The organism is Palleronia caenipelagi (assembly GCF_007004065.1).
GTDB classification, from domain to species: Bacteria; Pseudomonadota; Alphaproteobacteria; order Rhodobacterales; family Rhodobacteraceae; genus Palleronia; species Palleronia caenipelagi.
Genome location: NZ_VFSV01000005.1, coordinates 1 through 167,209, shown reverse-complemented (window position 1 = coordinate 167,209; position 167,209 = coordinate 1). Strand labels below are relative to the sequence as shown.

At 62.3% G+C, this 167,209-nt stretch carries 167 protein-coding genes, 1 rRNA gene, 1 other RNA gene, 8 pseudogenes and 1 riboswitch; of the genes and pseudogenes, 94 read left to right on the top strand and 83 right to left on the bottom strand.

Annotation, left to right across the window (positions count from 1 at the left end):
- Positions 1-4 precede the first annotated feature (4 nt).
- The 3 genes from rrf to pncB all read left to right on the top strand — a co-directional run bounded on the left by rrf (position 5) and on the right by pncB (position 2,291).
- Positions 5-119 (top strand): 5S ribosomal RNA (gene rrf / locus FEV53_RS04575).
- Positions 120-207: 88 nt separating this feature from the next.
- Complete coding sequence (gene ubiG, locus FEV53_RS04570; protein ID WP_142833633.1) at positions 208-918, top strand: bifunctional 2-polyprenyl-6-hydroxyphenol methylase/3-demethylubiquinol 3-O-methyltransferase UbiG; 711 nt, start codon at positions 208-210, stop codon at positions 916-918.
- Between the two features lie 80 nt (positions 919-998).
- Positions 999-2,291, top strand: coding sequence for a nicotinate phosphoribosyltransferase (gene pncB, locus FEV53_RS04565; RefSeq protein ID WP_142833632.1), 1,293 nt, complete (start codon positions 999-1,001; stop codon positions 2,289-2,291).
- Between the two features lie 3 nt (positions 2,292-2,294).
- Here pncB and cobS read toward each other — a convergent pair whose 3' ends face one another.
- The 3 genes from cobS to cobU are packed head-to-tail and all read right to left on the bottom strand — an operon-like array spanning position 2,295 to position 4,520.
- The gene (gene cobS, locus FEV53_RS04560; protein WP_142833631.1) at positions 2,295-3,008 is read right to left on the bottom strand and encodes an adenosylcobinamide-GDP ribazoletransferase; all 714 of its coding nucleotides are present in this window, start codon (positions 3,006-3,008) and stop codon (positions 2,295-2,297) included.
- Positions 3,008-3,997 (bottom strand): nicotinate-nucleotide--dimethylbenzimidazole phosphoribosyltransferase, encoded by a 990-nt coding sequence (gene cobT / locus FEV53_RS04555; protein ID WP_142833630.1) that lies wholly within the window; start codon positions 3,995-3,997, stop codon positions 3,008-3,010. The genes cobS and cobT overlap by 1 nt, the downstream gene beginning before the upstream one ends.
- A complete protein-coding gene (gene cobU, locus FEV53_RS04550; RefSeq protein ID WP_246100730.1) occupies positions 3,987-4,520 on the bottom strand; it encodes a bifunctional adenosylcobinamide kinase/adenosylcobinamide-phosphate guanylyltransferase in 534 nt (177 codons plus the stop codon). Before cobU ends, cobT begins: the two co-directional genes overlap by 11 nt.
- Positions 4,521-4,556: 36 nt before the next feature.
- Here cobU and FEV53_RS04545 point away from each other — a divergent pair, with 36 nt between their 5' ends.
- The 4 genes from FEV53_RS04545 to cobD are packed head-to-tail and all read left to right on the top strand — an operon-like array spanning position 4,557 to position 7,766.
- A complete protein-coding gene (locus tag FEV53_RS04545; protein ID WP_142833629.1) occupies positions 4,557-5,123 on the top strand; it encodes a histidine phosphatase family protein in 567 nt (188 codons plus the stop codon).
- On the top strand, positions 5,120-5,890 hold the full coding sequence (locus FEV53_RS04535) for a propanediol utilization protein (RefSeq protein ID WP_185962103.1): 771 nt from the start codon (positions 5,120-5,122) through the stop codon (positions 5,888-5,890). The genes FEV53_RS04545 and FEV53_RS04535 overlap by 4 nt, the downstream gene beginning before the upstream one ends.
- Positions 5,887-6,801, top strand: coding sequence for an adenosylcobinamide-phosphate synthase CbiB (gene cbiB, locus FEV53_RS04530; RefSeq protein ID WP_142833628.1), 915 nt, complete (start codon positions 5,887-5,889; stop codon positions 6,799-6,801). The genes FEV53_RS04535 and cbiB overlap by 4 nt, the downstream gene beginning before the upstream one ends.
- Positions 6,798-7,766 (top strand): threonine-phosphate decarboxylase CobD, encoded by a 969-nt coding sequence (gene cobD, locus FEV53_RS04525; RefSeq protein WP_142833627.1) that lies wholly within the window; start codon positions 6,798-6,800, stop codon positions 7,764-7,766. The genes cbiB and cobD overlap by 4 nt, the downstream gene beginning before the upstream one ends.
- A gap of 430 nt (positions 7,767-8,196) precedes the next feature.
- On the opposite strand, the gene FEV53_RS04520 is transcribed toward cobD, so the two are convergent.
- The 3 genes from FEV53_RS04520 to FEV53_RS04510 all read right to left on the bottom strand — a co-directional run bounded on the left by FEV53_RS04520 (position 8,197) and on the right by FEV53_RS04510 (position 9,584).
- On the bottom strand, positions 8,197-8,739 hold the full coding sequence (locus FEV53_RS04520; protein ID WP_142833626.1) for a DDE-type integrase/transposase/recombinase: 543 nt from the start codon (positions 8,737-8,739) through the stop codon (positions 8,197-8,199).
- Between the two features lie 64 nt (positions 8,740-8,803).
- Complete coding sequence (locus FEV53_RS04515; RefSeq protein ID WP_142833625.1) at positions 8,804-9,358, bottom strand: IS3 family transposase; 555 nt, start codon at positions 9,356-9,358, stop codon at positions 8,804-8,806.
- A 4-nt stretch (positions 9,359-9,362) separates the two neighbouring features.
- Positions 9,363-9,584 (bottom strand): hypothetical protein, encoded by a 222-nt coding sequence (locus FEV53_RS04510; protein WP_246100729.1) that lies wholly within the window; start codon positions 9,582-9,584, stop codon positions 9,363-9,365.
- Positions 9,585-9,753: 169 nt separating this feature from the next.
- On the opposite strand from FEV53_RS04510, the gene FEV53_RS04505 reads away from it, so the two are divergent.
- Positions 9,754-10,374 (top strand): IS3 family transposase, encoded by a 621-nt coding sequence (locus tag FEV53_RS04505; RefSeq protein ID WP_246100728.1) that lies wholly within the window; start codon positions 9,754-9,756, stop codon positions 10,372-10,374.
- A 164-nt stretch (positions 10,375-10,538) separates the two neighbouring features.
- Here the strand turns inward: FEV53_RS04505 and FEV53_RS04500 are convergent, their stop codons facing one another.
- The 4 genes from FEV53_RS04500 to FEV53_RS04485 all read right to left on the bottom strand — a co-directional run bounded on the left by FEV53_RS04500 (position 10,539) and on the right by FEV53_RS04485 (position 13,914).
- On the bottom strand, positions 10,539-11,990 hold the full coding sequence (locus FEV53_RS04500; RefSeq protein WP_142833623.1) for a cobyric acid synthase: 1,452 nt from the start codon (positions 11,988-11,990) through the stop codon (positions 10,539-10,541).
- A complete protein-coding gene (locus FEV53_RS04495) occupies positions 11,987-12,523 on the bottom strand; it encodes a hypothetical protein (RefSeq protein ID WP_142833622.1) in 537 nt (178 codons plus the stop codon). The genes FEV53_RS04500 and FEV53_RS04495 overlap by 4 nt, the downstream gene beginning before the upstream one ends.
- 6 nt (positions 12,524-12,529) lie before the next feature.
- Positions 12,530-13,138, bottom strand: coding sequence for a cob(I)yrinic acid a,c-diamide adenosyltransferase (cobO, locus tag FEV53_RS04490; RefSeq protein WP_142833621.1), 609 nt, complete (start codon positions 13,136-13,138; stop codon positions 12,530-12,532).
- A gap of 92 nt (positions 13,139-13,230) precedes the next feature.
- Positions 13,231-13,914 carry an aquaporin gene (locus FEV53_RS04485; protein ID WP_142833620.1) on the bottom strand — a complete coding sequence of 228 codons (684 nt, stop codon included), beginning with the start codon at positions 13,912-13,914 and terminating at the stop codon, positions 13,231-13,233.
- A 301-nt stretch (positions 13,915-14,215) separates the two neighbouring features.
- Positions 14,216-14,411: riboswitch (cobalamin riboswitch) on the top strand.
- Positions 14,412-14,483: 72 nt separating this feature from the next.
- Between FEV53_RS04485 and FEV53_RS04480 the strand changes: the two genes are divergently transcribed.
- The 8 genes from FEV53_RS04480 to FEV53_RS04445 all read left to right on the top strand — a co-directional run bounded on the left by FEV53_RS04480 (position 14,484) and on the right by FEV53_RS04445 (position 22,994).
- Positions 14,484-14,873 (top strand): DUF1636 family protein, encoded by a 390-nt coding sequence (locus FEV53_RS04480; RefSeq protein ID WP_142833619.1) that lies wholly within the window; start codon positions 14,484-14,486, stop codon positions 14,871-14,873.
- Complete coding sequence (gene cobW / locus FEV53_RS04475; RefSeq protein ID WP_142833618.1) at positions 14,870-15,925, top strand: cobalamin biosynthesis protein CobW; 1,056 nt, start codon at positions 14,870-14,872, stop codon at positions 15,923-15,925. Before FEV53_RS04480 ends, cobW begins: the two co-directional genes overlap by 4 nt.
- 1 nt (position 15,926) lies before the next feature.
- The gene (gene cobN / locus FEV53_RS04470; RefSeq protein WP_142833617.1) at positions 15,927-19,190 is read left to right on the top strand and encodes a cobaltochelatase subunit CobN; all 3,264 of its coding nucleotides are present in this window, start codon (positions 15,927-15,929) and stop codon (positions 19,188-19,190) included.
- Complete coding sequence (locus tag FEV53_RS04465) at positions 19,187-20,266, top strand: cobalamin biosynthesis protein CobG (RefSeq protein WP_142833616.1); 1,080 nt, start codon at positions 19,187-19,189, stop codon at positions 20,264-20,266. Before cobN ends, FEV53_RS04465 begins: the two co-directional genes overlap by 4 nt.
- A gap of 5 nt (positions 20,267-20,271) precedes the next feature.
- Positions 20,272-20,901: a precorrin-8X methylmutase gene (locus tag FEV53_RS04460; protein WP_142833615.1), complete on the top strand. Its 630-nt coding sequence runs from the start codon at positions 20,272-20,274 to the stop codon at positions 20,899-20,901.
- Positions 20,898-21,623 carry a precorrin-2 C(20)-methyltransferase gene (locus FEV53_RS04455; protein ID WP_142833614.1) on the top strand — a complete coding sequence of 242 codons (726 nt, stop codon included), beginning with the start codon at positions 20,898-20,900 and terminating at the stop codon, positions 21,621-21,623. Before FEV53_RS04460 ends, FEV53_RS04455 begins: the two co-directional genes overlap by 4 nt.
- On the top strand, positions 21,620-22,366 hold the full coding sequence (cobJ, locus tag FEV53_RS04450) for a precorrin-3B C(17)-methyltransferase (RefSeq protein ID WP_142833613.1): 747 nt from the start codon (positions 21,620-21,622) through the stop codon (positions 22,364-22,366). Before FEV53_RS04455 ends, cobJ begins: the two co-directional genes overlap by 4 nt.
- Positions 22,367-22,463: 97 nt before the next feature.
- The gene (locus FEV53_RS04445) at positions 22,464-22,994 is read left to right on the top strand and encodes a hypothetical protein (RefSeq protein ID WP_142833612.1); all 531 of its coding nucleotides are present in this window, start codon (positions 22,464-22,466) and stop codon (positions 22,992-22,994) included.
- 445 nt (positions 22,995-23,439) lie between these two features.
- Here the strand turns inward: FEV53_RS04445 and FEV53_RS04440 are convergent, their stop codons facing one another.
- The 6 genes from FEV53_RS04440 to acuI all read right to left on the bottom strand — a co-directional run bounded on the left by FEV53_RS04440 (position 23,440) and on the right by acuI (position 31,438).
- On the bottom strand, positions 23,440-24,864 hold the full coding sequence (locus FEV53_RS04440) for a cryptochrome/photolyase family protein (RefSeq protein WP_142833611.1): 1,425 nt from the start codon (positions 24,862-24,864) through the stop codon (positions 23,440-23,442).
- Positions 24,865-24,955: 91 nt separating this feature from the next.
- Complete coding sequence (locus FEV53_RS04435; RefSeq protein WP_142833610.1) at positions 24,956-26,614, bottom strand: BCCT family transporter; 1,659 nt, start codon at positions 26,612-26,614, stop codon at positions 24,956-24,958.
- 256 nt (positions 26,615-26,870) lie between these two features.
- On the bottom strand, positions 26,871-27,719 hold the full coding sequence (gene nadC, locus FEV53_RS04430) for a carboxylating nicotinate-nucleotide diphosphorylase (protein ID WP_142833609.1): 849 nt from the start codon (positions 27,717-27,719) through the stop codon (positions 26,871-26,873).
- On the bottom strand, positions 27,716-29,284 hold the full coding sequence (locus FEV53_RS04425) for an L-aspartate oxidase (RefSeq protein WP_142833608.1): 1,569 nt from the start codon (positions 29,282-29,284) through the stop codon (positions 27,716-27,718). Before FEV53_RS04425 ends, nadC begins: the two co-directional genes overlap by 4 nt.
- 6 nt (positions 29,285-29,290) lie before the next feature.
- Positions 29,291-30,340, bottom strand: a complete 1,050-nt coding sequence (nadA, locus tag FEV53_RS04420) for a quinolinate synthase NadA (protein WP_142833607.1) — start codon at positions 30,338-30,340, stop codon at positions 29,291-29,293.
- Positions 30,341-30,445: 105 nt separating this feature from the next.
- Positions 30,446-31,438: an acrylyl-CoA reductase (NADPH) gene (gene acuI / locus FEV53_RS04415; protein ID WP_142833606.1), complete on the bottom strand. Its 993-nt coding sequence runs from the start codon at positions 31,436-31,438 to the stop codon at positions 30,446-30,448.
- A 128-nt stretch (positions 31,439-31,566) separates the two neighbouring features.
- On the opposite strand from acuI, the gene FEV53_RS04410 reads away from it, so the two are divergent.
- From FEV53_RS04410 to FEV53_RS04380, 7 genes are all read left to right on the top strand, one after another.
- On the top strand, positions 31,567-31,917 hold the full coding sequence (locus FEV53_RS04410) for a DUF4345 family protein (protein WP_185962101.1): 351 nt from the start codon (positions 31,567-31,569) through the stop codon (positions 31,915-31,917).
- Positions 31,910-32,260: a transfer-messenger RNA gene (ssrA, locus tag FEV53_RS04405) on the top strand. Before FEV53_RS04410 ends, ssrA begins: the two co-directional genes overlap by 8 nt.
- A gap of 94 nt (positions 32,261-32,354) precedes the next feature.
- The gene (locus tag FEV53_RS04400; RefSeq protein ID WP_142833605.1) at positions 32,355-33,962 is read left to right on the top strand and encodes a carboxyl transferase domain-containing protein; all 1,608 of its coding nucleotides are present in this window, start codon (positions 32,355-32,357) and stop codon (positions 33,960-33,962) included.
- Positions 33,963-33,984: 22 nt separating this feature from the next.
- Positions 33,985-34,395: an ASCH domain-containing protein gene (locus tag FEV53_RS04395; protein WP_246100727.1), complete on the top strand. Its 411-nt coding sequence runs from the start codon at positions 33,985-33,987 to the stop codon at positions 34,393-34,395.
- Positions 34,377-36,365, top strand: coding sequence for an acetyl-CoA carboxylase biotin carboxylase subunit (locus FEV53_RS04390; protein WP_142833603.1), 1,989 nt, complete (start codon positions 34,377-34,379; stop codon positions 36,363-36,365). The genes FEV53_RS04395 and FEV53_RS04390 overlap by 19 nt, the downstream gene beginning before the upstream one ends.
- Complete coding sequence (locus FEV53_RS04385; RefSeq protein ID WP_142833602.1) at positions 36,358-37,215, top strand: hydroxymethylglutaryl-CoA lyase; 858 nt, start codon at positions 36,358-36,360, stop codon at positions 37,213-37,215. The genes FEV53_RS04390 and FEV53_RS04385 overlap by 8 nt, the downstream gene beginning before the upstream one ends.
- Complete coding sequence (locus FEV53_RS04380; protein ID WP_142833601.1) at positions 37,212-37,994, top strand: crotonase/enoyl-CoA hydratase family protein; 783 nt, start codon at positions 37,212-37,214, stop codon at positions 37,992-37,994. Before FEV53_RS04385 ends, FEV53_RS04380 begins: the two co-directional genes overlap by 4 nt.
- A gap of 3 nt (positions 37,995-37,997) precedes the next feature.
- Here FEV53_RS04380 and FEV53_RS04375 read toward each other — a convergent pair whose 3' ends face one another.
- Positions 37,998-39,149, bottom strand: coding sequence for an alpha-hydroxy acid oxidase (locus tag FEV53_RS04375; protein ID WP_246100726.1), 1,152 nt, complete (start codon positions 39,147-39,149; stop codon positions 37,998-38,000).
- Positions 39,150-39,365: 216 nt separating this feature from the next.
- Between FEV53_RS04375 and FEV53_RS04370 the strand changes: the two genes are divergently transcribed.
- The 4 genes from FEV53_RS04370 (at position 39,366) to FEV53_RS04355 (ending at position 43,413) form a co-directional block, all read left to right on the top strand.
- Positions 39,366-40,364 (top strand): TRAP transporter substrate-binding protein, encoded by a 999-nt coding sequence (locus FEV53_RS04370; protein WP_142833600.1) that lies wholly within the window; start codon positions 39,366-39,368, stop codon positions 40,362-40,364.
- 82 nt (positions 40,365-40,446) lie between these two features.
- Positions 40,447-40,941 carry a TRAP transporter small permease gene (locus tag FEV53_RS04365; RefSeq protein ID WP_142833599.1) on the top strand — a complete coding sequence of 165 codons (495 nt, stop codon included), beginning with the start codon at positions 40,447-40,449 and terminating at the stop codon, positions 40,939-40,941.
- Positions 40,942-40,951: 10 nt separating this feature from the next.
- Positions 40,952-42,235: a TRAP transporter large permease gene (locus tag FEV53_RS04360; RefSeq protein WP_142833598.1), complete on the top strand. Its 1,284-nt coding sequence runs from the start codon at positions 40,952-40,954 to the stop codon at positions 42,233-42,235.
- An 11-nt stretch (positions 42,236-42,246) separates the two neighbouring features.
- Positions 42,247-43,413: an alpha-hydroxy acid oxidase gene (locus FEV53_RS04355; protein ID WP_142833597.1), complete on the top strand. Its 1,167-nt coding sequence runs from the start codon at positions 42,247-42,249 to the stop codon at positions 43,411-43,413.
- Here the strand turns inward: FEV53_RS04355 and FEV53_RS04350 are convergent.
- The 5 genes from FEV53_RS04350 to FEV53_RS04330 are packed head-to-tail and all read right to left on the bottom strand — an operon-like array spanning position 43,410 to position 47,086.
- Entirely contained in the window at positions 43,410-43,823 is a 414-nt protein-coding gene (locus FEV53_RS04350; RefSeq protein WP_142833596.1) for a methylglyoxal synthase, read from the bottom strand. The two genes, FEV53_RS04355 and FEV53_RS04350, sit on opposite strands and share 4 nt — an antisense overlap.
- 9 nt (positions 43,824-43,832) lie before the next feature.
- A complete protein-coding gene (locus FEV53_RS04345; RefSeq protein ID WP_142833595.1) occupies positions 43,833-44,459 on the bottom strand; it encodes a 2-dehydro-3-deoxy-6-phosphogalactonate aldolase in 627 nt (208 codons plus the stop codon).
- The gene (locus FEV53_RS04340) at positions 44,459-45,376 is read right to left on the bottom strand and encodes a 2-dehydro-3-deoxygalactonokinase (RefSeq protein WP_142833594.1); all 918 of its coding nucleotides are present in this window, start codon (positions 45,374-45,376) and stop codon (positions 44,459-44,461) included. Before FEV53_RS04340 ends, FEV53_RS04345 begins: the two co-directional genes overlap by 1 nt.
- A complete protein-coding gene (locus tag FEV53_RS04335) occupies positions 45,357-46,046 on the bottom strand; it encodes an RraA family protein (RefSeq protein WP_142833593.1) in 690 nt (229 codons plus the stop codon). Before FEV53_RS04335 ends, FEV53_RS04340 begins: the two co-directional genes overlap by 20 nt.
- Positions 46,047-46,057: 11 nt before the next feature.
- The gene (locus tag FEV53_RS04330) at positions 46,058-47,086 is read right to left on the bottom strand and encodes a C-terminal binding protein (protein WP_142833592.1); all 1,029 of its coding nucleotides are present in this window, start codon (positions 47,084-47,086) and stop codon (positions 46,058-46,060) included.
- A 103-nt stretch (positions 47,087-47,189) separates the two neighbouring features.
- On the opposite strand from FEV53_RS04330, the gene FEV53_RS04325 reads away from it, so the two are divergent.
- A complete protein-coding gene (locus FEV53_RS04325) occupies positions 47,190-47,873 on the top strand; it encodes a GntR family transcriptional regulator (protein WP_142833591.1) in 684 nt (227 codons plus the stop codon).
- Between the two features lie 110 nt (positions 47,874-47,983).
- Here FEV53_RS04325 and FEV53_RS04320 read toward each other — a convergent pair whose 3' ends face one another.
- Genes FEV53_RS04320 through FEV53_RS04310 form a run of 3 tightly spaced genes read right to left on the bottom strand, consistent with a single transcriptional unit; the run spans position 47,984 to position 50,429 of the window.
- Entirely contained in the window at positions 47,984-48,382 is a 399-nt protein-coding gene (locus FEV53_RS04320) for a (deoxy)nucleoside triphosphate pyrophosphohydrolase (protein ID WP_142833590.1), read from the bottom strand.
- Positions 48,379-49,596, bottom strand: a complete 1,218-nt coding sequence (gene argJ / locus FEV53_RS04315) for a bifunctional glutamate N-acetyltransferase/amino-acid acetyltransferase ArgJ (protein ID WP_185962100.1) — start codon at positions 49,594-49,596, stop codon at positions 48,379-48,381. The genes FEV53_RS04320 and argJ overlap by 4 nt, the downstream gene beginning before the upstream one ends.
- A 5-nt stretch (positions 49,597-49,601) precedes the next feature.
- Positions 49,602-50,429: a peptidylprolyl isomerase gene (locus FEV53_RS04310; protein ID WP_142833588.1), complete on the bottom strand. Its 828-nt coding sequence runs from the start codon at positions 50,427-50,429 to the stop codon at positions 49,602-49,604.
- Between the two features lie 159 nt (positions 50,430-50,588).
- On the opposite strand from FEV53_RS04310, the gene secA reads away from it, so the two are divergent.
- A complete protein-coding gene (secA, locus tag FEV53_RS04305; protein WP_142833587.1) occupies positions 50,589-53,279 on the top strand; it encodes a preprotein translocase subunit SecA in 2,691 nt (896 codons plus the stop codon).
- Position 53,280: 1 nt separating this feature from the next.
- On the opposite strand, the gene radC is transcribed toward secA, so the two are convergent.
- The 3 genes from radC to dnaK form a co-directional block, all read right to left on the bottom strand.
- Entirely contained in the window at positions 53,281-54,012 is a 732-nt protein-coding gene (gene radC / locus FEV53_RS04300; protein ID WP_142833586.1) for a RadC family protein, read from the bottom strand.
- Positions 54,013-54,077: 65 nt separating this feature from the next.
- Complete coding sequence (gene dnaJ, locus FEV53_RS04295) at positions 54,078-55,220, bottom strand: molecular chaperone DnaJ (RefSeq protein ID WP_142833585.1); 1,143 nt, start codon at positions 55,218-55,220, stop codon at positions 54,078-54,080.
- A gap of 71 nt (positions 55,221-55,291) precedes the next feature.
- Complete coding sequence (gene dnaK, locus FEV53_RS04290) at positions 55,292-57,199, bottom strand: molecular chaperone DnaK (RefSeq protein WP_142833584.1); 1,908 nt, start codon at positions 57,197-57,199, stop codon at positions 55,292-55,294.
- 182 nt (positions 57,200-57,381) lie between these two features.
- On the opposite strand from dnaK, the gene FEV53_RS04285 reads away from it, so the two are divergent.
- Positions 57,382-58,020, top strand: a complete 639-nt coding sequence (locus tag FEV53_RS04285) for an alpha-ketoglutarate-dependent dioxygenase AlkB family protein (protein WP_142833583.1) — start codon at positions 57,382-57,384, stop codon at positions 58,018-58,020.
- On the opposite strand, the gene FEV53_RS04280 is transcribed toward FEV53_RS04285, so the two are convergent.
- On the bottom strand, positions 57,980-58,798 hold the full coding sequence (locus FEV53_RS04280) for an ABC transporter permease (RefSeq protein WP_142833582.1): 819 nt from the start codon (positions 58,796-58,798) through the stop codon (positions 57,980-57,982). The genes FEV53_RS04285 and FEV53_RS04280 overlap by 41 nt on opposite strands.
- A 105-nt stretch (positions 58,799-58,903) precedes the next feature.
- On the opposite strand from FEV53_RS04280, the gene cysQ reads away from it, so the two are divergent.
- The 6 genes from cysQ (at position 58,904) to FEV53_RS04250 (ending at position 65,889) form a co-directional block, all read left to right on the top strand.
- Positions 58,904-59,713, top strand: a complete 810-nt coding sequence (gene cysQ / locus FEV53_RS04275; protein ID WP_425465472.1) for a 3'(2'),5'-bisphosphate nucleotidase CysQ — start codon at positions 58,904-58,906, stop codon at positions 59,711-59,713.
- Positions 59,714-59,759: 46 nt separating this feature from the next.
- Entirely contained in the window at positions 59,760-60,638 is an 879-nt protein-coding gene (galU, locus tag FEV53_RS04270; RefSeq protein WP_142833581.1) for a UTP--glucose-1-phosphate uridylyltransferase GalU, read from the top strand.
- Between the two features lie 76 nt (positions 60,639-60,714).
- Positions 60,715-61,695, top strand: a complete 981-nt coding sequence (locus FEV53_RS04265) for a glycosyltransferase family 2 protein (protein ID WP_142833580.1) — start codon at positions 60,715-60,717, stop codon at positions 61,693-61,695.
- A 42-nt stretch (positions 61,696-61,737) separates the two neighbouring features.
- The gene (locus FEV53_RS04260; RefSeq protein WP_142833579.1) at positions 61,738-62,748 is read left to right on the top strand and encodes a glycosyltransferase family 2 protein; all 1,011 of its coding nucleotides are present in this window, start codon (positions 61,738-61,740) and stop codon (positions 62,746-62,748) included.
- Complete coding sequence (locus FEV53_RS04255) at positions 62,745-64,424, top strand: DUF5927 domain-containing protein (protein ID WP_142833578.1); 1,680 nt, start codon at positions 62,745-62,747, stop codon at positions 64,422-64,424. The genes FEV53_RS04260 and FEV53_RS04255 overlap by 4 nt, the downstream gene beginning before the upstream one ends.
- 13 nt (positions 64,425-64,437) lie before the next feature.
- Entirely contained in the window at positions 64,438-65,889 is a 1,452-nt protein-coding gene (locus FEV53_RS04250) for a nodulation protein NodH (RefSeq protein WP_142833577.1), read from the top strand.
- Here the strand turns inward: FEV53_RS04250 and FEV53_RS04245 are convergent.
- From FEV53_RS04245 to FEV53_RS04220, 6 genes are all read right to left on the bottom strand, one after another.
- Positions 65,868-66,332: a PTS sugar transporter subunit IIA gene (locus FEV53_RS04245; protein ID WP_142833576.1), complete on the bottom strand. Its 465-nt coding sequence runs from the start codon at positions 66,330-66,332 to the stop codon at positions 65,868-65,870. The two genes, FEV53_RS04250 and FEV53_RS04245, sit on opposite strands and share 22 nt — an antisense overlap.
- A 50-nt stretch (positions 66,333-66,382) precedes the next feature.
- On the bottom strand, positions 66,383-66,955 hold the full coding sequence (gene hpf / locus FEV53_RS04240; protein WP_142833575.1) for a ribosome hibernation-promoting factor, HPF/YfiA family: 573 nt from the start codon (positions 66,953-66,955) through the stop codon (positions 66,383-66,385).
- A 232-nt stretch (positions 66,956-67,187) separates the two neighbouring features.
- Complete coding sequence (gene lptB / locus FEV53_RS04235; protein WP_142833574.1) at positions 67,188-67,934, bottom strand: LPS export ABC transporter ATP-binding protein; 747 nt, start codon at positions 67,932-67,934, stop codon at positions 67,188-67,190.
- Positions 67,934-68,419 (bottom strand): lipopolysaccharide transport periplasmic protein LptA, encoded by a 486-nt coding sequence (gene lptA / locus FEV53_RS04230; RefSeq protein ID WP_142833639.1) that lies wholly within the window; start codon positions 68,417-68,419, stop codon positions 67,934-67,936. Before lptA ends, lptB begins: the two co-directional genes overlap by 1 nt.
- Positions 68,419-69,054, bottom strand: a complete 636-nt coding sequence (gene lptC, locus FEV53_RS04225) for an LPS export ABC transporter periplasmic protein LptC (RefSeq protein ID WP_142833573.1) — start codon at positions 69,052-69,054, stop codon at positions 68,419-68,421. Before lptC ends, lptA begins: the two co-directional genes overlap by 1 nt.
- A gap of 26 nt (positions 69,055-69,080) precedes the next feature.
- Positions 69,081-69,692 carry a ribonuclease D gene (locus tag FEV53_RS04220; RefSeq protein ID WP_142833572.1) on the bottom strand — a complete coding sequence of 204 codons (612 nt, stop codon included), beginning with the start codon at positions 69,690-69,692 and terminating at the stop codon, positions 69,081-69,083.
- Between the two features lie 159 nt (positions 69,693-69,851).
- Here FEV53_RS04220 and FEV53_RS04215 point away from each other — a divergent pair, with 159 nt between their 5' ends.
- From FEV53_RS04215 to FEV53_RS04190, 6 genes are read left to right on the top strand one after another with little or no spacing between them, the layout of a single operon-like run.
- Entirely contained in the window at positions 69,852-72,701 is a 2,850-nt protein-coding gene (locus FEV53_RS04215; protein ID WP_142833571.1) for a monovalent cation/H+ antiporter subunit A, read from the top strand.
- A complete protein-coding gene (locus FEV53_RS04210; protein ID WP_142833570.1) occupies positions 72,701-73,069 on the top strand; it encodes a Na+/H+ antiporter subunit C in 369 nt (122 codons plus the stop codon). The genes FEV53_RS04215 and FEV53_RS04210 overlap by 1 nt, the downstream gene beginning before the upstream one ends.
- Positions 73,066-74,772: a monovalent cation/H+ antiporter subunit D gene (locus FEV53_RS04205; RefSeq protein WP_142833569.1), complete on the top strand. Its 1,707-nt coding sequence runs from the start codon at positions 73,066-73,068 to the stop codon at positions 74,770-74,772. Before FEV53_RS04210 ends, FEV53_RS04205 begins: the two co-directional genes overlap by 4 nt.
- Positions 74,772-75,272, top strand: a complete 501-nt coding sequence (locus tag FEV53_RS04200) for a Na+/H+ antiporter subunit E (protein WP_142833568.1) — start codon at positions 74,772-74,774, stop codon at positions 75,270-75,272. Before FEV53_RS04205 ends, FEV53_RS04200 begins: the two co-directional genes overlap by 1 nt.
- Positions 75,269-75,538, top strand: coding sequence for a K+/H+ antiporter subunit F (locus FEV53_RS04195; protein ID WP_142833567.1), 270 nt, complete (start codon positions 75,269-75,271; stop codon positions 75,536-75,538). Before FEV53_RS04200 ends, FEV53_RS04195 begins: the two co-directional genes overlap by 4 nt.
- The gene (locus FEV53_RS04190; protein ID WP_142833566.1) at positions 75,535-75,912 is read left to right on the top strand and encodes a cation:proton antiporter; all 378 of its coding nucleotides are present in this window, start codon (positions 75,535-75,537) and stop codon (positions 75,910-75,912) included. Before FEV53_RS04195 ends, FEV53_RS04190 begins: the two co-directional genes overlap by 4 nt.
- Before the next feature lie 22 nt (positions 75,913-75,934).
- Here the strand turns inward: FEV53_RS04190 and FEV53_RS04185 are convergent, their stop codons facing one another.
- The 9 genes from FEV53_RS04185 to FEV53_RS04145 form a co-directional block, all read right to left on the bottom strand.
- Complete coding sequence (locus FEV53_RS04185; protein WP_142833565.1) at positions 75,935-77,029, bottom strand: leishmanolysin-related zinc metalloendopeptidase; 1,095 nt, start codon at positions 77,027-77,029, stop codon at positions 75,935-75,937.
- Positions 77,030-77,184: 155 nt separating this feature from the next.
- Positions 77,185-78,234 (bottom strand): leishmanolysin-related zinc metalloendopeptidase, encoded by a 1,050-nt coding sequence (locus FEV53_RS04180; RefSeq protein WP_185962099.1) that lies wholly within the window; start codon positions 78,232-78,234, stop codon positions 77,185-77,187.
- Between the two features lie 220 nt (positions 78,235-78,454).
- Positions 78,455-79,387 carry a ribokinase gene (gene rbsK / locus FEV53_RS04175; protein WP_142833563.1) on the bottom strand — a complete coding sequence of 311 codons (933 nt, stop codon included), beginning with the start codon at positions 79,385-79,387 and terminating at the stop codon, positions 78,455-78,457.
- Between the two features lie 62 nt (positions 79,388-79,449).
- Positions 79,450-80,151: a DUF3047 domain-containing protein gene (locus FEV53_RS04170; RefSeq protein ID WP_246100725.1), complete on the bottom strand. Its 702-nt coding sequence runs from the start codon at positions 80,149-80,151 to the stop codon at positions 79,450-79,452.
- 20 nt (positions 80,152-80,171) lie between these two features.
- Positions 80,172-81,038: a nitrilase-related carbon-nitrogen hydrolase gene (locus tag FEV53_RS04165; protein WP_185962098.1), complete on the bottom strand. Its 867-nt coding sequence runs from the start codon at positions 81,036-81,038 to the stop codon at positions 80,172-80,174.
- On the bottom strand, positions 81,035-81,619 hold the full coding sequence (locus FEV53_RS04160) for a GNAT family N-acetyltransferase (RefSeq protein ID WP_142833561.1): 585 nt from the start codon (positions 81,617-81,619) through the stop codon (positions 81,035-81,037). The genes FEV53_RS04165 and FEV53_RS04160 overlap by 4 nt, the downstream gene beginning before the upstream one ends.
- Positions 81,616-82,020 (bottom strand): ketosteroid isomerase-related protein, encoded by a 405-nt coding sequence (locus FEV53_RS04155; RefSeq protein ID WP_142833560.1) that lies wholly within the window; start codon positions 82,018-82,020, stop codon positions 81,616-81,618. The genes FEV53_RS04160 and FEV53_RS04155 overlap by 4 nt, the downstream gene beginning before the upstream one ends.
- A 9-nt stretch (positions 82,021-82,029) precedes the next feature.
- Positions 82,030-82,653: an enoyl-CoA hydratase/isomerase family protein gene (locus FEV53_RS04150; RefSeq protein ID WP_142833559.1), complete on the bottom strand. Its 624-nt coding sequence runs from the start codon at positions 82,651-82,653 to the stop codon at positions 82,030-82,032.
- Between the two features lie 3 nt (positions 82,654-82,656).
- Positions 82,657-83,415, bottom strand: coding sequence for an SDR family oxidoreductase (locus FEV53_RS04145; protein WP_142833558.1), 759 nt, complete (start codon positions 83,413-83,415; stop codon positions 82,657-82,659).
- 126 nt (positions 83,416-83,541) lie between these two features.
- Between FEV53_RS04145 and FEV53_RS04140 the strand changes: the two genes are divergently transcribed.
- Positions 83,542-84,918: a DUF2125 domain-containing protein gene (locus tag FEV53_RS04140; protein ID WP_142833557.1), complete on the top strand. Its 1,377-nt coding sequence runs from the start codon at positions 83,542-83,544 to the stop codon at positions 84,916-84,918.
- 10 nt (positions 84,919-84,928) lie between these two features.
- On the opposite strand, the gene FEV53_RS04135 is transcribed toward FEV53_RS04140, so the two are convergent.
- From FEV53_RS04135 to FEV53_RS04120, 4 genes are read right to left on the bottom strand one after another with little or no spacing between them, the layout of a single operon-like run.
- Positions 84,929-85,675 carry a glycerophosphodiester phosphodiesterase family protein gene (locus tag FEV53_RS04135; protein WP_142833556.1) on the bottom strand — a complete coding sequence of 249 codons (747 nt, stop codon included), beginning with the start codon at positions 85,673-85,675 and terminating at the stop codon, positions 84,929-84,931.
- Positions 85,672-86,136 carry a RidA family protein gene (locus FEV53_RS04130; protein ID WP_142833555.1) on the bottom strand — a complete coding sequence of 155 codons (465 nt, stop codon included), beginning with the start codon at positions 86,134-86,136 and terminating at the stop codon, positions 85,672-85,674. Before FEV53_RS04130 ends, FEV53_RS04135 begins: the two co-directional genes overlap by 4 nt.
- Positions 86,137-86,160: 24 nt before the next feature.
- A complete protein-coding gene (locus tag FEV53_RS04125) occupies positions 86,161-87,480 on the bottom strand; it encodes an HlyD family type I secretion periplasmic adaptor subunit (RefSeq protein ID WP_142833554.1) in 1,320 nt (439 codons plus the stop codon).
- Positions 87,480-89,225, bottom strand: coding sequence for a type I secretion system permease/ATPase (locus FEV53_RS04120; RefSeq protein ID WP_142833553.1), 1,746 nt, complete (start codon positions 89,223-89,225; stop codon positions 87,480-87,482). The genes FEV53_RS04125 and FEV53_RS04120 overlap by 1 nt, the downstream gene beginning before the upstream one ends.
- 103 nt (positions 89,226-89,328) lie before the next feature.
- Here FEV53_RS04120 and FEV53_RS04115 point away from each other — a divergent pair, with 103 nt between their 5' ends.
- Complete coding sequence (locus FEV53_RS04115; RefSeq protein WP_142833552.1) at positions 89,329-89,832, top strand: hypothetical protein; 504 nt, start codon at positions 89,329-89,331, stop codon at positions 89,830-89,832.
- A gap of 6 nt (positions 89,833-89,838) precedes the next feature.
- Here FEV53_RS04115 and FEV53_RS04110 read toward each other — a convergent pair whose 3' ends face one another.
- Positions 89,839-91,809, bottom strand: coding sequence for a lytic transglycosylase domain-containing protein (locus FEV53_RS04110; RefSeq protein WP_142833551.1), 1,971 nt, complete (start codon positions 91,807-91,809; stop codon positions 89,839-89,841).
- Between the two features lie 102 nt (positions 91,810-91,911).
- Here FEV53_RS04110 and dapA point away from each other — a divergent pair, with 102 nt between their 5' ends.
- From dapA to lpxK, 9 genes are all read left to right on the top strand, one after another.
- A complete protein-coding gene (gene dapA, locus FEV53_RS04105; protein ID WP_142833550.1) occupies positions 91,912-92,787 on the top strand; it encodes a 4-hydroxy-tetrahydrodipicolinate synthase in 876 nt (291 codons plus the stop codon).
- A 21-nt stretch (positions 92,788-92,808) separates the two neighbouring features.
- On the top strand, positions 92,809-94,155 hold the full coding sequence (locus FEV53_RS04100; protein ID WP_142833549.1) for a TldD/PmbA family protein: 1,347 nt from the start codon (positions 92,809-92,811) through the stop codon (positions 94,153-94,155).
- Positions 94,148-94,912: a 3'(2'),5'-bisphosphate nucleotidase CysQ gene (locus FEV53_RS04095; RefSeq protein WP_342778269.1), complete on the top strand. Its 765-nt coding sequence runs from the start codon at positions 94,148-94,150 to the stop codon at positions 94,910-94,912. The genes FEV53_RS04100 and FEV53_RS04095 overlap by 8 nt, the downstream gene beginning before the upstream one ends.
- A 39-nt stretch (positions 94,913-94,951) precedes the next feature.
- Entirely contained in the window at positions 94,952-95,290 is a 339-nt protein-coding gene (locus FEV53_RS04090; protein ID WP_142833547.1) for a hypothetical protein, read from the top strand.
- 78 nt (positions 95,291-95,368) lie between these two features.
- Positions 95,369-96,070 (top strand): hypothetical protein, encoded by a 702-nt coding sequence (locus FEV53_RS04085; protein ID WP_142833546.1) that lies wholly within the window; start codon positions 95,369-95,371, stop codon positions 96,068-96,070.
- A gap of 87 nt (positions 96,071-96,157) precedes the next feature.
- Positions 96,158-96,376, top strand: a complete 219-nt coding sequence (locus tag FEV53_RS04080; RefSeq protein ID WP_142833545.1) for a hypothetical protein — start codon at positions 96,158-96,160, stop codon at positions 96,374-96,376.
- Positions 96,377-96,427: 51 nt separating this feature from the next.
- Entirely contained in the window at positions 96,428-96,673 is a 246-nt protein-coding gene (locus tag FEV53_RS04075) for a DUF4170 domain-containing protein (protein WP_142833544.1), read from the top strand.
- 7 nt (positions 96,674-96,680) lie between these two features.
- Positions 96,681-97,796 (top strand): 3-deoxy-D-manno-octulosonic acid transferase, encoded by a 1,116-nt coding sequence (locus tag FEV53_RS04070; protein ID WP_142833543.1) that lies wholly within the window; start codon positions 96,681-96,683, stop codon positions 97,794-97,796.
- Positions 97,796-98,791, top strand: coding sequence for a tetraacyldisaccharide 4'-kinase (lpxK, locus tag FEV53_RS04065; RefSeq protein WP_142833542.1), 996 nt, complete (start codon positions 97,796-97,798; stop codon positions 98,789-98,791). The genes FEV53_RS04070 and lpxK overlap by 1 nt, the downstream gene beginning before the upstream one ends.
- Here lpxK and FEV53_RS04060 read toward each other — a convergent pair.
- Both FEV53_RS04060 and FEV53_RS04055 read right to left on the bottom strand, forming a co-directional pair.
- Complete coding sequence (locus FEV53_RS04060; protein ID WP_142833541.1) at positions 98,788-99,468, bottom strand: DsbA family protein; 681 nt, start codon at positions 99,466-99,468, stop codon at positions 98,788-98,790. The genes lpxK and FEV53_RS04060 overlap by 4 nt on opposite strands.
- Positions 99,465-99,989: a DUF721 domain-containing protein gene (locus FEV53_RS04055; protein ID WP_142833540.1), complete on the bottom strand. Its 525-nt coding sequence runs from the start codon at positions 99,987-99,989 to the stop codon at positions 99,465-99,467. The genes FEV53_RS04060 and FEV53_RS04055 overlap by 4 nt, the downstream gene beginning before the upstream one ends.
- 65 nt (positions 99,990-100,054) lie before the next feature.
- On the opposite strand from FEV53_RS04055, the gene mutY reads away from it, so the two are divergent.
- Together mutY and FEV53_RS04045 are read left to right on the top strand one after the other, a co-directional pair.
- Positions 100,055-101,128, top strand: coding sequence for an A/G-specific adenine glycosylase (gene mutY, locus FEV53_RS04050; protein ID WP_246100724.1), 1,074 nt, complete (start codon positions 100,055-100,057; stop codon positions 101,126-101,128).
- A 25-nt stretch (positions 101,129-101,153) separates the two neighbouring features.
- A complete protein-coding gene (locus FEV53_RS04045) occupies positions 101,154-102,266 on the top strand; it encodes an alkane 1-monooxygenase (RefSeq protein WP_142833636.1) in 1,113 nt (370 codons plus the stop codon).
- 10 nt (positions 102,267-102,276) lie between these two features.
- Here the strand turns inward: FEV53_RS04045 and ppsR are convergent, their stop codons facing one another.
- On the bottom strand, positions 102,277-103,683 hold the full coding sequence (ppsR, locus tag FEV53_RS04040; protein WP_142833539.1) for a transcriptional regulator PpsR: 1,407 nt from the start codon (positions 103,681-103,683) through the stop codon (positions 102,277-102,279).
- 31 nt (positions 103,684-103,714) lie between these two features.
- Positions 103,715-104,473, bottom strand: coding sequence for a cobalamin B12-binding domain-containing protein (locus FEV53_RS04035; protein WP_142833538.1), 759 nt, complete (start codon positions 104,471-104,473; stop codon positions 103,715-103,717).
- Between the two features lie 183 nt (positions 104,474-104,656).
- Here FEV53_RS04035 and bchF point away from each other — a divergent pair, with 183 nt between their 5' ends.
- The 15 genes from bchF to FEV53_RS03960 all read left to right on the top strand — a co-directional run bounded on the left by bchF (position 104,657) and on the right by FEV53_RS03960 (position 120,665).
- Complete coding sequence (bchF, locus tag FEV53_RS04030) at positions 104,657-105,151, top strand: 2-vinyl bacteriochlorophyllide hydratase (RefSeq protein WP_142833537.1); 495 nt, start codon at positions 104,657-104,659, stop codon at positions 105,149-105,151.
- A complete protein-coding gene (locus FEV53_RS04025) occupies positions 105,148-106,473 on the top strand; it encodes a ferredoxin:protochlorophyllide reductase (ATP-dependent) subunit N (RefSeq protein ID WP_142833536.1) in 1,326 nt (441 codons plus the stop codon). Before bchF ends, FEV53_RS04025 begins: the two co-directional genes overlap by 4 nt.
- Complete coding sequence (gene bchB, locus FEV53_RS04020; protein ID WP_142833535.1) at positions 106,470-108,017, top strand: ferredoxin:protochlorophyllide reductase (ATP-dependent) subunit B; 1,548 nt, start codon at positions 106,470-106,472, stop codon at positions 108,015-108,017. Before FEV53_RS04025 ends, bchB begins: the two co-directional genes overlap by 4 nt.
- The gene (locus FEV53_RS04015; RefSeq protein WP_142833534.1) at positions 108,007-111,552 is read left to right on the top strand and encodes a magnesium chelatase subunit H; all 3,546 of its coding nucleotides are present in this window, start codon (positions 108,007-108,009) and stop codon (positions 111,550-111,552) included. Before bchB ends, FEV53_RS04015 begins: the two co-directional genes overlap by 11 nt.
- 52 nt (positions 111,553-111,604) lie before the next feature.
- Positions 111,605-112,525 carry a ferredoxin:protochlorophyllide reductase (ATP-dependent) iron-sulfur ATP-binding protein gene (bchL, locus tag FEV53_RS04010; RefSeq protein WP_142833533.1) on the top strand — a complete coding sequence of 307 codons (921 nt, stop codon included), beginning with the start codon at positions 111,605-111,607 and terminating at the stop codon, positions 112,523-112,525.
- Positions 112,525-113,250: a magnesium protoporphyrin IX methyltransferase gene (bchM, locus tag FEV53_RS04005; RefSeq protein ID WP_142833532.1), complete on the top strand. Its 726-nt coding sequence runs from the start codon at positions 112,525-112,527 to the stop codon at positions 113,248-113,250. Before bchL ends, bchM begins: the two co-directional genes overlap by 1 nt.
- The gene (locus tag FEV53_RS04000; protein ID WP_142833531.1) at positions 113,247-114,677 is read left to right on the top strand and encodes an MFS transporter; all 1,431 of its coding nucleotides are present in this window, start codon (positions 113,247-113,249) and stop codon (positions 114,675-114,677) included. Before bchM ends, FEV53_RS04000 begins: the two co-directional genes overlap by 4 nt.
- A gap of 14 nt (positions 114,678-114,691) precedes the next feature.
- Positions 114,692-115,447, top strand: a complete 756-nt coding sequence (gene puhA, locus FEV53_RS03995; protein WP_142833530.1) for a photosynthetic reaction center subunit H — start codon at positions 114,692-114,694, stop codon at positions 115,445-115,447.
- Between the two features lie 5 nt (positions 115,448-115,452).
- Positions 115,453-116,088 (top strand): photosynthetic complex putative assembly protein PuhB, encoded by a 636-nt coding sequence (gene puhB, locus FEV53_RS03990; protein ID WP_142833529.1) that lies wholly within the window; start codon positions 115,453-115,455, stop codon positions 116,086-116,088.
- Between the two features lie 12 nt (positions 116,089-116,100).
- Positions 116,101-116,571 (top strand): photosynthetic complex assembly protein PuhC, encoded by a 471-nt coding sequence (gene puhC, locus FEV53_RS03985; RefSeq protein WP_142833528.1) that lies wholly within the window; start codon positions 116,101-116,103, stop codon positions 116,569-116,571.
- Positions 116,572-116,609: 38 nt separating this feature from the next.
- Entirely contained in the window at positions 116,610-116,936 is a 327-nt protein-coding gene (locus FEV53_RS03980) for a hypothetical protein (RefSeq protein WP_142833527.1), read from the top strand.
- Positions 116,933-118,060: a magnesium-protoporphyrin IX monomethyl ester (oxidative) cyclase gene (gene acsF / locus FEV53_RS03975; protein ID WP_142833526.1), complete on the top strand. Its 1,128-nt coding sequence runs from the start codon at positions 116,933-116,935 to the stop codon at positions 118,058-118,060. The genes FEV53_RS03980 and acsF overlap by 4 nt, the downstream gene beginning before the upstream one ends.
- A gap of 70 nt (positions 118,061-118,130) precedes the next feature.
- Positions 118,131-118,895, top strand: coding sequence for a putative photosynthetic complex assembly protein PuhE (gene puhE, locus FEV53_RS03970; protein ID WP_142833525.1), 765 nt, complete (start codon positions 118,131-118,133; stop codon positions 118,893-118,895).
- Positions 118,885-120,096 carry a 5-aminolevulinate synthase gene (gene hemA, locus FEV53_RS03965; RefSeq protein ID WP_142833524.1) on the top strand — a complete coding sequence of 404 codons (1,212 nt, stop codon included), beginning with the start codon at positions 118,885-118,887 and terminating at the stop codon, positions 120,094-120,096. Before puhE ends, hemA begins: the two co-directional genes overlap by 11 nt.
- A gap of 101 nt (positions 120,097-120,197) precedes the next feature.
- Complete coding sequence (locus tag FEV53_RS03960) at positions 120,198-120,665, top strand: c-type cytochrome (protein ID WP_142833523.1); 468 nt, start codon at positions 120,198-120,200, stop codon at positions 120,663-120,665.
- Between the two features lie 59 nt (positions 120,666-120,724).
- Here the strand turns inward: FEV53_RS03960 and FEV53_RS03955 are convergent, their stop codons facing one another.
- From FEV53_RS03955 to meaB, 4 genes are all read right to left on the bottom strand, one after another.
- Positions 120,725-121,333 carry a CDP-alcohol phosphatidyltransferase family protein gene (locus tag FEV53_RS03955; RefSeq protein WP_142833522.1) on the bottom strand — a complete coding sequence of 203 codons (609 nt, stop codon included), beginning with the start codon at positions 121,331-121,333 and terminating at the stop codon, positions 120,725-120,727.
- Positions 121,334-121,422: 89 nt separating this feature from the next.
- Positions 121,423-122,241: a sulfite exporter TauE/SafE family protein gene (locus FEV53_RS03950; protein ID WP_142833521.1), complete on the bottom strand. Its 819-nt coding sequence runs from the start codon at positions 122,239-122,241 to the stop codon at positions 121,423-121,425.
- A 144-nt stretch (positions 122,242-122,385) separates the two neighbouring features.
- Positions 122,386-122,673 (bottom strand): 50S ribosomal protein L28, encoded by a 288-nt coding sequence (gene rpmB / locus FEV53_RS03945; protein ID WP_142833520.1) that lies wholly within the window; start codon positions 122,671-122,673, stop codon positions 122,386-122,388.
- Between the two features lie 70 nt (positions 122,674-122,743).
- Positions 122,744-123,763: a methylmalonyl Co-A mutase-associated GTPase MeaB gene (gene meaB / locus FEV53_RS03940; protein WP_142833519.1), complete on the bottom strand. Its 1,020-nt coding sequence runs from the start codon at positions 123,761-123,763 to the stop codon at positions 122,744-122,746.
- Between the two features lie 60 nt (positions 123,764-123,823).
- On the opposite strand from meaB, the gene hrpB reads away from it, so the two are divergent.
- Complete coding sequence (gene hrpB, locus FEV53_RS03935) at positions 123,824-126,211, top strand: ATP-dependent helicase HrpB (RefSeq protein WP_142833518.1); 2,388 nt, start codon at positions 123,824-123,826, stop codon at positions 126,209-126,211.
- 4 nt (positions 126,212-126,215) lie between these two features.
- Here the strand turns inward: hrpB and FEV53_RS03930 are convergent, their stop codons facing one another.
- The 6 genes from FEV53_RS03930 to FEV53_RS03905 all read right to left on the bottom strand — a co-directional run bounded on the left by FEV53_RS03930 (position 126,216) and on the right by FEV53_RS03905 (position 131,068).
- Positions 126,216-126,599, bottom strand: coding sequence for a GFA family protein (locus FEV53_RS03930; RefSeq protein ID WP_142833517.1), 384 nt, complete (start codon positions 126,597-126,599; stop codon positions 126,216-126,218).
- A gap of 54 nt (positions 126,600-126,653) precedes the next feature.
- On the bottom strand, positions 126,654-127,433 hold the full coding sequence (locus FEV53_RS03925) for an ion transporter (RefSeq protein WP_142833516.1): 780 nt from the start codon (positions 127,431-127,433) through the stop codon (positions 126,654-126,656).
- An 82-nt stretch (positions 127,434-127,515) separates the two neighbouring features.
- The gene (locus tag FEV53_RS03920) at positions 127,516-128,043 is read right to left on the bottom strand and encodes a GrpB family protein (RefSeq protein ID WP_142833515.1); all 528 of its coding nucleotides are present in this window, start codon (positions 128,041-128,043) and stop codon (positions 127,516-127,518) included.
- Between the two features lie 5 nt (positions 128,044-128,048).
- Positions 128,049-128,954, bottom strand: coding sequence for an ornithine carbamoyltransferase (gene argF, locus FEV53_RS03915; RefSeq protein WP_142833514.1), 906 nt, complete (start codon positions 128,952-128,954; stop codon positions 128,049-128,051).
- Positions 128,955-129,044: 90 nt separating this feature from the next.
- A complete protein-coding gene (locus tag FEV53_RS03910; protein ID WP_142833513.1) occupies positions 129,045-130,220 on the bottom strand; it encodes an aspartate aminotransferase family protein in 1,176 nt (391 codons plus the stop codon).
- A 62-nt stretch (positions 130,221-130,282) separates the two neighbouring features.
- The gene (locus tag FEV53_RS03905; protein ID WP_142833635.1) at positions 130,283-131,068 is read right to left on the bottom strand and encodes an ABC transporter permease; all 786 of its coding nucleotides are present in this window, start codon (positions 131,066-131,068) and stop codon (positions 130,283-130,285) included.
- Positions 131,069-131,189: 121 nt separating this feature from the next.
- Between FEV53_RS03905 and FEV53_RS03900 the strand changes: the two genes are divergently transcribed.
- Entirely contained in the window at positions 131,190-131,795 is a 606-nt protein-coding gene (locus FEV53_RS03900; protein ID WP_142833512.1) for a GcrA family cell cycle regulator, read from the top strand.
- Positions 131,796-131,798: 3 nt separating this feature from the next.
- On the opposite strand, the gene FEV53_RS03895 is transcribed toward FEV53_RS03900, so the two are convergent.
- Positions 131,799-132,995, bottom strand: coding sequence for an ROK family transcriptional regulator (locus FEV53_RS03895; protein WP_142833511.1), 1,197 nt, complete (start codon positions 132,993-132,995; stop codon positions 131,799-131,801).
- Positions 132,996-133,299: 304 nt separating this feature from the next.
- Here FEV53_RS03895 and FEV53_RS03890 point away from each other — a divergent pair, with 304 nt between their 5' ends.
- The 3 genes from FEV53_RS03890 to FEV53_RS03880 all read left to right on the top strand — a co-directional run bounded on the left by FEV53_RS03890 (position 133,300) and on the right by FEV53_RS03880 (position 136,268).
- Positions 133,300-134,289 carry a sugar ABC transporter substrate-binding protein gene (locus FEV53_RS03890; protein WP_142833634.1) on the top strand — a complete coding sequence of 330 codons (990 nt, stop codon included), beginning with the start codon at positions 133,300-133,302 and terminating at the stop codon, positions 134,287-134,289.
- A gap of 129 nt (positions 134,290-134,418) precedes the next feature.
- Positions 134,419-135,495, top strand: coding sequence for an ABC transporter permease (locus FEV53_RS03885; protein WP_142833510.1), 1,077 nt, complete (start codon positions 134,419-134,421; stop codon positions 135,493-135,495).
- Positions 135,495-136,268 (top strand): ATP-binding cassette domain-containing protein, encoded by a 774-nt coding sequence (locus FEV53_RS03880; RefSeq protein WP_142833509.1) that lies wholly within the window; start codon positions 135,495-135,497, stop codon positions 136,266-136,268. Before FEV53_RS03885 ends, FEV53_RS03880 begins: the two co-directional genes overlap by 1 nt.
- A gap of 331 nt (positions 136,269-136,599) precedes the next feature.
- Here FEV53_RS03880 and FEV53_RS03875 read toward each other — a convergent pair whose 3' ends face one another.
- Positions 136,600-137,193, bottom strand: coding sequence for an HD domain-containing protein (locus FEV53_RS03875; RefSeq protein ID WP_142833508.1), 594 nt, complete (start codon positions 137,191-137,193; stop codon positions 136,600-136,602).
- Positions 137,194-137,337: 144 nt separating this feature from the next.
- Here FEV53_RS03875 and ahcY point away from each other — a divergent pair, with 144 nt between their 5' ends.
- The 5 genes from ahcY to FEV53_RS20770 all read left to right on the top strand — a co-directional run bounded on the left by ahcY (position 137,338) and on the right by FEV53_RS20770 (position 141,288).
- Positions 137,338-138,726 carry an adenosylhomocysteinase gene (ahcY, locus tag FEV53_RS03870; RefSeq protein ID WP_142833507.1) on the top strand — a complete coding sequence of 463 codons (1,389 nt, stop codon included), beginning with the start codon at positions 137,338-137,340 and terminating at the stop codon, positions 138,724-138,726.
- 180 nt (positions 138,727-138,906) lie between these two features.
- Positions 138,907-139,866, top strand: coding sequence for an IS1595 family transposase (locus FEV53_RS03865; RefSeq protein WP_142833506.1), 960 nt, complete (start codon positions 138,907-138,909; stop codon positions 139,864-139,866).
- Positions 139,867-139,889: 23 nt separating this feature from the next.
- The gene (locus tag FEV53_RS03860) at positions 139,890-140,624 is read left to right on the top strand and encodes a hypothetical protein (RefSeq protein ID WP_142833505.1); all 735 of its coding nucleotides are present in this window, start codon (positions 139,890-139,892) and stop codon (positions 140,622-140,624) included.
- Entirely contained in the window at positions 140,621-141,142 is a 522-nt protein-coding gene (locus FEV53_RS03855; RefSeq protein ID WP_142833504.1) for a hypothetical protein, read from the top strand. The genes FEV53_RS03860 and FEV53_RS03855 overlap by 4 nt, the downstream gene beginning before the upstream one ends.
- Entirely contained in the window at positions 141,142-141,288 is a 147-nt protein-coding gene (locus tag FEV53_RS20770; RefSeq protein ID WP_185962094.1) for a hypothetical protein, read from the top strand. The genes FEV53_RS03855 and FEV53_RS20770 overlap by 1 nt, the downstream gene beginning before the upstream one ends.
- Positions 141,289-141,777: 489 nt before the next feature.
- Here the strand turns inward: FEV53_RS20770 and FEV53_RS03850 are convergent, their stop codons facing one another.
- The 3 genes from FEV53_RS03850 to lysM all read right to left on the bottom strand — a co-directional run bounded on the left by FEV53_RS03850 (position 141,778) and on the right by lysM (position 144,378).
- A complete protein-coding gene (locus FEV53_RS03850) occupies positions 141,778-143,310 on the bottom strand; it encodes an alanine/glycine:cation symporter family protein (protein WP_142833503.1) in 1,533 nt (510 codons plus the stop codon).
- A gap of 15 nt (positions 143,311-143,325) precedes the next feature.
- The gene (locus FEV53_RS03845) at positions 143,326-143,763 is read right to left on the bottom strand and encodes a universal stress protein (protein ID WP_142833502.1); all 438 of its coding nucleotides are present in this window, start codon (positions 143,761-143,763) and stop codon (positions 143,326-143,328) included.
- A 192-nt stretch (positions 143,764-143,955) separates the two neighbouring features.
- Entirely contained in the window at positions 143,956-144,378 is a 423-nt protein-coding gene (gene lysM, locus FEV53_RS03840) for a peptidoglycan-binding protein LysM (RefSeq protein ID WP_142833501.1), read from the bottom strand.
- 186 nt (positions 144,379-144,564) lie between these two features.
- Here lysM and FEV53_RS03835 point away from each other — a divergent pair, with 186 nt between their 5' ends.
- A complete protein-coding gene (locus FEV53_RS03835; protein ID WP_142833500.1) occupies positions 144,565-144,906 on the top strand; it encodes a DUF2853 family protein in 342 nt (113 codons plus the stop codon).
- Positions 144,907-144,910: 4 nt separating this feature from the next.
- On the opposite strand, the gene FEV53_RS03830 is transcribed toward FEV53_RS03835, so the two are convergent.
- Both FEV53_RS03830 and tsaD read right to left on the bottom strand, forming a co-directional pair.
- A complete protein-coding gene (locus FEV53_RS03830) occupies positions 144,911-145,327 on the bottom strand; it encodes an EVE domain-containing protein (RefSeq protein ID WP_142833499.1) in 417 nt (138 codons plus the stop codon).
- Positions 145,324-146,376 carry a tRNA (adenosine(37)-N6)-threonylcarbamoyltransferase complex transferase subunit TsaD gene (gene tsaD / locus FEV53_RS03825; protein ID WP_142833498.1) on the bottom strand — a complete coding sequence of 351 codons (1,053 nt, stop codon included), beginning with the start codon at positions 146,374-146,376 and terminating at the stop codon, positions 145,324-145,326. Before tsaD ends, FEV53_RS03830 begins: the two co-directional genes overlap by 4 nt.
- A gap of 78 nt (positions 146,377-146,454) precedes the next feature.
- Between tsaD and FEV53_RS03820 the strand changes: the two genes are divergently transcribed.
- The 5 genes and pseudogenes from FEV53_RS03820 to FEV53_RS03800 all read left to right on the top strand — a co-directional run.
- Positions 146,455-147,153: a uroporphyrinogen-III synthase gene (locus tag FEV53_RS03820; RefSeq protein WP_221931578.1), complete on the top strand. Its 699-nt coding sequence runs from the start codon at positions 146,455-146,457 to the stop codon at positions 147,151-147,153.
- 46 nt (positions 147,154-147,199) lie between these two features.
- Positions 147,200-148,426 carry a COG4223 family protein gene (locus FEV53_RS03815; RefSeq protein WP_142833496.1) on the top strand — a complete coding sequence of 409 codons (1,227 nt, stop codon included), beginning with the start codon at positions 147,200-147,202 and terminating at the stop codon, positions 148,424-148,426.
- A 10-nt stretch (positions 148,427-148,436) separates the two neighbouring features.
- Complete coding sequence (locus FEV53_RS03810; RefSeq protein ID WP_142833495.1) at positions 148,437-150,023, top strand: heme biosynthesis protein HemY; 1,587 nt, start codon at positions 148,437-148,439, stop codon at positions 150,021-150,023.
- 374 nt (positions 150,024-150,397) lie between these two features.
- Positions 150,398-151,747, top strand: coding sequence for a GH1 family beta-glucosidase (locus FEV53_RS03805; RefSeq protein WP_142833494.1), 1,350 nt, complete (start codon positions 150,398-150,400; stop codon positions 151,745-151,747).
- 132 nt (positions 151,748-151,879) lie between these two features.
- Positions 151,880-152,137, top strand: a pseudogene (locus tag FEV53_RS03800) (transposase); the annotation flags it as partial.
- 163 nt (positions 152,138-152,300) lie between these two features.
- Here FEV53_RS03800 and FEV53_RS03795 read toward each other — a convergent pair.
- The 10 genes from FEV53_RS03795 to FEV53_RS03750 all read right to left on the bottom strand — a co-directional run bounded on the left by FEV53_RS03795 (position 152,301) and on the right by FEV53_RS03750 (position 160,038).
- The gene (locus tag FEV53_RS03795; RefSeq protein ID WP_142833492.1) at positions 152,301-152,678 is read right to left on the bottom strand and encodes a hypothetical protein; all 378 of its coding nucleotides are present in this window, start codon (positions 152,676-152,678) and stop codon (positions 152,301-152,303) included.
- Between the two features lie 102 nt (positions 152,679-152,780).
- Positions 152,781-153,449 (bottom strand): phage protease, encoded by a 669-nt coding sequence (locus tag FEV53_RS03790; protein ID WP_142833491.1) that lies wholly within the window; start codon positions 153,447-153,449, stop codon positions 152,781-152,783.
- 4 nt (positions 153,450-153,453) lie between these two features.
- Positions 153,454-154,347, bottom strand: coding sequence for a Mu-like prophage major head subunit gpT family protein (locus FEV53_RS03785; protein WP_185962092.1), 894 nt, complete (start codon positions 154,345-154,347; stop codon positions 153,454-153,456).
- Between the two features lies 1 nt (position 154,348).
- Complete coding sequence (locus tag FEV53_RS03780) at positions 154,349-154,732, bottom strand: hypothetical protein (protein WP_142833489.1); 384 nt, start codon at positions 154,730-154,732, stop codon at positions 154,349-154,351.
- A gap of 289 nt (positions 154,733-155,021) precedes the next feature.
- Positions 155,022-155,963 carry a hypothetical protein gene (locus tag FEV53_RS03775; RefSeq protein WP_142833488.1) on the bottom strand — a complete coding sequence of 314 codons (942 nt, stop codon included), beginning with the start codon at positions 155,961-155,963 and terminating at the stop codon, positions 155,022-155,024.
- Between the two features lie 75 nt (positions 155,964-156,038).
- On the bottom strand, positions 156,039-156,449 hold the full coding sequence (locus tag FEV53_RS03770; RefSeq protein WP_142833487.1) for a regulatory protein GemA: 411 nt from the start codon (positions 156,447-156,449) through the stop codon (positions 156,039-156,041).
- Positions 156,443-156,823, bottom strand: coding sequence for a hypothetical protein (locus FEV53_RS03765; RefSeq protein WP_142833486.1), 381 nt, complete (start codon positions 156,821-156,823; stop codon positions 156,443-156,445). Before FEV53_RS03765 ends, FEV53_RS03770 begins: the two co-directional genes overlap by 7 nt.
- Positions 156,824-156,861: 38 nt before the next feature.
- Positions 156,862-157,140: a hypothetical protein gene (locus tag FEV53_RS03760; RefSeq protein WP_142833485.1), complete on the bottom strand. Its 279-nt coding sequence runs from the start codon at positions 157,138-157,140 to the stop codon at positions 156,862-156,864.
- 50 nt (positions 157,141-157,190) lie between these two features.
- Positions 157,191-157,976, bottom strand: coding sequence for an AAA family ATPase (locus tag FEV53_RS03755; protein WP_142833484.1), 786 nt, complete (start codon positions 157,974-157,976; stop codon positions 157,191-157,193).
- 55 nt (positions 157,977-158,031) lie between these two features.
- A complete protein-coding gene (locus FEV53_RS03750) occupies positions 158,032-160,038 on the bottom strand; it encodes an integrase catalytic domain-containing protein (protein ID WP_142833483.1) in 2,007 nt (668 codons plus the stop codon).
- 274 nt (positions 160,039-160,312) lie between these two features.
- Between FEV53_RS03750 and FEV53_RS03745 the strand changes: the two genes are divergently transcribed.
- A complete protein-coding gene (locus FEV53_RS03745; protein WP_142833482.1) occupies positions 160,313-160,828 on the top strand; it encodes a hypothetical protein in 516 nt (171 codons plus the stop codon).
- A 268-nt stretch (positions 160,829-161,096) separates the two neighbouring features.
- A pseudogene (locus FEV53_RS03740) lies at positions 161,097-161,927 on the top strand (IS3 family transposase); the annotation flags it as partial.
- A gap of 47 nt (positions 161,928-161,974) precedes the next feature.
- Here FEV53_RS03740 and FEV53_RS03735 read toward each other — a convergent pair.
- Positions 161,975-162,163, bottom strand: a pseudogene (locus FEV53_RS03735) (IS66 family transposase); the annotation flags it as partial.
- An 83-nt stretch (positions 162,164-162,246) separates the two neighbouring features.
- Here FEV53_RS03735 and FEV53_RS22030 point away from each other — a divergent pair.
- From FEV53_RS22030 to FEV53_RS21180, 3 genes and pseudogenes are all read left to right on the top strand, one after another.
- A pseudogene (locus FEV53_RS22030) lies at positions 162,247-162,605 on the top strand (transposase); the annotation flags it as partial.
- Positions 162,585-163,055, top strand: a complete 471-nt coding sequence (locus tag FEV53_RS21185; protein WP_425465473.1) for a transposase — start codon at positions 162,585-162,587, stop codon at positions 163,053-163,055. The pseudogene FEV53_RS22030 and the gene FEV53_RS21185, both read left to right, overlap by 21 nt.
- Positions 163,052-163,267, top strand: a complete 216-nt coding sequence (locus FEV53_RS21180; protein ID WP_221931575.1) for a hypothetical protein — start codon at positions 163,052-163,054, stop codon at positions 163,265-163,267. Before FEV53_RS21185 ends, FEV53_RS21180 begins: the two co-directional genes overlap by 4 nt.
- A gap of 269 nt (positions 163,268-163,536) precedes the next feature.
- Here FEV53_RS21180 and FEV53_RS03725 read toward each other — a convergent pair.
- Positions 163,537-163,920, bottom strand: a pseudogene (locus FEV53_RS03725) (hypothetical protein); the annotation flags it as partial.
- 560 nt (positions 163,921-164,480) lie between these two features.
- Between FEV53_RS03725 and yghX the strand changes: the two are divergent.
- The 3 genes and pseudogenes from yghX to FEV53_RS03710 all read left to right on the top strand — a co-directional run.
- Positions 164,481-165,395, top strand: coding sequence for a YghX family hydrolase (gene yghX, locus FEV53_RS03720; protein ID WP_142833479.1), 915 nt, complete (start codon positions 164,481-164,483; stop codon positions 165,393-165,395).
- A gap of 126 nt (positions 165,396-165,521) precedes the next feature.
- Positions 165,522-165,934 (top strand): annotated as a pseudogene (locus tag FEV53_RS03715) (integrase core domain-containing protein); the annotation flags it as partial.
- Positions 165,886-166,014: pseudogene (locus tag FEV53_RS03710) on the top strand (transposase); the annotation flags it as partial. The pseudogenes FEV53_RS03715 and FEV53_RS03710, both read left to right, overlap by 49 nt.
- Before the next feature lie 53 nt (positions 166,015-166,067).
- On the opposite strand, the pseudogene FEV53_RS03705 reads toward FEV53_RS03710, so the two are convergent.
- Positions 166,068-167,209, bottom strand: a pseudogene (locus FEV53_RS03705) (IS256 family transposase); the annotation flags it as partial.

The window sequence follows — 167,209 nt, the reverse complement described above, 5'->3', positions numbered from 1 at the left end:
TCGGATTGGTGGTCATAGCGCGAGCAAAACACCCGACCCCATACCGAACTCGGAAGTTAAGTGCCGCTGCGCCAATGGTACTCCGTCTTAAGACGCGGGAGAGTAGGTCACCGCCAATCCTAGAAAATACCCAAATCCCTCAAAACGATACAAAAAAAACGACCCAAAAATAAAATAACTCATGCAAACAGTGTGGAGTACAGGGTCATGAACGCTGAAACACGAAACAATCTCTCTATATACGATGACGTCGCCCAAAAATGGTGGGCTGATGATGTCCGTTGGCTGCGCGTCCTCCGAAAAATGGTCCCCGGCCGCCTGAAATGGTTCAACCGCCACATGGAATGGCAGGGAAAGAAGGTCCTTGATCTGGGCTGCGCCGGCGGATTTATGGCCGAAGCGCTGGCTGAGCGGGGCGCTAACGTCACCGGAATCGACCCGGCCGCTGAGGCGATTGCCGCCGCCCGTGCTCATGCGGAAGCTGGTGGGCTCACGATCCGTTACGATGTTGGTGTGGGCGAGGATCTCCCCTACGAAAGCGGCCATTTCGATGCGGTGGTTTGTGTGGACGTGCTGGAGCATGTCCAGGATCTCGATCAGGTGCTTCGGGAGGTGGAGCGGGTGCTGAAACCCGGTGGCCGGTTCCTCTTTGACACGCTGGACCGCAATCCCGTAGCTCGCTTTGCTGCGATCACCATGGCCGAGAACGTGCTGCGGGTTTTGCCCAAGGGCGCCCATGACCCCGACATGTTTATCAAGAAACCGGAACTCCGCGCTGCGCTCACCCGAGCGGGTCTCGCAGCTCGCGACTTCACCGGGTTGGGACCTGTTGGGATCGATGGCAAGCTCGACCCGGTCTTTGGGCCGATCCCGGTGCAGACGGTGATCTATATGGGCTACGCGGATAAGGGCTGGTGACCCATCCGCTGGCGTCCGCGGCAGGGGCTGGTGTAGACTAAACCTCCGCAGTTGCCCTGATAGTCTGAAAGTCCGAGCCGATGGTTGATCTCGCCACCCGTGTCTGGAACCACAAATGGAAGATCGACCCGATCGTCCGGTCCCTTATCGATACGGATTTCTATAAGCTTCTGATGTGTCAGACCGTCTTCAGGCGCCGCCCTGACACGCGGGTCACGTTCAGCCTGATCAACCGGACCAGCTCGGTCCCGCTGGCAAAGCTGGTGGATGAGGGCGAGCTGCGCGAACAGCTCGACCACGTGCGCAGTCTGTCGCTCCGGCGCGGCGAGTCCACGTGGATGCGGGGCAACACCTTCTACGGTAAACGCCAGATGTTCACCCCGGATTTCATGGACTGGTTCGAACGGCTGCGGCTGCCCGACTACCATCTTGAGCGTGTGGGGGACCAGTTTGAGCTGGTCTTCGAGGGCAGCTGGCCCGAAGTGATGCTCTGGGAGATTCCGGCGCTGGCGATCCTGATGGAGCTGCGCGGCAGGGCGGTTCTGCGCGATCTCGGGCGGTTTGAGCTGCAGGTGCTCTATGCCCGCGCCATGACGAAGCTTTGGGAGAAAATCGAGCATCTCAGGCAGCTTGACGGGCTCAAGATCGCCGATTTCGGCACTCGCCGTCGGCACTCCTATCTTTGGCAAGACTGGTGCGTGCAGGCCATGCACGAGGGGCTTGGCGAAAGCTTTATCGGCACGTCGAACTGCCTGATCGCCAAGGAACGCGACCTTGAGGCCATCGGTACCAATGCCCATGAGCTACCTATGGTCTACGCAGCTCTGGCCGAGGATGATGCGGCTCTGCGGCAGGCGCCCTATAACGTGCTCGCCGACTGGCATGAAGAGCACGAGGGCAATCTGCGGATCATCCTCCCCGACACTTACGGGACCGAGCAGTTTCTCGCAGGCGCGCCAGACTGGCTGGCGGGCTGGACCGGCATCCGCATCGACTCCGGAGATCCTGCCACCGGAGCCGAGACGGCGATCCGCTGGTGGCAGGAGCGCGGCGAGGATCCGCGTGAAAAGCTGGTCATTTTCTCCGACGGGCTCACCGAAGCAAAGATCGCCGAGCTGCATACGCGGTTCCGCAACCGGGTGCGGGTGAGCTTTGGATGGGGGACGAACCTGACCAATGATTTCCGTGGGCTGGTTGCAGGCGATGCGCTGGCGCCATTCTCGCTGGTCTGCAAAGCTCAGACGGCGAATGGTCATCCGACGGTCAAGCTGTCCGATAACCCGGGTAAGGCCACTGGCCCTGCGGACGAGATCGCCCGGTATCGCCGGGTGTTTGGGGTGCCGGAGCAGGAGCGACAGGAAGTTCTGGTCTGAACTTCAGCCGCTGAGCGCGGCGAGGGTCACCCAGATCGCGGCCTCGCTGGTGAGTTGGATCGCGCCCAGAACGTCGCCGGTTTGTCCGCCGATCCGTTTTAGGGCCAGCCGAGCGAGACCAAAGGCGACCGCGGCCGCGATGAGCGCTGCCGGGATCGCGGCGGCGCCGGTCCAGAGACCCAGAAATGCCACGATTATCGCGCCCCAGAGCAAGTTTGCTCTCCCGCCTGCGTCTTCGCCAAGACCATCCGTCCGCGCCGGGGGCATCCGGGTCATGGCGACCAGCATCGCGAGGCGGCTGGACACGCCTGCGAAAAGAAACGCGGGCAGAGACGCGCCAACTTCGGCCATCGCCAACGCGGGCAGGGTCGTGAACAGGATCAGCGCCAGCACCCCGTAGCTGCCGGTGCGGCTGTCGCGCATGATCTCCAGAACGCGTGCCTTGTCACGCCCGCCCCAGATGCCGTCCGCGAAATCCGCCAGCCCGTCATGGTGTAGCGCGCCGGTGATCAGCACCATGGCCAGCACTGCCAGCATTCCGCCCAGAACGCCTCCGGTCAGGGAGAGGGCCAGCCAGCCCGCCAACCCCGGAATGAGCCCAACCAAAGGAAAGGCCCAGGCCGCGCGGCTGAGGGGCGGCGGGTCTGTCAGCGTCCCCACAGGCAGGCGGGTGAGGAACATCACCGCCAGCCGCAGCTCATCAAGCCGGGAGTGCATCAGCCGCCGATGCCCGCTTCGGCGAATGTCGCCATGCCGTTGTGGCAGGCGAGCGCCGCGCGTAGGATCGGCAGAGCCAGTGCCGCGCCCGAACCCTCGCCCAGTGCCATGTCCATGTCCAGGATCGCAGGCTTGCCGATGGCGTCGAGGATACGGATGTGACCGGGCTCACGGCTGCGGTGGGAGACGAGGCAATGGTCCAAAAGGGCGGGGTTGATCCGCCACAGGGGCAGCATGGCCGCCGTGCAGATATAGCCGTCGAGCAACACCGGGATGCGCGCCGCCCGGGCGGCGAGGACCGCGCCCGCCATGGCGGCTTGCTCCCGCCCGCCGAGGGCCGCGAGGATTTCCAGCGGAGTGCCTGTCCCGTGCAGGGCGACGCCCTTCGCCACCACGTCGGCCTTCAACGCCATCCCCGCATCGTCGGAGCCGGTGCCGCGCCCGATCCAGTCGCGCGCCTCGCCGCCGAGGCAGGCGCAGGCCAGCGCGGCGGAAATGGTGGAGTTGCCGATGCCCATTTCGCCCAGCACCAGAACCGATGCGCTTGGGTCCACGGCCTCAGCCCCCTTTGCCATGGCCGCGCGGGTTTCCCCGGCGCTCATGGCGGGGCCCGTGGTGAAATCGGCGGTGGGCGTGTCGAGATCCAGCGCGATCACGCTCAGATCCGCCCCGGCCACGGCGCAAAGCTGGTTGATCGCTGCGCCTCCGGCCTCGAAATTTGCCACCATGGCGGCGGTGACCTCCTGCGGAAACGGGTTCACGCCCTGCGCGCAGATCCCGTGGTTCCCGGCAAAGACAAGCGCTTGCGCTCGCTCGATCCGGGGCTGGGCCGTCCCCTGCCAGCCCGCCATAAAGATCGCCAGCTCTTCGAGCCGCCCCAGCGCGCCGGGCGGCTTCGTCAGTTCCGCCTGCCGGGCGCGGGCCGCCTCGGCGGCTGCCTCGTCGAATTGCGGCAGGTCCGTGCCTGCGATCAGCGCGTCAAGATCCATGGGGTTTTACCTTGAGGGGTTGGCCTGCGACGCAGAGAAACACCTCGTCGCAGCGCCCGGCAACCTGTTGATTGAGCGTCCCGGCCGCGTCCCGGAACGCGCGGCCAAGAGGCGTTTCGGGCACGATCCCGAGCCCGACTTCGTTGGTCACGAACACGACCGGACCGGGCAGAGTGCCGATCAGCGCCGCGAGGCGGTCCGCTTCCTCACGCCAGTCACGTTCGGCCAGCATGAGGTTGGTCAGCCAGAGGGTCAGGCAATCCACGAGGCAAGGCCGGGTTCCCGCCTGCGCCAGCGCGCCGGTCAGGTCCAAAGGCGCTTCGATCAGCCCCCATTCCGGTCCGCGACGGTCCTGGTGGAGGCCAATGCGATCCTCCATCTCACCGTCGAACGCCTGAGCAGTCGCAATATAAAGGGGATCTGGCCCAATATCCTGCACCAGCCGCTCAGCCAGAGCGGATTTTCCGGACCGGGCCCCGCCGGTGATGAGGATCGACTTTGCCATCGTGAGATGACACATCATAACACGCCTCGAAATGGAAGCCGTCTGACAGCGAAAATGCCTCTGCCTGCCTCTTTGATCCTGATCCGTCACGCCCGGATCACAACGCCGGACCGGCTGGCCGGGCGCAGCGACTTTGCCGCAGAGCCTGACCCGACGGCCTGCGCGGCGCTGGCCGCCACCCTGCCGCCGGTCGCACACGTGATTAACTCTCCCGCGCAGCGCTGCCGGGTGACGGCGGAGGCGCTCTTTCCGGGGCGTGCCCTCCGGTCAGAGCCTGATATCTGGGAGCAGGATTTCGGCATCTGGGACGGGCAGCCTCTGGCGGATCTGCCGGATCTCGGGCCGCTGACTCCCGAAGCGCTGGCAATGCACCTCTGGGACAGGGGCGAGAGCTTTGCCGATCTCTGCGATCGCGTGACCCCGGCCTTGACCCGTCTGGCGGTGGCGGGCGAGACCATCGCCGTGGTGGCCCATGCCGGCACCATCCGCGCCGCGCTGTCCATGGCGCTGGGCGGACCGGGACCGGCGCTGGCGTTTCACATCGCCCCACTCTCGGCCACGCAGATCAGCCTGCACCCCTCGGGGGCGGCGGTGGGTTATGTGAACCGGATCGCCTCATGAGCCTGCGTGTCAGCGGTCATTTCGGGGAGTGGATCCAGGGGCGCATGGGCCCGGACGGTCCGCTGGCCCTCGTAACGCTGCCTTGTCCCGATCTGGGGGTGATCTTGGATGCGGCGGGTTCCGGACTGGTGGAAGCGGAGCAGCGGGAGCGCTTTGCGCGGGCGCTCGGGGTTCCGGTGCCGCTGCTGACCTTGAGGGCCGACCTGCCGCCGGGGTGCGGAGCGGGAATATCCACGGCGGCCTTAGTGGCGCTGGGCCGTGCGGCGGGGGGCATTGAGCCGGAAGTGCTCGCCCGCGCCTGCCTCGCGGCCGAGGGCGCCACGGACCCGCTCATGTACCCCCACCCCGACCGTTTGCTCTGGGCGCCGCGCGAGGCCCGCGTGCTGCGCGACCTGCCGCCGCCGCCGCAAGCGCTGATCGTTGGCGGCACCTTTGGCGCGGGAGAGTATACGGACGCTCAGGACCTCCGCTTCCCGGATGTCTCCGATCTGGTGGCGCGCTGGCCGGGGGCTTGCGGGGACCTCGCGATCCTCGCGCAACTGTCGAGCCTTTCGGCCTCCCGCACAACGGCCTTACGCGGCCCTGCGGATGATCCGACCCCAGAGATTGCGCAGGCGCTTGGCGCGCTGGGGTGGCTGCGCGCGCATACGGGGTCGCTGCGAGGTGTGATTTTTCCGCGCGGAGCCGACCCACAGCCCGCCCGCGCGGCGCTGGAGCATGCCGGGTTCCGTCATATCCTTCATTTCACTACCGGAGGCCCGGAATGATCACCCCGATGCTGCTTGCGGCCCTGTTCGATCTGGCGCTCGGCTGGCCGGATCGGCTCGTTCGCGCCATAGGCCATCCGGTGATCTGGATCGGTAACCTGATCTCGCGGCTGGAGGGACGGTTGAACACCGGTACCCCGGCGGAGAGGCGCCGGGCCGGGACGCTGACCGTGGTTGCGGTACTGGTTGCCGTGCTGATCCCCGCAGTCTTGCTGCAATTGCTGGCGGGTCCTCTGCTGACGGTGCTTCTGGCATGGCCCTTCCTCGCGGCGCGCAGCTTGCGCGACCACGTGGCCGCCGTGGCCAATCCGCTGATCGAAGGCAATCTGGCGGGCGCTCGCCAGGCCGTATCCATGATTGTCGGGCGCGATCCGAATCAGCTCGATGAGGGCGGGATCTCCCGCGCGGCCATCGAGAGCCTCGCCGAGAATGCCTCGGACGGGGTCATTGCTCCGCTCTTCTGGGGCATTCTGCTCGGTCTGCCGGGATTAGTCGCCTACAAGGCGATCAACACCATGGATTCCATGATTGGCTACCGTTCTGAGCGCTACCTCGATTTCGGGCGCAGTGCGGCACGGCTGGACGATCTGGTGAACCTGATCCCCGCACGTCTGACTGGCGCGCTGATCTGCCTCGTGGCGCCCCGACCCGGCGAGGCGTGGCGGGTGATGCAGCGGGATGCGCGGCAGCATCGCTCTCCCAATGCGGGCTGGCCGGAATCCGCCATGGCGGCGGCGCTGGGCGTGCGCCTCTCGGGGCCGCGCGCCTATGAAACCGGCGTCGAGCCGCAACCCTGGCTGTATCCCGAGGGTGAGGACGCCAGCGGGATTGATATCGACGCAGGCCTGAATCTGGCGCGCAAGGCCTATCTTCTGACGCTGGCCTTACTAACGATCGGAGCGGTGGCATGAGGGATCACGGGGGCAATCTTGACGCGGCGCGCGCCCGGTTTGGTGGTGCGGCAGAGGACTGGATCGACCTGTCGACCGGCATTAACCCACGCCCCTACCTAGTGCCGGAATTGCCGGGATCCGTCTGGGACCGCTTGCCCGAAGCCTCCGCACTGTCGGCACTGTCACGGGCCGCGTCGGATCTCTATGGCGGCGCACCCTGTCTGCCTGTGGCCGGCGCACAGGCGGCGATCCAGCTCCTGCCCCGCGTCCTGCCCGCCGGGGAGGTCCGCATCCTCGCGCCGACCTATAACGAGCACGCGGCGAGCTTTTGTTCGGCGGGGCATGACGTGCGCGAGGTCGAGAGTGTGCAGGCGCTGGCGGGAGCACCCGTGGCCGTTCTGGTGAACCCGAACAATCCCGATGGGCAAGCTCATGCGCCCGCAGACCTGCTTGATCTGGCGGGGCAGGTGGGCCATCTCATTGTTGATGAAAGCTTTGCCGACCCGGAGCCAGAGCTCTCTCTCGCTCCACATCTGGCAGACCTGCCCAACACCGTGGTTCTGCGCTCCTTCGGCAAGTTTTTCGGTCTCGCCGGGGTGCGTCTGGGCTTTGCCCTGACCACTGGGCCGTTGGAGACCCTGCTGACCGACGCTGCTGGCCCCTGGGCTGTTTCCGGTCCCGCTGCGGCGATTGGCGCGACGGCGCTTTTGGACGCGACATGGATTGCAGAGACGCGGCGCAGGTTGGCCCGTGATGCCGCCCGGCTGGACGGGATGGCGGAGCGGGCAGGGTGGCGGCTGGTCGGCGGAACGCCTCTGTTCCGCACCTATGAGACCCATGACGCGGATGCCGCGCAAGATCACCTTGCGCGGCATCATATCTGGTCCCGGATTTTTCCTTATTCCAAGAGCTGGATCCGGCTCGGGCTCACCGATGGCGAGGCGTCATGGGCGCGGTTAGAACATGCACTTGAGACGACTTAGTCCCAGGCGTTTGACGGCTGACCGTTGATGCGAACGATAAAGCGCTCCATGCCGGCATCCTTGGTCAGCAAATTTCCTTTTTTGGAGTTGTGTGGATCATTCCGCCCACGCCCCAGCCGCCGCCGCTCTCGTGAAATTCCAGCATCCGGGCGTTTGCAGTGCCGAGGTCCTTCTGACAGGCCGCGTCACCTTCCTGAGCGTTTGCCAGCGGAATGCTGACGACACCTTCTTTTCCAAAGCTTCGATAGGTCTCGTCACACCTAGCTCATTTTGCGTCCAGCCGGAATAATACCGCCAGTCGTCATTTGCGGGCTTGCTCGTGTTTGCGTCCCAGTGTGCCTGATGCGCAGCCGCATAGGAAACAGGCTCCGGGTGATTTTCAGGCACAACGCAGGCGATCCGCAGACTCGCGGTGTCTGTGGTGTCCCCCTTATACGCGTTGCAAGACATGATCTTCGTCTCTGTTTCCGGACAGTCTGATTGTTGACTCTACGCTGCGATTTCCCAACTCATCTCTGTGAACGCTTGAACCGGCGTCTGGTAGCCGATAGCTGAATGGCGGCGTTGGCGGCCCGTAGAAGACCTCGATGTACTCGAAGATCGCGGCCCTGGCCTGTTCCCGGGGTCCGAACCGATGGCGATGGACCAGCTCCTTCTTCAGCGAAGAAAAGAAGCTCTCCATCGGGGCGTTCTGCGCCTTCAAACGATCCCCCGGATCGTTTGATCCGCTGGCGCGGACCAGCTTGAACCCGAGGCACTGACCCTTGCGGCTCACGGATCGGATCAGCTTGGCGCGGTGGATGATCTTGCGATAGTCCCCACTGGCATATTGTACGCCGCGGTCCGAATGCAGGATCAGCCCCGGGAGCGGACCGCGCCGGTCCAGGGCCATCCGGAGCGCGTCGCAGCGCAGTTCAGCGCCCAGGGGGTCGGCCATGCACCAGCCGACGATTTCGCGGGTCGCATGCGCCATTGTCCTTGGAGTTGCCCATCGCGGCGCCACCGGTCGGAGCCCGATGGGCGGCGGCAGACATGGCTCATTCCTTGACCGCTGCCAGGTAGAGCCAGCCCTCGCCGGTATCAACGTAGCTGATATCCGCCAGCCAGACGGTGTTCGGGGTGGTGCAATGAAATGCCTGCAGCAGCAGGTTGGGCGACGGGGTCAGCTTGTGCTTGCTGTTTGTGGTCACCGGCTTGCGTGGCTTGCGCTGGCCGGCTGAGATCCTGTTTTCGCGCATTATTCTGGCCACGCGCCGCTCCGGGACGCGCTCCCCGTCAGCGCACAGATCCCGGTGGATACGCCTGGACCCGTAGCGGTGTTTGCTGGCTTTGAAAAAATGGCTGATCCGCTCCAGCAGTGCCTTGTCCCGTGCCGCACGCCGCGCCTCCCGACTTTCACGGGCTGCCTCACCGGCGCCGTGACCATAAAACCAACTGCGTGACAGGCGGACCAGTCGGCAAAGTGTCGAAACCGCGTTCTCCCGCTTACGCGGCCCCACTGGGGCCACGGTCAGTCGAACTGAGCTTTGTGGGCAGTGATGAAAGCGCGCTTGTTCATCGTTCGGGCAGTCGCTCGGACCAGTGGCGCTCATGCCCTCACTTCACCGCCCTTGCTGCGAAAAAAGCGTTCGCAGGCGCCCTCGGACCGGTGGCGTTCGCCTGCTCACCCATTTGTAAGATCTCGTTCTCCTCTGCCAGCCGCTCCATCTCGGCGGCATCCGCCTTCTGGCGACGTTTGGCCTCCATCGAGCCGAACGCCTCGATCTCCAGCCGCCAGGTTTTCAGCTGCGTGCCGGTGATCCCCAGCTCTTTCGCCACGCTGCCCTGCGTCGCGCCCGGCTCATAAAGCCGCTCAACCGCGTTCGATGCGGTGCTTGAACCAGTGGCGCACAGCGCATCTCACCCTTGAACTCATCCGTGTATTTCCGTCGATGCTGTCCCATGTCGTGCTCCTCTCATCGACAGGGGTAAAGTACCCCGCTGTCCGGTGACAGGCACGAAGATCATATCAGCCCGTCCGCGCGCGCCTCGCAAGCCCATCACCACGAACAGCAATCACAAGCTGACCCCATCTCCAAACCTTCTGCGGCGGGCGTTTCATTGCAACATCCCGAACACCGTCTGGCTCGCTGATATCACCTACGTGGATACCGACGAGGGCTGGCTCTACCTGGCGGCCGTCAAAGACATGGCCACGCGCGAATTTGTCGGATGGGCGATGGCCGATCATTTGCTGGTGAAGCTCTGCTGCGACGCGCTCCGAATAGCTCTGGATCGGCGCGGCCCGGTCCCGGGGCTGAGCCCGCATTCGGACCGCGGCGTGCAATATGCCAGTGGGGACTATCGCAAAATCATCCACCGCGCGAAGCTGACGCAATCCATGAGCCGAAAGGGGGAGTGCCTTGATAACGCGCCAATGGAGAGCTTCTTTTCTTCGCTCAAAAAGGAACTGGTCCACCGCCAGCGCTTCGCAACAAGGGCACACGCCAGGGCCGCTATCTTCGATTACATCAAGGTCTTCTACAACCGCCCGCGCCGCCATTCAGCCATCGGCTACCAGACACCGGCAAAGGCGTTCACAGAAATGAGTTGGAAAATCGCAGCGTAGAGGCAACATTCAGAATGTCCTGAAAACGGGACGAAGTTCAGTAGTGCCGACAAGCTCGTGAAGTTGGTCATGCCACAAGCGTCAGACGTCGCGCACCACCCCGTCAGCGACCTCGGCCAAGGTTGCTGATGGGCCTAGAATAGCAAAGCGGAGATACAGAAGGGTCAGGTGTTGTGCCGCCGAGCGATACCCAGCAACCCGTCCACATCCAGATGGGTTTCCATGTGATCGGCGAGTGCGTCCAGCGCTCGGTCCACTCCTGCCTCATAGCTGAGGTCCGAGCCAGCATCCCCGAGAAACGTCCGCCGGAACGCATCCCAGCTGAACATGCCGTGCAGATAGCTGCCTGCAATTCGACCGTCGGGACTGGTGGCGCCCTCGGGTTGGTCCGCTACATGTGCGAAGGGCCGCGCGCAATCGGGGCCGGTGGTGCGGCCCATATGGATCTCATAGCCGCCGAAAGGCGTCCCGGTGGCGGCATGGGTGGCGGTGACTTCGGTCAGGCGCTTGTCGCCGGACATCACGGTGGTGACGTCCAGAAGCCCCAGGCCGGGGCTCTCACCCGGCTCACCTTCGATCCCGTCAGGATCTGCAATGACCGTCCCAAGCATCTGATATCCGCCACAAATGCCCAGCACCCGCCCGCCGCGTCGGACATGGGCGGCGAGATCCACATCCCAGCCCTGCGCCCGGAGGTACGCCAGATCACCCCGGGTGGATTTGCTGCCGGGGAGTATTACCAGATCGGCGTCACCGGGCAGGGCTTTGCCGGGGCCGAGCATGGTCAGGCGCACGCCGGGCTCCTGCGCCAGCGGGTCCAGATCGTCGAAATTCGCAATCCGGGACAGGCGCAGGCAGACCACGTGCAGGCCCCCACGCGCAGAGGTCGTGTGGATGTCGAGCGCATCCTCGGCGGGCAGACGCCAGGCCTCGGGGAACCACGGACAGACGCCAAAGCCGCGCCAGCCCGTGCACTCTTCGATCAGCCGGTAGCCGTCATCGAACAGCGACGGGTCACCCCGGAACTTGTTGATGAGGAAGCCTTGGACCAGCGCGGCATCTTTCGGGGCCATGACCGCCTGCGTGCCGACAATCTGAGCGATCACACCGCCGCGGTCGATATCCCCGGCCAGCACCACGGGAACCCCGGCGGCGCGGGCAAAGCCCATATTCGCGATGTCGCCTTTACGCAGGTTCACTTCTGCGGGGCTGCCTGCGCCCTCGACGATCACCAGATCGTGCTGTGATGTCAGGCGGTTGAAGCTCTCCAGTACCTTTTCCAGAAGCTGCGGTTTCAGCGCGCTGTACTCGCGGGCACGGGCCGAGCGCCAGCGCCGACCCTGTACGATGATCTGGGCACCGGTATCTGTCTCGGGTTTCAGCAGTACCGGGTTCATATCCGTATGCGGCGCCAGCCCCGCCGCCCGCGCCTGAAGCGCCTGTGCCCGCCCGACCTCGCCCCCGTCCGAGGTCACGGCGGCGTTGTTGGACATGTTCTGCGGCTTGAACGGCGCCACCGACAACCCTCGCGCCCGCGCAGCCCGGATGAGCCCTGCGACCAGCATGGACTTGCCCACATTGGAGCCGGTGCCCTGAATCATGAGGGCGCGGGTCATAGCGTCAACACGTCGATCTCTTCCAAACCCAAGCGCTCCTGAATGTATCTGGCTAGTGCATAGACCAAGCCCATTCTTTCATTCGGCCGAAATCGAAACTTGGCGTCGTCAGCTGGTGCTCCCCTTTCAATCCATGCGCGAGCGCGTTCATTAATCTCCACGTTCGTTTTTGTCTTATCGAGTTCGTAGCTGTATCTTGACCTTGTAAATGCATCTTCAAGATCATTCAGAACTTTTGCCATATCAGAGTAATCGGCGTATGATCCGAATCTAGATTTTGCATTCGACTTTAAGGTCTTGCGAGCTGATTCTGGCAAGCTATTCCAAATCTTCCAGTAGTTGTGACCATCTTTGGAGAGATCATTATATTCGAGGACGTAAACGCATTTCAGCAACAGCTCAAATCCAAATATGGAGAGCATAACTGATGCCTTGCCATAATCTCCAACGCGAGAATCAAGAAGTTGTCCTCCGGAAATATAGCACAGGGCAGAGTCGTAAATTCGCTTTGCCAGTTCATGATTTTCGACCATCCTTAGTCAAAACTCCACGCCCCGCTGGGCTTTCACCCCGTCGCGGAATGGGTGCTTGACCAGCTCGAACTCGGTGACCAAGTCGGCGGCTTCGATCAACTCAGGCTTGGCGTTGCGGCCGGTGAGGCAGACATGGGTCATGTGCGGCTTTTGCGTCAGCAGGAAGTCCACCACCTCGTCGATATCGAGGTAATCATACCGAAGCGCGATGTTGATCTCGTCGAGCAACACGAGCTGGATTTCGGGGTCGAGGATCTGCTGTTTGGCGATCTCCCAGCCGTTTCTCGCCGCCGCCACATCACGCTCCCGGTCCTGCGTCTCCCAGGTAAAGCCCTCGCCCGAGACGAAAAACCGGCATTTTTCAGTGAACTTCTCGCGCAGCAGCTTCTTTTCCCCGGTCTCCCAGTTGCCCTTGACGAATTGCACGACCGCGCAGGGCATTCCCCAGGCGATGCAGCGCATGATCATGCCGAAGCCTGCCGAGCTTTTGCCTTTGCCCTTGCCGGTATGGACCATGATCAGACCTTTTTCTTCGGTCTTGGTCTTCATCATCTCGTCCCGGGCGGCCTTGATCCGCTTCATCTTTTCATTGTGCCGTTGGGTGAGTTCGTCCATGGACCGGGGCTTTCCTTGAAATACTGTGGCGTTCGACTGCAGGCGGGGACGGCATGGACCGCCCTCGCACTTTGGCACCCTTATGGGGGGCGTTATGCCTTGGGATCAAGCAGTCCGGTCTTGCAGACCATTCCCGCTCCAACGGCCCCAATGATCGGCGCCAGAATGAACAACCAAAGCTGCCCAATCGCGTGGCCGCCCGCAAAGAGTGCTGGTCCAATGGAACGCGCGGGATTGACCGAGACGCCGGTCACGTCGATGCCAACCAGATGAATCGCGATCAGCGTCAGGCCGATGACCAACCCTGCCATCGCCGCCGGTGCGGCGGCGGAGGTCGCGCCGAGTATGACGAGGACGAAGAGGAAGGTTGCGACGGCTTCAAAGATGAAGGCGGAAACCACACCATATTCGCCCAGATACCCGGCCCCCCAGCCATTCTGGCCAAGCCCGTTTGTCGCCACGCTGTAATCCGCCTTGCCGTTGGCAATCATCAGCAGCACCAGCGCCGCAGCGAGTGCACCGGCCACCTGTGCGATCATGTACCGAATGGCCAGCGACATTTCCATGCGACCGGCGACAACAGCGCCCAGCGATACGGCGGGATTGATGTGGCAGCCCGAGACAGCCCCGATCCCGTAGGCCATGCCGATCAGCGACAGGCCGAACGTAAAGCTCACGCCGGTGTAGCCAATATGGGTTCCGGCGATCACCGCTGACCCGCATCCTAGAAAGACCAATGTGAAGGTTCCGATAAACTCAGCAAACTCTCTAGTCATACTCATTGCTCCAATGCTTATTCAGGTCTGTCGGAAATCGACAGACGCTGCACGGGGGCGCGGTGAGGTCGGACGCTGACGGTCAATCCCTCATGCTTGTAGCCCCCGTCGGGTTTCAACAAACGACGAGAAAGCCCGATGAGCAACTTCTGGGCTCCCCCATGCAGGCGGGATTTCGCTGAGGTGAAGAACAGGTCTGAGATGTGCCAGCTTTTGATACCGGCTTTGCCGGTCGGAGCCGCGGCGGTTTGACGGCGCGTTATTCAGGCGCTGACGGCTTGACTTGGGGGCGTCGTTGACGCCATGCCAAGAGCGTACTGGTGCCCGTTGCAACGGGTGAAAAGGGAACAGGGCCACGCAATGTGAGCCCGGCCGCCCCCGCGACCGTGACCGGAGAGGTCTCTCACAGCCACTGGCATCGTGCCGGGAAGGCGAGGGGCCGAGGGCCCAGGCCCAAATCCGCAAGCCGGGAGACCTGCCAGCGCGGGAACGACGAACGGACGGGGTGTGCCGGTGTCGGGGGTCCGCATCGCGCCGGACGTCTGACGCCCCCCGGGAAAAGGAGCGCCATGGCCGAGGCCGAATTGCTTGTCTGCGTGAAGTGCCGCGCCGGACGGGAGATACCTGATGATGGCCAGCGCCCCGGTGAGCTGCTCGCGGACCGGCTGATGGATGCCCGGCCCGAAGGTCTGCGGGTCATCCCGGTGGAGTGCATGTCCAACTGTGATCACGGCTGCTCGGTGGCGTTTCGTGGTGAGGGGCGCTGGACCTTTGTCTACGGCAACTTCACCGAGGACGACGCGGCGCTCGTGGCCGAAGGCGCCACGCTCTACGCCGGAACCCCGGACGGGCTGGTGCCTTGGCGCAGCCGTCCCGAACATTTCAAGCGCAACTGCATCGCGCGCATCCCCCCTTTGACGACAGCAACAGCGACAGCGCCCAAGGAGGCCGCCGAATGAAGACCCTGACCAAACTGCCCGTCACCGTGATCACCGGCTTTCTCGGCTCGGGCAAGACGACGCTGATCCGGCATCTGATGCAGAACCCCGGCGGGCGGCGGCTGGCGGTGGTGGTCAATGAGTTCGGCGATGTGGGGGTGGATGGCGAGATCCTGAAGAGCTGCGCCATCCCCGACTGCCCCGCCGAGAACATCATGGAGCTGGCCAATGGCTGCATCTGCTGCACCGTGGCCGACGATTTCATCCCGACCATCGAGGCGCTGATGGCGCTGGACCCGCGCCCCGATCACATCCTGATCGAGACCTCTGGTCTGGCCCTGCCCAAGCCCCTGCTCAAGGCGTTTGACTGGCCCGATATCCGTTCGAAGATCACTGTGGACGGGGTTATCGCGCTTGCCGATGCCGAGGCCGTGGCGGCGGGACGGTTCGCGCCGGACGTGGCGCGGGTGGACGCCCAGCGCGCCGCCGATGACAGCCTCGACCATGAGACGCCGCTGTCGGAGGTTTTCGAGGACCAGATCTCCTGCGCCGACATCATCCTGCTGACCAAGCCCGATCTGGCCGGTCCCGAGGGCGTGACGAAGGCGCGCGAGATCATCGCCGCCGAGGCCCCCCGCCCGCTGCCAGTGGTTGAGGTGGCCGAGGGCGCGGTCGATCCCCGTGTGATCCTCGGGCTGGAGGCCGCCGCCGAGGACGATATTGACGCGCGCCCGTCGCACCATGACGACCCCCATGATCACGATCATGAAGATTTTGAGAGCATCGTCGTGGATCTGCCGGAGTTGGACAGCCCCGAAGCTCTGGTGCGCCGGATTGAGGAGATGGCGAAGAGCCAGAATATCCTGCGGGTCAAAGGCTACGCCGCTGTGGCGGGCAAGCCCATGCGGCTCCTCGTGCAGGCGGTGGGCGCGCGGGTGCGGCATCAGTATGACCGCCCGTGGGGACCGGGTGAGTCCCGTCAGGGCCGCGTCGTCGTGATCGCCGAGCATGACGATATCGACACCGCCCGCATCCACACCGCTCTGGGCGCGGTGCAGGAGGTCGCCGAGTAAGATGCACGTCGTTTTCCGCGAAAGCCACGGGCTGGAAGAGGCTGACACGCCGCGTGATCTGGGGCAAAGCCCGGCGGATCTGGTGGTGCTGTCCTTCTCCGACTCCGATCTCGGGGCGTTTGCGGAGGGCTGGCGACGCGGGCGCGACGGCTTGCCGTCCCTGCGGCTTGCGAACCTGTCTGCACTGACCCACCCGCTGTCGGTGGATACCTATGTGGAGCAGACGCTTGCTGGCGCGAAGGGCATCCTGATCCGGCTCATCGGCGGCGTGCCTTACTGGAGCTACGGTATCCAGCAGGTTCAGGCGCTGGCCGCCGAGAGGGGCATCGCGCTGGCGGTTCTGCCTGCGGACGGGCGGGCGGACCCGGCGCTGGATGCGGTTTCGACCCTGCCGGTCTCGACGCTCAGGCGCCTGCAACATCTCTGCGATCAGGGCGGCTCTGTCGCGGCGCAGTCCGCGCTGGCCCAGATGGCGCTGGCATCGGGGCTCTACGCCGGACCCGTGCGCGGGCAGAAGGCCCTGCCGCCCGTTGGCGCGTGGACGCCCGAAGACGGGGTGTGCTGCCCTCTGGTCGGCCTCGCGGATGTGGATATTTCCAGACGGGCGAAGGGGCTGGTGCTCGTCACCTTCTACCGGTCATTCCTTGTGGCGGCCGATCTGGCGCCTGTGGCTGCACTGATCGAGGCGCTGCGGGCGCGGGGCTTTGCAGCGATAGGGCTGTTCGCGCCGTCCCTCAAGGCGCCCGAGGCGGCGGGGTGGCTCAGGCGACAAGTGGCGCATCTGAAGCCTGTCGCCATCGTCAACGCGACTTCTTTCTCCGGGCGCGGGGCGGAGGGGACCTCGCCGCTCGACGCGGGTGGTGTCCCGGTGTTTCAGGTCGCGTTGGCAACCTCGGACAGCGCGGCGTGGCAAGGCGCTGAGCGCGGGTTGTCCCCTGCGGATCTTGCTATGCATGTGGTGTTGCCCGAGATGGACGGGCGGATCCTGACGGGAGTGGCATCATTTAAAGAGGCGGGTGCGCGGGACCCTCAGCTGCAATTCGCCCGCGCTGTCCACACGCCTCGCGCGGATCGGATTGATGCTGTGGCCGATCGGGTGGCAGCTTGGGTTTCGCTGGGGCAGACCCCGGCGGCGGAGCGGCGTGTGGCGCTGGTCCTGTCGAGCTACCCGGGCAAGGGCTGGAACATGGCGCATGCGGTTGGCCTCGACGCGGTTGCCTCAGCCGACGCGATCCTCAGTGATCTGGAGGCTGAGGGGTATTCAATGGAGGTTGCCGGGGAGATTCCGGCGCGTCTGGACGGGGGCGAACTCCGTTGGCCGGTATCCGAGTACACCGCGGCGCTGGCGCGACTTCCCGAGAAACTTCGGCGCGAACTGACGGAGATTTGGGGCGCGCCGGATGACGATCCCGATGTCGTGGGCGGTGCGTTTCCGTTCCGGGCTTTCCGGGTCGGTAAGGTGCTCGTGGCGCTCCAGCCCGAGCGGGGCAGGCCGGACGCCAAGAGTGACGACTATCACGACCTCTCCCGCGTCCCGCGCCACGGATATGTGGCGTTTTACCTCTGGCTGCAGGAACAAGCCGATGCGCTGGTCCATATCGGCGCACATGGGACGCTGGAATGGCTGCCGGGGAAGGCCGTGGCTTTGTCCGAAGAGTGCTGGCCCGAGGTACTGACCGGAGCGCTGCCCGTCATCTACCCGTTTATCGTCAACGATCCGGGTGAGGCGGCCCAGGCGAAACGTCGCATCGGGGCGGTGACGCTCGGCCATGTGCCGCCGCCGCTGAAGCCCTCGGGCACGCCTGAGCGACTGGCGCGGCTGGAAGCGCTGCTCGACGAGTTTTCTAACGCGGACGGGCTCGATCCGAAGCGGCGGGATCGGTTGCAAGAGGACATTCGCGCCGAGGCGCAGGCGCTCGGGGTTGAGGATGATCTGGGGCTTGATCGGGTCGAGTGCAGCGCTGAGGCGATCACCCGGATCGACCGCTTTGTTTGCGACGTGAAGGAAGGCCAGTTTGGTGACGGTTTGCATGTCTGGGGCCGGGAGAGTGCCTTTGACGGCGCGGGGGAGGCCGAGCGGCAGGGGTTGCTGGATGCGCTGAACGGCCGGTGGGTCGCGCCGGGGCCTTCGGGTTCGCCATATCGCGGGCGGCGTGATGTTTTGCCGACGGGGCGGAACCTCTACACGATCGACGCGCGGGCTGTGCCGACGCGGGCCGCCTATGCACAGGGCGAGCGGCTGGCCGAGGAGCTGGTGCGCCGTCATTTGCAGGACGAGGGCGACTGGCCGCGGGCGCTGGTCGTCGATCTCTGGGGCTCATCCACCATGCGCACGGCGGGCGAGGATTTTGCCATGGCGCTGGCGCTGATGGGCGTGCGTCCGGTCTGGGATGCGGGTTCCGAGCGGGTGTCGGGCGTGGAAATTCTGCCCATCGCCGAGCTGGAGCGGCCGCGCGCTGACGTGACCTTGCGGATTTCAGGGCTGTTCCGGGACACCTTCCCGCAGCTCTCCCGTCTGCATGGGCAGGCGGTCCGGGCCTTGGCGGATCGGGACGAAGCGCCTGACTGGAACCCTTACGTGACAAAAGCGGGGGCGCGGGTGTTTGGACCAGCGCCGGGCAGCTTTGGTCTCGGGTTGGACGCCGAGGTCTATGGCGCGGCGGGGCGGCAGGCGGCGGGCGAGGCCTGGCTGGCGGCCAGTGCCTGGGCCCATGACGGCGCCGAGCCGGTGCGCGACATGGAAGGTCTGCGTGACCGGGTGCGCCACGCCGAAGCTTTTGTCCACACGCAGGATCTGGCCGAAAGTGACCTCTTGCTGGCCGCCGATTATGCGGCTCATGAGGCGGGGTTCGCGGCGGCGCAGTCGGTGACGGGCGGGCAGGCAAGGCTCTGGCATCTGGACAATACCGACCCGGACCGTCCGCAGACACGGTCCTTGCCCGAAGAAATAGCCCGCGTTGTCCATGCCCGTGCGACCAATCCAGGTTGGCTCTCGGGGATGCGGCGTCATGGGTTCCGGGGCGCGGCGGAGATCGCGGCGACGCTGGAACACATGGCGGCCTTTGCGCAGTTGGCCGATGCCGTGGGACCACATCTGTTCGACGCCTATCATGACGCGACGCTGGGCGACGCCGAGCTGGTGGCGTTCATGGAACAGGCCAATCCCGAGGCGTTGCAGGCGATGCGGGACCGCTTTGCGGAGCTGCATGCGGCGGGGCTGTGGAACACACGTCGGAATTCGATCCTTGCGGAGTTGGGGCGATGATTACGGTCAAGGGTTGGTGCCCCGGCGCGCTGAAACCAATGATGTCCGGCGATGGGCTGATCGTGCGGGTGCGGGCATGGCAGGGGCGGCTCTCGGCGGAGCAGGCGGCGGGCGTGGCAGATCTGGCGGCCCGCTTCGGCTCGGGGCTGATCGACCTGACCAGCCGGGCCAATTTGCAGATCCGGGGCGTGCGCGATTATCAGGCGGTGCTGGATGGGATGGCGGCGTTGGGGCTCCTTGATGACAGCGTCGAGGTGGAGACCCGGCGCAACATCCTCACCCAGCCCTTTTGGGAACCCGGGGACCTGACCGACCGGCTGGGGCGCATCCTGCTTGATGTGCTGCCGATGTTGCCGGACCTGCCGCCGAAATTCGGCTTTGCCCTAGATACGGGGGCGGAACCGGTGCTGCGGGACGATCCCGCCGATATCCGGCTGGAGAGGATCGGCGACGCGCTGTATGTCCGGCGCGATGGCGCCACGGTCGCGGACAGCGTCTCCGAAGAAGACGCGGTCCCGGTCTTGTTCGATGTTGCGCAACAATTTGCATCGATGCGCGCTCCTGATCAGCGGCGGATGCGCGATTTCGTGAGTGCAGAAGGCCAGTCCGGCGACGTCTTGGGAGCGTACCACACCCAGCCCGGCCCTTGTGAGCAGGGCTTCCTCGCCGGCATCCCGTTTGGGGCGCTGACCGCCGATGATCTGCGCCGCGCAGCAGAGGCGGGGTCCGCTATTCGCCTGACCCCATGGCGTATGGTTCTGATCGAAGGCGCTGCGCAGGCCCCCGAAGGCTGGCTCGGCACGCCTGATCCCCGCCTGACCGCTGATGCCTGCCCCGGCGCGCCCTATTGTCAGGAGGCGAGCGTCGAGACCCGACCCCTCGCTCTCGAACTCGCCCCTGTCATCCCCGGATTACACGTGTCAGGTTGTACCAAGGGGTGCGCGCGCGCCCGTCCTGCGAAGATCACACTCGTGGGACGTGACGGTCGGTTCGATCTTGTGAAAAACGGCTTGGCAGGCGACACACCGACCGAGCGGGGGCTGACCCCCAACGATCTGCCCCAAGCCATAGGCTGACTCTGATGCCCTACGATTACGAAAAAGACGGCGCGGCGATCTATCGCCAGTCCTTTGCCACCATCCGCGCCGAGGCCGATCTCGGCCGGTTCGATGTCGATGAAGAACAGGTGGTCGTGCGGATGATCCACGCGGCCGGGATGGTGGGGCTGGAGGAGCATGTGAAACTGACCCCCGGCGCGGTCGCGGCGGCGCGCATGGCGCTGGAGAGTGGCGCCCCGATCCTGTGCGATGCGCGGATGGTCAGCGAAGGTGTCACCCGGTTCCGCCTGCCTGCGGAGAACGAGGTGATCTGCACCCTGCACGATCCCCGCGTGCCGGAGATGGCGCGCGAGATGGGCAACACGCGCTCCGCGGCGGCGCTGGAGCTGTGGAGGCCCCATCTGAAGGGCGCGCTGGTCGCGATCGGCAATGCGCCCACCGCGCTGTTTCACCTCCTGAACATGCTCGAGGACCCCGACTGCCCACGCCCGGCGGCAATCATCGGCTGCCCGGTTGGCTTTGTGGGCGCACGCGAGTCGAAGGACGCGCTCTGGGCCGACCAGCCTGTGCCCTCGATCATCGTCGAGGGGCGGCTGGGCGGCTCTGCCATCACCGTCGCTGCGATAAACGCCATCGCGAGCCGCAAGGAATGACCGGTCGTCTCATTGGCGTTGGCCTGGGTCCGGGTGATCCGGAGCTGATGAGTGTCCGCGCGGACCGGCTGATCCGGGGCGCTAGGCATTTGGCCTATTTCCGCAAGGCAGGTCGCCGGGGCCGGGCACGGAAACTGATCGACGCGCTCATCGCGCCGGGGGCCGAGGAAATCGCGCTCGAATACCCGGTGACCACCGAAATTCCTGTGACCGATCCGGCCTATAATGCGATCCTCGCGGAGTTCTACGATGCGGCCTGCGCTGATTTGCGGTTTCGCATTCAGGGCGGCCAGACCATCGTCGTGCCTTGCGAGGGGGACCCGTTCTTCTACGGCTCCTTTATGCATCTCTACACTCGCCTGCGGGATGATGTGCCGGTCGAGGTCGTGCCCGGGATCACCGGCATGTCGGCGGCCTGGACGGCGACCGGCGAGCCGATCACCTGGGGGGATGACGTGCTCTCGGTGGTCATGGCGACCTTGCCCGAGGACGAGCTGACCCGCCGGATCGCCGAGACTGACGCGCTGGTGGTGATGAAGATCGGGCGCAATTTCGATAAGCTCTGCCGGTCTCTGCGCCGCGCGGGCAAGTTCGACCGGGCGTGGCTGGTGGAGTGCGCCGCGATGGAGGAACAGCAGGTGATGAAGCTCAGCGAGGCCGAGGGGCGCCGGGTGCCCTATTTCACCATCGTGATGATCCACGGACAGGGGCGGCGCCCGTGAGCGGCTGGCTGAAGGTCATCGGGCTTGGCCCCGGAAATGAGGCGCTGATCACCCCGGAGGCGCAGGCCGCGCTGGATGCGGCAACCGATGCGGTAGGCTATATCCCTTATGTTGCGCGGTTGGAGAATCGGCCCGGTCTGGTAAAGCACGCCAGCGACAACCGGGTCGAGATAGAGCGCGCCCGGCACGCGCTTGAGATGGCTGCGGCGGGGCGACGGGTTGCGGTGGTCTCGTCCGGCGACCCTGGCGTCTTTGCCATGGCGGCCGCGATCTTTGAGGCGTTGGAGGAGGGACCGGAAGACTGGCGCGCGCTGGATCTGGAGGTGCTGCCCGGGATCACGGCCATGCTGGCGGCCAGCGCCCTGATCGGGGCGCCGCTGGGCCATGATTTCTGTGCCATCAATCTCAGCGATAACCTCAAGCCGTGGGCGCTGATCGAGAAACGTTTGCGCCTCGCAGTCGAGGCGGATTTTGCTATGGCCTTTTACAACCCAAGGTCGAAGTCTCGCCCTGAAGGGTTTGTTCGTACATTGGAGATTCTCAGGGACGCCTGCGGTGATAGCCGCCCGGTGATCTTTGCCCGGGCGGTCACCACGCCAGAGGAAGAAATCCGCGTTGTGCCTCTCACCGAGGCGCGGCCAGACATGGCAGACATGCGGACTATGGTGATCGTCGGATCCTCTCAGACCCGTATAATAACGAGAGAAGGCGCTCCGCTCGTTTACACGCCCCGATCTGCCTAGCAAAAAATAATTCGAAACTTCGTCATTTTCGAGGAACCTCGAAGGCTCTTCGTCGTTCACTGTTCAAATGTAACAGATATCCGAAAGGATTAAGAAAATGTCGAAGTTTTCCTCCAAGATCGCCCTCTCCGCTATCGCTCTGGTTGCAGTGGCCGGTGCTGCCTCCGCGACTGAAACTCTGTCCCGCGCCGGCGACAGCTTTGTTGAATATGCCAAGGCTGGTAGCTGGACGATCTACGCCAACGAGTCCCGCGACACGTGCCTGGCGGAAAAGGTCGGTTCGAACGGCGACGTCATCCAGGTGGGTATGACCGACATGGACAAGCTCGGCTATATGGGCATCTTCACCCAGTCTGACATCGACCTCGTGGACGGTGAACCGATCGTGATGACCGTGAACGGCAACACCTATTCCGCCGATGCCATCGACCGGGATCATGGTCTGTCTGGCGACTATCAGGGCGGCTACTTCCGCGTCAGCAACGCTCAGCTGGTCGAAGACATCAAAGCTGGTCAGACGCTGACCGCTTTTGAGACCGATGGTGAAGAAGGCGTGCTCATCGACCTGACCGGCACCAATGATGCGATCAACGCTGGCGCGGCTTGCACGGCATCCTTCAACAGCTGATTGCCCCCGAAGGTCCTGATGACCTGAGACCGAGGCCCGGTCCGCAAATTATGCGGACCGGGTTTTCTGTTGAACCCTGCAACGACCGTTAGTTTCGGCTTTGCGGGTCTGCGGAAGTCCCTGGAAATATCAGATCTCTCGCAGTAAATTCCGCATCGGTCTGGGGTAAATACCCGTGCTGGGTAAGCTGGCCTCCGGTGACGACCAGCTGGGCAAAATCGAGCTATTCGCACATCCGATCTCGGCGCTTTTTGCTTCTGTCAAAACGCTCCGAGCTGGTACTTTTAGCCTCATACCGCAGCGGGGCCGGTCGCACTCACAACCACTGCCACGCTGGCAGGAAATCATGGCGCCGTCAGAATGTGCACGTTGGCCCGATCTGCCGCCACCGGAAGCGCCGACAGATGGTGTTCACCTTCGCAGCGGCGAGCCGGATGCCGGCTTCTCAAAAGTCCCGGTTCTCGTAGGCGTGGAGCGCCCGGTCCCGCCCGTCCTTGGCGCTGACAATGGGCGTCGAAGGGTAGCTATCCGAGGTCGACAAGCCCCAGCTCCTTGGAATTGCGTCGTAGAACTGCGTGGCAGTTTCAGGCGGGCGCTGGCTCAGCTCGGCGATGTGGCGGGTCACGTAGCGACCGTGCTTGTCGAACTTCTCCAGCTGGGTTTCGGGGTTGAACACTCGGAAATAGGGCGTGGCATCGGGGCCAGAGCCGCTCGCCCATTGCCAGCCCAGTGCATTTGCCGCCGGGTCCCAGTCCACCAGCGTGTCGGCGAACCAGTCGAGACCGATCTTCCAGTGACTCATGAGGTTCTTTGTCAGGTAGCTGGCAACAATCATCCGGGCGCGGTTGTGCATCCGGCCCGTCACGTACAGCTCGCGCATGGCAGCATCGACAAAGCGGATGCCGGTCCGGCCCTGTTTCCAGCGCGTGACCTCATGGGTGGTGCCGTCCTCGTTCCACGGAAAGCTGTCCCAGTCCTCGCGCCAGTTCCCTGAAACCAGCCGGGGCGTATGATAGGCGAGGTGGTAGGCGAAATCGCGCCAGACCAGTTCCTTGAGCCACGTCTCGGCGCCCGGTTTGCCTTCGTGCAGCGCCCGGATTCCCGCATGCCAGCAGGAACGGATCGAGATCTCACCCCAGGCAAGGTTCTCGCTGAGACCGCTGGTGCCGGGGGTGGCCGGGTAGTCGCGGTCGGTGTCGTAGTCAGCGATGCGGTCGCGCATGAACACGCCAAGCCGGGTCTGCGCCGCCTCTTCGCCCAGCGTGAGGTACTCCGCGACAATCTCCGCGCCGCGGTTCATGGCGTTGCCCATGCCCCAGTCGTCGAGCCGCTCGCTCTCGGGCCAGCTCTCAGGCGCGGGGAGGGATGACGGCGCGGTCTCGGGCGCGGGCACATCGCGATCTTTCACCGACCGCCAATAGGGGGTGTAGACCTTATAATAACCGCCCTGCTTCGTCTCCACCGTCCACGGCTCAAAGAGTACATGCCCCGCATGGCTCTCGGCGGTCAGGCCCGCGTCGGTCAGCGCGGCCTTGACGGATTTGTCCCGGGCGATGGCGTCGGGATCATAGGCGCGGGTCCAGTAGACCGTGTCAGAGCCCGTCTCCTCGGCCAGCGTCCGCAGCACCTCCGCCGCCTTGCCCCGGCGCAGGATGAGGCGGGAGCCGAGAGCTTCGAGCCGTTCGGCGTAGTGCCCGACCCCGAGGCCGAACCGCCATTTCGGCGCTGCGCCATAGGTCTCGACCAGCTCGTCGAGGATGAAAACGGGGAGGATCGGACGACCGGATTCTAGAGCAGCCGTCAGAGCGGGGTGGTCGGTCAGCCGCAGATCGCGGCGGATCCAGACGATGATCGGAAATGTGTCAGACATGAGCCGCTAGCTAGGGCAAGAGCGCCCCTCCGAACAGCCCATGCGACGAAATTTCCCGAGGGGCAGCGCGGGGCCGCCCCTCGGGGTTGGATCAGCGGGTCGCGTTCCGCCTCTCGTCCTGCAGCCCTTTGAAGATGGCATAGCACATCACGAGGAGGACGCAGGTGAACAACAGCCCGGTGGAGATCACCATGGATTGCAGCGAGCCGAGCCCGCCCCCAATCAGCAGCGCGATGGCCACCGCGCCCTCGAACAGGCACCAGAATACACGCTGAGGTACCGGCGCATCGACCTTGCCGCCTGCGGTGATCGTGTCGATGACCAGCGAGCCTGAGTCCGACGAGGTGACGAAGAACACGATCACCAGAATGATCCCGATCAGCGATGTGATTCCGGCCAGCGGCAGCGGATCGAGCATCTTGAACAGCTGCAACTCCAGAGATGCCTCTTGCGCAGCGGTGTAGCCGTCGGCCACCACCTGATGGATCGCGGTGCCGCCGAAAATCGACATCCAGATAACGCAGACCATGGAGGGGATCAGAAGCACGCAGATGATGAACTCGCGCACGGTGCGGCCCCGGCTGACGCGGGCAATGAACATGCCGACGAACGGTGACCAGGAAATCCACCATGCCCAGTAGAAGGACGTCCAGCCTTGGGTAAAGTTCACGTCTTCGCGGCCAAAGGGCATTGAGAGGGGCAGGAGTTCCCTACCATAGGCCACGAGGCTGTCGCCGAAGAAGCCGAACAGGAACAGGGTTGGGCCGGTGATCAGCACGAACAGCGCCAGCGCCCCGGCAAGGCCCATGTTGATCTCCGACAGGATTTTCACCCCGCCATCGAGACCCCGGATCACCGAAATCAGCGCAACCAACGTGATGACGGTGATCAGCAGCACCTCCATGCCGGTGCCTTTGGGCAGGCCAAACAGTTCCGTCAGGCCGCCATTGGCCTGTGTCGCGCCGAATCCGAGCGAGGTGGCAAGGCCAAACAGCGTGGCAAACACCGCGATGATGTCGATCACGTTGCCCCAGAAGCCCCAGACCCGCTCCCCAAGGATCGGATAGAAGGCGGAGCGGATCGTCAGCGGCAGGCCTTTGTTAAAGCTGAACAAAGCCAGCGCCAGCGCCACGGTCGCGTAGACCGCCCAGGGGTGCAGACCCCAGTGATAGATCGTCGCGGCCATGCCGAGCTTGATCGCGGCCTCCTGATCGCCCTCTGCTGCCCCAAGCGGCGCCCAGTCGGTGCGCACACCGTCTTCGCCGACAGAAATTCCGCCCATGGAACTGGAGAAGTGGCTCATAGGCTCGGAAACGCCGTAGAACATGAGGCCAATTCCCATGCCTGCGGCAAAGAGCATCGCGAACCAGCCTGCATAGCTGTAATCAGGCCGGGCATCCGTGCCACCCAGCCGGATCTTGCCATAGGGCGAGACGATCAGCAGCAGCGCAAAGATCACCACAAGGTTATTCGCGCTCAGAAAAAACCAATCGAAATTCTGGGTCGTAAAGTTGAACATCGCCTTGAACACAGCCTCGGCCTGCTCCGGCAGGGCGAGGGTGTAGAAGACGAAGGCCACGATAGCGAAGCCCGACACCATGAAGACCGGGTTGTGGATGTCCACGGCCACCGGGCCGATACTTGTCTCGATATTGTCCTGACCGATTTCGTAATCGGTCTCAATTAATGCTGTTGCGCCCTCAGGCTCTGGTATTCCCAGATCCTCTGTCTGGTCTGTCTGCTCTGTCATTCAGACGCTCCCGCTCATGTTAATTTACGTCCAACCGTCATCTGGCGGTCACAGTGTCTCAGGTGACGCAACTGAACCGGACACGCTGCGACCGACCTCTGCGAGATCCGACGAGACTGATCCCTCGGGACGTCACCTTTCGGCTAGGGTAGCCGTCTTTCTCTGTCATACGCAAACGGGAAGCGCCGCATTTTGCGCAACCTATTGTTTCATATGGAAAAGAGATGTCGCAATCCGACCCCCAGGTGCTCTGGAATCAGAAATCGAGCCCCAGATCCACCGTCCGCGCTGAATGGGTGAGTGCGCCGGACGAGATGTAATCGACCCCGGTCGCGGCGATCTCGGCGATGCGGGGGAAAGTCACGTTGCCGCTGGCCTCGGTCTTCATCCGGCCGTCCACCATCTCCACCGCCTGCCGCAGGGTCCCTGTGTCCATATTATCCAGCAGGACCACCGAGGCGCCACCGACCTCCAGCACTTCGGCGAGCTGATCCAGCCGGTCCACTTCGATCTCGACGGCCATCATATGGCTGGCATAGGCCTTCGTGGCCTCCAGCACCTGCCGCACGCCACCGGCGGCGGCGATGTGGTTGTCCTTGATCAGGATTGCGTCGGACAGGGAATAACGGTGGTTGAAGCCACCGCCATGCAGCACCGCGAGTTTCTCCACGAGCCGCAGGCCCGGCGTCGTCTTGCGCGTGCAAGTGATCCGGGCGCTGGTCCCGGCGGCCTCGGCGACGAACCCGGCGGTTTTCGTGGCGATACCCGTGAGCCGCCCGGCAAAGTTCAGCGCCACCCGTTCAGCCGAGAGGATCGAGGCGGCGGAGCCCTCGACGGTCATTAGCGTGTCGCCCTTAACGCAAGCGCTGCCATCAGGCACGAGGGTGGTGACAGTCAGCGACGGATCCACCAGATGGAACGCGATCTGCGCCACCTGCATACCTGAGATCACCGCATCTTCGCGGGCGTTCAGGCGGGCGGAAAAGGTCGTATCGGCGGGGATCACGGCGCGGGTGGTCACGTCGCCATAGCTGCCCAGATCCTCCATCAGGGCGCCCCGGATCATCGGCTCGAGGATCAGGTCGGGCACAGAGGCAAAGCTCATGAGGTCTCCTTGCAGGCCGCCGCGCGAATCGCCATCGCTTCGGTCAGAAGCATCCGCGACCGTTCGCCGGGGCCGTCATATGTCTCGGGGTAGTCGGAGCGCGCATGGGCGCCGCGGCTCTCCTGACGTTGCAGGGCGGCGGCGGCGATCAGCGTCGCAGTGGCGCACATGTTGAGGAAGGACGGGCTGTCCCCATGGGCCTCCTCCAGCGCCGCAATGGTGCAGAGCGCTTCGGTCAGGCCGTTTGCATCGCGGACCACGCCGACGCAATCGGTCATGGTCCGGCGCAGGGTGGCGACGGCCTCCGGGTCGGGCGGTGTGCCGCCCTCGGGGAAGCTGATCGTGACCGGCTCAGTCGAGGCGATCTCTGGCAGGGCTGCGCCGATGCCATCGGCGCAGATCCGGGCATAGACCAGCGCCTCCAGCAGCCCGTTTGAGGCCAGCCGGTTGGCCCCGTGCAGGCCGGTCGAAGACGCCTCCCCGCAGACCCAGAGCCCGTCGAGACTGGCACGACCCTGTTGATCTGTGGCCACCCCGCCCATGTGATAATGAGCGGCGGGCGCGACCGGGATTGGCTCCCGCGCCGGATCAATGCCGTTGCGGGCGCAATAACCGCTCACCGCCGGAAAGTTCGTGTGGATGCGGTCGCCCAGCGCTGGCCGTGTGTCGAGCATCGGACTGTTGCCCGCCTGTACCTGCTGGTAGATCGCGCGGGCCACCACGTCGCGCGGCGCCAGTTCTGCATCGGGGTGGATCGCGGTCATAAAGCGCTCCCCATGGCGGTTGACGAGGATCGCGCCCTCGCCCCGCAGCGCTTCGGTGGCCAGCGGCGCGGGGTCCTCGCCCACATCCATGGCAGTCGGATGGAACTGGACGAATTCGGCATCGGCGATTTCGGCCCCGGCCCGCGCCGCCATGCCGATCACCTGCCCGCGAATGCGCGGCGGGTTGGTGGTCAGCGCGTAGAGCCCGCCAGACCCGCCGCCAGCCAGCAGGACCGCAGGGGCGCGGAGCAGCACCGGTCCCGAACGCTGGTCGTCCGAGCGCTGGACCTGCACCCCGGTGACGCGGTCCCCCTCGGTTTCCAGCGCGACGGCCATGGTGCCTTCGCAGACCTGAGTCGAGTCCGTTTCCCGGACCCGTTCCACCAAAGCCGCCATGATCTGCGCGCCCGCCTGATCGCCTTTGACCCGGACGACGCGGGCAAAGCTGTGGGCGGCCTCGCGCGAGAGCACATAGGCTCCGCTCTCGGTCCGGTCGAAGGGCGTGCCCAGCGTGGTGAGGTCGAGGATATGCTCCCGAGCCTCATGGGTGACCAAGTCGGCGACCTCCGGGACCACGGTTCCGGCCCCGGCCTTCACCGTGTCACGGGCGTGGTTCTCGGGGCTGTCGGCGGGGTCCATCGCGGCCGCCACGCCCCCCTGCGCCCAGGCGGAACTCGCGCCTTCGCCGAGGGTTTCGGGCGAGATCATCAGCACCGGGCGCGGGCTCAGACGCAGCGCGGAATAAAGCCCGCCCAGACCCGCGCCGATAATGACGATCCGGTTCGTCTCGATGATCTGCATCCGCGCTCAGATGCCCAGCTTGCGGGACAGGTCGATCATCGCCTGCACCGCGTGGCGGGCCTTTTCTGCGACCGCCGGATCGACCTCGACCTGACCTTCCATGGTGTGGAGCGACCACAGGATCTTCTCCAGCGTGATTTTCTTCATGTAGGGGCACATGTTGCACGGCCCGATGAACTCGACCTCGGGCAGCTCGTCGGCGATGTTCGATGCCATGGAGCACTCGGTGATCAGCATCGCCTTTTCGGGCTTTTCCTCGGTGACATATTTCAGGATCCCGCTGGTGGAGCCGGAGAAATCCGCCTCGGCCACCACGTCGGGGGGGCATTCCGGGTGCGCGATGAGGCGCGTGCCGGGGTTCCACTCGCGGAAATCGCGCAGGTCCTGCGCCGTGTATTGTTCATGGACGATGCAGGAGCCGGGCCAGTAGACGATGTTCTTGTGGCTTTCGTTGGCTACGTTCTGCGCCAGATACTGGTCGGGCGTCATGATCACCGTGTCGCTCTCCATCGCATTAACGATGGCCAGAGCGTTGGACGACGTGCAGCAGATATCCGACGCAGCTTTGACCTCGGCAGTCGTGTTTACATAGGACACCACGGGCGCACCGGGATATTTTGCCCGCATCTCCTCGATGCCCTCGGCGGTGATGCTCTCGGCCAGAGAACAGCCTGCCTCCATATCCGGCATCAGCACGGTTTTTTCGGGGCTGAGGATCTTCGACGTCTCGGCCATGAAGTGGACGCCCGCCTGCACGATCACATCCGCTTCGACCTCGGCGGCCTTCATCGCCAGTTGCAGGCTGTCGCCGACAAAATCCGCGACCCCGTGATAGATCTCGGGCGTCATGTAGTTATGACCGAGGATCACTGCATTCCGCTCTTTTTTCAGGGCGTTGATCGCCCGGACATAGGGCGCGTACATCACCCAGTCGGGCGGGGTGACCACCCGGTCCATACGCTCGTAGACCGACTGCATCTCGGCAGCCAGCTCGGGCGAGGGGGCGAGGTCATAATGCTCGGACAGGGTCGAGCGAATGTGCGGGAGATCGAGCAACGGCGTGCCCTCCGGGTCAGGGATGGCGCTCGTCCGAAGACAAGCGCCGGATATTGTGCGTCGCGAACCTTAAGCGTCGGGCGCTCTTTGTCCAGTCAAAGCTGGTCAGCCGTTCAGATCGACAACCACCCGGCCGCGCACCTGCCCTTTGAGGATATCTGCGCCGAGCTGGGGCAGATCGTCGAGGGTGGCGGGGTGGATCATCGACTCAAGCTTCTCCATGGGCAGGTCCGTGGCGATCCGCTGCCACGCGCGCAGGCGATTGTCATAGGGCTGCATGACGCTGTCGATGCCCAGGAGGTTCACGCCGCGCAGCAGAAACGGGATCACCGTGGCGGGCAGGTCGGCCCCACCGGCGAGACCCACAGCCGCAACAGACCCGCCATAGGCGATCTGCCCCAGAACCCGCGCCAGCATCGCGCTGCCCACGGCGTCGATGCAGCCCGCCCAGCGCTCGGCCTCAAGGGGCTTTCGCGTGGTCTCAGCCAGCTCCGCGCGGTCCACGATCTCGGTCGCGCCCAGATCGTGCAGGTAACCGGCATTGTCGGGGCGCCCGGTGACGGCGGCGACCTTGTAGCCCAGATTGGCGAGGATCGCGACGGCGACCGAACCGACCCCGCCGGACGCGCCGGTGACCAGCACCGGCAGCTCCGCATCGGGGGTGAGCCCGTGATCTTCAAGTGCCATCACCGCCAGCATAGCAGTCAGGCCAGCCGTTCCCACCGCCATGGCTTGCCGGGCGGTCAGGCCCTCGGGCAGGGGCACCAGCCATTCGGGCTTCACCCGCGCCTTTTGCGCGTATCCGCCCCAATGGACTTCGCCCACGCGCCAGCCCGTCAGCACGACGGCGTCGCCCGGCTGGTAGCACTCGTGATCGGAGGCGGAGACGGTGCCGGCAAAGTCGATCCCCGGCACATGGGGATAATTCCGCACCAGCCCGCCGCCCGGACCGATGCACAGCCCGTCTTTGTAATTCACCGTCGAGTAAGCCACATCGACCGTCACCGCTCCCTCGGGCAAGCGGTCCTCGCCGATCTCCTGCACGCTGGCATGGGTCTTTCCGTCTTCGTTCTTTTCGACGATGAGGGCCTTGAACATAACGCGCGTCTCCTGCTGGGGTCATTCAGAGGTAGCGCGTCAAACCGCGCGGGTCGAGCCTTCTGTTCCGGGGGCGGGGTCGTGCTACATCCGCCTGAGCGACATCGTTTTTCCGGAAAGAGACCCCCATGACCGACCTTTTGAACATTCTCTTCGCCCTCCTCTCCATCGGGTTCGGCGCCGTGGGCTGGCTCGCGCCGCGCTACACGATGGAGGTGCTCGATACCCGCGATGAAGGTTCGACCATGGGCCTGTCGGAGGTCCGCGCCGCCTCAGGCGCATTGTTCGTGGGGCTGGGGCTCGGTGCGATCCTGATCGGCTCTCCGGTCGCCTACGCCATGATCGGCTGTGCTTGGCTCGGCGGTGCAGTTGGGCGCGCGACCTCGCTGATCCTCGATGGCGTGCTGCGGCAGAAGGTGGTGTTCTTTGTGGTCGAACTGATCGTGGGTGTTCTGGCGATCTGGATCAATCTGGCTTGAAACAGCTGCGGCGATCGCCCATATGTTGAGAGTTCCCTCGGGGACTATGGACATAAACGCGCACGTAATAAGCGGATCGGACCCGGGGGCGGTACCCGGCGGCTCCACCAAACGCCCATCGTTGGGGGCACATGGGGCCGAAACAGGATCGACGGACGTCTAAAGGTGTTTGCTTTGTCCCGGTGAGGTACCACCGATATCGGTCCGTTAAGCATAATTGCCAACGACAATCGTGCTCCGGTTGCGGTTGCTGCGTAAGCAGTACCCAATACCGAACTTTAAGCCCTTGCCTCTAGCAAGGTAAGGCGGGGTTCGCAGGCACCTGGCAACAGAAGCCTGCACTTTCCCACCATGCTGATAAACCCGGCGCGTGACGCGAGATTTTTATCGACCGCAATGCCGGACCTGCCCTAGGCTCGCCTCGAAAGGGAGAGCGTATGGCCGTCCTGCAAAGCATGATTTCCCCCCGTTCCGAAGGGTTTCACCAGAACACAGCCGCCCACCGCGCCCATGCGGAGCCGGTTGAGGCGGCGGCGGCGCTGGCCTTGGCAGGCGGGGGGCAGGCCGCCCATGATCGCCACGTGGCGCGGGGCAAACTGCCACCGCGCGACCGGGTCGCCGGGCTGCTCGATCCCGGTTCCCCCTTCCTCGAAATCGGTCTCTTCGCCGCCCACGGCCTCTATGAAGGAACTGCCCCCGCCGCCGGGATGATCGCCGGGATCGGGCGGGTGTCGGGGCAGGAGGTGATGATCCTCTGCAATGATGCCACCGTGAAGGGTGGCACCTACTATCCCCTGAGCATGAAAAAACATCTCCGCGCTCAGGAGATTGCGGAGGAAAATCATCTGCCCTGCATTTACCTTGTCGATTCCGGCGGGGCGAATCTGCCCAATCAGGACGAGGTCTTCCCTGATCGCGATCATTTCGGGCGGATTTTCTACAATCAGGCCCGCATGTCGGCCAAGGGCATCTCCCAGATCGCGGTGGTCATGGGCTCTTGTACCGCGGGCGGCGCTTATGTGCCCGCCATGTCCGATGTGACGATCATCGTGCGGGAACAGGGCACGATCTTTCTGGCAGGCCCCCCGCTGGTCAAGGCTGCCACCGGCGAAGAGGTCACCGCAGAGGATCTCGGCGGCGGCGATGTGCATACCCGCCTCTCGGGCGTAGCCGATTATCTGGCGGAGGATGACGCCCATGCGCTGGCCCTCGCACGTCAGGCGGTGGCCGGGCTGAACCGTCAAAAGCCGTCTCCCGTCGCTCTCGCGCCGCCCGAGCCACCCCTCTACGATCCCGCTGAGATCACAGGCATTGTGCCCGGCGATTTGCGGACGCCCTATGACATCCGCGAGGTCATTGCCCGGTTGGTGGACGGGTCGCGTTTTGATGAGTTCAAGGCGCGCTACGGGTCCACACTCGTCACGGGGTTTGCCCATATCTGGGGCATTCCCTGCGGGATCATCGCCAATAACGGCGTGCTGTTCTCTGACTCGTCGCTCAAGGGTGCGCATTTCGTTGAACTGTGCAGTCAGCGGGGCATCCCTTTGGTATTTTTGCAGAATATCACCGGCTTCATGGTCGGGCGCAGTTACGAGGCCGGGGGCATCGCCAAGGACGGGGCCAAACTGGTGACCGCCGTTGCTACCTCCGCCGTGCCCAAGGTGACGCTGCTGGTTGGCGGGTCCTTTGGCGCGGGGAATTACGGCATGTGCGGGCGCGCCTATTCGCCGCGCTTCCTCTGGACCTGGCCCAACAGTCGCATTTCGGTGATGGGGGGGGAGCAGGCGGCAGGGGTGCTGGCCACCGTCCGCCGCGCCTCCATCGAGCGCCGGGGCGAGAGCTGGAGTGCGGAGGAGGAAGCCGCCTTCAAGGCTCCCACCATAGCGCAATTCGAGCAGCAGTCCCACCCGCTCTACGCGTCGGCCCGGCTCTGGGATGACGGCATCATCGACCCCCGTAAATCCCGCGACGTTCTGGGCCTCTCCCTGTCCGCGACTCTCAACGTGCCGATCCCTGAGACACGCTTTGGCGTGTTCCGGATGTGAGGGGGCGGTGATGGAGGAGCTGATGCGCCGCTATCCCGGCGCCACCACTTTTACCTTCGGAGATTGTCCCGAACTGTCCGCCCGGCTGCTGGCTCTCGTGCGCCAGGGCCAAAAGACCGCCACCTGTGGCGCGCTCCGGGACTTTGGGGTCGAGGGCGAGCCCCTGCCGGTGCAGGGACGCCGGGATATCGCGCTAAATTGGGACGGCACCCCGGAGTTGGTTATCGAGACCACCTCGGTCGAGATCCTGCACTTTGACGAAGTGCCCGAGGTGTTCGCGCTGGCGGAGGGCGAGAACACGGATCTCGCCGGGTGGCGGGCCGATCATCGCGCTTTTTTCACGCAGAATGGCGGCTGGTCAGAGGACATGTTGCTCGTCTGCGAACGGTTCCATCTGGTGGAGGATCTGAGCCCATGTTCCGAAAACTCCTGATCGCCAACCGGGGCGAGATCGCCTGCCGGGTCATCGCCACCGCCCGCCGTATGGGAATTTTCACCGTGGCGGTCTACTCCGATGCTGATCGCGAGGCGCGGCACGTGGCGATGGCGGACGAAGCCGTGCGGATCGGACCCGCGCCTGTGACAGAAAGCTACCTCCGCGCCGAAGCGATCCTCGATGCGGCGCGGATCACCGGGGCGGATGCGATCCACCCGGGTTATGGCTTCCTGTCGGAAAACCCTGAATTCGTTGAAGCGGCGGAGGCGGCGGGGCTGATCTTTGTCGGACCGCCCCCCTCGGCCATCCGCGCCATGGGGCTGAAGGACGCCGCCAAGGCGCTGATGGAGCGCGCCGGGGTGCCGGTGGTGCCGGGGTATCACAACGCGGATCAGGACGCGGACCGGCTGGCGGCTGAGGCGGACCGGATCGGCTACCCAGTGCTGATCAAAGCCCGCGCGGGCGGCGGCGGCAAGGGGATGCGGCTGGTCGAGCGCCCCGAGGACTTCGCCGATGCGCTCAGCGGCGCCCAGCGCGAGGGGCAGGCGAGCTTTGGCGATCCGGGCGTGCTGGTCGAGAAATTCGTCACCTGTCCCCGGCATGTGGAGATCCAGATTTTCGCCGACCGGCAGGGCAATGTGGTGCACCTGTTCGAGCGCGACTGTTCTCTGCAACGGCGCCACCAGAAGGTCATCGAGGAGGCCCCGGCGCCACACATGCCCGAGGAGGTCCGCGCAGCGATGGGGCAGGCCGCCGTCGAGGCCGCGCGGGCGATCGGCTATGTAGGCGCCGGGACGGTGGAGTTTATCGCCGACGGCTCCGGCCCCCTGCGCCCGGACGGGTTCTGGTTCATGGAGATGAACACCCGGCTGCAGGTCGAGCATCCTGTGACCGAGGCAATCACCGGGCAAGACCTTGTGGCGCTGCAATTGCAGGTGGCTGCCGGGACGCCACTGCCATTCGAGCAGGAGGATCTGAGGATCGATGGCCATGCCTTTGAGGCGCGGCTTTATGCCGAGGATGTGTCGGCGGGCTTTCTGCCGGCGACGGGGCGTCTGGCGCATCTGCGGTTTCCTGAGGGCGCGGAGTTCGGGCCGGCGGCGGTGCGAATCGACGCAGGCGTGCGCGCCGGAGACGAGATCACCCCCCATTATGACCCGATGATTGCCAAAATTATCACCCATGGTCCCGACCGCGCCACGGCGCTGGCGCGCCTGACCCGCGCGCTGGAGCAGACTGAGGTGGCAGGGCTGGTGACCAACCGGGCGTTCCTGACCGCCCTGACCCGGAATCAGGGATTTGCCTCGGGCGAGGTCGATACGGGGCTGATAGCGCGGGATCTGGAGGCCCTTACCGCGCCATCTGAAATGGATCCGGTGCTGCACGCAGTGCTGGCGGTGGCAGTGCTCGGTTTCCTCGATGAGGTGTCTGATGCCGATCCCTGGACCGCGCTGACCGGATGGCGTGCCTGGGGTCCGGCGGTGCAGACGGCGCGTTACGTCTTTGACGGGACGGAGCAGGCGGTGGCGGTGGAGACCCTTGCCCCCGGGCGTTTCATCGTGAACGGCGTTCGCCTCAATCTGAGCCGGGATGGGGACCGGTTCCGCGTGATATCTGAGGGGCGGAGCCGGACTGTCGCTTGCGTAAAGGACGACGACCGCTTCAAGATCATCGGAGACGGGCACGCGCTGACGGCACAGCGCCTCGATCCCTTGGCCGTTGGCGGGACAACAGAGGCCGGGGGCGACGTTATTCTGGCGCCGATGCCAGGCAAGGTCATCGCGCTGCATGTGGCGGCTGGCGACCTGGTCACGGCGAAGCAGCCGCTCTTGGTGTTGGAGGCGATGAAGATGGAGCACACCCTCACCGCGCCGCGCGATGGCACGGTCGCGGAGCTACTTGCGGCCCCCGGCGATCAGGTGGAGAACGGGGCACTCCTGATCAGGCTGGAGGCGGAGGATGGCTGAACGGGTCACTCTGGTCGAGATGGGGCCGCGCGACGGGTTGCAGAACGAGCCCGCCCCCGTCACCACCGCCGACAAGATCCGGTTGGTGGATGCGCTCTCGGGCTGTGGGTTCACGCGGATCGAAGTGACGAGTTTTGTCAGCCCGAAATGGGTGCCGCAAATGGCGGATGCGGCGGAGGTCATGGCCGGGATCGCGCGCGCCGACGGTGTCGAATATTCGGCGCTGACGCCGAACCTGCGGGGGCTGGAGGCGGCGATGCAGGCCGGAGTGGATGCGGTGGCGGTCTTCGGGTCGGCCTCCGAGGGCTTTAGTCAGGCGAATATCAACTGCTCGGTCGAGGAGAGCCTCTCGCGGTTTGCCCCGGTGGTCGCCAACGCGGTCGAGGCCGGGATCAAGGTCCGGGGCTATGTGAGCTGCGTCACGGATTGCCCCTATGACGGCCCGGTGCAGCCCAAGGCGGTCGCCCGTGTGGCCGCTGCGCTGAGCCGGATGGGATGCCACGAAATCAGCCTTGGTGATACCATCGGCAAGGGTAAGCCCGAGACCGTCTCCGCCATGCTGGATGCGGTGATGGGAGCCGTCCCGACGGAGCGGTTGGCGGGGCATTTTCACGATACGGACGGGCGCGCGCTGGAAAATATCGCGGTCTGTCTGGAGCGGGGGGTCCGGGTCTTTGACAGCGCCATTGGTGGCCTGGGGGGATGTCCCTACGCTCCGGGCGCCAAAGGCAACGTTGCCACCGAAGCGGTCGCTGCGATGTTGGCGGAGCGGGGCTATGACACCGGACTCGTCCCCGACAAACTGCGCGACGCGGCGACGGTTGCCCGCAGTCTTAGGAGCACCGGATGAGCTATGAAACCTTAACTGTGATCCGTGATGCGCGGGGCGTTGTCCGTGTCACTCTGAACCGTCCGGATAAACGGAACGCTATGTCGGGGCAGATGATTGCGGAGCTGACGCAGATGGCGCTGGGGATCGGGGCCGAGGCAGAGACCCGCGCGGTGGTGTTGGATGGGGCCGGGGACGTGTTCTGTGCGGGCGGCGATCTCGAATGGATGCGGGACCAGATTGAGGCCGATCGCCCTGGCCGGATCGCCGCCGCCCGGGAACTGGCGCATATGTTGCGGGCGCTGAACGAGATGCCGTCCCCGCTGATCGCCCGGCTGCACGGGGGCGCCTATGGGGGCGGCATCGGGATGGCGTGCGTGGCCGATGTGGTGCTGGCGGACCCGGCCACACGATTCGGCCTTACGGAAACCCGGCTGGGCCTGATCCCTGCCACGATTGGCCCGTACGTGCTGGCGCGGATGGGCGAAGGCGCCGCACGGCGGGTGTTCATGTCGGCGCGGATCTTCGATGCCGAGGAAGCGCTGGAGCTTGGCATCGTCTCGCGCATTGTCCCGGCGGATCGGATGGCTGAGGCGGTCGAGGCTGAGGTCACGCCCTATCTGTCCGTTGCGCCCGGCGCCGTTGCGGCGGCCAAATCCCTGACCCGCGCGCTCAGCCCCCGCATCGACAGTGAGGTAATCGAGGACACGATCCGCCGCCTTGCCGATATCTGGGAAGGCGACGAGGCGAGGGCTGGGATCGAGGCATTTCTGAATAGGACCCCGCCTCCCTGGGCCTGAATTTCAGCGGAAGCGCAGGTTGTGCTTGCCAAGCTGGTCGATGCGCGTGCAGCCCATCAGCCGCATGTCGCGGACGATTTCGTCCTGCATCAGACCCAGCGCCCGCTCGACCCCCGGCTGACCCGCCGCCGCGAGGGGGAAGAGGTAGTAGCGCCCGACCCCGACGGCCTTGGCCCCCAGTGACAGAGCCTTGAGCACGTGGGTTCCCCGCGTCACGCCGCTGTCCAGCAGGACATCGAGCCGATCCCCCGCCGCCTGCACGATTTCGTCGAGCTGATCGAATGGCGCGCGGGAGCCGTCGAGCTGCCGCCCTCCGTGGTTCGAAATCACCACGCCGGTGCAGCCGATCTCGGCAGCGTGGACGGCATCTTCGGCGGACATGACGCCCTTGAGGCAGAACTGCCCGCCCCAGAAGTCCACCATTTCGGCCACGTCATCCCAGTTCATCGACGGGTCGAGCATATTGGTGAAATACCCGGCAATGGACGACGCACTGCCCCCGGTGTCGATGTGGTAATCGAGCTGCGGCAAGGCGAATTTCTCGTGGGTGACGTAGTTGATCCCCCAGGCGGGTTTGATCGCGAATTGGGTCAACCCAGAGAGGTTCAGGCGGAACGGAATGGAAAACCCCGTCCGCTTGTCACGTTCGCGGTTGCCGCCGGTGATGCTGTCCACGGTCAGCATCATCACCTCGACCCCGGCCTCCTTCGCCCGTTCCATCATCGCGCGGTTCAGGCCCCGGTCCTTGTGGAAATAGAACTGGTAGCATTGCGGGTTCTTGTGTTTCTTACGCAGCTCTTCGAGGCTGACAGTCCCCAACGACGAGACCCCGAACATGGTGCCGAACTTCTCCGCCGCGGCGGCCACGGCACGTTCGCCATCGTGGTGGAACAGGCGCTGCAAAGCGGTGGGCGAGCAGTAGAACGGTGTGTCGAGCTTTTGCCCCATCACCGTGACCGAGGTATCCACCTCTTCGACTCCGCGCAGGATGCTGGGCACCAGATCCACGTCGCGAAAGGCTTCGGTGTTGCGGTTATAGGTCGTCTCATCATCCGCCGCGCCGTCGATGTAGTTGTAGATCGGCCCCGGCAGACGTTTTCGCGCCAGAGTGCGGAAATCCTGAAAGTTGTGACAATCCTTCAGACGCATGAACATCTGGTGATCCCTCCATGAACCTGAACGCGATGGAAGCCCGCCCAGCTCTTCGGAGCAAGCCCTTTCACGAGCCAGCGTCGCGATTGCCGCAGTCACTTCGCCGTTTCGGTCAGGCCGAGCGACGCCCTATCGGGGCCGGCCAAAGATATTGCTTGAATCGCGACCAATATCTGATATCTCAGATAGCAGTTGCAATGAAGCTTCGGGGAGGAAACCGTGTTCACCAAAACCACCATCGCGCTCAGCGTTGTTCTGTCAGCAGGTCTGGCGTTTACAGCGTCGGCTGAAACCGTCATAAAGGTTGGCCACGGCGCCGCCGAAGCCTTTCACATGCATCGCGCCATGCAGAAGTTCGAGGAACTGGTCGAAGCGGGCTCCGATGGTGAGATCGACGTTCAGCTTTTCCCGTCCTCGCAGATGGGCCCCGACCGCGAGATGATCGAGGGCGTCCAGACCGGTGTTCTGGAGATGGCTGTACCGCCGTCGTCCTTCTTTGCGGGCTGGGATCCGGCCTTTGCGGTGGTCGAGCTGCCCTATATGTACCCGTCCAAGGACGTGGCCTGGGACGTGCTTCAGGGTGAAGCGGGCGACAGCATGCTGTCGCGTGTGGAGCAGCAGGGCCTGAAGGGTCTGGGCTGGCTGGAGCTCGGGGTGCGCAACGTCACCAACAATGTGCGTCCGATCGAGACTCCCGAGGACCTGGAAGGTGTGAAGCTGCGCACCATGAAGGTGCCCGCCCATGTGGCAACTTTCGAGACGCTGGGCGCCAACCCCACGCCGATGAACTTTGGCGAGGTTTACTCGGCGCTTCAGCAGGGCGTGATCGACGGGCAGGAAAACCCGCTGGCGATCATCACCTCGCAGCGCTTCTACGAGGTGCAGAAATATCTCACCACCACGGGCCACGTTTTTGCAGTCTACATGCCGGTGATGTCGCAGTTCTTCTGGGACAGCCTGTCGGATGAGCACAAAGAGCTGGTGATGTCCTCCATGGCTGAAGCCCGTGACTATCAGGCCGAGCTGATCGCCTCCGAGGATGCCGCGCAACTCGAAGAGATCCGCAATGCCGGTGTCGAAGTGCTGGAGCTGACCTCCGAGCAACGTCAGGCCTTTGCCGACAAGACCGAAGAGGTCCGTCTGCAATACCGCGACGAAGTCGGTGCCGAGGCCTATGACGCCTGGGTGGCTGCGGTCGCGGCGGCCAGCGGCAACTGATCCCCGTGCGCGGGTAGACCAACCGGGGCGCCCCGACCTTCACTGGTCCGGGCGCCCTCTTTTTTCTCAGGGAGGAAACCTCATGCCGGTTCTGAAGTGGTTGAACCAGAACGCGGAAAAGGCTCTGGCGAGCCTGCTCCTCGCCGCCATTGTGTTGTTGATCTTTGGCAATGTCTTCATGCGCTACATCATGAACGCGTCCCTGTCCTGGGGCGAGGAACTGACCCTGTGGCTGTTCGTCTGGTTCGTCTGGCTGGGGGTCAGTTATGCGTTCCACACCGGCGACCATGTGCGCATTACGGTGTTGCGGGACCTGCTGGGCAAGCGCGGTCAGCTCTATGTGGACGTGGCGGTGGGCCTGTTGGTGCTGGGGTTCCTCGCAATCCTCACCTGGGAATGCCTGAAGCTCATCCAGATGCCCTTTGTCGCCAGCCAGAAATCGGTGGTGCTGGGCCTGCCCATCCCGATCCTCTACGCCTCCGCCCCCGTTGGCGCGACGCTCTCGGCGTTCCGCGTCATCCAGTACCTGAAGCGCACGCTGCACGAGATCGCAGCCCTAGACAACGCCAAGGCGTGAGGACCCGGACATGCTTGCAACCGTACTTTTTCTGACCCTGTTCGCGCTGCTCTTGTTCAGCGTCCCCATCGGTATCTGCCTCGGCCTCGCCACCATGGTGGTGATGCTGTTCGTCGACGGCACGCCGCCCTTGGTACTGCTGGCCCGTTCGGTGGTGACTGGTGCTGACAGCTTCCCCCTGATCGCCGTGCCGCTCTTCATTCTGGCAGGTGACCTGATGCAGCATGGCGGCATGTCGCGCCGTCTGGTGGATTTTGCCAACGCGCTGATCGGCCATATTCGTGGCGGCCTCGCCTATGTGAACGTGCTGGCCTGCGTGTTCTTCGCCGCGATCTCCGGTTCCTCCCCCGCGACCGTGGCGGCCATCGGCTCGAACATGATCCCCGAGATGGAAAAGGTCGGCTACACGCGCAAATTCTCCGGCGCGCTGACGGCGTCGTCGGGCATGATCGGCGTGATGATCCCGCCGAGCATCCCCTTTATCATCTACGGGGTGACCGCCGAGGTCTCCATCGGCAAGCTGTTCCTCGCGGGTGTCATCCCCGGCGTCATGTTCGCTGTGATGTTCATGCTCATGGCGCGGTTCCTGCTGCGCAAGGAAGAAGCGGTCCTCCAGTCCACCACGACCTTCTCGGGCGCCAGTGTCTGGAAAACCTTCCGAGCGTCGTTCCTGGCGCTGCTGGTGCCCGGCATCATCCTCGGTGGCATCTATAGCGGCATCTTCACGCCGACCGAAGCAGGCGCCGTGGCGGTGGTCTATGCGGCGATCATCGGAATCTTTGTCTACAAGGACCTGACGATCCGAGACCTGCCCGAAGTTCTCGCTGGCAGTGCCAAGACAAGTGGCTCAATCCTCGTCCTCGTCATCATGGCCACCGCCTTTGGCCGCCTGATCACGCTGGCGCAGATCCCCACCAACCTGTCGAACAGCATCACGGGTCTGTCGGACAATCCGATCATCATCCTCTTGCTGATCAATCTGCTCCTCCTGGTCATCGGCATGTTCATGGAGACGATCTCCTCGATCATCATCATGACACCGATCCTGTTGCCGGTGGCGCAGGCGCTGGGGGTTGATCCCATCGTGTTTGGCGTGATTCTGACGGTGAACCTCGCCATCGGGTTCTGCACGCCGCCCTTGGGGGTGAACCTCTTTGTGGCCAGTAGCATCTCGAAGGTCTCCATCGAGAGCCTCAGCCGGGCGATCCTGCCGTTCTTCGTCGGCATGCTGATCCTGTTGCTGCTGATCACCTATGTGCCCGCGCTCTCCCTGGCGCTGCCGTCGCTCTACTGACGGAGACGGAGATGCGACAGATCCTGAGCCGGACGGATCTCGATCTGTCGCATCCCTCTATCGATGATCTGCGGCGCCGCGCGCGCCGCAGAATCCCTCATTTCGTTTTTGAATATCTCGACAGTGCCACGGGCCGGCAGCGGGGGTTGCAGATCAACTGCGATGCCCTCGACGCCATCCGTTTCATGCCGCGCGTGCTGCGCGGCCAGATCAAGGCGCAGTTCGGCACGACGCTCATGGGCCGTTCCTACGACCTGCCCTTTGGCATCGCACCGGTGGGAATGTCGGGACTGATCTGGGCCGGGGCCGAGCGGATGCTCGCCCGCGCCGCCGTCGCCCACAACATCCCTTACTGCCAGTCCAGCGTCGCCGTTGCCTCTCCCGAAGATGTGGCGGACGAGATCGGGGATGTGGGGTGGTTTCAGCATTATCCGGTGAATTCCCCCGAGTTGCGGCGTGCCATGCTCGCGCGGATCAAGGCGGCGGGCTTTCACACGTTGGTCCTGACCGTGGATGTGCCCGAGGAAAGTCGCAGGGAGCGTCAGCGCCGCGCCAATCTCACGGTCCCGCCCAAGGCCGATCTGCGCACGCTCTTCGACATGGCCCGCCGCCCGTCCTGGTCGCTGGCGCAGCTGCGCGAGGCGCGGATCCCTAGGATGCGCTTCTTTGACGATTACATCCCTCAGCGGGGCCGGGAGAGCTTTACCCATGCGGGCGCGCTCATTCGTGGTATCCCGGACTGGGACTACCTGCGGGCCTTGCGCGACGAATGGGACGGACATCTCGCGGTAAAGGGTGTGCTGAACCCCGACGATGCCCGCCGTATAGCCTCCAAAGGGGCCGATTGCCTCTGGGTGTCGGACCATTCCGGTCGCCAGTTCGAAGCCGGTCCCGCCGTCATCGACCAGCTGCCGCTGATCCGCGAGGCGGTAGGCCCAGATATGCCGCTGATCTACGATTCCGGCGTCAACTGGGGTCTCGACATTCTGCGCGCATATGCGAAGGGCGCGGATTTCGTCATGCTGGGCCGCGCATTTCACTACGCTGTGGCCGCGTTCGGAGCGCGAGGCATCGAGCATGTGATACACGTGCTTAAGGCGGATATGCAGGCCAATATGAGCCAGCTTGGCATCGACCGTCTGGACGAGATCGCGACTGCTCTTCTGGATCCGGCCTAAGGCGCGCCCAGAAGTCCGTTCACGATCAGATCGGCCGTCGAGGCGGAGCAGGCCATGGGCAGGTCATAGACCGTGGCCAGCCGGGTCAGCGCTTTGACATCCACATCATGGGGCATGGGCGACAGCGGGTCGACGAAGAAGATCAGCGCGGCAATCTGGCCCTCGCAGATCATCGCGCCGATCTGCTGATCCCCGCCCAGCGGGCCGCTTTTCAATCGCGTGACGCTGAGCTCGGGGTAGGCCTCAGAGATCCGACCGCCGGTGGTGCCGGTGGAGACGATCTCCACCCGGGCCAGTTGCGCGGCGTGGCGGCCAGCCCACTTAACGATCTCGTCCTTACGCGCGTCATGGGCGACGAGCGCAACGTACGGTCGCCGGTCCGGGGCAGGGGGCACAGACAGGGCGGACATGCCGGCTACTTAGCCTCGCTGAGCCAGTGCGGAGACAAACGCCGCCGCCCGCTCCGCAATCTCCTCGAGCGTGTAGGACGGCTTGAAAAGGGCGGAGCCGAGGCCGAACCCGTTCACTCCGACCTCTGTCCACTGGTCCATGGTCTCGGGCGTGATGCCCCCAACGGCGGCGATGACAGTCTCGGGGGGCAGGACCGCGCGCATAGCCTTGATCGCGGCGGGCGGGACCAACTCGGCAGGGAAGATCTTGAGCACCGCCGCGCCGATCTCCAGCGCCGCAAAGGCTTCGGACGGGGTGATTGCGCCGGGGCACCAGTAGAGGCCCCGCTCGACCGCCGCGCGGCCCACCTCGGGGTTCATGTTCGGGCAGACGATGATCCGGCCCCCTGCCTCGGCCACAACCTCCACATCGGCGACGGTCAGAACCGTCCCGGCACCGACCACGGCGGTCTCGCCGTGGCGTTTGGCGATCCGGGCGATGGAGGCGCAGGGATCGGGCGAGTTCAGCGGCACCTCGATGATACGAAACCCCGCCTCGACCAGCACGTCAGAGACGGCTTCGGCGTTGTCAGGCACGAGCCCGCGCAGGATCGCGATCAGGGGGTTTGCGGCCATGGCGGTTGAGAGGTCAGTCATCAGATCAATCCTGCGGCTTTTGCGATGAGGAGGTGCCCCCGGGCGACGATATCATCCGGCGCGCGGCGGCTTTTCAGACCGGCGGCGCTGAGGGCGATCTCGTAGCGGTCCGCCAGATCACTGCGCCCGACAATTGTGATCTCTCCAAGCGTTCCGGCCTGTCGCCGGGCCGATGCGATCTCGGTTCCGATCAGCAGCCCTGACAGAAAATCGGCGGTCTCGGTCGCCGGGATTTGCCCCATCAGCGGCAAGGTGCGGACATGGAACAGGTCGTGGAGCAGGTTCGCGTCCTCGGCCAGCGCGGCCTTGACGCCTTTGGCGAAGCCGTCGGCGTTAAAGCCAGAGCCCTCCATCAGCCGCCCGAGGATCGTGTGACCGCTGAGCGCGGCAAAGATCTCGCCGGTCATGTAGGTCGCGAAATCTTCGATCCGGCCCCCGGCCACATGCACCCATTTGCTGTGGGTGCCCGGCATGACAAAGGTTCCGTCGGCCATGCCGATCGCAGCGGCGCCGATGATCTGGGTCTCTTCGCCCCGCATCACGTCTGGTCCCGTGGCGTGGGTGGTCGTGGCACCGGTGACAAAGTGAATCCGTGCGCCGCTCTTCGTCTCGTGGGCCACCAGCGCCGAGGCGAGGCTGTCCGCGCCTGCGGGCATCTCCACATAAGGTGTCTCGACCCAGCCATTGCGGCTGGTGATCATGCCCGAGGCGAGGATCGGCAGGTCGCGCCCGGTCCTCCACGGCCCGATCAGCCGGTCGAAGACGGCGTCGAAATCGCCGTCCTCGACCTGCATGATCCCCTCATCCGAGGCGACCCGGTCGAGCACCTCACCCTCCGCGCCGATCAGACAGGCGCGGAGCGAGGAGGTGCCCCAGTCGATCCCGATCAGGACCGGCTCAGATGCGGCCGAATTCATTCAGCAGATCCTCGACGGTCTTGCCTTTGGCAACCCATTCGCGGGTGGCCACTTCGCGGTCGGCCTGTTCCTGCGCCAGACGCACGACCTCTTCGGCGGTCTCCAGCGGGATTACGCAGACACCCATCAGGTCAGCCACAATGAAATCGCCGGGGTTCACCACCACACCGCCACAGGCGATGGGCACGTTGATCGACAGCTCTTCCTTGCGGCCCGAAAACATGGTGTGGGTGCCGCGCGGCGTGATGGCGCGGGTCCAGATGGGCCAGTTAATATCCTCAAGCTCGTCCGTATCGCGGCCAGCGCCATCGACGATCATGCCGCGGATGCCGCGGTTCTTCGCCAGGCCGCCCATCAGGCCGCCGCAGACGGAGGTGTTCACATCGCCACCGGCATCGACCACGATCACGTCACCGGGCTGGCCCATTTCCAGCGCTTTCAGGGGATCGACCAGATCGCCTTTGGACAGCTGAACCGTCACCGCCTGGCCCGTCACCTTGGCGCGGAAGGGCGGCTTGATCGCGCTGTCCATCACGCCGGTGCGGTATTGCACATCGGCGAAGATCGCCGAAGCGGAATAGGCCTCCAGCACTTTGTCGAACTTCTTGAGAAGCTCGGGATTACGTTCGAAATCGTTGAAGACTCTAAGGTCAGTGCTCGTCTCGGGCATAATGCTCTCCGTCAGGCTGATTGTTTTGCCAACGCGTCGGCGTTGACCGTGTAGTCCGGCGCCTGTCCGGTCAGGACCTTGGCGACCTGCGTCGCGGCGGTGACCCGCGCGGCGCGAATGGATTCCTCGGAGTAATACGCCGCATGGGGCGTCACGAGGACGTTTGGCAGGGTAAAAATCGGGTTGTCCGCCGGATCCCAGCTGGCCCGTTTCGCGGGCTCTTCCTCGGGATCATCGAGCCCGGCGGCGGCCAGTGTGCCTTCGGTCAGGGCGCGGTACAGCGCCTTGTTATCCACCGTCGGACCGCGCCCGGTGTTTACCAGAATGGCACCGGGCTTCATGGCGGCGAATTCCGCGTCGGACAGGAAGTGGCGGGTGTCCGGCGTCATCGGCGCCTGCATCAGGAGGTAGTCGGAGCGCGCGAGGAGATCTTCCTTGGACACCAGCTCGACCCCCAGAGAGGCCGCAACATCGGCCGGCAGGAAGGGATCGAACGCGATGACGTTCACCCCGAACGCCTGCGCCCGCGACGCGATGGCCTGGCCGATCTTGCCCAAAGAGACAACGCCCATGGTGCGGCCCCGCAGACGGTAGACCGGCTGGCCGCTTTGCCAGCGCCAGATGCCCTGATGGGTGGCGCGGTCGTAATCAGGCAGCTTGCGGGCGAGCGTCAGCCAGAGCGAAATCGCGTGGTCGGCAACCTCTTCGGTGCAGTAGTTCTGCACGTTGGTCACAAGGATACCGCGCTCGGTCGCCGTCGCCACATCGACGATATCGACGCCGACGCCATAGCGTGCGATCACTTCGCATTTCTGCATCCGCCGGATCGTTTCGCCACCGATGCGGGCGTATTGATTCATCATTGCCGCGCAATCTGCCGCCGCCTCGAAGAGGTCGGCCTCGGACTTGGCTTGCAGGGAGATCACTTCGGCACCGGCGGCCTCCAGGATCTCCCGTTCGACCTCAACATCGCCGAAATCGTAATCGGTGATCACGACCTTCGGCCGGTCTGTGCGTTTTGAATAACTTTCCGACCCCACCGTCAGCTCCTCCTAACTGAAATCTGGTATCTGATATACCAGATTGCGGACCGTTGTCCATGGGCTATAGTTCTGGAGCAGACCGGACCGCAGAGGATGGCCCATGCCGCTTGAACGACCAAAGTCACTCCGCGAACTCGCGCTGGAATATCTGCGCGCGCGGATTGTGGATGGCACGCTTGAAATGGGTCAGGTGTTATCCGAGCGGACGATTTCGGAGGAGTTGGGGGTTTCGAAATCCCCTGTTCGGGAGGCGCTCGCTCAACTCAGAGATGAAGGACTTGTCAGCATCGAGCCGCAGAAAGGCGCCCGTGTGTTCTCTCTGTCCGTTGCTGAGGTCGAGCAAATCTGTGACTTTCGGCAGGTTGTCGAAACGGCCGGTTTCGAGCTTGCCCTCGAACGGGATCCGGGTGGGCTGGCCAACGCGATGACCGACGTGGTGCAAGATATGTCCAAGACCCGGATGTCAGGGGACAAACGGGCTTATCTCGCCCTGGACACGGCGTTCCATAGTCTGATCTTCGAGCATGCGGGCAACGATTACCTCACCGCCAGCTACACGCGCTATGTCGGCAAGATCGCAGCCCTGCGCACCCTGTTGTCGCAATTGCCGCACCATACGGAGCTGTCTTTTGACGAGCATCTGGCCATCGCTGAGGCCGTACGAAACGGTCAGATGGAGCAGATCCGGCGTTTGCTGGCAGAACATATCGACCGCACGCGGAAAGCCTATATCGACGCAATGGCCTTGCTGGAGAGCCCTCCCGACCATGGGCTCCGCGCCTGACAGACGGGGCCGATCCGTGCTGTTCGGGTGGTGAGTTGGCCTCCGTCAGACCGAATGGTCCAACCCGTAGTACAGACCGACGGTCGTTGATGTCATCCGCCGGTTTACGTTCAGAGCAAATCGCGCAGGATCGGGATCAGGGGAATGTCGGCCGGGGGCATGGGGTAATCGCGCATGTCGCGCGGGTAGACCCATTTCAGCACCTGCCCTTCGCGTGCGATCGGCGTTCCGTCCCATTTGCGGCAGACAAACAGCGGCATGAGCAGATGGAATTCCTCGTAGGCGTGGCTCGCAAAGGTCAGCGGCGCGAGGCAGGAGGACCAGGTGTCGATGCCCAGTTCTTCGTGCAATTCGCGGATCAGCGCGTCTTCGGGACGTTCGCCGGGTTCGATTTTCCCGCCGGGAAACTCCCAGAGCCCCGCCATGGATTTTCCTTCCGGGCGTTGGGCAAGCAGCACCCGACCGTCCACATCGACGAGCGCCACGGCGGAGACGAGGACAACCTTCACGAGCGGTAATCCGCGTTGATCTGGATATAGGCGTGGGTCAGGTCGCAGGTCCACATAGTGGCTGCGCCATCCCCGAGGCCAAGATCCACACCGATGACCAGCTCCTGCTGCTTCATATATCCGGCGCCGGCGTCCTCGGTGTAGTCGGGCGAGACCCAGCCCTCGCGCGCCACCTCGATGTCACCAAAGCGGATGGTGAGGCGGTCGCGGTCGGCTTCGGCGTCGGATTTGCCTACCGCCATGACGATACGACCCCAGTTCGGATCCTCTCCGGCGACAGCGGTTTTCACCAGCGGTGAATTGGCGATTGCCGAGGCCACCTTGCGCGCATCGGCGTCAGTGGCGGCTCCGGTCACGGCGACCTCGACAAATTTCGTTGCACCTTCGCCATCCCTGACCACCTGATGGGCCAGATCGAGCATGACCTCGCCCAAAGCCGCTTCGAATGCTCCGCCGCGCTCTGTGATCTCCACGCTCTGGCCGGTAGCGGCCAGCAGCAGCGTGTCCGAGGTCGAGGTGTCGCCATCCACGGTTATACAGTTGAAGGTCCGGTCGGAGAGTTCCGACAGCATCTCCTGCAAGAGCGGGCGGGCGATCTTTGCGTCGGTGAAAATATAGACCAGCATCGTGGCCATATCCGGCGCGATCATGCCCGAGCCCTTGGCGATGCCAGCGATGCGGACCTCCTGCCCGTCCACCTCCACCACCCGGGCCGAGCCCTTGGGGAAGGTGTCGGTGGTCATGATGGCGCCCGCCGCGTCCTCCAGCGCGCCCGGCACCGCGTTGGCCACCAGATCGCCCACCACGGCTGTGATGCGCTCATCGGGCAGCCGTTCCCCGATCACCCCGGTCGAGGAGGTGAAGACGCGCGCCTCAGTGACCCCGGCTGCCTCGGCCACAGCGGCGCAGATCCGCGTAACGGACCCGTCCCCGGCCTTACCCGTGAAGGCGTTGGAGTTGCCGGAGTTCACGATGATCGCCGCGCCGCCTGCGCTGTCGCCGCCGATTTTCGCCTCGCAATCGCGCACGTTGGACGAACGCGTGGCCGATCGGGTGAAGACACCCGCCACGGTGGTGCCCGGATCGAGCAGAGCCAGCATCACGTCTGTGCGGCCCTGATAGCGGACCCCGGCGGCGGCGGAGGCCAGCCGCAGCCCGGCAATCTCGGGCAGGTCAGGGAAGGTGTCGGGAGCGAGAGGTGAGCGGGTGGCCATGGGCGTCAGTCCAGAAGGTCGCTGTTGCGGATGACAGAGGGATCCAGATCCAGCTCGGGGCGCTCGACCGTAGCCTTGGCCACCACGTCGGCCAGGAGCATTTCAAGCGCCTCGACCTGCAGGTCGCTCTCGATTTCGTCCCGCACCTCTTCGAAGGCGGGCGGGGGCAGATCGCGGGTCTCGTTGAGCTTAATCACATGCCAGCCGAACTGGGTTTGCACGGGTTCGGAAATGTCACCGACCTCCATGACATGCACGGCCGCGTCGAATTCAGGAACCATGGCCCCGTCGCCGAACCAGCCCAGTTCACCGCCCGACGGGCCCGAGGGGCCGGTCGATTCGGCCTTTGCCAGTTCGGCGAAATCGGCGCCGCCCTTCAGCTGTTCGATCAGCTCGGCGGCTTTTTCTTCGGTCTCGACAAGAATGTGCGATGCGTTGAACTCGTGGCCATGCACGGGGTTCGAAAACATCTCGTCATACGCGGCGCGGACGTCCTCCTCGGACACAATACCTTCGGCCAGCTTCTGGACTTCCTCGGCGGCCACCAGCGCGCGACGCTCGTTTTCGATCACCAGCTCACCGCGCTTTGACAGGCCCTCAGCCGTCGCGGCCAGTGCGGTCTGCTGGATCAGCTGCTGGGTCAGCCCGTCGAGCAGAACACCGTCGTCCAGCTGCTGGTATTCCTGCGGCAGCCGTTCCCGGAGCGCGATCACGTGACCGAGGGTGATCGCCTCACCATTCACGGTTGCGAGCACCGTGCCGGCCTCCTGTGCGACGGCGGGCATGGCGGTCGAAAAAGCAAATGCAGCAATCAAAGACGTCAGTCTGGTCATCTCGTTCCTTTCGGGCGACGCAGCCGCCGCCGTTGACACTCTACATGCCGCCCCTTACATCGCTTGAAGCCTCTGGAGGGGCGAATATTGCAGCCTTCCTATTCGGCCCTGATCGGGCGGGCAAGCGATCCCCTCACATACGTGATGTCAGGAGAAAGAATGCTGGGTCTGGGAACCGTTGCACGCAAGGTCTTTGGGACACCGAATGACCGCAAGATCAAATCGACCAGGCCTCTGGTGGACAAGATCAATGCCCTCGAAGAAGAATTCGAGGCACTGTCCGATGCCGAGCTGATCGCCCGGACCGAAGATATGAAGGCGCGCGTCGCCTCTGGCACGTTGCTGGACGATATCTTACCCGAAGCCTTTGCAAATTGTCGTGAAGGCGCGCGTCGTGCGCTGGGCCTGCGCGCCTTTGATACGCAGCTGATGGGTGGCATCTTCCTCCATCAGGGCAATATCGCCGAGATGAAGACAGGCGAGGGCAAGACCCTCGTGGCGACCTTCCCCGCTTATCTCAACGCCCTGACGGGCGGCAGCGTGCATATCGTGACGGTGAATGACTACCTCGCACGTCGCGATGCGGAGTGGATGGGAAAGGTCTTTGCGCATCTCGGTATGACCACCGGCGTCGTCTATCCCCAGCAGCCCGAGGACGAAAAGCGCGCCGCTTATGCCGCGGACGTGACCTATGCGACGAACAATGAGCTGGGCTTCGATTATCTGCGCGATAATATGAAGTCCGAGCTGGCCCAACTCGCCCAGCGGGGCCATTCCTTTGCCATCGTGGACGAGGTGGACTCGATCCTGATCGACGAGGCGCGAACGCCGCTGATCATCTCGGGCCCCAGTCAGGACCGCAGCGAGCTGTATCGCGTGACGGACACGGTCATTCCGCTGCTGAACGACAGCCACTATTCGCTCGATGAAAAGACCCGCAACGTGACCTACACGGATGAGGGCAACGAGTTCCTGGAACAACACTTGTCTCAGGCCGGGATCCTGCCCGAAGGCCAGACGCTCTATGATCCCGAATCGACAACCATCGTACACCATGTGAACCAAGGTTTGCGCGCACATAAGCTGTTCCAGAAGGACAAGGATTACATCGTTCGCGGCGGCGAGGTCGTTCTGATCGACGAGTTCACAGGCCGGATGATGCAGGGCCGCCGCCTCTCGGACGGTTTGCATCAGGCCATCGAGGCCAAGGAAGGCCTGTCCATTCAGCCAGAGAACGTGACGCTCGCCTCGGTCACGTTCCAGAACTATTTCCGCCTCTATGACAAGCTGTCGGGCATGACCGGCACGGCCCTGACCGAAGCCGAGGAGTTCATGGAAATTTACGGGCTCGGCGTGGTCGAAGTGCCCACCAACCGTCCAATTGCCCGTGTGGACGAGGACGATGCGGTGTTCCGTACAGCGGGAGAGAAATACACAGCCATCGTCGAAGAAATCCGCAAGGCGCACGAAAAGGGCCAGCCGGCTCTGGTCGGCACGACCTCCATCGAGAAGTCCGAATTTCTCTCCGGCCTCCTGCAAAAGGAGAAGATCCCGCATAATGTCCTGAACGCGCGTCAGCATGAGCAGGAAGCGCAGATCGTTGCCGATGCGGGTAAACCCGGCGCAGTGACGATTGCCACGAACATGGCCGGCCGCGGTACGGACATTCAGCTTGGCGGCAATGTGGAAATGCGGGTGCTCGATGCGCTGGCTGCCGACCCAGAGGCCGACCCCGAAGAGCTGCGCGCCCGCATCGAGGCGGAAACTGCGGCGGATAAAGAAAAGGTGAAAGAGGCCGGGGGTCTCTTCGTGCTAGCCACCGAGCGCCATGAGAGCCGACGCATCGACAACCAGCTGCGCGGCCGATCCGGGCGTCAGGGAGACCCGGGGCGCTCCGCGTTCTTCCTCAGTCTCGAAGACGACCTGATGCGGATCTTTGGCTCTGAACGTCTTGATTCGGTGCTGCGCAAGCTCGGCATGAAAGAAGGCGAGGCCATCGTGCACCCTTGGGTCAACAAGAGCCTTGAACGCGCGCAGGCGAAGGTCGAGGGGCGCAACTTCGATATCCGTAAGCAGCTCCTGAAATTCGACGATGTGATGAACGATCAGCGCAAGGTGATCTTTGCTCAGCGCCGTGAGATCATGGAATCCGAGGATCATTCAGAGATCACACAGGACATGCGTCACGAGGTGATTGATGACCTTGTGGATCAGTACATTCCGGCGAAGTCCTATGCGGATCAATGGGATGGTGAAGGGCTTTATGTGGCTGTGCTGGAGCGCCTCAACCTTGATCTGCCGATCAAGGACTGGGTTGAGGAAGATGGCGTCGACGATCAGGAAATCCGCGACCGCCTGTACGAAAAATCCGATGCGTTCATGGCCGAAAAGCTGGAGCAATTCGGTCCCGACAACATGCGCCAGATCGAAAAGCAGGTGCTGTTGCAGGCCATTGATAGCAAGTGGCGTGAGCATCTGCTGACCTTGGAGCATCTGCGCTCGGTTGTGGGGTTCCGCGGCTATGCCCAGCGTGATCCGCTGAACGAGTACAAAAACGAGGCGTTCCAGCTCTTTGAAAGTCTGCTGGACTCGCTGCGCGCTGAGGTGACGCAGAAACTCAGCCAGATCCGTCCGCTGACGGAGGCCGAGCAGCAGCAGATGATCGCCCAGATTCAGGCGCAGCGCACCCAGTTGCAGGAGGCATCCGAGGCTGAGGACAGCCATTCCGAGCATGGCGTCCCCGGGTTTGTCGAATCAGATCCGGCGACCTGGGGGAATCCGGGCCGCAATGACACGTGCCCGTGTGGCTCCGGCAAGAAGTTCAAGCACTGCCACGGGCGGCTGGCCTGACCTAGAGAAGACCCTCGGCGCGAAAGCTGAGGGTCTCTGCGCTGCCGACAATGACGTGATCGTGAAGCGTGATCGCCATCAGGTGACACGCCTCGACCATCTGCCGGGTCATTGCGATGTCTTCAGGTGAGGGCGTCGGGTCGCCCGAAGGATGATTGTGAACGAGAATAATGGCTTTGGCATTCAGCTCCAGAGCTCGCTTCACGACTTCGCGCGGATACACCGGAACATGGTCAATTGTGCCGCGCCCCAGCTCTTCATCTGCAATGACGACGTTTTTCACATTCAGAAACACCGCGCGCAAACACTCAATATGTGCTTTGCCGAGCGTCGCACTGCAATAGTCGAGCAAATCCTGCCAGCCGGACACCACCGGGCGCCCGATGACCTTGCTGCGCAGGCTGTGGCGCGTGAGCACGCCAATCATCGCGAGATCGGCAGAGAGGGCTGATCCGGATCCCTGCGTTGCTGCGATCTCCGCGGGCGTTGCCCCGAAGATTGCCCCGAGATCGCCAAATCGCTGCAATAGCCTCAGGGCAAGCGGGGTGGGATCTGTATGGGGCTGTAGCGCCAGAAGCAGCGATTCGAGCAAATCGCCATCGCTGAGAGCATCTGATCCGCTATGAAACATCCGCTCCCGTAATCGCTGCCTGCGGTGGTTCAAGCCGGCTATCCGGGCAACATCGGCCCGCTCGGCATGCGTGAAGAGACTGGATTGGAGGCCGTAATTCATTGGGTCAGACTGGACCCGAAAGCATGAACGGCGGGTAAATCCCGCCGTTCACAAGAGCTTTGACTTCAGCTTTTCATGCCGTCCCAGAAGGTTTTCACCTTGCGAAAGAACCCGGAGCTCTGCGGATTGTTCTCCTCTGAGAGCTCTTCGAACTCCCGGAGCAGTTCCTTTTGTCGCGCCGTCAGGTTCACCGGGGTCTCGACCGCCAGCTCAATATACATGTCGCCCGTAGCAGTAGAGCGCAGCAGCGGCATTCCCTTGCCCCTCAGGCGCATCTGTTTGCCAGTCTGGGCACCTGCGGGCACCTTCACCCGACTGCGTCCTCCGTCGATGGTGGGCACCTCAATATCGCCTCCCAGTGCCGCCGTGGCAACGGACACCGGCACCTGACAGAACAGGTGCTCGCCCTCACGGCTGAAGAGCTGATGCGGCGTGACCTCGATGAAGATGTAGAGGTCGCCAGACGGCCCGCCGCGCAGGCCTGCTTCGCCTTCGCCGCTGAGACGAATCCGGCTGCCGGTCTCTACGCCCTTGGGGATGTTGACACTGAGCGCGCGTTCCTTCTGGACACGACCTGCGCCGCCGCAATTGTTGCACGGGTTTTTGACGATCTGGCCTGCGCCGGAGCAGGTCGGACAGGTCCGCTCAACGGTGAAAAAGCCCTGCTGTGCCCGGACCTTGCCCATGCCGGAGCATGTAGGACAGGTTGCAGGTTCGGCCCCGCCTTCGGCGCCGGTACCCTCACAGGTCCCGCAGGAGACAGCAGTGGGCACGTTGATGGTCTTTTGCAGGCCGTTATAAGCGTCTTCGAGCGAAATGCGCAGGTTATAGCGCAGGTCTGAGCCGCGGGACGCGCGTTGCCCACCACCGCGCCGCTGGCCCATGAAGTCGCCGAACAGGTCGTCGAACACGTCGGAAAAGGCCGAGGCGAAGTCGCCCTGCTGGCCATAACCACCGCCCGGACGCCCGCCACCCATGCCACCCTCGAAGGCCGCGTGACCAAAGCGGTCATAGGCCGCCTTCTTTTCCGCGTCTTTCAGGATCTCATAGGCCTCGTTCACTTCCTTGAACTGGGCCTCAGCATTGGGGTTGTCGCTGTTGCGGTCGGGGTGAAGCTCCTTCGCCTTGCCGCGATAGGCTTTCTTGATCTCGTCGGCAGACGCGCCCTTCGACACACCGAGCACGTCGTAGTAATCACGCTTTGCCATGTTGGTATCCTCTCACGAAAAAGGGCCGGCCAGACGGGTCGGGCCGGCCCTTCGTCACATCAGGCGTCCGATCAGGAAGCGCGCTTGTTGTCGTCGAGATCCTCGAAGTCGGCATCGACGATGCCTTCATCATCGGAGGCCTCGTCAGCAGCGGCAACGTCGTCGCCCTCGTCCTGGCTCGCCTTGTAGATGGCTTCGCCCAGCTTCATGGACGCTTCGGTCACGTTCTGGATGCCGGACTTGATTTTGCCCGCGTCTTCGGTCTCGAGCTGCTCCTGCAGGTTGGCAATTGCCAGCTCAATGGCCTCGACGGTGGTCGGGTCGACCTTGTCCTTATGCTCTTCCAGGGCCTTCTCGGTCGAGTGGATCAGGCTTTCGGCCTGGTTCTTCGCTTCGACCAGCTCCCGACGCTGCTTGTCCGCATCGGCGTTGGCTTCGGCGTCCTTCACCATCTTTTCAATGTCCTCGTCGGAGAGACCGCCCGAAGCCTGAATGGTGATCTTCTGCTCTTTGCCGGTACCCTTGTCGGAGGCGGCGACGGAGACGATGCCGTTGGCGTCGATGTCAAAGGTCACCTCGATCTGCGGCATGCCGCGCGGCGCCGGGGGGATGTCCTCGAGGTTGAACTGACCGAGCATCTTGTTGTCGGCCGCCATCTCGCGCTCACCTTGGAAGACCCGGATCGTCACGGCGTTCTGGTTGTCCTCGGCGGTGGAGAAGATCTGGCTCTTCTTCGTCGGGATGGTGGTGTTGCGGTCGATCAGGCGGGTGAATACGCCACCCAGCGTTTCGATGCCCAGCGACAGCGGGGTCACGTCGAGCAGCACCACGTCCTTCACGTCGCCCTGAAGCACACCGGCCTGAATGGCCGCGCCCAGCGCCACAACCTCGTCGGGGTTTACACCCTTATGGGGCTCTTTGCCAAAGAACTTCGTCACTTCTTCGATCACGCGGGGCATACGGGTCATACCGCCGACCAGAACGATCTCGTCGATATCGTCGGTCTTCAGACCTGCATCCTTCAGCGCGGCCTGGCAGGGCTTGATGGATGCCTTGATCAGGTCGCCCACGAGGCTCTCAAGCTTCGCACGGGTCAGCTTCAGCACGAGGTGCAGCGGCTGGCCGTTGGCGCCCATGGAGATGAAGGGCTGGTTGATCTCGGTCTGGCTGGAGCTGGACAGTTCGATCTTGGCCTTTTCCGCAGCTTCTTTCAGACGCTGCAGGGCCATCTTGTCCTGACGCAGGTCAGCGCCGTGCTCTTTCTTGAACTCGTCGGCGAGGTAATCGACGATCCGCATGTCGAAATCTTCGCCACCGAGGAAGGTGTCGCCGTTGGTGGACTTCACCTCAAAGAGACCGTCATCAATCTCCAGAATGGTGATGTCGAAGGTACCGCCGCCGAGATCATAGACCGCGATGGTGCGCGTCTCTTTCTTATCGAGACCATAGGCCAGAGCGGCGGCCGTGGGCTCGTTGATGATGCGCAGCACTTCGAGACCGGCGATCTTGCCGGCGTCTTTGGTGGCCTGACGCTGCTGGTCGTTGAAATAGGCCGGAACAGTGATGACCGCCTGAGTCACGTCCTCGCCCAGATAGCTCTCGGCGGTTTCCTTCATCTTTTGCAGGATAAAGGCGGAGATCTGCGACGGAGAATACTTCTCACCGCGCGATTCAACCCACGCGTCACCCTGACCACCGTCGACGATGGAATAGGGGAGGTTCTTCTTGTCCTTCTCCAGCGCCGGGTCTGCATAACGACGACCGATCAGACGCTTTACCGCAAAAACAGTGTTTTCGGAGTTCGTGACGGCCTGACGCTTCGCGGCCTGCCCGACGAGACGCTCATCCTCGGTGAACGCGACGATCGAGGGGGTCGTGCGCGCGCCTTCGGAGTTTTCGATCACCCGGGGCTGGCTACCATCCATGATGGCGACGCAGCTGTTGGTCGTGCCGAGGTCGATACCGATGACTTTGCCCATGTAATAATCCTTCTCTTGGCGATGTCTCTGCAGGCAGACCCGTTTGCGGCACCTGCCCGCCTATCCCTAAGTTGCCCGGAGTTTTACGCCATCCGGTGGCGTCGCAGGGTATATAGGGAGGCGGAAATGCCGCTGCAATCCCGTCAGAGCGGTGTCTTTGACAGGAAATTCGGAGAAATGGTGTGAAAATTGAGATACGAGGGGTGCGGATCCTGATCGGGGCGCTTGATCAGCAGGCACAGGCGGCGCTGGTCGAGGATCTACGGCAGGTGGCTGCTGTCGCTCCGTTCTTTCAGCCTGAGACCCGTCGTGGGGGAAAACTGAGCGTCCGCATGACCTCTGCCGGGTCTGTCGGCTGGGTTAGCGACCGGCGCGGCTACCGGTATGACCCGAGGCACCCCGGCGGTGGGGAATGGCCCGCGATCCCGACGCGACTGTTGGATCTGTGGGTAGAGCACGCCCGTTCCGAGGTTCTGCCCGACACGTGTCTGGTCAATTACTATGGCGAAGACGCGCGGATGGGTCTGCATCAGGATCGTGACGAAGCGGATCTGACGCAGCCGGTGTTATCGGTTTCGCTGGGTGACTATGCGCTATTCAGGATCGGTAATGTGGAGCGCGGCGGCCCGACCGAAAGCCTCTGGCTGCGCTCTGGCGACATCGCGATACTCGAAGGCCCGGCGCGTCTGATCCACCATGGAATCGATAAAATCCGCTTCGGATCTTCCGGATTGCTGTCCCGAGGTGGACGCATAAACTGTACGCTACGCGTTGCCGGAATTAGCCCTTCGTCCAGCTCAGCGACCTATGCTGGCGGGTAAAGAATTCACCCATGAGGCCTATGACGATCAAAATGACGCACACCGTCAGAGCATACTCCCAACTCGATTTGTGCGGGAAATAGTTTATGAAGGCAAATCCCCGGGCCTGATCAATCGTGTGAAAGAGGGGATTCCAGTCGAACATCCGGATCATCTCGGGCGGCAGCGCATTTGCAACGAACATCTTGCCGGAGGTCACCATCTGCGCCCTCTGGTAAATCGTTCTGAACTTCGTGACCAGAGTTGGGACCCATGGTTGCAAGGCGTTCAACAGAATTCCGACAGCGATGCCGAAAAACCAAGCCAGAACCAGCATGCAGAATGTCCCCCACCAGTCATAGATGGTGAAATGGCTGAAACCGACGTAGTAGACGATGAGAATCGCGGTGACTGACAGGACCTGATTGTAGAGCGAAGACAAGGCGGCGGAAAAGATCATCACCGCTGCTGTAAGCGGGGCGTGCTGGGCCAATCCACCATTTGATGCACCTGCCCCGCCCATCGAACTGACGGCAGAGATGTGGGTAATGTATAGGAAGATGCCCGTCATTACATAGATCATGTAATCGCCGCGAATGGCCGAGCCGCGCATGCCGAGAATATAATAGAGGGTCATGAATGCCGCGACCATAATCAGCGCGCGGGTGATGTTGTTGATAAGTGACCAGATAGCGCTCGCTTTGCCACCGCGGACCGAACGTGCAGTCATGTGATATGTCAGCATCAGGACGTTGAAAGCCCCGGTGAGGTTGCCTGTCGGCCGTGTCGGCGTAAACATGATGACGGTCCTGCGGATGCGCGGAGTTGCGCCTTTAGAGACGCATACACGCTTGACCTTTGTGGTGGAAGCCTGCCATCGCTGCGCCCGGTTACAAACTCGTGAATGAAAGGGCTTACCGTGGATTACTCGAAGCTCACCGACGTGATGCGCAAACTCGCTTTGGAAGGCGGGGCGGCGATCATGGAAATCTATGACCAGAGCGATATCGAAGTCCGCGACAAAGCCGATGACAGTCCGGTGACACAAGCCGATGAGGCGGCAGACCGCCTGATTTCCGCCGGTCTGCGTGCCGCTTTCCCGGATGTTCCGCTGGTTACAGAAGAGCAGGCGGAGAGCCATGATCAGCAGGTTGAGACTTTCCTGATTGTGGATCCTTTGGACGGCACCAAAGAGTTCATTCAGCGGCGTGGCGATTTCACTGTGAACATTGCGTATGTGAAGAACGGGGTTCCGGTGCGCGGTGTGGTCTATGCGCCCGCCAAAGGTCGGCTCTTTTATACCGACGAGACGGGTGCATCGGTCGAGGAAAGCGGTGATTTCTCCGTTGACCAGCGTGGTCCCGTGACGCCGTTGAACGTGCGCAACTCTGACAATTCCGGACTTTTGGTTGTCGCGTCGAAATCGCATCGCGATCAGGCAACGGACGACTATATCTCCAAATACGCCGTGGATGACATGAAGAGTGCCGGATCGTCCCTGAAATTCTGTCTGGTTGCGACCGGAGAGGCGGACCTTTACCCGCGCCTGGGCCGCACGATGGAGTGGGACACAGCGGCGGGTCATGCAGTTCTGGCGGGGGCTGGCGGTGAGGTTGTGCGTTTTGACGATCGCTCGCCGCTTGTCTATGGAAAAGAAAATTTTGCTAACCCGTTCTTCATCGCCTGCACTCCAACTGTTGAGTTGAAGGCGTGAGGTTCTCAGGGGAGAGCTGTCGGCGAATGTGTGGAGAGTTGATCTGATGACGAAACGAGTCACGAAGGCCGTCCTTCCGATTGCAGGGCAGGGGACCCGTTTCCTCCCTGCGACGAAGTCGATGCCAAAGGAAATGCTCACCCTCGTGGATCGTCCGTTGATCCAGTACGCAATCGATGAGGCGCGTGCGGCAGGGATTACCGAGTTCATTTTTATCACTGCGCGCGGCAAAGGCGCTTTGGTTGATTACTTCGACCGAGCGCCGGAATTGGAGAATTCGCTAAAAGCGAAGAACAAAACAGACCTTCTCGAAGAGCTCGCGCGCACTGATATCGGGTCTGGCTCCATTGCAACTGTGCGCCAGCAGAGTGCCAAAGGTCTGGGCCACGCGGTCTGGTGCGCGCATCGGCTGATCGGGGACGAGCCCTTTGCGGTGATCCTGCCCGATGATGTGATTGATGCTGATGTGCCCGTGCTGAAGCAAATGGTTGATGCCCATGAGCAGACTGGCGGTTGCATGGTGGCAGCCATGGAAGTCTCTGATCAGGAGACGTGCAAATACGGCATTATCGATCCAGGTCAGGCGCAGGGCAGTGCCGTGCAGGTGCGCGGCATGGTCGAAAAGCCGGCTGCGGGTACGGCACCGTCCAATATGGCTGTGATTGGTCGGTATATCTTAACCCCGGAGGTCCTTTCGGCGCTGGACGCCCACGAGGTTGGTGCCGGAGGCGAGATTCAGCTCACAGACGCGATTGCCAAACAGATCAGCACCGAGGCCGGTGTCTGGGGCCTGAAATTTGACGGCCAGCGCTACGATTGCGGTGCCAAGCTCGGTTACTTGCAAGCCACGGTCGCCTATGGGTTGAAGCACCGGGAATTGAAGGACGATTTCCGCACTTATCTCGCTGATCTGGATCTCGACTGATCGCATGGTGCCCGGTCTTTACGAACGTGCCGGCGGACCGGGCGCTCGGCTTCGCAATCTGGGTGCAGCCTATGGAATGCGCCGCCGCCGCCGTCGTTTGCTCGGTCGGGCATTTCTGAAACGGCGTCAACTCAGGGCCGTGGTCGATCGGACCCCCACGCTCGGGCCGGATGACATTCTTGCTTTTGCGACAGTCCGGAACGAGGCCGACCGTCTGCCGTGGTTTCTTGATCACCATCGGCGGCTGGGCGTGACCCATTTTATCTTCGTGGACAATGACAGCGATGACGGGACAGGGGCGTTCCTGTCAGATCAACCCGATTGCTCTGTCTGGCACACCTCGCACTCCTACAAGCTGTCGCGCTTTGGTCTCGACTGGATCACATGGCTGATGATCCGGCACGGCCATGGCCGCTGGTGTCTGGTGCTCGACGCAGATGAGCTGTTCATTTATCCGCACTGGCCGACACGCCCTTTGTCGGCGCTGACCGAGCGGCTCGATCAGACCGGAACTCCGATGATGGGCGCGTTGATGCTGGACCTCTATCCGCAGGGTCCGGTGGGAGATACCGCGTATCGACCTCGGCAGGATCCGCTGGAGATCTTAACCCATTTCGACGCAGGCAATTACTCGATTCAGGTTCAGCGGCCTATGAAAAACCTCTGGGTGCAGGGGGGGGCACGGGCGCGGGCGTTTTTCGGGGATGAGCCGCGCCGGGCTCCGACGCTTCAGAAGGTGCCGTTGGTGCGCTGGCATTGGCGGTACGTCTACGTCAATTCGACGCACGCGCTCCTGCCGCCCCGACTGAACCGGATTTACGGCGAAGGCGAGACCCTGTCTGGCGTGCTGCTGCACACGAAATTCCTCGACAGCATCGTCAAACGCTCGGCCGAAGAGCGGCTGCGGCAAGAACATTTTGCAAATTCAGACCTGTACAACTCTTATTACGAGAGTCTTACTCAGAACCCATCGCTTTGGTGCGAGGCGTCCACACCCTATCGCGGCTGGCGGGCGTTGGAGGGGCTGGGGGTTATGTCGCGGGGCGATTGGGTCTAACGTGAATTGTGTAATGAATGAACGGTGTCAGAGAGGTTCACCTTGGGACTGCTGAGATCTTGGCGCATGGGCTCGAAACGCCGCCGTCTCTACATCCGCGCCATTCGCAAGCGCCGGGAGTTGAAAGCCCACAACGTCGACAGGGATCTGATCCGCTCCTCCCGTGTGGTCATCATATGCGTTTTGCGTAACGAATTTGTTCGCTTGCCCTATTTCCTTGAATATTATCGGAAGCTCGGCGTCGAACATTTCCTGTTTGTGGATAATGACAGCACGGACGGCAGTCGCGAGTATCTCTCTCGCCAACCCGATTGCTCCGTATGGATGACGAAGGCCAGCTATAATAAGTCACGCTTCGGCGTGGATTGGGTGAACTGGCTGGCCCGTCGTTATTGCCTCGGAAGATGGGTGCTCTGCGTCGACGCCGACGAGTTCTTCGTCTATCCGTTCTGCGACACCCGGGGGATCGGCGCGTTGACTGACTGGCTGGACAGCTCGGACATCCGTTCTTTTGGCGCGATGATCCTGGATATGTACCCCCAGGCGGCCATGTCCTCGCAGCCCTATCAGGCTGGGGATAATCCGTTCCGGGTGGCGGAGTGGTTTGACCCCGGGAACTACACAATGACGCGAAACTGGCAGTATGGGTCTCTCTGGATTCAGGGAGGCCCCCGCGGGCGCGTGTTCTTCCGAGACAGCCCGCGTGAAGCTCCCGCGCTCAACAAGGTGCCCTTGGTGAAATGGGGGCGTGGCAACGTCTTCGTGTCATCGACCCATATGATGCTGCCTCGGGGGCTGAACCTTGTGTTTGATGATATTGGCGGGGAGAAGGCCTGTGGCGTTCTCCTCCATGCCAAGTTCATCCACACCATAGCGGATCGCGCTGCAGAAGAGGCCCAGCGCCGGGAGCATTATCGCGCCGGGCGAGAATATGTGGCTTATACCGAGGGATTACAGGCCGGGCAGAGCCTCTGGTGTCCGCAATCAGAGCGTTACATCAACTGGCGTCAGCTTGAGCTGCTCGGCCTGATGTCGAAGGGAAACTGGGCATGAGGCTTGGCATTGTCATGTTGTGCCATTCGGCGCTGGACCGGGCCGCGCAGGTTGTGCGGCACTGGTCGGACAATGGCTGTCCTGTGGTGATCCACGTGGATCGCAAAGTCCCTGAGGATGTCTACGCCCGGTTTGTGGACAAGATCGGTGACCTGCCCGATGTGGCGGTTTGTGATCGCATCCAGTGTAATTGGGGCGATTGGTCTCTGGTCGAAGCGACCCAGCTCGCGGCATCGGAGCTGCTTGGGACATTTCCAAACCTTGACTACGTGCTCCTGACCTCTGGGACCTGCTTGCCTCTGCGGCCCGTTCCGGAGTTGACGACGTACCTCGAGGATCACCGGGGGGTGAATTTTATCGAGAGTGTGACCTGTGAGGAGGTCCCGTGGATCCAGGGCGGGCTCGGGCATGAACGGTTCACTCTGCGCTTTCCTTTCTCGTGGAAGAGGACGAAGCGCCTGTTTGATGCATTCGTCGCGCTGCAGCGCCGTGTCGGGTACAAAAGAAAAATCCCGAGCGGGCTCGTTCCTCATATGGGGTCCCAGTGGTGGTGCCTCGTGCGTGAAGATCTGGAAGCTATCCTCAACCATCATCGTCGCGCCGAGTTCGACCGCTATTTCAAGGGCGTCTGGATCCCCGATGAGAGCTACTTCCAGACCTTGATCCGTCAGGTCTCCGACAGAATCGAAAGTCGGTCGCTGACGCTGGCCAAATTCGACTTTCAGGGGCGTCCGCACCTGTTCTACGATGATCATCTGGAATTGTTGCGGCGTTCAAAATGCTTCCTTGTCCGGAAGGTCTGGCCCCAGGCTGACAAGCTGTATGACACGTTCCTGTCGGGTGATAATACCAGTTGGGGTGATGACGAACCCGAGCCTGGACGGATCGCCCGGATATGCTCTTCGGCACTTGAGCGTCGGGTGCGAGGTCGCCCTGGCCTCTATATGGTGGGACGGTTCCCGCGCAATGACTCCGAATTCATCCGCACCAGCGCGCGCTACGCTGTTTTTGAAGGCTTCGGCGATTTGTTTGAGAATTTCCCCGGCTGGATCGAACGTCGCACGGGATTTCGCTGCCATGGGCATCTGTTTGCACCGGAACGGGCTGAATTTGCGGATGGGGCGAAGCTCGTTTCGGGCGCCCTCTCGGACAATGCAAAGCTCCGAGACTACAACGCGACCGGCTTTCTGACCAATCTTCTATGGAACACGCGAGGTCGCCGACAGGCTTTCCTGTACGGGCCGCGGGACACCAAAGGTGTTGGCGGCTTCATCGCTTCGGATGTGAATGCCGATGTGGTGGTTCTCACCGGTGCGTGGGCCGTGCGTCTGTTCTGCGAAAATCTGCCATTTGCGGAAGCACGCCGGCGGGCCGCCGAGTTGCAGCAGCGTGAGGCTGACCATTTAAAAGAATTGCGGCAATCCTGGGCGCGGGCACGGGTGCAGGTCTGGTCTCTGGCCGATTTTCTGCGCAATCCTTCGGATAATCTGGATAACATTATCAATGATATCTCGCCTGCGCCGAGCCGGTCCGTTCTGCAGTTGCCACCTATGGTCGATCTGCGGGGGTTCCGCCAGTTTCTGCAAAATCTCAAGAACGAGGGCATGGACCCTTATCTCGTAGGCGATCTGCCACCATCGCAGGAGTTGCGGGCGAGCAATCCTGCGATGCCGTAAAAAGGACATTCACATGACGGCGCCGTTCGACAAATTCATCATCCTCGCGGAGATGCGGACCGGGTCGAATTTCTTCGAGGCCAATCTCAATCAGGCCGCGGGGGTTCGCTCCTTTGGGGAGATGTTCAACCCGGCTTTCATCGGAGGTGCGGCCAAGAACACCTTCGGAGCCGTGACGATGGCCGAGCGCGATGCAGACCCGCAGGTCTTGCTCGACGCGATGGCGGCGGAGGCGCAGGGTCTCTGGGGATATCGCTTCTTTCACGATCATGACCCGCGCGTTTTGCGTTTGGCGCTTGAGGACCGGCGCTGTGCCAAGATCATTCTGACCCGTAATCTGCTGGAGAGCTATGTCAGTCTCAAGATCGCACGGGTGACTGACCAGTGGCGTCTGAATGACGCAAAGGGAGCAAAGACAGCGCGGATCCGCTTTGATTTGCAGGAATTCTCGGATCATCTCGAAGTCAGGCTGGCGCACCAGGAAACAATCCGGCGGGCCTTGCAAACCAGCGGACAAACTCCGTTTTTGATTGATTACCGCGATGTCGGAAACCTTGAGGTGTTGAACGGTCTTTTGACCTGGCTGGGATGCGAGGAACCACTGCAACGACTGTCCCGGTCAACCAAAGTGCAAAATCCCGGCGAGTTGCGGGATAAAGTGGAGAATTTTGACGAGATGGTTGAGGCGCTGGGCACGCTCGACCAGTTCTCACTGTTCCGCACCCCGAGTTTTGAGCCCGCGCGGGGGCCGCAGGTCTCGCGCCATGTCACGGCGGCTCAGGCGCCGCTGATCTATCTGCCTGTTGCCGGTGGCCCCAAAACATCTGTCGAGCGCTGGATGGCCGCGCTGGATGGGGTGGACATCGCAGATTTAGGGCGGGATCTGTCACAAAAAGATGTCCGCAAGTGGCTGCGCAAAACGAGAAACCGGCGGGCGTTTACGATCTTGAGACACCCGGTTGATCGACTGTATCGCGTCTTTTGCCTCAGAATTCTGTATCCTGGTCCGGACTGTTTTGAGGATATTCGCGAAACGCTTCGCAGCAAGTATGATGTGCCGATTCCGGAGGGCGAACCCGATGACAGCTTTGACGCGGCTGCCTGCCGGGCTGCGTTTAAAGCCTTCGTCGTTTTTGTCAGTGGCAATATCGCAGGCCAGACCAGCATTCGCATCGATACCGACTGGGCCAGTCAGACCGGGCTGCTGCAGGGAATGGCTCAGTTTTTGCTGCCTGATGCGATTATTCGCGATGACGAAGCCGCGCAAAAGCTACCGGAGTTGCTGCCGTCGAACTGGGGAGATACGCCAACATATCAGGCTGGGGAAACAGCGGGCGACATAGCGTTGGCAGAGATCTATGACGACGAGATCGAGCAGGCTGTGCAAACCGTCTATCGCCGGGATTACGTGATGTTCGGCTTTGGTAAATGGAAGGCGGGATCTCAGGCCGCTCGGACGGCCTGAGATTGGGTCAATAGCGCGTGAATTGCAGCGGGTTCATTGTTGCTGCGCAACGCGTTGCAGAGATCCGCGTCTCTCATTCGCCGTGACACAGCGGCCAGCGCTTTGAGGTGCTGGACGCCGTCATCCTCAGGGGCAAACAGGGCGCAGATCAGATCCACCGGTTTGCGATCAGGGGCGCGGAAATCCACGCCATGCTCAAGCTTCACGAACGCCCCGCACATCCGGGACAGACCCGGTAGCCTTGCGTGGGGAAGGGCAACGCCGCGCCCGACACCCGTTGGCCCAAGTGTTTCACGCTCAATCAGAGCGCGCGCAACGGCATCGGAGTCCAGTCCGTAAACGTCCTGAGCCATCTCAGCGAGAAGCTGCAAAACGCGCTTCTTGCTGGTTGTGCGCGAGATAGTTTTCACGCCCTCAGGGGCGATCAACTCGGACAGTAACATGAGCAATCCTGATCGATAGTCGGCGAAGTCAGGGACAAAGAACCGGAGATCTACCCTTGGGGGTCGATCCAGCCGATATTTCCATCATCCCGTCGGTAAACCACGTTTACTCCGTTCGCCTGTTTTTCGTTTCGAAACACCAGCACCGGAGCGCCTGCGAGTTCCATTTGCATAACCGCCTCACCGACTGACAGCGAGGGGATGCGTGTCTCCATCTCAGCTACGATGATCGGCTGCAAGCTCTCGGGCTCGTTGTCATGCGCCTCATCGTTTCCCGCGATAACATACGACGCTGCGCCGGAAACTTCAACCGGTTCGGCCCGCTCCTTATGGTGGTCCTTCAACCGGCGCTTGTAGCGGCGAAGCTGCTTTTCCATTTTTTCAACGGCGGCATCACAGGCCGCGTAGATCTCATGCTCTTTCGCTTTGGCCTGCACGGTCAGTCCGGTGGACAGATGAACAACCGCCTCGCAGGCATAGGCCGGGCCGTCCTTGGAGAACACCACGAGCGCATCGGTCGGTCGGCCTGCGTATTTGCTGATCGCAGCCTCAATTTCGGTCTGCACATGGGTTTGCAGAGCCTCGCCGATATCAATCTGTTTCCCACTGATCTGGTAGCGCATACTCGATTCTCCTCTCTGGGAATCACGACCATCGACCACTGCGAGCGGCAGTAATCTCGGGGCGTGGGTAGAAAGCGGTGGTGTTTTGGCCGGATTGAGGATGTTTGTTCAAATCCTTGTTAGAATTTGATTTTCCTTCAAAATGTAACTGCAAAAACATCCACTGCATGGCCCCATTTGGCGCCCATTTACCCGCCGCTGTCAAGCGGATCTGACCAAAAGAGTAGGGGCGTTACAGGTTGAAATTCGAACCCAGATAAACGCGCTGTACGTCGGGGTCAGCGATGACTTCATCGCTGCTGCCGCTCATCAGCACGTGACCGTCGTGAAGGATATAGGCACGATCGACGATCATCAGCGTTTCCCGAACGTTGTGATCGGTGATCAGAACACCAAGCCCGCGCCGTGTGAGGCTGGACACCAGATTCCGGATATCGCCAACCGCGATCGGGTCGACACCCGCAAAAGGTTCATCAAGAAGCAGATAGCGCGGATTTGCGGCAAGGCAGCGGGCGATCTCGACCCGGCGCCGTTCTCCGCCTGAGAGCGCCACGGCGGGCGTATCTCGTAAATGATCTATGGAAAACTCGTCCAACAGCGATTCGAGCCGGTCATTCCGGGTTTGTGCACTGCGCTCGGAAATCTCAAGGATGGCGCGGATGTTCTGCTCGACCGTCAGCCCCCGAAAGATCGAGTTCTCCTGCGGAAGATAGCCAATGCCCATCCTAGCGCGGCGGTACATGGGCAGTCCGGTCACCTCCTGACCATCGATGCTGACCCGTCCGCCGTCGGGAGGAACCAAACCGGCGATGGCGTAGAAACATGTTGTCTTGCCCGACCCGTTCGGTCCAAGCAACGCCACCACTTCGCCCGTCTTCAGATGCAGGCTGACATCGCGGATGACAGGCCGCTTGTTGTAGCTCTTGGCGAGGTGCTGCGTGACGAGACCTTGCCCTGCCGGTTCATCCGTCTTTTGCATCACTGCCCGGACTTCGTCTGAAAAACTGTGCGGACGCGGCCCGACATCTGGCCCGTGCCGGTCTCCAGATTGATGGTCAGTTTTTCTCCGGCGAGTGCCGTATCGCCTTGGGTCAAAAGGACGTCACCCGTCATCACCACCTCGCCTGTGTCGATAACGTAGGTCGCGGCCCGGGATTCGGCGGCTTCCTCAGGCGTGATAAGAGTGACAGAGCCGTTGGCTGTGAGCTTCTCGATCCGCCCCTGCGCGCCGCCGGTGGCGTAGTCTACGAGGATCCGGTCTGCCGAGAGTTTCATATCACCCTGAGTGACGAGAACATCACCGATAAAGGTTGCTTGTCCGTCCGTCTGGTTGACCTGCAACTCGTTGGCCACGACCTCGACAGGTGCGGAGGTGTCCTGTGTCAACCCGCCAAGCGAAATCCCGGTCCCCTGCGCCAAAACCGGTGATGCGCAACAAAGGCACAAGGCGAAGAGTCGAAGCATCATTTGTCGGTTTCCCTTCCAGCGGTTGCGGGTTGGTATAGCACCCTGACCCCATTCGTGAATATCACAAGTGGCGTCCCCTGCACCCGCGTGACCTTCAGGCCACCGGCGTCGATCCGTCCCGGGGGGCCAAAGCCAATTATGTCCTGATCCGAGGTCAGGTCCAGCGTCGTCAGGTCGACCAGCAGTGTCTCGCCTTCGATCAGATAGCCATGGGAGTCGCGAACCAGAACGCCGCCTGTTAGGCGGAGCTGATTTTGGCGCTCCAGCAGCCGCCCCGTTTTTGCGGTCAAGGCGATCGGATTTCCGCTGACTCCATCCCACTCACCCGCAATCTCATTGGCCTCAATGGTGTAGGGGCCTTCGGCATTGGGCCAAGCCTCGGCTGCCGACAGATTTATGGCGGCGCCGTTGCTCCCCACGCCGGTATAACTCGGCTTTGCCACACGGCCCTCGGTCAGGATGCGGTCGATCTCGATTTCGGAGAATGGCAAACTGGAGCCCTGATCGCGCTTGTCCGAGAACAGAAACATTGTCGACAGCAGGATCACGGCGATGAGCGGAAACAGGATTTTCAGTCTCGCCACCCAGCGGGAATGGCGATTGTCGAAATGCCGGGGTTGGGACATGCTCATATGCAATCCTCTGCCTGATGGCCCGGTCAGTGGGCGAAGATGTCCTGTTCCGGCCAGCCTTCGAGATCAAGCTGCGCACGCATGGGCAGGAAGCCAAAGCACGCTTGCGCCATCTCGGTCCGTCCTTCGCGTTCGAGACGTTCGTCAAGTTTTTCGCGCAGCGCATGGAGATGCAGAACGTCGGAGGCCGCATAATCGATCTGCGCCGTGCTCAGGGTTTCTGCGCCCCAGTCGGACTGCTGCTGGTATTTCGAAATATCTACCCCGAGCAATTCTGTCAGGAGCTGCTTCAGCCCGTGACGGTCCGTGTAGGTGCGCACCAGCTTTGAGGCGATTTTCGTACAGTAAACCGGCGCGGTGACGACGCCGAATGTGTGCAGCAACGCGGCGATGTCGAACCGGCCGAAGTGGAACAGTTTCAACACGTTGGGATCGGCTAGCATGCGTGTCAGGTTGGGAGCCTCAGTCTGCCCCTTGGCCACCTGCACGAGATGGGCGTTGCCGTCCCCGGAGGACATCTGGACGACGCATAGCCTGTCCCGGTGGGGGTTCAGGCCCATGGTCTCGCAGTCGATGGCGACAACCGGACCCAGATCGAGGGTCGAGGGCAGATCGCCCTCGTATACGAAATTCGTCATAGCGCTTCCTTTGTTGCGCAATGCCTAGCTGCTTTGATCGGTTCCGTCCACGCTCTGGCGGCGAAGACCGCCAGAACCTGTCGCGGGGGGGTGGACTTCCGGTTGGAATACATGGTCAATCGGACAGATTTTGCGCAAACACACAAGACAAGAGGCCCGATGTCCCTTTTCCTGATCGTGCTGCTGCCGTTCCTGGGCGCTTTGTTGCCGGGTGTGATCCAACAGGCCGGGCGCCGCGCCTGTGCGATGACGACGTTCCTCGTTTCCGCACTGGCGCTGATAGGCTTGTTCAGCCACCTACCAGCGCTGTTGGCGGGCAACGTGCCCCGTGTCGAAGTGGACTGGATCCCGTCGCTGGGTCTGAACGTCGCCTTCCACCTCGACTGGCTCGCCTTCTTCTTTGCCCTGCTGATCCTCGGGATCGGGTGTCTGATCATCATCTACGCCCGGTTCTACCTGACCCGCGATGACAATATGGGCGAGTTCTTCACCTATCTGCTGTTGTTTCAGGGCGCGATGGTGGGGATCGTCCTCAGTGACAACATCCTGCTTTTGCTGATCTTCTGGGAGCTGACCTCGCTGTCATCCTTCCTGCTCATCGGGTTCTGGAAGCACCTGCCCGATGGCCGGCAAGGCGCGCGGATGGCGCTGACGGTCACCGGAATGGGCGGGCTCGCGATGATCGGGGGGATGGTGATCCTCGGGCAGATCGCCGGATCCTACAACATCACCGATATTCTCCAGCACCGCGCAGAAATCCAGGCCTCGCCCTACTACGTGCCGGCGCTGCTGCTGATCCTGCTCGGGTGCTTTACTAAATCCGCGCAGTTCCCGTTCCATTTCTGGCTACCCCACGCCATGGCGGCGCCGACGCCGGTCTCAGCCTATCTCCATTCGGCCACCATGGTTAAAGCGGGCATCTTCGTGCTCGCCCGCCTTTGGCCGGTGCTCTCGGGCACAGAGATCTGGGTGATCCTCGTCTCCGGCACCGGCATCATCACAATGGTCATCGCGGCGATCATCGCGCTGTTTAAAAACGACCTGAAGGCGTTGCTGGCCTTTTCCACCGTGTCGCATCTGGGTTTGATCGTATTCCTCTTGGGCACCGGTAACCCTTACGCGGCGGTGGCGGCAGTGTTTCATATCCTGAACCACGCAACCTTCAAAGCAGCGCTGTTTATGACGGCGGGTATCGTGGATCACGAAGCCCACACCCGCGACATCACCCGCCTCGGCGGCTTGCGCCATCTGATGCCGGTCACCACGGTGATCGCGCTCATCGCGTCGCTCTCCATGGCGGGGATCCCACTGTTCAACGGCTTTTTGTCTAAGGAGATGATGCTCGAAGAGGCCGCGCACACGACCTATCTTGGCAATCACTGGCTGATCCCGGTGCTGGCGACGGTAGGAGCGCTGTTCTCAGCGGCCTATTCCTTCCGGCTGTATTTCCATACTTTTACCGGCCCCGAGCGGCACGATTACCCGCATCACCCTCATGATCCGCCGTTCGGCATGTGGGTGTCGCCGGCGCTGCTTTGCATCCCGATCATTGCGATTGGCCTGCTGCCCTGGATTGCCGAAGGTTTCGTCTTTGCCGTCTCCGAGGCTGTCATGGGCAGCGCCGGGACGATCCCGGAAAAGCTGCACTTCAAGCTCTGGCACGGGGTCACCCCGGCACTGAAAATGTCGGGTATCGCGGTGCTGGGCGGTGCAATCCTGTTGCTTCTTTACCGCCCCGCAAATGCGGTCTGGGGCTTTTTGCCGGTGCCGTTCGCCAAGAAGATCTTCGATGCCATCGTCAACGCGCTGGTCGCCCTGTCCCGCGCGATCATCTGGCCCACCCATGACGGAAGCTTTACCCGCTCGGCCGCGATCTTTGCCGTGGCTGTCTCGGTGCTGGGTCTGCACGCGTTCATGTCCGGCACTCTGGGGCCGGTGACGCGGGAGCCTCTGGACATGCATCCGATGGTCATTCCCGGCTGGGCACTGATGATCATCTCGGCCTGCGCCATGGTTCTGTACCACCGTAACCGCTTTGCCACGCTCATTCTGATGAGCATTGTGGGTCTGATGCTCTCGGTCGCCTTCGCCTTCTTCTCGGCGCCGGATCTGGCGATGACACAAATCTCGGTCGAGGTGGTAACGCTGGTTCTGCTGCTCTTGGCGCTGAATTTCCTGCCAAACGAGACGCCTGCCGAAAGTCCGGTGATGATCAAGATCCGGGACGGTTTCATTGCAATTTTCGCGGGCCTGCTGGTTGCGGGCATGACCTATCAGATGCTGCTGCGTGACTTCGTGTCGCCGTCGATCGCTGAATACCACCTCGCCAATAGTAAGCCCGGAGGGGGCGGAACGAACGTGGTGAATGTGATCCTCGTGGACTTCCGGGGCTTTGATACCTTTGGCGAGATCATCGTCCTCGGCATCGCAGCTGTCATCATCTACGCCCTGACAGCGATGCTGATGCGCGGCCCCGTGCGCGCCAAGCTGCTGCATCGCAAACCCGATAAGCCCCTCGCGGGCGACAAGCACCCGCTGATGATGGTCGTGCTCACCCGGGTGATCATGCCTGTGGTGCTGCTGGTCGGCACGTATATCTTCTTGCGCGGGCATAACATGCCGGGCGGGGGCTTCATCGCTGGTCTGATCGTCGCCATCGCGATCATCATGCAATATATGGCCTCGGGCTATGGCTGGACCTATGACCGCCAGCGTTTCCCCCATCATGGCATTATCGGGGCCGGTGTGCTGGTGGCCGGGCTGACCGGCATCGGGGCCTGGTTCGTGGGCCATCCGTTCCTGACCAGCTCCTTCGCCTATATCAAGATTCCGGGTCTGGAGAAATTCGAGGTCGCCTCGGCCATGTTCTTCGACCTCGGCGTGTTCCTCGCGGTGTTTGGGGCGGTTCTGCTGTCCCTGTCGAGCTTCGCGCGGCTGGCACGCCACAAAGACTATGAAGAAAGCGATCATCCCATGGATATCGACCCCTCACGGACGGAGGCCGACTGATGGAGATCCTCGTTGCCTCTGCCATTGGCGTTCTGACCGCGACCGGACTGTATCTGGTCATGCGGCTTCGGACCTTTCCCGTCATCGTCGGAACGTCGCTGCTGACCTACGCGGTGAACTTCTTCCTGTTCGCTTCCGGGCGGCTTGTCGTCGGCGCGCCGCCCATCCTGTCGGAGGATGCGACGCGCTACACGGATCCGATCCCTCAGGCACTCGTGCTGACGGCCATCGTGATCTCCTTTGGCATGACCGCCGTCGTGGTGATCATCGCGCTGGGCGCGTATCTTTCCGCCGGAGAAGACAACGTGAACGAGCCTGACCCCGAAGGCCTCCTCGAAGGCATGGATGAGGAAGGAGAGCGCGCGTGAGCCACTGGATTATCCTTCCCGTCGTGCTGCCCGCGATGCTGGCAGCCGTGATCATCCTTGTCGCCCGGCACCATGTGCGCGTGCAGCGGGTCCTGTCGATCAGCGGCGCCATTGCTCTGCTGGCCATCGCCATCGGACTGATCATTCAGGCCGATGATGGCACAGTCACGCTCTATCAGCTCGGACACTGGCAAGCGCCCTTTGGCATCGTTCTCGTCGCCGACCGGCTCTCGACCTACATGGTTTTGCTGACAGCGATCCTTGCCCTGCTTGTCATTATCCACGCGACCGGATCAGGATGGGATAAGCGCGGGAACCATTTCCATGCGCTGTTCCATTTCCAGATCATGGGGATCATGGGGGCGTTCCTGACCGGCGACGTCTTTAACCTCTTCGTGTTCTTCGAGGTTCTGCTGATCTCGTCCTACGGCCTCATCGTCCATTCCGGCGGGTCGTACCGGCTGCGCACCGGAACCCAATATGTGCTGTTCAATCTGCTCGGCTCGACGCTTTTCCTGTTCGCGCTTGGCCTGATCTATGCCGAGACAGGCACCCTGAACATGGCGGATCTGGCACAGCGCATCCCGCTGATTGATCTCGACGCCAATGCGGGCATCCGGATTGCGGCGGTCCTGTTGCTGCTGGTCTTCGCTGTCAAAGGTGCGCTGGTGCCTCTGCATTTCTGGCTGCCTTCGGCTTACTCTGCCGCCCCTGCTCCGGTCGCGGCGCTGTTTGCCATCATGACGAAGGTCGGCGCCTATGCCATCATCCGCGTGTATACGCTGGTCTTTGCTCCGGATCTGGAGGTCACGGCGGATCTCTACTCCGTCTGGCTCCTGCCGCTGGCCCTGTTCTCCATGGGGATCGGCATGGTCGGCGCACTTGCGGCAATGAGAGTAGACAGGATGATCGCCTTCTCGGTGATTGGCTCGATGGGGATGGTCATGACCGCCATCGCGGTCATGACGCCCGACAGCATTACCGCAGCGCTCTATTATATCCCGCACTCCACTTTCGCCACCGCGGCCCTGTTCCTGATCGCCGATCTGGTCATAGAAAACCGCGGCAAGATGGGAGCCCGCCTCGAAGCCAGCGAACCGATTCCAGGCGCGGCCTATGTGGCGGCGATGTTTTTCATCGCGGCGATCGCCATGGTCGGTATGCCGCCGCTCTCGGGCTTTATCGGTAAGCTTCTGATCCTGCAGGCGTCCATCGCCTCCGATCTGGTCGTGTGGGTCTGGGCCGTCGTGCTCATCTCGTCCCTGATTGCGATCATGGCGTTCGCCCGGGCAGGCTCGGTCCTGTTCTGGAAGGCCAAGCAGACAGACGACGGTCAGGAATTGGATGAAAACTGCAGCGAAGAAGAAGTCGCCCGCGCCCGGACAGCCTCGGAGCTTCGTCCGACCAAGGAACTGCCCCTGCTGGCCATCTTGACGTTGATCGGGCTGCTGATCGTTCACACGGTGCTTGCGGGCCAGATCACAACGTATCTGCGCGATACCACGGCACAGCTTTTTGCGCCGGACAACTATATCTCCACCGTACTGGGGACGGAGGGCAAGACATTCGGGTCTCACGGCGATAAGGCCAAAGGGTCCGACCACGGCGAGGATAAGGAGGCAAGCCCCGGCGAGGCCCATCTGGCCGATGTGGAATCCCGCGACGGCGCAGAAGACAAAGGTGATGAGGAGGATACGCAGTAATGGCACGTCTCCTGGAAAAGCTGATCCCGCATCCCTTCCTGTCTGTATTGCTGATCATCGTCTGGTGCTTGCTCACCAATGCGGTGCATCTGGCCAACGTGTTGCTCGCGGTCTTTCTCGGGATCGTCATTCCGCTCATTACTGCGCCTTACTGGCGGGACCGGCCGCGTCCGCTGAACGTGATCAAACTCGTTGGGTACATCTTCATCGCAATATGGGACATCATGGTGTCCAATCTCGTGGTGACATGGCTGATCCTGACCCGGCCCTCCGACAAACTGCGATCGCACTGGCTGGTCATCCCGCTGGACATCAAGCGACCGGAGACCATCGCGATCCTCGCGGGGACCATTACGCTGACGCCCGGAACGGTGTCTGCGGATCTGTCTGACGATGGCAGCTACCTCTTGGTCCACGCCATCGACAGCGCCGATCCGCGCGCCGATGCGCAGGAGATCAAGGACCGCTATGAGCGCCGGTTGAAGGAGATCTTTGAATGATCACAAGCGCCACATTGATCGCGGCCAGCGTCGTGTCGCTGTCGCTCTTCCTCTGCCTGATCCGCCTGCTGCGCGGCCCGTCCATGGGGGACCGCGTTCTGGCACTGGATACCATGACCGTGAACGCCATCGCGCTGATCATCCTGCTTGGCATCTATGGGGGCACCCATCTCTATTTCGAAGGCGCCTTGCTCTTCGCGATGCTCGGCTTTGTGTCCACCGTCGCCTTCGCGCGCTTCATCCTGCGGGGAGATCTCATCGAATGATCGACACTCTGCTGCAATTCGCCGCCGTTACCTGCCTCGCCATCGGGGCGTTCTTTACCCTCGTCGGAGCTATCGGCCTGCTGAAATTCGACACGCCGATGAAGCGCCTTCACGCGCCGACCATGGTCAGCACGCTGGGTGTCGGGGCCTTCCTTGTTGCGTCAATAATCGACTCATTCGCGACCGGATCGGGATCGTTGCGCGAGATCCTGATCATGGCGTTCCTCTTCGTCACGGCACCCATTTCGGCGAACTTCATCGCCAAAGTGCATATGCATCGTGCCGACTGCAATCGTCCGCCTCGCCCCGGGTCGCGCATCTGGGCAACATACGACACTGACGAGGCCGATCAGCCAGCGGAAGAGGCCGCCTGATCACCAGATGGCCTTGGCTGTCTCAGGCCATCACATAGTCTGAAAACAGATCCAGGGGATTGAACGGGTTGTCCAGGTAAGTGTCATAGCCCATGTCTTCGAGGGCCGCGACGGTCATCTTTGAAAGGTCGTTTGCGTTGTCGCCGTCGAGATACCCCGACATGAGCTCGCTGTTGAAGACCAAATCATCCCAATGGGATCCGGCGGTTCCCGATCCGCCATCCATCTCAATCGGGACGCCAAAGGCGCTCAGGGGATCGTTCAGTGCGATCTCAGCGTATTCGTCCATGTACATCTCTGTGGCGAATGCACCTGTAAAGCGCAGATCACCGTTGAGGTCCGAGGTCAGGCCCATCTGATTCCAAGCGGATCCAAAACCCAGAGAGTGGAGCATTTCGTGCAGGACAACCGAGCCGAACTGCCCGCGTACATCAAGGGCTTCGGCATCCGAAAGGTCAAACCTCATCGTCGCCTTCGTAGGCAGCTTAGATGTGTCGCGGTGTCCAGTGGGGCCGGCCCGGCCCAACACACCGCCCGGGCCATCAATCTCGACAATTGCGGCGTAGATAAGAATGTCATCAATCTCTTGGCTGCGCGACCGGACATCAGGAACATCGCCGAGAATTAGCTGACTGACGGTTTCGGCTGCTGCTATGAAGTCCTGCTGCAGCGCACTCGTCCAGTAGGAGCCGTCGAAGACCACCTTCACATTGAAGCTCTCCGCTGCAGCGCCGCCGCTGGTATAGCTTGTCAGGCGTCCGCCATCTTCGTCGTTGTCGTCTCCTGAGCCCTTCCAGTGTCCGGCTTTTTTTATCGTCACGCCGACGATTTTATCAATTGAGCTGAGCGCTTTTTCATTGGCTGATGCGTAGTCTTGCTTTTCCCTTCCAGGAACCTGATCAAAGTCGGTGCCCTGCAATTCCTCAAACAGTGCATAGGAAAAATCGCGTTCGATCGTTTCAATTATACGCAAAGGGCCTGTGGTATCTGTGAGAGTTAAGCTATCCTGCGCCTTGTCGAACTCGGCTATCGGGTTGTCATCTGGCAATGGATGAAAGTCAGGGAGCTTGCCGCGTAGGATGTCTTGAAGTCTGAGTTTGAGAAATCCCAAATACATCTGCCCATTCTCTCCATTTACACGCTGGAGATGATGAGCTCAGGTATTGATTTCGTCCATTTCGCGAAAGTGTAGGCTGCGGTCTATTAGGAGGTGACGCCCTCCGCTTTTGGAGCGAAGGGCGTTCAATGGGTGAAGATTCTAACCCTACGGGATTAGGCGGCCATCAAATCGCCCCAGAGATCAGTGGGGTCGTTCGGATTGTCGATCACCGTGTCGTAGCCCATGTCTTCGAGAGCGGCGATGCTCATGTCAGAGAGGTAGTTCTCGGAGTTGATGATGCCGGTCATCAGTTCATTGTCGAATGTTGCCTCGTCCCAATGCCCGCCGGCTGTTCCTGAGCCATAGTCTGTTTCGACAGGGACACCGTAAAGAGCAAGAATATCGGTCGATGCGATGTCGGCGAAGTCCTCGTTATAGGCGGCAGTTGCCAGCTCGCCCCGAAAGCGCAGATCACCATTCACGCCGGTCACCAGGTCCATCAATCCCCACATTGTGCCGAAGCCGAGCGCATGGATCATCTCGTGCAACACGATGTCATCAAAGAGCCCCCGGGCGTCGAAATTCTCTGCGTCTGCCACATCGAATTCCATGAGTCCCGTTGCGGGAAGGTAGTCGCTGGTTCTGTAACTGGTCGGACCCGCCCGACCGAGCGTGCCACCAGCGCCATCGATTTCGATGAGGTCTGCGGTGATCAGAATGTCGTCAACTGCGCCGAATCCTGAGACAAAAACATCTGCCACATCGCCCAGAATGATTGAGCTGAGGTAATCGGCAGCGGCGACGAAATCTTCCTGTAATGCGGCGGTCCAGTTGCTGCCGTTGAACTGCACAGTCACGTTGTAATTCGAGGCGTCACCTCCGCTGGTGTAGGTCGTCAGCAGGCCGTCGCCCGGGCTGCCCGTGCCGCCGTCACCGGAACCGGTGGTGTCGCCGCCTGGATCCTTCTGCTTTTTGCCCCCCCTGGCACCACCGCCCTTGGCGTCGGTCCGCTCTGGTCTGGCGTCGAAAGTGCCGTTGAATGGGAGCGCGGTAAGTCCGTCGCTCCTCGCCTCCTGTGCCGTATCAGGTAGCTCCGGACTAAAGTCGAATGTTCCGGGAGCAGTCGGGTCTACGCCTTCGCGGAGGTCAAAATCTACTGTATCGGCGCCATCACGTGACAGTTCGAGCCTGCGTTCCTCACTCCAGCGGTCTGCGCGTTCCACGCGAGCCTCGTCCGCTCGACGATCCGGGAGAAACTGAAAACTGTCCACGCCCCAAGTGCTCGCCGAAGCGAGGTTCCATTGATTGTCTAACATTACATTACCCCACGTTGCGGGTGATAGATCCCGCTTTCGGAATTACAGAAGTAGTCCTTGCCCTATGTTCGGAGCGTAGCGCGCTGGAATAAATATACCCTTTCGGCTTGCAGGCGTTTTTTAGGTTTCAGTTTGATTTAGGGGAGGCGAGCAGACTGTCCGTTTCGTACCGATCAGGCATGGAAGATGCAGCACCGGATCGGGTTACAGAAATGGCGGCTGTTGCGTTGGCAAAACGCAATGCCTCCGAGATGTTACGACCTTCGGCAAGGGCTGTAGCGAGACCGCCATTAAAGGCGTCACCTGCTCCTGTTGTTTCGACCACAGGGCCTGCCGTAAGAGCGGAGACATAGACCTGCGAATTTCCGCTGGAATAGAGGGCGCCACGGTCTCCGAGCGTGATAATTGCCGCTCCCGCGCCCAAACGAATCAGCTCGCGCGCTGCGAATTCGGCTTCTTCGACGGTCGTGACCGGACAACCGGTGAGCGACTCCGCCTCCGTTTCATTGGGCGTAACAAAGTCGCAGAATGACAACATGTCCGGGGGCAGGGATGCGGCAGGGGCGGGGTTAAGAATTGTTGTGACGCCCGCCGAACGAGCAATTTCCAACGCATGGCATGCTGCATCAAGAGGCTGCTCTAACTGGCACATGAAGATTTTCGCGGCCCGGATCGTCTTAGACCAGTCATCGATGTCCGCAGGCGATATCTGTCCGGCGGCGCCCGGCGCAACGATGATTGCGTTATCCCCGGTGGCGCTGTCCACATGAATGAACGCGGCCCCGGTGGGATGATCCGGGGTCTGCGTTCCCTTGAAACTCACCCCTGCCTGGGCCCAGGTCGAGAGAGCCATGTCGCCGAAGGAGTCAGTCCCGATCCGGGTCAACATAGCAACTTTGGCGCCGGCCCGCGCTGCAGCGATCGCCTGGTTGGAGCCTTTTCCGCCGGGGCTCAGAGCGAAGCTGTCGCCGAGGATCGTCTCGCCTCTTTGTGGCAGTCTCGCGGAGCGAAATGCCGCATCCGCAGCGAAGATTCCAAGCACTGCGATTTCATGCGTCATGCCTCTCCCCCTCAAGCGTTAACCTGCACAGCCGAGAAGGGAAAATCAACGATCTTCTGTGGTTAGTCGAGACGCAGGCTGTCGATCCGTGCGGAAATACGGCTGTCGGTGTCGTCGCTATCTGCAGAAATTGCAGCACCCAGCAAGACCGCAGGACGCTCACCGAAGGCCTTTTTCAAGTCAGCGTCGAAATTCACCTGTTCGGTTGCGGAACCGGTTCCGGCGCTCCGCAAGACCACGGTTTTTCCGCGCGATCCCAGATAGGGGCTGTCCAGCACGGCACCCCGGGTAGCATTCCCGCCCCAGACATAGACAAGGACCCGCACGTTTTCTGCGCCAAGTAGCGAGCGCAGCGACGCGCCCTGCAGCGTGCCAGCCGTCGCCTCATCGGAAAAGACGAAGTAGAGGGCCAGATTCCGATCATCACCGCCTTTCCGTCGCAGATCCGTGGCTGGCACGCCCTCGGTTACTGACCAACTCCAACGGGCGGATTTGGCGGAGGATGCGTCCGGCGTTCGACGGTAGAGCAGCGAGACACTGTCTTGAGATGTGACCGTCACGCCCTTGCCATCGGTCTGATAGCTGTTGGCGGCTTGGAAGGGGAACTTCTGGTTCTGCCAGTTGCCATCGAACGCGATGGGACCGGCGCTGGCAGCGACCGGTGTCAGGGTGAGGAGAAGCGTGCAGGCAAGATTGCGGAACATCGGCGGACCTTTCACGATAAAATGCCCCCCTTGGGTGCCGGGTTTCGTCGGGGCGGCCAAGGGGGCTCACGCCGAGTTGTTCAGCCTGAAATGTCGGCACTTCGGCCCAGTCCAGCGCGCGCAATCGCGGCGGGTCGGTCAAGAGGCAGATGCACCTCACCCTGCCCATCACGTAACCGGCGTAGCTGCGCTAGGGGAACCTCAGCCTCGGCCCAGCCGGGTGTATTTGGGAGGCTTTCGTTCAGGATGCCGGTTGGAGGAAATCCCCGGTCTGGTGGCCCGTAAATTCCTGCGCGCCCATGGTTTTCGTCCAGAAAGCAGCAATCGGAGAGCGGTCCCACCGTTTGCGACAGCACCGTAATGCAGCATCCCTCCAGGGCGCGTGCGCGGGCTGCATTCCGCACACGGGCTGCACCGTGGGGGCCATCGGTGCAGGCTGGTATCAGCAGGATGTCGCAGTCGAGCGCTGCCGACAGTTCGGGGAATTCGCCGTCATGACAGATCAGCACACCGATCCGGCCCCATGCAGTGTCGGAGACCAGCAGCGGGTCGCCGGACGCGAGCGTCGTGTGGCGGCGCTCCCACGGTGTCGGGATCTGCTTGTCGTTCCAGACATACGACCCGTCCGGTGCAATCAGGTAAGCGCGATTGACGAAGCGCCCCGCCTCGGCAACCGGCAGGCTCCCCATGAGGATGTGTTTGCCGTGGGACCGGGCCAGTGTGCGGTGCACATCCAGCGCCGGGCCAGCCGCCGCCGCTGCGTGGGTGAGCCAGTCTTCGGGCGTATCTGCGGGGGGACGGGCCGTCAGACTTGCTTCGATCCCGGCATATTCGGGAAAGACCAGCAGATCCGCCTGGGTGCCTGAGATCCAGCGGTCCAGCTTGGCGGCGTAGCTGGTGGCGTCCGCGTGCCAGTCCAGTGGCCATGCAGCGGCAGCGATCCTCACAGATCGTGCGTCCAGACGCGGAGTTGCTTTTTACTGGGGCCGTTGTCCCCAAGATCCGTCCAGTGCATCCGCACAAAGGCATCGCGTGGCGTGTATCCGCGGCCCTTCCAGAATGGTGCCAGTGACCGCGCATTCTGAGGCCGTGCGGGATGGCTGTCGGGCCGCTCGACAGCGCAGAAAAGCGCGGTTTTGAAGCCCAGCGCCTTGGCATGGGCCTCCCGTCGGTCAAAGAAGACATGCCCAAGCCCGCGGCCTCTGTACTCCGGCAGCAGTACCGATTCTGCGCAGTAGAACACGTCCTCCAGTCGCAGGCCCAGATCGGTCAGAGGCAGATCGCGGGCGTCCTGATGGTGGCTGAGGGGCATCCCGGTGGCGCAGCCCACCACCCGGTCCCCATCCATTGCTGCGATCAGAATCGCGTTTGGTGTGTTGCGGTAACTACGGAGGTACTTGGATTCATTCGCCGGGTCGCCGTCGTAGAGATAAGGCCAGTCGCGAAACACCTCTGTGCGCAGCCGCGCCAGATCTTCGATGGCAGAGCTGATGGCTGCGCCGGTCAGGGTTTCGCAGCGTGGCGTCATTCACTCACCTGCCGCAGCCAGTCGGCGAGGTTGTAATACGTGGTTACGCGGGTGATCTGCCCGCTGGTGATGCTGAGGAAGGATCCGACCGGCAGGCTGTAGCGCTGGCCTGTCGCAGCCGGCAGACTGGGCTGTGTGGCCTTGTAGGTCCCATCAATCGTGAACTCAGCAGCGACGCGGCCCGGCGGTCCGTCGAACAGCGTCAAGTCCGAGATATGCTCGGAATAGGCGCGGTCCATCTCGGCGAGAAAGGCGCGAAAGGCATCCTTGCCGTGCCGGACGTCGCCTTGATTAACGAAGTGCTGCACGTCCTCAGAGATGAGGTTCAGCATCGCTTCGGCATCCCCGGCGTTGAACGCGTCGAAATAGTGCCGGGCGATGGTCAGGTCAGTGTCGCTCATGTGATATCCTCAGGTCGCGGTGGTTTGGACGATCATCTGCCTGATCGCCGCCGCGTGGTCGGGGCTGGCCACGCACAAATCCTTGGTCAGAGAGGCGATTTCGGCGTCGATGTCCTCGGTAATGCGATCAATGAGGCCGAATTGCAGGGCCTCGGTGGCAGACACTTTCGCACCACCCATGAGGATCAGTTTTGCTCGCGCTGGCCCGATCAGCCGCGTCAGTCGCGGCACGTCGGAGGGCTGTGGCAGGTAGCCCATCCGCATCACCGGATAGAAGAACCGCGCCGTCGGCATGGCAATCCTCAGGTCAGCCGCCAGAACCATGCCCATCGCCCCCCCGGCGCACGGTCCGTTCAACGCTGCGATGCTCAGCCCCGGATAGTCCGAGACAGCCGCAGAGAGCTTTTCCCAAAGGGGCGAGGTTGCGAGGCCCTCGGCGGCTTCTTTCAGATCCGCCCCGGCGGAAAACACAGAGCCGGACCCCGTGAGGATCAGCGCGCGCCGGGCGTTGGCTTGCTGCACCGCTTCGACCAACTGTTCCAGCATGGCTGAGCTAAGAGCGTTGGCCTTATCCGGGCGGTTGAGGGTGATGTGGCACAGGCCGCCCTCCACCCGTGTCTCGATCAGTCCCATGTGTCAGGCCACGAGGCCGACAGCGCGGCGGATCGTGTCATCTCGCAGGGACACTTCTTCCCCCAGCCAGTCGTTGCCCGCCGGTCCTGCCATCCAGACCAGCGCCTTGGCGGGCCAGTCCGCGGGGATGTGATCGGACCAGTCGAGGCGGCTGACGGCGTTGACGCCGGACGCCTTGATCTCGCGCTGCATATCGGTGGCGACGGTGCCCGGTGAAAGTCCCATGGCGCGGATACCACGGCCCCGGCATTCCAGATCGGCCTGACGGGTCAGCATCGCCGCTCCGGCTTTGGCGGCGCAGTACTGGGACCAGCCCTCGACGGGACGCGAAGCGGCGCCCGAGGAAACCGTGATGATGGTGCCGCCGCCTCGGGACATCATCACTGGCAAGGCGGCGCGCATCCCGTGGAAAACGCCCTTGAGGTTCACATCGACCGCGAAGCTCCACGCGTCGGGATCGACGGCCGACAGATCGGCGATGGGGTCGATGATGCCCGCATTATTGATCAGAATATCCAAGGCACCAAATGCCTCGACCGTCGCCTCGACGGCGGACTGCATTTCCCAATAGCGCGACACGTCGCAGGGGATAGCGAGGGCGGTGTCGGAACCAAGCTCACCTGCGAGATCGGCAATCGGTGCGCGGGAGCGGGCCAACAGCGCCACCTTGGCCCCCGCACGGACAAATTCCCGTGCCGCTTCGGCGCCGATCCCTTTGCTCGCGCCCGTGATCAGAACGACCTTTCCCGACATGTCCGACATGCAAATCTCTCCCTGTCCTGATTACAGCTTATGCTCCGATCCTTGCGCTGCCAACCGGTTGATGCGCTTGACCCTTCGCTCCCCGGCCCCCATCTTTGCGCAGAGCACATCACCCCGGAGCCCGTCATGCGCCACGCTGCCAAGATCGCTTTTGCCACTGCGCTGCTCGGGTCATGGAATGCCCCAGTTCAGGCTGAAATCACGCCAGAGGCGCTTTGGGGGGAGTGGCAGGCCGGAACTGGCGAAATTACGGCGCTCGCGGGCGAAATCTCGGACGCCGGCGAGGGGTTTCTTGTCCAGAACGCGGTGCTGAAAGTGGGGCGGGGCGCAGGTGCGCCAACCCTCGCTCTGACCGAGTTGAGCCTCGCCGCAGAAGGCGAGGCGACCCGGCTGGATCTGCCCGCGACTGCGCAAGCCAACGCAGCGGGCGAGACCTATGAACTCACCCTGACGGAGATGTCAGTTCTGGTATCGGGCGAGATGACCGACCCAGATTACGTCGTCTCGGGGCAGCGGATGGGGATCGCAACGGACAGCCTGCCACTGGCCTCCGGCGCGACTGCTGCCCAGGTGCAGCTCGACAATCTGATGCTCTCCTATCTCGGGCAAAGCGGTTCAGCGGAGGCGACAGAGCTCGCTCTGATCATTGATCCGGTGGGAGAAACACCGGGCGTTGCTCTGACCCGTCAGGGCGTCACCGCCGTATTCGAGGGAGACCCCGAGGCGTTTGCGGTCCCCGGAAGCGGCCCGTATTCGATAGTGCTGACCACAGAGAGCGGCACGCAGGACATGCAAATCGAGAGACCGGACCGCCCCGGGATGGCTGTTGCACTGAACAGCGGCCCGACGCGGGATGAGATCCGGTCCGACGCGCAGGATATCATCCTGCGGCAAAGCTATGCGGGGCTTCAGGCCCGGTTTTCGGGTCCTGCCGTTCCGTTGCCCGATGCGTCGATGACGATCGGCGCGACCACGATCGGCGCCCAGGTCCCGGCGCTGAGTCGGGACGCGGCGCAACCGTTCTCTCTCGATATGGCGCTGACTGATGTGGAGGTGAGCGAGCAGCTCTGGCAGCTTTTTGACCCCGCCGCGGCGCTGCCACGCGACCCCGTGCAACTGTCCTTTGCTCTGTCCGGTGACGCGGTGATGAACGGAGAAACGCCCCGGCCCGAGCGGTTGACGCTTGATGATCTCCGGCTCTCACTGCTCGGCGCGGAGATGTCCGCGAAGGGAGGGGTGCAGTTCGCGGCGACCCCGTCGACGGAGAGGGTGTTCGGGAGACCTGTCGGTGGCTTCGGCGTGACATTGACTGGGTTCAACGCCTTGATCCAGAATCTCATGGCGCTGGGTACGATCCCTCAGCAGCAGTTGTTCGGTCTCCAGATGGGGCTCAGCATGTTCACCACCGAAGGGGAGGGACCGGACACACTGACGTCTCGCATCGAGATGGGCCCCGACGGGACGTTCTCGCTCAATGGTCAGCCCATGGGCCGGGTGCCCTGACGGTTATTCATCAGGGTCGGAACGACTCAAAGGTGATCTGATCGGCGATTTTCATCGCTTCGCCCTGCTGCTGAGGTGTTGTGACTGTCCAGCAAAGAATGCTCGCACCGCGCTCTTTCAACTCCGCGATGCGCGGGATGTTCAGGGCGCGGTGATCGTAGCTGACGAACTCAAGATCATCCGTCCACGCATCCATCTGTGCCAGTGACTGACGCAACTCGGCAGACAGTCTGCCTGCGTAATCTTCGGCCGGGCAAGCGGTCAGGCCGCGATAGACATGGGCAGGCATCTTCCCCAGCGTCTGCACGCAGGTCGGGGCAAAGCTCATCACCGCGATCTCGGTCCCGCCACGGACCGCAGCCCGCACCACGTCTCCCACCGCCGAACCGATGGCGGCGAGGTCCTGCTCGGGAAGGGCCTTTATCTCTACCAATACGGGCGCTTTGGGCGCGAATTCCGCGAGGATCTCTGACAGCGGCAGGACCACATCCGCCCCGCCGGTCAGAACCATTTCGCGCAACTCGGCGGCTGTGTGATCCGCAACCCAACCAATCCGGCCCGTCAGGCGCTCCAGCCCCGGATCATGGAACACGACCGGAATGCCGTCACGGGTGATCTGCACGTCGAGCTCTATACCGTAGCCATGCTCAACGGCTGCCAGAAAGGCGCTGCGGCTGTTCTCGATGCATCCGGAGGCTTTGTCGTGAAGCCCACGATGGGCAAAAGGACGCCGGATGAAATGGGCGGGCAGGCTCATCGGACCTCGAAGATCCCTTCGATTTCTACCGAGACGTTCATCGGCAAGGCGGCCGCGCCCACGGCCGAGCGAGTATGCCGACCCGCCTCCCCCAGTGCCTCGGCGAGGAAGTCGGAGGCGCCGTTCACGACCTTGGGCTGGTCAGTGAAACTCGGCGCGGAGGCGACAAAGCCGGTAAGTTTCACGACGCGCACAAGGCGGTCGAGATCCCCGTCACAGGCGGCCTTGACCTGAGCCAGCAGCGAGATCGCACATTGCCGGGCCGCATGGGCACCGCGCTCGATATCGTCTGGCGATGTCAGGTGCCCGGTAATCAGGCCATTCTCATCCTGGCTGATCTGGCCGGAGACGTAGACCAGATCGCCAACGCGCATCCACGGCACGTAATTGGCTGCGGGAGCTGGCGCGTCGGGCAGGGTCACGCCCATCGCGGCGAGCGTATCCTCATAGCTGTGAGACATGGGTCCTCCGGGTCACTTCTGCGTTCAGCCTTCGCGGAAGGCCTTCGAGAAATACTCTGTAAGAGGTTTTGTGAGATACGCCAGAGGGGAACGATCCGCCGTTGTCAGATAAGCATCCACGGGCATGCCGGGGATCAGCGTCAGGCCCTCGGGGAGCTTCTCGATCTCACCGGGGGACAGCACGACCTTGGCTCGGTAGAAACTCGCGCGGCTCGTCTCATCCACGAAACTGTCGGCGGACACCTGAATGACCTCGCCCTGCAGTTCGGGCGTCGTCCGGGTGTCAAAAGATGGGAAGCGAAGTTGCGCGGTCTGACCGACATTAACCTGATCCACATGGATCGGGGGCACCTGTGTCTGGATCACCAGCGGACGGTCCTGCGGCACGATATACATAACGGGCTCAGCGGCCTGCACGACAGCCTGTTCGCCGAAGACGGTCAGATCGATCACCACACCGGCAACGGGTGCCACGATTTCGGTTCGGGATCGCTGCTCAAGCAAGCCATCCAGTTCTTCTGACAGCTCGGTTTCGCGCACGCGAATGTCCCTGAGCGCCGTGATTGCATCTTCCCTACGCTGGACCGTGTAGACGAGCTCCTGATTTTCCGTCTCGAAGATCCGCTCCTCGGCTTCGGCACGGGCCGCGATAAGCTCGCCAATCTGGCCCTGCAGCCGCGCTGCTTCGCGTTGCAGTGCCAAAACCCGGCTGGACTGCGCCAGTCCACGCTCCAGAAGTTGTTGTTGATCGGCCATTTCCTCGTTGATGAACTCGACTTGTAGTGCGAGGGCATCGCGCTGGGCGTCTATGCCTTCGATCTGACGACTGATCTGGGTCCGGCGGTTCCCGAGCTGTTGCAAAGTCTTGGTCGCGGTTTCGAGACGCGCCTCAAAAAGCCTTTGCTGACCCCGAACCAGATCCTCGACATCCGGATCTTCCTCGGCTCGCTCGAGCAGATCCTCGGGAAATCCGGGTGCTTCGGAGTTGTCTCGTTCGGCCTCAAAACGAGCGCGTCTCGCGCGGATTTCCACGAGCTGCGCGTCGGCGGCGTTGATCCGGTTGGTCAGAAGCTTCGTGTCCAGCACGATCAACGTCTGGCCCTTTTCAACGCGGTCGCCTTCAGTGACTTTCAGCGCCTCGACAATGCCGCCATCGGGGTGTTGCACGATCTGCCGGTTCTGATCGACCTCGATCTGCCCGCTGACAACCACCGCTCCGGAAATCTCCGTAAAGGTGGCCCAACCGCCAAAGCCGCCGACCAGAACTACAAGTGTCAGAAGGCCGACAGATAGCGGAAAGGTCACGGGCCAGAGGCGCTTTTCAGAACTCTTTTTCTCGCTCATTACGAAATTCCTCCGGGGCGCGGGGCCGCATCTGTGACCTGCTGATGGTTCTGCAACACCTGTTGCAAAACCTCGTTTTTCGGCCCGAAGGCCCGTCGCATCCCCTGATCGACCACCAGAATACGGTCGCAGCTTTGAATGGCGCTGGGCCGATGTGCCATGATGATGACAGCGCCACCGCGCGCCTTGATCTGCTCGAGGGCCGTATTCAGGGCGATGCTGCCCTCGTTGTCGAGATTCGAGTTCGGTTCATCGAGGACGAGAATCACCGGGTCGCCAAACATCGCGCGGGCCAGCCCAATCCGCTGCATTTGCCCGCCAGAAAGCCGCCCCGTCGCGCTGGTAACAGGTGTATCATACCCATCGGGCAGTTGCAGGATCATTTCATGCGCGGCAGCCCTCTTCGCCGCCTCTACAATGGCGGAGTCCTCGGCATCAGGTTGAAGACGCGCAATATTCTCGGCGATTGTGCCGTCAAAAAGCTGTACCCGCTGGGGCAAATAGCCAATGTGACGTCCGAGCACTTCGGGCTCGTACTGCTCCAGCGCACCACCATCGAGCCGGATTTTCCCGCCTGCGGCACGCCAGACCCCCACAATAGCGCGGGCAAGGGTGGATTTGCCCGAGCCCGAAGGCCCGATCACACCCACAGCCTCTCCGGGTTGAACGTCGAAGGAAATCATGCGCAACGAGGCCTGATTCTGCCCCGGCGGGATCACGGTCAACTGGTCCACGGTGAGGCGTGCCTTGGGGCGGGGCAGGGCGGTGCGGGGCTTTTCTTCGGGGACCGTCCCCAGCAATTCCGCAAGGCTCTTCCAGCCAGTCTGGGCGCGTTGCGCGATCTGCCATTGATTGATCGCAAGATCGATGGGCGCCAGCGCCCGGCCGAGCATGATCGAGCCCGCAATCATCGCGCCGGGGGTCATCTCTTCCTGCAAGACCAGCCAGGCCCCCAGAGCCAGCATGGCTGATTGGAGAAGCAATCGGAGAGTCTTCGTCAGGCTGGTATATCCCCCCGCGACATCGCCGCGCTGCATTGTGTTTTCCAGCGCCGCCTGACGATGTTCATGCCAGCGCCCAAAGGCAGCGTCCTGCATCCCCAGCGACCGGACCATCTCTGCTTCCTTGCGGATCTGTTCGGAGAGACGTTCCGCCCGGGTTTGGGCAAACTGGGCGCGGGCCTGACTCTTCTTCGAACCCATCTGGTTCAGGAATGCGATGCAGATGAGCACCGCGCCGCCCAGCAAGGCGAGCCAACCGAGGTAGGGGTGGAATGCGAAGATGATCAGAATGAACAGAGGCGTCCACGGCAGATCAAACAATGCGGTCAGAACCGGGGATGAGATAAAGCGTTGAACTGCCTCAAGGTCGCCGAGGTAGTTGCGGCTTTGGTCACCACCTTCCTGTACAGCGGACCGGCGGACCATGGCGGAAAAGACACGCTTGTCGAGGCGGGACTGAAATCGGGCCCCGATCCTAGACAGGATGCGGTTCCGAGAAAAGTCCAGAAATCCCATCATCATGAAGAGGAAGATCATCAGAAGCGTCAGCGCGACCAATGTGGCCTCTGAGCGTGAGCTGAGCACTCTGTCGTAGATCTGCAGCATGAAGAGCGGGCCGGTCAGCATCAGCAGGTTCACGAAAAAGGAGAATACTGCGACCGCCCAGAACAACCCACGGCTTTCCGAGCGGGTCGAATTGAGCTCTTCGCGCCCCATTCTGTATTGCACAGCCTGATTCTTCATAAAACGTCTGTCCTTGGTCATAATTCCGGCGCTAGTCTGCCGAAGTGTTCTAAAAAATGAGGCCGTTCATCGGCGGGTAGCAGCAACCGGAGTTCCAGCGTCCATGAAGGCCAAGATATCTTTAATTTCCCTTACTATGGCAGCAGCGCCTGCCTTTGCGCAAGAAGTGAACGTCTCTGTCTTCGAGGGACTCTGGCGGGCCAGTCCGACACAGCAATGCGTCTACGAGGCAAACAGTCTCGAAAGCGCGCTTAGAATTGCTGACAGCCGGATTGACGGGGTGGACACCACGTGCCGGATGACGAACCCGTTCGACGTCCGGGACATGGATGCCGTGCTTTTCGATCTGGTGTGCGAGAGTGTCGAAGGCGAATTCACGGAACGCGCCATGTTCGTTCAGGCGGCTGATGGCGGCCTGATCGTCGTATGGAGTGGCTATGCCTACAAGTACGAACGGTGTGACGCCGACGCCGCCGAAGGCACGGTGGTGACCTCCGATCAGGTTGGTATCCCGGACCAGGTGGAACCGAGCAATGCGCCTGTGAGTACAGACTCTACCCCGGATGCTGAACCGTCCGACACGGATTCGACCAAACTCGCAGACTAAGCGACGTCAGCGATCCTTGAGCTCTTTGGTCAGCATCACAGGGGATGTCTCACCGCTGAGGCGCGCACGGTAGATCGGGAGGCTCTCGGCGACCCGCATCACATAGTTGCGGGTTTCATCAAAGGGGATCGCCTCAATCCAGTCCACGACATCCACCAGCGGGTCTCGGGGATCGCCATTTTGCGACATCCAGCGAGCCGGTCGGCCCGGTCCCGCGTTATAACCCGCCGAGACCAGCACCGGATTTGACCCGAATCGCTTTTGTAACTGTTGCAGGTAAGCGGTCCCAAGGCGGGCATTGTAGCTGGGGTCTGAGAACAGCCGTTCGCGGTTGTAGGTGATACCAAGATCCCGCGATACATCCCGTGCTGTGCCCGGCATCAGTTGCATCAGCCCCCCTGCGCCGACGCCAGATGACACGATGGGGTCGAACTCGCTCTCGCGACGAGCGATGGCGAGGGCCAGCTCTTCAGGGACAGGCAAGCTGTCCTGCCCGAGATCGACCAGCGGGAAATAGGCCCGGGGCAGGACAATACCGCGCAGGGCAACAGCTTTGGCGATGCGCAACGCCAGATGGGGTTCGCCCAGAGCCAGCATCGTGTCCGCCAATGCCCCGGCTTCAGCTTCGCCAACGCCTTCGGCAAGATGGGTCAAGAACTGTTCGGCGAGGCTGCGTTCGCCTGCGGCCTGCAGAAGCAGCGCGGCCTGCAGAACCGAACTGCCGGCCAGATCGGTCTCCGCGAGAGGAGGATAATCTGGCGGATTCATCAGCTTTGCATCCAGATTCAGCCCGATCCGTTCGGCGGACAGGAGACCGTAAAAGGCACTCTGCCAGTTTGCCCCGGCCCTGTAGGCAGCAGCCGCTTCAGGGGCCTGATCGAGCACTTCGTGGGTGCGCCCGATCCAGTATTCCCCCCGGCTGACGGAAATCGGACTCGCGACCGCGCCGCGCATCCGAAGGAAATGGCGGAGGGCATCTTCGGGTGCGCTGAGGTAGCGCAAGGCGATATAGCCCGCGAGCCATTCCAGATCCGCGAAATCCGCGCCCTCCGTCAACCAATGTGCTGCAGCGAGCGCGTAAGCGTTTTCAGCGGTTCCGCTGCGCAGTTCACGTCGCACCAGATCGCGCCGTGCCCGCGCCCACGCCTCGGGATCACCAAGGGTGTCTGCCGACGTTGACTGCGTCAGGGCAATGTCTCGCGCCTCAGCATACCGTCTGGCCCCGTAGTCTAAGGCGAAGCGACGATAAGCGAGGCCGGGATCATCGCGCAGGGTCTCCGGCAAGTCTTCCGTGACGCTGAGTGCATCGCTGCCAGTCAAAGCTGCGAGACGCGCTCGAATGAGCGCAGTCGCCTCCAGATCGCCGCGGGCCTCAGCGCGATCTTCGGCGCGGGCGAGCGCCTGTCTCGCGCCCCGCCAGAACATGGCGTTGGCCCGGATGGTCTCCAATGGCAGCACAATGTCAGGAAGGGTATTGATGAGGTAGTTTTCCGCAGTGGGGGTCATCGACAGCCCGGCCCACGCCAGCGCCGCCCCTGCCTCAGCCTCTCCGCGACGGTCCAGAGCCAGATAGGCGGCAGTTTTGGCGATCACGCCTTGTCCGGTGGCCGGATCCGCTTCGCCAAAAAAGGCCAGCACGCGACGCGCGGTGGTCTCGTCTGTAATCTCCGTTGGGAGGGCCTCCTCCATCTCGCGGCGCAGTCGCGCCAGACCGGGCCAGTCAGGATGCCGCTCAAGAAACCCCAGCGCCTCGGCAAAGGTCCCTTGTCCTTCGCGCAGGCGCATCCAGCTGACAATGTCGGCGGCGAGGGGTCCGGTGCGCAGAGCGATCTCGTCGCGCGAGAACCATGTCCCCGCTCGTCCGGCCTCCATGACTTCAGCCATGCTGAACGGCCCACCCCCCGTCTGCGAGAGAGTGGCCGCCGGGGCGGTATGGGGGACCATGAGGCTGATCAGGAGGGCGAGCATCTTTGTCATGCTCAATTACCTAGGGGAGAACAGGGCCAACGCCAATTCACGACCTTGGCAATCGGCGCTTTGGCGCATAGGGTCCGCATCGCAAGCCAGAAGGAGAGAGGCATGTTTAAAGGGTCCATCGTCGCATTGGTCACACCGTTTCGGAACGGAAAACTGGACCTCGATGCCCTGAAACGCCTCGTGGACTGGCACGTGGCCGAGGGCACGTCCGGAATCGTCCCCGTCGGGACCACCGGCGAATCGCCGACGCTCACCTACGAGGAGCATGAGGCGGCGGTCTCAGCTACGGTGGAATTTGCCGCCGGGCGCCTCAAGGTCATCGCAGGGGCGGGTTCAAACAGCACCGCTGAGGCGACCGCATTCACCGCTCACGCCCAGCAGGCCGGGGCCGATGCGGCGCTTGTCGTCACGCCCTATTACAACAAGCCGACCCAAGCCGGCCTCTATGCGCATTACAAGGCCGTGCATGATGAGACGGATATTCCGATCATCATCTACAACATCCCCGGACGGTCCATCGTGGATATGAGCCCCGCGACCATGGGCGAGCTGGCCAAGCTGCCGCGCATTGTCGGTGTGAAGGATTCGACCGGCGACATCACCCGTGTCAGCGACCAGCGCGCCACCTGTGGCACCGATTTCTGTCAGTTGTCGGGCGAGGATGCGTCTGCGCTGGGCTTCAATGCGCATGGCGGAGTCGGCTGCATTTCGGTGACTGCGAACCTAGCGCCGCGCCTTTGCGCCGAGTTCCAGACCGCCACCCTGTCGGGCGACTGGGCCAAGGCTCTTGAGTTGCAGGATAAGCTCCTGCCGCTGCACCGTGCGGTCTTTGCCGAGCCGGGGCTGGTGGCCGCGAAATATGGCTTGTCGCTGCTGGGTAAGTGCAGCGACGAGGTGCGCCTGCCCCTGACGCCGCTCACCGACGCCACCAAGGATCGTCTGAAGGGTGTCATGGCGGATCTGGGGCTTCTGTCCTGATCCCGTCCCCGGAGACGCGCCATGTCTGACACCCTCGCCCGTCTGTCACAGGATCTGCTCCGCGCGGCCCAAAAGGCGGGCGCCGAGGCAGCTGACGCGATGGCGGTCCGCGATGCGTCGGTGAATATCGACGTGCGCGCCGGAGCGCTGGAGCAGGCCGAGCGGTCCGAGGGAATCGAGATCGGCCTGCGGGTTATCCTCGGGCAGAAACAGGCCTGTGTCTCCGCGTCCGACATTTCCGCCCGGACCATCGAGGAGATGGCTGAACGTGCTGTTCTGATGGCCCGCGAGGCGCCGGATGATCCCGGTGTCGGCCTCGCGGATCCGTCGCAACTGGCGGGGTCCGTGGATCCCGCGGCGCTGGAGCTGGTCGATGACAGCCCCGAGCCTGTTCCCGCCGCGCTACAGGAGGCTGCGCTCGTCGCCGAGGCGGCCGCACTGGGTGTCACAGGCGTGACCCAGTGCCAGTCCAGTTCCGCGAGCTGGGGGCGGCGCAAGGTGTTCCTCGCGGCCACCAACGGTTTTGCGGCGGGCTATGCGCGCACCGGGTCGTCGATCTCCTGCGTCGCTATTTCCGGCGAGGGCTCGGTGATGGAGCGCGACTACAGCGCCGAGAGCCGCATCTTCGCCTCCGATTTGCCGGATCCTGTCAGCATCGGACGTCTGGCCGGAGAACGTGCGGCTGCACTCCAGGGCGCGCGAAAGGCACCGACCGGTGCCTGGCCGGTCCTGTATGATGAGCGGATTTCCTCGGGTCTGATCGGTCATCTCCTGACCGCTATCAACGGCACATCTGTCGCGCGGGGCGCGTCCTGGGCGCTGGACCTTATGGACCAGCGGATCCTGCCCGAGGGCTTCGATCTGATCGAAGAACCCCTGCGCAAACGTATCTCCGGCTCGCGGCCATTCGATGCCGAGGGTCTGCCGACTGTCACGCGTCCCATCGTCGACAGCGGGCATCTGAGCCGCTGGGTGCTCGACCTCGCCACGGCGCGCAAGCTGGGTCTGGAAAGCACTGCCAACGCGGTGCGCGGACCGTCGGCCCCGCCGTCGCCCTCCGTCGGAAATGTGACCCTCAGCGGCCCCTCTACATCTCGCGACAAGTTGTTGGCGGAAATGGGGACGGGCCTGCTCGTGACCTCGCTTATCGGTGCGACCATCAATCCCAATACCGGCGACTACTCGCGTGGCGCTTCTGGCTTCTGGGTCGAGAATGGCGAGATCACCTACCCGGTCAATGAGATCACCATTGCGGGAAATCTGCGGGAAATGCTGCCGGGGCTCCGGCTGGCTGATGACGCGCGGGATCATCTCTCGCGTCGGGTGCCGTCCCTGCTGGTCGAAGGTCTGATGCTTGCCGGTGCCTGATCCGCTGCCCCTGCTGGTAGAAGCCGCCCGTGAGGGAGGTCTCATCGCACTGGACCACTGGCGTCAGAACCCGGAGACTTGGCAAAAGGACGACGACAGCCCCGTCTCCGCCGCAGATCTCGCCGTGGATACTCATTTACGCGAGCATCTCATGGGGGCGCATCCCGACCACGGCTGGCTTAGCGAGGAAACCGCCGACACTCCGGACCGACTGAAAGCGGAGCGGTGTTTTATCCTCGACCCGATTGACGGCACCCGCGCTTTTCTGGCCGGTGAGACGAGCTGGGCCGTTTCTCTTGCGGTGACCGAAGGTCCCGAGGTAGTGGCCGCCGTGGTCCATCTGCCTGCGCGGGACATGACCTATACGGCAGCGCACGGGAGAGGGGCGCGGCTGAACGGGTTGCGGATCTCGACCTCGGACCGCCACGAGGCCGACGGCGCGCGGATGCTGGCGAACAAGGCCACCTACGCGCCCGGCTACTGGCGCCGTCTCCCGGCGTTCCAGCGCATGTTCCGCCCGTCGCTGGCCTATCGCATCGCCTGCGTGGCGGAGGGCAAGGCGGATGCGATGCTGACCCTGCGCCGCGCGTGGGAGTGGGACATCGCCGCCGGAGCGCTGATCGCCTCGGAGGCCGGGGCGCAGGTCACCGACCGCCACGGCGCGCGCCTCCGCTTCAACACCCCCGAAGCCGCCTCCGACGGCGTCCTCATCGCCGGACCGACCCTGCACCGGGGCATTCTCGACGTGCTAGTCTGAGCTGTTGACCGGTCCGGGAGAGCGGTTTGGGTCGCGATCATGCTTTCGGTTGTTAACTTTGCCATTCTCACCCGTCTGATCATCGCGGCCTGCAAAGCGGCCAGCGATCCGGGTGCCGCGGCGTCGCCTGAGGCCTTGTGCAACGTCATTGTCGATCGGGACACACCCCGGTCGCGGATGAAGGGCGCCGAACCTTTGGTCTGGTCCCTGACAGCTGCCGCCGAGGACGCGGATCGGGCCTTGGGTCATGCGAGCCAGTGGCGCGACGATGCCAAGGCGCTGTTTTGGCAGCTCGCTCCTCAGGTGCTCAGCCGCCCCGATCTGCTGACGGGCAGCCAGTTGGACCCGGCAAAGACCTGCGATGCTATGATCGCTTAGGCCCGACACCAGGACACCGACTTTGCTAGAAGCGAGGTTTATGCCGAATATTTCCGCGCCATCGTGCAGCTCATGCTCATGCAGATATTTGCGGACACGGAAATGATCGCCCGGCTGCAACCCGCCCTGGAGCGGCAGAACCTGAAGGAGCATGGGAAGACACAGGACATGGTGGCCCTTCTCACGGAGCGCCTGGGCACCATGGAGGCAGCGCAGAAGGCGCAGGAGGCGGGGATTTCGCTTAAGGTCCTGCAAATGCTCGTCGCCCCCATTGCCGGGGATGTGACAGATGCGCAGTCGGCCCTTATCGAACTGACCCGCGCCGTCGAAATCGCGGTAAAGGTGCAGCGAGAGGGCGCGGTAGGCGCGAATCACGGGGAATTCGTGGACGAAGTGTTACAGCGGGTGGCGGAACTGTCGCGTGAGAGCGATTACTCCGGTGCGGGCGCGGAGATCAACGCGGCGCTGGCGCGGGAAGAGGCGGAGAGCGCCGCACGCAAGCTGCGTCTGATCGCCTCGGGGATCGAGACCGCCACACTAGAGCGTAATCCAGACCGTATAGCTACGCTCCTTTTGTGCAGGGCGGATCTGGAGGCGGGCGGGACGGCGACATTGCCTAAACTGCGCGCGCTTCAGGATGAGTGGTACGAGCGCGGTCGGGACAAAGGCCTCAATCTTGATCTGGAGGTCTCCATCGTGCTCGCCTCCAAAATGCGTGAACGTGCCACAAACGCGGCTGAGCGCGGTGCGATGCTGAACGATCTGGGGCTCGCGCTTTAGACACTGAGGGAGCGGGAGCCCGGGACCGGGCGTCTGGAGTAGGCGGTAACGGCCTATCGGGCGGGGCTGGACGGGCGGCGCCGGGATGTGGTTCCGCTGGACTGGGCGATTGCGACCGCAAATTTGGCCAATTGTCAGCGTGTGCTGGCGGAGCGGCGGGGTGATCTGGTACTGGCGCACGTCGCGCTGGCCGATTTGCGGGAGGCGGAGGCGGTGCTCCGGGAAGGGGGGCATGAGGTTAATGCCGATATCGTGTCCGGTTACGTCACTCTGGCCGAATCCATCGTCGCGGAGCTCACCTCCTGACATTGCCCCCGCCGTCCGCGCGGCCTAGACAGGGGGCAAAAGGAGGGGATCATGACCCAGCGTTTGCATCTTGTGTTCGGCGGCGAGCTGACCGACCCGTCAAAGAACGTCTTCAGGGACACCAGCGAGATCGATCTCGTCGGTATGTTCCCCGACTACGCCACCGCCTATGACGCTTGGAAAAACGCCGCGCAGAAGACCGTGGACAACGCACACATGCGCTACTTCATCGCCCATATTCACCGCCTGAGGGACGAAGAGCAGGCAGGCTCGCCCACCGAAGAGCTGGGCGACTGAGGCCGCGGTGGAGCTGTCGCTCTCCGTCCTGCGGCACCGGCTCAGCGCGCGCCGTCAGGCTCTGCGCCCGGTGCCTGCGGTGGAGCGGCCCGAAGGGCGGCTGCTCTGGGCGCATCTGACGCCCGGTGACAGGGTAGGGGCGATGATGGCTCTGGAGCGGCTGGAACGGCTCCACCCCGATCTGACGCTGCTGGTTACGGGCGAGCCTGTGGACGGCCGGTTGCACACTCCAACCCCCGCCGATACGCGGGGTGCGGCGGCGTTCTTCCTCGGGCACTGGAGGCCGGATCTGGCGGTCTTTTTTGGTGAAGACCTTTTCCCCAGCCTTTGGAAAGAAGCTCTGGCATTGGGTATTCCGCTGATCGCGGCCGAGGCGGATCCGGCCCGGTACGGTCAGGCGCTGGTTGCTCCCATGTCCCAGTTTGATGCGGTGCTGACAGTGGCCCCGGATCCGCGGCTGGGCGGTGTGGTCGAAGTGGTCGAGCCGCTCTCCAGAGTGCCGGCTCTGCCCTTTTACGACCCGGAGCGGATCGAGGAGCTTGGAGTGTCGGTAGCGACCCGGCCTTTGTGGCTGGCCACGGGCGTACCCGAAGCGGAGCTTTCGGTGGTTATTGAGGCGCATCGGCGCGCGTCTCAGGGAGCGCACCGCTTGCTTCTCGTGCTCGAAGATCTGTCGGGGCGGGCGGAGCAACGGTTCAAATCGCAAAACTGGCTGGTGAGCAGGGATGATCTTCCCTGTCTCTCCGATCAGGTGCTTTTGATACGAGATCAGCGCGATCTTGGGGCCTGGCTGCACCTGGCGCCGATCACTTATCTCGGTGGGACGCTTGTGGGAAGTGGACCGAATATGCCGCCATTCTGGCCCGCATCCCTGGGGTCGGCGATTATTCTGGGCCCGCGCACGACGCAACATGCCGAACAGGTCGAGGGAATCTGGGCAGGCCGGGCGGCGGAGTTGATCGATACGCCAAGAGAGCTTGGGGCGGCCGTAGAGCGGCTCAACAATCCCGAGCGTGCGGCGGCGCTGGCGGCCCGGGGCTGGCAGGTGACGGATGCGGGGGCGTTGGCGACCCAGACCCTTCTGGAACTGATCGATGATACTCTGGCGGGGGTGCCGATCTAATGCGTCCGCCCTCGTTTTGGACCCGCCCGCCAGATGCGCCCGGTCTCGCGTCCCGGCTGCTCGCACCACTGGGCGCGCTATATGCCGGGGTGACCGCACGACGCGTCAGCCAGCCCGGCGCGCGCGTTGGTGTGCCGGTGATCTGTGTGGGCAATCTCAATGCCGGGGGGACGGGAAAGACACCCACGGTGATCGCGCTCCTGCAACGGCTCTCCGCGCGGGGTCTGGCAGCGCATGTGGTGAGCCGGGGCTATGGCGGAAGCCAGTCAGAGACCCACCGGGTGGACCCGCTGGGCGACAGTGCGACGCGGGTTGGGGACGAGCCTCTGCTGCTCTCCGCGTTCGCGCCGGTTTGGATCGGTTCGGACCGGGTTGCCTCGGCCAAGGCGGCTGCCACTGCGGGCGCGGAGGTCATCGTAATGGATGATGGATTTCAAAACTCGGGTCTCGCCAAGGACCTGTCGCTGATCGTCGTCGATGCGGGTGTGGGCTTTGGCAACGGTCGGGTGATCCCGGCTGGTCCCTTGCGCGAGCCGGTTACCAAAGGGTTGGCCCGCGCCGATCTGATGCTGGCCATCGGACCGGAGGCCGCGCAGCAGAGATTCACCGAAGCGTGGGGCGCAAAGATCGCGTTGCCGGTGTTGCGCGGCACGCTGGAGCCCTTGCAGACCGGCATGCCTTGGGCGGGGCTGCGGGCCTATGCTTTTGCGGGTATCGGACGACCCTCTAAGTTCTTCGAGACATTGGAGGGGCTGGGGGTCGAGCTGGCCGCGACACGAGCGCTCGATGACCACCAGAGTCTGTCCGAACGACTCTTGGAGCGGATGAGCCGCGAGGCGGCGGCGATGAATGCGCAGATGGTGACGACGGAAAAGGACGCGGTGCGCCTGCCTGACGCCTATCGCCGCTCGGTCCTGACGGTTCCGGTGCGCCTTCAGATCCCGGAGGCCGGGGCGCTCGACGACGCCCTCGACCGGGTTTTGGGGACGACTTAGCCGTCTGCCTTTTCGAGCTTTTCGTCGAGGATCTCGCTCAGGTCCTCGTAGCTCATGTTCGAGTAGGTCTTGCCGTCGATGACAAAGCTCGGGGTGCCGGTCACCTTGTCGGCTTCCATATTCTCCTGCGAATAGGCGACCATGGCCTCAGCCTGCGCCGCATTGCCGAAACATGCGTCCAGCGCCTCGTCGCTCAGACCAGCAGTCTTGCCGATCCGGCGCAGATTATTGGCGATCTCGGCGGGCTCACCCTGTGCCCATTCGCGCTGCTTGTCGTAGAGCAGGTCGGAAATCCCGAAATATTTTTCCTCGCCACCACACCGCGCCACCATGGCGGCCCAGAGCCCGTAGCGATCAAAGAACACCTCGCGATAGACGAAGTTGATCTTGTCCGTGTCAATGTAGTCGGCCTTCAGCTTCGGCAGGACGGAGTCATGGAAAGTTGCGCAGTGCGGGCAGGTGAAGGAGGCGTATTCGATGACCTCGACGCTGGCCTCCGGGTTCCCCATCTGGAAATCGGCGATTTCGATATCCGCCGCGTCGGCGCTTTCCTGTGCCACGGCAGGGGGCACGACGTTGGGCAGCTCGATCGCCGGGGACCCGGACTGGCCCGAGTACCAGACACCACCGCCGATCACAGCGGCCAAAGCCAGAGCGGGGAACAGCAATTTCTTCATGAAGGTTTTCTCCTGAGGGGGGTTTGGGCCAGCACATTGGTCCCGAGGGCCTCCAGCGCACGGCGCAATTCTGGGTCCTGCACATCGGCCGCGGCCTCTCCGGCGCGGCGGGTGATGTCGGGTGACGGGGGCTGGCGTTCAGGCGATTTGTAGGGCGTGGCCTCCTCGCCAAAGCCGGTGGCGCTGGTCTGGGTCAGGCGGATCCGACGGATTGCCTCATAGCCGTAGCAAGCGTTGACGCGGGCGCGGATCTGCTCCTTTTGCATCTCCACCACGGGCGCATCGGCCCCCTTGACCAGCAGTGTCAGCGTCGCACCGAGCCCACCGCGCCCATAGGAAATATCGACCGGGCGGGCCAGAGCGGCGATCTCCGGGCCTATGACCTCATCCCAATGCACCAGCACCTTCGACGCGGCAAAGCCACGACTCTCGCCGATCCGCCGGATGTCCTTTTCCAGCAGGCTGGCGGCGCGCACGGCGGACTTGCGGTATCTGCGTCGATATGGCGTCTGTGTCTTCATCTTGGCCCTAACTTAAACTCAAGTCGTCCGCGTGAAAGTCGGAATCGCGGTGAAAGGCATAAAACTTGTGTGACACGGATCTGAGTGACCGCCTTCTGGACTGGTATGATCGCCATGCCCGGGTACTGCCATGGCGCGTGAGCCCCGAGGCGCGGCAGGCCGGTGTGCGCCCAGATCCATACCGGGTCTGGCTGTCGGAGATCATGCTGCAACAGACCACTGTTGCGGCGGTTAAGTCATATTTCCTGCGGTTCACCGAGCGCTGGCCGACTGTCAGCGATCTGGCCGCGGCTGCGGATGAGGACGTCATGGCGGAATGGGCGGGGCTGGGCTATTACGCCCGCGCCCGCAATCTCCTGAAATGCGCCCGCGTGGTCGCGACGGAGCATGGCGGGGCGTTTCCCGATACCCGCGAGGCGCTTCTGACGCTACCCGGCATTGGTCCCTACACAGCGGCGGCGGTGGCCTCCATCGCGTTTGATCGGCCTGAAACGGTGCTTGACGGGAATGTGGAGCGGGTCATGGCGCGGATGTATGCGGTCGAAGATCCACTGCCCGGATCGAAACCGCAACTCCACGAACTGGCCGGGCAAAGCACGCCCGCCGAGCGTCCCGGCGATTACGCGCAGGCGGTAATGGATCTGGGCGCGACGATTTGCACGCCGCGCAATCCGGCCTGCGGGATTTGCCCTTGGATGGGGGGCTGCCGCGCCCGTGACCTTGGGATCGCCTCTGATCTGCCGCGAAAGACCCGTAAGAAGCCGAAACCCGTCCGCCATGGCCATGTCTGGATTGCCCGAGATCGCGATGGAGCGTGGCTGATGGAGCGGCGCCCGGCCAAAGGGCTGCTCGGTGGAATGCTGGGCTGGCCGGGGACGGACTGGTCTGAGGACGCGCCCGAAGCCCAGCCTCCCTTTCCGGCGACGTGGCAGGAGCTGGGCGAAGTGCGCCACACCTTCACCCATTTCCACCTGCGCCTGACGGTCCACGCCACCCGCGTTGCGGCGCGCCCTGTCGACGGCCTCTGGATCGGGCCGGAGGCGTTTTCGCCGAATGACCTGCCCACCCTGATGCGCAAGGCCCACGCGCTGGCGGCAGGCGCAGAAGCGCTTGAGCCTGCGCCCGCTCCGGGCGTATGACGGGTCAGATAAGAAGGACGTGACCATGCAATCCCTCGCCAAAGCCCTCCCGTTCTGGCTTTCGCTTCTGATTCTGCCGATCCTCGGCTTTGCTGTGGCAATGGGTGGTCTCTGGGTGCTGCTGGTCCCGTTTTGCACATGGTGGCTGTTCACGGTGATCGACGCGTTTGTCGGGCTCAACGAAGCTAATGCGGACCCCGACACGCCGGATAGCCAGCTATTCTGGTACGAACTGATCACGAGGATCTGGTTTCCGATTCAGGCGGGGGTGACGTTTTTCCTGATCTGGTATGTGACGCGCCACGATTACACGGTGTGGGAAAAGGTCGGCATTTTCTTTGGTGTCGGCGTCATGAGCGGAACAGTCGGAATCAACTATTCTCACGAGCTCATGCATCAGCGCAGCAGGTTTGAGCGCTGGATGGCGGATCTGCTGCTGGCCGTGGTGTTCTATTCCCATTTCCGTTCAGAGCATCTTCTGGTGCACCATCGCTATGTGGGCACGCCCCGTGACGCTGTGACGGCGCGCTACAACGAGGGGTTCCATCGCTTCTATCCGCGGGTGCTGCACCAGTGTTGGCATTCGGCGTTCCGGGCCGAAAAGGCGATGCTTGCGCGCAAGGGTTTGTCTTGGACCCACCGCTCGAACCCGTTCTGGCGTTACTGGGCACTACAAGCTGTTTTTCTGATCGTGGCCTTTGCCTTGGGTGGCTGGCAGGGGATTGGCCTCCTTCTGTTACAGGCTGGCGTTGCGATCTGGCAGCTGGAGCTGGCCAATTATGTGGAGCATTACGGCCTGACCCGTCGCCATCTGGGGGATGGCAAATATGAGCACGTGAAACCCCACCATTCGTGGAACGACTGCCATCGTGCCTCGAACTGGCTGCTCATCAACCTCCAGCGACATTCGGACCATCACTACAAGCCTGACCGCCGCTATCCTTTGTTGCAGACCTATGATGATGATGAGGCACCGCAGCTCCCCGCAAGTTATCCCGCAATGACTGTCGCCGCGATGATCCCGCCCTTGTGGAAGCGCGTCATGAATCGGCGGGTTAAGGCCTGGCGCCGCCGCTTCTATCCCGACATTGAGGATTGGCACCCCTACAACAAGGCGTTGAACCCATTGCCGCGGTGAAGCCGCGGGGTCAGTCGTCGCGGCCGAGGATGTCGTATTTGCGCAGCTTCACATAGAGCGACTGGCGCGACAGGCCGAGCATTTCGGCGGCCGCAACGCGGTTGTTCGAGGTCAGCTCAAGCGCCGTCTCGATGCACATTTTCTCGATGACATCGGTGGTTTCGGTGACGATTTCCTTGAGTGTCGAGGATCCAACGAGCTCGCGCGTCGGTCGCATGTCCTCACCCATGGTTGTTCCGGGGCGCATGGCGTCAGCCAGACTCACATCCCGGATGACAAAGGCGATGGCAGGGTGCTTGGGATCTTCGAGGAACGCGGCGGAGATCTCCACAGGAGTTTCCACTCCGAGAGCCGTGCGCATACGTGTCGCAAAGAGCCGCATTTGCCCGCTGCGAAGAGAATTGTCGATCAGAACTTTCAGATCGACGCTGCCCCGGCCCAGAAACTCGGCAAAGGAGTGGCCACGCGCGGCGTTGGGACCGTCAATATCCACGAGTTTCTCAAACGCGGGGTTGGCCGATAAAATGATCCCACTGCGATCCGAAAAGACAATAGCATCAGCCGCCTGAGCATAGAGCTGGACCATGTGGGCGTCCGAACCGGGAGGCGTCTCGTCCGGTTGCTCGTGGCGGGTCAGCAGGCACAACAGCACTCGCTGCCCCGCTGCACGGAACGACATGGGGCGCAACCGGAGCGGGGTGGCGCAGTTATTCGACGAGAGTGTCGCCGGCGCAGCGCGTCCATCGCGAGCCGCCTCGACCAGTTGATCCACATCCACCGGCTCACTGCCATGCCGCAACAAGCGTTTTAGCGCAGTACCGGGCAGCTCGTCGGGGTTGGTTTGAAGCAACCGGCCGGCGGCCGGGTTTGCCTCTACGATACGACCTGTTGTGACGTTCACAAACAGCGCAGCCTCCTGCATCGTCTGCATAAGCGCCCGCATTCGTGTCACAGACTCACGCTGGCCTTCGTAGTCTCGCTCAAGGGCCATCTGCGCTTCGACCAGCTGCTGTTGAAGCTGCGCAATGTGCTTGAGGTCCTGACCCAGCATGAGGATCGCCCCATCGGGGCCAATCGGATGAAAGCTGTACCGAATGGGGAATTCGATCGATGTGTCGGCGGAGTGGTTCAGCTCGACGCCACGGACATGGGCGATTCCGGCGCCCAGTTCCGCCAGACGGGACTGCAGCTTTGGAATGCTCTCGGTTGTCAGAAGACTGGTCAGGTTCTGTCCCTGCCAAGCTTCCAGCCCGTCAAAGCCCTCGGTGTCAGGGTTAACCATGACCGACAGGATTTGACCCAGATCAGAGATCACAAGGGCCAGATCCGCCGACGCGGCGATAATATCCCCCAGGACATCTGGCCCGATCAGCGGAATGGCACCGCTCGACCAGTATCTGGACCCGCCACTACTCATCGCCTTATCTGCAATTCTTGAGTGAGTGATCTCATCCGGCCGCTTCCCCCGACATCTCCTTCAAAACGAACCGTAAAGCTTCTCTGATATCGTTTGTCACCAGATCTGCTCCGGTCGCAACCTTCACCCGGTTTATCCCGAGTTCTGTAATGCTGCCCCCAACGATGATTGGTATCCTGTTTCCGTTGGCACCACGTAAGTCTTTTATAGTTGCCTGCAAGTCCGAAAGTTCGTCTCGCAAAGCAACTGAAAGGAGAGCGCCGTGGTAGCTGCCGGACCCGAGTGTCGCCGAAATCTCTTGGAGTGAGCGCCCGAGCATCAGCTTGACCGATGCACCCTGCCGTCTGAGCTGTCCCGTGAGGACCATTGCGCCGAGCGTATGCATGGTATCGGCGATCACTACGAGCAGTAGTCGCGTACCGGTCGCACTCGTGTCTGGCGGTTCCTCAGGTGACAAGTCGCGCAACATGGCCTGCAGCCGCGAACATGCGATGGTGACGCCGGCAAAGCTCAATTCGTCTTCGGTCCAGAGTTCACCGAGCCTGCGCGCGACCTCTGGAACGTAGTCGTCACAGATCTGTGTCGGATGAATCCCTTCGCGCTGCATTTGATCGCTGACGTCCCGCCACGCCTCAGCACTACGGTCAGTCACGGCCAACTCTAGCGCATCAACCAACGCGGGAACGATCTGGGTCTGCCTCCGCGAGACAAGATGTCCGAGCGCATGCTGCGCCAGATTCGCCGCATTCGCGGAGAGGGGTGTTCCAGAATCGGTCTTGGTGGGCGCCATGGAAGTCCGGTCCTTCCTGTGATGGGGCACCGGGAAATACCTGCGCCTGTCTTGATCGTAACTGATGTCATCTAAAATTGACAGCACTCAGTCGCTTTTTCGGCGAAATCTGTCACGTAAAATAGATGTTCAAGATGTAAGTTTGAGTTGACACATTAAAATCGGAATGGTTCAGTTAACCTTATGAACCAGCCCGCCATCTCTAACGCAGCACTGCATTTGTCAGGGGAGATTTACACTCCCGAGGAGCGTCGTCGTCGCGATGGAACGATCTGGACACTTGTCCAGGCTGTGCTGGCGCCTCTGCAATTTCTGGTTTTTCTCGTCTCGCTCTCTTTGGTGAGCCGCGCGCTCGTGACGGGCGATGGTTACGCGCTGGCCAATCTCTCGGTGCTAGTGAAAACGCTGGTTTTGCTTACCATCATGGTAACCGGCGCGATCTGGGAAAAGGTTGTATTCGGCCAGTACCTTCTGGCGCCGTCCTTCTTCTGGGAAGACGTCGTCTCCTTCGCCGTGATCGCCCTCCATCTGGCCTATGTCTGGGCGTTGTTCACCGATGCGCTGACCCCGCAAGCTTTGCTGTGGCTCGCCCTGCTCGCCTACGCGGCGTACATGGTCAATGCGGCCCAGTTTCTCCTGAAATTCCGCCGGGCGCGGCTGTCCCGGGAGGTCTCATGACCGAGATGCCGCATATCAACTCCGGGGGGTGTGTCGATCAGCCGATTCTGCGCGAGCGGGGCCAGCATGAGGTCTTCTGCGGGTTGACTTCCATCATCTGGCTCCACCGCAAAATGCAGGACGCATTCTTCCTCGTCGTGGGCTCGCGCACCTGTGCCCATCTGCTGCAATCCGCCGCCGGGGTGATGATCTTCGCCGAGCCCCGATTCGCCACCGCGATTCTCGAAGAAACCGATCTTGCGGGACTCGCCGATGCGCAGGACGAGCTGGATCGTGAGGTTGCTCGTCTACTCGCCCGCCGCCCCGACATCAGGCAACTTTTTCTGGTGGGGTCTTGCCCGTCAGAGGTGATCAAGCTCGATCTTGCCCGCGCGGCTGAACGGCTGACCGAGGCGCATGCGCCCCATGTGCGGGTGCTTTCCTGGTCCGGGAGTGGGATCGAAACGACCTTCACCGAAGGCGAAGACGCCTGCCTCGCCGCGATGGTTCCCGGCCTGCCACGGGGTGACTCCTCCAATCTCCTCGTCGTTGGCGCTCTGCCGGACGTCGTCGAAGATCAGGCCCGTCGCCTGCTTGCCGATCTCGGCATCGCGCAGGTGGACTGGCTGCCGGCACGCCGCTCTGACGCCGCGCCGCAGGTCGGTCCGAACACGCGGTTTATCCTGAGCCAGCCATTCCTCGGCGACACCTATGCTGCTCTGGAACGCCGCGGCGCCCGGCCCATCGCAGCCCCCATGCCATTTGGTGAAGAGGGCACCACTGCCTGGCTCGCCTCCATCGCTCAGGAGTTTGACATCGGTCCGGAGCATTTCGCCCGCGTGACTGAGGCCCCACGCGAACGCGCCCGCGCCGCCGTCGCCCGGGCCACGGAAACCCTCGCAGGTAAGCGTATCTTCTTCTTCCCCGACAGCCAGCTCGAAATCCCGCTGGCCCGGTTTCTCGCCCGCGAATGTGCCATGGAGCCGGTGGAAGTCGGCAGCCCCTTCATACATCGCCAGATTACCGCGCCCGATCTGGCGCTTGTGCCCGAAGGCACACCGCTCTCCGAAGGACAGGATGTGGACCTGCAACTGGACCGGCTGCGGGCCGCAGCGCCCGACCTGACCGTCTGCGGACTTGGCCTCGCCAACCCGCTTGAAGCGGAAGGTTTGACGACAAAATGGGCCATCGAGCTCGTTTTCACGCCTGTCCATTTCTACGAACAGGCCGGGGATCTGGCTGAGCTTTTCGCCCGCCCCTTGCGCCGCAAGGCGGCTCTTCATCTTTCCCCAAATACCCCGGGGAGCGCGAGGGGTTGGCCCCTCGCAGGACAGCCGTCATGAAGCTCTCGGTCTGGACATATGAGGGCCCGCCCCATGTCGGCGCCATCCGCGTCGCCACCGGAATGCGTGGCGTGCATCTGGTCCTCCACGCCCCGCAGGGGGATACCTACGCTGATCTCCTCTTTACGATGATCGAGCGTCGCAACCATCGCCCGCCAGTGACTTACACGACCTTTCAGGCGCGGGATCTCGGAGCGGATACGGCAGACCTCTTCCGACGCTCCTGCACAGACGCGGTCGAGAGATTTCAGCCCCAGGCGCTGATGGTCGGTGCATCCTGCACCGCCGAGCTCATTCAGGACGACCCAGCCGGAATGGCGGAGACCATGGGTTTTGACATCCCGGTCATCCCGCTGGAGCTACCGTCGTACCAGCGCAAGGAAAACTTCGGCGCTGATGAGGCGTTCTACCAGATCACCCGCGCTCTGGCCCGTCCCATGGAACGGAGCGACGCGCCGTCCTGTAACATCCTCGGCCCCACCGGCCTCGGCTTCCGGCACCGTGACGACGTCGCGGAGATTGCCGCCTTGCTCGCGGATATGGGCGTCGAGGTGAACGTCACCGCGCCCATGGGCGCCAGCCCGGAGGAGATCGCCGAGCTTGGCCGCGCGCATTTTAACGTGCTTCTCTATCCTGAGACCGCCGAGAGCGCCGCGCGCTGGTGCGAGAAAGAGCTGGGCCAGCCCTGGACCCGCACTGTGCCCATCGGCGTCGGCGCGACCCGTGATTTCATCTCCGAGGTACAAGCCCTCCTGCCCGGTGCCAAAGTGCCCTCCGAGGCCCGGCTGCGACTGCCGTGGTACTCTGCCAGTGTCGATTCGACCTATTTGACGGGCAAGCGGGTCTTCCTGTTTGGAGACGCCACCCACGTCATGGCCATGGCCCGCGTCGCGCGGGACGAGATCGGGTTCGAGGTGGCTGGCCTTGGTTGCTACAACCGTGAATTTGCCCGGCCTGTCAGGGCTCTGGCCAAGGAGTATGGCATCGAGGCGCTGATCACCGATGATTATCTTGAGGTCGAGGCGCGGATTCGCGATTTGGCGCCGGAACTGATCCTCGGCACCCAGATGGAGCGCCATATCGGCAAGCGGCTTGGCATTCCCTGCGCCGTGATATCAGCTCCTGTCCATGTGCAGGACTTCCCGGCCCGCTATTCTCCGGTGATGGGGTTCGAAGGGGCGAATGTGCTGTTCGACACCCTCGTGCATCCGCTGGTCATGGGGCTGGAAGAGCATCTTTTGACGATGTTCCGGGATGATTTCGAGTTCCACGATGCAGCCGGGCCGTCCCATCATGGGGGGCAGGCTGTGGCGCGGGTGGAGACGGGCGAGGGGCCAGCCCCTCGCGCTCCCCGAGGTATTTCCGGAAAGATGAAGGAAGACGAAGTCCTCTGGCTCGATGCCGCCGAGGCGGAACTGAAGAAGATTCCCTTTTTCGTCCGTGGCAAGGCGCGGCGGAACACCGAGAGCTTTGCGATGGAGCGCGGGCTTGGGGAGATCAGTGTCGACACCCTGTATGAGGCGAAGGCGTATTATGCGAGATGAGCTGGGATATGTGACCCCCGCCTATCGGGTGGTGATCGTAACGCTTGACGCCCATGCAGCGGGGCCGGCGGCGCGGGTGTTGCCACGTCTCGTGCAGGATTTTCCGGGGCTCGAGATTTCGGTCCATGCGGCGGCGCGATGGGCGGAGGAGCCTGATCGCGCGGAAGCGGCGCGGCAGGCGATCGATCAGGCGGATCTGGTGATCAGCTCGTTGTTGTTCCTTGAGGAGCATGTGCAGGCCGTCCTGCCCAATCTCAAGGCAGCGAGGGAACGGGCTGATGCGGTGATCGGCATGGTGTCGGATGCGGCCATCGTGCGGCTGACGCGGATGGGTGAGCTGGATATGGGCGCGCCGCCCTCGGGGCTAGCCAAGCTGATGCGGCGCTTGCGGGGCGGGTCGAAGCCCGGGCAGGCCAGCGGTGAAAAGCAGATGGCGATGCTGCGGCGGTTGCCAAAGATCCTGCGGTTCATCCCCGGCAAGGCGCAGGACCTGCGGGCCTGGTTTCTGACGATGCAATACTGGCTGGGTGGCTCGGACGATAACATCGAACAGATGATCCGGTTCATCCTGTCCCGCTATGCCGGCCGGGTTGAGTGGCGCGGGGCTGAGGCGGCATTGCCGGTGAGTTACCCGGATGTGGGGCTCTACCACCCCGACACCCATATCACCGACGATCCCGAGGCGTTGCCCCGGGGACAAGAGGATGCGCCGGTGATCGGGCTGTTGATGATGCGCAGCTATATCCTCTCCGGCGATACGGCTCATTACGATGCGGTAATCCGGCGGCTCGAGGCAGAGGGTGCGCGGGTGCTGCCGGCCTTTGCCGGGGGGCTCGATGGGCGACCTGCCATTGAGGCGTATTTCTCCGGCGGCCGAGTCGATGCATTGATTTCGCTGACCGGGTTCTCGCTGATTGGTGGTCCGGCCTATAATGACAGTGACGCGGCCGTAGAGGTGCTGAAGGCGCTGGATGTGCCTTATCTCGCCGCGCATCCGCTGGAGTTTCAGACACTTGGCCAATGGGCCGGGTCCACGCGGGGTCTTGGGCCGGTCGAGACCACCATGCTCGTGGCGCTGCCCGAGCTGGATGGCGCCACGAATCCCACCGTCTTTGCCGGACGGCACGGTGGCGGTGGGTGTGACGGATGTGCGCGGGCGTGTCGGATTGCGGACGAAAGCACGGCGATGCAGCCTTGCCCCGAGCGGATCGACGCGTTGGCGGAGAAGGCTACCCGGCTGGCGCGGTTGCGCCGCTCCGGGGTGGCGGAGCGCAAAGCGGCGGTGATTCTCTACGGCTTTCCGCCCAACGCGGGGGCGGTCGGCACCGCGGCTTACCTTTCGGTTTTTGAGAGCCTGTTCAACACGCTCAACCGTATGCGGGACGAGGGTTACGACCTGACCCCGCCCGAGAGTGTCGAGGCCCTGCGCGAGGCGGTTCTGGGCGGCAACGCGGCACAATACGGCCAGGAGGCCAATGTGGCGGCTTTTGTCCCCGCCGACGAGATGGTGCGCGAGTGTCCGTGGCTCGCCGAGGTCGAGGCCGCCTGGGGGCCAGCGCCGGGCCGTCATCAGAGTGACGGGCGCGGCGTCTTCGTTCTGGGCGCGCAGTTCGGCAATGTCTTTGTCGGGGTGCAGCCGGCCTTTGGCTATGAGGGCGACCCGATGCGGCTGCTCTTTGAGCATGGCTTTGCGCCGACCCATGCCTTTGTGACCTTCTATCGGTGGGTGAAAGAGCGGTTCGGGGCCGATGTGCTGCTGCATTTCGGGATGCACGGGGCGTTGGAGTTCATGCCCGGGCGACAGGTGGGGATGGGTCCCGCGGATTGGCCCGACCGGCTGATCGGCAACCTGCCCAATGTCTATCTCTATGCGGCCAACAATCCCTCCGAGGCGACGCTGGCCAAGCGGCGGTCCAACGCGGTCTGCGTGACGCACCTGACCCCGCCGCTGGCGCAGGCCGGGCTCTATAAGGGGCTCGCTGAACTGAAGGATACGCTGGGGCGCTGGCGTAATCTGGGACCGGCAGAGGATCGCTCCGAGATGGAGGCGCTGATCGCCGACCAAGCGGCTGCGGTGGATATGGGCGGCGTGGCGCCGGACGATCTGTGGCTGGCGCTGATCGAGGCGGAGGAAGCACTGATCACGGACGGGCTTCACATCGTGGGTCGCCCCATGGATGCGGATCAGCGGGCGCGGTTAATCGAGACCATGCCGGTGATGACAGCGGAGGCGCGGGCCGAGATCGACGCTGCGCTGGCGCGCGAGACCGAACTGCCCGCGCTGATGAGGGCTTTGGCGGGCCGGTACACGCCGCCGGTGCCCGGAGGTGATCTGATCCGCGCGCCGGAGATCCTGCCGACCGGGCGCAACATCCACGCATTTGACCCGTTCCGGATGCCGACCGCCTGGGCCATGGCCGAGGGCGCGCGGCAGGCGCAACTCCTGCTCGACACCCATGGCGAGGTGCCGCGCTCGGTGGCGCTGGTGCTCTGGGGCTCTGACAACATCAAATCCGATGGCGGTCCCATCGGGCAGGCGCTCGCGCTGATGGGGGCGAAACCGCGCTTTGATAGCTACGGGCGGCTGTCGGGGGCCGATCTGATCCCGCTCTCCGAACTGGGGCGGCCGCGGGTGGACGTGATCATGACGCTGTCGGGGATCTTCCGCGATCTCCTGCCGTTGCAGACGAAGATGTTGGCCGAAGCCGCGTGGAAAGCCGCCACAGCGGACGAGGACCCTGCGCAGAACTACATCCGCGCCCATGCGCTGGCCCATGTGGCGGCGACGGGTTGCGACATGGACACTGCCGCGCTGCGGGTCTTCTCCAACGCCGAGGGGGCCTATGGCTCGAACGTGAACCAGCTGGTCGACACCTCCGCCTTTGGCGATGAGGACGAGCTGGCGGACGCATATCAAACCCGCAAAGGCTTCGCTTATGGGCGCGACGGCAAATCCGCCGCGCAGCCCGAGCTGCTGCAAAGCGCGCTGGCCTCGGTGGATCTGGCCTATCAGAACCTCGAATCGGTCGAGCTGGGTGTGACCACCGTCGATCATTATTTCGACACGCTGGGCGGCATCAGCCGGGCTGTACGCCGGGCGCGGGGCGAGGCGGCGCCGGTCTACATCGGTGACCAGACCCGAGGCGCGGCCAAGGTGCGGACGCTGAGTGAGCAGGTCGCGCTGGAGACGCGCTCCCGTGCGCTCAACCCCCGCTTTTACGAACCGCTGCTGGAGCATGGCCACGAGGGCGTGCGCCAGATCGAAGCCCATGTGACCAACACGATGGGCTGGTCGGCCACCACGGGCGAGGTTCAGCCCTGGGTTTATCAGCGCCTCAGCGAGACCTTTGTGCTCGACGAGACCATGCGCCGCCGCCTGTCGGAGCTGAACCCGACCGCGTCGGCGCGGATGGCCGGGCGGCTCTTGGAAGCCTCCGACCGCGCATATTGGCAGCCCGACGAAGAGACCCTCGCGGCCCTGCAAGGCGCGGCCGATGAGCTTGAGGACCGGATGGAGGGCATCGCGGCCGAATGACACGACACCTCGCGGCAAACGCGGGGTGAACAGGAATTAGAAAGGGGCACCCATGAGCCCGAGAGACGACGTACAGACCCTTCGCGCCGCTGCCGGTGTCCCCCGCCTTGGCGAGGATGGTGAGGGCTCGGTTCAGGTCCATCAGGACGAGGCGATGAAGATCGAAGGTGCCAAGGTCTTCTCGGTTTATGGGAAGGGCGGGATTGGCAAATCGACCACCTCGTCGAACCTCTCGGCGGCGTTTTCCATGCTGGGCCACCGGGTGCTGCAGATCGGCTGCGATCCGAAGCACGACTCGACCTTTACCCTGACGGGCCGCCTCCAGCCGACGGTGATCGACATCCTGAAGGAGGTTGATTTCCACGCCGAGGAACTGCGTCCCGAGGATTTCGTCACTACCGGCTGGAACGGTGTCCAATGCGTCGAGGCGGGTGGTCCCCCGGCGGGCACCGGGTGCGGCGGCTATGTGGTGGGGCAGACGGTAAAGCTGCTGAAGCAGCACCACATGCTCGAAGAGACCGATATCGTGATCTTTGACGTGCTGGGAGATGTGGTCTGTGGCGGCTTTGCCGCGCCGCTGCAACATGCGGACCGGGCGGTGATCGTCACGGCCAATGACTTCGATTCGATCTATGCGATGAACCGGATCATCGCCGCCGTGCAGGCGAAGGCGCGCAATTATAACGTCCGGCTGGCGGGCTGCATCGCCAACCGCTCCAAAGACACCGACGAGGTAGACCGCTACTGCCGCGAGGTGGGCTTCCGCCGTATCGCCCATATGCCGGATATCGACGCCATCCGGCGTTCGCGGCTGAAGAAGAAGACACTGTTCGAGATGCCTGACGAAGAGGACATCGTCCTCGCCCGCGCCGAATATGTGCGGCTGGCCGAGACCCTCTATCGCGGAACCGAGCCACTGGCCCCGGCACCGATGGAAGACCGCGATATCTTTGAACTTCTGGGATTCGACTGATGGGCGTGCAGGAGCATATCCAGAGCCCGCCTAACGCGGCGGAGCTTGACTACGGCGCCACCCGGAGCCGGGTGACGGATTATTTCGACAGCCATGCGACCGAAACCTGGGAGCGGCTGACTTCGGATCATGAGGTGAGCCGGATCCGCCAGACGGTCCGGGCCGGGCGCGACCGGATGCGGCAGATCCTGCTCAGCCGTCTGCCTGACGACCTGAGCGGCGCGCGGGTGCTGGACGCGGGCTGCGGGCCGGGTCAGTTGACCACAGAGCTCGCCCGACGCGGGGCGGATGTGTTGGCGGTGGACGTCTCGCCGCGTCTGTTGGAGATCGCGCAAAAGCGTTTGCCCGGCGGTTTGCCCGGTCGGGTGCTGTTTGCGCCGGGTGACATGCTCGACCCTCATTTTGGCCATTTTGACCACGTGATCGCCATGGACAGCCTGATCTATTACCGCGCGTCGCAGATCGGCACCGCACTGTCCGGGCTCGCGCGGCGCACGGCGGGCAAGATCGTCTTTACCGTCGCGCCCCGCACGCCGCTCCTGATGGCCATGTGGGGGATGGGGCAGCTGTTTCCGCGCGGCGACCGCTCGCCCACCATGGTGCCCCATGACCCGGCACGGCTTGCCCGCGCGTTGGCCGGTGCTGGCTGTCCCCGAAGCCTCACCCCGGTCGTGCGGGTCCATTCCGGGTTCTACATCTCCACCGCCTGCGAGGTGACCCCATGAAGCGAGTCGCTCGTCTGCCGCTGCAATTCCTGCCCTTCGCCGATGCCGGATCGGAGGGCTTGCCCCTGCCACAACTCCTGCGGCTGTCGCTGTTTCAGGTGTCTGTCGGCATGGCGAGCGTGTTGCTGCTGGGCACCCTGAACCGGGTGATGATCGTGGAGCTGGGCCTCGGTGCGATGCTGGTCGCGGCGATGATCGCTCTGCCGGTGCTGATCGCGCCGTTCCGGGCGCTGCTCGGCCACCGCTCCGACACCCATCGCAGCGCGCTGGGGTGGAAGCGGGTGCCTTACCTCTGGTTCGGCACCCTCTGGCAGATGGGGGGGCTGGCGCTGATGCCGTTCGCCCTGCTGGTGCTGGGGGGCGACACTGTCCATGACGTGCCATTTGCCGGTGAAGTGCTGGCGGCTGGCGCGTTCATCATGACCGGCGTGGGGCTGCATATGACCCAGACGGCGGGGCTGGCGCTGGCTTCGGACCGGGCCGATGACGCGACCCGACCCCGCGTGGTGGCGCTGCTTTATGTGATGTTCCTTGCAGGCATGGCGGTCTCGGCGCTGATCTTTGGATGGCTCCTGTCGGAATTCTCGCCCCTGCGGCTGATCCGCGTGGTGCAGGGGGCGGCGCTGGTGACGGTGCTGCTGAACATTGTGGCACTGTGGAAGCAAGAGAGCTTCCGCCCCATGACCCCCACCGAGCGCGCCGCGCCGCGCCCGAGCTTCCGTGATGCGTGGGCTGATCTGGCCTCGGGTGGGGATGCGGGGCGGCTGCTGGCGGTCGTGTTCCTCGGCACGCTGGCCTTTAACATGCAGGACGTGCTGCTGGAGCCCTATGGCGGCGAGATCCTCGGCCTCGCGGTGGCTGAGACCACACGGCTCTCGGCGCTCTGGGCCGTGGGGGCGCTGGTGGCCTTTGCCTTTGCCGCAAGGGCCATGGCGCGGGGCCGCGATCCGGTGCGGCTGGCGGCGGCGGGGCTGCTGTTTGGCATCTGCGCCTTCTCCGCCGTGGTCTTTGCCGCGCCCATGCAATCGGCGCTCCTGTTCTACGCGGGCGCCATGGGGATCGGGTTTGGCGGTGGGCTGTTTGCGGTTTCAACGCTGACCTCGGCCATGACGCTGCCCGCGCGGGGCCTTGCCGGTCGTGGTCTGGCGCTGGGCGCCTGGGGCGCGGCGCAGGCGACGGCGGCCGGGCTCTCCATCGCGCTGGGCGGGATCATCCGCGACGGGATGCAAACGCTGGTCAGCGCGACCCTGCCCGGCAGCACGCTCGACACGGCCGCCATCGGCTACACCGCCGTCTACCACATTGAGATTGTTTTACTGTTCACGACGCTGGCGGTCCTTGGGCCTCTGGTCCGCCTCAGCCTCGTTCACCCCATCCCAGAGACCCGGGACAGCGGCAGGATTGGTCTTGCCGACTTTCCAACCTGAGAGGAGGACTTCCCATGGTCGGAGTAGAGTTTTTCGGAAACACAGATCTGGCGTCCATCGCCATCTGGGGCTTTTGGATCTTCTTCGCGCTGCTGATTTTCTACCTGCAAACAGAAAATATGCGCGAGGGCTATCCGCTGGAGAAAGATGACGGCAGCCTGAGCCCCAATCAGGGGCCGTTCCCGGTGCCGAAGCCCAAGACCTTCAAAATGGCCGGCGGCAAGGAAGTCGTCGTACCGTCGCCGGAGCACGAGGCCGCGCACCGCCGCGAGGATCTGGCGCTGGCCCGGACCTCGGTCTCCGAAGGCTTCCCGCACAAGCCGACGGGCGATCCGCTGGTGGACGGCGTGGGGCCCGCGAGCTGGGCGCCGCGCGTCGATGAGCCGGAACGCGACGGCCACGGCCATATCAAGATCGAACCCATGCGGAAGAATGAGGCGTTCTTTATCTCCGCCGGGCATGATCCGCGTGGAATGCCGGTGGTCTGCTGCGATGATCATGTGGTCGGCGAGGTGGTCGATTTGTGGATCGACAAGCCCGAGCAGCTGATCCGCTATCTGGAGATTGAACTGGAGAACGGTGGTGGCCGCCGCCTTGCGCCCATGCAGCTCGTGCGGGTCAAGTCGCGCTACGTGGATATCCGCACGCTGAACACCGAGCGCATGGCGCAGGTCCCGCGGACGGCGTCGGACAGCCAGATCACGCTCCTCGAAGAAGAGAAGATCACCGCATTCTACGGTGGTGGTGAAATGTACTGCAGAGGAGCCTGAGGACCATGCCGAGGGATTATCGCGACGATCCGGACATCACCATCGAGCCGATCCCGGGCCTGCCGGGGGCGCTGCCGCGCGGTGAAACGATCCTGTGGCAGGGGCGGCCTCAGCCTCTGGCGCTGGCGCGGGCTTCCCTCGGTCTGACCTGGGTGGCCGGGTACTTCGCCCTGCTGGCGGTCTGGCGGGTGGGCTCGCTGGCCGCCGATCTCGGCTGGGCTGGGGCGATGCCCTACGCGCTGCCGTTCCTGGGGCTGGGTCTCCTCGCCTGCGGGATGCTTTACCTCGTGGCCTATGTGCAGGCGCGGGCAACTGTCTACACGATTACCACGGAGCGGGTGGCTATGCGCATCGGGGCGGCGCTGACCCTGACAGTGAACCTGCCCCTGACCCGCATCGTGTCTGCGGATCTCGGGCCGGGGCCGGGGGGCACGGGGAGCATCTCTCTGACCCCCGCCGAGGGCTCGCGGCTGAGCTACGCTGTCCTCTGGCCCCACATCCGGCCTTGGCGGATGCGCGAGCCGCAGCCGACCCTGCGCTGCATCGAAGGCGCGGAAAAGGTGGCCGCCCTGCTCGGCGATGCAGCCACCGCTCGCCAGTCCCGACCGGAGTTGTCGGCGGCTGCCATGGCCGCGGAATAGGAGGACGGACCCATGCGAGGCACTGGTCTCTACTACGACGCCGAACAGCGCGAGATGCAGGAGCGGGACCGCGAGCTGATCCCGCGCCCGCTGCTCCTTTGGATGGGGGTTCTGGTGGCGGGGGCGCTGTCCCTCGCGGGCTACAGCGCGCTGTCGCAAAAGCCCCATGCGGGCGTGCCGCAACCCGCAGAGATCGTCGAGAGCCGGACTTTTGTGCTGTCCGGGGACAGCGTCGCGGTCAGCGTCGTCGCACCTGATGGGGAGGTGCTGCTCGACAGTGCCAACGGCGCCTTTATCGCCGTGGTGGCCGATGGTTTGCGCCGGGTGCGCACGGTCAACCGCACAGAGGGCAATCCGCCCGTCACACTCGCCCGTCTCGCCAACGGGCGGCTGACGCTGATCGACCCTGCCACGGGCTGGTCGGCGGAAATGACCTCCTTTGGGGCCGGCAACGCCCGGCACTGGGAGGTGCTGTTCGACTGAGATCGGATGGCCAAAACAATAACAGAAGGGAACAAGTCATGGGATTTTTCACGAGGGAGACGGAGACCGCGCCCTGCACGGTCGAGGTTGTGCATAAATTCGAGGAACTGTCGGCCCATGTGCGGCTCGATAATGGTGCCGTGATCCATCCCGGAGATACGGTGATGGTCCATGGTGCGCCGGTCATGGCGCCCTGGGGGGAGCATGTCACCGAGCAGCGCACCGCCACGATCACCCGCGCCAGCAAGCTGGAGCGGCTCTGGACCCGCGCGACGGGCGATCTGGAGTTCATGGAGCTTTGCGAATTCTCGTTCTCAGACGAGATCGCGGCCACGGGCACCGGCGGCGAGGAGGCACGGGGATGAACGTTCAGGCCAGACACACCGCCGACGCCACCACCGTCGAAGAAGGCCTTGCCATCCAGCAGGAGCAGGCGAAGTTCGACAGCGAGGCGGCCACTGCCATCGCCATGCAGAACACCCTGCTGACGCCGCGATTCTACACGACGGATTTCGAGGAGCTTGATGCGCTCGACGTGATGCCGGTTCGCGCGGACTGGGATAAGCTGATGGAGCGGATGCGCGCCGACCCTAATAAAGGCCATTTCCGCAAGACCGAAGACTGGGACCAGATCGACTGGGAAGGTATGGATCCGGAGCTGAAGGCCGAGTTTCTCGACTTCCTCATCTCCTCCTGCACCGCCGAGTTTTCGGGCTGCGTGCTCTACAAGGAGATGAAGCGCCGGGGCACAAATCCCGACATCAAGGAGCTGTTCAGCTACATGTCCCGCGACGAGGCGCGCCATGCAGGGTTCATCAATGATGCCCTGCGTGAGGCGGGGGTGGCGGTCAATCTGGGCTTTCTCACGCGGGAGAAGAAATACACCTATTTCCGGCCCAAATTCATCTATTACGCCACCTATCTGTCGGAAAAGATCGGCTACGCCCGCTACATCACCATCTTCCGCCATCTGGAGGCGAACCCGGAGCATCGGTTCCACCCGATTTTCAAGTGGTTCAAGGAGTGGTGCAATGACGAGTTCAGCCATGGCGAGGCCTTCGCGCTCCTGATGCGGGCGAACCCGGAACTGGTTGAGACCCGGACGAACAAGCTATGGATCCGGTTCTTCCTGACCGCCGTCTACATGACCATGTGGGTGCGCGATCACGCCCGGCCACGATTCCACGAGGCGCTGGGGGTCGATATTGAATGGTACGATCTGGAGGTCTTCCGCAAGACCTCGACCATCGCGCGGCAGGTGTTCCCGGTGGAACTCGACATCGACAATCCGCGCTTTGTCGCCGGATGCCGCCGGCTTGAGCGCGCGATGCGCGACATGGATGCAGCGCGGGCCAAAGGCGGTCTGGGCGGGCTCTGGGGCCGGATTTCGGGGGGCACTCGCGCGGCGCTGGCTTTTGCCTCCGTCTACACCATGCCGGTGAAGCGGCAGGAGCTGCCCGAAAGCGTGCGGCTGGAGCCGGTTTACTAAGCAAGAGGCGCGCGGCTCCGCCGGCCGGGCGCCACGGGTATTTGAGAACACAAAGAAGGGAGGGCGCGAGATGGAACATCCGGCAGTGGCCGCACTGGCCGCGCTCTTTCTGTGGTGGTTTTCCACCGGCGCCATCTTGTGGGTTGTGCAGCGGGCCGACCGGGGCAGCGCGGGCGCCCATGGTCGGGTGTTGCTGTGGTCGCTGCCATTGCTTGTGGCGGGAATCGGCGGGGTGATCCTGAGCGACGGGGCCTATGGCGGGTTCGTCTCGGCGCTGGCGCTCTGGGGCTGGATCGAGCTGGCATTCCTGACGGGTTGTGTGACTGGTCCGGTGCGCGGCGAGATGCCGTTCTGTCTGACCGAAGCGCAGCGGTTTCGGGCGGCCTGGTCGGTTTTGATGTGGCATGAGTTGCTGCTGGCGACGGGACTTGTGCTGGTCTGGGCGGCCGGGGATGAGACGGCGCGGCTCACCTATTCGGTTCTTTTCGGGGCACGAATCTCAGCCAAGCTAAACATCTTTTTAGGTGTGCCGCGGATCAATGCGGAGTTCCTGCCCGAACGCTTGTCCCATCTGCCAAGCTATTTCCGCCGCGGCCCGGTGAGCTGGTTTTTCCCGCTCTCGGTACTTGTTCTGACGGCGGCGGTGTTCTGCTGGCTGGAGCGGGCGATGGTCACCGGGGAGGTGCAATTCGCTCTGCTGGCGACGCTGACCGGGCTGGCGTTGTTGGAGCATTGGCTGATGGTTCTACCATTGCCCGACGAAAAACTTTGGCGCTGGGCCATGCCTGCGCCGAAACCGGACTATGTCGAGGGGGAGAAGACCCATGGATTTTGAAACGCGGTTTCGCGCGCAGCTTGATGCTCTGAGGGATGAGGGCAATTACAGGATCTTCGCGGATCTGGAGCGGCAGGTGGGTCAGTTCCCGAAGGTGCGCAATCACGGGTCCGGCCCGGATGAGGTGACCGTGTGGTGCTCGAATGATTATCTGGGTATGGGCCAGCACCCGGATGTGATCGGCGCCATGGTCGATGTGACGCGGGCCTCTGGCACGGGCGCCGGGGGAACGCGGAACATTTCCGGCACCGCCCATCAGCATGTTGCGCTGGAAGAGGAGCTTGCAGATCTCCATGGCAAGGAGGACGCGCTGGTGTTCTCCTCAGGCTACGTGTCAAACTGGGCTGCGCTCTCGACGCTGGGGTCGCGGCTGCCGGGGGCTGTGATCTTTTCCGACGCGCTCAATCATGCCTCGATGATCGAGGGGATGCGCCATTCGCGGGCGCGGCGCGAGATCTGGACCCATAACGATCCGGAGGATCTGGACCGCCGGCTGTCCGCCTATGGACCTGAAGTGCCGAAGATCGTGGCCTTTGAGAGCGTTTATTCCATGGACGGAGACATCGCACCTATCGAGGAGATCTGCGACGTGGCCGATGCCCATGGGGCGATGACCTATATCGACGAGGTGCACGCGGTGGGCATGTATGGCCCGCGCGGTGGCGGTGTGGCCGAAGAGCTGGGGCTGATGGATCGCATTACGCTGATCGAGGGGACACTGGGCAAGGCTTATGGCTGCTTTGGGGGCTATATAACCGGCTCGGCGGCGCTGTGCGATTTTGTCCGTAGTTTTGCTAGCGGGTTCATCTTTACCACCGCGATCCCGCCCGCTGTTGCGGCGGCGGCGCGGGTGGCGGTAAAGCACCTGAAGAGTTCGGAGATCGAGCGGATGCGGCAGCGGCGGCAGGTGGCGCGGCTGCGGCGGCTGCTTGATGCCCATGGTATCCCGCACATGGATAATCCCAGCCATATCATTCCGGTGATGATCGGCGATCCGGTGAAATGTCGCTTTATCGCTGACGTGCTAATGCAGGAGCATGGGATTTACGTGCAGCCGATCAACTATCCGACCGTGCCGAAAGGGACGGAAAGACTGCGCTTTACCCCCGGACCGCTGCATACCGACGCGGATATCGACCATCTGGTGGCGGCGCTGAACGGGTTGTGGAAACAATGTGCTCTTGCGCGAGCGGTTGCCTGACAGACGGAGGGGATCGACGCGGCCTATTGCCACGTCGCGCAGCGACATTATGTTGCTTAGGGATGCCACTCAAAGAATGGTATTAATGACGGGAGATAACTATGAAGTTTCAAATGACTTTTGCGGCCGCCTGTCTGCTGGCCGTCCCTGCGATGGCGGCCGAGCATATGGCCGAAGGCGACGCAGCCGCCGGTGAAGCGGTATTCAACCAGTGCCAGAGCTGTCACGTTGTCGTGAATGACGAGGGCGAAACGCTGGCCGGTCGCGCGGGTCGCACCGGGCCGAACCTCTACGGCATCGCGGGTCGTACGGCAGGCACCGTTGAGGACTTCCGCTACTCCAAATCCATGGTCGAGGCTGGCGAGGCTGGCCTGATGTGGGATCAGGAGCAGTTTGTGGCCTATGTGCAGGACCCGACCGGTTTCCTGCGTGAGTATCTCGACGACAAAGGCGCGCGCGGCAAAATGTCGTTTAAGCTGCGCTCCGACGAGGACGCGGCCAACGTCTACGCCTACATCAAGTCGCTGGGCGGCGTTGAAGAGATGATGGAAGAGAAAGCCGACGGCTGATCGGTTTGCACTTCCAGCGAACGGGGCCGTCCTTCGGGGCGGCCTTTTTCGTTGGCAGCTTAGTCGCCGAAGATCCGCCACGCCGCTATGACCCGCAGGGTGGCCGTGGCAAAGCAGAGCGTCCCAAACACCGCGGCCGCGATGGGGAATATCGCGGGGAAGAGACAGAGCAGGACAAAGAACAGGATCGTCTCAGTGCCTTCCAGCAAGCCGTTTGAGTAATAGAGGGTCTTTTCCCCCTGCGACGTGGTCTCCATGCCGTTCTTTTCTGCGAGAATCGCGAAGCCAAGGAACGTCGTGCCGTTCACATAAAAGCTGACCAGCAGATAGGCCGCGGGAATGGCATTTGCGTCGGGTGCGTGGATGGCAAAAGCCAGCGGGATCGCGCCGTAAAAGGCGAAATCCGCCACAATATCCAAATAACCACCAAAGTGGGTTTTGCGCGTTGCCCGCGCCACGGCACCGTCGAGCCCGTCCGCCAGCCGCGAGAGTAGCAGCAGGGCCAATCCGGCGACCATCATATGGCTGGCGATCAGCACTGCAGAGGCCAGCCCCACGACCAGCCCGGCCAGCGTCACCCCATTGGCCGTGACGCCCCTCCCTGCGAGACCATGGCCAAGTCGGTTCAGAGGGGGATCGATATAGCGTCTCAGTCTTGCGTCCAGCACGTGCGTTTCTCCGGTCCTTTCATCGTCTTGCAGGATCGACGAAAGCCGCGCAATCGCGCTATCGGGAACGTGACGATCTGTTACAATCGTTAGAATGCGGCGGCGAGGTCGCCAATCATTCGAATGGCGGTGATAAGCAGGAACAGGCCAAAGCTGAGGCGCAGGGTCCGACGGGGAATGCGATGGGCCAGCGCCACGCCGACCCGCGCGAATGGGATCGTCAGCGGGATGATCAGTGCCGCTGCCAGTAGGTTTACGTAACCCAACGAAAAGGGCGGCAGTCCCTCCTGTCCAAGACCCGTCAGCATGTAGGTGATCGCGCCGGGCAAGCCGATTATGAACCCGATGGCTGCCGAGGTGCCGACGGCTTTGCGGATGTCATAGCCGAGGAGGCTCAGGAGTGGGACGCAGACAGAGCCTCCGCCGATTCCCATCATCGCCGAGATCGCCCCGGCCATCACACCCAGCGTGGCCCAGACAGGCTTGGAGAAGCTGCGCGGGGTAGGGCTGTGTGTTGGATTGCGCAGGATCATGTCGGCGGCCACCAGCAGCGCGGTGACGGCGAAGACGCCGACGAGGAAGAGCCCCGAGACCAGCCCGCCGATGATTCCCCCGACCACTACGCCGACGAGGATCGCCGGTCCCCAGAGGCGCAGCAGAGCGAAGTCTATGGCGCCTCTTTTATGGTGCCCCCATGCCGAGCTGAGCGAGGTGAACACGATGGTCGCCAGCGATGTGCCCACAGAGACCTGCATCACCAGTGCCGGATCCATGCCCGTCAGGGACAAGGCAAAATAGAGTGCGGGCACTATGATAATGCCGCCTCCCACGCCCAGAAGTCCTGCGAGGACACCCCCGGCGATCCCGGCGGCGATGGCGGGGCCAGCGATGGTCATCAGCAGGTCCATGGGTGTTTATCCTCGGCAGTCTCGTCAGGCCGCTGTTGCGTGACGGGGGCGGAAAATCCAACCGCTCCAGACGGATGGTTCACACAGAAAAAGACCGGATCACTTTCGTGACCCGGCCTGATCTTTCAGAAGACGGCAGCGCAGTCAGGCGCTGGCCTGGGCCTTCTGGATCTCTTTCTTCACCTTGAGCGCGCGGGGCGACAGCTCGGCATCCTTGGCCTTCGCCATGAAGCCGTCCAGACCGCCGCGGTGGTCCACGGTGCGCAGGGCGGCCGAGGAGATCCGCAGCTTGACCGTGCGGCCAAGGGTCTCGGACATCAGGGTAACGTCGTTCAGGTTGGGCAGGAAACGACGGCGGGTTTTGTTGTTGGCGTGGCTGACATTGTTGCCCACGGCGGGGCCCTTGCCGGTCAGTTCGCAGACGCGTGACATGTTGTGTCCTCGTTATGCGGTCCGGGCATGCGCCCAGGGACGTGGTGATAGTGTTCTAAGATGCGAGCCACTAGAGGGGGTTCGTGGAAAGGTCAAGGCTTTGGCCGCCGGTGACGGCAAGAAACCTCTCGACCAGCCGATCTGCCGCAGCGCCGGGGGCCATCTGCCCCTCTGACACGGCGTGTCCCAGTGTTTCCATGGAGCCGCGCAGGGCGGGATCCTGTCGCAAGCGCTGGAGAATGCCGCTGAGCACGGCCTCCTCGAACCAGTCGCGGTTCTGGGTGGCGCGGCGGGTGACGAAGAAGCCCGAATCGCGGCGGTGGGTGGTTAGGGCCAGCATCGCTTCCCAAGCCTCGTCCAGCCCCCGCTGGTCCAGCGCCGAGACTGACAGCGCCTTGGGAAAGTCGTCAGGATCGCCCTCGCGCCGCCGCAGGAGCCGCAGCGCCCCCGCGTAATCGGCGCGGGTGGCCTCGGCCTGCGGTTTCAGCGCGCCATCGGCCTTGTTCACCAGAATGAGATCGGCGATCTCCATGATGCCGCGCTTCACCCCCTGCAACTCGTCGCCGCCCCCCGGCGCCAGCAAGAGCACAAACAGGTCGGTCATCTGCGCCACCATTGTCTCGGACTGGCCCACGCCCACCGTCTCGACCAGCACCGCGTCATACCCCGCCGCTTCGCAGAGGAGGATCGCCTCGCGGGTCCGCCGCGCCACGCCGCCCAGCTCCGTCTGACTGGGAGAGGGGCGGATGAAGGCGGCGGGGTTGCGGCTGAGCCGCTCCATCCGCGTCTTGTCCCCGAGGATCGAGCCTCCGGACCGCGCTGAAGATGGGTCTATTGCCAGCACCGCGACCCGGTGCCCCTCTGCGATGAGCGTCTGCCCGAACGCCTCGATAAATGTGGATTTGCCGACCCCCGGTGTACCCGACAGCCCGATGCGCAGCGTTTGCCGCGACGGATCGGCCAGCCGCTCCAACAGCTCGGTGGCCTGCGCCCGGTGATCGGGCCGGTGCGATTCGATGAGGGTGATCCCCCGGGCCAGAGCACGACGATTGCCCGAGCGGAGGCGGGTGGCGAGGTCTGCGATATCCATGGGATCTGTCTTGCTGTCCGGGGCTGGGCTTGTCCAGCGGGGCGCGCTAACGGTAGCGCCATGGATCTGCCTATCGATGCCATTCTGCCCGACCTTCGGAGTGCCGTGACCCGTCATGGCCGCGCCGTGCTGCAGGCGCCACCGGGCGCGGGCAAGACCACCCGCGTGCCCCTGGCCTTGCTGGAGGAGGTCGAGGGCAGGATCGTGATGCTGGAGCCCCGCCGTCTCGCCGCCCGTGCGGCCGCCGAGCGCATGGCCGCGACATTGGGCGAAAAGGTCGGCGAGACAGTGGGCTACGCGATTCGCGGCGAACGCGTGGTCTCGGACGCCACCCGGATCGAGGTAGTGACCGAAGGTATCCTGACCCGCCGCATCCAGAGCGATCCGGGGCTTGGGGGCATCGGTTGTGTGATCTTTGACGAGTTTCACGAGCGCTCCCTGAACGCCGATCTGGGGCTGGCGCTGGTCTGGGAGGTCCGGCAGGCCCTGCGCGAAGATCTGGCGGTGATCGTCATGTCCGCGACGCTGGACGCGGCTCCGGTGGCCGCTTTGCTCGACGATGCGCCGATGATCACCAGCGAAGGGCGCTCTCACCCGGTGACGCCGCGCTGGCTTGACCGTCCGCTGCCGAAGGGCACGCGGTTTGAGGTCGCCATCGCACGGCTGATCACCGAGGCTATCATGACGGAGGAAAGCGGGGTGCTGGCCTTTCTGCCCGGCGAAGGCGAGATCCGCCGGGTGATGGGGCAGCTCGACCTGCCCGGTGTCGAGATCCGGCCTCTCTACGGCGCCATGCCCTTTGCCGAGCAACGCCGCGCGATCCGGCCTGCGGACGGGCGCAAGCTGGTCCTCGCCACCGCCATCGCCGAGACCTCCCTGACCATCGAGGATGTGCGCATCGTGGTCGATGGGGGACGGGCGCGACGGGCGCGGTTCGATCCCGGCTCCGGCATGACCCGGCTGGTCACCGAGCGCGTCTCCCGCGCCGAAGCCGCCCAGCGCGCCGGTCGCGCGGGCCGCGTCGCGCCCGGCACCGCGTGGAAGCTCTGGACGAAGGGCGAGGAGGGCGCACTCCCGGCCTTCCCCCCGGCCGAGATCGAGGTGGCGGACCTGACTGCGCTGGCTCTGGAACTGGCGCTCTGGGGCGATCCGGATGGGTCGGGCCTGCCCTTTCTCACGCCCCCGCCGCCCAGCGGGTTGGCCGAGGCGCAGGCCTTGCTGGCGGGACTCGGGGCGCTGGAGGACGGGCGGATCACCGATCACGGACGGGCGCTGGCGCGAATGCCCCTGCATCCGCGTCTGGGCCATATGCTGGCCAAGGCCGGACCCGCCGCCACCGATCTGGCCGCGCTCCTGTCCGAGCGCGATCTCCTGCGTGACCGGGGCGCGGATCTGACCCTGCGCCTCCGCGCGCTGCGCAATCCGGCTGAGTTCGCCGTGGCGCGAGGCGCGGTGGAGCGCGTGCGGTCCGAGGCGAAACGTCTGCGCCGTCATGCGGGTCCTACGCAGGATCTCAGCCCCGCCCAGATGGCCGCGCTGGCCTATCCCGACCGCGTTGGCTTGCGCCGACCGGGAGACGCGCCGCGCTGGCTGTTATCTGGCGGCAAGGGCGCACAGATGGCCGAGGGGGATGCGCTGGCCGGGCAGCGGCTGCTGGTGGTGACTGACACGGACGGCCATCCGAGAGACGCGACGATCCGGCAGGCCATCGCAATTTCGGAGGGGGAGCTGCGCGCTGTGCTGGGGGACCGCATGGGGTGGGTCGAGATTTGCGAATGGTCGCGGCGCGATCGCCGGGTGGTGACGCGCAGGCAAGAGCGCCTTGGGGCGATCGCGCTCGACGACCGCACCTGGCCCGATGCGCCGCCCGACCGGGTCGCTCGGGCCATGCTGGACGGCGTGCGGGAGCTTGGGCTGCGCCCATCGGACGCCGCGCGCCGCTTCCTAGCGCGGGTCGCGCTGCTGGAGCTGTTTGACACCTCTGAGGAGGCGCTGCTGGCTGAGGCCGAAGACTGGCTGCTGCCGTTTCTCGACGGTGTGCGGACTGCCTCAGACTGGACGAATTTCGACATCCTGCCTGCGCTCCGCGCCCGGCTCGACTACGCAGCGCAAACCCGGCTCGATCAGGAGGTGCCAGGCCATCTGGAGACGCCTTTGGGGCGGCGCGTTCCGATTGATTACAGCAGCGAAGCGCCCGAGGTGGCGGTGCGGGTGCAGGAGCTTTTTGGCATGACCCGTCATCCCACCGTCGCAGGCCGCCCCCTGCGCCTCAGTCTTCTGTCCCCGGCGGGGCGACCAGTTCAGTTCACGCAGGATCTGCCGGGTTTTTGGGCTGGGAGCTATGCCGATGTCGCCAAGGACATGCGCGCCCGCTACCCCAAACATCCCTGGCCCGACGATCCGACTGAGGCCGATCCGACCCTTCGGGCCAAGCGGCGCAAGGGCTGAGGCGTCAGGCCTGCTCGTCCCGACCCCGGAGGCAGGAAACGACACCGGGAAATGGGGGTAGCCATGCCTCGCGACGGTCAGACCAAAGCTCATAGGTCGGGGTGAACAGGTTCGGCATATCGAAGGCGCCGAGATAGAGCTCGATCTCGTCACCGCTACGGGCAAAGACTGGTGAACCGCAGACCGGGCAAAAATGGCGATCTTTGTAGGCGCTGGTTTCGCCCCGGATCGTGACGGTCTCCTGCGGAAAAATTGCGGCGGCGTAGAAGACCGCGCCGTGTTGCTTGCGGCAGTCGAGGCAATGGCAGATCCCGACCCGCTGCGGCGCGCCGGTTGCGACAAAGCGGATCCGTCGGCAACGGCATCCTCCGTCATGTGTTTCGGTCATTGCGTCCTCCCTCGGCCAGACTCCTATTCCGGACGTCACAGAGGTGTCTCACGTTTAACTGTCGCGCGCGCGCAGCCGCTCCTCGATGGCCTCCAGGCGCGCAAGCACCTCGTCGCGGTAGGCGTCGCGGGTGGCGGCGTCTTCTTCCTCGTGGGCGTCCTGCATGGAGTTTACGATCAGACCCACCACGAGGTTCACCACCGCGAAAGTCGTCATCAGGATGAAGGGCACAAAGAACACCCAGGCCAGCGGATAGACCTCCATGACCGGGCGGACGATCCCCATGGACCAGCTCTCCAGCGTCATCACCTGAAATAGTGTGTAGGCCGACTCGCCAAGTGTGCCGAACCAGTCGGGGAAGGCGTCGCCAAAGAGCTTCGTCGACATGACCGCGCCGATATAGAAGATCAGCGCCATCAAAAGGAACACGCTGGCCATGCCGGGCAGAGCGGTGAGGAAGGCTTCGACCACGCGGCGCAGGCGGGGGGCGATGGAGATGACGCGCAGGACCCGAAGGATTCGGAGCGCTCGCAGGACTGAGAAGCCCTCGGAGGCCGGGACCAGTGCAATGGCGACAACGGCGAAGTCGAAGAGGTTCCAGCCGTTGCGGAAGAAGGCCATACGGTGGGCGTATAGCTTTGCGGCGATCTCAAAGACAAAGATTGTGAGACAGAGCGCGTCGAGCGCGAGGATCAATCCCCCGGCCGCCGCCATGGCGGTATCCGAGGTCTCCAGCCCGAGCAGGATCGCGTTCAGGATGATGACCGCGGTGATTGCATTGCGGGTGGCGGCACGGTCGAGGACATCGGCGATTCGCTGTCGGGCAGGGCTCATGGGGGGCTCCGTCGTCATTCAGGTGCCATATGCGCAGCGAGTCCCCGGAATTCCATGGGGGGCGCTGAGGAAAGTACGGATTTCAGGTGCGATGCCACCAATCCAGAGCGTCTGCTTCGGTCCTTTGGACGAAAGCCGCTTTGCCGTCCTGATAACCGCCCCAATCGAGATTGGGCGTGGTTACGAGGCGGGTCTTTAGCGCGCCGTAGCGCGCGGCGGTTTCCGGATGGGCCCGCAGATAGTCGCGAAAGGCGAGGTGGCGGGTGATATGCGACGAACCCTCCGCAAAGACATGCAGGTGGTGGGTCCGCCTGCCTGACGCGGAGATCTTGCGGAAGTAACGGCGGCCTTCGATGCCAAAAGCACCCATGGCCTCGTATCCCAGCGCTTCGATCCGCAGAGCGCCAGTGTCGATCCCGTCGAGATCGGGTGCGACGCCCAGCAGGTCAATGATCGGCTTGGCGAGAAGGTCCGGGATGGCGGTGCTGCCGATATGGTGGAACCGGACGGCGAAAGGGGCGAGCGCGCGGGTCAGGGATCTGGCTTCGACCTCGAACTCGTCTGCCCAAGCAGGATCATGGGGCGCGAGACAGATCTGGTCCCGCGCCACGGGCCTCAGACCCCGAGACAGTAGCGCATGACGGCTTTCTGAGCATGGAGGCGGTTTTCGGCCTCGTCCCAGATCACCGAATGGGGGCCGTCCATGACCTCCGACGTGGCTTCGTCATCCCGATGGGCGGGCAGGCAATGCATGAAGAGTGCGTCGGGCTTGGCCTTTGACATAAGCTCGGCATTCACCTGATAGGGGCGGAGCTGGTTGTGGCGCCGCTCGCGGGCCGATTGCGGGTCATGCATGGACACCCAGGTGTCTGTGACCACGAGATCGGCGCCCTCCACGGCCTTATGCGGATCGCGCTCGATGGTGATCCCGGCATGGAGATCCGGTTCGGGGTCGAGGGGCGGGGGGCCGGTGAAGGTCAGGTCAAAGCCGAACTGCTCCGCAGCATGGGCGAAGCTGGCGAAGACGTTATTGCCATCGCCGGACCATACGACCTTGCGCCCGGCGATGGGGCCGCGATGCTCCTCATAGGTCATGATATCGGCCATGATCTGGCAGGGGTGGGTGCGGTCGGTCAGACCGTTGATAACCGGCACGGACGCGTATTCGGCCATCTCTAGGAGGGTTTGCTCCTCGAAGGTGCGGATCATGATCAGATCCACATAGCGCGACAGCACACGAGCGGTGTCGGCGATGGTTTCGCCATGGCCGAGCTGCATGTCGGTGCCCGACAGGACCATGGTTTCGCCGCCCATCTGCCGCACGCCCACATCGAAGGAAACGCGGGTCCGGGTCGAGGGCTTTTCGAAGATCAGCGCGACCATGTGCCCGGCCAGCGGCTGGTCATCATCCGGGGCGCCTTTGGGGCGGCCCTGACGGCTGGTCTTCATCGCACGGCCCGCGTCGATGATCGCCCTCAGGTCGGCGGCGTCGGTTTTATGGATGTCGAGAAAGCTTGGCATGGGTCGGATCCGGTTCTGGGCGGGGAGGGGGCGCTGCCCCCGCTGACCGCTGGTCAGCTCCCCCGGGGTATTTGAGGAAAGATGAAGGGCTCAGACGGTCGCCTTGAGAGCATTGGCCGCGGCGTCGAGCGCCTTGAGGCCCGCGTCGATCTCCTCGTCGGTGATGTTGAGGGGCGGCAGGAGGCGAACAACGTTATCGGCGGCGGGAACGGTCAGCAAGTGCTGGTCGCGGGCTGCGGCGACGAGATCGGCGGGAGGGACACGAAGCTTGAGCCCGACCATCAGTCCCTGACCGCGCACACCTTCGAAGATGTCGGGGTGACTGGCCACGAGGCCCTCCAGCCCCTGACGAAGACGCCCGGATGCGGCGGAGACGCGGTCGAGGAAGGCGGGCTCGGTGACGATGTCGAGAACCTTGCCGCCCACGGCGCAGGCCAGCGGGTTGCCGCCATAGGTCGAACCGTGGGTGCCCGTGGTCATGCCGGAGGCGGCGTCTTCGGTCGCGAGCACAGCACCGAGGGGAAAGCCACCGCCGATACCCTTGGCGACCATCATGATGTCGGGGGTGATGCCGGACCATTCATGAGCAAAGAGCCGTCCGGTCCGGCCCATCCCACACTGCACCTCGTCGAGGATCAGCAGCGCGCCGGTCCGGTCGCAAAGGTCGCGCAACCCTTTAAGGCAGGCATCGGGGAGGGGGCGGATGCCGCCCTCGCCCTGAACAGGCTCTACCACGATGGCGGCGATCTGATCTGTGGCGGCGGCCTCCAGCGCCTCGTGATCGCCCCATGGGAGCTGGGTGAAGCCCGGCAGGAGCGGGCCGAATCCGGCGGTCAGTTTCTCTGAACCGGCGGCTGAGATGGCGCCAGTGGAGCGGCCGTGGAACGCCCCGGCGAAGGTCAGGATCTCCGTCCGGCCCTCGCCTTCGTCGGACCAGTACTTGCGCGCCATCTTGATCGCCAGTTCACAGCTCTCTGTGCCGGAATTGGTGAAAAACACCGTGTCGGCAAAGGTATGGGCGACGAGTTGTTCGGCGAGCCGTTCCTGCGCCGGGATCTCATAGAGGTTCGAGACGTGCCAGACCTTGGCCGCCTGTTCGGTCAAGGCCGCAACCAGTTCGGGGTTGGCGTGGCCCAGAGCGTTCACCGCGATCCCGGCCCCGAAATCGAGATATCGGGTGCCATCCTCCGTCCAGAGCCAGGAGCCTTCGCCGCGCTCGAAGGCGAGCGTTGTGCGGGCATAGGTGGGGAGAACAGCGGGGATCATGGTGTTTTCCTGTGAAAAAGCGGTTGCAATTGGGTGGCAAGAAGCGGCGGGGCTGTCAATCGTCAGGACTTCAGGCGGTAGCCTGTGCGGAACCAGTGCCAGCACCATGCCACGAGCCCGGCGGTGACGAGAATACAAACCGTCAGGCCCAGCACCGGGGAGGCGTCCGAGACCCCGAGCGTGCCATAGCGCGCGCCGTCAATGAGGTAGAAGAACGGGTTCAGGTGCGACAGGGCGGTGAGCGGTGCCGGCAGCGCTTCGATGGAGTAGAAGGTGCCCGAGAGGAATGAGAGCGGCGTGATGATGAAATTGGTGATCGCGGACATCTGGTCGAACTTTGCCGCATAGATGCCGCCGAGGATGCCTAGCGCGCCCATCATCGTTGCGCCGGTCAGCACGAAGAGCAGGAAAATGATTGGATGGGCCAGCCCCGTGCCGATCACGGTTATCATCACAAAACCGATGACAAGAGCCACCACACCGCCCCGGGCTATGCCTCCGGCGAGATAGCCGATGGTCATCTCGATGGGCGCGAGGGGGGGCATCAGGGTATCGACAATGTTGCCCTGCACCTTGGCCGCGAGGATCGACGACGACGTATTGGCAAAGGCGTTCTGGATCACCGTCATCATCATCAGGCCCGGCGCCATGAACTGGATATAGGGCACGCCCATGACATCGCCGCGGGTCGGGCCGATGGCGATGGCGAAGACCGCGAGGAACAGGCCGGCGGTGATCAGGGGGCCGACGATGGTCTGCGCCCAGATCGCCATAAAGCGGCGATATTCGCGGCGGGCGAGGGTCTTCGTGCCCAGCCAGTTCCAGCGTCCAAAGCGGCGGACGCCCATTTCCGGAGCGTTTGAATCGATCACAGCGCGACTTCTCCTGAGTGCTTGCCTTGTATCGGGCGGCGCCATGCTTAGAATAGGGCAGAGATTCCAAACAGCCGCAGTTATCGAGGATCCGGATATGGCATGGACCGAAGAGCGCGTCGAGCGCCTCAAGCAAATGTGGAACGAGGGTCACTCCGCCAGCCAGATCGCCAAGGAGCTGGGCGATGTGACCCGCAATGCGGTGATCGGCAAGGTGCACCGGTTGGGCCTGTCGAATCGGGTGACCCCGGGGGATGCGGCCAAACCCGCCGCCAAGGCTGAGCCTGCGCCCGAGGCGCCTAAGGCCGAGCCCGTCGCGGAGGCGCCCGCTGCAAAGCCCGCGCCGGAGCCCGCCGAAGAGCCAGCCGCCGCACCTGTCGAGGAAGAGCCGGTTGAGGCTCAGGTGCCCGCCATTCCCGCGCGTCGCCGGATCGTTCCCGCGGGTCAGCCCCTGCCGCCGCAAACCTCGGCCAATGAGATCAGCCCCGAAGCGCTGGAAAATGTGCGTGAGGTGGAAAAGACCGCCAAGCGCCTCAGCCTTATGGAGCTGACCGAGCGCACCTGCAAATGGCCGATCGGCGATCCCGCCAGCGAGCATTTCTGGTTCTGTGGTCTCGCCGTGCAGCAGGGTAAGCCCTACTGCGAGGCCCATGTGGGCGTGGCCTTCCAGCCCATGTCCGCGCGCCGCGACCGTCGGCGCTGAACGCTACAGCATGAAGCGTTGGGCGAGCGGCAGGGCCGCGGCGCCCAGCGACCGCGCATCGGGACCCACGGTCCCAGCGCGGATCTCTGGTCTGAGACTGCCGGTAAAATTGATGCCATCCGCCGCCCTGTCCACATGAGCGACGATTCGCTGGCGGACTTCCTCGGGCATATGACCGTCGATCACCACCATCTCGATGTCGAGCACACTCGCCACCACGGAGATCGCGTGGGCCATACCCGGCGCAATTTCAGTGATCCAGTCGCTGAGTTGGGGCTCGGCGTCCGTCCATTCAGGGGGCATGCGCCAAAGGGCAGAGGTGTCCTTGCCAGCGGTTTCAAGCCGGTCCGCCAGCATGAATAAAGATGACACGGCTAGAAGCGGACGTGTGCGCCCATCCGCTTGGGGGATCCGCATGGGGCCGATGGCGCCTGCGTTGCCGGTGCGGCCCGTAAAGAGTTGTCCGTCCAGCACCAGCCCGGCGCCGATGAAATAGTCGATGAAGATATGCAGCATCGCGGGCGGCATGTCCGGGATGCTGCCGAAAACCAGTTCTCCGGCGCAGGCGCAGGAGGCGTCGTTGCGCACATCAACATCCATATCAAGGGCAGCGGCGACATCCGTTGCGAGGTCGCGCGTCCGCCACGGGGCCAGCGCGTCGGATGTGACACCCAGATGCTCGGCCCATTCCCACATCGCCCCGGGCAGGGCGATGCCGAGCCCGGCGACACGACCTCGTGCGTCATCGCTGAGCCCTTGATGGATGTCGTGGGCGGCGCTGCGGATAAATCCAAAGATGTCGTCATAATCGGGATAGGGATGCAAAAAGCGATGTCGGCTGATCACGTCCCCTACCATATTCACCAACAGGTGCTCTGAATGGCGCCGGCCTACTGTGACGCCGTGAAAATAGGCACCATCGGGATTGAGACGCATGGGGACGGAGGGCTGACCGATTCGGCCCCGGCGCGGCGCGTCCCGCAGGATGATCCCTTCGTCTTCCAGGCTTCGGGTGATGACCGACACAGTCTGCGCCGACAGACCCGTGGCGCGGGCGATTTCCGCCTTCGCGAGTGCGCCATCCCGGCGCAGCAGCGATAGCACGAGCCGCTCGTTATGGTCGCGCACCCCGCTCTGATTCGTGCCGCGCAATGTCGCATCCTGCGCGTTACGGTTGAGTGAGTGTTCACTCGGTGCCATGCTATATCCTCCCTCGCTGACACGCCTTGGCGGCTTTTGTCAGCAAAGGTGATTTAAGAGCAGGGGTGCACTAGCTGTCAAGAAAAAGGCATTTTACGCCGCATTGCAGCGAGGATCCACGAAGCATTCTGTCGCCCTCGCTAATTAAATCTGACAAAATGAATTATTGACAGGTGGAAAAACTAACGTCATTTTGCGTGCACCGGGTGAGACCGGCGAATTCTAATTTTGGCTCGCAATGCCGAGCTGTATCGGGAGGAAACGCATGAAACTGACGAAAACCGCTCTGTTCGGTGCGACCGCCATGTCGCTGTTTGGCGCCATGGCCCATGCCGGTGGCCACGGTGATGTGTCCGCTTGTCTGATCACCAAGACCGACACCAACCCGTTCTTCGTGAAGATGCGCGAAGGCGCCGCCGCCAAGGCCGAGGAGCTGGGCGTCACGCTGAAGACCTATGCCGGCAAGATCGACGGCGACAATGAGACCCAGGTTGCTGCGGTCGAGACCTGCATCGCCGATGGTGCCAAGGGCATCCTGATCACCCCCTCCGACCCGGCCGGTATCGCCCCGACCATCGAGCAGGCCCGCGAAGCTGGTCTTCTGGTCATCGCGCTCGATACGCCGCTCGACCCGATCGACGCCGCCGATATGACCTTCGCCACCGACAACTTCCTGGCCGGTGAGCTGATCGGCAAGTGGGCCGCTGGCATGATGGGTGACGATGCCGAGAACGCCAAGATCGGCCTTCTGAACATCAACATCTCCCAGCCTACCGTTGGCGTGCTGCGCAACCAAGGCTTCCTGCAGGGCTTCGGCATCGACCTCGGTGACCCGAACAAGTGGGGCGACGAAGAAGATCCGCGCATCGTGGGTCAGGACGTCTCCGACGGTGCCACCGATGGCGGCCGGAAGGGCATGGAGAACCTGCTGGCGATCGATCCCGAAATCAACGTCGTCTATACCATCAACGAGCCCGCCGCTGCCGGTGCCTATGAGGCGCTCAAGGGTCTGGGCCGTGAGAACGACGTGCTGATCGTCTCCGTCGACGGCGGCTGCCCGGGCGTGGACAACGTGGCCGATGGCGTGATCGGCGCCACCTCGCAGCAGTACCCGCTGAAGATGGCCTCCATGGGCATTGAAGCGATCGCGAAGTTCGCCGAGTCCGGCGAAAAGCCCGCAGCCACCGAAGGCAAGAACTTCTTCGACACTGGCGTTGGTCTTGTCACCGACAAGCCCGTCGATGGCGTCGAGTCGATCTCGGTCGAAGAAGGTAAGAACCTCTGCTGGGGCTGATCCCTTCTGTGATGCTTGAGGGGGCGCGTCGGCGCCCCCTCATCCGTCTTTTAGCCGCCCTATCCCATGTATCGCGCGGGGCGCGGCGAGCCCCCGCAGGTCGTCACACCCTGTTCCGGGAGCTACGCCATGTCGTCGGACACCACGACAGATAATTATGAGGCCGCAACGGCCGGTGCATCGCAGGAGGTTGCCTCCTTCGAAACGCACAAAAAAGGACTCGTGGGCCACATCCACGACACCCTCCACCACAACCCATCCCTTGTGCCGCTGATCGTTCTCGTATCGGCCATCCTGATTTTCGGCCTGACGCTGGGCTCGAAGTTCTTCTCGCCCTTTGCCATGACGCTGATCCTGCAACAGGTGCAGATCGTGGGCGTACTGGCTGCTGCGCAGAGCCTCGTGATCCTCACGGCGGGCATCGACCTGTCGGTCGGTGCTCTGGCTGTGCTGAGCTCGGTCATTATGGGGCAGTTCAGCTTTCGCTACGGCGTTCCGCCGGTGATGTCTGTGGCCATTGGACTGACCATCGGCACCGCCATCGGCGCTCTGAACGGCTGGCTGGTCAGCCGGGTCAAGCTGCCGCCCTTCATCGTCACGCTGGGCATGTGGCAGATCGTTCTGGCCGCCAACTACCTCTATTCGCGTAACGAGACCATCCGTGCGCAGGATATCGAGGAACAGGCTGCCTTCCTGCAACTCATGGGCGCCAAGTTCCAGATCGGAGGCGCGACATTTACCCTCGGCGTGTTGCTGATGCTTGGACTGATCCTGGCCCTCGCTTACGCGCTGCGCTCCACCGCTTGGGGCCGCCACGTCTATGCCGTCGGCGATGACCCGGATGCGGCGGAACTGGCGGGTGTGAATGTTCACCGCACGATCATGTCGGTCTACATGCTCGTCGGCTTCATTTGCGCGCTGGCAGGCTGGGTGATGATCGGCCGGTTTGGCTCCATCTCGCCCTCGGCCTCGACCGGCATGATGGGCAACATCCAGTCGATCACCGCTGTCGTGATCGGGGGCATCTCGCTCTTTGGCGGACGCGGCTCGATTTTGGGCGCCTTTTTCGGTGCGCTGATCGTTGGTGTGTTCGAACTGGGCCTGCGGATGGCTGGCGCCAACCCGCAATGGACCTTCCTCCTGATCGGTGCGCTGATCATCGCCGCCGTGACCGTGGACCAGTGGATCAGAAAGGTGTCGTCGTAATGGAACCGATTCTCAAAGGACGCGGCCTCGTCAAGCGTTACGGCAAGGTGACGGCCCTCGACCGCTGCGACTTCGACCTCTATCCCGGTGAGATCCTCGCGGTAATCGGTGACAATGGCGCCGGCAAATCCACCCTGATCAAGGCGCTTTCGGGTGCCGTGATCCCCGACGAGGGTGAGATCACGCTGGACGGGCAGAAGGTTTCCTTCAGCAGCCCGACGGACGCGCGGGAGCAGGGGATCGAGACGGTCTACCAGACCCTTGCCATGTCCCCGGCGCTGTCGATTGCGGACAACATGTTCATGGGGCGTGAGATCCGTCAGCAGGGCTTTATGGGCAAATACTTCCGCAAGCTCGATAAAAAGCAGATGGAAGACTTCGCCCGCGCCAAGCTCAGTGAGCTGGGTCTGATGACGATTCAGAACATCAGCCAGCCGGTCGAGACCCTATCGGGCGGTCAGCGTCAGGGTGTGGCCGTGGCCCGCGCCGCAGCCTTTGGATCGAAGGTCATCATCCTCGACGAGCCCACCGCTGCGCTGGGGGTCAAGGAAAGCCGCAAGGTGCTGGAGCTGATTCTCGACGTGAAATCCCGTGGCATTCCGATCATCCTGATCAGCCACAACATGCCCCACGTGTTCGAGGTGGCCGACCGGATCCACGTGCACCGTCTGGGCAGCCGCCTCTGCGTGCTGGACCCGAAGGAGCACACCATGTCCGACGCGGTGGCCTATATGACCGGCGCCAAAGCGCCCGAGGGGCAGGAAGCGGCCTGAAACCGACATTCTGATTGAGTGAAACGACGCGCCTGACCCCGGTTGGGCGCGTTTTTTGTCCTTATGCTTCAAAAGCATAGCGGACATGATCAGAGGTCATTCGATTCCGGATTGTCCTATTGCGACTTCGGTGACATGGGCGCTTATCGCACCGCCTGCACGTCAGGCTCACCCCATATCTCCATCGGAGGGCGCCCCAATGCTGAACATCTTTGCCAACACCCTGCGCGTCGCCACCCGCAACGACACCGCCAATTCCGGCACCAAGCGGAAGTAACTTCTTTCAAGATGTCAGGATCAGTCAGGAATACGCTCCCGTCTGATCCTGACTCTAGATTTGCGCCAGCAGATCCGCGTGGCGGGCGACGTAGTCTTCGCGCACCTGTTTCGGCGGCCGAAGGCTGATGTCCAGCCCCTCGATCAGTGCCGGATCGGGGCGGCCAAAAAATCGTGCTGCCTCGGCCTCGGTAAAGCCCGCGATTTGCGTGGCCTCCATAAAGGCGGAGATCCGGTCGGCTTTCTTGATCTGCTGCTTCACCCGAACAGGCAGTGCGGCCGGCAGACCAAAGCGGATATGGATCGCTGCGGTGAGCCGTTCGTCAAGGGCCTTATAATCGGGCCCGACGGCGTTTTTGACCGGCGAGATCATGTCCCCGATCACATATTCCGGCGCGTCGTGCAGCAGTGCAGCCAGTTGCCATCGGGGGTCAGGCCGGGCCACGAGGCGGGTGTAGAGCGTCTCCACCAACAGCGAATGTTCGGCCACCGAGTAGGGGAAATCGCCATGCGTCTGGCCGTTCCAACGGGCGACGAAGGCCAGCCCGTGAGAAATGTCGCAGATCTCGATATCCACCGGCGTCGGGTCCAGCAGGTCGAGGCGGCGACCGGACAGCATACGCTGCCACGCACGGGGGGGCTTGGACATCGGAACCTCGGAGCAAGGGTTGGTCCGGCGGTTTTCCCTCTTGCCTAGCGACAATGCAACCCAACCCGGCGCACGCGCTGAATGTTGCCGGAGGGAGGCGCCGCTGATAGGACGGCGCGAACTGTTTTATCGCGGGAGCCAAGCATGGCTGAAGATTACATCGTCAAGGATATCTCTCTGGCCAGCTTTGGCCGCAAGGAACTGGATATCGCTGAAACTGAAATGCCGGGCCTGATGGCCCTGCGCGAGGAGTTCGGTGAGACCAAGCCTCTCAGCGGCGCGCGCATCGTCGGCTCGCTGCATATGACAATCCAGACCGCAGTCCTGATCGAGACGCTGGTGGCGCTGGGCGCGGATGTGCGCTGGGCCTCCTGCAACATCTTCTCGACCCAGGACCACGCGGCGGCCGCGATTGCCGATGCTGGGATCCCGGTCTTTGCCATAAAGGGGCAGAGCCTTGAGGAACATTGGGATTATCTGGATCGCTCGTTCCAGTTCCCCGAGGGGCCAAACCTGATCCTCGACGATGGCGGCGACGCGACGCTGTATATCCTGCTTGGCGCCCGTGCCGAGGCGGGTGAGGACATCATCCCCGTCCCCGGCTCCGAAGAAGAGGCCGTCATCAAGAAGCAGATCAAGAAGCGCATGGCGGAGAGCCCCGGCTGGTTCAGCAAGATGCGCGATCAGATCAAAGGCGTCTCCGAGGAGACCACGACCGGCGTGCATCGTCTCTATGAGCTGAAGAAGCAGGGCCAGTTGCCCTTCCCGGCGATCAACGTCAATGACAGCGTGACGAAGTCGAAATTCGACAACAAATACGGCTGCAAAGAATCCCTCGTGGACGGCATCCGTCGCGCCACCGATACGATGATGGCAGGCAAGGTCGCCGTGGTCTGCGGATATGGCGACGTGGGCAAGGGCTCGGCGGCGTCGCTGCGCGGCGCCGGTGCCCGGGTGAAGGTGACGGAGATCGACCCGATCTGTGCGCTTCAGGCGGCGATGGATGGGTTCGAGGTCGTGCTGCTCGAAGACGTGATCGACAGCGCCGACATTTTCATCACCACCACCGGCAACAAGGACGTGATCCGCATCGAGCACATGCGCGCGATGAAAGACATGGCGATCGTCGGTAACATTGGCCATTTCGACAACGAGATTCAGGTCGCGAACCTGCGCAATCACAAATGGACCAATATCAAGGATCAGGTGGATATGATCGAGATGCCTTCAGGCAACCGGATCATCCTCCTCTCCGAAGGCCGGCTGCTGAACCTCGGCAACGCCACGGGGCATCCGTCCTTTGTGATGTCGGCCTCGTTCACCAATCAGGTTCTGGCGCAGATCGAGCTGTGGACCCGCGGTGAGAAGTACGACAACGATGTTTACATCCTGCCCAAGCATCTCGACGAAAAGGTCGCGGCGCTGCATCTGGCGAAGATCGGTGCGAAGCTGTCGAAGCTCGACCCTGAGCAAGCGGCCTATATCGGTGTGACGCCTGAGGGGCCGTTCAAGCCCGAGCATTACCGCTACTGACCTGATCGACCTTTTTGGAATAGGCCCGCCCGGTCTGGCGACCGGGCGGGATTTTTGTGTCTAGCGCCGCCGGGTGCGGCGCAGATTTGGGTATTTCCAGACAAAAAGAAAGGCGATTGTATATTTGACAAACCCAAGGGGATTACCTATATCTAACTCAACAAGTTAGAGGTCTCCGCAATGTCCGTTCTCAGCAAACCCTACATGCACGACGAAGCCGCCGCTTTCGCTCATGTCGAAGGCATTATTTGGCCCGATGGTCCGGTTTGCCCGCACTGCGGTGTTGTTGATCGCGCCTACAAGCTGGAAGGTGTCCGTACTAAGCCGAGCAAGAAGAACCCGGAAGGCAAAGAGCGCTTTGGTCTGTGGAAATGCCGTGAATGCCGCAAACAATTCACCGTGCGCAAAGATACGATTCTCGAGGAAAGCCACATCGAGATGTTTAAGTGGCTGCAAGCTATTCACCTGATGGTGTCCAGCAAGAAGGGTATCAGCGCGCACCAGCTTCACCGCGTTCTGGAAGTCACCTACAAGACAGCATGGTTTCTGGCTCACCGCATCCGCGAGTGTATGCGTGATGGCGCACTTGCCCCGTTTGGCGGCAATGGCGGCGCTGTGGAGGTCGATGAGACGTTTATCGGCAAGAAGCACGACAAGCCCAAGGGCGCGCGTGGCTACGCTCACAAGAACGCCATGCTGACCCTTGTGGACCGCGACACCAAGCGCGCCAAGTCCATCGTCGTTGACAATATCAAGAAGGACACGCTTGTGCCGATCCTGCGCGAAAACATCGCCAAAGAGGCTACGATCTACACCGACGAAGCCAAGCAGTATACAAGCCTGTCTGGCGAGTTTGCCGACCACGACTTCACCACGCACAGCGCAGGCGAGTACGTGAAGCGCGAGAAGCCGCAGGTCCACACCAACACCGTCGAGGGCTTCTACAGCATCTTCAAGCGCGGCATGAAGGGCGTCTATCAGCACTGCGGTAAGCAGCACCTGCATCGTTACGCGGCTGAGTTCGACTTTCGCTACAACCACCGCGAAGCCAACGGCATAAACGATGCCGAAAGGGCTTCTGTGGCACTATCCGGCGTAACCGGTAAGAGATTGCTTTACCGGGACTCGTTGGGCGCGTAGAATCTGCGCTGGAGGCGCAGAAGTTGACGCAAACGACAATATACACTTTCAAGATCGATGATTTCACTCCCGAAAGTATGCCTTTCGGGAGGCTGGTGGAGTATTACTCCGAGATAAAGAAGATGCTCGGTGTGGCAGAAAGCCTTCACCTTGTCGACGTGGTCGAAAGCAGTCACGGGAGCGCGTTCAAGATTGACCGGAATCACGAGTCCGCGTTGACAAAACGACTTATGGAACTTGCAGAGGGAACAGCACCTCAGCAAGCATCTCGCGCGCGGGATTTCATCAACTTGATGCTTCGCGAAGACGGTACCAGCGCAAGCTTCTACGACTCCAGAGGGGCCAACATCATCGCCTTTCCGGGTAAACGTGCCGAGACCAGTGAGCAAGTGAGGGTTAGAGGCGCAGCCAACTTTGTCGGAGAACTTTACCACATCGCTGGAACAAAAGATGATGCAAAAGTTCGGATAAGCACCGATGCTTACGGAGTTGTGTTCTGCACAACCAGCAAAGATATTGCTAAAGCCCTCCGTGATTTTCTGTTTGAAGAAGTAAAGGTCAGTGGGCGTGGAATGTGGGTTAAAGAGGATTCCGGCAAGTGGAATATCGACAATTTTGTTATCACTGACTTTGCTCCAGTTACGCGTGAGAGCCTTCGCGAAAGCGTGAATCGTTTGCGTAACATGAATATTGATTGGCCCGACGATCCACTTGGGAAAATTATTGAAATTGAGGAACGAAACGGTACGGCGAGTTGATAGTTGCTTTTGACAATACGTTTCTTTCGCTTGTTCTTAACCCCGACAGCAAGCCAAGACCAAACCCGGCAACGGGGAAGCCGGTAGAGCATTGCAAGGAACGGGTAGAGGCGCTTGTGGATAGGCTTAGCAAGCGCGGTGATACCGTGGTAGTTCCAACCCCCTGTTTCTCTGAAATGCTTTGCGCGGTACCCGATCTACAGAGGGCGACCGCAACGCTCAACCAGTCGACGGCATTTGACCTTGCACCGTTCGATGAGCGATGCGCAGTCGATCTTGCTGAGGTTGTGAGAACGGCTATTGCTTCCGGCGACAAGCGATCCGGCATCAAAGCGCCTTGGAACGAAGTGAAGTTTGATAGACAGATTGCAGTTATCGCAAAAGTTAACGGCGCTGAAATTTTGTATACGGATGACGAGCATCAAGCTGCATTCGCAAAGAAACTGGGCCTGAAAGTGATTCACACTTGGGATTTGGACCTCCCGCCTGAATATGCCCAAACGGGGTTCTACGTTTAATGACTGATGATAAGAAATCTCAACTGGAACGCTTCAAGGAAGCCGCCCGCGAACTCGGGACGGACGACGACGACGAACGGTTTGAGGAAAAGTTGCGCGGTCTGGTGAAGCCGAAGCCCAAAAGTCGTAAATCGTCTTCTAAATGAGGTATTGAATTACCTCATTTGATGGGGTACAATAATACCTATGAAAGATATTCGCATCAGATTGGCAATGTGGTTCGCTTACCGCATCTGCCGTGTCCCGGTTCAAGTGGAGCAGCGTTTCATGTGGGACCGAATCTCTTGAGTGTGTGGGCGTAGGTCGTGAATACGATTACCTTGTCCTTGCGGAAGTCTAAGGCTCCGTAAAGAGCCGTGTGGACGGCTTCCGCATCATCGGTGTCCAAGAAAAGGCACGATGTGCTCTTATCTTCGGATATACCGAATCCCGCCATCCTATCGTGCAGCTTTCGGTAACGGTTGCTGTAGTCATCATCATATTCAATGCTGACTGTAACGCCAATCATTCTCGAATCCCTTTATGCTAGAACCGGAGCCTGCGATCAACAGAGGGGTTTGTCAAATATACAATCGCCAAAAGAAAGGGCGCCCGGTGAGGGGCGCCCCTGTTTGGTTTCGAGCTTTGGTCGAGGATCAGGCGTTGTAGCGCTTGATCTCGCCGGACTTCAGGCGGGAGGTGTAGCTCTGCAGTTCCCGCTTCACGATCGGCATCAGGAAATACAGCGCGATGATGTTGACCACCGCCATGGCGAAGATCGCCGCGTCGGAGAAGTCGATGACCGGGCCGAGGCTGGCGGCCGCACCGATGACCACGAAGATGCAGAAGATGATCTTGAAGATCAGCTCCTTGGTTTGGCCTTCACCGAACAGGAAGGTCCAGGCCTTGAGGCCGTAATAGGACCAGCTGATCATCGTGGAGAAGGCGAACAGGATCACCGCCAGAGCCAGCACGTACTTGAAAAACGGCAGGGCCGAAGAGAAGGCCGCAGAGGTCAGGGCCACGCCAGAGTTGCCATCAACGGTGGCAATGGCGGAACCGGCTTCGTTCAGCAGGTAGTTGCCCGTGGTCTCGTCGATCAGCAGCTGCTGGGTGATGATGATCACCAGAGCAGTCATGGTGCAGACCACCACGGTGTCGATGAAGGGCTCAAGGAGCGACACGAAGCCCTCGGTGATCGGCTCCTTGGTCCGGACGGCGGAGTGGGCAATCGCGGCAGAACCGACACCGGCTTCGTTGGAGAAGGCGGCGCGCTTGAAGCCCTGGATGAGGGCGCCAACCATACCACCAGCGACACCGAGACCGGTAAAGGCGCCCGCAAAGATTTGGCCGAAGGCCCAGCCGATCATGTCAGCGTTCATCAGGATGATGATGATCGCGGTGATCACGTAGAGGACGCCCATAAACGGCACGACCTTTTCTGTGACGCTCGCGATCGACTTCAGACCGCCGACGATCACAGCAAAGACCACACCGGCCAGCAGGATGCCGGTGACCCAGCCCGGATAATCCCCAAAGGTGCCGGAGATCATGGCATGGGCCTGATTGGCCTGGAACATGTTGCCGCCGCCGAGTGCGCCGAGGATACAGAAGATCGCGAAGAGGATGGCGAGGAACTTACCCGCCGGGATGCCGCGCTCCTCAAAGCCCTTGGTCATGTAGTACATGGGGCCACCCGAGACGGTGCCGTCGGCATACTCGTTGCGGTATTTCACGCCGAGGGTACATTCAGTGAATTTCGACGCCATGCCCATGAGCCCAGCGAGGATCATCCAGAAGGTCGCACCCGGGCCACCGATGCCGATGGCCACGGCCACGCCAGCGATGTTGCCGAGACCCACAGTGCCCGAGAGGGCGGTCGCGAGCGCCTGAAAGTGGCTCACTTCACCGGCGTCGTTGGGGTCGGAGTAGTCGCCTTTGACCAGCGAGATGGAGTGGGCGAAGGCGCGGAACTGCACGAAGCCGAAATAGACGGTGAAGATCGTCGCGGCGACCACCAGCCACAGCACGATCCACGGGAAGCTGGTGCCGGGCAGGGGGGCGAAGATGAGGTTGACGAACCAGCCGGTCGAGTTGGCAAAGATCTCGTTGACCTTCTCGTCGACGGATTGTGCGGAGGCTGCACTGGCCGAGGCCAGCAGCGCCGCTGCGGGGAGAAGCTTATGCATCTGGGGTTCTCCTGATCAGGGGACGATGACGGTCGGGACAGTGGCGATCTGCGCGATAGCCAGCGGAACGGAGCCAAAGATGCGCGACACAGCGCCACCGTTACCGGAGCGGCCCACGATGATGAAATCGGCCTTTTCGGTGTCCGCGATCTTGACGATCTGCTCGGGGACGTTGCCGTGCTTGACGATGCCTTTGGCCTCGACGCCAGCGGCTTTGGCGCGCGCCAGAGCGGGGGCGATCACGTGCTCTTCGGCACGGCCCAGCTCTTCGTTCCGGCGCTTGTGGCGCTGGTTCAGCTCTTCGGGCGTCAGAAAGCTGTAGGGCGACCACTCAAGGATATGGACCACAACAATGCTTGCGCCCGATTTCTGGGCGCGGGCAATGGCCGTATCCAATGCGCTGTTCTGGGTAATGTCGTCGTCATGCGCGACGACGTAAACTTCTTGTCCCATACCGTGGGAACCTCCCTGTCTTCGTGTTGCTTGCAGGATCCGAAGATCCGTGCAGCATCTGGCCGAGTGCACATTGTGGCAAGCGGCGTCAACAGGTCGCAGGGTAAAATCAGGAAATTCGACTGAATTCGGGGGCAATGTTGCGCAATATGCCCGGCCTGCAGGCATTTCACAGACCGGGCGATTATGGCTTTACTCGGGGATGCGGAGCACCTGACCGGGGTAGATCTTGTCCGGATCGCTGAGCATCGGGCGGTTGGCTTCGAAGATTTCGTTGTAGCGGTTGCCGGCGCCAAGTGCCTTTTCGGCGATAGCCCAGAGGGTGTCGCCTTTTTCGACGGTGTGGGTGCGGGGCTCGGCACCTTCCACTTCGTCCTCGACTTGAGCAACACCGTCCACATTACCAACGGCGATGAGGACTTTCTCCTTCACCTCCTGGCTGGCGGCCTTGCCGGAGACCTTTACCTTGTCACCCTCGACCTTGATGTCGAGGCCAGAGGCGTCGAGGCCCAGATCATCGAGCTCTTTCTTCAGAGCATCTTCGTTGGCTTCGCTGGCCTCGGCGGCGCCAAAGAGTTTCTTACCCGCGTTCTTCACGAAATTCAGAAGACCCATGTGTTTCTCCACTGCTGTGATGTGCGACGTAGGTGTCGCGACTGTGGGCAATGAACGGTTTGTGCGCGGGAAAGGCAACGGCTGATGGCCGCTCATGAGCCAAATATGTCTTTATCGGCTCGAATCAGCCGACTAGGCTGCGGAACAGAATGCCCGGAAACAGGGCCTGCCAACAGGAGAGTTCGAATGAGTAAACGCGACGATCTGATCCAGACCTACGCTGCCGATTTGCGGGAGAAGTGCGGGATTGAGCCTGATATGGATCTCTTGACCAAGGTGACCATCGGGTGCGGCCCGTCGATCTACAATGCGGACGCGTCCACCGTCGCGGCCTCGGACGATGCCGAACTGGAGCGTGTGAAGGCCAATTTCCTGATGAAAAAGCTGGGTCTGCCGGACGGTCCGCAGCTGATGGAGGCGATCAATTCCGTGATCGAGACCTATGGCCGCTCGAACCGGAACAAATACCGTGCCGTCGTCTATTACATGCTCGTCGTGCATTTCGGCAAATCATCGGTCTACGGCTGAGCCGTCAGTCTTCGGCGGCGCGTTCTTCGATCACCGCCCATTCCGCCGCACTGACCGGCTGCACTGACAGGCGCGGCCGGTTGACCAGCGGCATGTCAGCGCATCTCGGATCGTCCTTGAGCTCGGCCAGTGTCACAGGACGGAGCAGATCGCGCACCGCCTTTACCGTCACACAATCCCATTTGCCGCTGTCATCGGTCGGATCGGGATGGGCTTCGTGGATCACCTCGACAATTCCGACGCAGGCCTTTTCACTCTGGGAATGATAGAACAGCGCCAGATCGCCTAAAGCCATCTCGCGCATCATGTTGCGGGCCTGATAATTCCGCACGCCGGTCCAGGGCTCTCCTTCGGCTCCTTTGGCTTTCTGGTCATCCCAGGACCAGTCGGATGGTTCGGATTTCAACAGCCAGTATTTCAAGCCTTCGCCCCCCTTTTACCCGATCCGAGCATGGGGGCGGCGTTGCTGTCCAGAGGCCAGCGCGGGCGGGGGGCGAGTTCAGGTCCGTCGCGATAGCCCAACGCCAGGCGCTCCGCTCCGGCCCACGCGATCATCGCGGCGTTGTCTGTGCAGAGCTTCAGCGGTGGCGCGACGAAGGGCAGGTCTGTCACCTCTTCGAGCGCCGTGCGGATGGTCTGGTTCGCGGCCACGCCCCCTGCGACGCAAAATGCCGTGGCCTCGGGGCAGAGCTCCAGCGCGCGACGGCTCTTGCGCGCCAGCGTTTCGGCGATTGCGGTCTGAAAACTGGCGCAAATATCGGCGCGGGTTTGTGCGGGGAGGGCACCGTCAATGAGCGACTTATCCCTCGCGCGCAGAACGGCTGTTTTCAGACCTGAGAAGGACAGATCGCAGCCGGGCCGGTCGAGGAGCGGCCGGGGAAAGTCGAACCGCGTCGCATCACCCGACCGGGCCTCCGCCTCAACCATGGGCCCTCCGGGTTGGGGCAGGCCGAGGAGTTTGGCGACCTTGTCAAAGGCTTCTCCAGGCGCGTCGTCGATGGTGCCTCCGAGGCGGGCGAACTGGTCCGGCCCTCCGACCCGCAGGAACTGGCAGTGGCCGCCCGAGACCAGCAACATCAGATAGGGATAGGCGACATCATCCGTCAGTCGCGGTGTCAGAGCGTGCCCTGCGAGGTGGTTTACCCCGACCATCGGCAGGCCGGTGGCCATCGCAAGTGCTTTGGCAAAGGTTACGCCTGCCATAACGCCGCCGATCAGTCCCGGCCCGGCGGTCACGGCGATGGCGTCCATGTCAGTTAGCTCCAGTCCGGCTTCTGAAAGCGCTGCCTCGACGCAGAGGTCGAGCCGCTCCACATGGGCGCGGGCAGCGATTTCCGGGACCACTCCACCGTAGCGCGCGTGCAGGTCGGTCTGCGAAGAAACCACGTTTGACAAGATCTCCCGGCCCCGGAGGACGGCGGCGGAGGTGTCGTCGCAGCTCGATTCAATACCGAGGAGGATCTGTGACATGCGCGGAAGAGGCCTTGGCGTTGCATGGAATGTCTCCACTGCGTAGCATCGCGCAGCCCGCCCGTCCATGGAGCAGCCGTGTCCGCAGCCTCTGAAACCGCACTGATTCTCACCCGCCCCGCGGGGGCAAGTCGGCGTTTCGCGGAGCAAGCCAGACTGGCGGGATGGCGAGGTCCGGTGCTGTTTTCGCCCGTGTTGGACATCGAATGGTGCGAGACCGGCCCAATGCCCCATCACACCCTGATCCTCACCTCGGAGAATGGCGCGCGGGCGGCGGCGCGGGCAGCGGGTGGGCGGCTCGACGGCTGGCACGCCATTGCGGTCGGGTCGCGCACGGCTTCGGTCGCCGAGGCGGCCGGTGCGCAGTGCGAGGTTTTGGGCGGGTCGGCAAGCGCCTTGACGGAGGTGCTGATCGCCCGCGGCGGCGGGCCATATCTTCATGTCCACGGGCGGCACGTGACCGGGGATCTCGGGTCAGACCTTTGCCGCGCCGGGATAGAGGCGGACAGCGTCGTTGCCTACGATCAGATGGCCGTTCCTCTCAGCATAGCCGTCCACGACTGGATCGCCTCGGGCAAACCAGCGGTTCTGCCGCTTTTTTCCCGACGATCCGCGCGACTTATTTCTGCGGAACTAACGGACCTGCCGTCGGTTATCCGGGTGGTCGGCATCAGCGCGGCAGCGTTGGAGGACTGGCCTTGGCGGGATACCGCTCTAATTGCGAAAGAAAGTAACGCAAACGCGGTTCTGGCGCGTCTTGCAGGTTGTTGCGCCTGAGCAACCTGCTTAGGGTGCAGACCTGAGCTGGAGAAGAGAGGACATCGTGAGCGAGACCGACACAAACCCGGGCGCTGACACTGAGCCCAAAGATGAGACAGCCACCGATCTGGTGGTGACCTCGCCGGAACCCTCCCGATCCCCCTCGGGGCGCGGGTCCTTTGTGGCGACGCTTCTGGGGGGCGTTGTTGCCGGCGGAATCGGATATGTCGCCGCCTATTACACCGATTTTTCGCTTTTGAACTCTGGGGAGGGCGAAGATCCCCTCGCCAGCGTACAGGCGGAGGTAGAGGCACAGTCCGAGCGGTTGGATCAGTTTGCCGCCGACACTGGCGCCCGGATCGATGCGTTGGAAACCGCAGAAGCCCCGATTGCCGATGCCTCGAATTTCGAGGAGCTGATCGGCGCTGTCGCGGTCCGTGTGGACGAGCTGATGTCCCGCGTGGATGGTTTGCCAGCGGATTTGCCGGAATTGCCCGAGATCGATTTCTCGCCGCTGGAGGAACGTCTGGCCAATCTTGAGGGCAGCGATCTGAAGGGCATCACCGAGGCTCTTGCGGTCCGGTTGGCGACGCTTGAAGGCAGCGATGCCACGCAGAAACTACAGGATACGGTGTCGAAGCTCTCCGCCCGTATCGATGAACTGAGCGCCCTGACGCAGGACCAGTCCGAAAAACTTGCTGAGCAAGCCGCTCTGATAGACGAACAGAAGCAGACGCTGGCACAGCAGGAAACCGCCATCGCGGACGCCGAATCGGCAGCGCGGGCAGAGGCAAACCGGATTTCGGTGCAGGCCGCTCTCGCCGATATCCGCGCCGCGATGGAAATTGGCGACCCGTATGCCGACGCTATCGGCGCACTGCAAAGTGCCAGCGGCGCGGACGTTCCTGAGGCTTTGTCTGCTCCTGCTGCGGACGGTGTGGCAACGATGGCCGCGCTGCAGGCGTCCTACCCGGCTGTGGCCCGTCAGGCCCTGTCTGCTTCGGTCGCGGAAACGGCAGGCGACAGGGTTCAGGACCGTCTTGGCGCCTTCCTGAAAGCGCAAGCCGGGGTCCGCTCCCTGAGCGAAAAGGAAGGCGACGATCCCGACGCCGTCCTGTCCCGCGCCGAAGCCCGCCTCGCCGAGTCCGATCTGGAGGGCACGCTGGCCGAGATCGCCAAGCTGTCCCCCGCCGGGCAAGAAACCTTCTCTGACTGGACCAGCCGTGCTCAGGCGCGTCTGGACGCCCGCTCGGCTCTGGCCGGGATGAGCGACACCGTCAGCAACCAGTGAGGACGCGCTGATGCTTTGGTCCCTACTCAAAGTCGTCATCTTTATCGCCATCGTCGGTCTTCTGGCCATCGGAGCGGGGCAACTTCTGAACGCAGATGGCTCCATCCGTGTTGCCTTTGCCGACATGGAAATTACGCTTGGTCCGCTCGGGGCAGCGATTGCGGCTGTTCTGGCCGTGCTGGCCGTCTGGCTTGGGCTGAAACTTCTGGGGCTGCTGGTGGCGTTCATCCGGTTCCTGTCGGGCGATGAAACAGCTCTGACCCGGCATTTCGCGCGCAATCGCGAAAAGAAGGGCCTCAAGGCGCTCAGTGATGCAATGCTGGCCGTGGCGGCTGGCGAAGGTCGTGAGGCACAGGCCAAAGCGGAACGCGCCGAGCATTATCTGGGCCGGCCCGATGTGACGGGGCTGTTGCTCGCGCAGGGCGCGGAAATCGCGGGCGACAAGAAGAAGGCCGAAGAGGTCTACAAGCAACTCGTTCAAGACGAACGCACCCGCTTTGTCGGCGTGCGCGGACTGCTCAAACATCAGATGGAGCAGGATAACACCGAAACCGCACTGGCGCTGGCCAAGGAAGCCTTCGCTCTAAAGCCCAAGCACGGCGAGACACAGGATACGCTCCTGAAACTTCAGGCCGCCACGAAGGACTGGGACGGCGCGCGCAAGACCCTCGCCGCTAAGGCGAAACAAGGCGCGCTGCCTCGCGACGTTGCCAAGCGCCGGGACGCGGTGCTGGCGCTGTCCGGGGCCCGCGAACTCCTTGATGAGAGCCTGACGCCCGAGGTACGCGAAGGCGCGATCGAGGCCAACCGTTTGTCGCCGGATCTGATCCCCGCAGCCGTTCTGGCCGCCCGTGGTTATATCAAGAACAACCAGGAGCGTTACGCGACCCGGGTTCTGAAAAAAGCCTGGGAAGCCCAGCCGCATCCGGATCTGGCCGCAGCGTTTGCCGAGATCCAGCCCGAGGAGAGTGCCGCCCAGCGGGTACGCCGGTTCACCACTTTGACGCGTATTCACCCCGATCATCCCGAGACGCGAATGCTGCTCGCTGAGTTGCACATTGCCAACGAGGATTTCCCGGCCGCGCGGCGCGCTCTGGGTGATCTGGCCACCAGCCACCCGACGGCCCGCTCGGTCACCATCATGGCGGCTGTTGAGCGGGGCGAAGGCTCCGATGACGCGATTGTGCGCGGTTGGCTCACCAAAGCGGCGACAGTCCCGCGCGGTCCTCAATGGGTCTGCGAAAACTGCCACACGGTTCATGGCGAATGGGCGGCGGTCTGCGACAATTGTAGCGCGTTTGACACCTTGGCCTGGAAGGAACCCAAGGAAGGCACGGTCGCTATGCCAGCAGGGACGGCGATGCTGCCTTTGATCGTCGGCCAACTGGAAAGCCAGCCAGTGGCCGAGGAGAGCACGGCGCCGTCCGAAGTTGCGGATGACGCGGTAGAGGTGACGGCGACCGAGGTGACGTCTGCCCTGGAACCGACCGGGCCTGTTTCCGTCGAGCAACCGGTAGAGCATAAGAAAGGGCATCAAAAACCCGATGCCGAAAATGCCGCGGATGGCGAGATCATCGTCGCTGCCGACAACTCCTGAGCTTCCTCGCTGAAGAAAAGAGCGTGCCTTTTGGCGCGCTCTTTTTTGTTTCGTCTAACCCTCGATAAGTCCCAAGAGCGTCGATCTGCTGCCGACACATTGCTATTTTTTGAGACAATGGCTGAGACTGCGACCCGGCACTATGGAGAGCGCTCGATTACACCCGGGAGCAGTTTTGAGACAAAACATTGTCTCTCGATGCAGTGCCGGGTCAGGAGGTGGACCGCGAGCAGCTAAATCCTGATCGGACCGGTTTTACTGTGGCGCCCGCTGACGATTCCGGACTTCCATTGTGAGGTTCATCATGCGACGGGCAAATGAAAATTCGGACAGCTTTGCTGTGAACATCTCAATTTTGAGAGGAGTAGAATAGTATGTCAGATTCCCCTTCTAACAAGCCTCAGAGGGCGCTGTTTTCTCGCGCGGACTTCCCCGATGACTTTGTCTTTGGCGCGGCGACCGCGGCCTATCAGATCGAAGGTCACAAATTTGGCGGTGCAGGGTCGAGCCATTGGGACACTTTTGCGGCCACTGGCTCAAATGTTGTCCGCAATGAGGACGGCGCGCTCGCATGCGATCACTTCCATCGCTGGGAGACGGATCTGGATTTGCTCAAGGATGGTGGTTTCGATGCCTATCGCTTTTCGGTGAGTTGGGCGCGGGTGATGCCGGACGGGATCACAGTCAATGAGGAGGGGCTCGCCTTCTATGACAAGCTTGTCGATGGTATCCTCGCCCGGGGATTGAAGCCTTACCTCACCCTTTATCATTGGGACCTCCCGTCGGCGCTCGCTGATCGCGGTGGGTGGATGAACCGGGAGACGGCAGAACGCTTTGCCGATTACGCAGAGGTCGTGATGGCCCGGATCGGTGACCGGGTGGTTCGTACGGCGACTATTAACGAGCCTTGGTGCGTCAGTGTATTGTCGCATTTGATCGGGGAACATGCGCCGGGCTTGCGGGATATTCGCGCCACAGCGCGCGCGATGCACCATGTGCAACTCGCGCACGGCCTCGCGGTTCATCGGTTGCGCGCCGCCGGGTATCAGAACCTTGGGGTTGTTCTGAATTTCGCGGACATTCTGCCATTCGGTGAGGGTCAGGAAGCAGCCGTCGACCGCGCGGATGCAATGACCAATCGCTGGTTCATCGAATCGATCGCCAAGGGCACCTATCCCGAGGTCGCGCTCGAGGGGCTGGAACGGCACATGCCTGATGGCTGGAGGGACGATATGGCGGTGATTTCCACTCCCATCGACTGGCTCGGCGTCAACTACTATACCCGGTCTCTCGTCTCAGACGCGCCGGACCTTCCCTGGCCCTCAACCCGAAACCATGAGGGGCCGTTGCCGAAAACGCAGATGGGCTGGGAGATTTATCCCGAGGGGCTCCGCAACCTGCTGGTCCGTATGGCACGGGATTATGTCGGTGATCTTCCTATCGTGGTCACCGAGAACGGCATGGCCTGGGCGGATGAGGTGATCGGCGGTGCCGTGACTGATGAGACGCGGGTCAATTACATCCGTGACCATATCGCGGCTGCGCGCGAAGCCATGGAGGGCGGCGCAAACCTTCAGGGCTTTTTCTACTGGTCCCTCCTCGACAATTACGAATGGGCCTTTGGCTATGAAAAGCGCTTTGGCATAGTGCATGTGGATTTCGAGACTCTTGACCGCACACCCAAAGGCAGTTGGCACGCGTTCAGAGAGGCTCTCTCCGGCTGACCGGTTGCGGGGTGCTGGCACGGGCACCCCGCGATTTGCTCAGCTTCGTTTGGCCGTTCGCCTCATATAGAGGTGGTCGCGGGATTTCGGACCGGGTGCTAATCTGTAGTGTCTGAGGAAGAACGCACAGAAATGACGAAACGGAAACGCTATTCTGCAGAGTTCAAGGCGAAGGTGGCTTTGGAAGCCATCCGCGAGGAGCTGACGACGGCCGAGCTGGCCAAGAAGTATGACATCCAGCCTACCATGATCAGCGGCTGGAAACGGACCGCGATTGAGAACATGGCACAGGCCTTCACCGGCCAGGCGACCGCGGAGCCGACGATATCGGCGGCAGAGGTCGGAAAGCTGCACGTCAAAATCGGGCAGCTGGTCGTGGAACGGGATTTTTTGTTGGAAGCCTCCAGTCTCATCCCCGGCACTGGAGGCAAAAAGCGGTTGTGGTGTAACCTATGTTTTGTGCCTGTTACTTAAGGATTGTTCCCGGACTACCCCGGAAGTCCCGCGCTGATCCGTGACGGGTCGGGCATTGGATCAATAGCAGGACAGCAGATCAGTCACGCGCCTGCCGTCGGTACCATGCGTGAATGGCGCTTTTCCCGACCCGGCGCGATGGCGGGAAATGGTCTGCAACAGCGGAGGCCAATTCAACGAATGTCATCCGGTCTATTCGCGCAAGTATAAACGCCTGCAATTCAGGGTCATTATTGATCTTTGAGGGGCGCCCGGATTTGTGTTGGCGTCGGTGTTCAGTGACAGGAACAGAGCAAGGCGGTAAACTGCCAATATTCACTTGTCGAATCGCAGACCTGATTTTCGCCAATTCGGATGAAGCCTTTTCAAGAGCTTTAAAGCCCTGTTCAAAGGCGGTGTGAGCGACCTTCAAGTGGTGCTCCAGCAGCTCGATGTCATCGTTTACTGCGTTGTCCATGACGCCCCTCCGATCAAATTTGCCCTGCGACAGGCCCGACCATGATCCCGCCGCAGGGCACCGGGTTCCACCCTGATCACCCGGTATTCCGTCGCGCCGCCCTCAGGCGAAAACACCGCTTCGGCGGTAGTCCTTAAACAGATCCTTGGCCGGTGCACCGGGCTTGGACCGGACCCAAGCCTCTAGCGCAGCGCGACTGACTGCGCAGAGGTCCATTGCCATCTGACGGTCTTCGGAACGAATGTGACCCGCAGCAATCAGCTCTGAGACAACCCGGCGGTTCTCACTTGTCTCTTGATCGCTTTCGGCCTCAGGACCGGCTGCGCAAAGCGCCCGCATTTCTAACGCTGGCGTGTTGGTCAGCCCTGCGCGGTCAATCCGCAAGACGGTGCCGTCACGCTCGCTCACCACCAATGACGGGCTGATGTAACGGTATTCGCGGTCCTCCAGCCTGCGTTTTCCCATCGGGGTCCACTCAATATCCGCCCAGATGCTTCCATCGGACTTCGCCCGGAAGCGCCGGACCCAGCCCGCCGCTGCGGTGCTCTTTCCCAGGTCGATGGCATGATCCAGATCGATAGGAACGCCCCGGCCAAGTGCGGCATTGGACGCCGCCAGAAGGGCAGCCGTATTGCGCACAAACCATGGGCCGCGCCCATCCTTCGGGCGGATTGGTCCGGCGGGCAGGAGCTGAACCTCGGATACGTCCGGCACACCCGCAGCCGGTAACGCGGGCAGATCAGAAGGGAGAGCTTCAATCCTGTCGGACATCTGCTCACTCCGACAGATGCGGCGTGACGATCAGCTCTGCGCTGTCAGCCCAGATATTGTCAGATCCGTTGATCCGCGCGGCCTTCAGGATCTGGCGCGCGGCGGTCTCGTTTTCCGGACCGACAACTAGGAGGTTCGGCATAACACCCATGATCCGCCCGCCATCGTGTCTGATCGACTGCATCCCTTGCCGGGCTGCGGCGTATGTCTCCGCAGTCAGAGCCTGCTTAGATCCGAATGCCAGTTGCCACAGCGCGAACTCGGCATTGACCCGCGCCCTTGTGCCGTAGAGGAATTCATCCTTGGTGAAGACCCGCGAGTCACTATCATTGGTGAGGCGCTGCGGTGTGTAGCCGATCCGCTTTTGGAATATAAACGGCTTGACCGCCTTCGTCGTGTCCAGAAGGAACCACATGGGTTCCGTTCCTGCGCCGAAATTCGAGACCGAAGCGACATTTCCGTCCTTGTCCCGCACGGGATGATCCGCATCAAAGAACGGCTGATTGTCGAAGCCCGGTTTCTCAAAGCCGTCCCGCATCAGTTGGAAGATCAGTTCGTCGGGGTGGCTGGCAGCCGCCTGAGCCATCATCCGAACCATCGGAGCATATATGCCGACCTTATCGTCCTCGATGTCCTCTCGCGATACCCGGATGGTCTGCTCGAATTTGCGGTTCCTGATCACGTAGGCGGCTGCCTGTGCGGTCGCGATATGTCGTTCACCGATCCATTCCCGAAGCTGCGGCAGTGAGGTCATCCAGCCGTAGGCTTCATCCGAGCCCGTGGATTTAACCTCCATGGCAACCTGCGACCAATAGGTCGGTGCGGCACTGTGAATGTCGTTGAAGATTGCATTGAAGCTGGTGAAGAGCGCGTCAATTGCGGCATTGTTGTTGAGCATGTCAGGGGTCCTGTTTGGGTGGGTAAACGTTGCCCCGTTGACGAAGAATACTCGCCCAACGGCGGGAAATGCCGTTGCGCAAGGCCACATCGTTCAGGGTGAGGTCGGGGTTTCGCAGATCAGAAAGGATCGCTGCACGGTGCTTTCGGAGATCGTATGTCCTTTGGGAAGGAAAGTCCCATTCGAAGCCGCCACAGCAATCCGCGAGATAGGTCGCGGCGGGCTCGCCGATGAGGTCGCACAGGCGCTCGAATTTCGCACTTTCTCGACGCGGGATGTAGTGCCGTCCGCCCGCAAAATTCTCCATCAGCAAGCGCTCCGCGTCAGGCCCTTGCTGTTGCCTGAGCGCGATCAGGTGCTCGGTGATGCAGTTGGATGACGACACGGGCTTGTTCCTGCTGTTCTTCACAGGAACATATTCCCCGAGTCCTCGGACTGCCGGGTGAAGGACTACACGGGCAAACCATGAGTGCTGTATTCAGCAAGGCATCATGCCGTCGCAGTCAGATCATCTGCCATGCTAAGGCAGGGCATAAGATTACCAGAGGTAGCATGGTGAATGGCGGCAGCGAGCGCTCACTACCGATTATCTCCGGTCCAGCTAAAGGCCGCTTTCAGAAAACAGATACAACGGGCGGGCAACTCCGCCTGAATGTGAATCTTGAGTAATAGAGCTAAACGGGCAGTAAGAGGAATTCTGCGAAGTCTTCAGTAAACTCAAATCGGTCGGCATTGTTGTACGTAGTTTCAATGATCGCGTCGTAATTTTGCATCACTTTCAGCATCGACTTCAAGTTGTCGTGGTCTTCAAAATAATAAGAGAAAATGGGATTCTTCGGGTCACCATTGTAGGACCAGTTCTTGGAACCAATGATGAATTCACGAACGAATGGCTCGTTAGTTAAATCATCCCGCATTTCCGCTACTAGGTTTGGCATCATGTTTTCAAGCTTCTGAAAGCTCCGAGACACTACAACTGCAAATCCGCGTATGCCTAGATATGCACGCATCTCGGCTAGGGTTTTCCACTCTCTAAGCTGATGAATGGAATGACTGGTGACATCCACGTCTATCAGCCTACTACAAGTCTGACAGAGCCAAATACCATTTTCGGCAGCGGCTCGTTCCTCGGCAGTCAAATTGGGATCATACCTAGGCCCACCTTCAGCAGCGGCAGTAATGTGCGCGGCAACACCAATGCTGGCACTTTCGTCGGCGCCGTCTGGTCCAATGGTAGGGCGCATACAGGTTTGATTTGAACATCGGTAACCTGCACGTTGCGCAATTGTTCTTTTAACGGGAGCTCTAAAATCGTCACGGTTTTCCATGCATAGAGAAATACGGCATCGGACGTTTGGTGAAAAGCGTTCATTGTCCGCGTCTGTCGGAAACTCAGCTTCGTCCGCACGACCGACAATGATGCCGGTCATGATAACGGGTGATGCTGCTACCGAGACCGGTAGATGTTTCTTCAGCGAAATAGCGCCAAGAGAAGCTGATCGGGCTCGCCAGAGGCTCTGAGCGGCGCGCTGAGAGCCTATCAGGATCGAGGGTTGTTGCCCTGCACTGCAAGGCAAGAAGGGCATTTTTGAAAGCGCTCCGGCGAATTTAAACACTGTTGGATTGGATGGCCCCGCCAGACGTAAAAAGGGCGGCGCAAATGCGCCGCCCTCTGGACGAATTGGTATCGATCAGGCTGCCCGCGCCTTCATGGCCTTCAGTGCGGTGATGGCCTTCTGTGCCTGCGATTTGGTCATGAACCGCAGGCTTGACAGCTTGAAGGTGCGAAAGAGCCATTTGTTCAGCTCAGCCTCGCCCCCGTAGTTGCCATGAGTGTATTCCCGCCAGATCGTGCGGATCAGCTCAAGCTGGGCGAAGCTCGCCATGCCGGGCCGGGTCCCATAGTCTTGCCCTTTGGCTGTCATGGGCGCGAAGCCACACCATTCGAAATACCCCATGACGGTGTTGAACCCGTCCTGATCCATCTCAGTCGCGCTCGTCACGCCCGCCAATTCAACCAGAACACACCGATACGCGGCATCGTTGAGGTTCAGCTTGGTCTTGGCGATATGCAACACCGCCTTCTGCTTGTTGCTCAGCATGGCTCTGCTTCCTTCTCTTTGCGAGACGCAGTGCAATCTTGAAGCGCGCGAGTGAGCTGGCGCATGGTCGGTTCCATCTCTTCATAGCGATCACGGAGCGTCATGCTGCAAAGTGACAGGATTGCAGCGAAACCTGCGTCATAGTCGGTTGAAATCCCGCACCGCACCGCGTTTTCGAGAAACCGCATCGCTTCTCCCGCCTCAAAAAGAAGATCGTGTTGCCTGTCGATGTGGAGGGCTGCGGTCTTCGCGTTTCCGCGAGACAGCTCCAGACTGACGAATTCAGCATCGCGCTTCGCCTCCGCCTTTCTTTCGATCTCGATCTGCTCGAAGGATTTTCCGGGTACGTAGCTTGCGCTTTCGTCGGCAGCCATTTTCAGTCTCCACTCGTGATCCGTGAGATGTCCATCAGTCATGACAGCCTCCCTTTTTGTCCGGCAGGGTCTGAGATCGTCGCGCTCCGCACGTAAGGCACGAGCATGGTGGCGAGGGTCGATGCGCGCTCGTTATCAAGTTGCAGCGCTTTCACCGCCTCAGCGAGCTTTGTTCCGAAGTCAGCCGTGAGTTCAGTCGGTTCAAAGAGACCCGCAATCGTGGCAATATGGCTCCGCACCACATCCGGGTAGGCCTCAAGATCGCCCACCACTTTACGAAGGTTCTCAAGGTCCGAAGCCTTCAAGGTCAGCGTCACGAAAATCTCCCGATCAGTATCGAGCATGCGTCCGGAGTTCACATTGAAGGTCATGACTGGCCTACCATCATGCGAATGACAAAAGCGAGGTGATCGGCTGTAACGGGCTTGCCGTCTTGCTCAGCCCGGATCTTGGCCTGTCTCGCCGCCTTTGCAGCCGCGCGCAGACTGCCGCGATCTTCTCCAAAGGCTTGGACCATCGCTCGCAGGTCTTTCACCTCCGCGCTGTCGCCCGGAAAGAGCGCACCAGCATGGGCGGCATGTTCAGCAGCCGATGGGCGGGGCAGGCGAATGTTGTGTGTGATACGGTCCCAAAGAGGCAGAAGATCGACACGCTCTTTGCGCGTTCCATTGCTCAGAAACTGGTCGTTGCCTACCATGACGATGCCGAAGGCAGGGCACCACTCGTCGCCTAGTCTTGCCAGATCGCCCCGATCCCAGAGACCCCGGAGCTGCCCAATGATCGGAGCAGCAAGGTCCTGTGCTTCGTCCACGATCAGAACCGATTTTTGCCCGTAGGGTCGGAAGGGATAGCCCGCGAGCATTCCGAAAGCGAGTTCAAGGCCCTCGGCGCTCGATACGCCCTCACGACCGTGCAGCGCCCTCAGGAATTCTGCGATCTTGCCTTGGCATGATCCAGCAGCCGTGATGCTGGTCACAAGTGCCCCGGCCTTTTCACACTCGGCGATGGCCCGACGAAGCGCGAAGCTCTTTCCAATGCCGACCGGGCCACGGCAAATTGCGAGCCCGGCACCGGTGAGAACGTCGCCAATGACGTCTCGCAATATTGCGAAAACCGCCGTTTCAATGGTAGGTATGTCTGGTAAGTCTGTCATGGCTCAATCCTTTGACAGGGTTGCATCCAGAAGGGCCGATGAGAGTAGACGCCAATCACGTCTCACCGGCCCTTCGCTCTTCTCCCGCGCGGTAGTGGCGAAGGAAGTCTTCAATCTCCGCTCGACGCTTCTGGTCTTCATCGGCTTCAATCTCGGCCGGGCCGGGCGGCACCGCCGTCTTGTCGATGGCCTGCGTCCAGAATTCAGGGGATGGCGCGTTCGGCGCGATCCGCTCAATCGCCTGCTTTTGAAACTCGAATGTTGAGATTGTCGGGTCGATCTGCTGCCTCAGAGCGCGCACGACATCTTTCTTGTGCCGCTCCAACTCCGACTGGCGGCGTGCACCATCTCTGTCGCCATGCTGATAAATCTGCTCAGGCTGGACCCAGCAGCCGTCGCCCAGATCCCGGTGACGCACGAAGAGAAGGTCAGAGACGCCGCGTAGCGGAATGAGGATCTCGACACGCGTTCCTGCCGGGAGCTTTGCCAGATCGCGACAATACCACTGGCGGTGATCATATTCGATCATGCTTTGCCGGATTTTGCGGGTCTCGGATTTGCTGAACATGAGATCGAATGCGCGCTCGCTGGGGACGCGGGCGACAAAGCCGGTCTCATCTATTCGGCGCTCCAACATTTCTATCGGTGAGAGGCCGTTTAAACGCCCGGTTTGTGGCCTGTCATTGTAGATTGCGACCGCAGCCAGAATGTCTTGTGCCAAATGATCGAGCCCTCGTTTGTAAGGCTCGACCACCTTACCTTTGTTGGCGGTCTTCTTGTTGGTCCGGTCGCCTCCAATCCAGCCCGGCAAGCCTTTGAAAATCGGCTCAAGGATGCCGAAAAAGCCTTCGATCTCTCCCTTCGAGGTCGGGCTATATGGGCGGGCCAGCGTAACCTTGAATTCACGGTCAGCCAGGACGGCAAGCCGTCCCATTGAGGGCATGATCTGGCCGTATTCGGAGCCGTTATCGAGGTAGAATTCCTGCGGTATTCCACCGTGCGGGCACATGGCAACTTGCGCCAGCGAGGCTGCCACATCCTCTTGTCGTATGCCCTTACCTTTAGATAGGAAGACCGGTGTGACCCATGCGAAAAGGCTGGACGCATCCAGCCAAGCAATCAGGCGAACGCGGACAGGTTCGGCTTCCTCTTCGACAAGAATGTCCGCATAGTGGACATCCCCGATCAACAATCCCATCGGAGTAGAGTGCAGATCCCGGCGAATGCGGGCGACTTCGGCGTCTTGAAAAGCCTTGTGATCTTTGTCGTGGGTTGCAACCAGTGCGTACTGTTTCAAACCGGCACGGTCGGCCCATTTGGCATTCAGCCTACAGATCTGCTTTAGCTTCGAAGACGGCAGCTTTGACCCGTGTTCCGCGCAATGGCGCGCTAATCGCTGCCCGGACAGCCGCAAAACCTCGCGCTGCGAAACCCCGTCATTCGCCATCATACTGCGGGCGTCAGCGGCGACCTTTTTGGCGACCTCGACCCGCACATCGTCTGGTAAATCGATCTCATGATCCCAAGCTCGACTAACCAAAACACGGACTTTGCCGGGTTGGCCGTTAGCCTTCGGCGTCAAGCCGATCAGGCCCTCTTGCTCATAGGCTTGCAACCAGCCCCGCAATGCCTTGACGGTCAGCTTTTGTGGCTTGCCCCGATAATTGATCGGTTTACTGGCGATCAGCTTCAGCGCGGCTGCCCGCTCTGCCGAGCGGGGCGGCGTGTCAATGGCAGGTCGGATAATGTCAAAGCGCTCTGATTGAACCCGCAACCGCCAAGGTTCGACCTTGGATGAGCGGTCTCTTGAAACGTCGACATTATTAGGGGCGAGGTGCGATCTCAGTGCCGGAAATGCGTCAAGAAACTCTGACGAAGCCCGCGATAGGTCGAGTGCCCAACGACGACGCGAGGAGTCTCGCTGAGTATCGTTCATTTGAACGAAAGGGAGATCAAAACCGGACCATCGATGTCCATTTTTTGCCGCCTTTTGAAGGCCGCGCAGGGACCTTTGTGAAGCGTCTGCAACAGCGCGTAACGGTATGATTACCGGCGTTGTCATTCGATCATGCCCACGGCTGTAAGGAAACGCTGAGCCAATGCCACTGACTTTGGGCCACAGCGCTCGCCGGACAGAGCCTGCGTGACAGCCTGCCGAACAAACCCATGCTTAATGCAGAACGCATTTAGCGAAGTTCCGCGTTCCACCAACGACGCGCGCACACTTCTTAAAAGTTCAGGCGAAGGCTTCTGCATTCCACATTTTTCCGCTACAGTGCGTACTCTGCACTTTGCAACACTAACAGTCTACAAAGTGGAATTCAAGAGGTGACAAAGTGGACGACGTGGAAGAGACTATTACCGCATTGAAGGCGCTGTACAGTGTCCAAACAGACACAGATCTAGCTGCGGCATTACAGCTCGGTAAGAGCGCCATCGGCGCTTGGAGAAGACGGGGCAGAGTTCCTAACAGATATCAACCTGCGCATCATGAAGATCTGTTAAAATACAGAGAGATTCCGAAGGCACGCCTAAGCTATCTAGAAGAGCTCGCTAAATGTCTCGCATTGATGCGTATGATAAGGGATTTTCAAAATGTCACAAAGGATCAACGAGTGTTTTTTACAGTTGGTAGGTTCTTAAATAGTGCGTTTGACGCGCGATATGAGAGTGCGCTCAAACAATTAAGCGACATAGACGTCAGAGTTGATGACACAATACCAGAGCACATTTCCCTTCAAGATTCCGCGTTTAAATACGAAGAAATGTATCAGGATATCGAAGGCGCTTTTCAGGTGTTGGTTCACGACGAATTTTTCTCGAAGGATGGATTGCGTGACACAGTTCGCTAGACAGCCTTACAACAGACCATAACTTTGATATTTTCAATAGCTTACGTTAATTTCCAGAATGTTGCTTTAACGAACCACGACTTTTTAGATGTTTTATATTTATCAGCATCTTGCGTCACCAGATGGATGATCTAAGAACATTCCATAGGTGACGGCGAGGGAAAATCCTTAAGTGGCACTTCACAGAACCCCCAAGCCCTCGCCATGCGCCCCCGGCCCCAGCACCTCGCATCGGTCGTGGAGCAATTCTCCGACGGCGAGCTGCACGGTGAAGAAAGACCATCCCGATCTTAGCGTCCGACGGCAATGCAGCCTGCTGTCACTGGCACGCTCAACCCTCTACTACCAGCCGCGTGGGGAAAGCCCCGAGAACCTGAAGTTCATGGAAATCATCGATTGTCAGTTCCTCGAGACGCCATGGTATGGCTCACGCCAGATGGTCCGGCACTTGGCTCGCGCGGGACATAAATGCGGCCGACATCGTGTGCGGCGGCTGATGCAGCTCATGCGGTTGGTGCCTATCTACCAGGAACCGAAGACCAGCAAGAAGCACCCGGAGCACAAGATATATCCATATCTTCTGAAGGACTTACCCATCCCCCGACCTAACCAGGTCTGGTGTGCTGACATCAGCTACATCCCGATGCGCCGGGGGTTTCTCTATCACGTGGCCATCATGGATTGGCACAGCCGGAAGGTGCTGAGCTGGCGGCTCTCGAACAGCATGGACGCGGGGTTCTGCGTCGAGGCTTTGAAAGAAGCGCTGGCTCGATACAGCACCCCCGAGATTTTCAACACCGATCAAGGATCCCAACTCACCAGCACCGACTTCACCGACGTGCTGCGCGACGCAAAGATCAAAATCTCGATGGATGGCCGGGGCCGCTGGATCGACAACCGGATGATCGAGCGGCTCTGGCGATCCCTCAAATACGAATGCGTCTACTTGAACGCCTTCGAAACAGGTTCCGAAGCCCGGGACGGGATCGGTGACTGGATCAGCTACTACAACGAAAGACGCCCGCACTCATYACATGGGATCATGACGCCGGACGAGGCCTATGACAGGCAATCTCCGGACCTGAAGGTTGCCGCCTGAAATGAAACCAATGCTATAGCTTAGCACGGCGGCAAACTGGTCGAATTTCAAGGACCACCTCTTTCATCATGCCGGTCCAGATGATCAGGTAACGGCTTGCGGTTATGCTGGCGGGGCGCCTTGTCCTCAATGGGCGGTTGCGCGGGTTGGGCTTGCTCGTCCGCCGCTTCAGCGATCTCCTCGTCCTCTTCGAAGGTCAAGTTGAGCTGATCCAGGCTCTCGGAGCGCACACCAAACCGATGACGGTTCTGGCCGAGCGTGTCTTATGAAGTCGGTCGACGGCTTAGCCGGTCGGCTGATCTGAGGTCAGAACACCGGGATGCCATTCAAGCACACCGCGTCACGGCGGGACAAGTTTGCGAAGGCAAAGTACCGGGTTACGAATTGGGTGGAATGCAACGAGAGCCTTCGTCGGCGCGGTGATGTGACGGTCTGGCTCAGCGAGGATGCGATGGCCGGCAGGAGCTCACCGCCCTCTGGCAAACGCGGTACGCAGCGGCGATATTCGGACCTGCCGATCGAGGCCTGCCTGACCATGCGCGTCGTGCTCAGACTGGCGCTTCGTCATCGCAGGGCTTCGTGCGAAGTCTTTTGCGGCTCATGCGGATTGAACTACCCGTGCCGGATTTCTCCACGCTCTGCCGCCGCGCGCCGTCCTTGAAGATCGCGTCGGTCCGAAAGCCCACAGGCGGTTCGATCACGCTTATTGTAGACAGTACGCGTCTGCGCATCCATGGCGGTCGGGACTGGATGAGCGAGAAGCACAGGCTGCCGAAGGCTCGCAAAACATTGCGCAAACTGCATATCGGCCTTGATCCCGAGAGCGGTCACATCGTCACGTCCAGCCTGACCACCGAGCATGTCGGCGATCCCGCCGCGCTGCCCGGGTTGCTGGCTCAGGTGGCGGAGGCTGTGTGCCGTTTCCTTGGCGACGGCGCCTATGACGGCGCGCCGCCCGCAGCGACGATACAGGAAGCCTTCGGGCCGGATGTGGAGGTAATCATTCCTCCGGGGCTCCGCCCGTTCGAGGCTGAATTGATCCACCGGATCAATTCTCTATCGCCTCTCACCCACCGGGTAACGCCGTCCCCGGCGATTGCGACGTCCACAATGCCCATATCCCGATGAGCGCCGACCACGGTCGTATCGCCTGGCAGAAGGCGACCGGCTTCGGTCAGCGCTCCCGTGTCGAAGCCCAGATCGGCCGCTACAAGCAGGTGATCGGGCCCGAGCTACGAGGTCGAAATATGGAGAGCCAGACGACCGAGACTCTAATCGCCGTCGAAGCCCTCAACCGAATGACCGACCTCGGTCGCGCTGCCTATGAGCGTGTCATCTGATCAGGCAGGGAAAGCGGCAAATGCGCCCTGACTTTGATCTATTCAACACGCTCCTTCTGGATCGTGTTCCGCGACTATCCGGTCGCCCGCGCCACAGATCGGATGCTGCGGCCTTCCCGCATTATCCATCAATAACACCCGCTCTTTCCTCCGCACAATTCTGCGCAGATGTTAACGAAATCAGGTGGGGCAATTTTACTCGCTCATAACCAATCCAAGTGGGTCAAATTTGGATGCCGGTTCACAGGCTAATGGCGCGACATGGCTTATCGTTGAAGACAGCGATTCAGAGAAGAACGTGTCAGATGCGGGATCGACGGCTGGAATGCATAAAGACCGTTCGTCGCTACAGACGCGCGCCCGGATCGTTTGCCTGACGCTCGAACTCCAGCGGCAACAGAGGGTGCGGCCGGGACGCGACGATCATGGCTTCCTGCTCCGCGCTCAAAACAGTTGAACGCGGCTCTTTCGGACGGGTCTTCTGGTCTTCCACCGTCTGCCGCTTACGCCACTTCGCGACGGTCTTGGGATTGATCCCCAACTCCCGGCTCAGTTGCGCGAGTGAAGCTTGCATCAGCTCGTATTGCAGTTCTGACGGCGTGCGTGGTCGCGGCGCTCCCATGACGAACTTGTCCCGAAACGCTTTCTTTCATTTCCGAGAATGGTTCACACGATCAAACCGTGCGATTAAACATCCCAGCCGGGCCTGCCGTCAGCGCAGGCCGCAGGCGATCTGCGGGGCGAATTTGAGGAACCACCGCCGGATGGTCACGTAAGAAACGTCGATCCCGCGCTTCTGTAACATTTCTTCGACTTAGTTTGGGCTGAGGTCGAAGCGAATGCATAGCCAAACGGCATAAGCGATAATCTAAGGCAGGACACAGTGGCGTTTGCAGCTGATTTGCGACTGAGATATCGGCCTCAGCCTGGATGATATCACGGCGGCGTCAACAAGCTTCGAGCTAACGTGACATCGCCGTTTTCAGACATTCTTTTCAAGGATGATCGACCGCGTCGGTCAGCCGGCCCATCGTGTGGGGCGGTGGCATTCATCCTCCTTTGAGATCTACGGCGGTTTCAAGGATTGACTGGTTATGCTGGAATCTGATCATAATCTCGGTGACTGGACGATCCACGCGCCAAAGTTGTCAGGATGCAGAACTGATCTGCAGAGAGACGTCCATATGTCAGTACTTTTTTCGGGAGACCTTAAATGAACGAACATGCGCCTGCCCGCCGATTAACAGCGGCCGATTTCGATCAGGACCTCCTCGATCTCTACGACTATTACGTTCACGGCAAAATCTCGAAAAGAGATTTTCTTGATCGGGCTGGCAAGTGGGCGGTTGGAGGTCTGACGGCCGCCGCCATTCTCAATACGCTGTCGCCGAATTATGCGCTTGCTCAGCAGGTGGCCGACGATGATCCTGATATCACGGGTGAAGATATCGTTTATGCGAGCCCGAACGGTACGGGTGATATCACCGCCTATCTCGTCCGCCCCACCGAGATTGATCCCGATAGACCGCCCGCAGCCGTTCTGGTGGTACATGAGAACCGGGGGCTGAACCCGTATATCCGGGATGTGGTGCGGCGTCTGGCGAAGGCTGGTTTCATCGCCATGGGACCCGACGGCCTGTCGTCTCTGGGAGGGTATCCCGGCACGGATGATGAAGGTCGCGAGATGCAGCGGACCCTTGATCAGGGAAAACTGCTGAACGATTTCTTTGCGGGCTTTGAATATCTTCAGGCTATGGAGGGCACAAACGGCAAGGTCGGGGCAACCGGTTTTTGTTACGGTGGCGGCGTCGTGAGCCGATTGGCGGCAGCTTATCCTGAAATGGCCGCAGGGGTGCCCTTTTACGGCTCATTCCCCGATGCGGAACAGGTCGCCGGGATCGAAGCACCGCTGATGATCCAGCTTGCAGCTCTCGACCAGCGTATCAACGCAATGTGGCCGCCGTTTCAGAAAGCCATGGAGGAGAACGACAAGCGGTACGAAGCGTATATTTACCCCGGCGTGAACCACGGCTTTCACAACGATACGACACCGCGATATGACGAAGCGGCCGCGACGCTGGCTGAGCAGCGCATGATCGCATGGTTCCGGACGTATCTCGCAGGCTGATCACAAGTGGTATGGTGGTAGTCCTAGCGTGACACCCGGAGCCCGTAGTGGCGCCTTTGCCCGCCTGTCGAGGCGGGCCTGAGCCGGGGTCCTGATGGCACTGATCGATGTCGGTGTGATTGCGGGACCAATGATGGACGGGCTTTCTGGACCCTCAACATCGTGGACGAAGACAGCAAGGAGTGCCTGGCGATCAAGGCAGAGTCTTCATACGCTCGGACAATGGTCCGGAGTTTGTCGCCCAGGCCGTCCGGGACTGGATCGGTGCCGTCCGCGCAAAGACGGCTTACATCGAGCCGTTCGTTGGGGAATTGATCCCCCGACCAATTACTGCTCCGCCTCACCCTTGGGAAAACGGCTATTGCGAAAGCTTCAACGGGCGGTTCCGCGACGAACTGCTCGACGGAGAAATCTTCTCCAGCCTGCGCGAGGCCCAAATCCTGATCGAGCGATGGAGGCGGCACTACAACACGAAGCGTCCAAACAGTGCCTTGAGATACCGCCGAATCTGTCGCTGTCGCAGGTCATGCGGCGGATAAAGGACCGCTCGTCGCGCCGTATTCAAATGGAGTTTCCGGAGGTGCGCAAACGGTACTGGGACAGGCAATTTTGCGCCCGTCCGGGTCACGTCCGTCAAGGTGTTGTAATTGGTCGGGTGGCCTGAGGCCATGATCAGGCGGCTTGTGTCGTGATGCTGAGAATGGGATCGGTCTGCTCGTGGTCGATCTGGGCGAAGGCTTCGACCTGCATGTAGCGGCTGGCGGTCTGCCATTCGTCGTTCTGCTCGAACAGCACAGCACCGATCCGGCGAATGATTGAGGCTTCGTTCGGAAGTGAGGGCCGGACTGCCATCGGTTCGAAGGAGGGCCCGAACCCGACGACATCGGCGCGGCGTTTGACCTCCTTGTTGAGGCGCTCGATCGGGTTGGTGCTGTGTAACCTGGTGCGGTGCTGGCGCGGGAAGGCCATGCGGGCCAAGACGTCGTGCTCACTGGCATCCATCAGCTCGGCCAGTTTGGGCCGGCGGGGGCGAAGCTGATCTGCCACCTTGCGCCATGTTTCTCCGGCTGATGCGCGGTCGGGCTGGTCGAAGGCCTGGCGGAACGAGCCATTGAGGCGCCATTGGTTCGAGCCCGATGGCGAGTGCGGCCACGACGGTGTGCTGGCCGCGTGACACATGGGCGAGCGCATTGCGCATCCAGTGGACGCGGCAGCGCTGCCCGTTCGCAGGCTCACCCTCAAACACACGCTCGATGGCGGCACGCAGGCCACTGTGGGCGTCGCTGATCACCAGCTTGGTGCCATCGCGCCCACGCGCCTTCAGTCCCCGCAGGACGTCCATCCAGAAGGGTAAGCCGGGCCAGGAAACGATCCGGGGGATCGTTTCCCCGGTGAACGCTTCAGACGGGCCTGATCCAAGGCCGATGATCTCACGTCGCCCGTCGGTGTTGGCCGCAACCGCTATTATCGCCGCCACGCTGACGATCCGGTCGCCCTGGCGGACCTTGAGATATCTCGCGTCCAGCCAGAGTGAGCCAATCGAACGCCAATGGTCCGAGAGACATTGGCGAACGGCCATTCGCCGGTGAGCGGGCGGTTCAGGAACTCGTTCACGCGCTCATCAATGTCTTTGCACAGCTTCGACACTGTGCTCTTGGAGATGCCAGACAAGCCCATAGCCTGCGCTAACTCATCAACCCGGCCCGTAGACACGCCGCCCATCCATGCTTCTTGGATCACAGCAACAAGCGCCTTCTCGGACGTCTTGCGGGGTTCCAGAAAGCCGGGGAAATAGCTGCCCTGCCGCAGCTTCG

Excerpts from the sequence above, each read along its gene's own strand:
- ubiG (WP_142833633.1), top strand. The coding sequence starts at position 208 with ATGAACGCTGAAACACGAAACAATCTCTCTATATACGATGACGTCGCC.
- pncB (WP_142833632.1), top strand. The coding sequence starts at position 999 with ATGGTTGATCTCGCCACCCGTGTCTGGAACCACAAATGGAAGATCGAC.
- cobS (WP_142833631.1), bottom strand. The coding sequence starts at position 3,008 with ATGCACTCCCGGCTTGATGAGCTGCGGCTGGCGGTGATGTTCCTCACC.
- cobT (WP_142833630.1), bottom strand. The coding sequence starts at position 3,997 with ATGGATCTTGACGCGCTGATCGCAGGCACGGACCTGCCGCAATTCGAC.
- cobU (WP_246100730.1), bottom strand. The coding sequence starts at position 4,520 with ATGATGTGTCATCTCACGATGGCAAAGTCGATCCTCATCACCGGCGGG.
- FEV53_RS04545 (WP_142833629.1), top strand. The coding sequence starts at position 4,557 with ATGCCTCTGCCTGCCTCTTTGATCCTGATCCGTCACGCCCGGATCACA.
- FEV53_RS04535 (WP_185962103.1), top strand. The coding sequence starts at position 5,120 with ATGAGCCTGCGTGTCAGCGGTCATTTCGGGGAGTGGATCCAGGGGCGC.
- cbiB (WP_142833628.1), top strand. The coding sequence starts at position 5,887 with ATGATCACCCCGATGCTGCTTGCGGCCCTGTTCGATCTGGCGCTCGGC.
- cobD (WP_142833627.1), top strand. The coding sequence starts at position 6,798 with ATGAGGGATCACGGGGGCAATCTTGACGCGGCGCGCGCCCGGTTTGGT.
- FEV53_RS04520 (WP_142833626.1), bottom strand. The coding sequence starts at position 8,739 with ATGGCGCATGCGACCCGCGAAATCGTCGGCTGGTGCATGGCCGACCCC.
- FEV53_RS04515 (WP_142833625.1), bottom strand. The coding sequence starts at position 9,358 with ATGAGCGCCACTGGTCCGAGCGACTGCCCGAACGATGAACAAGCGCGC.
- FEV53_RS04500 (WP_142833623.1), bottom strand. The coding sequence starts at position 11,990 with ATGACCCGCGCCCTCATGATTCAGGGCACCGGCTCCAATGTGGGCAAG.
- FEV53_RS04495 (WP_142833622.1), bottom strand. The coding sequence starts at position 12,523 with ATGGTCGAAAATCATGAACTGGCAAAGCGAATTTACGACTCTGCCCTG.
- cobO (WP_142833621.1), bottom strand. The coding sequence starts at position 13,138 with ATGGACGAACTCACCCAACGGCACAATGAAAAGATGAAGCGGATCAAG.
- FEV53_RS04485 (WP_142833620.1), bottom strand. The coding sequence starts at position 13,914 with ATGACTAGAGAGTTTGCTGAGTTTATCGGAACCTTCACATTGGTCTTT.
- FEV53_RS04480 (WP_142833619.1), top strand. The coding sequence starts at position 14,484 with ATGGCCGAGGCCGAATTGCTTGTCTGCGTGAAGTGCCGCGCCGGACGG.
- cobW (WP_142833618.1), top strand. The coding sequence starts at position 14,870 with ATGAAGACCCTGACCAAACTGCCCGTCACCGTGATCACCGGCTTTCTC.
- cobN (WP_142833617.1), top strand. The coding sequence starts at position 15,927 with ATGCACGTCGTTTTCCGCGAAAGCCACGGGCTGGAAGAGGCTGACACG.
- FEV53_RS04465 (WP_142833616.1), top strand. The coding sequence starts at position 19,187 with ATGATTACGGTCAAGGGTTGGTGCCCCGGCGCGCTGAAACCAATGATG.
- FEV53_RS04460 (WP_142833615.1), top strand. The coding sequence starts at position 20,272 with ATGCCCTACGATTACGAAAAAGACGGCGCGGCGATCTATCGCCAGTCC.
- FEV53_RS04455 (WP_142833614.1), top strand. The coding sequence starts at position 20,898 with ATGACCGGTCGTCTCATTGGCGTTGGCCTGGGTCCGGGTGATCCGGAG.
- FEV53_RS04445 (WP_142833612.1), top strand. The coding sequence starts at position 22,464 with ATGTCGAAGTTTTCCTCCAAGATCGCCCTCTCCGCTATCGCTCTGGTT.
- FEV53_RS04440 (WP_142833611.1), bottom strand. The coding sequence starts at position 24,864 with ATGTCTGACACATTTCCGATCATCGTCTGGATCCGCCGCGATCTGCGG.
- FEV53_RS04435 (WP_142833610.1), bottom strand. The coding sequence starts at position 26,614 with ATGACAGAGCAGACAGACCAGACAGAGGATCTGGGAATACCAGAGCCT.
- nadC (WP_142833609.1), bottom strand. The coding sequence starts at position 27,719 with ATGAGCTTTGCCTCTGTGCCCGACCTGATCCTCGAGCCGATGATCCGG.
- FEV53_RS04425 (WP_142833608.1), bottom strand. The coding sequence starts at position 29,284 with ATGCAGATCATCGAGACGAACCGGATCGTCATTATCGGCGCGGGTCTG.
- acuI (WP_142833606.1), bottom strand. The coding sequence starts at position 31,438 with ATGTTCAAGGCCCTCATCGTCGAAAAGAACGAAGACGGAAAGACCCAT.
- FEV53_RS04410 (WP_185962101.1), top strand. The coding sequence starts at position 31,567 with ATGACCGACCTTTTGAACATTCTCTTCGCCCTCCTCTCCATCGGGTTC.
- FEV53_RS04400 (WP_142833605.1), top strand. The coding sequence starts at position 32,355 with ATGGCCGTCCTGCAAAGCATGATTTCCCCCCGTTCCGAAGGGTTTCAC.
- FEV53_RS04395 (WP_246100727.1), top strand. The coding sequence starts at position 33,985 with ATGCGCCGCTATCCCGGCGCCACCACTTTTACCTTCGGAGATTGTCCC.
- FEV53_RS04390 (WP_142833603.1), top strand. The coding sequence starts at position 34,377 with ATGTTCCGAAAACTCCTGATCGCCAACCGGGGCGAGATCGCCTGCCGG.
- FEV53_RS04385 (WP_142833602.1), top strand. The coding sequence starts at position 36,358 with ATGGCTGAACGGGTCACTCTGGTCGAGATGGGGCCGCGCGACGGGTTG.
- FEV53_RS04380 (WP_142833601.1), top strand. The coding sequence starts at position 37,212 with ATGAGCTATGAAACCTTAACTGTGATCCGTGATGCGCGGGGCGTTGTC.
- FEV53_RS04375 (WP_246100726.1), bottom strand. The coding sequence starts at position 39,149 with ATGTTCATGCGTCTGAAGGATTGTCACAACTTTCAGGATTTCCGCACT.
- FEV53_RS04365 (WP_142833599.1), top strand. The coding sequence starts at position 40,447 with ATGCCGGTTCTGAAGTGGTTGAACCAGAACGCGGAAAAGGCTCTGGCG.
- FEV53_RS04360 (WP_142833598.1), top strand. The coding sequence starts at position 40,952 with ATGCTTGCAACCGTACTTTTTCTGACCCTGTTCGCGCTGCTCTTGTTC.
- FEV53_RS04355 (WP_142833597.1), top strand. The coding sequence starts at position 42,247 with ATGCGACAGATCCTGAGCCGGACGGATCTCGATCTGTCGCATCCCTCT.
- FEV53_RS04350 (WP_142833596.1), bottom strand. The coding sequence starts at position 43,823 with ATGTCCGCCCTGTCTGTGCCCCCTGCCCCGGACCGGCGACCGTACGTT.
- FEV53_RS04345 (WP_142833595.1), bottom strand. The coding sequence starts at position 44,459 with ATGACTGACCTCTCAACCGCCATGGCCGCAAACCCCCTGATCGCGATC.
- FEV53_RS04340 (WP_142833594.1), bottom strand. The coding sequence starts at position 45,376 with ATGAATTCGGCCGCATCTGAGCCGGTCCTGATCGGGATCGACTGGGGC.
- FEV53_RS04335 (WP_142833593.1), bottom strand. The coding sequence starts at position 46,046 with ATGCCCGAGACGAGCACTGACCTTAGAGTCTTCAACGATTTCGAACGT.
- FEV53_RS04325 (WP_142833591.1), top strand. The coding sequence starts at position 47,190 with ATGCCGCTTGAACGACCAAAGTCACTCCGCGAACTCGCGCTGGAATAT.
- argJ (WP_185962100.1), bottom strand. The coding sequence starts at position 49,596 with ATGGCCACCCGCTCACCTCTCGCTCCCGACACCTTCCCTGACCTGCCC.
- FEV53_RS04310 (WP_142833588.1), bottom strand. The coding sequence starts at position 50,429 with ATGACCAGACTGACGTCTTTGATTGCTGCATTTGCTTTTTCGACCGCC.
- secA (WP_142833587.1), top strand. The coding sequence starts at position 50,589 with ATGCTGGGTCTGGGAACCGTTGCACGCAAGGTCTTTGGGACACCGAAT.
- radC (WP_142833586.1), bottom strand. The coding sequence starts at position 54,012 with ATGAATTACGGCCTCCAATCCAGTCTCTTCACGCATGCCGAGCGGGCC.
- dnaJ (WP_142833585.1), bottom strand. The coding sequence starts at position 55,220 with ATGGCAAAGCGTGATTACTACGACGTGCTCGGTGTGTCGAAGGGCGCG.
- dnaK (WP_142833584.1), bottom strand. The coding sequence starts at position 57,199 with ATGGGCAAAGTCATCGGTATCGACCTCGGCACGACCAACAGCTGCGTC.
- FEV53_RS04280 (WP_142833582.1), bottom strand. The coding sequence starts at position 58,798 with ATGTTTACGCCGACACGGCCGACAGGCAACCTCACCGGGGCTTTCAAC.
- cysQ (WP_425465472.1), top strand. The coding sequence starts at position 58,904 with ATGAAAGGGCTTACCGTGGATTACTCGAAGCTCACCGACGTGATGCGC.
- galU (WP_142833581.1), top strand. The coding sequence starts at position 59,760 with ATGACGAAACGAGTCACGAAGGCCGTCCTTCCGATTGCAGGGCAGGGG.
- FEV53_RS04265 (WP_142833580.1), top strand. The coding sequence starts at position 60,715 with ATGCGCCGCCGCCGCCGTCGTTTGCTCGGTCGGGCATTTCTGAAACGG.
- FEV53_RS04255 (WP_142833578.1), top strand. The coding sequence starts at position 62,745 with ATGAGGCTTGGCATTGTCATGTTGTGCCATTCGGCGCTGGACCGGGCC.
- FEV53_RS04250 (WP_142833577.1), top strand. The coding sequence starts at position 64,438 with ATGACGGCGCCGTTCGACAAATTCATCATCCTCGCGGAGATGCGGACC.
- FEV53_RS04245 (WP_142833576.1), bottom strand. The coding sequence starts at position 66,332 with ATGTTACTGTCCGAGTTGATCGCCCCTGAGGGCGTGAAAACTATCTCG.
- hpf (WP_142833575.1), bottom strand. The coding sequence starts at position 66,955 with ATGCGCTACCAGATCAGTGGGAAACAGATTGATATCGGCGAGGCTCTG.
- lptB (WP_142833574.1), bottom strand. The coding sequence starts at position 67,934 with ATGCAAAAGACGGATGAACCGGCAGGGCAAGGTCTCGTCACGCAGCAC.
- lptA (WP_142833639.1), bottom strand. The coding sequence starts at position 68,419 with ATGCTTCGACTCTTCGCCTTGTGCCTTTGTTGCGCATCACCGGTTTTG.
- lptC (WP_142833573.1), bottom strand. The coding sequence starts at position 69,054 with ATGAGCATGTCCCAACCCCGGCATTTCGACAATCGCCATTCCCGCTGG.
- FEV53_RS04220 (WP_142833572.1), bottom strand. The coding sequence starts at position 69,692 with ATGACGAATTTCGTATACGAGGGCGATCTGCCCTCGACCCTCGATCTG.
- FEV53_RS04215 (WP_142833571.1), top strand. The coding sequence starts at position 69,852 with ATGTCCCTTTTCCTGATCGTGCTGCTGCCGTTCCTGGGCGCTTTGTTG.
- FEV53_RS04210 (WP_142833570.1), top strand. The coding sequence starts at position 72,701 with ATGGAGATCCTCGTTGCCTCTGCCATTGGCGTTCTGACCGCGACCGGA.
- FEV53_RS04200 (WP_142833568.1), top strand. The coding sequence starts at position 74,772 with ATGGCACGTCTCCTGGAAAAGCTGATCCCGCATCCCTTCCTGTCTGTA.
- FEV53_RS04195 (WP_142833567.1), top strand. The coding sequence starts at position 75,269 with ATGATCACAAGCGCCACATTGATCGCGGCCAGCGTCGTGTCGCTGTCG.
- FEV53_RS04190 (WP_142833566.1), top strand. The coding sequence starts at position 75,535 with ATGATCGACACTCTGCTGCAATTCGCCGCCGTTACCTGCCTCGCCATC.
- FEV53_RS04185 (WP_142833565.1), bottom strand. The coding sequence starts at position 77,029 with ATGTATTTGGGATTTCTCAAACTCAGACTTCAAGACATCCTACGCGGC.
- rbsK (WP_142833563.1), bottom strand. The coding sequence starts at position 79,387 with ATGACGCATGAAATCGCAGTGCTTGGAATCTTCGCTGCGGATGCGGCA.
- FEV53_RS04160 (WP_142833561.1), bottom strand. The coding sequence starts at position 81,619 with ATGACGCCACGCTGCGAAACCCTGACCGGCGCAGCCATCAGCTCTGCC.
- FEV53_RS04155 (WP_142833560.1), bottom strand. The coding sequence starts at position 82,020 with ATGAGCGACACTGACCTGACCATCGCCCGGCACTATTTCGACGCGTTC.
- FEV53_RS04150 (WP_142833559.1), bottom strand. The coding sequence starts at position 82,653 with ATGGGACTGATCGAGACACGGGTGGAGGGCGGCCTGTGCCACATCACC.
- FEV53_RS04145 (WP_142833558.1), bottom strand. The coding sequence starts at position 83,415 with ATGTCGGACATGTCGGGAAAGGTCGTTCTGATCACGGGCGCGAGCAAA.
- FEV53_RS04140 (WP_142833557.1), top strand. The coding sequence starts at position 83,542 with ATGCGCCACGCTGCCAAGATCGCTTTTGCCACTGCGCTGCTCGGGTCA.
- FEV53_RS04135 (WP_142833556.1), bottom strand. The coding sequence starts at position 85,675 with ATGAGCCTGCCCGCCCATTTCATCCGGCGTCCTTTTGCCCATCGTGGG.
- FEV53_RS04130 (WP_142833555.1), bottom strand. The coding sequence starts at position 86,136 with ATGTCTCACAGCTATGAGGATACGCTCGCCGCGATGGGCGTGACCCTG.
- FEV53_RS04125 (WP_142833554.1), bottom strand. The coding sequence starts at position 87,480 with ATGAGCGAGAAAAAGAGTTCTGAAAAGCGCCTCTGGCCCGTGACCTTT.
- FEV53_RS04120 (WP_142833553.1), bottom strand. The coding sequence starts at position 89,225 with ATGAAGAATCAGGCTGTGCAATACAGAATGGGGCGCGAAGAGCTCAAT.
- FEV53_RS04115 (WP_142833552.1), top strand. The coding sequence starts at position 89,329 with ATGAAGGCCAAGATATCTTTAATTTCCCTTACTATGGCAGCAGCGCCT.
- FEV53_RS04110 (WP_142833551.1), bottom strand. The coding sequence starts at position 91,809 with ATGACAAAGATGCTCGCCCTCCTGATCAGCCTCATGGTCCCCCATACC.
- dapA (WP_142833550.1), top strand. The coding sequence starts at position 91,912 with ATGTTTAAAGGGTCCATCGTCGCATTGGTCACACCGTTTCGGAACGGA.
- FEV53_RS04100 (WP_142833549.1), top strand. The coding sequence starts at position 92,809 with ATGTCTGACACCCTCGCCCGTCTGTCACAGGATCTGCTCCGCGCGGCC.
- FEV53_RS04090 (WP_142833547.1), top strand. The coding sequence starts at position 94,952 with ATGCTTTCGGTTGTTAACTTTGCCATTCTCACCCGTCTGATCATCGCG.
- FEV53_RS04085 (WP_142833546.1), top strand. The coding sequence starts at position 95,369 with ATGCAGATATTTGCGGACACGGAAATGATCGCCCGGCTGCAACCCGCC.
- FEV53_RS04075 (WP_142833544.1), top strand. The coding sequence starts at position 96,428 with ATGACCCAGCGTTTGCATCTTGTGTTCGGCGGCGAGCTGACCGACCCG.
- lpxK (WP_142833542.1), top strand. The coding sequence starts at position 97,796 with ATGCGTCCGCCCTCGTTTTGGACCCGCCCGCCAGATGCGCCCGGTCTC.
- FEV53_RS04060 (WP_142833541.1), bottom strand. The coding sequence starts at position 99,468 with ATGAAGAAATTGCTGTTCCCCGCTCTGGCTTTGGCCGCTGTGATCGGC.
- FEV53_RS04055 (WP_142833540.1), bottom strand. The coding sequence starts at position 99,989 with ATGAAGACACAGACGCCATATCGACGCAGATACCGCAAGTCCGCCGTG.
- FEV53_RS04045 (WP_142833636.1), top strand. The coding sequence starts at position 101,154 with ATGCAATCCCTCGCCAAAGCCCTCCCGTTCTGGCTTTCGCTTCTGATT.
- ppsR (WP_142833539.1), bottom strand. The coding sequence starts at position 103,683 with ATGAGTAGTGGCGGGTCCAGATACTGGTCGAGCGGTGCCATTCCGCTG.
- FEV53_RS04035 (WP_142833538.1), bottom strand. The coding sequence starts at position 104,473 with ATGGCGCCCACCAAGACCGATTCTGGAACACCCCTCTCCGCGAATGCG.
- bchF (WP_142833537.1), top strand. The coding sequence starts at position 104,657 with ATGAACCAGCCCGCCATCTCTAACGCAGCACTGCATTTGTCAGGGGAG.
- FEV53_RS04025 (WP_142833536.1), top strand. The coding sequence starts at position 105,148 with ATGACCGAGATGCCGCATATCAACTCCGGGGGGTGTGTCGATCAGCCG.
- bchB (WP_142833535.1), top strand. The coding sequence starts at position 106,470 with ATGAAGCTCTCGGTCTGGACATATGAGGGCCCGCCCCATGTCGGCGCC.
- FEV53_RS04015 (WP_142833534.1), top strand. The coding sequence starts at position 108,007 with ATGCGAGATGAGCTGGGATATGTGACCCCCGCCTATCGGGTGGTGATC.
- bchL (WP_142833533.1), top strand. The coding sequence starts at position 111,605 with ATGAGCCCGAGAGACGACGTACAGACCCTTCGCGCCGCTGCCGGTGTC.
- bchM (WP_142833532.1), top strand. The coding sequence starts at position 112,525 with ATGGGCGTGCAGGAGCATATCCAGAGCCCGCCTAACGCGGCGGAGCTT.
- FEV53_RS04000 (WP_142833531.1), top strand. The coding sequence starts at position 113,247 with ATGAAGCGAGTCGCTCGTCTGCCGCTGCAATTCCTGCCCTTCGCCGAT.
- puhA (WP_142833530.1), top strand. The coding sequence starts at position 114,692 with ATGGTCGGAGTAGAGTTTTTCGGAAACACAGATCTGGCGTCCATCGCC.
- puhB (WP_142833529.1), top strand. The coding sequence starts at position 115,453 with ATGCCGAGGGATTATCGCGACGATCCGGACATCACCATCGAGCCGATC.
- puhC (WP_142833528.1), top strand. The coding sequence starts at position 116,101 with ATGCGAGGCACTGGTCTCTACTACGACGCCGAACAGCGCGAGATGCAG.
- FEV53_RS03980 (WP_142833527.1), top strand. The coding sequence starts at position 116,610 with ATGGGATTTTTCACGAGGGAGACGGAGACCGCGCCCTGCACGGTCGAG.
- acsF (WP_142833526.1), top strand. The coding sequence starts at position 116,933 with ATGAACGTTCAGGCCAGACACACCGCCGACGCCACCACCGTCGAAGAA.
- puhE (WP_142833525.1), top strand. The coding sequence starts at position 118,131 with ATGGAACATCCGGCAGTGGCCGCACTGGCCGCGCTCTTTCTGTGGTGG.
- hemA (WP_142833524.1), top strand. The coding sequence starts at position 118,885 with ATGGATTTTGAAACGCGGTTTCGCGCGCAGCTTGATGCTCTGAGGGAT.
- FEV53_RS03960 (WP_142833523.1), top strand. The coding sequence starts at position 120,198 with ATGAAGTTTCAAATGACTTTTGCGGCCGCCTGTCTGCTGGCCGTCCCT.
- FEV53_RS03950 (WP_142833521.1), bottom strand. The coding sequence starts at position 122,241 with ATGGACCTGCTGATGACCATCGCTGGCCCCGCCATCGCCGCCGGGATC.
- rpmB (WP_142833520.1), bottom strand. The coding sequence starts at position 122,673 with ATGTCACGCGTCTGCGAACTGACCGGCAAGGGCCCCGCCGTGGGCAAC.
- meaB (WP_142833519.1), bottom strand. The coding sequence starts at position 123,763 with ATGGATATCGCAGACCTCGCCACCCGCCTCCGCTCGGGCAATCGTCGT.
- hrpB (WP_142833518.1), top strand. The coding sequence starts at position 123,824 with ATGGATCTGCCTATCGATGCCATTCTGCCCGACCTTCGGAGTGCCGTG.
- FEV53_RS03930 (WP_142833517.1), bottom strand. The coding sequence starts at position 126,599 with ATGACCGAAACACATGACGGAGGATGCCGTTGCCGACGGATCCGCTTT.
- FEV53_RS03925 (WP_142833516.1), bottom strand. The coding sequence starts at position 127,433 with ATGAGCCCTGCCCGACAGCGAATCGCCGATGTCCTCGACCGTGCCGCC.
- argF (WP_142833514.1), bottom strand. The coding sequence starts at position 128,954 with ATGCCAAGCTTTCTCGACATCCATAAAACCGACGCCGCCGACCTGAGG.
- FEV53_RS03910 (WP_142833513.1), bottom strand. The coding sequence starts at position 130,220 with ATGATCCCCGCTGTTCTCCCCACCTATGCCCGCACAACGCTCGCCTTC.
- FEV53_RS03905 (WP_142833635.1), bottom strand. The coding sequence starts at position 131,068 with ATGGGCGTCCGCCGCTTTGGACGCTGGAACTGGCTGGGCACGAAGACC.
- FEV53_RS03900 (WP_142833512.1), top strand. The coding sequence starts at position 131,190 with ATGGCATGGACCGAAGAGCGCGTCGAGCGCCTCAAGCAAATGTGGAAC.
- FEV53_RS03895 (WP_142833511.1), bottom strand. The coding sequence starts at position 132,995 with ATGGCACCGAGTGAACACTCACTCAACCGTAACGCGCAGGATGCGACA.
- FEV53_RS03890 (WP_142833634.1), top strand. The coding sequence starts at position 133,300 with ATGTCGCTGTTTGGCGCCATGGCCCATGCCGGTGGCCACGGTGATGTG.
- FEV53_RS03885 (WP_142833510.1), top strand. The coding sequence starts at position 134,419 with ATGTCGTCGGACACCACGACAGATAATTATGAGGCCGCAACGGCCGGT.
- FEV53_RS03880 (WP_142833509.1), top strand. The coding sequence starts at position 135,495 with ATGGAACCGATTCTCAAAGGACGCGGCCTCGTCAAGCGTTACGGCAAG.
- FEV53_RS03875 (WP_142833508.1), bottom strand. The coding sequence starts at position 137,193 with ATGTCCAAGCCCCCCCGTGCGTGGCAGCGTATGCTGTCCGGTCGCCGC.
- ahcY (WP_142833507.1), top strand. The coding sequence starts at position 137,338 with ATGGCTGAAGATTACATCGTCAAGGATATCTCTCTGGCCAGCTTTGGC.
- FEV53_RS03865 (WP_142833506.1), top strand. The coding sequence starts at position 138,907 with ATGTCCGTTCTCAGCAAACCCTACATGCACGACGAAGCCGCCGCTTTC.
- FEV53_RS20770 (WP_185962094.1), top strand. The coding sequence starts at position 141,142 with ATGACTGATGATAAGAAATCTCAACTGGAACGCTTCAAGGAAGCCGCC.
- FEV53_RS03850 (WP_142833503.1), bottom strand. The coding sequence starts at position 143,310 with ATGCATAAGCTTCTCCCCGCAGCGGCGCTGCTGGCCTCGGCCAGTGCA.
- FEV53_RS03845 (WP_142833502.1), bottom strand. The coding sequence starts at position 143,763 with ATGGGACAAGAAGTTTACGTCGTCGCGCATGACGACGACATTACCCAG.
- lysM (WP_142833501.1), bottom strand. The coding sequence starts at position 144,378 with ATGGGTCTTCTGAATTTCGTGAAGAACGCGGGTAAGAAACTCTTTGGC.
- FEV53_RS03835 (WP_142833500.1), top strand. The coding sequence starts at position 144,565 with ATGAGTAAACGCGACGATCTGATCCAGACCTACGCTGCCGATTTGCGG.
- tsaD (WP_142833498.1), bottom strand. The coding sequence starts at position 146,376 with ATGTCACAGATCCTCCTCGGTATTGAATCGAGCTGCGACGACACCTCC.
- FEV53_RS03810 (WP_142833495.1), top strand. The coding sequence starts at position 148,437 with ATGCTTTGGTCCCTACTCAAAGTCGTCATCTTTATCGCCATCGTCGGT.
- FEV53_RS03805 (WP_142833494.1), top strand. The coding sequence starts at position 150,398 with ATGTCAGATTCCCCTTCTAACAAGCCTCAGAGGGCGCTGTTTTCTCGC.
- FEV53_RS03795 (WP_142833492.1), bottom strand. The coding sequence starts at position 152,678 with ATGGACAACGCAGTAAACGATGACATCGAGCTGCTGGAGCACCACTTG.
- FEV53_RS03790 (WP_142833491.1), bottom strand. The coding sequence starts at position 153,449 with ATGTCCGACAGGATTGAAGCTCTCCCTTCTGATCTGCCCGCGTTACCG.
- FEV53_RS03785 (WP_185962092.1), bottom strand. The coding sequence starts at position 154,347 with ATGCTCAACAACAATGCCGCAATTGACGCGCTCTTCACCAGCTTCAAT.
- FEV53_RS03770 (WP_142833487.1), bottom strand. The coding sequence starts at position 156,449 with ATGCTGAGCAACAAGCAGAAGGCGGTGTTGCATATCGCCAAGACCAAG.
- FEV53_RS03765 (WP_142833486.1), bottom strand. The coding sequence starts at position 156,823 with ATGGCTGCCGACGAAAGCGCAAGCTACGTACCCGGAAAATCCTTCGAG.
- FEV53_RS03755 (WP_142833484.1), bottom strand. The coding sequence starts at position 157,976 with ATGACAGACTTACCAGACATACCTACCATTGAAACGGCGGTTTTCGCA.
- FEV53_RS03750 (WP_142833483.1), bottom strand. The coding sequence starts at position 160,038 with ATGACAACGCCGGTAATCATACCGTTACGCGCTGTTGCAGACGCTTCA.
- FEV53_RS21180 (WP_221931575.1), top strand. The coding sequence starts at position 163,052 with ATGAGCGCCGACCACGGTCGTATCGCCTGGCAGAAGGCGACCGGCTTC.
- yghX (WP_142833479.1), top strand. The coding sequence starts at position 164,481 with ATGAACGAACATGCGCCTGCCCGCCGATTAACAGCGGCCGATTTCGAT.